The 222,960-nt window shown below is 48.9% G+C and carries 249 protein-coding genes, 6 pseudogenes and 1 riboswitch (2 of these 256 running past the window's edge); of the genes and pseudogenes, 125 read left to right on the top strand and 130 right to left on the bottom strand.

The window, feature by feature from the left end; all coding sequences use genetic code 11:
- The 4 genes from ABIC15_RS09250 to ABIC15_RS09235 all read left to right on the top strand — a co-directional run.
- Window positions 1-2,582, top strand: partial view of a 2-oxoglutarate dehydrogenase E1 component gene (locus ABIC15_RS09250; RefSeq protein WP_354020539.1) — the 3' portion only. 280 nt of this gene lie to the left of the window's left edge; only the last 2,582 of its 2,862 coding nucleotides appear in the window; its start codon lies beyond the left edge, outside the window; its stop codon occupies window positions 2,580-2,582.
- Window positions 2,583-2,633: 51 nt separating this feature from the next.
- Window positions 2,634-3,884, top strand: a complete 1,251-nt coding sequence (gene odhB / locus ABIC15_RS09245) for a 2-oxoglutarate dehydrogenase complex dihydrolipoyllysine-residue succinyltransferase (protein WP_354020538.1) — start codon at window positions 2,634-2,636, stop codon at window positions 3,882-3,884.
- Window positions 3,885-4,061: 177 nt separating this feature from the next.
- Window positions 4,062-4,952, top strand: a complete 891-nt coding sequence (locus tag ABIC15_RS09240) for a glycerophosphodiester phosphodiesterase (RefSeq protein ID WP_354020537.1) — start codon at window positions 4,062-4,064, stop codon at window positions 4,950-4,952.
- 190 nt (window positions 4,953-5,142) lie between these two features.
- Window positions 5,143-5,589 (top strand): Rrf2 family transcriptional regulator, encoded by a 447-nt coding sequence (locus ABIC15_RS09235; RefSeq protein ID WP_012370574.1) that lies wholly within the window; start codon window positions 5,143-5,145, stop codon window positions 5,587-5,589.
- 49 nt (window positions 5,590-5,638) lie between these two features.
- Here the strand turns inward: ABIC15_RS09235 and mnhG are convergent, their stop codons facing one another.
- From mnhG to ABIC15_RS09200, 7 genes are read right to left on the bottom strand one after another with little or no spacing between them, the layout of a single operon-like run.
- Complete coding sequence (gene mnhG / locus ABIC15_RS09230; RefSeq protein ID WP_012370573.1) at window positions 5,639-6,019, bottom strand: monovalent cation/H(+) antiporter subunit G; 381 nt, start codon at window positions 6,017-6,019, stop codon at window positions 5,639-5,641.
- Window positions 6,003-6,287: a Na(+)/H(+) antiporter subunit F1 gene (locus tag ABIC15_RS09225; protein ID WP_012370572.1), complete on the bottom strand. Its 285-nt coding sequence runs from the start codon at window positions 6,285-6,287 to the stop codon at window positions 6,003-6,005. The genes mnhG and ABIC15_RS09225 overlap by 17 nt, the downstream gene beginning before the upstream one ends.
- On the bottom strand, window positions 6,287-6,763 hold the full coding sequence (locus ABIC15_RS09220) for a Na+/H+ antiporter subunit E (protein WP_012370571.1): 477 nt from the start codon (window positions 6,761-6,763) through the stop codon (window positions 6,287-6,289). The genes ABIC15_RS09225 and ABIC15_RS09220 overlap by 1 nt, the downstream gene beginning before the upstream one ends.
- A 3-nt stretch (window positions 6,764-6,766) precedes the next feature.
- Window positions 6,767-8,251, bottom strand: a complete 1,485-nt coding sequence (locus ABIC15_RS09215) for a Na+/H+ antiporter subunit D (RefSeq protein ID WP_354020536.1) — start codon at window positions 8,249-8,251, stop codon at window positions 6,767-6,769.
- Window positions 8,244-8,585 (bottom strand): Na(+)/H(+) antiporter subunit C, encoded by a 342-nt coding sequence (locus ABIC15_RS09210; RefSeq protein WP_012370569.1) that lies wholly within the window; start codon window positions 8,583-8,585, stop codon window positions 8,244-8,246. Before ABIC15_RS09210 ends, ABIC15_RS09215 begins: the two co-directional genes overlap by 8 nt.
- A gap of 3 nt (window positions 8,586-8,588) precedes the next feature.
- Entirely contained in the window at window positions 8,589-9,029 is a 441-nt protein-coding gene (locus ABIC15_RS09205) for a Na(+)/H(+) antiporter subunit B (RefSeq protein WP_012370568.1), read from the bottom strand.
- Window positions 9,026-11,431 (bottom strand): Na+/H+ antiporter subunit A, encoded by a 2,406-nt coding sequence (locus ABIC15_RS09200; protein WP_354020535.1) that lies wholly within the window; start codon window positions 11,429-11,431, stop codon window positions 9,026-9,028. The genes ABIC15_RS09205 and ABIC15_RS09200 overlap by 4 nt, the downstream gene beginning before the upstream one ends.
- A gap of 350 nt (window positions 11,432-11,781) precedes the next feature.
- Here ABIC15_RS09200 and ABIC15_RS09195 point away from each other — a divergent pair, with 350 nt between their 5' ends.
- Window positions 11,782-12,054, top strand: coding sequence for a hypothetical protein (locus tag ABIC15_RS09195; RefSeq protein WP_012370566.1), 273 nt, complete (start codon window positions 11,782-11,784; stop codon window positions 12,052-12,054).
- Window positions 12,055-12,097: 43 nt separating this feature from the next.
- Here the strand turns inward: ABIC15_RS09195 and ABIC15_RS09190 are convergent, their stop codons facing one another.
- Both ABIC15_RS09190 and ABIC15_RS09185 read right to left on the bottom strand, forming a co-directional pair.
- Window positions 12,098-12,391 carry a hypothetical protein gene (locus ABIC15_RS09190; protein ID WP_354020534.1) on the bottom strand — a complete coding sequence of 98 codons (294 nt, stop codon included), beginning with the start codon at window positions 12,389-12,391 and terminating at the stop codon, window positions 12,098-12,100.
- 330 nt (window positions 12,392-12,721) lie between these two features.
- A complete protein-coding gene (locus ABIC15_RS09185) occupies window positions 12,722-13,435 on the bottom strand; it encodes a YebC/PmpR family DNA-binding transcriptional regulator (RefSeq protein WP_012370564.1) in 714 nt (237 codons plus the stop codon).
- Between the two features lie 203 nt (window positions 13,436-13,638).
- On the opposite strand from ABIC15_RS09185, the gene ABIC15_RS09180 reads away from it, so the two are divergent.
- Window positions 13,639-15,423 (top strand): glycoside hydrolase family 13 protein, encoded by a 1,785-nt coding sequence (locus ABIC15_RS09180; RefSeq protein WP_354020533.1) that lies wholly within the window; start codon window positions 13,639-13,641, stop codon window positions 15,421-15,423.
- Between the two features lie 66 nt (window positions 15,424-15,489).
- Here ABIC15_RS09180 and ABIC15_RS09175 read toward each other — a convergent pair whose 3' ends face one another.
- From ABIC15_RS09175 to ABIC15_RS09135, 9 genes are all read right to left on the bottom strand, one after another.
- Complete coding sequence (locus tag ABIC15_RS09175; protein ID WP_354020532.1) at window positions 15,490-16,692, bottom strand: DUF1015 domain-containing protein; 1,203 nt, start codon at window positions 16,690-16,692, stop codon at window positions 15,490-15,492.
- 12 nt (window positions 16,693-16,704) lie between these two features.
- Complete coding sequence (locus ABIC15_RS09170; RefSeq protein ID WP_012370561.1) at window positions 16,705-17,862, bottom strand: phosphoglycerate dehydrogenase; 1,158 nt, start codon at window positions 17,860-17,862, stop codon at window positions 16,705-16,707.
- The gene (gene serC, locus ABIC15_RS09165) at window positions 17,863-18,927 is read right to left on the bottom strand and encodes a 3-phosphoserine/phosphohydroxythreonine transaminase (protein ID WP_012370560.1); all 1,065 of its coding nucleotides are present in this window, start codon (window positions 18,925-18,927) and stop codon (window positions 17,863-17,865) included.
- A gap of 194 nt (window positions 18,928-19,121) precedes the next feature.
- The gene (locus ABIC15_RS09160) at window positions 19,122-19,508 is read right to left on the bottom strand and encodes a nuclear transport factor 2 family protein (RefSeq protein WP_012370559.1); all 387 of its coding nucleotides are present in this window, start codon (window positions 19,506-19,508) and stop codon (window positions 19,122-19,124) included.
- Window positions 19,509-19,596: 88 nt separating this feature from the next.
- Entirely contained in the window at window positions 19,597-19,797 is a 201-nt protein-coding gene (locus ABIC15_RS09155; protein ID WP_012370558.1) for a cold-shock protein, read from the bottom strand.
- Between the two features lie 202 nt (window positions 19,798-19,999).
- Window positions 20,000-20,200, bottom strand: coding sequence for a cold-shock protein (locus ABIC15_RS09150; protein ID WP_012370557.1), 201 nt, complete (start codon window positions 20,198-20,200; stop codon window positions 20,000-20,002).
- 202 nt (window positions 20,201-20,402) lie between these two features.
- Window positions 20,403-20,603 carry a cold-shock protein gene (locus ABIC15_RS09145; protein WP_012370558.1) on the bottom strand — a complete coding sequence of 67 codons (201 nt, stop codon included), beginning with the start codon at window positions 20,601-20,603 and terminating at the stop codon, window positions 20,403-20,405.
- Between the two features lie 377 nt (window positions 20,604-20,980).
- A complete protein-coding gene (locus ABIC15_RS09140; protein WP_012370557.1) occupies window positions 20,981-21,181 on the bottom strand; it encodes a cold-shock protein in 201 nt (66 codons plus the stop codon).
- A gap of 284 nt (window positions 21,182-21,465) precedes the next feature.
- Entirely contained in the window at window positions 21,466-21,720 is a 255-nt protein-coding gene (locus ABIC15_RS09135; RefSeq protein ID WP_012370556.1) for an RNA polymerase sigma factor, read from the bottom strand.
- Between the two features lie 156 nt (window positions 21,721-21,876).
- Here ABIC15_RS09135 and ABIC15_RS09130 point away from each other — a divergent pair, with 156 nt between their 5' ends.
- From ABIC15_RS09130 to ABIC15_RS09110, 5 genes are all read left to right on the top strand, one after another.
- Entirely contained in the window at window positions 21,877-22,419 is a 543-nt protein-coding gene (locus ABIC15_RS09130; protein WP_354020531.1) for a GNAT family N-acetyltransferase, read from the top strand.
- Between the two features lie 253 nt (window positions 22,420-22,672).
- Window positions 22,673-23,656, top strand: a complete 984-nt coding sequence (gene guaC / locus ABIC15_RS09125; protein ID WP_354020530.1) for a GMP reductase — start codon at window positions 22,673-22,675, stop codon at window positions 23,654-23,656.
- Window positions 23,657-23,791: 135 nt separating this feature from the next.
- Window positions 23,792-25,051: an ergothioneine biosynthesis protein EgtB gene (gene egtB / locus ABIC15_RS09120; protein WP_354020529.1), complete on the top strand. Its 1,260-nt coding sequence runs from the start codon at window positions 23,792-23,794 to the stop codon at window positions 25,049-25,051.
- The gene (egtD, locus tag ABIC15_RS09115) at window positions 25,052-26,014 is read left to right on the top strand and encodes an L-histidine N(alpha)-methyltransferase (protein ID WP_354020528.1); all 963 of its coding nucleotides are present in this window, start codon (window positions 25,052-25,054) and stop codon (window positions 26,012-26,014) included.
- 112 nt (window positions 26,015-26,126) lie between these two features.
- A protein-coding gene (locus ABIC15_RS09110) for an IS3 family transposase (protein WP_354020527.1) occupies window positions 26,127-27,688 on the top strand; the annotation gives its coding sequence in 2 pieces (ribosomal slippage) (window positions 26,127-26,757 and window positions 26,757-27,688; 1,563 coding nt in all).
- 98 nt (window positions 27,689-27,786) lie between these two features.
- Here ABIC15_RS09110 and ABIC15_RS09105 read toward each other — a convergent pair.
- Both ABIC15_RS09105 and ABIC15_RS09100 read right to left on the bottom strand, forming a co-directional pair.
- Window positions 27,787-28,125, bottom strand: a complete 339-nt coding sequence (locus ABIC15_RS09105; RefSeq protein ID WP_012370550.1) for a hypothetical protein — start codon at window positions 28,123-28,125, stop codon at window positions 27,787-27,789.
- Between the two features lie 100 nt (window positions 28,126-28,225).
- Window positions 28,226-29,326 (bottom strand): NAD(P)/FAD-dependent oxidoreductase, encoded by a 1,101-nt coding sequence (locus ABIC15_RS09100; RefSeq protein ID WP_354020526.1) that lies wholly within the window; start codon window positions 29,324-29,326, stop codon window positions 28,226-28,228.
- Between the two features lie 270 nt (window positions 29,327-29,596).
- Between ABIC15_RS09100 and ABIC15_RS09095 the strand changes: the two genes are divergently transcribed.
- The 3 genes from ABIC15_RS09095 (at window position 29,597) to ABIC15_RS09085 (ending at window position 32,181) form a co-directional block, all read left to right on the top strand.
- Complete coding sequence (locus ABIC15_RS09095) at window positions 29,597-30,145, top strand: hypothetical protein (protein WP_012370548.1); 549 nt, start codon at window positions 29,597-29,599, stop codon at window positions 30,143-30,145.
- A gap of 111 nt (window positions 30,146-30,256) precedes the next feature.
- The gene (gene corA / locus ABIC15_RS09090; protein WP_012370547.1) at window positions 30,257-31,213 is read left to right on the top strand and encodes a magnesium/cobalt transporter CorA; all 957 of its coding nucleotides are present in this window, start codon (window positions 30,257-30,259) and stop codon (window positions 31,211-31,213) included.
- A 14-nt stretch (window positions 31,214-31,227) separates the two neighbouring features.
- Window positions 31,228-32,181, top strand: coding sequence for a LysR family transcriptional regulator (locus ABIC15_RS09085; protein ID WP_354020525.1), 954 nt, complete (start codon window positions 31,228-31,230; stop codon window positions 32,179-32,181).
- Between the two features lie 45 nt (window positions 32,182-32,226).
- Here the strand turns inward: ABIC15_RS09085 and ABIC15_RS09080 are convergent, their stop codons facing one another.
- Together ABIC15_RS09080 and ABIC15_RS09075 are read right to left on the bottom strand one after the other, a co-directional pair.
- On the bottom strand, window positions 32,227-35,814 hold the full coding sequence (locus ABIC15_RS09080; protein WP_354020524.1) for a dynamin family protein: 3,588 nt from the start codon (window positions 35,812-35,814) through the stop codon (window positions 32,227-32,229).
- 261 nt (window positions 35,815-36,075) lie between these two features.
- Window positions 36,076-37,530, bottom strand: coding sequence for an NAD(P)H-binding protein (locus tag ABIC15_RS09075; RefSeq protein ID WP_354020523.1), 1,455 nt, complete (start codon window positions 37,528-37,530; stop codon window positions 36,076-36,078).
- A gap of 199 nt (window positions 37,531-37,729) precedes the next feature.
- On the opposite strand from ABIC15_RS09075, the gene ABIC15_RS09070 reads away from it, so the two are divergent.
- From ABIC15_RS09070 to ABIC15_RS09045, 6 genes are all read left to right on the top strand, one after another.
- Entirely contained in the window at window positions 37,730-38,122 is a 393-nt protein-coding gene (locus ABIC15_RS09070; protein WP_354020522.1) for a hypothetical protein, read from the top strand.
- A gap of 268 nt (window positions 38,123-38,390) precedes the next feature.
- Entirely contained in the window at window positions 38,391-39,749 is a 1,359-nt protein-coding gene (locus ABIC15_RS09065) for a phenylacetate--CoA ligase family protein (protein ID WP_214766938.1), read from the top strand.
- Window positions 39,750-39,979: 230 nt separating this feature from the next.
- Window positions 39,980-41,326 (top strand): phenylacetate--CoA ligase family protein, encoded by a 1,347-nt coding sequence (locus ABIC15_RS09060; RefSeq protein ID WP_214766940.1) that lies wholly within the window; start codon window positions 39,980-39,982, stop codon window positions 41,324-41,326.
- A gap of 96 nt (window positions 41,327-41,422) precedes the next feature.
- Window positions 41,423-41,623 carry a hypothetical protein gene (locus ABIC15_RS09055; RefSeq protein ID WP_354020521.1) on the top strand — a complete coding sequence of 67 codons (201 nt, stop codon included), beginning with the start codon at window positions 41,423-41,425 and terminating at the stop codon, window positions 41,621-41,623.
- Window positions 41,620-42,153 (top strand): DUF5694 domain-containing protein, encoded by a 534-nt coding sequence (locus ABIC15_RS09050; RefSeq protein ID WP_354020520.1) that lies wholly within the window; start codon window positions 41,620-41,622, stop codon window positions 42,151-42,153. The genes ABIC15_RS09055 and ABIC15_RS09050 overlap by 4 nt, the downstream gene beginning before the upstream one ends.
- Window positions 42,154-42,165: 12 nt before the next feature.
- The gene (locus ABIC15_RS09045) at window positions 42,166-42,810 is read left to right on the top strand and encodes a VOC family protein (protein WP_214766944.1); all 645 of its coding nucleotides are present in this window, start codon (window positions 42,166-42,168) and stop codon (window positions 42,808-42,810) included.
- On the opposite strand, the gene ABIC15_RS09040 is transcribed toward ABIC15_RS09045, so the two are convergent.
- Window positions 42,775-43,698, bottom strand: a complete 924-nt coding sequence (locus ABIC15_RS09040) for a zinc-dependent alcohol dehydrogenase (RefSeq protein ID WP_354020519.1) — start codon at window positions 43,696-43,698, stop codon at window positions 42,775-42,777. The genes ABIC15_RS09045 and ABIC15_RS09040 overlap by 36 nt on opposite strands.
- 230 nt (window positions 43,699-43,928) lie before the next feature.
- Here ABIC15_RS09040 and ABIC15_RS09035 point away from each other — a divergent pair, with 230 nt between their 5' ends.
- The 3 genes from ABIC15_RS09035 (at window position 43,929) to ABIC15_RS09025 (ending at window position 45,538) form a co-directional block, all read left to right on the top strand.
- The gene (locus tag ABIC15_RS09035) at window positions 43,929-44,504 is read left to right on the top strand and encodes a hypothetical protein (RefSeq protein ID WP_354020518.1); all 576 of its coding nucleotides are present in this window, start codon (window positions 43,929-43,931) and stop codon (window positions 44,502-44,504) included.
- Between the two features lie 319 nt (window positions 44,505-44,823).
- Entirely contained in the window at window positions 44,824-45,021 is a 198-nt protein-coding gene (locus ABIC15_RS09030) for a hypothetical protein (RefSeq protein ID WP_214766948.1), read from the top strand.
- A 121-nt stretch (window positions 45,022-45,142) separates the two neighbouring features.
- Complete coding sequence (locus ABIC15_RS09025; RefSeq protein ID WP_012370536.1) at window positions 45,143-45,538, top strand: RDD family protein; 396 nt, start codon at window positions 45,143-45,145, stop codon at window positions 45,536-45,538.
- Between the two features lie 81 nt (window positions 45,539-45,619).
- On the opposite strand, the gene ABIC15_RS09020 is transcribed toward ABIC15_RS09025, so the two are convergent.
- On the bottom strand, window positions 45,620-46,507 hold the full coding sequence (locus ABIC15_RS09020; protein WP_354020517.1) for an aldose epimerase family protein: 888 nt from the start codon (window positions 46,505-46,507) through the stop codon (window positions 45,620-45,622).
- 182 nt (window positions 46,508-46,689) lie between these two features.
- Here ABIC15_RS09020 and ABIC15_RS09015 point away from each other — a divergent pair, with 182 nt between their 5' ends.
- The 5 genes from ABIC15_RS09015 (at window position 46,690) to ABIC15_RS08995 (ending at window position 53,353) form a co-directional block, all read left to right on the top strand.
- Entirely contained in the window at window positions 46,690-47,682 is a 993-nt protein-coding gene (locus ABIC15_RS09015) for a LacI family DNA-binding transcriptional regulator (protein ID WP_354020558.1), read from the top strand.
- Between the two features lie 130 nt (window positions 47,683-47,812).
- On the top strand, window positions 47,813-49,087 hold the full coding sequence (gene ganS / locus ABIC15_RS09010; protein ID WP_354020516.1) for a galactooligosaccharide ABC transporter substrate-binding protein GanS: 1,275 nt from the start codon (window positions 47,813-47,815) through the stop codon (window positions 49,085-49,087).
- Window positions 49,088-49,144: 57 nt separating this feature from the next.
- Window positions 49,145-50,401, top strand: a complete 1,257-nt coding sequence (gene ganP / locus ABIC15_RS09005; RefSeq protein WP_012370532.1) for a carbohydrate ABC transporter permease — start codon at window positions 49,145-49,147, stop codon at window positions 50,399-50,401.
- A gap of 5 nt (window positions 50,402-50,406) precedes the next feature.
- Window positions 50,407-51,255, top strand: coding sequence for a galactooligosaccharide ABC transporter permease GanQ (gene ganQ / locus ABIC15_RS09000; RefSeq protein WP_012370531.1), 849 nt, complete (start codon window positions 50,407-50,409; stop codon window positions 51,253-51,255).
- Window positions 51,256-51,301: 46 nt separating this feature from the next.
- Window positions 51,302-53,353, top strand: a complete 2,052-nt coding sequence (locus tag ABIC15_RS08995; RefSeq protein ID WP_354020515.1) for a beta-galactosidase — start codon at window positions 51,302-51,304, stop codon at window positions 53,351-53,353.
- 69 nt (window positions 53,354-53,422) lie between these two features.
- Here ABIC15_RS08995 and ABIC15_RS08990 read toward each other — a convergent pair whose 3' ends face one another.
- Entirely contained in the window at window positions 53,423-54,307 is an 885-nt protein-coding gene (locus ABIC15_RS08990) for a LysR family transcriptional regulator (RefSeq protein WP_354020514.1), read from the bottom strand.
- A 112-nt stretch (window positions 54,308-54,419) separates the two neighbouring features.
- On the opposite strand from ABIC15_RS08990, the gene ABIC15_RS08985 reads away from it, so the two are divergent.
- The 4 genes from ABIC15_RS08985 to ABIC15_RS08970 are packed head-to-tail and all read left to right on the top strand — an operon-like array spanning window position 54,420 to window position 56,617.
- On the top strand, window positions 54,420-55,157 hold the full coding sequence (locus tag ABIC15_RS08985) for an SDR family oxidoreductase (RefSeq protein ID WP_354020513.1): 738 nt from the start codon (window positions 54,420-54,422) through the stop codon (window positions 55,155-55,157).
- A gap of 5 nt (window positions 55,158-55,162) precedes the next feature.
- A complete protein-coding gene (locus tag ABIC15_RS08980) occupies window positions 55,163-55,738 on the top strand; it encodes a DapH/DapD/GlmU-related protein (protein ID WP_354020512.1) in 576 nt (191 codons plus the stop codon).
- A 1-nt stretch (window position 55,739) separates the two neighbouring features.
- Complete coding sequence (locus ABIC15_RS08975; RefSeq protein ID WP_214849138.1) at window positions 55,740-56,207, top strand: cyclophilin-like fold protein; 468 nt, start codon at window positions 55,740-55,742, stop codon at window positions 56,205-56,207.
- Entirely contained in the window at window positions 56,207-56,617 is a 411-nt protein-coding gene (locus ABIC15_RS08970) for a cupin domain-containing protein (RefSeq protein WP_354020511.1), read from the top strand. The genes ABIC15_RS08975 and ABIC15_RS08970 overlap by 1 nt, the downstream gene beginning before the upstream one ends.
- A gap of 75 nt (window positions 56,618-56,692) precedes the next feature.
- Here the strand turns inward: ABIC15_RS08970 and ABIC15_RS08965 are convergent, their stop codons facing one another.
- Together ABIC15_RS08965 and ABIC15_RS08960 are read right to left on the bottom strand one after the other, a co-directional pair.
- Window positions 56,693-57,163, bottom strand: coding sequence for an NUDIX hydrolase (locus tag ABIC15_RS08965; protein ID WP_290826492.1), 471 nt, complete (start codon window positions 57,161-57,163; stop codon window positions 56,693-56,695).
- A 40-nt stretch (window positions 57,164-57,203) separates the two neighbouring features.
- Window positions 57,204-57,953, bottom strand: coding sequence for an SDR family oxidoreductase (locus ABIC15_RS08960; RefSeq protein WP_290826494.1), 750 nt, complete (start codon window positions 57,951-57,953; stop codon window positions 57,204-57,206).
- Between the two features lie 142 nt (window positions 57,954-58,095).
- Between ABIC15_RS08960 and ABIC15_RS08955 the strand changes: the two genes are divergently transcribed.
- A complete protein-coding gene (locus ABIC15_RS08955; protein ID WP_214766969.1) occupies window positions 58,096-58,644 on the top strand; it encodes a DUF402 domain-containing protein in 549 nt (182 codons plus the stop codon).
- A 256-nt stretch (window positions 58,645-58,900) separates the two neighbouring features.
- Window positions 58,901-59,563, top strand: coding sequence for an HAD family hydrolase (locus ABIC15_RS08950; RefSeq protein WP_354020510.1), 663 nt, complete (start codon window positions 58,901-58,903; stop codon window positions 59,561-59,563).
- 63 nt (window positions 59,564-59,626) lie between these two features.
- Here ABIC15_RS08950 and ABIC15_RS08945 read toward each other — a convergent pair.
- The 3 genes and pseudogenes from ABIC15_RS08945 to ABIC15_RS08935 all read right to left on the bottom strand — a co-directional run bounded on the left by ABIC15_RS08945 (window position 59,627) and on the right by ABIC15_RS08935 (window position 61,467).
- Window positions 59,627-60,332, bottom strand: a pseudogene (locus ABIC15_RS08945) (SAM-dependent methyltransferase).
- 2 nt (window positions 60,333-60,334) lie between these two features.
- Window positions 60,335-61,099, bottom strand: a complete 765-nt coding sequence (locus tag ABIC15_RS08940; protein ID WP_354020509.1) for a creatininase family protein — start codon at window positions 61,097-61,099, stop codon at window positions 60,335-60,337.
- A gap of 14 nt (window positions 61,100-61,113) precedes the next feature.
- Entirely contained in the window at window positions 61,114-61,467 is a 354-nt protein-coding gene (locus ABIC15_RS08935) for a YciI family protein (protein WP_354020508.1), read from the bottom strand.
- A 221-nt stretch (window positions 61,468-61,688) separates the two neighbouring features.
- Between ABIC15_RS08935 and ABIC15_RS08930 the strand changes: the two genes are divergently transcribed.
- A complete protein-coding gene (locus ABIC15_RS08930) occupies window positions 61,689-62,390 on the top strand; it encodes a tubby C-terminal domain-like protein (protein ID WP_354020507.1) in 702 nt (233 codons plus the stop codon).
- Between the two features lie 92 nt (window positions 62,391-62,482).
- Window positions 62,483-62,851: a PH domain-containing protein gene (locus tag ABIC15_RS08925; RefSeq protein WP_354020506.1), complete on the top strand. Its 369-nt coding sequence runs from the start codon at window positions 62,483-62,485 to the stop codon at window positions 62,849-62,851.
- A 226-nt stretch (window positions 62,852-63,077) separates the two neighbouring features.
- Here ABIC15_RS08925 and ABIC15_RS08920 read toward each other — a convergent pair whose 3' ends face one another.
- A complete protein-coding gene (locus ABIC15_RS08920; protein ID WP_214849160.1) occupies window positions 63,078-63,395 on the bottom strand; it encodes a hypothetical protein in 318 nt (105 codons plus the stop codon).
- Window positions 63,396-63,480: 85 nt separating this feature from the next.
- The gene (locus ABIC15_RS08915) at window positions 63,481-64,101 is read right to left on the bottom strand and encodes a protein kinase family protein (protein ID WP_214849163.1); all 621 of its coding nucleotides are present in this window, start codon (window positions 64,099-64,101) and stop codon (window positions 63,481-63,483) included.
- A 144-nt stretch (window positions 64,102-64,245) separates the two neighbouring features.
- On the opposite strand from ABIC15_RS08915, the gene ABIC15_RS08910 reads away from it, so the two are divergent.
- Genes ABIC15_RS08910 through ABIC15_RS08890 form a run of 5 tightly spaced genes read left to right on the top strand, consistent with a single transcriptional unit; the run spans window position 64,246 to window position 68,470 of the window.
- Window positions 64,246-65,724, top strand: a complete 1,479-nt coding sequence (locus tag ABIC15_RS08910; RefSeq protein ID WP_354020505.1) for a carboxypeptidase M32 — start codon at window positions 64,246-64,248, stop codon at window positions 65,722-65,724.
- Window positions 65,721-66,452 carry a glycerophosphodiester phosphodiesterase gene (locus ABIC15_RS08905; RefSeq protein WP_354020504.1) on the top strand — a complete coding sequence of 244 codons (732 nt, stop codon included), beginning with the start codon at window positions 65,721-65,723 and terminating at the stop codon, window positions 66,450-66,452. The genes ABIC15_RS08910 and ABIC15_RS08905 overlap by 4 nt, the downstream gene beginning before the upstream one ends.
- Before the next feature lie 12 nt (window positions 66,453-66,464).
- Window positions 66,465-66,941: a hypothetical protein gene (locus ABIC15_RS08900; protein ID WP_012370509.1), complete on the top strand. Its 477-nt coding sequence runs from the start codon at window positions 66,465-66,467 to the stop codon at window positions 66,939-66,941.
- Window positions 66,931-67,500 carry a guanylate kinase gene (locus ABIC15_RS08895; RefSeq protein ID WP_354020503.1) on the top strand — a complete coding sequence of 190 codons (570 nt, stop codon included), beginning with the start codon at window positions 66,931-66,933 and terminating at the stop codon, window positions 67,498-67,500. The genes ABIC15_RS08900 and ABIC15_RS08895 overlap by 11 nt, the downstream gene beginning before the upstream one ends.
- Before the next feature lie 55 nt (window positions 67,501-67,555).
- On the top strand, window positions 67,556-68,470 hold the full coding sequence (locus tag ABIC15_RS08890) for a phosphotransferase family protein (protein ID WP_354020502.1): 915 nt from the start codon (window positions 67,556-67,558) through the stop codon (window positions 68,468-68,470).
- A gap of 79 nt (window positions 68,471-68,549) precedes the next feature.
- Here ABIC15_RS08890 and ABIC15_RS08885 read toward each other — a convergent pair whose 3' ends face one another.
- From ABIC15_RS08885 to ABIC15_RS08875, 3 genes are all read right to left on the bottom strand, one after another.
- Entirely contained in the window at window positions 68,550-69,473 is a 924-nt protein-coding gene (locus ABIC15_RS08885; RefSeq protein WP_354020501.1) for a tetratricopeptide repeat protein, read from the bottom strand.
- Between the two features lie 68 nt (window positions 69,474-69,541).
- Complete coding sequence (locus tag ABIC15_RS08880; RefSeq protein ID WP_014970479.1) at window positions 69,542-69,985, bottom strand: MarR family winged helix-turn-helix transcriptional regulator; 444 nt, start codon at window positions 69,983-69,985, stop codon at window positions 69,542-69,544.
- 63 nt (window positions 69,986-70,048) lie between these two features.
- Window positions 70,049-71,128, bottom strand: coding sequence for a GTP pyrophosphokinase (locus tag ABIC15_RS08875; protein WP_290826526.1), 1,080 nt, complete (start codon window positions 71,126-71,128; stop codon window positions 70,049-70,051).
- Window positions 71,129-71,264: 136 nt separating this feature from the next.
- Between ABIC15_RS08875 and ABIC15_RS08870 the strand changes: the two genes are divergently transcribed.
- Window positions 71,265-72,404 (top strand): Six-bladed beta-propeller, TolB-like protein, encoded by a 1,140-nt coding sequence (locus ABIC15_RS08870; protein ID WP_354020500.1) that lies wholly within the window; start codon window positions 71,265-71,267, stop codon window positions 72,402-72,404.
- A gap of 202 nt (window positions 72,405-72,606) precedes the next feature.
- Here the strand turns inward: ABIC15_RS08870 and ABIC15_RS08865 are convergent, their stop codons facing one another.
- Complete coding sequence (locus ABIC15_RS08865; protein WP_012370502.1) at window positions 72,607-73,029, bottom strand: organic hydroperoxide resistance protein; 423 nt, start codon at window positions 73,027-73,029, stop codon at window positions 72,607-72,609.
- A 105-nt stretch (window positions 73,030-73,134) separates the two neighbouring features.
- Between ABIC15_RS08865 and ABIC15_RS08860 the strand changes: the two genes are divergently transcribed.
- A complete protein-coding gene (locus ABIC15_RS08860) occupies window positions 73,135-73,569 on the top strand; it encodes a MarR family winged helix-turn-helix transcriptional regulator (protein ID WP_214766997.1) in 435 nt (144 codons plus the stop codon).
- 22 nt (window positions 73,570-73,591) lie between these two features.
- Here the strand turns inward: ABIC15_RS08860 and ABIC15_RS08855 are convergent, their stop codons facing one another.
- Window positions 73,592-74,047, bottom strand: coding sequence for a hypothetical protein (locus ABIC15_RS08855; RefSeq protein ID WP_012370500.1), 456 nt, complete (start codon window positions 74,045-74,047; stop codon window positions 73,592-73,594).
- A 133-nt stretch (window positions 74,048-74,180) separates the two neighbouring features.
- Between ABIC15_RS08855 and ABIC15_RS08850 the strand changes: the two genes are divergently transcribed.
- The 4 genes from ABIC15_RS08850 to ABIC15_RS08835 all read left to right on the top strand — a co-directional run bounded on the left by ABIC15_RS08850 (window position 74,181) and on the right by ABIC15_RS08835 (window position 77,869).
- Window positions 74,181-74,684 carry a PH domain-containing protein gene (locus ABIC15_RS08850; RefSeq protein ID WP_354020499.1) on the top strand — a complete coding sequence of 168 codons (504 nt, stop codon included), beginning with the start codon at window positions 74,181-74,183 and terminating at the stop codon, window positions 74,682-74,684.
- Window positions 74,681-76,135, top strand: coding sequence for a PH domain-containing protein (locus ABIC15_RS08845; RefSeq protein ID WP_354020498.1), 1,455 nt, complete (start codon window positions 74,681-74,683; stop codon window positions 76,133-76,135). Before ABIC15_RS08850 ends, ABIC15_RS08845 begins: the two co-directional genes overlap by 4 nt.
- A gap of 37 nt (window positions 76,136-76,172) precedes the next feature.
- Window positions 76,173-77,099: an alpha/beta hydrolase gene (locus ABIC15_RS08840; RefSeq protein WP_354020497.1), complete on the top strand. Its 927-nt coding sequence runs from the start codon at window positions 76,173-76,175 to the stop codon at window positions 77,097-77,099.
- A 149-nt stretch (window positions 77,100-77,248) separates the two neighbouring features.
- Window positions 77,249-77,869, top strand: a complete 621-nt coding sequence (locus tag ABIC15_RS08835) for a PP2C family serine/threonine-protein phosphatase (protein WP_354020496.1) — start codon at window positions 77,249-77,251, stop codon at window positions 77,867-77,869.
- 49 nt (window positions 77,870-77,918) lie between these two features.
- On the opposite strand, the gene ABIC15_RS08830 is transcribed toward ABIC15_RS08835, so the two are convergent.
- Window positions 77,919-78,068, bottom strand: a complete 150-nt coding sequence (locus ABIC15_RS08830; RefSeq protein ID WP_012370495.1) for a hypothetical protein — start codon at window positions 78,066-78,068, stop codon at window positions 77,919-77,921.
- A 145-nt stretch (window positions 78,069-78,213) separates the two neighbouring features.
- Between ABIC15_RS08830 and ABIC15_RS08825 the strand changes: the two genes are divergently transcribed.
- Together ABIC15_RS08825 and ABIC15_RS08820 are read left to right on the top strand one after the other, a co-directional pair.
- A complete protein-coding gene (locus ABIC15_RS08825; protein WP_354020495.1) occupies window positions 78,214-78,807 on the top strand; it encodes a hypothetical protein in 594 nt (197 codons plus the stop codon).
- Between the two features lie 19 nt (window positions 78,808-78,826).
- Complete coding sequence (locus ABIC15_RS08820) at window positions 78,827-80,029, top strand: hypothetical protein (protein ID WP_354020494.1); 1,203 nt, start codon at window positions 78,827-78,829, stop codon at window positions 80,027-80,029.
- Between the two features lie 59 nt (window positions 80,030-80,088).
- Here ABIC15_RS08820 and ABIC15_RS08815 read toward each other — a convergent pair whose 3' ends face one another.
- Window positions 80,089-81,552: a potassium/proton antiporter gene (locus ABIC15_RS08815; protein WP_354020493.1), complete on the bottom strand. Its 1,464-nt coding sequence runs from the start codon at window positions 81,550-81,552 to the stop codon at window positions 80,089-80,091.
- A gap of 162 nt (window positions 81,553-81,714) precedes the next feature.
- Here ABIC15_RS08815 and ABIC15_RS08810 point away from each other — a divergent pair, with 162 nt between their 5' ends.
- The 10 genes from ABIC15_RS08810 (at window position 81,715) to ABIC15_RS08765 (ending at window position 93,241) form a co-directional block, all read left to right on the top strand.
- Entirely contained in the window at window positions 81,715-82,587 is an 873-nt protein-coding gene (locus tag ABIC15_RS08810; RefSeq protein WP_290826549.1) for an SDR family NAD(P)-dependent oxidoreductase, read from the top strand.
- 232 nt (window positions 82,588-82,819) lie between these two features.
- Window positions 82,820-83,305 (top strand): GNAT family N-acetyltransferase, encoded by a 486-nt coding sequence (locus tag ABIC15_RS08805; RefSeq protein ID WP_354020492.1) that lies wholly within the window; start codon window positions 82,820-82,822, stop codon window positions 83,303-83,305.
- Between the two features lie 73 nt (window positions 83,306-83,378).
- Window positions 83,379-84,428, top strand: coding sequence for an oxidoreductase (locus tag ABIC15_RS08800; protein ID WP_354020491.1), 1,050 nt, complete (start codon window positions 83,379-83,381; stop codon window positions 84,426-84,428).
- Window positions 84,429-84,602: 174 nt separating this feature from the next.
- Window positions 84,603-85,685: a C39 family peptidase gene (locus tag ABIC15_RS08795; protein WP_354020490.1), complete on the top strand. Its 1,083-nt coding sequence runs from the start codon at window positions 84,603-84,605 to the stop codon at window positions 85,683-85,685.
- A gap of 145 nt (window positions 85,686-85,830) precedes the next feature.
- Window positions 85,831-87,495 carry a DUF2339 domain-containing protein gene (locus tag ABIC15_RS08790; RefSeq protein ID WP_354020489.1) on the top strand — a complete coding sequence of 555 codons (1,665 nt, stop codon included), beginning with the start codon at window positions 85,831-85,833 and terminating at the stop codon, window positions 87,493-87,495.
- A 129-nt stretch (window positions 87,496-87,624) separates the two neighbouring features.
- On the top strand, window positions 87,625-88,455 hold the full coding sequence (gene efeO, locus ABIC15_RS08785) for an iron uptake system protein EfeO (RefSeq protein WP_354020488.1): 831 nt from the start codon (window positions 87,625-87,627) through the stop codon (window positions 88,453-88,455).
- A 4-nt stretch (window positions 88,456-88,459) separates the two neighbouring features.
- The gene (gene efeB / locus ABIC15_RS08780) at window positions 88,460-89,701 is read left to right on the top strand and encodes an iron uptake transporter deferrochelatase/peroxidase subunit (protein ID WP_354020487.1); all 1,242 of its coding nucleotides are present in this window, start codon (window positions 88,460-88,462) and stop codon (window positions 89,699-89,701) included.
- Window positions 89,685-91,367 carry an FTR1 family protein gene (locus ABIC15_RS08775; protein ID WP_354020557.1) on the top strand — a complete coding sequence of 561 codons (1,683 nt, stop codon included), beginning with the start codon at window positions 89,685-89,687 and terminating at the stop codon, window positions 91,365-91,367. Before efeB ends, ABIC15_RS08775 begins: the two co-directional genes overlap by 17 nt.
- A gap of 94 nt (window positions 91,368-91,461) precedes the next feature.
- Window positions 91,462-91,923 (top strand): YflT domain-containing protein, encoded by a 462-nt coding sequence (locus tag ABIC15_RS08770; RefSeq protein ID WP_114595719.1) that lies wholly within the window; start codon window positions 91,462-91,464, stop codon window positions 91,921-91,923.
- A gap of 649 nt (window positions 91,924-92,572) precedes the next feature.
- Complete coding sequence (locus ABIC15_RS08765) at window positions 92,573-93,241, top strand: hypothetical protein (RefSeq protein ID WP_012370482.1); 669 nt, start codon at window positions 92,573-92,575, stop codon at window positions 93,239-93,241.
- Here ABIC15_RS08765 and ABIC15_RS08760 read toward each other — a convergent pair.
- Complete coding sequence (locus ABIC15_RS08760; RefSeq protein ID WP_354020486.1) at window positions 93,227-94,075, bottom strand: alpha/beta fold hydrolase; 849 nt, start codon at window positions 94,073-94,075, stop codon at window positions 93,227-93,229. The two genes, ABIC15_RS08765 and ABIC15_RS08760, sit on opposite strands and share 15 nt — an antisense overlap.
- Before the next feature lie 112 nt (window positions 94,076-94,187).
- Here ABIC15_RS08760 and ABIC15_RS08755 point away from each other — a divergent pair, with 112 nt between their 5' ends.
- The gene (locus tag ABIC15_RS08755) at window positions 94,188-95,213 is read left to right on the top strand and encodes a helix-turn-helix transcriptional regulator (protein ID WP_012370480.1); all 1,026 of its coding nucleotides are present in this window, start codon (window positions 94,188-94,190) and stop codon (window positions 95,211-95,213) included.
- 142 nt (window positions 95,214-95,355) lie between these two features.
- Window positions 95,356-95,682: a hypothetical protein gene (locus ABIC15_RS08750; RefSeq protein ID WP_012370479.1), complete on the top strand. Its 327-nt coding sequence runs from the start codon at window positions 95,356-95,358 to the stop codon at window positions 95,680-95,682.
- Window positions 95,683-95,856: 174 nt separating this feature from the next.
- Here ABIC15_RS08750 and ABIC15_RS08745 read toward each other — a convergent pair.
- A pseudogene (locus ABIC15_RS08745) lies at window positions 95,857-96,147 on the bottom strand (transposase); the annotation flags it as partial.
- 904 nt (window positions 96,148-97,051) lie between these two features.
- On the opposite strand from ABIC15_RS08745, the gene ABIC15_RS08740 reads away from it, so the two are divergent.
- Window positions 97,052-97,837 (top strand): polymorphic toxin type 44 domain-containing protein, encoded by a 786-nt coding sequence (locus ABIC15_RS08740; protein WP_354020485.1) that lies wholly within the window; start codon window positions 97,052-97,054, stop codon window positions 97,835-97,837.
- A 267-nt stretch (window positions 97,838-98,104) separates the two neighbouring features.
- On the opposite strand, the gene ABIC15_RS08735 is transcribed toward ABIC15_RS08740, so the two are convergent.
- The 12 genes from ABIC15_RS08735 to ABIC15_RS08680 all read right to left on the bottom strand — a co-directional run bounded on the left by ABIC15_RS08735 (window position 98,105) and on the right by ABIC15_RS08680 (window position 110,352).
- Window positions 98,105-99,082: a hypothetical protein gene (locus tag ABIC15_RS08735; RefSeq protein ID WP_214764737.1), complete on the bottom strand. Its 978-nt coding sequence runs from the start codon at window positions 99,080-99,082 to the stop codon at window positions 98,105-98,107.
- On the bottom strand, window positions 99,079-100,125 hold the full coding sequence (locus tag ABIC15_RS08730; RefSeq protein WP_012370474.1) for a DUF58 domain-containing protein: 1,047 nt from the start codon (window positions 100,123-100,125) through the stop codon (window positions 99,079-99,081). The genes ABIC15_RS08735 and ABIC15_RS08730 overlap by 4 nt, the downstream gene beginning before the upstream one ends.
- A 1-nt stretch (window position 100,126) precedes the next feature.
- Entirely contained in the window at window positions 100,127-101,035 is a 909-nt protein-coding gene (locus ABIC15_RS08725; RefSeq protein ID WP_354020484.1) for an AAA family ATPase, read from the bottom strand.
- Window positions 101,036-101,194: 159 nt separating this feature from the next.
- Window positions 101,195-101,410, bottom strand: a complete 216-nt coding sequence (locus ABIC15_RS08720; RefSeq protein WP_012370472.1) for a DUF3006 domain-containing protein — start codon at window positions 101,408-101,410, stop codon at window positions 101,195-101,197.
- A 15-nt stretch (window positions 101,411-101,425) separates the two neighbouring features.
- Window positions 101,426-102,298 carry a ComEC/Rec2 family competence protein gene (locus tag ABIC15_RS08715; RefSeq protein WP_354020483.1) on the bottom strand — a complete coding sequence of 291 codons (873 nt, stop codon included), beginning with the start codon at window positions 102,296-102,298 and terminating at the stop codon, window positions 101,426-101,428.
- Between the two features lie 2 nt (window positions 102,299-102,300).
- Window positions 102,301-102,852, bottom strand: coding sequence for a histidine phosphatase family protein (locus tag ABIC15_RS08710; protein WP_354020482.1), 552 nt, complete (start codon window positions 102,850-102,852; stop codon window positions 102,301-102,303).
- Between the two features lie 75 nt (window positions 102,853-102,927).
- A complete protein-coding gene (locus tag ABIC15_RS08705) occupies window positions 102,928-103,722 on the bottom strand; it encodes a DUF3307 domain-containing protein (RefSeq protein ID WP_354020481.1) in 795 nt (264 codons plus the stop codon).
- On the bottom strand, window positions 103,719-104,366 hold the full coding sequence (locus tag ABIC15_RS08700) for a hypothetical protein (RefSeq protein ID WP_354020480.1): 648 nt from the start codon (window positions 104,364-104,366) through the stop codon (window positions 103,719-103,721). The genes ABIC15_RS08705 and ABIC15_RS08700 overlap by 4 nt, the downstream gene beginning before the upstream one ends.
- A 236-nt stretch (window positions 104,367-104,602) precedes the next feature.
- Window positions 104,603-105,073, bottom strand: coding sequence for an NUDIX domain-containing protein (locus ABIC15_RS08695; RefSeq protein WP_233494529.1), 471 nt, complete (start codon window positions 105,071-105,073; stop codon window positions 104,603-104,605).
- Between the two features lie 340 nt (window positions 105,074-105,413).
- On the bottom strand, window positions 105,414-107,819 hold the full coding sequence (parC, locus tag ABIC15_RS08690) for a DNA topoisomerase IV subunit A (protein WP_354020479.1): 2,406 nt from the start codon (window positions 107,817-107,819) through the stop codon (window positions 105,414-105,416).
- Window position 107,820: 1 nt separating this feature from the next.
- Window positions 107,821-109,782, bottom strand: a complete 1,962-nt coding sequence (parE, locus tag ABIC15_RS08685) for a DNA topoisomerase IV subunit B (protein WP_354020478.1) — start codon at window positions 109,780-109,782, stop codon at window positions 107,821-107,823.
- Between the two features lie 168 nt (window positions 109,783-109,950).
- Window positions 109,951-110,352 carry a CoA-binding protein gene (locus ABIC15_RS08680; RefSeq protein WP_290826600.1) on the bottom strand — a complete coding sequence of 134 codons (402 nt, stop codon included), beginning with the start codon at window positions 110,350-110,352 and terminating at the stop codon, window positions 109,951-109,953.
- Between the two features lie 424 nt (window positions 110,353-110,776).
- On the opposite strand from ABIC15_RS08680, the gene ABIC15_RS08675 reads away from it, so the two are divergent.
- The 8 genes from ABIC15_RS08675 to ABIC15_RS08640 all read left to right on the top strand — a co-directional run bounded on the left by ABIC15_RS08675 (window position 110,777) and on the right by ABIC15_RS08640 (window position 121,146).
- The gene (locus tag ABIC15_RS08675; protein WP_234944518.1) at window positions 110,777-111,817 is read left to right on the top strand and encodes a tyrosine-type recombinase/integrase; all 1,041 of its coding nucleotides are present in this window, start codon (window positions 110,777-110,779) and stop codon (window positions 111,815-111,817) included.
- Window positions 111,818-111,858: 41 nt separating this feature from the next.
- Window positions 111,859-114,495, top strand: coding sequence for a DEAD/DEAH box helicase (locus tag ABIC15_RS08670; RefSeq protein WP_354020477.1), 2,637 nt, complete (start codon window positions 111,859-111,861; stop codon window positions 114,493-114,495).
- A 350-nt stretch (window positions 114,496-114,845) separates the two neighbouring features.
- Window positions 114,846-115,517 carry a 50S ribosomal protein L25/general stress protein Ctc gene (locus tag ABIC15_RS08665; RefSeq protein WP_354020476.1) on the top strand — a complete coding sequence of 224 codons (672 nt, stop codon included), beginning with the start codon at window positions 114,846-114,848 and terminating at the stop codon, window positions 115,515-115,517.
- Between the two features lie 91 nt (window positions 115,518-115,608).
- Window positions 115,609-115,707, top strand: a riboswitch (TPP riboswitch).
- 105 nt (window positions 115,708-115,812) lie between these two features.
- Entirely contained in the window at window positions 115,813-116,388 is a 576-nt protein-coding gene (locus tag ABIC15_RS08660; RefSeq protein ID WP_354020475.1) for an ECF transporter S component, read from the top strand.
- On the top strand, window positions 116,388-117,947 hold the full coding sequence (locus tag ABIC15_RS08655; protein WP_354020474.1) for an ABC transporter ATP-binding protein: 1,560 nt from the start codon (window positions 116,388-116,390) through the stop codon (window positions 117,945-117,947). The genes ABIC15_RS08660 and ABIC15_RS08655 overlap by 1 nt, the downstream gene beginning before the upstream one ends.
- Window positions 117,913-118,638 carry an energy-coupling factor transporter transmembrane component T family protein gene (locus tag ABIC15_RS08650; protein ID WP_354020473.1) on the top strand — a complete coding sequence of 242 codons (726 nt, stop codon included), beginning with the start codon at window positions 117,913-117,915 and terminating at the stop codon, window positions 118,636-118,638. Before ABIC15_RS08655 ends, ABIC15_RS08650 begins: the two co-directional genes overlap by 35 nt.
- A gap of 89 nt (window positions 118,639-118,727) precedes the next feature.
- Entirely contained in the window at window positions 118,728-119,759 is a 1,032-nt protein-coding gene (locus tag ABIC15_RS08645; protein ID WP_354020556.1) for an FAD-dependent oxidoreductase, read from the top strand.
- Window positions 119,760-120,129: 370 nt separating this feature from the next.
- Complete coding sequence (locus ABIC15_RS08640; RefSeq protein ID WP_354020472.1) at window positions 120,130-121,146, top strand: hypothetical protein; 1,017 nt, start codon at window positions 120,130-120,132, stop codon at window positions 121,144-121,146.
- Between the two features lie 138 nt (window positions 121,147-121,284).
- Here ABIC15_RS08640 and ABIC15_RS08635 read toward each other — a convergent pair whose 3' ends face one another.
- Both ABIC15_RS08635 and tnpB read right to left on the bottom strand, forming a co-directional pair.
- Window positions 121,285-122,103 carry an alpha/beta fold hydrolase gene (locus ABIC15_RS08635; protein ID WP_012370455.1) on the bottom strand — a complete coding sequence of 273 codons (819 nt, stop codon included), beginning with the start codon at window positions 122,101-122,103 and terminating at the stop codon, window positions 121,285-121,287.
- A gap of 209 nt (window positions 122,104-122,312) precedes the next feature.
- Window positions 122,313-123,404 (bottom strand): IS200/IS605 family element RNA-guided endonuclease TnpB, encoded by a 1,092-nt coding sequence (gene tnpB, locus ABIC15_RS08630; RefSeq protein WP_354020471.1) that lies wholly within the window; start codon window positions 123,402-123,404, stop codon window positions 122,313-122,315.
- Window positions 123,405-123,698: 294 nt separating this feature from the next.
- On the opposite strand from tnpB, the gene ABIC15_RS08625 reads away from it, so the two are divergent.
- Together ABIC15_RS08625 and ABIC15_RS08620 are read left to right on the top strand one after the other, a co-directional pair.
- Complete coding sequence (locus ABIC15_RS08625; protein WP_354020470.1) at window positions 123,699-124,859, top strand: hypothetical protein; 1,161 nt, start codon at window positions 123,699-123,701, stop codon at window positions 124,857-124,859.
- A 2-nt stretch (window positions 124,860-124,861) separates the two neighbouring features.
- Window positions 124,862-126,085, top strand: coding sequence for a hypothetical protein (locus ABIC15_RS08620; protein WP_354020469.1), 1,224 nt, complete (start codon window positions 124,862-124,864; stop codon window positions 126,083-126,085).
- Window position 126,086: 1 nt separating this feature from the next.
- Here the strand turns inward: ABIC15_RS08620 and ABIC15_RS08615 are convergent, their stop codons facing one another.
- The 7 genes from ABIC15_RS08615 to ABIC15_RS08585 all read right to left on the bottom strand — a co-directional run bounded on the left by ABIC15_RS08615 (window position 126,087) and on the right by ABIC15_RS08585 (window position 129,642).
- Complete coding sequence (locus ABIC15_RS08615) at window positions 126,087-126,317, bottom strand: hypothetical protein (protein WP_214849230.1); 231 nt, start codon at window positions 126,315-126,317, stop codon at window positions 126,087-126,089.
- 107 nt (window positions 126,318-126,424) lie between these two features.
- The gene (locus ABIC15_RS08610) at window positions 126,425-126,748 is read right to left on the bottom strand and encodes an antibiotic biosynthesis monooxygenase (RefSeq protein WP_012370450.1); all 324 of its coding nucleotides are present in this window, start codon (window positions 126,746-126,748) and stop codon (window positions 126,425-126,427) included.
- A gap of 71 nt (window positions 126,749-126,819) precedes the next feature.
- Window positions 126,820-127,431: a hypothetical protein gene (locus ABIC15_RS08605; protein WP_012370449.1), complete on the bottom strand. Its 612-nt coding sequence runs from the start codon at window positions 127,429-127,431 to the stop codon at window positions 126,820-126,822.
- On the bottom strand, window positions 127,428-127,880 hold the full coding sequence (locus tag ABIC15_RS08600) for a GNAT family N-acetyltransferase (RefSeq protein ID WP_012370448.1): 453 nt from the start codon (window positions 127,878-127,880) through the stop codon (window positions 127,428-127,430). Before ABIC15_RS08600 ends, ABIC15_RS08605 begins: the two co-directional genes overlap by 4 nt.
- A gap of 17 nt (window positions 127,881-127,897) precedes the next feature.
- On the bottom strand, window positions 127,898-128,611 hold the full coding sequence (locus ABIC15_RS08595; protein ID WP_354020468.1) for a nucleotidyltransferase domain-containing protein: 714 nt from the start codon (window positions 128,609-128,611) through the stop codon (window positions 127,898-127,900).
- Window positions 128,604-129,086 carry a hypothetical protein gene (locus ABIC15_RS08590; protein WP_012370446.1) on the bottom strand — a complete coding sequence of 161 codons (483 nt, stop codon included), beginning with the start codon at window positions 129,084-129,086 and terminating at the stop codon, window positions 128,604-128,606. The genes ABIC15_RS08595 and ABIC15_RS08590 overlap by 8 nt, the downstream gene beginning before the upstream one ends.
- A gap of 151 nt (window positions 129,087-129,237) precedes the next feature.
- The gene (locus ABIC15_RS08585; protein WP_012370445.1) at window positions 129,238-129,642 is read right to left on the bottom strand and encodes a hypothetical protein; all 405 of its coding nucleotides are present in this window, start codon (window positions 129,640-129,642) and stop codon (window positions 129,238-129,240) included.
- 143 nt (window positions 129,643-129,785) lie between these two features.
- Between ABIC15_RS08585 and ABIC15_RS08580 the strand changes: the two genes are divergently transcribed.
- Window positions 129,786-130,169, top strand: a complete 384-nt coding sequence (locus ABIC15_RS08580; protein ID WP_012370444.1) for a hypothetical protein — start codon at window positions 129,786-129,788, stop codon at window positions 130,167-130,169.
- On the opposite strand, the gene ABIC15_RS08575 is transcribed toward ABIC15_RS08580, so the two are convergent.
- From ABIC15_RS08575 to ABIC15_RS08555, 6 genes and pseudogenes are all read right to left on the bottom strand, one after another.
- Window positions 130,166-131,503: an MATE family efflux transporter gene (locus tag ABIC15_RS08575; protein WP_354020467.1), complete on the bottom strand. Its 1,338-nt coding sequence runs from the start codon at window positions 131,501-131,503 to the stop codon at window positions 130,166-130,168. The two genes, ABIC15_RS08580 and ABIC15_RS08575, sit on opposite strands and share 4 nt — an antisense overlap.
- Before the next feature lie 158 nt (window positions 131,504-131,661).
- Complete coding sequence (locus tag ABIC15_RS08570; protein ID WP_354020555.1) at window positions 131,662-132,459, bottom strand: methyl-accepting chemotaxis protein; 798 nt, start codon at window positions 132,457-132,459, stop codon at window positions 131,662-131,664.
- Window positions 132,460-132,618: 159 nt separating this feature from the next.
- Window positions 132,619-133,377 (bottom strand): SDR family oxidoreductase, encoded by a 759-nt coding sequence (locus ABIC15_RS08565; protein ID WP_354020466.1) that lies wholly within the window; start codon window positions 133,375-133,377, stop codon window positions 132,619-132,621.
- Window positions 133,378-133,535: 158 nt separating this feature from the next.
- Entirely contained in the window at window positions 133,536-133,979 is a 444-nt protein-coding gene (locus ABIC15_RS15315; protein WP_214764758.1) for an Asp23/Gls24 family envelope stress response protein, read from the bottom strand.
- A gap of 15 nt (window positions 133,980-133,994) precedes the next feature.
- A pseudogene (gene amaP / locus ABIC15_RS15310) lies at window positions 133,995-134,264 on the bottom strand (alkaline shock response membrane anchor protein AmaP); the annotation flags it as partial.
- 289 nt (window positions 134,265-134,553) lie between these two features.
- Entirely contained in the window at window positions 134,554-134,991 is a 438-nt protein-coding gene (locus ABIC15_RS08555) for a hypothetical protein (RefSeq protein ID WP_214849238.1), read from the bottom strand.
- A gap of 107 nt (window positions 134,992-135,098) precedes the next feature.
- Here ABIC15_RS08555 and ABIC15_RS08550 point away from each other — a divergent pair, with 107 nt between their 5' ends.
- Window positions 135,099-135,827, top strand: coding sequence for an SDR family oxidoreductase (locus ABIC15_RS08550; protein WP_354020464.1), 729 nt, complete (start codon window positions 135,099-135,101; stop codon window positions 135,825-135,827).
- A 76-nt stretch (window positions 135,828-135,903) separates the two neighbouring features.
- Here ABIC15_RS08550 and ABIC15_RS08545 read toward each other — a convergent pair whose 3' ends face one another.
- The 4 genes from ABIC15_RS08545 to ABIC15_RS08530 all read right to left on the bottom strand — a co-directional run bounded on the left by ABIC15_RS08545 (window position 135,904) and on the right by ABIC15_RS08530 (window position 138,612).
- Window positions 135,904-136,893 carry an LLM class flavin-dependent oxidoreductase gene (locus tag ABIC15_RS08545; protein ID WP_012370435.1) on the bottom strand — a complete coding sequence of 330 codons (990 nt, stop codon included), beginning with the start codon at window positions 136,891-136,893 and terminating at the stop codon, window positions 135,904-135,906.
- A gap of 62 nt (window positions 136,894-136,955) precedes the next feature.
- A complete protein-coding gene (locus ABIC15_RS08540) occupies window positions 136,956-137,648 on the bottom strand; it encodes an ABC transporter ATP-binding protein (RefSeq protein ID WP_354020463.1) in 693 nt (230 codons plus the stop codon).
- A gap of 93 nt (window positions 137,649-137,741) precedes the next feature.
- Window positions 137,742-138,140 carry a hypothetical protein gene (locus ABIC15_RS08535; protein ID WP_354020462.1) on the bottom strand — a complete coding sequence of 133 codons (399 nt, stop codon included), beginning with the start codon at window positions 138,138-138,140 and terminating at the stop codon, window positions 137,742-137,744.
- Between the two features lie 55 nt (window positions 138,141-138,195).
- Window positions 138,196-138,612 (bottom strand): Rrf2 family transcriptional regulator, encoded by a 417-nt coding sequence (locus ABIC15_RS08530; protein ID WP_354020461.1) that lies wholly within the window; start codon window positions 138,610-138,612, stop codon window positions 138,196-138,198.
- Between the two features lie 127 nt (window positions 138,613-138,739).
- Between ABIC15_RS08530 and ABIC15_RS08525 the strand changes: the two genes are divergently transcribed.
- From ABIC15_RS08525 to ABIC15_RS08510, 4 genes are all read left to right on the top strand, one after another.
- Window positions 138,740-139,366, top strand: coding sequence for an NAD(P)-dependent oxidoreductase (locus tag ABIC15_RS08525; RefSeq protein ID WP_354020460.1), 627 nt, complete (start codon window positions 138,740-138,742; stop codon window positions 139,364-139,366).
- Window positions 139,367-139,623: 257 nt separating this feature from the next.
- Window positions 139,624-140,166, top strand: coding sequence for a recombinase family protein (locus ABIC15_RS08520; RefSeq protein WP_354020459.1), 543 nt, complete (start codon window positions 139,624-139,626; stop codon window positions 140,164-140,166).
- Between the two features lie 57 nt (window positions 140,167-140,223).
- Window positions 140,224-140,748, top strand: a complete 525-nt coding sequence (locus tag ABIC15_RS08515) for a DUF4256 domain-containing protein (protein ID WP_354020458.1) — start codon at window positions 140,224-140,226, stop codon at window positions 140,746-140,748.
- Between the two features lie 213 nt (window positions 140,749-140,961).
- Complete coding sequence (locus ABIC15_RS08510) at window positions 140,962-141,840, top strand: sensor domain-containing diguanylate cyclase (RefSeq protein ID WP_354020457.1); 879 nt, start codon at window positions 140,962-140,964, stop codon at window positions 141,838-141,840.
- 95 nt (window positions 141,841-141,935) lie between these two features.
- On the opposite strand, the gene ABIC15_RS08505 is transcribed toward ABIC15_RS08510, so the two are convergent.
- Window positions 141,936-142,814: an alpha/beta fold hydrolase gene (locus ABIC15_RS08505; RefSeq protein ID WP_354020456.1), complete on the bottom strand. Its 879-nt coding sequence runs from the start codon at window positions 142,812-142,814 to the stop codon at window positions 141,936-141,938.
- A 127-nt stretch (window positions 142,815-142,941) separates the two neighbouring features.
- Between ABIC15_RS08505 and ABIC15_RS08500 the strand changes: the two genes are divergently transcribed.
- Both ABIC15_RS08500 and ABIC15_RS08495 read left to right on the top strand, forming a co-directional pair.
- The gene (locus ABIC15_RS08500) at window positions 142,942-143,607 is read left to right on the top strand and encodes an HAD family hydrolase (protein ID WP_354020455.1); all 666 of its coding nucleotides are present in this window, start codon (window positions 142,942-142,944) and stop codon (window positions 143,605-143,607) included.
- Complete coding sequence (locus ABIC15_RS08495; protein WP_354020454.1) at window positions 143,604-143,999, top strand: GNAT family N-acetyltransferase; 396 nt, start codon at window positions 143,604-143,606, stop codon at window positions 143,997-143,999. The genes ABIC15_RS08500 and ABIC15_RS08495 overlap by 4 nt, the downstream gene beginning before the upstream one ends.
- 5 nt (window positions 144,000-144,004) lie before the next feature.
- Here the strand turns inward: ABIC15_RS08495 and ABIC15_RS08490 are convergent, their stop codons facing one another.
- The 5 genes from ABIC15_RS08490 to ABIC15_RS08470 form a co-directional block, all read right to left on the bottom strand.
- Window positions 144,005-144,832 carry a hypothetical protein gene (locus ABIC15_RS08490; RefSeq protein WP_354020453.1) on the bottom strand — a complete coding sequence of 276 codons (828 nt, stop codon included), beginning with the start codon at window positions 144,830-144,832 and terminating at the stop codon, window positions 144,005-144,007.
- Complete coding sequence (locus tag ABIC15_RS08485; protein ID WP_354020452.1) at window positions 144,829-145,356, bottom strand: RNA polymerase sigma factor; 528 nt, start codon at window positions 145,354-145,356, stop codon at window positions 144,829-144,831. The genes ABIC15_RS08490 and ABIC15_RS08485 overlap by 4 nt, the downstream gene beginning before the upstream one ends.
- Before the next feature lie 142 nt (window positions 145,357-145,498).
- A complete protein-coding gene (locus ABIC15_RS08480; RefSeq protein WP_354020451.1) occupies window positions 145,499-145,657 on the bottom strand; it encodes a hypothetical protein in 159 nt (52 codons plus the stop codon).
- A gap of 94 nt (window positions 145,658-145,751) precedes the next feature.
- Window positions 145,752-146,975, bottom strand: coding sequence for a chloride channel protein (locus ABIC15_RS08475; RefSeq protein WP_354020450.1), 1,224 nt, complete (start codon window positions 146,973-146,975; stop codon window positions 145,752-145,754).
- Window positions 146,976-147,007: 32 nt separating this feature from the next.
- A complete protein-coding gene (locus ABIC15_RS08470) occupies window positions 147,008-147,355 on the bottom strand; it encodes a potassium channel family protein (RefSeq protein WP_354020449.1) in 348 nt (115 codons plus the stop codon).
- Between the two features lie 233 nt (window positions 147,356-147,588).
- Between ABIC15_RS08470 and ABIC15_RS08465 the strand changes: the two genes are divergently transcribed.
- Window positions 147,589-148,116, top strand: a complete 528-nt coding sequence (locus ABIC15_RS08465; RefSeq protein WP_354020448.1) for a shikimate kinase — start codon at window positions 147,589-147,591, stop codon at window positions 148,114-148,116.
- Between the two features lie 12 nt (window positions 148,117-148,128).
- On the opposite strand, the gene ABIC15_RS08460 is transcribed toward ABIC15_RS08465, so the two are convergent.
- Both ABIC15_RS08460 and ABIC15_RS08455 read right to left on the bottom strand, forming a co-directional pair.
- Entirely contained in the window at window positions 148,129-148,926 is a 798-nt protein-coding gene (locus tag ABIC15_RS08460) for a phosphotransferase (RefSeq protein ID WP_354020447.1), read from the bottom strand.
- Window positions 148,923-149,162, bottom strand: a complete 240-nt coding sequence (locus ABIC15_RS08455; RefSeq protein ID WP_354020446.1) for a hypothetical protein — start codon at window positions 149,160-149,162, stop codon at window positions 148,923-148,925. Before ABIC15_RS08455 ends, ABIC15_RS08460 begins: the two co-directional genes overlap by 4 nt.
- A gap of 135 nt (window positions 149,163-149,297) precedes the next feature.
- On the opposite strand from ABIC15_RS08455, the gene ABIC15_RS08450 reads away from it, so the two are divergent.
- The 5 genes from ABIC15_RS08450 (at window position 149,298) to ABIC15_RS08430 (ending at window position 152,572) form a co-directional block, all read left to right on the top strand.
- On the top strand, window positions 149,298-150,296 hold the full coding sequence (locus ABIC15_RS08450) for an NADP-dependent oxidoreductase (RefSeq protein ID WP_354020445.1): 999 nt from the start codon (window positions 149,298-149,300) through the stop codon (window positions 150,294-150,296).
- Window positions 150,297-150,452: 156 nt separating this feature from the next.
- Window positions 150,453-150,674: a hypothetical protein gene (locus tag ABIC15_RS08445; RefSeq protein ID WP_354020444.1), complete on the top strand. Its 222-nt coding sequence runs from the start codon at window positions 150,453-150,455 to the stop codon at window positions 150,672-150,674.
- A 57-nt stretch (window positions 150,675-150,731) separates the two neighbouring features.
- Window positions 150,732-151,904 carry a hypothetical protein gene (locus tag ABIC15_RS08440; protein WP_354020443.1) on the top strand — a complete coding sequence of 391 codons (1,173 nt, stop codon included), beginning with the start codon at window positions 150,732-150,734 and terminating at the stop codon, window positions 151,902-151,904.
- Window positions 151,905-152,023: 119 nt separating this feature from the next.
- On the top strand, window positions 152,024-152,371 hold the full coding sequence (locus tag ABIC15_RS08435; RefSeq protein WP_354020442.1) for a DUF2200 domain-containing protein: 348 nt from the start codon (window positions 152,024-152,026) through the stop codon (window positions 152,369-152,371).
- A gap of 21 nt (window positions 152,372-152,392) precedes the next feature.
- Window positions 152,393-152,572, top strand: coding sequence for a hypothetical protein (locus tag ABIC15_RS08430; RefSeq protein ID WP_012370408.1), 180 nt, complete (start codon window positions 152,393-152,395; stop codon window positions 152,570-152,572).
- Between the two features lie 44 nt (window positions 152,573-152,616).
- Here the strand turns inward: ABIC15_RS08430 and ABIC15_RS08425 are convergent, their stop codons facing one another.
- Entirely contained in the window at window positions 152,617-153,321 is a 705-nt protein-coding gene (locus ABIC15_RS08425; protein ID WP_354020441.1) for an alpha/beta fold hydrolase, read from the bottom strand.
- Between the two features lie 104 nt (window positions 153,322-153,425).
- Between ABIC15_RS08425 and ABIC15_RS08420 the strand changes: the two genes are divergently transcribed.
- Together ABIC15_RS08420 and ABIC15_RS08415 are read left to right on the top strand one after the other, a co-directional pair.
- Window positions 153,426-153,896, top strand: coding sequence for a site-2 protease family protein (locus ABIC15_RS08420; RefSeq protein ID WP_354020440.1), 471 nt, complete (start codon window positions 153,426-153,428; stop codon window positions 153,894-153,896).
- A 14-nt stretch (window positions 153,897-153,910) separates the two neighbouring features.
- A complete protein-coding gene (locus tag ABIC15_RS08415) occupies window positions 153,911-154,111 on the top strand; it encodes a hypothetical protein (protein WP_012370405.1) in 201 nt (66 codons plus the stop codon).
- 74 nt (window positions 154,112-154,185) lie between these two features.
- Here the strand turns inward: ABIC15_RS08415 and ABIC15_RS08410 are convergent, their stop codons facing one another.
- Window positions 154,186-154,629, bottom strand: a complete 444-nt coding sequence (locus ABIC15_RS08410) for an Lrp/AsnC family transcriptional regulator (protein WP_354020439.1) — start codon at window positions 154,627-154,629, stop codon at window positions 154,186-154,188.
- A 20-nt stretch (window positions 154,630-154,649) separates the two neighbouring features.
- Here ABIC15_RS08410 and ABIC15_RS08405 point away from each other — a divergent pair, with 20 nt between their 5' ends.
- Complete coding sequence (locus ABIC15_RS08405) at window positions 154,650-154,937, top strand: DUF1272 domain-containing protein (protein ID WP_148206614.1); 288 nt, start codon at window positions 154,650-154,652, stop codon at window positions 154,935-154,937.
- A gap of 47 nt (window positions 154,938-154,984) precedes the next feature.
- On the opposite strand, the pseudogene ABIC15_RS08400 reads toward ABIC15_RS08405, so the two are convergent.
- Both ABIC15_RS08400 and ABIC15_RS08395 read right to left on the bottom strand, forming a co-directional pair.
- Window positions 154,985-155,449 (bottom strand): annotated as a pseudogene (locus ABIC15_RS08400) (DUF4188 domain-containing protein).
- Window positions 155,446-155,991 (bottom strand): PadR family transcriptional regulator, encoded by a 546-nt coding sequence (locus ABIC15_RS08395; RefSeq protein WP_354020438.1) that lies wholly within the window; start codon window positions 155,989-155,991, stop codon window positions 155,446-155,448. The pseudogene ABIC15_RS08400 and the gene ABIC15_RS08395 overlap by 4 nt, the downstream one beginning before the upstream one ends.
- Window positions 155,992-156,203: 212 nt before the next feature.
- Here ABIC15_RS08395 and ABIC15_RS08390 point away from each other — a divergent pair, with 212 nt between their 5' ends.
- Window positions 156,204-157,289: a hypothetical protein gene (locus ABIC15_RS08390; RefSeq protein WP_354020437.1), complete on the top strand. Its 1,086-nt coding sequence runs from the start codon at window positions 156,204-156,206 to the stop codon at window positions 157,287-157,289.
- 56 nt (window positions 157,290-157,345) lie between these two features.
- On the opposite strand, the gene ABIC15_RS08385 is transcribed toward ABIC15_RS08390, so the two are convergent.
- Window positions 157,346-157,765: an SRPBCC domain-containing protein gene (locus tag ABIC15_RS08385; RefSeq protein ID WP_354020436.1), complete on the bottom strand. Its 420-nt coding sequence runs from the start codon at window positions 157,763-157,765 to the stop codon at window positions 157,346-157,348.
- Window positions 157,766-157,928: 163 nt separating this feature from the next.
- On the opposite strand from ABIC15_RS08385, the gene ABIC15_RS08380 reads away from it, so the two are divergent.
- The 3 genes from ABIC15_RS08380 (at window position 157,929) to ABIC15_RS08370 (ending at window position 160,325) form a co-directional block, all read left to right on the top strand.
- Window positions 157,929-158,537 carry an ArsR/SmtB family transcription factor gene (locus tag ABIC15_RS08380; protein ID WP_012370400.1) on the top strand — a complete coding sequence of 203 codons (609 nt, stop codon included), beginning with the start codon at window positions 157,929-157,931 and terminating at the stop codon, window positions 158,535-158,537.
- Entirely contained in the window at window positions 158,524-159,732 is a 1,209-nt protein-coding gene (locus tag ABIC15_RS08375) for an MFS transporter (protein ID WP_354020435.1), read from the top strand. The genes ABIC15_RS08380 and ABIC15_RS08375 overlap by 14 nt, the downstream gene beginning before the upstream one ends.
- A 140-nt stretch (window positions 159,733-159,872) precedes the next feature.
- On the top strand, window positions 159,873-160,325 hold the full coding sequence (locus tag ABIC15_RS08370) for a GNAT family N-acetyltransferase (protein ID WP_354020554.1): 453 nt from the start codon (window positions 159,873-159,875) through the stop codon (window positions 160,323-160,325).
- 132 nt (window positions 160,326-160,457) lie between these two features.
- Here ABIC15_RS08370 and ABIC15_RS08365 read toward each other — a convergent pair whose 3' ends face one another.
- From ABIC15_RS08365 to ABIC15_RS08345, 5 genes are all read right to left on the bottom strand, one after another.
- The gene (locus ABIC15_RS08365; RefSeq protein WP_348772893.1) at window positions 160,458-161,369 is read right to left on the bottom strand and encodes a methyl-accepting chemotaxis protein; all 912 of its coding nucleotides are present in this window, start codon (window positions 161,367-161,369) and stop codon (window positions 160,458-160,460) included.
- A 299-nt stretch (window positions 161,370-161,668) separates the two neighbouring features.
- Window positions 161,669-162,145: a VOC family protein gene (locus tag ABIC15_RS08360; RefSeq protein ID WP_354020434.1), complete on the bottom strand. Its 477-nt coding sequence runs from the start codon at window positions 162,143-162,145 to the stop codon at window positions 161,669-161,671.
- On the bottom strand, window positions 162,142-162,963 hold the full coding sequence (locus ABIC15_RS08355) for a hypothetical protein (RefSeq protein ID WP_354020433.1): 822 nt from the start codon (window positions 162,961-162,963) through the stop codon (window positions 162,142-162,144). The genes ABIC15_RS08360 and ABIC15_RS08355 overlap by 4 nt, the downstream gene beginning before the upstream one ends.
- Before the next feature lie 18 nt (window positions 162,964-162,981).
- A complete protein-coding gene (locus ABIC15_RS08350) occupies window positions 162,982-163,161 on the bottom strand; it encodes a hypothetical protein (RefSeq protein ID WP_012370395.1) in 180 nt (59 codons plus the stop codon).
- 26 nt (window positions 163,162-163,187) lie between these two features.
- A complete protein-coding gene (locus tag ABIC15_RS08345) occupies window positions 163,188-163,376 on the bottom strand; it encodes a PspC domain-containing protein (RefSeq protein ID WP_012370394.1) in 189 nt (62 codons plus the stop codon).
- A gap of 142 nt (window positions 163,377-163,518) precedes the next feature.
- On the opposite strand from ABIC15_RS08345, the gene ABIC15_RS08340 reads away from it, so the two are divergent.
- Window positions 163,519-163,728, top strand: a complete 210-nt coding sequence (locus ABIC15_RS08340) for a hypothetical protein (RefSeq protein ID WP_012370393.1) — start codon at window positions 163,519-163,521, stop codon at window positions 163,726-163,728.
- Between the two features lie 70 nt (window positions 163,729-163,798).
- On the opposite strand, the gene ABIC15_RS08335 is transcribed toward ABIC15_RS08340, so the two are convergent.
- Window positions 163,799-165,109, bottom strand: a complete 1,311-nt coding sequence (locus ABIC15_RS08335) for a right-handed parallel beta-helix repeat-containing protein (RefSeq protein ID WP_354020432.1) — start codon at window positions 165,107-165,109, stop codon at window positions 163,799-163,801.
- A gap of 93 nt (window positions 165,110-165,202) precedes the next feature.
- Between ABIC15_RS08335 and ABIC15_RS08330 the strand changes: the two genes are divergently transcribed.
- The gene (locus ABIC15_RS08330) at window positions 165,203-165,817 is read left to right on the top strand and encodes a hypothetical protein (RefSeq protein ID WP_354020431.1); all 615 of its coding nucleotides are present in this window, start codon (window positions 165,203-165,205) and stop codon (window positions 165,815-165,817) included.
- Window positions 165,818-165,861: 44 nt separating this feature from the next.
- On the opposite strand, the gene ABIC15_RS08325 is transcribed toward ABIC15_RS08330, so the two are convergent.
- Both ABIC15_RS08325 and ABIC15_RS08320 read right to left on the bottom strand, forming a co-directional pair.
- The gene (locus ABIC15_RS08325) at window positions 165,862-166,365 is read right to left on the bottom strand and encodes a DUF1572 family protein (RefSeq protein ID WP_354020430.1); all 504 of its coding nucleotides are present in this window, start codon (window positions 166,363-166,365) and stop codon (window positions 165,862-165,864) included.
- A 20-nt stretch (window positions 166,366-166,385) separates the two neighbouring features.
- A complete protein-coding gene (locus ABIC15_RS08320; protein ID WP_354020429.1) occupies window positions 166,386-167,564 on the bottom strand; it encodes a hypothetical protein in 1,179 nt (392 codons plus the stop codon).
- Window positions 167,565-167,762: 198 nt separating this feature from the next.
- Between ABIC15_RS08320 and ABIC15_RS08315 the strand changes: the two genes are divergently transcribed.
- From ABIC15_RS08315 to ABIC15_RS08305, 3 genes and pseudogenes are all read left to right on the top strand, one after another.
- On the top strand, window positions 167,763-169,511 hold the full coding sequence (locus tag ABIC15_RS08315) for a methyl-accepting chemotaxis protein (protein WP_354020428.1): 1,749 nt from the start codon (window positions 167,763-167,765) through the stop codon (window positions 169,509-169,511).
- A pseudogene (locus tag ABIC15_RS08310) lies at window positions 169,512-169,886 on the top strand (VOC family protein); the annotation flags it as partial.
- Between the two features lie 45 nt (window positions 169,887-169,931).
- Window positions 169,932-170,702: a hypothetical protein gene (locus tag ABIC15_RS08305; protein ID WP_354020427.1), complete on the top strand. Its 771-nt coding sequence runs from the start codon at window positions 169,932-169,934 to the stop codon at window positions 170,700-170,702.
- Between the two features lie 68 nt (window positions 170,703-170,770).
- On the opposite strand, the gene ABIC15_RS08300 is transcribed toward ABIC15_RS08305, so the two are convergent.
- Genes ABIC15_RS08300 through ABIC15_RS08285 form a run of 4 tightly spaced genes read right to left on the bottom strand, consistent with a single transcriptional unit; the run spans window position 170,771 to window position 172,377 of the window.
- Window positions 170,771-171,136 (bottom strand): hypothetical protein, encoded by a 366-nt coding sequence (locus tag ABIC15_RS08300; protein WP_354020426.1) that lies wholly within the window; start codon window positions 171,134-171,136, stop codon window positions 170,771-170,773.
- Window positions 171,137-171,169: 33 nt separating this feature from the next.
- Entirely contained in the window at window positions 171,170-171,712 is a 543-nt protein-coding gene (locus ABIC15_RS08295; protein ID WP_354020425.1) for a nucleotidyltransferase family protein, read from the bottom strand.
- 15 nt (window positions 171,713-171,727) lie between these two features.
- Window positions 171,728-172,204: a hypothetical protein gene (locus tag ABIC15_RS08290; protein ID WP_354020424.1), complete on the bottom strand. Its 477-nt coding sequence runs from the start codon at window positions 172,202-172,204 to the stop codon at window positions 171,728-171,730.
- Window positions 172,201-172,377 carry a hypothetical protein gene (locus ABIC15_RS08285; protein WP_354020423.1) on the bottom strand — a complete coding sequence of 59 codons (177 nt, stop codon included), beginning with the start codon at window positions 172,375-172,377 and terminating at the stop codon, window positions 172,201-172,203. The genes ABIC15_RS08290 and ABIC15_RS08285 overlap by 4 nt, the downstream gene beginning before the upstream one ends.
- Before the next feature lie 340 nt (window positions 172,378-172,717).
- Here ABIC15_RS08285 and ABIC15_RS08280 point away from each other — a divergent pair, with 340 nt between their 5' ends.
- Window positions 172,718-175,951 (top strand): ABC transporter permease, encoded by a 3,234-nt coding sequence (locus ABIC15_RS08280; protein ID WP_354020422.1) that lies wholly within the window; start codon window positions 172,718-172,720, stop codon window positions 175,949-175,951.
- 14 nt (window positions 175,952-175,965) lie between these two features.
- A complete protein-coding gene (locus tag ABIC15_RS08275) occupies window positions 175,966-179,676 on the top strand; it encodes an FtsX-like permease family protein (RefSeq protein WP_354020421.1) in 3,711 nt (1,236 codons plus the stop codon).
- A gap of 39 nt (window positions 179,677-179,715) precedes the next feature.
- On the opposite strand, the gene ABIC15_RS08270 is transcribed toward ABIC15_RS08275, so the two are convergent.
- From ABIC15_RS08270 to ABIC15_RS08260, 3 genes are all read right to left on the bottom strand, one after another.
- Entirely contained in the window at window positions 179,716-180,678 is a 963-nt protein-coding gene (locus ABIC15_RS08270; protein ID WP_354020420.1) for a DMT family transporter, read from the bottom strand.
- Between the two features lie 104 nt (window positions 180,679-180,782).
- Window positions 180,783-181,220: a hypothetical protein gene (locus ABIC15_RS08265; protein WP_354020419.1), complete on the bottom strand. Its 438-nt coding sequence runs from the start codon at window positions 181,218-181,220 to the stop codon at window positions 180,783-180,785.
- A gap of 61 nt (window positions 181,221-181,281) precedes the next feature.
- Entirely contained in the window at window positions 181,282-181,584 is a 303-nt protein-coding gene (locus ABIC15_RS08260; protein ID WP_214764812.1) for a putative quinol monooxygenase, read from the bottom strand.
- Window positions 181,585-181,703: 119 nt separating this feature from the next.
- On the opposite strand from ABIC15_RS08260, the gene ABIC15_RS08255 reads away from it, so the two are divergent.
- Entirely contained in the window at window positions 181,704-182,051 is a 348-nt protein-coding gene (locus tag ABIC15_RS08255; protein WP_012370377.1) for a hypothetical protein, read from the top strand.
- 10 nt (window positions 182,052-182,061) lie between these two features.
- Here the strand turns inward: ABIC15_RS08255 and ABIC15_RS08250 are convergent, their stop codons facing one another.
- The 6 genes from ABIC15_RS08250 to ABIC15_RS08225 all read right to left on the bottom strand — a co-directional run bounded on the left by ABIC15_RS08250 (window position 182,062) and on the right by ABIC15_RS08225 (window position 185,720).
- Window positions 182,062-182,382, bottom strand: a complete 321-nt coding sequence (locus ABIC15_RS08250) for a hypothetical protein (RefSeq protein ID WP_012370376.1) — start codon at window positions 182,380-182,382, stop codon at window positions 182,062-182,064.
- A gap of 214 nt (window positions 182,383-182,596) precedes the next feature.
- Entirely contained in the window at window positions 182,597-183,370 is a 774-nt protein-coding gene (locus tag ABIC15_RS08245; protein ID WP_012370375.1) for an ABC transporter permease, read from the bottom strand.
- Window positions 183,367-184,071 carry an ABC transporter ATP-binding protein gene (locus tag ABIC15_RS08240; RefSeq protein ID WP_214764813.1) on the bottom strand — a complete coding sequence of 235 codons (705 nt, stop codon included), beginning with the start codon at window positions 184,069-184,071 and terminating at the stop codon, window positions 183,367-183,369. Before ABIC15_RS08240 ends, ABIC15_RS08245 begins: the two co-directional genes overlap by 4 nt.
- 109 nt (window positions 184,072-184,180) lie before the next feature.
- Window positions 184,181-184,555 (bottom strand): YciI family protein, encoded by a 375-nt coding sequence (locus ABIC15_RS08235; protein WP_354020418.1) that lies wholly within the window; start codon window positions 184,553-184,555, stop codon window positions 184,181-184,183.
- Window positions 184,556-184,803: 248 nt separating this feature from the next.
- Entirely contained in the window at window positions 184,804-185,268 is a 465-nt protein-coding gene (locus ABIC15_RS08230) for a GNAT family N-acetyltransferase (protein WP_214764814.1), read from the bottom strand.
- A 14-nt stretch (window positions 185,269-185,282) separates the two neighbouring features.
- Window positions 185,283-185,720 (bottom strand): NUDIX domain-containing protein, encoded by a 438-nt coding sequence (locus ABIC15_RS08225; protein WP_012370370.1) that lies wholly within the window; start codon window positions 185,718-185,720, stop codon window positions 185,283-185,285.
- 161 nt (window positions 185,721-185,881) lie between these two features.
- On the opposite strand from ABIC15_RS08225, the gene ABIC15_RS08220 reads away from it, so the two are divergent.
- From ABIC15_RS08220 to ABIC15_RS08195, 6 genes are all read left to right on the top strand, one after another.
- Window positions 185,882-186,352 (top strand): GNAT family N-acetyltransferase, encoded by a 471-nt coding sequence (locus tag ABIC15_RS08220; RefSeq protein ID WP_214764815.1) that lies wholly within the window; start codon window positions 185,882-185,884, stop codon window positions 186,350-186,352.
- Window positions 186,353-186,373: 21 nt separating this feature from the next.
- Window positions 186,374-186,943, top strand: a complete 570-nt coding sequence (locus ABIC15_RS08215; protein ID WP_318928622.1) for a hypothetical protein — start codon at window positions 186,374-186,376, stop codon at window positions 186,941-186,943.
- Window positions 186,944-187,023: 80 nt separating this feature from the next.
- Window positions 187,024-187,407, top strand: coding sequence for a hypothetical protein (locus tag ABIC15_RS08210; protein ID WP_214764817.1), 384 nt, complete (start codon window positions 187,024-187,026; stop codon window positions 187,405-187,407).
- Window positions 187,408-187,622: 215 nt separating this feature from the next.
- Window positions 187,623-187,829, top strand: coding sequence for a helix-turn-helix transcriptional regulator (locus tag ABIC15_RS08205; RefSeq protein WP_131504147.1), 207 nt, complete (start codon window positions 187,623-187,625; stop codon window positions 187,827-187,829).
- Complete coding sequence (locus ABIC15_RS08200) at window positions 187,826-188,521, top strand: DUF3169 family protein (RefSeq protein WP_214764818.1); 696 nt, start codon at window positions 187,826-187,828, stop codon at window positions 188,519-188,521. The genes ABIC15_RS08205 and ABIC15_RS08200 overlap by 4 nt, the downstream gene beginning before the upstream one ends.
- A 17-nt stretch (window positions 188,522-188,538) precedes the next feature.
- On the top strand, window positions 188,539-188,700 hold the full coding sequence (locus ABIC15_RS08195; protein WP_214764819.1) for a hypothetical protein: 162 nt from the start codon (window positions 188,539-188,541) through the stop codon (window positions 188,698-188,700).
- 408 nt (window positions 188,701-189,108) lie between these two features.
- Here the strand turns inward: ABIC15_RS08195 and ABIC15_RS08190 are convergent, their stop codons facing one another.
- Window positions 189,109-189,633: a GNAT family N-acetyltransferase gene (locus tag ABIC15_RS08190; protein WP_354020417.1), complete on the bottom strand. Its 525-nt coding sequence runs from the start codon at window positions 189,631-189,633 to the stop codon at window positions 189,109-189,111.
- Between the two features lie 115 nt (window positions 189,634-189,748).
- Between ABIC15_RS08190 and ABIC15_RS08185 the strand changes: the two genes are divergently transcribed.
- Together ABIC15_RS08185 and ABIC15_RS08180 are read left to right on the top strand one after the other, a co-directional pair.
- Window positions 189,749-190,975, top strand: a complete 1,227-nt coding sequence (locus ABIC15_RS08185; protein ID WP_354020416.1) for an MFS transporter — start codon at window positions 189,749-189,751, stop codon at window positions 190,973-190,975.
- Entirely contained in the window at window positions 190,972-191,460 is a 489-nt protein-coding gene (locus ABIC15_RS08180; protein WP_354020415.1) for a hypothetical protein, read from the top strand. The genes ABIC15_RS08185 and ABIC15_RS08180 overlap by 4 nt, the downstream gene beginning before the upstream one ends.
- A gap of 43 nt (window positions 191,461-191,503) precedes the next feature.
- On the opposite strand, the gene ABIC15_RS08175 is transcribed toward ABIC15_RS08180, so the two are convergent.
- A complete protein-coding gene (locus ABIC15_RS08175; RefSeq protein ID WP_354020414.1) occupies window positions 191,504-192,151 on the bottom strand; it encodes a hypothetical protein in 648 nt (215 codons plus the stop codon).
- Window positions 192,152-192,301: 150 nt separating this feature from the next.
- On the opposite strand from ABIC15_RS08175, the gene ABIC15_RS08170 reads away from it, so the two are divergent.
- The 4 genes from ABIC15_RS08170 (at window position 192,302) to ABIC15_RS08155 (ending at window position 194,681) form a co-directional block, all read left to right on the top strand.
- A complete protein-coding gene (locus tag ABIC15_RS08170; RefSeq protein WP_214849326.1) occupies window positions 192,302-192,595 on the top strand; it encodes a hypothetical protein in 294 nt (97 codons plus the stop codon).
- Between the two features lie 21 nt (window positions 192,596-192,616).
- Window positions 192,617-193,504, top strand: coding sequence for an NAD-dependent epimerase/dehydratase family protein (locus ABIC15_RS08165; protein ID WP_354020413.1), 888 nt, complete (start codon window positions 192,617-192,619; stop codon window positions 193,502-193,504).
- 40 nt (window positions 193,505-193,544) lie between these two features.
- Window positions 193,545-193,916: a hypothetical protein gene (locus tag ABIC15_RS08160; RefSeq protein WP_354020412.1), complete on the top strand. Its 372-nt coding sequence runs from the start codon at window positions 193,545-193,547 to the stop codon at window positions 193,914-193,916.
- A 111-nt stretch (window positions 193,917-194,027) separates the two neighbouring features.
- The gene (locus tag ABIC15_RS08155) at window positions 194,028-194,681 is read left to right on the top strand and encodes a homing endonuclease associated repeat-containing protein (protein WP_354020411.1); all 654 of its coding nucleotides are present in this window, start codon (window positions 194,028-194,030) and stop codon (window positions 194,679-194,681) included.
- Window positions 194,682-194,706: 25 nt separating this feature from the next.
- Here the strand turns inward: ABIC15_RS08155 and ABIC15_RS08150 are convergent, their stop codons facing one another.
- The 4 genes from ABIC15_RS08150 to ABIC15_RS08135 all read right to left on the bottom strand — a co-directional run bounded on the left by ABIC15_RS08150 (window position 194,707) and on the right by ABIC15_RS08135 (window position 197,484).
- Window positions 194,707-195,147, bottom strand: a complete 441-nt coding sequence (locus ABIC15_RS08150; protein WP_214764828.1) for a DUF4362 domain-containing protein — start codon at window positions 195,145-195,147, stop codon at window positions 194,707-194,709.
- 13 nt (window positions 195,148-195,160) lie between these two features.
- Window positions 195,161-196,453, bottom strand: a complete 1,293-nt coding sequence (locus tag ABIC15_RS08145) for a protoglobin domain-containing protein (RefSeq protein ID WP_354020410.1) — start codon at window positions 196,451-196,453, stop codon at window positions 195,161-195,163.
- 170 nt (window positions 196,454-196,623) lie between these two features.
- Entirely contained in the window at window positions 196,624-197,139 is a 516-nt protein-coding gene (locus ABIC15_RS08140) for an SRPBCC family protein (protein ID WP_318928632.1), read from the bottom strand.
- Window positions 197,140-197,145: 6 nt separating this feature from the next.
- On the bottom strand, window positions 197,146-197,484 hold the full coding sequence (locus ABIC15_RS08135) for an ArsR/SmtB family transcription factor (RefSeq protein WP_214764831.1): 339 nt from the start codon (window positions 197,482-197,484) through the stop codon (window positions 197,146-197,148).
- Window positions 197,485-197,627: 143 nt separating this feature from the next.
- Between ABIC15_RS08135 and ABIC15_RS08130 the strand changes: the two genes are divergently transcribed.
- Entirely contained in the window at window positions 197,628-198,494 is an 867-nt protein-coding gene (locus tag ABIC15_RS08130) for a LysR family transcriptional regulator (protein WP_012370354.1), read from the top strand.
- Here ABIC15_RS08130 and ABIC15_RS08125 read toward each other — a convergent pair.
- The gene (locus ABIC15_RS08125; protein WP_354020409.1) at window positions 198,476-199,108 is read right to left on the bottom strand and encodes a hypothetical protein; all 633 of its coding nucleotides are present in this window, start codon (window positions 199,106-199,108) and stop codon (window positions 198,476-198,478) included. The two genes, ABIC15_RS08130 and ABIC15_RS08125, sit on opposite strands and share 19 nt — an antisense overlap.
- Window positions 199,109-199,229: 121 nt before the next feature.
- On the opposite strand from ABIC15_RS08125, the gene ABIC15_RS08120 reads away from it, so the two are divergent.
- Complete coding sequence (locus ABIC15_RS08120; protein WP_214849332.1) at window positions 199,230-199,997, top strand: SDR family NAD(P)-dependent oxidoreductase; 768 nt, start codon at window positions 199,230-199,232, stop codon at window positions 199,995-199,997.
- A 134-nt stretch (window positions 199,998-200,131) separates the two neighbouring features.
- Here the strand turns inward: ABIC15_RS08120 and ABIC15_RS08115 are convergent, their stop codons facing one another.
- The 4 genes from ABIC15_RS08115 to ABIC15_RS08100 form a co-directional block, all read right to left on the bottom strand.
- Window positions 200,132-200,797, bottom strand: coding sequence for a hypothetical protein (locus tag ABIC15_RS08115; RefSeq protein ID WP_354020408.1), 666 nt, complete (start codon window positions 200,795-200,797; stop codon window positions 200,132-200,134).
- Window positions 200,798-200,824: 27 nt separating this feature from the next.
- Window positions 200,825-201,121 (bottom strand): hypothetical protein, encoded by a 297-nt coding sequence (locus tag ABIC15_RS08110; RefSeq protein ID WP_354020407.1) that lies wholly within the window; start codon window positions 201,119-201,121, stop codon window positions 200,825-200,827.
- A gap of 24 nt (window positions 201,122-201,145) precedes the next feature.
- Window positions 201,146-202,132 carry a hypothetical protein gene (locus tag ABIC15_RS08105; protein ID WP_354020406.1) on the bottom strand — a complete coding sequence of 329 codons (987 nt, stop codon included), beginning with the start codon at window positions 202,130-202,132 and terminating at the stop codon, window positions 201,146-201,148.
- Window positions 202,133-202,287: 155 nt separating this feature from the next.
- The gene (locus ABIC15_RS08100; protein WP_251139450.1) at window positions 202,288-203,532 is read right to left on the bottom strand and encodes a polysaccharide deacetylase family protein; all 1,245 of its coding nucleotides are present in this window, start codon (window positions 203,530-203,532) and stop codon (window positions 202,288-202,290) included.
- A 193-nt stretch (window positions 203,533-203,725) separates the two neighbouring features.
- Between ABIC15_RS08100 and ABIC15_RS08095 the strand changes: the two genes are divergently transcribed.
- A complete protein-coding gene (locus tag ABIC15_RS08095; RefSeq protein WP_214764837.1) occupies window positions 203,726-205,141 on the top strand; it encodes an NAD-dependent succinate-semialdehyde dehydrogenase in 1,416 nt (471 codons plus the stop codon).
- Window positions 205,142-205,186: 45 nt separating this feature from the next.
- On the opposite strand, the gene ABIC15_RS08090 is transcribed toward ABIC15_RS08095, so the two are convergent.
- Window positions 205,187-207,199 (bottom strand): Na+/H+ antiporter, encoded by a 2,013-nt coding sequence (locus ABIC15_RS08090; protein WP_354020405.1) that lies wholly within the window; start codon window positions 207,197-207,199, stop codon window positions 205,187-205,189.
- 82 nt (window positions 207,200-207,281) lie between these two features.
- Window positions 207,282-208,169 carry a helix-turn-helix transcriptional regulator gene (locus ABIC15_RS08085; RefSeq protein WP_214764839.1) on the bottom strand — a complete coding sequence of 296 codons (888 nt, stop codon included), beginning with the start codon at window positions 208,167-208,169 and terminating at the stop codon, window positions 207,282-207,284.
- Between the two features lie 85 nt (window positions 208,170-208,254).
- Between ABIC15_RS08085 and ABIC15_RS08080 the strand changes: the two genes are divergently transcribed.
- Window positions 208,255-208,779 (top strand): dihydrofolate reductase family protein, encoded by a 525-nt coding sequence (locus tag ABIC15_RS08080; RefSeq protein ID WP_214764840.1) that lies wholly within the window; start codon window positions 208,255-208,257, stop codon window positions 208,777-208,779.
- 51 nt (window positions 208,780-208,830) lie between these two features.
- Here ABIC15_RS08080 and ABIC15_RS08075 read toward each other — a convergent pair whose 3' ends face one another.
- Genes ABIC15_RS08075 through ABIC15_RS08065 form a run of 3 tightly spaced genes read right to left on the bottom strand, consistent with a single transcriptional unit; the run spans window position 208,831 to window position 210,813 of the window.
- Window positions 208,831-210,051, bottom strand: a complete 1,221-nt coding sequence (locus ABIC15_RS08075; protein WP_214764841.1) for a cation:proton antiporter — start codon at window positions 210,049-210,051, stop codon at window positions 208,831-208,833.
- Between the two features lie 3 nt (window positions 210,052-210,054).
- A complete protein-coding gene (locus ABIC15_RS08070; RefSeq protein ID WP_131972774.1) occupies window positions 210,055-210,555 on the bottom strand; it encodes a cation:proton antiporter regulatory subunit in 501 nt (166 codons plus the stop codon).
- A 39-nt stretch (window positions 210,556-210,594) separates the two neighbouring features.
- Window positions 210,595-210,813 (bottom strand): AbrB/MazE/SpoVT family DNA-binding domain-containing protein, encoded by a 219-nt coding sequence (locus ABIC15_RS08065; RefSeq protein ID WP_012370339.1) that lies wholly within the window; start codon window positions 210,811-210,813, stop codon window positions 210,595-210,597.
- Between the two features lie 191 nt (window positions 210,814-211,004).
- Between ABIC15_RS08065 and ABIC15_RS08060 the strand changes: the two genes are divergently transcribed.
- The 3 genes from ABIC15_RS08060 to ABIC15_RS08050 all read left to right on the top strand — a co-directional run bounded on the left by ABIC15_RS08060 (window position 211,005) and on the right by ABIC15_RS08050 (window position 213,456).
- A complete protein-coding gene (locus ABIC15_RS08060; protein ID WP_354020404.1) occupies window positions 211,005-211,487 on the top strand; it encodes a DUF2975 domain-containing protein in 483 nt (160 codons plus the stop codon).
- 76 nt (window positions 211,488-211,563) lie between these two features.
- Window positions 211,564-212,772, top strand: coding sequence for an MFS transporter (locus ABIC15_RS08055; protein WP_354020403.1), 1,209 nt, complete (start codon window positions 211,564-211,566; stop codon window positions 212,770-212,772).
- Window positions 212,773-212,793: 21 nt separating this feature from the next.
- Entirely contained in the window at window positions 212,794-213,456 is a 663-nt protein-coding gene (locus ABIC15_RS08050; RefSeq protein WP_214849349.1) for a hypothetical protein, read from the top strand.
- Window positions 213,457-213,499: 43 nt separating this feature from the next.
- Here the strand turns inward: ABIC15_RS08050 and ABIC15_RS08045 are convergent, their stop codons facing one another.
- Window positions 213,500-214,105 (bottom strand): GNAT family N-acetyltransferase, encoded by a 606-nt coding sequence (locus ABIC15_RS08045; protein WP_214764846.1) that lies wholly within the window; start codon window positions 214,103-214,105, stop codon window positions 213,500-213,502.
- Between the two features lie 90 nt (window positions 214,106-214,195).
- Here ABIC15_RS08045 and ABIC15_RS08040 point away from each other — a divergent pair, with 90 nt between their 5' ends.
- Complete coding sequence (locus tag ABIC15_RS08040) at window positions 214,196-214,666, top strand: GNAT family N-acetyltransferase (protein WP_214849350.1); 471 nt, start codon at window positions 214,196-214,198, stop codon at window positions 214,664-214,666.
- Between the two features lie 40 nt (window positions 214,667-214,706).
- On the opposite strand, the gene ABIC15_RS08035 is transcribed toward ABIC15_RS08040, so the two are convergent.
- The 6 genes and pseudogenes from ABIC15_RS08035 to ABIC15_RS08015 form a co-directional block, all read right to left on the bottom strand.
- On the bottom strand, window positions 214,707-215,240 hold the full coding sequence (locus ABIC15_RS08035) for a hypothetical protein (RefSeq protein ID WP_354020402.1): 534 nt from the start codon (window positions 215,238-215,240) through the stop codon (window positions 214,707-214,709).
- 13 nt (window positions 215,241-215,253) lie between these two features.
- Window positions 215,254-215,952 (bottom strand): 5'-methylthioadenosine/S-adenosylhomocysteine nucleosidase family protein, encoded by a 699-nt coding sequence (locus ABIC15_RS08030; RefSeq protein WP_214764848.1) that lies wholly within the window; start codon window positions 215,950-215,952, stop codon window positions 215,254-215,256.
- Window positions 215,943-216,440 (bottom strand): hypothetical protein, encoded by a 498-nt coding sequence (locus ABIC15_RS08025; protein WP_131972781.1) that lies wholly within the window; start codon window positions 216,438-216,440, stop codon window positions 215,943-215,945. The genes ABIC15_RS08030 and ABIC15_RS08025 overlap by 10 nt, the downstream gene beginning before the upstream one ends.
- Window positions 216,441-216,614: 174 nt before the next feature.
- Window positions 216,615-218,075 carry a 6-phospho-beta-glucosidase BglA gene (gene bglA / locus ABIC15_RS08020; RefSeq protein WP_354020401.1) on the bottom strand — a complete coding sequence of 487 codons (1,461 nt, stop codon included), beginning with the start codon at window positions 218,073-218,075 and terminating at the stop codon, window positions 216,615-216,617.
- Between the two features lie 25 nt (window positions 218,076-218,100).
- Window positions 218,101-218,316: a PTS glucose transporter subunit IIA gene (locus ABIC15_RS15305; protein WP_483298756.1), complete on the bottom strand. Its 216-nt coding sequence runs from the start codon at window positions 218,314-218,316 to the stop codon at window positions 218,101-218,103.
- A gap of 5 nt (window positions 218,317-218,321) precedes the next feature.
- Window positions 218,322-219,479: pseudogene (locus tag ABIC15_RS08015) on the bottom strand (PTS transporter subunit EIIC); the annotation flags it as partial.
- 166 nt (window positions 219,480-219,645) lie between these two features.
- Here ABIC15_RS08015 and ABIC15_RS08010 point away from each other — a divergent pair.
- The 3 genes from ABIC15_RS08010 to ABIC15_RS08000 are packed head-to-tail and all read left to right on the top strand — an operon-like array spanning window position 219,646 to window position 221,281.
- Entirely contained in the window at window positions 219,646-220,356 is a 711-nt protein-coding gene (locus ABIC15_RS08010) for a GntR family transcriptional regulator (RefSeq protein WP_354020400.1), read from the top strand.
- A gap of 13 nt (window positions 220,357-220,369) precedes the next feature.
- A complete protein-coding gene (locus ABIC15_RS08005) occupies window positions 220,370-220,816 on the top strand; it encodes a hypothetical protein (protein WP_214849354.1) in 447 nt (148 codons plus the stop codon).
- Between the two features lie 24 nt (window positions 220,817-220,840).
- Window positions 220,841-221,281 carry a hypothetical protein gene (locus ABIC15_RS08000; RefSeq protein WP_354020399.1) on the top strand — a complete coding sequence of 147 codons (441 nt, stop codon included), beginning with the start codon at window positions 220,841-220,843 and terminating at the stop codon, window positions 221,279-221,281.
- A gap of 46 nt (window positions 221,282-221,327) precedes the next feature.
- Here ABIC15_RS08000 and ABIC15_RS07995 read toward each other — a convergent pair whose 3' ends face one another.
- The gene (locus ABIC15_RS07995; protein WP_188004279.1) at window positions 221,328-221,681 is read right to left on the bottom strand and encodes a hypothetical protein; all 354 of its coding nucleotides are present in this window, start codon (window positions 221,679-221,681) and stop codon (window positions 221,328-221,330) included.
- A gap of 330 nt (window positions 221,682-222,011) precedes the next feature.
- On the opposite strand from ABIC15_RS07995, the gene ABIC15_RS07990 reads away from it, so the two are divergent.
- Window positions 222,012-222,960 carry the 5' portion of an MFS transporter gene (locus ABIC15_RS07990; RefSeq protein ID WP_012370326.1) on the top strand. The gene runs 437 nt beyond the window's last position, so 949 of the gene's 1,386 nt are visible here — the first part of the coding sequence; its start codon is at window positions 222,012-222,014; its stop codon lies off the right edge, out of view.

The raw sequence follows: 222,960 nt of genomic DNA, 5'->3' as shown, positions 1-222,960 counted from the left end.
CGCTGAAAGATCATCCGCGGGAAACGGAATTGCTGGAGCTTCGTCAGTTCGGATTGACGGAAGCCGATTTACGCGGCATGCCGGTCACGCTTGTTTGTCCGGAACCGCCGGGACATCTGAAGGATGCCTATGAAGGGATCGAACATTTAAAAGCACAGTATACAGGTGCCGCAGCCGTTGAATTCCAACACGTCGATGATTTGGAAGAAAAGAAATGGTTACGCCAAAAAATTGAACAAGGTGCATTGACGGCACGTTTATCAGTCGAACAGAAAAAGCAGTTATTCAAACGGCTCGCCGAGACGGAGTTATTCGAAAAATATCTTCATAAAACGTACGTCGGACAGAAGCGGTTCTCGATTGAAGGTCTTGACGCGATGGTTCCATTGCTCGACACGATCGTTGGACATCTGATTGCCAATGGGTCGGAAACAATCAATATCGGAATGGCGCACCGGGGACGATTAAACGTCTTGGCACATGTATTAGGCAAACCGTATGAAATGATTTTCGCGGAATTCCAGCATGCACCGAACCATGATCTTGTCCCTTCCGAAGGATCAATCGGCATCACGTACGGTTGGACGGGTGATGTGAAGTATCATTTAGGGTTAAACCGAAAAATGGAACAACAGTCAAGTAACGTCCGGATGACGCTTGCCAACAATCCGTCTCACCTCGAGTTCGTCGATCCTGTTGTCGAAGGATTCACACGGGCAGCGCAAGATGACCGTTCACAAAAAGGGGCACCACGTCAGGAACAAGGGAAGGCTGCCGCTATCCTCATTCATGGAGATGCTGCTTTCCCTGGACAAGGAATTGTTGCTGAAACGTTGAACCTGACGAATTTGAAAGGTTATAACACAGGCGGAACGATTCATATCATTGCCAATAACACAATCGGCTTTACGACGGAACCGACGGATTCCCGTTCGACCCGTTATTCAAGTGACTTGGCAAAAGGGTATGAGATTCCGATTTTCCACGTCAATGCAGATGAGCCGGAAAGTTGTTTGGCAGTCGCCTTGCTTGCCAGCGAATACCGCGCGACATTCAACAAAGACGTCTTGATTGATTTGATCGGATACCGTCGTTTCGGACATAACGAGATGGACGAGCCGATGAATACGAATCCTGTCCTTTACGATTTGATCCATAAACATGACTCAGCCCGTGTCTTATATGCGAAGCAACTGGTGGAACAAAATGATGTCACGAAAGAAGATGTCACGACGATTGAAACGGACATCAATGACATGATGAAAGCGGCTCGCGAGAAAGTTCCGAATGTCGAAAAAGAATACGGCGGCATCATGCCGGATGTTGTCTTCAAAGGTGTCCCGCACATCGAGACCGGTGTCGCAGTTGAAAAATTGACGGCTTACAATGAGCAGTTGCTCGAATGGCCAAGCGGATTCAATGTCTTCCACAAACTTGAAAAAGTGTTGAAACGCCGGACCGACGCGTTGACGACTAAAAACGGCATCGACTGGGGACATGCGGAAACGTTGGCATTCGCCTCGATTCTTTCCGACGGTACACCGATTCGACTCAGTGGTCAGGATTCAGAACGGGGAACATTTGCCCAGCGGAACATCAATTTAAATGACGTGAAGACAGGCAAAGCGTTTTCACCGATGCACAGCTTGAAGTCAGCAACAGCATCATTTGCTGTCTACAACAGTCCGTTGTCGGAAGCAGGCGTTCTCGGATTCGAATACGGCTATAATGTTTTCGCACCGGAAACACTGGTGCTGTGGGAAGCCCAATACGGCGACTTTGCCAACTCGGGTCAAGTCATCTTTGACCAGTTCATTTCGGCAAGCCGTGCTAAATGGGGGCAGACGTCCGGACTTGTCATGCTGTTACCTCACGGATATGAAGGACAAGGACCGGAGCACTCGAGTGCCCGCCTGGAACGTTTTCTGACTCTGTCAGGCGAAAAGAACTGGACGGTCGCCAATGTATCGAGTGCGGCCCAGTATTTCCATCTGCTACGCCGTCAAGCTGCGATTCTTGGAAAAGAAGAAGTACGTCCGCTTGTCGTCATGACACCAAAAAGTTTACTCCGCCATCCACTGGCGACGTCCGATTTGTCGGAACTGACAGACGGTTCATTTAAACGGATTGTCGAACAGGACGGTCTCGGGCAATCACCGGAACAAGTGGAACGAATCGTCTTCTGTAGCGGAAAAGTGGCCATTGATTTGGCGGAAGCCGTTTCGAAATCTGATGATGATTTCAACTGGTTGCACATTGTCCGGATTGAAGAAATTTATCCATTCCCGGCCAAACAGTTAAATGCTTTGCTTGAACGTTATCCGAATGTCAGTGAGTTTGTCTGGGTTCAGGAAGAACCGAAAAACATGGGGGCTTGGACATACATCGAGCCGCGTCTTGAATCGGTTGCCGTTAATGGCATTACAACGGTCCGTTATATCGGCCGTCGTCGACGTTCGAGTACGGCGGAAGGTGATCCGACAGGACATAAAGTCGAACAGGCGCGGATTCTGACAGATGCCTTAACACGGACGACAGTCGATCAACCGAGCACATCAGCTACTTCCGAAACAAATGTCTAAGCTAAAATCAAGTGGGGTCAAACACGAAAAGTCTTAGGGGGACGAATTAACATGGAAATCAAAGTGCCAGAACTTGCAGAATCGATTACAGAAGGTACGGTCGCATCGTGGTTAAAACAACCCGGCGATCAGGTAGAAAAAGGGGAAGCCATCGTCGAGCTGGAGACAGATAAAGTTAACATCGAAGTCCCATCTGATGAAGCGGGCATCCTGTCCGAAGTAATGGCAGCCGAAGGGGATACAGTCCGTGTCGGAGAGACGATTGCCATCATCACGGCAGGCGGAGAAGCGGCACAACCGGCAGCAACAACGCCGGCACCGGAGCAAAAAGAAGCACCGGTTGCACAGGAAGCGAAAAAAGAACAGCCGGCACCTGTTGCTGCGACAGAAGCGACGTCGGTTGCCGATCGTCCGATCGCATCACCGGCTGCTCGGAAAATGGCCCGTGAAAAAGGAATCGATTTAGCACAAGTCGCGACACAAGATCCACTCGGACGGATTCGTGTACAGGATGTCGCGACGTTTGAAGTCGCTCCACGTGAACAAGCAAAAGCACCGCAAGCGCCGGCACCACAAGCAGCACCGTCTGCAGCTCCGGGTAAACCGGAAGAACGGATTAAAATGTCACGTCGCCGTAAAACGATTGCCAACCGTTTAGTAGAGGTTCAACAAACGGCAGCGATGTTGACGACGTTTAACGAAATCGATATGTCGGCTGTCATGTCATTACGGAAGCGCCGCCAGGAAAAGTTCGTCAAGGACAATGAAGTTAAGCTCGGCTTCATGTCATTCTTCACGAAAGCAGCTGTTGCCGCATTGAAAAAAATGCCGTATTTGAACGCAGAAATTCAAGGGGACGAAATCGTTCTCAAGAAATTCTACGATATCGGAATCGCAGTTTCTGCTCCAGACGGCTTGGTTGTACCAGTCGTTCGTGACGCCGACAAAAAGAACTTCGGTGAAATTGAAAAAGATATCATCAATCTGGCTGTCAAAGCCCGGGACAACAAACTCGGCTTATCTGATTTGACAGGTGGGACATTTACGATCACAAACGGCGGAACGTTTGGATCATTGATGTCGACACCAATCCTGAACGGACCGCAAGTCGCGATTCTCGGGATGCATGCGATTAACCTGCGTCCGGTCGCCATCGACGCCGAGCGGATGGAAAATCGTCCAATGATGTACGTTGCACTTTCCTATGACCACCGAATCGTTGACGGGAAAGAAGCCGTCACGTTCCTGAAGCACATCAAAGACTTGCTTGAAGATCCGGAGTCATTGATTTTTGAAGCTTGATTCAATCATTTTTACTCCCTGTTTCCGTCGCGGAAGCAGGGAGTTTTTATGCATCAGTTCAAGTGGATGTGACAACTTTGTCACGGAATCTATACGGAAGATTACATGGAGTTCATAAATCCTTCATCAACAGCCTATAAGATACATCTGTACGTTACTTCGAAAGGGGAACTAGAAATGTTGAAACAAATCGGTGTCACGGTAGTCGCAGGAATGATCGTCGCAAGCGGTACAACGAGTATTGAAGCAGCGGGGAAAGCGAAAGGGTTGCTTGATCCAAATCGAGTTGTCAACATCGCTCACCGCGGAGCATCCGGTTATGCACCGGAACATACGATGCTTGCCTACGATATGAGCCATAAAAAGTTTAAAGCGGATTATATTGAAATTGATTTACAAATGACGAAGGACGGTCAACTGATTGCGATGCACGACGAGACGGTTGACCGGACGACGAATGGTACCGGAGCCGTCAAGGATAAAACGCTTGCGCAAATCAAGCGTCTCGATGCGGGCAGCTGGTTTAACGAAACCTATCCGGCATATGCCAACGCGAAGTATAAAGGACTGAAAGTACCGACATTAAATGAAATTTTCGACCGGTACGGCAAACAGGCAAACTACTATATCGAAACGAAATCTCCGGAAGTTTACCCGGGGATGGAGAAAAAACTGTTGGATACGTTACGACGTCACGGATTATCGAGCAACCGGATTAAACCGGGACAAGTCATGATTCAATCGTTCAGCCGGGACAGTTTACTGAAGGTCAAGCAGTTAGATCCGAAACTTCCGCTCGTTCAACTTCTTGAGGCACCGCAAATGACGGATGTTACGAACCAGGAATTAAAGACGATTAAATCGTATGCTGTCGGTGTCGGACCATCATTTAAATCGTTGACACGACAAAATACGAAACAAATCCGGAATGCTGGATTGTTGCTTCATCCGTATACAGTCAATGAAAAAGTAAATATGCAACGGATGCTCGATTACGGTGTGACCGGCGTCTTTACGAACTTCGCCGACCGGTTCAATGAAGTTCTGAAACATACAAAAAAGAAATGATTCCTTAAAAAGTCAGTTTCCGGATCCGGAAACTGACTTTTTTTGTTCGGATGGCATCCAAATCTCTTTCCGTTACGTATACTGTTAAAAGCACATCCTTTATTTTCGATTAGGATCGAACATGATACGATGAAACAGCAGTGTGAAGTGGGATTTAAATGGGTTCCATGAACAGAAAGAGAGGAAAAACATGCGAATCACTCAATATACAGACTATGGACTTCGCGTCCTGATTTATTTAGGTCTTCACCGAGATGAAGTAACACCGATGCCGGCGATTGCCAATCACTACGGTATTTCTTCCAATCACTTGATGAAAGTGACACAACAATTGACGAAACTCGGATACGTGGAGTCGACACGCGGGCGGACCGGGGGACTTCGGCTGATCCGTGATCCGGAAGAAATCAATATCGGAAAAGTCGTTCGCGAGATGGAGCCGATGGATATCGTCGAATGTTTTGCGGCAGATGGTCATTGTGTCATTGAACCCCAGTGTCAGCTCAAAGGGATTCTTGCCCGTGCCTTGCGTGCTTTCATTCGGGAACTGGAACAACATACATTAGCCGAATTACTCAAAAATCCATATGAACTGAATTTGTTATTCGCAAAAACGGATGCGAACCCTTCACGTTAAGTGAACGGTCGCATCCGTTTTTTGTGCTCGTAGAGAAAAAGAACTGGGCTCATTTTAATTTAGGAGCAGGTCGTTTTTTAGGGGTGACATGCTCCGGATTTTTGGCAAGGTCATCCTGAACCGAACCTTTCCAAAGCGGAACATCACTGTAATAGGCGGCACGGGCAATTAAATGTCCGCCAATCGGTGCTGTGATTAAGACAAACAGGATGCCGAGTACGACTCGGGACGAGAAAAATCCGTCTTCAGCGACGAAATAGATGATGACGCTGATAAGAATACTCATGACGCCGAGTGTTGCACTCTTGGAGGCGGCATGCGCACGTGTATAGAGGTCAGGTAACCGGATAAGGCCAAGTGCCGTCACGAGGCTAAAAAATGCTCCGATCAATGCAAAGGCAGCTACAAAAAAATCACTGATTGCGGTCACGTTCGATGATCTCTCCTTTCTCGATGAATTTCGAGAAGGCGACCGTCCCGATAAAGGCTAAAATCCCGATCAACAAAATGACTTCGAGGTAGTTACTCGTCCGAAGAATAATTGAGACGAGACCGACGACGGAAATCAGGCTGATTCCGATCGAGTCAAGGGCGATGACCCGGTCGGCTACGGACGGTCCTTTAATGACCCGGTAAAATAAACCGAGCATGGATAGGAAGACGCCTCCTAAGGCAATGAATAAAATCGTCTCTAACATCAGCGGCTCACCTCCAGGATGGCTTTCTCAAAACTGTTTCGGATCGAGGCCACTGCATCATCCGCTTCCGGCATGTGCAGAGCATGGATGTACAATGTCTTGTTATCGTCCGAGATATCGACGACCAACGTTCCGGGGGTCAACGTAATCAACAGTGACAGCAATGTAATCTGCCAATTGTGTTCGAGTTCTGTCTCATAGGCGAAAATCCCCGGTTTAATGTCGAGGCGTGGCTTTAAAATGATGGACAACACTTCCAAATTCGCGACGACCAGTTCATACAAAAACCGAATGAACAATCGGATCAAGGCGATGAACGGTCCAATATAAAACCGGGTGCTGAACCCTCGCCGCATCGCGAACATCGCAATCAAACCGAGTAAGTAGCCGATGATGAACGATGAGGCGGAGAAGGAGTTAGCAAGAAACATCCAGAGGAATGCAAGCAAGATGTTGAGTAATAACTGAAACGGCATAGGTTAATCCTCCTTCAGTACAGCTTGGATATAGAGTGTCGGATCAACTAGCGGATCGACAGCTTGCGTGATGAGCGGACGGACGGCTTCCGTTCCGATTCCATATAAAACGGTCATTGCGACTAAAGCGAGTGCAGGAGCCAGCAACTGTTTGGTCAGATGGCGTTTTGGACCGCTGTAAGTTTTCGGTGTCCCCCAGAAGCCGCGGATGAAAATCTGCATCACGGAATAAAGCACAAGCAGACTCGAAATCAAGACGACGAACGGACCCACGAGATCGCCGGCTTCAAAACCACCGCGGACGATCAACAGTTTCCCGATGAATCCGCTGAGCGGTGGAATGCCGGCAAGTGATAATGCCGCAATGAAATACGTCCAGCCAAGCAACGGATAGTCCTTGATCATACCACCCATATCTTTTAAGCGGCTGGATCCGGCAATACCAATCATCACACCAATCAACAGGAATAACGCAGCTTTGATCAGCATGTCGTGAATCAGGTAGAAGACGGCACCTTCAAGCGACTGCCGGGTCATGACAGAGACGCCGTACAAGATGACACCCACCGCAACGATGATGTTGTAAATCAGAATCTGTTTCACATCACGTGTCGCAAGTGCCCCGATGACACCGATGACGATCGTTGCGAGCGCCAGCCAACCGAGCAGTTGATGCGTGAACTGTTGCTGGTGTGAAAAGAACAGACTGTATGTCCGTAAGATACCGTAGACACCAACTTTTGTCAGCAAGGCACCAAACAGGGCAAGAACAGGTGTCGGCGGCACTTGATACGAACCGGGAAGCCAAAAGTACAACGGGAAGATGGCGCCCTTTAAGCCAAAGACAATTAAAAACAGAACCGCGATGACGCTTAGGATACCGGGTTGATTGATTTCAGTGATCTTTTGTGAAATATCAGCCATGCTGAGTGAACCGATGACCCCGTATAAAAAGGCGACGGTCATGACGAACAAGGCGGACGAAATGACGTTAATCAACAAATACTTCAACGACTCCCGAAGTTGAGCCGGCTTGCCGCCGAGAACAATCAGGACGTAAGACGAGATCAGAAATACTTCGAAAAAGACGAACATGTTGAAAATATCACCTGTCGTGAAGGCACCGTTGACACCGAGCAATAAAAATTGGACGGCGATGTAATAATAAAACCGTTGGTGCAAGTCGGACAAATAATACATTGAATACCAGATGACAAAAAAGACGAGCAGACTGGTCGTTAAGACAAGCAGGGCGGACAACATGTCCGACACGAGCGTAATACCAAACGGAGCCGGCCAGCTGCCGAGTGTCACGGTCAGAATGCCGTCTTTTCGGACACTGTACACGAGATAGATTGTTGCAACGATCGTCAAGAAAGTCGAAACAAGCGACACCGATCGTTGCAGGCGGAGTCGGTTTGGAAACAGCATCAAGATGACTCCGGTAATCAGCGGAATTAACAGCGGTAGTAATGGTAAATTAATCATGCGTATCGGTTCCTTTCATTTCCTCCAGATTATCTGTTCCCAGTTCCTGATAAGCCCGATAAGCAAGTACAAGGAAAAATGCAGTCACACCAAAGCTGATGACGATCGCTGTCAAGACTAAGGCTTGTGGCAGCGGATCCGTATACTGGGTGATGCCGTCCTTGATGACAGGAGCGGCACCGGTCTTCAGACCACCCATCGTCATGACGAGCAGATGAGCAGCATGACTGAGTAAACCGGTTCCGATGATGATTCGTAAGACACTTTTTGAAAGAATGAGATAGACGGCACACATCGTCAAGATGCCTGCTGCAATCGCCATGATGATTTCCATGCGTTAATCACTCTCCCCAATCGTTTGAATAATTGTCATTGTCACACCAACGACCACAAGATAAACACCTAAATCGAATAACATCGCTGTATGCAAAGATGTTTTTCCAAACAGCGGTAAATTGAAGTAACCGTGGGCATGTGTGAAAAACGGTTTGTTGAACAGCAGGGCACCAGACGCTGTCAGCACGGAAATCAACATGCCGACTGCCGTCATCTGTTTGTAATCAATCGGAAGAATCTGCCGAAGTGTCTTGATGTCAAAAGCCAATAGGACGAGAACCAGTGCCGAGGCGGTCACAAGACCGCCGATAAATCCGCCGCCCGGTGTGTAGTGACCGGCGAAAAACAGGTAGACGGCAAACAAAAAGATGATAAAAGTGATGAATGTCGTCGAAGATTCCAATATGACGTCATTCGTATGCTTTTTGATCGGGTTTTTCATTTGTCGATTCCTCCTGTCTTGCGGAAATTGATCATCGCGTAAATCCCGAGTCCGGCAATCGCGAGCACACTGATTTCAAACAACGTATCAAAACCACGGAAGTCGACGAGAATAACGTTGACCATGTTCCCGCCGGCAGCAAGGTCCGCTACGTTGTCGATATAATACTGGGCAATCGAAGCAAATGACCGTTGGCTGAGCGAAGCGAGTGCAACGAGTGTGACACTTAAGCCGACAAGTGCGGAAATTGCTGCGTTTCCGAGTTTAAATTTAATCCGTTCCTCTTTCCGGCTGATTTCCGGCATGTGATAAAACACAAGCAGGAATAAAGCGACGGAGACGGTTTCGATGACGAGTTGGGTCAAAGCCAAGTCAGGTGCCCTGAATAAGACGAAGAACAGAGCGACCGTATAACCAACGACACCAAGTAAGATGATCGATGTCAAACGCGACCGGGCAAAGGTAATTGATAAGGCACTGCCGACAAGGACCAGGACCAAGACGACTTCATAGGCATGAACCGTACTGAGTGGGTTCACATCAAACCGGAAGGCATCGAGGAAATAAAGGCTCGATAATACCAGGACGACGATGAAACCAAAGATATACACGAGGTAGGAACGCATATAGCCGGTCATGACCGTGTCATGGATAGCGGTCGAGGTCCGCTCACCGCGACGCAACAGGGCATCATATTGATGATTGAGCGAGACCTGCTTCGGCATCCGGTGATACAGGGAGCGCCATTTTGGCAAGGTCAGGAATAAAACGGTTCCGGCTGAGATGATCAGGACGGTTAAGAACAGTTCCAGATTAAATCCATGCCAGAGCTTGATCTCGACCGGAATCGTACCGCCGTTTGCGATGACTTTCGGTAAAATCGCTTCCGCCGCCGGACGAATCAAGGTGTTTGACAACAGGTTCGGGAACAAGCCGATCAAGATGACCAATGAAACAAGAACGAGCGGCGGAATCAGCATGCCAATCGGTGCTTCATGCGGTTTTTTCGGCAACTTGTCGAGTTGCTTCGGACCAAGGAATGTCCGGTAGACGATTAAAATGCTGTAGACGAACGTAAAGATACTACCGACGACGGCGAAGAACGGGAACAACAGACCAAATGTATCGAGATGGAATAAGCCGGACTCTGATACTTGAAGAACACCGGTCAAAAACATTTCCTTACTTAAGAAACCGTTGAACGGCGGTACACCCGCCATCGACAACGTGCCGATCGTCGCAATTGTGAACGTCACCGGCATCAGTTGCGATAAACCGCCGAGTTTCCGGATATCCCGTGTGCCGGTCTCATGATCGACGATTCCTGCCATCATGAACAGACTTCCTTTGAACGTGGCATGGTTAATCAAATGGAAGACGGCAGCGACGGTTGCGACTGTATAGAGGCTGTCCGGTATGATGTCGACCTGCAATGCAGCTGCTCCGAGTCCGAGCAATGACATGATCAAACCGAGTTGTGAAATGGTTGAATAGGCTAAAATCGCTTTTAAATCAACCTGTTTGACGGCGTTCAATGATCCCCAGAAGAGTGTGAACATTCCGACAGACGACACCAGATAAAACCAGAGCGGTGTTTCCGCAAAGATCGGACTCATTCGGGCTACGAGGTAGAGACCGGCCTTGACCATCGTAGCCGAGTGGAGATAGGCGCTGACCGGAGTCGGTGCCTCCATTGCGTCCGGTAACCAGATGTGAAACGGGAACTGGGCGGATTTCGTAAAAGCCGCCAGTAAAAACAGGACAAGCGATACGGTGAAGAGCGGATCACCGGAATAGGTGCCGACCGTCGCAAGCGATTCACGGATGCTGAATGAGCCGGACAAGAGCGACAGCAGGGAAATCCCGCCGAGCATCGACAGACCACCAAAAACAGTGATGAGCATTGATTTTTGGGCACCATAACGGGAGCGTTCCCGTTCGTACCAATAGCCGATCAACAGGAAAGACGAAATCGATGTCAATTCCCAGAACAGATACATGACGATCATATTGTCGGACAAGACGATTCCGAGCATCGCCGTCATAAACAGGAGCAGATACACATAAAAATTATGAAGTGCTTCTTTTTTGGCATCGAGATAATAAATCGAATACAGCACGACGAGCGAACCGATTCCGGTAATCAATAACGCAAATAGTAAACCAAGCCCGTCGATGTAAGCCACGAAATTGATATCGAGCGAAGGAATCCATTTCATCGTCGCAACGACTGTTTTTCCGGCCATCGTCTGGCTGAGAAATTGACTGAAGTAAGCGACGAGCGTCAGCGGAACAAGCAGGACGAACCAGCCTGTGTGCACCGATCGAATTTTTTTATACAACAATGGAATGAAGAGACTGACGAGTAACGGCAACAAGATTGCCAAATGAAGCAATGACACATGATTCCCTCCTTTTCATATCGTTCATTTCATCGAAAAAATGAAAGAAGGACACAGTACGCAAGCGAGCAGTCGTGCTTGTGACGAGTCCTTTTTTATCCAATCATTCGATTCTTATGAAGCATCTGTTAAAAGTATAACGTAGATTTCGGCTCTCTGCATGACCCGAACCTTCTTGAGGTAGTGCAGGAAAGCGGTTTTTGAATAAATTATTAAATATGTAGGAACACGGCAGAAAAATATGAAAAAAGTTCTAAAAAAATTTTTGAAGACGGCGGAAATTTGATTACAATAGTCTTTTTCAGGGAAAACCAATAAAGTCTAAAAATTCAGCGAACAGAGGTGTCGTCATGAAAAAGTCATTTAAACAAGGTTTAGTCATTGGGGGGCTCGCAGCCTTATCTGCGTTAGCTATCAAACGTTATAAGCAAGCAGGGAATTCGTCGCAAGGATTCAGTGATCCGACTGCACTCGACCGTCAGCAGAGTGTCGACGCAAAAAAAGATGAAACGGAAGTTGGATTAACACAACTCGATTCCATTCATCGCGCGGATTGGCAAGCCAATGGTTTCCCGCAAACACACGCTGAACTGGAACGTCTTGAAAAGGAAGAAAATCAGTAAAAAAACACGCTCTCCATTGGAGGGCGTGTTGTCATATAAGGAATTAAGCACTGGTTGAAACGAGCGCTTGAATCAGCTCGCTGTGTGCAGTATAAGAAGAGAGATGTTCGAATTGATGTAGAGTCAGTGTCGTCATCCGACTGTGACCGGTACTCGATTCCAGGAACAGGTACGCTTCGTTTTGATCCTGACCACCACCGTCGAAACGAATTTTTGCTGTGATCGTTCGTCCGTCGTTTGCTTGCATATAGATATCGTAACCGCCGAAATCAACCCGGTTAAAGCGATTAGCTTCACTTACGATTCGTTTAAAAGTTTCAATCAATGAATAAGACATACCATTTCCTCCTTATGTGAAAAGCACATGACCTAAAAATATATCACCTATCAGTATCGAATATGTCTTTTCCCATTATATTCAAAAATTAAACCTCCAAAAAGAATCTTTTTTTTGGGTTGATATGAAACGCGTTTTATACTTTATCATTAATCCTGACAGCGCGTGACTATCCGGATGATGGGCGTCAGCTGAGTTAGAACATGTGAAAGAATCTGGTTTTTTTTGCACAGACGAACGGAAGCTAAACAAAAAGGAGTCGGACGTAGATCCGACTCCTTTTTGTGTATCAAAGCCGGTATGAGAACCGGCTGATGGATAAAACGACGATCAAAGTTCGACGTTGTGATAGACTTGTTGGACGTCTTCGAGGTCTTCGAGCGCATCAATCATTTTTTCAAACTGTTGCACGTCTTCGTCAGACAGCGTCACTTCGTTTTGCGCAAGCATGACGAGTTCAGCGACTGAGAAGTCAGTGATTCCTGCCTCTTTTAACGTCTCTTGAACGGCATGGAACTGTTCCGGCTCGGCATAGATGATGACCGATTCCTCTTCTTCCAAGATGTCACGGACATCGATGTCCGCTTCCATCATCAATTCCAAAATATCGTCTGCCGTTTTGCCTTCAAAAGCAAAGATCGCAGTTGCATCAAACATGTAAGCGACCGATCCGCTGACTCCCATATTCCCGCCGTTTTTACCAAATGCAGCCCGGACGTCAGACGCTGTCCGGTTAACATTGTTCGTCAATGTCTCGACGATGACCATCGAACCGCTTGGTCCAAACCCTTCATAACGTAAGACGTCAAAGTTTTCTTCCGCGCCGCCTTTTGCTTTTTCGATGGCACGATCGACGATGGCGCGAGGAACGCTATACGTCTTCGCACGCTCGAGAACGACTTTTAATGCCTGGTTGGATTCCGGATCCGGCTCACCTTGTTTAGCGGCCACATAAATCTCCCGGCCGAACTTCGCATAGACGCGACTAGTATTTTTGTCTTTCGACGCCTTTTTTTCTTTAATGTTATTCCATTTACGACCCATCAGAATCCACTCGCTTTCACATGACTTCGAATTAGTTAGGAACTGCTTGGTTCCTTCTGCTTCATCAGTATACCGCATAAGCTGTTGATTGCTAAACTGAAAAGATAGCAAATCCGCTGTTTTTTCGTGATTGACGTTTACATACAGTCTGAAATCGGGAAGTAAAAGAAGATGAAATGAAGAGGATGAAAGGGGAGGGACTTATGAATAAAGCAGCTGTGTTTCACCGGGCCCTGTCTCCGTATGTCTATACATACGATCAAGAAGCGGTTCATATCCGCTTGATGTCAGCCAAAGGGGACCTGGACCGTATTGAACTGATCCACGGGGATCCTTATGAATGGGATGCAGAAAAAGAGGAAGATCGGGACTGGAACTTTGATCCGGATAAAGAAAAATTTTGGAAAACGGAGACGACAGACATGACGTTTGCCGGATCGGATGCGACACATGATTTTTGGTTCGTTGCCATCCGGCCCCCAAAGAAGCGGGTCCGCTACGGCTTTAACGTTCATGCTAACGGTGAATCGGCCGTCTATACGGAACGCGGCTGGTACGATGAAGTACCGCTCGATCATCCGGGCTACTACTTTGCCGTCCCATATATGAATGCGGTCGATGTATTTGATGCGCCGTCATGGGTCAAAGACACCGTCTGGTATCAAATTTTTCCCGATCGGTTCGCGAACGGGGATTTGACGAATGATCGTCCGGGTACCATCGCCTGGGGTGCCGAAGCACCGGCGTTTGACAATCATTTCGGGGGCGATTTTCAAGGAGTGATTGATCATATCGATTACTTAAAAGAGCTGGGGATTACCGGAATTTATTTTTGTCCGGTCTTTGTCGCACCGTCGAATCATAAATACGATACGTTAGATTATTTACGACTCGATCCGGCCTTTGGAACAGAAGAGACGTTCCGGGAAATGATTCAGTTGCTCCATCAAAATGGGATTCGGATTTTACTGGACGCCGTCTTTAATCACGTCAGCGTTGATCATCCGGCCTTCCAAGACGTCATTGCGCATGGCAATGAGTCGCAGTATGCGAATTGGTTTATGATGGACTCGTTCCCGGTCCAATCGACACCAGTGCCGAACTATGAAGTTTTTGCCTTTGAAGGGAATATGCCGAAACTTAATACGGCGCATCCTGATGTAAAAGAGTACTTGTTAAAAGTTGGGCGTTACTGGGTGGAAGAGTTCCACGTCGACGGATGGCGACTGGATGTCGCGAGTGAAGTGGATCATGCTTTTTGGCGTGAGTTCCGGCGTGAAGTCCGGGCAGCGAATCCGGAAGCCTATATTGTCGGCGAGTGTTGGACAGATTCACAACCGTGGTTGCTCGGCGATCAGTTTGATGCGGTCATGAACTACGGATTGACGGAAGCTTTCTTAACATTTTTTGCGACGAATGAAAGTACGGCGTCTGAATTCAGTCATGCAATCGTCAGGAATCTGAACAGCAATACGATGAATGTCAACGAAGTGATGTTCAATCTGGTGGATTCGCATGATACACCCCGTGCCTTGACGCGGGCGAATGGGGACCGTGACCGGATGAAACTGTTGATGCTGTCACTGCTGACATTCACGGGAAGTCCGGTCATCTATTACGGAGATGAAATCGGTATGACAGGCGGTCAGGATCCGGATAACCGGAAGTGTATGGTCTGGGATCAGGCGGAACAGGACAGGGATCTCTTGGCGTATATCACAAAGTTGGTTGATTTACGGAAATCGCACCCCGCTCTCGCCAACGCGAGCGGCTATCAATTCGAACAAATGGATGATGAGACGGCAAGTTTCCTCGTTCGTCGTCAGTCTGATGAAGCGACCTATTTGATTGGATTTAACAATGGTTCAGAAGAAATCCGCTTTGACTTGGACAAAGCAGCGGTTGATTTAATGGACGGACAACGGTATTTGGGAACCGTCACCGTACGTCCGTTGTCCGGAAAAATTCTCTGGGTGGAAACAACATAACCAAACTAAAACATCCGTTCAGGAAAAATTAATTTCTTGAACGGATGTTTTGTTGTCTAAAAACGATCAGAAAAACGGGTGAATCAGCAAACCGCTTCTTAGTTTGGGTTCAAACCAGGTTGATTTCGGCGGCATGACTTCACCGGAGTCAGCGACCGCCATCAATTCGGTTAAGCTCGTCGGATGAAGGTGGAATGCGACGGCCATCGTGCCTTGGTCAACCAGTTGCTCGAGTCCATCATATCCGCGAACACCGCCGACGAACTGAATCCGTGCATCTGTTCGAGGGTCTTCAATTCCGAGGAATGGCGTCAATAATTCGTCCTGTAAAATGGCGACATCGAGATCTTCCTTGACGGATCCACGATTTTTCTCGTAATCCAGTGTATACCATTTTTGTTTGACATACATTTCGAAACGGTGTTTTTTGGTTTCCGTCGCACGTCCTTCGGTCACGTTAAACCGGCTGCTGAGTCTTTCAAGCAAATCATCAACCGACTGACCGTATAAATCTTCGACGACACGATGGTAGCCTTGAATGTTTAATTGATCACTTGAAAAAGAGACGGCGAGAAACAGACCAGCATCTTCATGAGGATTCAGTCGGGCGACTTGTGAAGCGGCTTCAGCCCGATGATGACCGTCAGCAATATACAGGTGATTGTGACGGGCAAACTGGCTGCCGATCGTCATCATCGCATCACGGTCCGTAATTTTATAGATAGTATGCTCAATCCCGTCTTCAGCGGTAAATTGATAAAGCGGGGATTGACTCGTCTGTTCCGAGACGACGCGATTCAGTTCATCATCCGGATGATGGGCCAGTAAAATCGGACCGGTATGGGCAGCGAGCGACTGAACGTGACGGACGCGGTCCCGTTCTTTATCCGGTCGTGTGAATTCGTGTTTCCGAATGATACCTTGGTCATAGTCCGCGACAGAGACACAACCGACAAAGCCGGTCTGCGTATGCGTCCCGTCGGTCAGACGATAGAGATAATAACTTTCGACGTCATCGGTCAGGAGAATCCCGCGTTCAATCGCTTCTTTGAAATGAAGGGCTGCTTGCTGATAAACACGCGAATCATGATCATCAATCAAGTCCGGTAATGTCACTTCGGCCTTATCGATTCGTAAAAAAGACAACGGACGGCGCCGGACTTCCAACCGTCCCTCCGCGCGATTGAAGACATCGTACGGGAGAGACGAGAACGCTTCTGCATATTTCGGATCAGGTCGCAAGGCATGGAAAGGTTCAAACGTAGGCATAGTCATCGCTCCTTAAAGTAATCTTGTTTTCAGTACACCGGGAATGGCGTTTAATTGTTCCAGTGAAATCGTTTCATCCAGATGGTTATCGATATCGATGATCGTGTAGGCGATACCATCCTTACTGCCGTTGATCATATTGGCAATATTGATTTGTTCGGTCGCGAGGACCGAGGCGATTTGACCGACCATGTTCGGAATATTTTGATGGGCGATTGTCAGGCGACGTTTACCGGCATACGGTAATTCGACCGATGGGAAGTTCACCGCGTTCCGGATGTTGCCGGTCTCAAGGAACAGCTTCAATTGATCGACAGCCATGATGGCACAATTTTCTTCTGCTTCCGCCGTTGACGCGCCGATATGCGGCAGTGGAATGACACGAGGAAGAGAAAGAATGAAAGCATTCGGAAAATCAGTGACATAGTTAGATAACCGCCCTGATTTCAACACCGTTGCCAAAGCCTGTTCGTCAATTAATTCACCACGTGAAAAATTGAGTAATGTTGCTCCTTGTTTGACTTTTCCGAGTAACCGTTCATCGAGCAGATGTTGGGTGGAATCAATCAACGGCAAGTGGAGTGTAATGTAATCACTTGTCGTGAGCAATTCTTCAAGATTGGTCACGCGGTGAACCTGATTCGAGACGCGCCATGCAGATTCGACGGACATATGCGGATCGTATCCGGAAACCGTCATCCCGAGTTCGTGCAGTGTATTCGCTAAGCTGGCCCCAATCGCACCGAGTCCGACGATACCGATCCGTTTTCCGAGTAACTCTGTGCCGGCAAATTGTTTTTTGTTCGCTTCAATCCGTTCCGGGATGTCCGGTCCACGCAGGTTGTTGGTCCATAAGATACTGGGGATTAATTTCCGGGCAGTCAGGAATAAGCTTGCGATGACCAGCTCTTTCACAGCGTTGGCATTTGCGCCGGGGGTTGAGAAAACCGGAATTCCCCGATTCGCCAATTGGTCGAGCGGGATGTTGTTGACGCCGACACCGGCGCGGGCGACCGCTTTTAAGGAAGGCGGGAACTTCATGCCGTGTAAATCTTTGCTGCGGACGAGAAAAGCGTCCGCGGCCTCGATGTCTTGTTTGACGACATAGTGGTCGGTGAAGCGTTTTAACCCTTTTTCAGACACGTCATTCCATAGTTGTACATGATGCATTTACCGTTCCCCCTGTTCGAATCGTTCTAATACGGCAATCAGGGCATCGACGCCCGCCGTTGGCATCGCGTTATACAGACTGGCACGCATTCCTCCGACAGAACGATGTCCTTTTAAATTCACGAGCTGATGACGTTCTGCAAATTGCAGGAATTGTTCATCTAACTCTGTTTCACTGGTCGTAAAAGGAATATTCATTCGGCTTCGATCCTGTATAGCAACAGGATTTGAGAATAAGGTAGATTGGTCCAAATAAGCATACAGGGAAGCGGCCTGCTTGCGGTTACGCTCGACGATTGTGTCGAATCCCTGCTCTTTAATCCATTCGAGGACCAGTTTCGTCAAATAGATGCTGTATGTGGGTGGTGTATTGTATAAAGAATGATGAGTAGCATGCGTATCGTACCGTAAATAGGATCCTAAACGGTCCGGTGTTCGTTGTAACAGATCCTCCTTTATGATGACAAGCGTCATACCGGCCGATCCCAGATTTTTTTGAGCCCCGGCATATATCACGTCAAACTGACTGACATCAATCGGTTCCGACAAGATGGAGGAGGAGAAATCTGCCACTAACGGGACATCGACTGTTGGAACCGAAGTAAACGTGGTTCCTTCGAGTGTATTATTCCAGGTGATATGGAGGTAATCGGCGTCAGAACGGATTGTATCGGTCGGGATCGAACGATAGCGGTCCGCTTTTGAGGAAGCAACGATATTGGTCTGAATAAAAGCCTCGGCATCCTGCATCGCTTTTTGTGACCAACTTCCGGTATCGATAAAGTCGACACGCTGACGGACAGTCGCTAAATTAAGCGGTAACATAGAAAATTGAAGGGTTGCACCGCCTTGTAAAAACAAGACACGGTAATGATCCGGAATTTGGAGAAGCTCCCGAAGCAGAGACTCTGTCTCCTCGATGATATGTTCAAATAAGCCGGAACGATGACTCAATTCTAAAACAGACTGTCCAGATCCTTGATAATTCAGAAGCTCGGATTGAGCTTTAAGTAAGACCGGTACCGGTAGGACTGCCGGACCGGCTGAAAAGTTAAATACAGTCATCGCATTCCGCCTCCAATAATTTTCAGAAAATATTCACAACTAAAGTGTAACGGAATGAAAACAGTTTATCAAACTTCATTTCGAGTATGATGAAGTTTCTGAAAGAGGAGGGCGAATCAATCCGTGCATTAAAAAAGACCAACCCTCCTGAAGAGTGACTGGTCCGATCGGGAAATCCGTACAGCTTATTGTTCTTAAGAAGGATCAAGAGGTGTCAGCTGGTGAAAATGCCATTTCCATCCTTCGTTTGCCCAGTGATAAAGTGAAACACTTCGGAAACGGCCGATGTACATGCTACGACCGTATGAAAAATGATCTTCGACGATTTCCTGGACGAGAGCCGTCGTCTCGAAGACTTCAACCACCATCGATTCACTGATTTGATTACTCCATTGAATTTGGTCCGGATCGACATAATGATCGAGATACGTCTCAGCATCAAACTGCCGTCCCTGACCGTCAATGAATGAGAAATCACTTGAAAGCAGCTGATGCATCGCTTCTCGGTTTCCTTCCATCAAATAAGCATGTCGTTCGCTCAAGAGTGTTTGCAGTTGAAGGTGTTTAGCTGATGGTTCCATGAATATCATCCTTTCGGTCTTAGAATGAACAGTCAGTTCAAAGAAAAATCAAACAAAAAAGACCCTGCAACAGCAGAGTCTTGGAAAATTAAAGTTTAGTAACGTTAGTTGCTTGTGGTCCGCGTTGGCCTTCTTCAACTTCAAACGAAACTTCTTGACCTTCGTCAAGTGATTTGAAACCGTCTGTTTGAATAGCTGAGAAGTGAACGAAAACGTCGTCGCCGTTTTCACGTTCGATGAAGCCAAAACCTTTTTCTGCGTTAAACCATTTTACTGTACCTTGTTCCATGTGTGTTGCCTCCTGCGTATGACTGAGTCATACTGATTATTACTACCGTGATCAATTTCATCGAGTCAAAAGTGTAACCTTTGTATCTCCACCGAACAACAATAATTACTTAATAATATACCATGTCCGGTTTGAAAAAGATAGGGGAGATTGAAAAAAATTAAAAAAAGAGGAAACGCGGCTGCGCTTCCTCTCAGGAAAATTAAAGTTTAGTAACGTTAGTTGCTTGTGGTCCACGTTGGCCTTCTTCAACTTCAAACGAAACTTCTTGACCTTCGTCAAGTGATTTGAAACCGTCTGTTTGAATAGCTGAGAAGTGAACGAAAACGTCGTCGCCGCTTTCACGTTCGATGAAGCCAAAACCTTTTTCTGCGTTAAACCATTTCACTTTACCTTGTTCCATGTGTGTTGCCTCCTGCGTATGACTGAGTCATACTGATTATTACTACCGTGATCAATTTCATCGAGTCAAAAGTGTAACCTTTGTATCTCCACCGAACAACAATAATTACTTAATAATATACCATGTCCGGTTTGAAAAAGATAGGGGAGATTGAAAAGAATTAAAAAAAGAGGAAACGCGGCTGCGCTTCCTCTCAGGAAAATTAAAGTTTAGTAACGTTAGTTGCTTGTGGTCCGCGTTGACCTTCTTCAACTTCAAACGAAACTTCTTGACCTTCGTCAAGTGATTTGAAACCGTCTGTTTGAATAGCTGAGAAGTGAACGAAAACGTCGTCGCCGTTTTCACGTTCGATGAAGCCAAAACCTTTTTCTGCGTTAAACCATTTTACTGTACCTTGTTCCATGTGTGTTGCCTCCTGCGTATGACTAAGTCACACTGATTATTACTACCGTGATCAATTTCATCGAGTCAAAAGTGTAACCTTCATATCTCCACCGAACAACAATAATTGTTCATAATATACCATGACGAGATATAAAAAGATAGGGATAGGCAAAAAAGATTGAATTAACTCTACATACGCTTCATTAAGAGGTAGTAGATTCCTGAGTTATCCAACCGAGCGGTCGAAAATTGACGTGTCGCAAGACACGCTTTGCCCGAAGACGAGAATACTCCCACTCGCACGAGGACTTCGGCCTGAATGTTAAAAAGTGGGAGTATTCTCGTCAAATTTTGATAAAAAAAAGAGGATCCGCATCAGCGAATCCTCTAAGAAAATTAAAGTTTAGTAACGTTAGTTGCTTGCGGTCCGCGTTGGCCTTCTTCAACTTCAAACGAAACTTCTTGACCTTCGTCAAGTGATTTGAAACCGTCTGTTTGGATAGCTGAGAAGTGAACGAAAACGTCGTCGCCGCTTTCACGTTCGATGAAGCCAAAACCTTTTTCTGCGTTAAACCATTTTACTTTACCTTGTTCCATGTGTGTTGCCTCCTGCGTATGACTAAGTCACACTAAATTATTACTACTGTGATCAATTTCATCGAGTCGAAAGTGTAAACTTTGCATCTCCACCGAACAACAATAATTGATTATAGTGTACCATAACTAAATAGAAAAAGGAAGTAATAAACAAAAAAAGTAGAAGTTCTCCCTAAAATTATCAAACTGATCTTTAAAAGATAAAGGGATTAATTTAAATTTTTCGAATATCTATAACATCAATCATCTTCTTCTATAGAAGAAATACATCGTAAAAAGAAGAATTAATGAATCGGTTCGCGTTGCGATCGAACTTGTTTCACGGCTTTGATCAAATAACCGTGAATGGATGGGTATTGATTAGGACTTGTCCAGACATCCTGAAAGATTTGTCTTAAAGTAAGTTGGACTCTGTTTTCGTCATTTAACATACGTGTAAGGAATAAGTATAAGGATTTCTCGTAACGGTCGTACAACGCTTCGAGAGCTTGCTTATTTTTTAATTCGATTTGTTTGAATAATTCTGTATCTGTACGCATGCTCTCCTCCTTTTCATGGTTTACATCCCCTCTGTAAACACTTTGTTACTTATTCAGGTTTTATATTTTTCCCGAAAAACGAATTGTCAAACGCTTTAACTGTCTAAAGTTGAAGAATTATGAATTCATACTATTTTTTAATGGAGGAAATTAATCATGGGAACTATTTTTCTTCGCCCGTACCAGCTGTCTGATGCAAAACAGCTGCTCGAGTTAAACGTAAAAAATCAATTACATTTTGAATACTGGATGCCGGTGAAACCGCAAGCAAATGCTTACACGTTGACAAAACAACAAGAACGAATCGAACAGATGATGGAAAACAGCTTGTCGGACCGCTCGTATGCCTTTGGAGTGTTTTTAACGGAAAACAATCAACTGATCGGTGATGTATCTGCTGTATTCGTCGAACGGTTTCCGGCAGAGACCTGTATGATCGGATACCAATTGGACCGGGAACATAACGGGAAAGGGATCATGGCAGAAGCGGTCCGGCAAGCCGCAAGAATTTTGTTCGAGACGCATCAGTTTCACCGGTTGCGGGCAGAGGTCATGCCGGAAAATATTGGTTCCATCCGTGTGTTGGAAAAAGTAGGGTTCAGAAGAGAAGGCCTTGCTAAAAAAAGTTTGTATATTAACGGAGCATGTGAAGATTTTATTTTATTTGCATTGTTGAAAGAAGAATTTCTATTCGATTGAACCAATATCGGTTAAGCTTTTTTCTGAACATGTTGAAAAAAAGGAGTAGATTCTATTTTTATAAAAAATTCCTCTGAAATTGTTCTCTGAGGGTTTTTTTGATTTAAAAGACGAACATTAAATAAAATTAAACGTAAAAAGTATGTTTTTTAGCAAAATATTTTTGACAAACCTTTAATCGTTCGTTATAGTATTATAGTCCGAACATTAAGAAACTATTTATAAAAAATATTCGTTATTTGGGGTGTTAATGATGGATGTAGTATTTGATTATGAAGATATTCAATTGATTCCAGCTAAATCGATCGTCGGAAGTCGTTCAGAGTGTGATACGACGGTTGAATTTGGAGGACGACGCTTTAAATTACCTGTCGTTCCAGCCAATATGCAAACGATCATCGATGAAAAAATCGCAACTTTTCTGGCTGAAAACGGCTATTTTTATATCATGCACCGGTTCGAGCCGGAAACGCGACTGAACTTCGTTCGCGAGATGCAACAGCGGGGATTGATTGCTTCGATCAGTGTCGGTGTGAAAACAGAAGAATATACGTTCATCGAAACGTTGGCGCAAGAAGGATTGACACCGGAATATATCACGATTGATATTGCCCACGGACACTCAGAAGCAGTCATCCGGATGATTCAACATATCAAACAAATACTACCGGAAAGTTTTGTCATCGCAGGTAATGTCGGTACTCCGGAAGCGGTCCGCGAACTGGAACATGCCGGCGCAGACGCTACAAAAGTCGGGATCGGACCGGGGAAAGTCTGTATTACGAAAATCAAAACAGGTTTCGGTACCGGCGGCTGGCAATTAGCCGCATTAAGATGGTGTGCAAAGGCCGCCAGCAAACCAATCATCGCAGATGGTGGAATCCGGACACATGGAGATATTGCCAAATCAGTCCGGTTCGGGGCAACGATGGTGATGATCGGTTCCTTATTTGCCGGACACGAAGAGTCACCGGGTGAAATGCAGGAAGTTGACGGTCTTCAAGTGAAAGAATATTTTGGTTCGGCTTCGGAATTTCAAAAAGGTGAAAAGAAAAACGTTGAAGGTAAAAAAATGTTCGTTAAATTTAAAGGCAGTTTATCTGATACGTTAACTGAGATGGAACAAGATTTACAATCGGCGATTTCATATGCCGGCGGTAATAAATTGCAAGCCATTCGAACAGTTGATTATGTAGTGGTTAAAAATTCAATCTTTAATGGTGATAAAGTTTACTAAAGAGATCGGAGTAAGGCCTATCCAAGGTCTTGTTCCGATTTTTTTATATTTATGAGAGCGCTTACTTTGACTGATACGCGGTAAAGATAATAGTGTATATTTTCAGAATATTTCATAGTAAAGGGAGTGAAGGCGTTGAGTCAGGAAACAACAACCTACTTAGCAGACAAATTTTATACAGTCAGGAACCAGACACTTACGTTGATTGAACCGTTAGAGCAAGAGGATTTTGTGATTCAGGCAAGTTCTGACGTCAGTCCGCCAAAATGGCATATTGCCCATACGACTTGGTTCTTTGAACGAATGATTCTTCAAGAATATGCTGATACGTATCAAGTGTTTCATCCCGCATATAACTATTTATTTAACTCATACTATAATTCAATTGGTCCTTATCAACCCCGTCACCAGCGGGGTATGTTGTCCCGTCCGACAGTTAAGGATGTCATTGCTTATCGTAAACACGTCGATCAGGCTGTCCTGACATTTTTACAGGAAGAACGGGACACATCGCTTCAACAGAAAATCGAGCAATTGATTGAAATGGGGTTGCAACATGAACAGCAGCATCAAGAGTTGATTCTGATGGATGTAAAATACAATTTCTTTACCAATCCGTTGTTACCGGCTTATCAGACGCGACAAGTCGAGCGTACTGAAACTGATCATTCTCTGTCACTTGAGTTTACACGATTTGAGGGTGGACTCGTTGAAATCGGTCATGACGGTCGCGGATTTGCTTTTGATAATGAAAGTCCGGTGCATAAAGTCTGGCTCGAACCCTTTGAATTGGGGACACGCCCCGTCACCAATCGTGAGTTTTTAGCCTTCATCGAGGCGGGAGGATATGAACAGTCCGAATATTGGCTGTCGGACGGTTTCCAAGTCGTCAAGCAACAACAATGGAAGGCACCTCTGTACTGGATGAAAGATCAACAGGAAGACTGGTCGATCTTTACCTTAAACGGTGTTGAACCGTTGCAATGGGATGAACCGGTATGCCATGTCAGTTTTTATGAAGCAGATGCATACAGCCGATGGTGCGGTAAACGTCTGCCGACAGAAACCGAATGGGAATATGTCGGACGGCAAGTCGCTCAACAAGGAAACTTCATGGAACAGGGATCCTTTCATCCGCGTTCGGTTTCGGATACGGACCACGCGATACACGGTATGTTTGGTGACGTCTGGGAGTGGACGGCAAGCGCCTATGCCCCGTATCCGAAGAGCCGCGCGCTCGGAGAATACAATGCCAAGTTCATGTGTAACCAAATGGTTCTTCGCGGCGGAGCATGTGTGACCCCGGGTGACCATATCCGAGCGACGTACCGGAACTTTTTCCCGCCGGATAAACGTTGGCAGTTCAGCGGCTTCCGATTGGCGGGTGATCTTTAAATGCGGCAACGGGTCGAAAGTTTTGATATGTATACGGATCAGCAGAACATGCTGCAGGAAGTGTTGCACGGTTTGGCACAACCTCAAAAGGTATTGCAGGCAAAATATTTTTATGACCAAACCGGTTCCGAATTGTTCGAACAGATTACACAACAGCCGGAGTATTATTTGACACGGACGGAAATCGACATTTTATCCGAGTACCAATCCGCTATCGCAGATTGTATCGGACCCGTTCATACCTTGATTGAGTATGGGAGCGGCAGCAGCCGTAAAATCAAAAGTTTACTCAGCTCCCTTCATCAGTTGGAACAATATATGCCGATTGATATTTCCAAAGATTTTTTAATTCAATCCGCGCATCAATTGTCGAAAGATTATCCGTCACTCCGGATTAAAGCGGTTTGCGGCGATTATTCCGCGCCTTTACTTCTACCCGTCGAGGAAAAACAGAAAAAGGTAATTTTCTTTCCCGGTTCGACCATCGGGAACTTCCATCCGCAGGAAGCAGCCGACTTTTTACAACAGTCCAGTCAATTACTGGAGAAGGGAGACGGCTTCCTGATTGGAATTGATACAAAAAAAGAAGCCAGTGTGCTTCATGCGGCTTATAACGATCAAGCAGGCATCACGGCTCAGTTTAACTTAAACATTTTACGGCATATCAACGGATCGCTCAATGGAACGTTTGACGTCGACCTATTCGAGCATGTCGCTTTTTATAATGAACAGCAGGGACGGATTGAAATGCATCTGAAAAGTCGAATCGATCAAATCGTCACGATTGCCGATCAGCGGTTTACCTTTAAAAAGGACGAAACAATTCATACGGAAAATTCTTATAAGTACAGTCAGGAAGAGTTTCAATGGTTGGCCAAGCAAAACGGATTTACACCAATCAGATGTTTCACGGATCCGCAGCATCATTTCAGCGTGCACTACTTGGAAAAAACACGGGTCTGACTTATCTTTCCGTTCGTAAACGAAAAAAGAGGGAATTGCGCATCTGATATGCTCCCCAAAAAGTAGACAGTTGAAATAACAAAAACTGTCTACTTTGAAGGGAGCTTTTTCTATGGCTACATCTAGATTTTCGATGGATCAAAAACTACACATCATTCAGATGTGTGAGGACGGAATCGACTCAATCAAGTCGATCGCCTCGCTCTTCGAGCTTTCAGTCACAACCTTGAATAGATGGAGAGCAAAATATCGTACGGGCGGTCCCTCCGCACTTCGGAGTCGATCAAAGTGGACCAGCTATCCCGAAGACCTAAAGATGAAAGCTGTGCGCGCAGTACTCGACCAAGAAGAATCGCTCACTAGCGCTTCGGTACGGTTTGATATTTCGAACATAAGCGTACTTGCGAAGTGGATCGAGAAGTATACTAGTCATAGTACTCAAGGGAAACCATTGAAGGAGCGATCCATTATGACTAGAGGTAGAACCACTACATTCGAAGAGCGTGTCCAGGCAGTTATGGACTGTATACAAAACGGAAAAGACTATCAACGCATCATGGAGACCCATCGGGTCTCGTACCAACAAATCTATAGTTGGGTAAGAAAGTTCGAGAAGGATGGAATCGACTCACTGATAGACCGTCGCGGTCGTCAGAAGCTAGTAGAAGAATTGACGGATACAGAACGTTTCGCGCTGGAGCTGAAACGACTCGAGCGAGAAAATGAGCGTCTACGTATGGAGAACGATTTCTTAAAAAAGTTAGAGGAGATCGAGAGGAAGTCACGTTAAATCAAATTCGACTTCAAGATAAATATGAAGCCATCCAATCATCGGTAGAGCAATTTGGTTATCCAATCATTGCCCTATGCCACCTCGCTAGTGTCTCGCGCGCTGCCTACTACAAGTGGTTACGTCGGATAGATATGCCGAAAGCACGTGAGACGGAGAACATGAAAATCACCGAAGAGATGAACGAGATTCACCTTGCGGTGAACGGAATCTATGGCTATCGACGAATGACATTAAACTTAAAACGCCGTTTCGGAAGAAACGTTAACGCGAAGCGTGTCCGTCGTCTGATGCATGTCGCTCGTATTCATTGCGTCATACGCCGGAAACGTCCTTTGTACATTCGTAATCGTCCTCAACAGACCGCAGAGAACATTCTGAACCGTGATTTCAACGCGGCAGGACCGAATCAAAAATGGGTAACGGATGTCACGGAATTGAAGTATGGCGCCTCTCAGAAGGCGTATTTGAGCGCTATTCTAGACCTACATGATGGATCTATCCGTGCCTTCGTTCTTGGGCACTCAAACAATAATCAGCTCGTGTTCGATACACTCGAACTCGCCTTGAAAGGCGCACCCGGAAGCCGTCCCTTACTTCATAGTGATCGAGGATTTCAATATACTTCGCATACGTTTCGTCACATGACACGCGTGGCGGGTATCACACAAAGTATGTCTCGGGTTGGTAAATGTATTGATAACGGTCCGATGGAGTCCTTTTGGGGAGCGTTGAAGTGCGAAAGTTATTATCTACATAAGTTTACGGAGTTCGACGAACTCCAACTTGCAATCCAGAAGTATATTCATTTCTACAATGAAGAACGGTATCAACAACGATTAAACGGCTTGGCTCCATTAGAATACAGAGCTCAAGCCGTTTAAAAGATTTTTATTATTTATCCTGTCTACTTGACGGGGAGCAGTTCAATCTTTGATGGCGATTCCTTCTTTTTTAAGTCAGACCGGAGGTTCAGACAGTGTTAACTTAAGCGACTGCCGTCAGGGATCGGATGTTCCGGACAGGCGAGTACCGGCATCAGATGATCCCGTGTCCCGAGTTCCAATACACGACCGGTCGTACCGGCGACGATGCCGGGAACGTTGAGCAGGATCAAAGCTTGTTTCCCGATGATTTCTTCATACTCGAACCGTGTTTCTTTCCAATCCAGAAAGACGGATTGCTGAAAATCTTCAAACACAACCGACAGAACTAAAAAGTCTGCTTGAGTGTCTGAAAAGCTGAGGGAACGGATAGTGCCGACACGAATGTCCAACGCTTCAAATTGTTTAAGGGTCACCATAGCTTTTATCGGATGCACATCCAGAACTCCTTCATAAGTCAAATTAAAAGAACGTTTGTTCTTGTTTTGTAAAGGGTATATCTACTATACAGATGATAATACGTAAACCGTGAACAGGTTACTGTAAAAGATAATCGTTCAAATCAATTTCTAACTCCTGATCGAGTGCCAGTTTCGCCAACTCTTGACCGAGATACGGACCAATCGTTAGGCCGGAGGCTCCGAGACCGTTAGCGATTAAAACATTCGGATGATTCGCCAGCCTGCCGATGACAGGTAAGGAATTACTTGTATACGGGCGGAGACCAACACGCATCTCATTAATGTTGGCTTCTTCGAGTGCCGGTGCCACGGGAATGGCGCGAGTCAACAAGGCGTACATGCCTTTGACGGTCGGCTGAAGGTTATAATCGAGTTGTTTTTCATGTGTCGAACCGAGGGCGAGTTTGCCGTCCTCGATCGAGACGAGATATAAACCGCGCTGTCCCATGATGACGGGCCATTCTTTCGACTGGTCATTCGAGATATCCAAATGAAGAATCTGTCCTTTTTCGGCTCGAATATCAAGCTTTGTTTGCAACGGTTCAAGTAACTCGTTGACCCAGACACCTGCAGTCAAGATGACCTGGTCGGCATAGTGGATGTCCTGACCGATTTGAACCCCTTGAACGTGACCGTCGACGACGACCAGCGAGGCGTCCGCTTCAAGGACGGTAGCCGCGTGTTTGATCGCTCCGCGTTCCATGGCAGCCCGTAAGGCACGACCGTCGACACGGGCGCCTCCTGAGACGAACAGAGCATCTTCGACGGACTCAATCAAAGGAAACATCGACCGGACCTGATCAGCCGTCAATCGTTCGATGCGTTGAATGGCCGGTGCTTCCGGGAAACGATTTTCCGCAATCATCTGCATTTTTTCGATTTTTGATGTTTCATGCAAGGCGATGGTTCCGACTTTTTGATAGCCTGTCGTTGTTTCGCCGAGCGCCTCCAGTTCCGGGATCAACTTATCGTAGTAATGGGCTCCGTTATTGGCGAGGCGGTACCAGGCTTTATTTCGTCGCTGTGTCATCCAGGGACAGATGATACCGGCTGCGACATGTGTGGCACGTCCGGCTTCTTTCCGGTCGACGAGGAGGACATTCGCTCCTTGTTTTGCTAAATGATAAGCGGTCGATGTTCCGAGGATTCCGGCACCGACAATGATGTGGCTGTACATGTTTTTCATCTCATTTCCAAAGTGATCTTTATCAAGTGTAAAGAAAAAAATCAAAATCGACAAATTTTGATGAGGCAGCACATTATAAATATGGGGAATGATGGGAAAGTAAAACTTTTTATCAAAATATTTCGTATACTGAATATAAACCGATATTTCACACGAAATATACGATTAGAAACGCTTCAATGAGGAAACATACCCTTATAGGCATCAGAACCCGACATCATCGACTCGAACATGTAGTCATCACTGAAGGAGGGGAAGGCAATGAACATTAGTCGCGCCATCGTACGCAAACGCTACACGGATCACACTTTGTTTTATTCCGCCATCCTAATTTGGAAGTTGCTCTTCTTCCTGCCCTTGCTCATGTATGTCAATAGTGGGTCGGACAACATTTTTCGTCTTTATTTTGTACCATATTTGACGGTCATTGTTTTATTTCGTGTCATGACGTATTTTGCAACGTATAAAGCTTCCTTTATGGAAATGACCGAGATGGGGTTATCCGTCTTTTTAATCGTTGCGGACTTTTATTTAATCGCGCTGTTTGATATACCGTTACCGTTCGGTATGATCATCATGCTGTTATCGATCCTACACTTTACAGCTGCGTTTAGTCGGTTCCGCTGGTTCCGTCGCCGGTTGTGGTTGAATCGTCATCTAGAGATTCTAAACTTCTTGACGGATCACGGGGAAACACCGGTTAAGATTGCTGTCGTTTCGGAAGATGAAATGCTTGTGACGACTAAAAGCGGTAAAGAATTTACGTATCGTCATGTCTACTGGAGTGGCTTTTACTTCGAACGAGGATAAAGGAAGGGACTGTAGGGCTTGATAAAACCTGCAGTCTTTTTTTTATGGAAATCGAACAGATTGTTTGCGATACTGATTACACAAACCGTGACGAAAAGAAGGTGAATGTTCATGATACGCTGTCTTTTGGTGACGACGGATCATCAAGTTGTAATGGACGATGGCTTGGGTCGTATTCACGCACCTGACATCAAATGGTATTTCGTTGATTTCAATCAGCCGACGGAGCAAGAAAAACAACAGTTGATTTCCGTCTTTGATTTTCATCCGCTGGCCCTCGAAGACTGTTTTCAATACTTACAACGTCCGAAGCTGGAATATTACGACGGATACAGTTTTTTTGTGCTCCATGCCCTGGATACGGAGTCATTGAAAGGAAAAGAAATCAACCTGTTTGTCAATGAGAACTATGTGGTGTCCTACCACGAGCAGCCGTCAAGTGAAATTGACGTAGTGTTCCAAGCTTTCCAGCGTCTACATGATGATTCCGAGCATTGGACCATTGAAATTGTACATAAAATCATGGATAAAATCGTCGATGGTTATTTTCCGATCGTTCATGCGTTGGAAGACAAGATTTTTGCACTGGAAGGGCGGTATGAACAGCGTGGGAATGATAAACGGATCATGGAAGAGATATTTGAGATTCGGTCCGATTTATTAGTTGTTGCCCGAACGCTCTTACCGATGCGGGATTTGTTATACCGGGTCGTTGAATCCCGTCGGCTTGCGATTCATGCCAATAAAAAAGCATTTTTCCAGGATATTTACGATCATCTGCTCAAACTAAACGAAATGATTGAGTATAACCGGGAAATGACGTCCGAATTCCGGGATAATTTCATTTCCCTCAACTCGTACCGGATGAATAATATCATGAAAACGTTAACGATTTTTACAACCATCTTCATGCCGTTAACGTTCATTGCCGGCATCTATGGGATGAACTTTGAACATATGCCGGAACTGACGACACGTTTTGGTTATTTCTTTACACTCGGGGGGATGGCAGTCATTGCGTTGGGGATGATTGTGTACTTTAGAAAAAATCATTGGTTTGATGAGTAAGAGGGGGGAGTCCGGTGGATATCCGGCAATTGACGTTTTTTACGACGATCGTAGACCATGCGTATAATTTAACGCGGGCATCCAAACATCTGCATATTTCGCAACCGGCGCTCAGTCAACTGGTGCGAGAATTTGAAGAATTGGAACAAGTGGAATTGTTTTTGCGGCACCATGGACGACTGACCGGTCTGACAGACGCCGGACAACAATTTTATGAGGATGCCCTCAGTGTCCTGCACGGACATCAACAAATGATGGAACACCTGCACGAGCGGTCGCGTGTCCTACGCGGGAAAGTCCGGCTCGGGATTCCGCCGGTCATTCTGCCCGTTCTCTTTTCGCAACTGATTCCGAAATTGATGGCGGAACATCCCGGTATCGAGTTGGAAATCATCGAAGAAGGGGCATTTGAATTGAAACGCCGGCTGCTGCTTGAAGAATTGGATCTGGCGATTTTAATTGAACCGGGGGAGACATACGGAATCGAACGGCATCGGTTGATTGAAGATGAAGTCGTCGTCGCGGTCAGACCGAGCCATCCGTTAAGCGAATCTGAAAGCGTGTCTTATCGTGATTTGGCAGAGGAACCACTCGTCATCCTCAATGACAGTTTTATGTTGCATCATCAAATTTTATCCCAGTTCCGCCATGTACAGGTCGAACCACAGATCTTTTTTACGTCCGATGCCTGGGATTTATTGATCGGGATGGTGCAAGAACTCGACGTTGTGTCGATTTTGCCGGAACCGATTCTCCGGTTTCATCATGCCGATGATATCCGTATCTTACCGTTTGACCCGCCGATGTTATGGGACGTCTCGTTAAACCGTTTGTCGGTAGTCGAGCAGCGTCCGCTTGTGCGCCACGTCGAAGACTATGTACTGCATTATTTCAAATCGTATTGGCCGCATCCGTCTGATCGCACAGCAGACGCTAAAAAGAACCCGGACCAGCCGCATCTTCTGTAGAAGAGCAGCTGATCCGGGTTCTTTGTGTACCGCCTACGGGAAAAATTAAACGGTTTGATTGAGATGGCTGATGCTGGTGTAAGCTTGTTTGAATTGCTCGAGATGGTCGGTCGTCGCCAAACTGGTTCGTTCCATCTCGATTTGTTTATGCAGGGTTTCGGAAATCCGGGCATACATCTCGTCGAGCAGACGGGCGACATGTTGCTGCGCGAGTTCGCGCAACCGCTGTTCTTCCGTTTCCAGATAAGAGGTCGCATCCGGTTTCGTCAACTGAATCAAAGCATCTTTCAATTGTTCCTTTTCATTGCGTTCAAAAAAGGCTTTTGGATTACGGAAATACTGTTTCACGGACTGATACGGCGTCGCATCCTGGAACGGCCCCTCGAAATGAACGGACGTCATCGCCGGCGCTTCGAATGGGGACAGTTGGAAAGAGGGATTCAACTTCACCGCATACCGTTCCTCTTCCTGGAAACGTTGGACGAGCGCAGCTTTGATCCAGCCGTCAATCCGGAAGTGGGTTACACGTAATTCTTGTTCAAAATCATATTTCAAAAAGCCGAGCAGCTCGACAAGCGCTTCCTGCAACGCCTGCTGTTTTGTGGCATTCGCAAAGCGGACGGGATGATACGCTTCCTTGAAGAAGTCAGGGAAACGATAATAGATCCGTTGGTTGACATGGTGCAGCAGCTCATGAATTTCCGCAAACAAGGCATGACGAAGTAACTCGGTTCTTGGATCCGAAAAGTGTGCTTCAATCGTCTGTTTCAAGTCATCCAGTTCTTCGAGACGTGTTTCTTTACGGGCGATGTTGAACTCGGTCTGATCCATCAATTGACGTAACCGGTGCACGGTTTTCTCCGTTTCCTCCGACAATACTTGGACAGCCAGTCCTTTCAGATCCCGTTCCAAAAACTGATGGAAGGCGTCTTCGAAGACAGGAAGACCCGAGTCGAGAGCTCGGTCCGTCTGCTTCTTTGCCAACGCCTGAAGACTCGAGACGCCGAACAGACGAGGGGTCCGAATGCCGAACCGCTGTAGTTCCGTCTCGACATACTGCAGCACCGCTTGTTTTTCACCCTCGTTTTGTGCGAGGTCAATTGCATTGACGATGAAAAACATCTTGTCCAGTTCGAAGGCATCCTTGACACGGCCGAGCTGAATCAGAAACTCCCGGTCCGCACGGGCGAACGCGTGATTGAAATACGTCACGAATAAGATGGCATCTGCATCCTTAATATAGTCGAACGCGACATCCGTATGACGGGCATTGATCGAGTCGGCACCCGGCGTATCAACCAATGTAATTCCGAGACGGGTCAACGGGCTGTCAAAGTACAAATCGATGACATCGACGAAGCAACTGAGGTGCTCTTTTGCGACGTAATCGGTGAACGTCGTTTGATCGACTGTTTGTGTCGTTCCGACGAACGGCGCAACAGTCGGATAACCGGTTGCAAAGGCCCGTAAGAAAGAAGCATCCCGTAATGTATGTGTCGGCTGGGATTCGATCCAATCCGCCGCTTCTTTCAAAGAAGTGACTGTGGCATTGAACGCCTGAAGGAGGTCGTTTAATTCAGCAACGAGTTCCTGCTCCGTCTTAAAGCAGATGGTCGCCGTCCCGTGCAGATGTGCTGCACTGACGGGATTAATCCGGTTAATCGAAGCCGTCGTCGGATTAGGCGAGACAGGCAAGACTGGTTGTCCGAGCAGCGCGTTGCAAAAAGATGATTTTCCGGCGCTGAACGCACCGAATAAAGCAATCGTAAAGGTACTCGAAGCGACCCGCTTCAGTTTGTCTTGCAAGTAGGCGACCGTCTCTTCGAATCCGGGAACGGACGACAAAATCGTTTGAATCTGGTGCATTTCTTCCGGCGTATAGGCACGTGTGTCCTCGACATCGGTTAACCGAACCGCTTCTGCCGCGACGGCGACTTCCTCCAGCGTTTCCTGCGGTTGGAACGGGATTAAAGCTTGCTCGGCCTGAATCAGTTCCTGTTGCCAAAGCAAAACCTGTTGTTTTGCGGTTTGCAATTGCTTGTCCGTCGGTGAGTCGGCCTGTTCGAGATACGTGTTTAAGACTTGCCGGGCGTCTGCTTCGGCTTTCAATAGGTCACATTTTTGACGTAAACGGGTTTGTTCTGTCAGCACCTCTTGTTTGACGCTGCCATCTGTTTGTTCGAGTTCCGCTCGAATTCCGTCCCGCCAGCGGTTCGTCTCTTTCGTATACCAGTCAGCCGTCAGACTGACGACACGATTCGTAAACTGGAGGACGGATTCACCGGTAATCGTAATGCCTTCCTGGACAGCATCCTCGATGACACGAAGCGGTGGATCAAGTGGATAGTTGTCGATCTGCATCGTATGCTGATCAGTTAAGATACCGGCTTCCGCCAACGATTGTTTCATCAATTTCCGAAGATGCAAGGCAATTTCGGATGTCGTGACGGATTGATACGCCCGCAAGAGTTCGTCTGCTACCTGTTGCTGGGTGGACTGTGTCTTTTTCGCACTTCTGAAGAACCCGACTTTAAAGGACGCTTGTCGTGTCTCTAAAAAGGTCCGCATTTTCTCGCGAAGTTCAAACGGCATCAAAGTGGCATTTCGCAACAAGCTTTCCCGGTGCTGTGAAAACCGGCTGACCCATTGTTCGGGAGCCATCAGTTCGAGTTGTAAATCCAGTTGGTGCAGCTGTTCAAGCAATGCATCCGATTGTCGCCGTTCTGCCGGTGTCAATCCTTCATTTGTCGATTCGGCGGCTTCCTCGATCCGTGTTTCGAGGTACGCCACGTGTTCGGCATGTAAGGATTCCAGTGTAGTAGCCGCTGATTGCAACAGTTTCGGCTGGACGTCCCGGATGCTGTGATCGACGAGTTCTTTAACGGTCTGGAAGTCATTTTCCGGATGATCCGCTTCCCGTAAGCTCGTAAAGAAGATTCCTTTTGGTTCCACGCCGTGGGCAGCAAACGACTGAACGACGGAACGCTTAAAGGCGGCAAAAGATAATTCGCTGGACTGGTGTTTATCGATTTGATTAACGATTAAATACAGTTCAGGTACGGAAGTCAACAATTCACGAGTGACGGTGAAGTTCAGCTCGGACTGGACATGGTTGTAGTCCATGACATAAAAAATCAAGTCAGCCAGGTGTAAAGCGGATTCGGTGGAAATCCGGTGGGCGTCATCGACGGAATCGACACCCGGTGTATCCATTAAAACAAGTCCTTGCGGTAAGTTTGAGCCGGCATGGGTGATATCAATCCGTTCAACGGTACCGTCACGTCCTAACGTCTCGAGATGCGGTAAATCGGCCGCTGCGAGCTTTACGGCAGGGCGGTCGTGAAAATGAATGATGGCAGCATCCTGTTCTTCCCGGCGTAATGTGACGATGTTGGCACTGGTCGGAATCGGACTGGTCGGTAAAATCGACTCACCGGTCAGTGCATTGATCATGCTTGATTTCCCGGCCGAAAAATGTCCGGCAAAAGCAATCGTAAATTCGCGTTTTAATAATTTCTCGGAAAATTTATTTAACTTGTCGAGCCGGAGTTGATCCGACGAGGGTTGAATCAATGTCGTGAGAAGCGCGGTCGCTTCAATGTGATTCGTTAACCGTTCTTCAAATGAGCGCATGCGTGTGAAACCCCTTTCTTACAATCCAGCTTCAGTGTATCACGCTTATTTTGGTTCCGTCATCTGTTCATCGGTAAGTTCCGCAGTCAAGCAACAGGCAAGACATTAAAACTTACGGATTCCGCAAAATGCTATATGATAATAACAGACTGATTACCAAGCGGTCCGTCGAAAACCCGGCTGGTGAAAAGTCATTAAAAAAGACTGAATCCCCGCTTCTCGGGGAATTCAGTCTGGTAGGAAATCTGAGTTTGTTTAAAATCAAGCGTTTGTTTCCGGGACAATCATATCCGACTCGTCAGGAGCGTGTTCCGTCGTCTGCATCAGACGGAGAAGATGGAGCTTAAACAGGTACATGACGAGCAAATGAATATTGGCTTGCGTCGATTTGTAAATGATCCATGGTAAGGCCGGTACATATTCATGAATGGCAATCAGGCACTCCTGGGATCCGGGAATTTGTCGGAATTCAATCCGCCCTTTGCTGCCTTCCTGAACTTGCGCAAACATTCCGCCGGTAATCCGGTACGTAGCTTGCTCGGCATCCTGAAACGGTTCTTTCGTCAATTCGAGAAGCGGTGCATCGAGAAACGGCACTTGAATCTTTACGACGGTCTCGTTCGCAACAGAAGTGAGGAACGGCTTAGCGAAAGAGGAGAGCCAAGATACATAGTTATCTGCCGCCCAGTTGGCATCGCGTCCTTCCGGCAGACGGACACGCTGAACGGACCGGACATCGAGCACTTCGCCTTTTTCTTTTTTAGACGAATGACCCGATTGTTTTTTCTGATCCTTTTCCTTCTGCTCTTCTTTTAACGCCATCCGAACGGATTCCTCGAATGTGACTTTCCCGTCGCTGATGCCGTCCACCATTTTATCCGGATCTGCGACCATTTCGTGGACCATGCTCTCGACGAGCGGATAGACCGTCTCCTTCGGCTCTCCGGAAACTAATGTCACCCAAAGGCGGGACAGTTTGACTGTCATTAAAGGAATATCGAACGTCGGTTGGTTTTTCCCCATGACTTCGGCTGTTTTCAAAATCATTTCTTTATACGTCATCGATTCCGGACCGCCGATATCGATGGCGCGGTCTTTCAAATCTTCCCGTCCGACGCTTGCTCCGAGGGCATGAATGACATCTGGCAATGCAACGGGATGCGTCTGATTCCGTGTCCATTCCGGCAACAACATGACGGGAAGCCGTTTGACGAGCTTCGATAAGATCGGGAAGGAAGATCCTTTTGGACCGACGATCAACGCAGCACGGATGGTCGTTACGGGAGTCCCGTAAGCACCAAGCACACGTTCCACTTCCAAACGGCTTTTCAAATGGCGGGACAAGTCCTCCGTTTCTTCCGGAATGATGCCGCTCAGGTAGACGATTTGCTGAATGCCGTTTTCTTTGGCGGCACGGGCATAATTGTCCGCTAAAATCAAATCCATATCTTCGAATGAGCCCTGTGTCAGTTTAGCGGACGGCATCATCGAATGGACCAGATAGATGGCGATATCCGCGCCCTGTAACCCGTCGATGGTATCATTCAGCGAAAATAAATCACACGAGCGCCACTCGACATGGTCTTCATCATCCTTGTCATCGCCGTTTCGCGATAAGGCGATGACATCATATTTTTTCTTGAGTTCATTTAAGAGATTATGTCCGATATATCCGGTTGCACCTGCAAGTGCCAACCGTTTGCGTGTTTGAGTCATGTGTTTTCCCCCTCGATTAACGTTACTTGTTGAATTTACCCGAATCAATCGGTTCGTAATCCCTTCAGATGTTTTCAGGAAATAACAGGCTTGAGGCATAAAAAACAGGGAAAAGAAAAAAGAGACCGAATAGGAGTGGTGACCTCCACCAACTTCCATGTACATATTACTTAATTTCTACTTTAAGGAGAGGGCGAAGATGAACGCAGTCTGTTTCTTAGATGAGCAACACCAGAAGCGGTACCAGATGATATTAAAACGTTTGAGTACGCGGAATCGTGTGAAACCGCCGTATCAAGCCATTTTGTTTTTGGCGACGGGAAATTTACAATTGATGCAATTATTCAGTGACTATTTTTTTCCGGAAACGGGTGAGTTTTTTTATCAGGAAATGTTGGCGGAGTCGATTGATGACCGGATGATTGACGTGGAGCGTCAACTCCTTGTGCAATTGTATAATGGGCGGACGACGGTAACTGTGATCGAAATCATCGATCAGTTGAGTCCGACGGAATTGAAATTGGCACTCGGAGCCATTCAGGTCCGGATGTTTGGAACAGCAGATGAAGAGGCGGGACGGCGTCAAACGTAACCGGAATTTGAACGAAGGAGAAGAGGCTGAACGCAGCCTCTTTTTTTGTTTTTTACCGGAAACGGTAAAGAAAAGATAATTATAAGAATTTTATTAAAAGATGTTTGTGATGTAAGTTTACTATCATAAAACGGTATCCGAATAAAAGCTAAGCTTGTTTACTAAGATTTGATTGAACCGCCGAATCACTGGAAATAAGATGTAAGTAACAGGAAATGGATAACGGCTCAACTGAAATTTCTGACTGAGATGTGAGAGGAGTGGACGTATGCAACTCAAGCAATCGATTTACTTTCATTCACCGATTTTTCTTCAAAATATCTTAACGACGATTTATGGTCGCGTGCTGTATCAGGAACGATATGGTCCGGTTTATCAGAAACGGTTACAGGAGTTGAAGGAAAAAGAACGTTTTCAGACGAATGCGCAGGCAGAACAGTTGGCGCGTCTGAATCAATTTCTGTTGTTTTGTCAGACGTACAGTCCTTACTATCAAGAACTGTTCGAGCAACACCGGATCACTTTACCGCTTGAAACATTAGACGAACTAAAACAGATTCCGATTTTAAGCAAGGAAATCCTCCGGACACGTAATGCGGACGTGCATGCTAAGATCCGAGCGCCGATCCTCGGGAAAACGGGTGGAACGACGGGGAAGTCGATTCAAGTCCATTACACAAAGGAAGACATGCAGATCCGGATGGCGCACCTCGATTACTTTAAGTGGACACACGGGATTGAACGCGGCATGCGGCGCGCCAGCTTTACGGGACAGACACTGGCGGCAGAATCACAGAAAGCACCTGTTTACTGGCGGATGAATAAAGCCATCAATCAGATGCTTTTTACGATCAAAAACATTAATCCGCAAACGGCAGCCTTGTACATCGAACAATTGAACCGATTTAATCCGGAATCGATTGACGGCCTCCCTTCAGGTATGATTGAAGTGGCACGTCATGCCAAAAAGTACAATATTCCGTGTACGTTCCGACCGAAGGCGATTTTCCCAACAGCGGAAATGATGACGGCGGCGGAACGCCAATTGATCGAAGAAGTGTTCCATGCGCCGATTTTTGATCAATACGCATCGTCTGAAGGAGCACCGATTGTCGCGGAATGCCGTTACGGAAAAAAACACCTTCACTATGAAATGGGCATCATCGAGGTTGAGGAAGATGGTCAGATTCTCGTGACGAGCTTTGATACCCATGGCACGCCGCTCGTCCGGTACCGTGTCGGGGACCGGATGACGTTAAGTGAAGCTACGTGTCAGTGCGGACACGCCGGTCCGGTCATTGCATCCATTGACGGACGGGGACGAAGTTTCATTCAGCTGAAAGACGGTCATCGGATTTTTGAAGGAGAACTGGCCGGGATCGTACGGGCCTTCCCGAACTGTATCGAACGGGTCCAGTATATTCAATCCGACAAAGAAGAAATCGTCATGTTGTATGTACCGGACGAACGTTGTTTCAAAGAAGAACATGAAAAAGAACTGTACTTCGTCTTAAAACGTTTGTTCGGCGGACAAATGGAAGTGTTGTTACGGGCAGTGCCGGAAATTCCGAAAGAAATCAGCGGAAAAACATTATTGATCAAACAACTATTGCCGGAAAAAAGTTGAAGAATTCGCTATACGACGCGAGCAGACTCCCTTTATTTTCAAAAAGGTCGTCTGCTTTTTTGATGTCTTTTCAAAAAAAGAAGGAGTTTGCTAAAGGAGGAAAAAAATCGAAGTGAAAGTGTAGTGCGGTAGATTTTGTCATGTGATTGTCAGAATGCCGACGTAAGCTGAACCTATTAAGAATATGTTCAGTGAAGGCGTCGAGTCGTTGTTCGAAAGGACGTGCGCAGATGGGAATCAAAGAGCAAGTCTATCTGTATTCACCGGTGTTCATGCAAAATCTTCTTACCACTTTGTATGGCTATCGACTTCAACGGGAACGTTATGGACCGGCGTACCAAACACGATTTCAGGAATTAGCAGACAAATTAGAAAAACCAATCGATGTGGAACGGGATCAATTGGCGCGTCTCAATACGTTTTTGCTGTTTTGCCGGCAACATAGCCCCTATTACCACACGCTGTTTAAAGACTTGAATCTGCAATTGCCTTTTCGAGCGTTAACGGAGCTTCGGCAGATTCCGTCACTTGAAAAGGAGATGTTACGGCAGCAAATCGAATCGATTCGTACGGACCTCCCTGCACCGATTCTCGGGAAAACAGGCGGGACGACAGGGAAGTCGATTCAAGTCCGGTATACGAAAGAAGATATGCAGGTGCGGATGGCGCATCTCGATTTTTTTAAGGCGACTCACGGTGTAAAAAAAGGAATGCGCCGGATCAGTTTTACAGCACAGGCGCTCGTTTCGGAACGGCAACAAAAACCTGTCTACTGGCGGATGAACCATGCGCTGAATCAACTGCTGTTCACCGTCAAGAAACTCAGCCCTGAAACGATGACTGCTTATTTGCAGGCAATCGACCGGTTTGATCCGGAATCGATTGACGGGTTGCCGTCAGCGATGATTGAGTTGGCCTACCATGCCAAACGAATCGGAATGGAGTTGCAGTGCCGGCCGCGCGCTATCTTTCCGACGGCAGAGATGATGACCGCGACGGAACGGAAATTAATTGAAGACGTCTTTCACGCGCCGGTGTTTGATCAGTATGCCTCATCGGAAGGGGCACCGATCGTTTCCGAGTGCCGTTTCGGAAATAAACACCTGCACTACGAGATGGGCATCATTGAAATTGAACCGGACGGGCAAATTCTTGTCACGAGCTTTGATACCCATGGGACGCCGCTCGTCCGTTACCGGGTCGGGGACCGCATGACGAGCAGCGGCAAAACCTGTTCCTGCGGCCATCCGGGTCCCGTGATTGATTCAATTGACGGTCGGGGACGGGGGTATATCGTCAAACAAAACGGACAAAAGGTTTTTGAAGGTCAGTTGTCCAGCTTGGTCAAAGTGTTGCCGAACAGCGTCGAACGGGTCCAATATATCCAAAACAGTGAACGGGACATCACGTTTTTATATATTCCGGACCGGACCCGGTTTTTATCGGAGCACGAAGAACAACTGTACCGGTTTTTAAAGACTTTACTTGGTTCCGAGATGAACGTCTCGTTACGTGCTGTCGATAACATTCCGCGGGAAGTCAGCGGTAAGACGCTTCTAGTCAAACAGTTGATGTAAACGGAACACGGATCCAGTTGAGGATCCGTGTTTTTTGATGGATTTTTTTACAATTGTTGTAGTATAAAAGAAGATCATCGAAAAAGGAGGAAGACGATGAGGTCACGTGCCGCGGTACTACTGCTTGGAACGATACACTTCGACCGACCGGATAACGGAGACTTACTTCATTTGCGAGGCGTGTCGATGCTGACGCCGGACCGGCAAAAACAAATTGAGGACGCATTAAATGTCTTGTCCGACTTTCGTCCGACGAAGATCATGCTTGAAAGCCCTTCTGAACATCAACAGGCTTGACGCGTGAGTACGCGGCGTATCGCGCCGGAAAATTGACGTTGACCGCCGACGAACGGCATCAACTTGGTTTTCGTCTCGCCTCTCAAAATGGTCTCGATGATATTCAAGCAGTTGATTGGAACCAGTTGATTGACGGGATACCATCGCTCGACCAGCTGAGAAGGGAAAAACCGGAACAATTTGACGAAATCATTGCAAGGGAGACCACACGGATGCAACAGATGGAACAGGAGTTTACTGAACTACCGTTGCTTTCCTTTTTACAGAAAATCAATACTGACGGACGTGTGCAGGAGATGCACCAAACTTATTTAAAACTTGCTTGTCTTGGTGAGTCCGGAATGGAGTGGGTCTCGCGATATTGGTATTATCGCAATCTGATGATCTTTAAGAACATCCTTGCGGGTGTTACAGAACCAGATGAACGGGTTATGGTCATCTATGGTCTTGCACACGTTCACTTGCTGCAACAGCTGTTGACGGAGAGTGGCGAGGTCATGCTTTTGACGCTTGACGATATTATGATATAAGGAGCGATACATATGTTATTTCATTATCATCTTTGGACACCGTTTGTGGAGGAAACAGAACGGTTTTATCAACAGCTTGGTTTTCAGGTGACACAACGGATTGGGAAATACGCGGGGGAGTTCACTTCGTTTGATCCTCCGCTCGATTGGGACGATTTTCGTGAGCAACAGATTTTGTTTCGGATCATCGAGATGAAACGAGGAGCCATCAATCTTACGTTTGGTTACGGGAAAAAAGTGATGTTTGACCATATCGGCTTCCTTGTAACGGAAGCCGAGCGACTGCAGGTACTCGGCCGGGCGGAAGGTCTGGGACTGACGATTCAGGCGAACGAACGTCGGACGTTCATCGGAACGCCGTTTGGTTTCCGTATTGAATTGCAGACCCATCCGGATGCCGTCGAGTCAGAAACAGGGGACCGGCTCCTGCAGTTTGGAATCGCGACACCGACACCGGGTCTTGAGCCGTTGCTGTCTCAATTACTGGCTCGACCGGTTCCGGAAATTACGTCGGTTGTAGCGGAACGGATGCATGCCAGACAGGTTGTATTTTCCGGAATACCTGCGCTGCCGGTGCAAGATCCGAACGGTCTCGAGGTCCGGACGGTGAGTCCGCCTGCATTAATCGACGGACGGATAGAGGACCAGCACCTTTAAAGGCGGCGCGTCTGTCAGCAAACGGTCGAAACATTCGACTAAGTCACGGGCTGAGACCGTTTTTTCAAACAACTGTTCGAGATGTGGAACATGTGGTGCCGTCTTGAAAAACCAGGCGGCATGTTCCTGGTAATCCCATCCGTCACTCGAACCGACGAGCCGCAATTCTTTCTCGTAAAAGGCCGGCGTCAACGATAAGGTTTCATGATTCCCGTCTGAAAGAATACAGAGCTGTCCGTGGGGAACAAGCTTTTCCTGTAATAAGGCGAAAGCGTCCTGTCGTGCAGAACACTCCAATGCGTGTGTAAACGACTCATCCGAATCTGAGTATGAAGCATGCGCCCCGAGTGACAGTGCAAGCGATGAGCGGACGGGATCAGGGTCAAAGACGACGATCCGGTCGACATGATAGAAGTGCCGCAGATAGAAAACGGCCAGCAGTCCGATGACACCCATTCCGGTCACTAAAACCGAGTCCGTCGGTTTAGGGACCAGTTTCCGGACGCCTTTCGCAGCGTCGCACGATAAGATGTTCAGCAAGGCGAGTTTGGCGGACACACCGTTCGGAACAGGAATGGCTTTGGCTTCGTCGACGAGTGCGATATCCTGATGACCGTAAAAGGCAAGTAGACGGTCGCCGACTTGAAACCGGGTGACCTGATTTCCGACGGCAATGACAGTGGCGTAGCTTTCGTAGCCAGTCTCCTTCGGATAGACGGGAGCCGGATCGGTCGGATCGTCGCCCCGGACTTGCGGCAGTTCAGCCCCAATGCTGATTGCACCGGCAATTGTCCGGACAAGCAGTTCGTGTGCTTGGACCGGAGGAAGATGATGTCTCGTCCAGGTGACAGACCGGGCTGCCGTGACCTGTAAGCGTTCTTGATGCATAAAAACCCCTCTTTTCTAAAAACATAAAACTTCTTTCTATAGTATAAGGTAAAAAATTCCTTATCAAAATAAAAATATGACAATTTTGTAAGGTGGAAACTGTTCGGACAGTGTCAGTTTACGAACAAGTCTGTGTTATTCTGAAAAAAAGACAGAAACAGAAAAAGGACGTGACCCCCATCGAACGAATCGAAATGTCAATTCATCGCGGATTAGTGGAGTTAAAAAATTTGGATAAACGGATTCAAAAAGCACAGGCGAAAGCGTTTATCGGTGTGCAGAACGGCAGTCAGGCGCCGGCGGGATATCCTTCAGTCGCGACGTTTGCGGAAGAAGCGAAAGCCAACCTGCAGTCGATTCGGGATTTGATGGAAAGGCGGAACCGGATTAAGTCTGCCATCACGGCATCGAATGCTGTAACGGTCGTCCGTATTAACGGCCGTGAGATGACCGTTGCGGAGGCGATTGACCGGCGGGATGCCGGGCTTGTCTATGAACGGCAACTGTTGCAGACATTACGGGAGCAACTCCTGCAAGTCGAACAGACCATCGAGACAGAGCGGCAAGATATCGTACGGCGGGCAGACAGCCACATCGAGGCAACGTACGGTTCCCGGGAAAAAGGGAATGCGGACGAGATGGAAAAATCACGTCGACTGTTCATCGAGCGCCTGGAGCCGAAGTTGATTGATCCGTCGAACTTGCGCCAGGTCATCTCTGAACTGGATGAGACGATCGATACCTTTGAAACGGAAGTGGACTTTACATTGTCGGAAAGCAATACCGTAACGAAAATTTTTGCGTAAGAATCATACCCCTGTTAGTCTGATATTCCTGCGACCAAACACGCCTGTTTTGTGCGATAACAAAACAATCCGTGCTTCGGCACCTCACATCGGTTCCACTGAGAACCGGAAGTGAAAGTTCAATGTTCACAGCTCAAGGAACAACGAACAAAGGTGAACGCTCAGAGCATGAAAGCTAAACCATCAACGAGCAAAGAGTGATCAAATCCACGATTAAACGGGATAAGAGAGGGCTTGTTTGTTGCCTCTGGGAGTACCGCGTGGCTGGGCTGACAGGGAACCTACATATAAAAACGTTAACCGGAAAGGATGGAGAGATATGCTGAATCTGTATTTGACTTTGCTTGACATGCCGAGCCTCGCGCTTGCAGCACTTGTCATCGGCCTTGTTTTAACCATGAAGTACGGACGGCTGTTCGTCCGTCGGGATATTCCGGGATCCAGTAAACGAATAGCAGCTGTTCTGTATACGGGCTGTCTGTTCGGTTTGGGCAGTATCGTCCTGTTGTATACGTGACGCACGAACCTTTTTTGATCGGAGTCATCCGTTTCAAAGAAGGTTTTTTTTGATTTCGGCACGAAGGACATAGAAACAGATCTGCCAGTTGAAGTTGAAGAGAAAAAAGGAGGAAAGGAAGATGGATGGCTTATTAAAACGCCGAATCGGAGCGGGCGTCGTCGATGTCCTTGTCCAGGGAATTGTGTCCGGTGTCCTGGAGAAAACTTTGTTAAAGCGCGTTAAAAACAAAACAGTACATGCACTGATTACGGAACCGGCCGTTAACTGTTTCATCGAGACGGTCCAATTGTCGACGGGGAGCGGGCAAACCGTCGGACAACGCCTGTTTCGGATTCAAGTCGTCAGTGAGAACGGACAACCGCTTGCCGTAAAACAGATTGCGAAGCGGATTGTATACCGGGAAACGATTGCCCCGATCAAGACATGGAAAAACCGGAAAGTATATCTGCGAGACGGATCGATTCTGCCGGAGGATGAATTTGCCGGAACCCGGGTCATCCGGAAAATCAACTAGGTTTGCGGGTGGACCCGTAAAACAAATCAAACGGAGGAGGATGACAGACGCACAGTCTGCTGTCCTCCTCTTGCTGTGAAATCAATACGTCGTGCTAAACGAATAAGTCGTCTCGTGAAAGTAGGGAATTGAACCGCGGATGAGAGATGACAGCAGGAAATCCGTTGAATCAAAACAAATACCGGAGAAGGACGTGTCGGTATGATGCGCTGCTGCAGACAACACAAAGCCGGGGTGGGAAGTTTCGATTGTCACCCAGCGCCCGCTTACGGCTTCATGAACAGAGATGACCGGTTGTTGATGAAATGAAAAATAGGTGTCGACAGGAGATTGTAAAAACACCTTGTCTAAAAAGAAACGGTGCAGACGACGCCCTAACCGAAAATCAAAGGGGGTCCCTTTCGTCTGTTGAAAGCAGGGATTCATCGACAACGTCGGTACGGGATGGATGAAACAAGAACTGGTAAACTTTAAATCATGTTGTGTAATACTGTCCTTTAAATTACCGCTTAGGTTAAAGAAAATCGGAAGCGCCAAAGAGAGGCGAAGTGGTTGGTTGGTCGTCGCTGCATATCGGAGAATCAGTTGATTGCTGTTAGTTAGCGCATAAAGCATGTCGATTGCGATCACCTGTCCATTGACAGATATTTCCGCCGACAGACGTAGTACGGATTCTTGTATTGTCGAGAAAGGTTCAGCTGTGAATAAAAGTTGATATAATGCCAGATCGATTTCGTGAACGGAACCGGACGACGTATCATACAGCTTGCCAGATAAACCGCGAGTAATCACAGGGACTGGTGTCAAATAACAGTTGAACATAATATCTTCCGGATGCCCATTCCGGTCAGGCACGATCAAACGTTCAATGCTTCCTCCTTTGCTTGAAATCTCGACTTCCATTCCCCGATCATTTTTCACACGATATCGTGTCGACTGGTCTTGTTGTAAATTCATACGGACCTGCAATTTCTTTCCTCCTCTTTTCGTATGAAATAAAACGCTTTTTAACGGTATAATACAAATACAGCTATTAACCATTCATTGAGTAAAATTATTCCCTCTCATTTTACCATATGATAAAATTTAAAAACTTTAAATTTACTAAATTTTTTTACTTAAAATAATTCAAAAAAAGAGGCGGATGCATGATGGCGACGATCAAAGATATTGCAAAAGAAGTGGGTTGCTCGATTTCGACGGTATCCCGCGTATTGAATAACGACCCGACGTTATCAGTGGGTGACGAGACAAGAGCCCGGATTTTTGAAGTGGCGGAAGAAATCGGATACCGGAAAAAAACATTGAAAACACTCGTGAAGAACATCGCGTTTTTATATTGGCTGACCGATAACGAAGAGCTCGAAGACGTCTATTTTCAAACGATGCGGGTGGAAATCGAAAAAAAAGCACGGGAAAATAACATCGAAATGACGACCTACAAACTCGAAGGCGGGATTGAAAAAATCCCGCTGGATATCGATGGATTCATTGCTGTCGGTTCATTCATGAACCGTGAGTTGGAGTATTTGAAAGAATTGACACCACATGGCGTATTCATCGACTCGACACCTGATCCCGCACATTACGATTCGGTTCGTCCGGATCTTGCACAAATCACCCGTCAGGCAGTTGAAGTGCTAGTGGAGCAAGGTCATGAAAAGATTGGGTTTATCGGCGGCACGTACCATAATCTTGATACGGATGCGGAAGAGATGGATGGACGGGAGCGGGCGTTTCGGCAAACGATGGAGGAACGTGACTTGTTACGGGAAGACTTCATCTTTTGCCGGCGGGGATTTTCGGTCGACAATGGGCATTACTTAATGAATCAGGCGGTCGAACAACTCGGGGAAGAGTTGCCGACAGCGTTTTATGTAGCGGCGGATCCGATTGCAGTCGGTTGTTTGCAAGTCTTGAACGAGCAACAGATCGAGATTCCGAAACGGGTTAGTCTGATCAGTGTCAATGATACAAGTATTTCGAAATATGTGTCGCCGCCTCTGACGACGTTTCATATTGACCTCGAGGAGATTTGTCAAAATGCGATTCAACTTTTACTAGAACGTGTTTTAAAGAAACGAAATATCGTCAAAACGGTCTATATCGGTGCAGAATTGATTACTCGGAAAAGCACTTTGTAAATAAATTTAGTAAAATTTTTTACTAAATTTATTTACAAAGTTTTCTTGTGGTGCTATATTTTGATTATTAAAGCGCTTACAAAAAGTGTTCTAATCTTTTCATAATATGATCCACAGGAGGAAAAAGAAGATGAAAAAAACCATTACATATATGACTGTCCTGAGTAGTCTGGCATTGACAGCCTCGCTCGCGGCGTGTGGTCCCGGGGAAGAAGCGCAGGGAAACAAGGAACAATCATCAAATAAAGAAGCGGAGCTGATCGTCTGGGAAGACATTGAAAAAGGCGAAGGAATCAAAGACATCGTTTCAAAATTCGAACAGGACAACGATGTCGACGTACAGGTCATCGAAAAACCGTACGCTAAGCAAATCGAGGATTTACGATTAGATGGTCCGGCTGGTACAGGTCCTGATTTGTTGACGATGCCGGGGGATCAGATTGGCACAGCGGTAACGGAAGGAATCATCAAAGAGATGAATGTCCCGGAAGAGGTCCAGTCGATTTATACCGATGTTGCCCTTGATTCGCAAAAAGTGAACGGAAAACTCTACGGTGTCCCGAAAGCGGTGGAAACGACGGTTTTATACTACAACAAAAAACTGGTCTCAGAAGACAAGCTACCGAAAACACTGGAAGAATGGTACGCCTTATCGAAAAAAACGACAACTGGGCAATCGTTCGGGTTCCTCGCTTTATTTGATCAAATCTATTATGCCCAAAGTGTCTTAAGTGGATATGGCGGTTATATTTTCAAACAAGATAATCAAGGAAAATACCAGACAAAAGAAGTCGGTCTTGCGAATACCGGAGCCATCAAAGGTGCGTCCTATATTCAAAAGTTCTATCAGGAAAAATTATTCCCGGCAGGCATCATTGGGGAGCAGGGCATCAACGTTTTGGAATCCTTGTTTACGGAAGGGAAGGCAGCCGCCATCATCTCCGGTCCCTGGAATGTCGAACCCTTTACGAAAGCAGGCATTGATTTCGGCATTACGAAACTGCCGGAACTGGAAAACGGAAAAAACATGAGTTCCTTCATCGGTGTCAAAAGCTATAATGTCAGCGCTTACTCCAAACAGTCGGAAATGGCGAACAAGCTAGCGCTTTACCTGACGAATGCGGAAAACTCGAAAAAGCGTTTTGAAATCACAAAAGAAGTCCCGGCCGTCAGTGCGTTGGCAGAAGATCCTGCCGTCACAAAAAGTCCAGCCGCACAGGCAGTCGCCGAACAATCGAAATTTTCCGAATTGACACCGAACATCCCTGAAATGAATGAAGTCTGGAAGCCGGTCGATGCCGCCCTTCAAACGATTGCGACCGGAAAAGCTGAACCGGCAGCCGCGATGAAGCAGGCCGTCAAAACGATCGACGGGCAAATCGAAGCGAAACACGGAGCGAAGTAAGAACGCTTCATATGATACGACCAGACAGTCAGAGATTCTAGTAAAGAGGTGAAGGACGTGCAGCACCGGAAAATTGGATTGATGTTATCGATCATTCCAGGACTTGGCCAATTGTATCACCGGCAATGGATGAAAGGCGGACTCCTGCTTATAGTCAGCATTGCTTTTTGGATTACGTTCGCCGACTTGCTCAATATGGGATTATGGGGAATCGTGACGCTAGGAACGGAAGTCCCGCGCGACAACTCGATTTTTCTGTTGGCGCAAGGCATCATTGCCATCATCGTCTTGTTGTTTGGGACAGGAGTCTATGTGTTTAATTTACGCGATTCCTACCGCAATGGACAAAAGCGGGATCAAGGGATGCGGCCGGATTCGCTGTTATCGGATTATCGGAATTTGATCAATCAGGGATATCCCTATCTGGTCAGTGGTCCGTCCCTGTTTCTGTTGATTTTTGCCGTAATTTTCCCGATCTTATTCAGTTTCGCCTTGGCATTCACAAATTATGATTTATATCATTCCCCGCCTGCGAAACTGGCGGATTGGGTCGGATTTTCTACTTTTGCTCAAATTTTCACAGTTGATATTTGGCGATCGACGTTCTTTGATGTCTTGTCTTGGACTGTAGTCTGGACCTTGGTCGCCTCGACGTTACAAGTGTCGCTCGGTATCCTGATGGCAGTCCTCGTCAACCAAAAAGAGGTCCGGTTCAAACGGGTCATTCGGACGATTTTTGTCCTGCCGTGGGCGGTTCCGGGATTTGTGACGATTCTTGTTTTTGCCGGTCTCTTTAATGACAGTTTTGGGGCCGTCAACATGGATCTGCTGTCTCTGTTCGGTCTTGATCCGGTCCCATGGTTAACAGATGAGAAGTGGACACGGGTCGCGCTCGTCTTCATGCAGGGATGGCTTGGATTCCCGTATGTCTTTTTAGTGACGACGGGTGTGTTGCAATCGATTCCGGAAGATTTATATGAAGCGGCAACGATTGACGGTGCCTCGATGTTTGCAAAGTTCCGGCACATCACGATGCCGATGGTGCTGATTGCGATGTCGCCGATCATCATCACCCAGTTCACCTTTAACTTCAATAACTTTAATATCATTTATCTCTTTAACGGCGGCGGACCGTCCGTGCCGGGTTCAAATGCCGGCGGAACGGACATCCTCGTCTCCTGGATTTATAAATTGACGATGCAGTCCGGTCAATATGCGTTAGCGGCCGCGTTGACGATCTTACTGTCGATTTTTGTCATCGGGATTGCCTTATGGCAGTTCAGACGAACAAATGCATTTAAGGAAGGAGCGTGATCAAGATGGTGACACGGAACAAAACGCGGACGGTTCGCCTGACGCTGACCTATTTGATTCTGCTGTTCGTTGCGACCTGTATCATCTATCCGCTCCTGTGGACGATCGGTGCGAGTTTTAATCCGGGCAACAGTTTAGTCAGCACATCAATCATCCCGAAAAATCCGACACTGGATCATTACCGGGAATTGTTTGCCGGAAAAGAAAGTCTGCAATACAGTCACTGGTATATGAATTCGTTAAAAATCAGTCTCTTTACGATGCTCGGGACGATCGTCAGCGTTTCCTTTACGGCCTATGCCTTTTCGCGCTTCCGTTTTAAAGGACGTCAGCAGGCCTTAACGCTGTTTTTGCTGTTACAGATGATTCCGCAGTTTTCCGCCTTGATTGCCCTGTTCGTCCTGGCCCAGATGCTTGGCATGATGAACAGTCACTGGCTGCTGATTCTGTTGTATATCGGCGGTCAGATTCCGATGAACACCTATTTGATGAAAGGATACATGGATTCGATTCCGGTCGATCTCGATGAAAGTGCCAAACTCGACGGCGCCGGTCATACACGGATTTTCATCCAAATTATTTTACCGCTCTGTCGGCCGATGCTTGCCGTGGTCGCGATGAACGGATTTACGGGCCCGCTCGGGGACTTCGTGCTCGCTTCGACGATTTTACGGACGCAGGAAGCGTATACGTTACCGATCGGTCTGTTTAATCTCGTCAACGAAGCGATGGGTGCAAGTTATACGACGTTTGCTGCCGGGGCGATTTTAATCAGCATCCCGGTTGCCGTTCTGTTTGTCCTGCTGCAAAAACATTTTGTGTCCGGGCTAACGGCAGGGGGAACAAAAGGGTAAGAGAGATAGAGAAACGAAATAGAGGATTAAGGGAGAGGCTTAAAAAATGAGGCAAACGATTTATACGACAAAAGCGAGACATCTGTTGCACGGCGGGGACTATAATCCGGATCAATGGCTCGACGTACCGGACGTCTTACAGGAAGATTTACGGTTAATGCGTCTTGCGCATACGAATACGTATTCCATCGGCATCTTTGCCTGGAGTGCGCTCGAACCGACCGAAAATCAGTTCACGTTCGACTGGCTTGACCGGATTATTGACGATATTCACGCAAACGGCGGACAGGTAATTTTGGCGACACCAAGCGGGGCACGTCCGGCCTGGCTGTCGCAAACGTATCCGCAAGTGTTACGTGTCGACGAGCACCGTATCAGACAGCTGCACGGCGGGCGTCATAATCACTGTCTGACGTCTCCGGTCTACCGTGAAAAAACACAACGGATCAACCGCTTATTGGCCGAACGGTACGGGAATCATCCGGCACTGCTGATGTGGCATGTTTCGAACGAATACGGTGGCGAGTGCCATTGTCCGCTTTGTCAGGCAGCCTTTCGCGACTGGCTGAAAGTGAAGTATGAGACGCTCGATGCACTGAATGCTTCCTGGTGGAGTGCCTTTTGGAGTCATACGTTTGACGACTGGTCGCAAATCGAGTCGCCATCACCGATCGGCGAAAGCATGGTCCATGGTCTGAATCTCGACTGGAAACGGTTTGTGACCGATCAGACGATTTCGTTTTTTGAGCAGGAAAGTGTTCCCCTGCGCGAGTTGACACCCAATCTTCCGATCACGACCAATTTCATGGCAGATACGGAAGACCTGATTCCATTCCAGGCCCTTGACTACAGTCGATTCGCGAAACACGTCGATGTCGTCAGTTGGGATGCTTATCCGACCTGGCACAATGACTGGGAAACAACAGCTAATTTAGCGATGAAGGTCGGATTCATCAATGACTTGTTCCGGAGTTTGAAGCAGCAACCGTTCCTCCTGATGGAATCGACGCCGAGTGCTGTCAACTGGCATCCCGTCAACAAAGCGAAACGTCCGGGCATGCACCTGTTGTCCTCGTTGCAAATGATTGCCCACGGTTCCGACAGCGTGCTGTACTTCCAGTGGCGGAAATCCCGCGGCTCGTCAGAAAAGTTTCACGGGGCGGTCGTCGACCATGACCGGTCGGAAGAGAATCGGGTCTTTCAGGAAGTCGCCCACGTCGGACAGACGCTGGAGCAACTCGACGCCGTCGTCGGTACGACGCGTCCCGCAGAGGTCGGGATTCTTTACGACTGGGAAAATAACTGGGCATTAAATGATGCGCAAGGGTTCGCAAACGACACGAAACAGTATCCGCAAACGCTGCAGGAACATTATCGTTTCTTTTACGAACAGGATATTCCGGTCGATGTCATCACGAAAGAACAGCCATTTGATGCTTACAAACTGTTAATTGTGCCGATGCTGTATTTGGTCAGTCGGACGACGCTGCGGCAGTTGCAACAATTCGTCGAACAGGGCGGTACGGTAGTTGCGACGTACATGACGGGTCTGGTCGATGAATATGATTTGGCGTATGCCGGATGGCCGGAAGAACTGCAGACAATCTTTGGTCTGAGACCGGCGGAAACAGATACACTGTACCCAAGCGATCGAAATCACGTGATGTTTAACGGGAAACAGTATGAACTGCAGGATTATGCGACGGTTATCGAGGTTGAGCACGCGGAAATCGTCGGCCGCTATACGGACGACTTTTATCGACAGGCGCCGGCCGTGACGAAACATCAGCTGGGACAAGGCGAAGCCTGGTATATCGGTGGACGACTGGAAGCCTCCTTCCAGCATGACCTGTATACCTTGCTGACGGATCGTTTACGAATCGAGGCGCCGCTCGCGACATCGCACAGCATGGAAGTATCCGTACAAGTACGGCGCGGTCAGGAGACGGATTACGGATTCATCATGAATTTTTCCGAAACCGAGCAATCCATCGAACTGTTGGAGCCGTTGCTGGAATCGGCGACACAAACAGCGCTCAGCAATCAGCTGATGCTTGCACCGTATGAAGTGAAGATCGTCGAACGGAAGAAAACATGAATGCAATACAAAACGGCTTTTTAGACAGAGATATGTTCTGTCCGAAAAGCCGTTTTTTGGATGTGTTCGTTAAAAGGTGGTTTTCTCTTGTGGAAAGCTCATCCATTCGAGCAATGTTTTAGCCGGACGCGACAGAATCGCTTGTTTTTTCCAAATTAAGTAGGTGTTGGAAGTGAGCGCCGGCGCAAGCGGAACGAAAATGAGTTCACTTCCACTTTTGTTGATGATGCGGTCGAGACACACGGCATGACCGATTTCTTCCTTGACGAGGAGCGAAGCATTAAACAGCAGGTTGTAGGTTCCGACGATATGGACCGTGTCCCAGTCCAAACCGGTCCGTTCGGCAAACGTCCGGTTTCCTTGGAGTTGTTCCGAAACGATTAACGGAAGGTCCCGCAAGTCGTCTGCCGTTACCGTCGCCTTTTGACTGAGCGGATGATCGCGCCGTGTCAAGATACCCCATTGATCAGGCTGATTCAATTTCAGATAATGATAGGCGTTGACGTCAAACGGTTCAATGACCAGTCCGAAATCCAGAATTCCTTTATCGAGCTTATCCAGAATATCCTGACCGTTCCCGCTGTGAATCCGAATCGTGACGTCCGGGTGCTGTGATTGCATTTGTTTGAATGACCGGATGACGGGCAATAGACTTTCCGTTTCACCGCCGCCGATATAAAGTTCGCCACGCAACGTTTCCTCGGTCAAGAGATTGGTGACGATTTTATCGGCCAGCGTCACAAGTTCACGCGCCCGTTCCGCCAAATAGTACCCGCTTTCCGTCAGGATGATGCCCCCCGGAGTCCGGTCGAACAACGGACTGGCCAATTCGTCTTCTAACCGTTGGATTTGACGGGACAGAGCAGGCTGTGAAATCCGAAGAATCCGTGCTGCCCGAGTAATGTTTTTTTCCTCGACGACTGCTAAAAAGTATCTTAATTGTTGAATTTCCATGGGGTCCTCCTATGCGTTTTGGTTATGGTGTATGATTTTATATTAGCATTAGACATGAAGGGTGAATACTCGTAACCTTGTAGACAAGCAACAACTAAGAGGAGGAATACACATGAACACACCACTAGATAAAGTCATTGTCATCATGGGCGCGTCAAGCGGAATCGGCGAAGCGACCGCACGACTGCTCGCGTCACGTGGAGCCAAATTAATGCTTGCGGCCCGTCGGGTTGAGCGCTTACAAAGCATTCAGGAAGCATATCCTGAGGCGAACATTCAGATTAAACAGGCGGACGTCACTGAGTTCGATCAAGTCGAAGCTGTCGTCGAGGAAGCAAAAGCCGTCTACGGACGGATTGATGTTCTCTTCAACAATGCCGGCATCATGCCGACCGCTCCGCTTGCAGCCGGGCATCGGGAGGACTGGAAAAATATGCTCGATATCAATGTGATGGGCGTCTTGAACGGAATTGCCGCGACACTGCCGATCATGGAGCAGCAACAGTCCGGTCATATCATTGCGACGGATTCGGTCGCGGGACATGTCGTCTATCCGGAATCAGCCGTCTATTGCGGGACGAAGTTTGCCGTCCGGGCGATCATGGAAGGATTACGTCAGGAGCAACGTGAAAATAATGTTAAATCGACGATCATCTCACCGGGAGCCGTCCAGACAGAGCTGTATACGACGATCAGAGATCAAGCAACAGGCGAGTCGCTCCGTCAAGCGCAACAAGAGTGGGGATTGACGAGCGAAGATGTCGCCGAGGCCGTCCTGTATGCCATTGATACGCCGGACCGCGTTTCGATCAGCAACTTAATCATCCGTCCGACCCAACAAGAAGTGTGATGCGCATGAAGCATTCATCGATCTACCAACAAATCGAAAATCGGCTGATCGAGCCACAAGATGCCGTGTTCGAGCAAATTCATGCCATCCAGCAGGACGGAGAACGATTGCTCCACCGGTTAAACTGCCAGCTGTTGTCACCGGCAGAGTTTCGCGAGACGCTGAGCGAGCTGATCGGTCAACCGGTTGATGAAAGTGTGGTCGTGTTACCTCCGCTCTATACGGATTTCGGGCACCATATCTCACTCGGGAAAAACGTCTTTATCAATCGTGGCGTCATGTTGACGGATCTCGGATCGATTCAGATTGATGATCACGTGCTGATTGGTCCGTTTGCCAAGCTGTTGACCGTCAATCATCCGGTCAGTCCGTCGAAACGGCGAGGGCTGTCGGTGAAACCGATTCACCTGAAACAAAATGCCTGGATCGGAGCAGGGGCAACAATTCTGCCAGGCGTGACCGTCGGTAAACATGCGATTGTCGCAGCAAACGCGACCGTGACGACAGATGTACCGGACTTGGCGATTGTCGCCGGCACGCCGGCGCGAATCATCCGTTATATCGATGAATCGGAGAACTGATATGAAGCGTCGAATCGGAACTGTCATCATTCTTCTTTCGTTTGGACTTTCAGGTTGCGGCCCGTCGGTTCCGATTTCGACAGAAGTAAAACAAGAGGTTGAGGAGAGAGATACCATGAACATCAACGTCAACGGTCAGGTCGCTTCGATTCAACTGGAAGAAAATGCGACAACAAAAGCTTTAGTGGCGGAAGCCCCGTTTACGATTCAAATGGATGATTTACATCGTAATGAAAAATACCATTATTTCGACAAGTCGTTTCCGGCGCAGCCCCAACCGATTCAGACGATTGAAGCCGGAGACGTACTGCTGTATCAAAATAACTGTCTGGTGATTTTTTATGAATCCGCCAAACCGGTGGCTTCATATATGCGGATTGGAAAAATCATTGATTTTCAGGACATCCGGAAGTCGTTCGGTAACGCGTCCGTTTCCGTTCAGTGGTATGAAGGAGAGGGAGGAGAATGATGACAAAATCGAAGACAGCTGTAGAACATCCTTTTCAACGGGGAGAAAAAAATGAGGCGTTTGCGGCGTATTTCACGGGACAAAGTTACCTGAAACCGTTAGTCAATGATCCAACGCTCGACATTTCGGTCGGTCAGGTGACATTCGAACCGGGCTGTCGCAACCATTGGCATATCCACCGGAACGGATATCAAATCCTACTCGTGACAGATGGGGAAGGGTGGTATCAGGAGATGGGAAAACCGGCCCGTCTGTTACGAAGCGGCGATACGGTCGTCACACACGACGGCGTCAAACATTGGCACGAAGCGACGTCAGACAGCTGGTTTTCGCATCTGACGATCACGGCCGGGACACCGGACTGGCTGGAACCGGTTGCGGAACAGGAATACGATGTGCTGAAGAAATGAATTAAAAACGAGATCTATCTTCAGTCCGTCATCCGGACCAGAGCGTAGATCTCGTTTTTGTTTGGAGTAAACAAATTAAAACGAACTGCCAAGTTTAAAGATGGAGTCACCAAGATGTTGCATCAGTTCGTTGGCCCGGCTTTCAATGTGTTCCGGCAACGTCGCTTGACTGAAATAGGCGAGATCGAGACTTTCCCCGTCCAGCATCACGAGTGTCCCCGTAACGTTTTTCGCATGATAGAGATGAATGACGCCATGCACTTCATCTCCGTTCGGATACTGGTAGTAAAAGCGGGGGCCGGAAAAGACGCCGATCAGTTCCAGTTCGCTTGTCTGTAGTCCGGTTTCTTCGTGTAGCTCGCGAATAGCGACTTCTTCCAGTGTCTCGCCGAGCTCCATTGACCCGCCTGGCAGTCCCCAGTCGAGCGTGTCGGACCGGTGTTGGAACAAGACTTCCTGTTGGTCATTGGTGACGAGAATTGTCGCGCCGACACTGATGATCGGACGGCTGCCGATTGTTTTGCGTAATTCTGAGATATATCCCATCTGATTGAACAACTCCTTTATGTGATGAAACTCTGTTTGTTTACCGACTGAAACCGCCCTCAGCATGGATGACCTGTCCGGTGATCCAGGCCGCGTCTTTACTAACGAGAAACGCAATCGTCCGCGCGGCGTCTTCCGGTGTCCCGATCCGGCCAAATGGAAACTGTGGTGTTAAATGCGTCCGAATCTCCTCTGTCATCCAGGTCGAGTCGGTTGGTCCGGGATTAAGTGCATTGACCGTGATGCCGAGTGGTGCGACGGCTGCTGCAAAGGAAGTCGTGAACGATGAGACGGCTCCTTTCGTTGCCGCATAGGCCAGTTCTTCGGGCATCGCGCCAAGATCCTGTCCGGACGTCAAATTGACGATCCGGCCGTCCTTCAAACCGGCTTCCGCGAAAGCCCGGGCAAACAAGGTCGATAATAAAAGCGTACTCCGGACATTGACGGCGTAATGGGCATCGAGTGCCGTCACGTCAAGTGTCGCGAAATCGGTGTGTGTCGAATGCGCGGCATTGTTAATGAGAACGGACGGTGTACCGATCGTCGCGACCGCATGCGCCAGAACACGTTCCGCGGCATCGGGTGCGGACAAATCAATTTCGAATGCTTCACTTGAAATACCGGCCGCCGACAGTTCAGCTTGAAACGTATGGATCCATTCGGAGTCCGCTTTCCAATATGTAAAACAGATGTTTAAACCTTGGGCAGCCAGTTTCCGGCAAATGGCTGTGCCGATATCCTGGGGATGGCTCGCACCGGTAATCAGGGCAAGCTGTCTTCGATCAGTCATAAGAGTGCCTCCAATCTAAAGATATGCGCTTTCATCGTACCGTTTCCGGAGGAAGGAAGTCTAGAGAAAGAGGGATTTTTTTACAAAAATCAACAGAATTATGCCTTGCTGGATGATATGATGAAAAAAGAGGTGTTTTCAGATGATCAAGCGGAAATACGGGGCCCGCACGGCGTGGAACCGGATCAGCGAACGGAATTACCAGGAGCTTTACCTCGAGACCGACGACTTCACTGGTCATGTGACACGTCTTGAGATGATCCGGGTGACGGATCCGTTGTTTGTCCAGTATACGGAACAAGCGCTCCAAATTGCCGGTGACGGTTACGTCTGGATTCAACAGTTTCCGGCGGGCAAGCAGCACGTCATCACGACGATGTTTAATGATCAATGGCAACTCGTGCAGACGTACATTGATATTTGCCTGCGACACGGACGTGATGCAACCGGTATCTTTTGGGACGATTTAATGCTCGATCTCGTATTATTGCCGTCCGGAGAATATTTTGTGCTGGATGCGGAGGAGCTGGAAACGGCTTTGACGGTCGGCGAGATTACACAGGAGGATTACGACCGGTCGTGGCAGGAAATCAACCGGTTGCAACAACAAATCCGGACAGCGAGGTTTGTTCCCAGTCCACTTGCCTGTGCCCATGCGGACCTGTTCAGGCAGATGAACAAGTCCCGTTGAAAAAATCAACGGGACTTTGCGAGACGGTTAAACCATCTTGTTGCGGTTATTGAAGACGACAAATACGACGATACTGATGACAGCTAAGGCAACCACGATGAGGACCATGGGGATTCATCTCCTTTTTCCCGCCGAAAAAATAGCAACTGCTGTTACTGGTCTTTACCCGTAATTCAAAAAAACGAATAAAGGATACCAAAGAAGAAGTTATCAAACGGTGACGAAATGAGGCATTATCATCAAGGAGGAAATGATCGTGAAACAGGCTTACATTTTTGATATGGACGGCACGTTATTTCAAACAGACCGGATTCTTGGTCATGCACTGAAGGATGTGTTTGCTTTCCTGCGTGAACAGGGCCGGTGGACAACAGAGACGCCGCTCGCCGAATATCGGGCGATCATGGGCGTACCGTTGCCGGAAGTCTGGCGGACGTTGTTGCCGGCACATACAGAGGCGGACCGGGCGCAAGCTGATCAAATCTTTCAAGACGCATTGATTCGCCATATTGAACAGGGGCATGGTGCCCTGTATCCGGGGGCGGAAGAAGTACTGGTTGCATTACAGGCAAGCGGACATGCTGTTTATATCGCGAGTAACGGCTGGAAAGGATATCTAGCGGCTATCGTGCGGCAGTATGCGCTGGAGCGTTGGCTCGACGGTGTCTACAGCATCGAAGACGTGGCCTCGTCGCAAAAAAGTGATCTGGTGGCGCATATCTTGTCGCATCACCGGTTAAAGGAAACGGTTGTCGTCGGAGACCGACTTTCCGACTTTACAGCAGCCCGCGTCAACGGATTAGTTGCCATCGGTTGCCGGTTCGATTTTTCAAACGAAGCCGAACTGGCACAGGCCGATGCCGTCATTGACGACTTACAGGAACTGCTTCAACTGGATGTTAACGCCGTAACACGGTGACCGAACAGACGAAAACCGGTGTCCCTCAACACGTGAAGGGACGGCCGGTTTTGGTGTGTCCGATTAATTTTTTCGGAACAGGGCCGTCCACAGGCCGGACAGTCCGAAAAAATTAATCGGTCGGAGCAGCCTCCTGCATCAAGCGGATGTCGAGTACCTCAAACGTGTCGAAAATCGACCGCAGTTTCTCTTCCGTAAAGCCGAGACCGCCGTTTAGACTCCGCTGGCGGTAAACCTCCCAGTCCGTTATGTCGGAGCCGCCGTACTGTCCGCCTTCGACGAAGCAGGTCAGGGCAAAACAGCCGCCCGGCCGGAGTGCATCCGAGACGACGCGGATATAGTCATTTCGGCGGTGCGGAGCGATATGATGAAAGCAGCCGGAGTCATAAACAAAGTCGTAGGCGCCCTGTTCAAACGAAAGGTCAAACAGGTTTGCTTGACGGAATGAAACGTCGAGTTGCCGCTCCCGTGCCCGGTCATTGGCCCAGTCGACCGAGGTTTTCGCGAGATCGACCGCGTCGACCTGACTGCCGTGTTCCGCAAGATACAAGGCATTGCGGCCGGGACCGCTTCCCAGTTCGAGCACCCGGTTCACCGGGATCTCCAGTTGTTCGACGTAGCGGACCAGGTTCTCGTCCGGTTTGTCGACGAAAAAGGGGATCCGTTTCGTTCGGTCGGCATAAAAGCCGTCCCAAAAAGCGGTCGGTTCCCGGAGTAAAGCGTCAAGCATCTGCAACAGGTCGTCGTGTGTCCGAATCGTTTCGTTCATCATCAGTCCTCGTTTCTTCCCGGCAGGTTCCGCAGGCGGACCGCCGTCATGAGTGTTTCTTTTAAGTGTTCTGCCCGTTTTTCCGTAAAGGTCGTCCAAAACGTCTCACCGATCGTTGCGAGTTCGTCCGGCGAATAGACACCGGGTTCAAAGCTTCCCCAACAACCATCCGTCGTCAGCTGATCCCAAAAGACATAATCGGCGACCGGATAATAGGGCAGCGGAACGTCGCCACCCATCGGTTGCAGGTCAACGAGCTCCGGGCAAAGCCACATCGCGGTCGCGACGGACAACAGACCGCCGTGCCGTTCGTTTAATCCGGCGAGTCCCGCAGCACTCAAAGCTTCCTCGAAGGCCCGGTAGCGGTGCGTCGTGATGACGACGAGCTCCGGATATTTAAAGTTAATCTGTTTGACGAACGCCGACTCCCAGTAGGCACCGCCGTGTCCGTTGTAGAGAACGAATCGAGTAAATCCTTGGCGGTGCAGATTGACGATGATTTCTTCGAGCATCAGCGCGATCGCCGTCGGACTGACGGTGACGGTCCCGATTCGATTGGCATGTTCTTCGTAGGTGTTAAACGGCAGCGTCGGTAAGACATAGGCGTTTAACCGTTCACCGAAGACAGCGACCTGGTGCTCGGCAATCAATGTATCAAGATGCATCGGCAAATACGGTCCGAACTGTTCCGTTGCCCCGACCGAGAGAATCGCGGTGACAGTCTGACTGTCTTGAATAACCTTCGTACTGTTTTTGTAGCTGAGCATTAATTGATTCTCCTTTATTCAAATACTTGGCGTAATTCGATTTGTCCTTCGCCGTGACCTTGCGGATCCGGCATACGTCTGGCCCAGGCCACTGCTTCCTCTTTTGACGCCACGTCAATCAAGATGAATCCTGACAATTGATCCGCCGGAGGTTCAAACGGTCCGGATGTGACGTCCGGCTCCTCGTCGGGACGGCGAAACGAAATCCGGAGAGCTTCTCGCGTCGGATGCAGTCCTTTCGCCATAATCCGGACACCCGCTTCGACCAGGTCCCGGTTAAAGGCGGCCATCGCTTCTTGGAGGGATGGATCGGGAAAAAGACCGGCTTCTGAACGGCTTGACGCTTTAACGAGCAATAGGAATAACATGGATCAACCTCCTTGCAAAATGTGACCGGTGGGGATGAAAAACGTCTACTGTATGTTATTCGACAAATCGGTTGTAATCCCTGTTTTTTTAACTAAAAAATGGATGTTAAAATTATTTTGATGGAAGAAGAAAGGAAAAAAAGTTACCGCGTCAGATCTACTTCGATTAGTATAAAGTCAGAAGACAGAAGATCAAGTTTTCTCAGGAAAGGAGCTCGGAAATGGTCTATTTTATCGGCATGTTTGCGGTCGGTGTGGTTGCCCTGACGGCGCGGGGACTGTATTTTGAGATATTTCGCTGGACGGAGTGGGGGAGTGTATTCGCATTTCTCCTGGCTGCCCTGTTGCTCTTTTCGATTGAGCGGCGGCAGCAAAAACAAGATACAGCGTTTGCCGGAAACGGAGCCGGTTACACGTCGCGACTCAGTGACCGGCAATCGACGGGAATCAAACAGATCTACCGGGCGGAGACGGTCGTCGGTTCCTACCGCCGGACGTTTAAACAAGTCTGGCACCGCTGGTTTGTCGCTTTTCCGAAAGTCGAGAATTTTTTTCTGAATCTCGATTTTAATCTATCGCAACGTGAACTCCGGTTCGAGGAAAAAGCGGGGCAACGGTTGTGGAGCAATCAGACGGAGTGGACAATCGAAGAGAGCGGCGAAACCGTCGGTGACATTCGAACTGAAAATACGGTCCGGCATGCTGTCGAATTCACTGAAGTACTAAGGATGACGTACCGTGGCGAGACGTATCAGATCCGGTCACCCCGGTTATCCCGACGGATTGAGGTAAGACGTGACAAGAAAACGATTGTGACAAGTCACCGGAAACGGCACCTGCTGACGTTTGATGTCCGGGATTTTGAGACACAGGCCGTCCTGCTCGCCGGCGTGATTTTGTTTCGCCTGCATTTTCGCGAGTGAAGACGGACCGTTCCGCCTGACTTGGTACAGACAGGAAAATCAGCTATCCTAGACAGGTAACCCAATCAAAAACAGAAAGCAGGCGATGTTTGATGAGTAATCCACTGAACCAACTCGCATGGACGTTTGTCTCCGAATGTGACATCCCGCAAGACGTAACAGGAATATTGATTCAGGGGGAAAACGCGTTGTCCGCCTATAAGACGATCCGCGATGTCGCGATTTTTACGACACACCGGCTAATCATTCGCGACGCGCAAGGATTGACGGGCAAGAAGGTCGAAGTCTATTCGATTCCCTACAAGTCAATTAACATGTATTCAACGGAAAACGCCGGCGGCATGTTTGACATCAATTCGGAAGTCCAACTGTTCACCCGGTCCGGAACCATCAAAATCAATCTCAACAAAAAGGTTGATGTCCGTAAAATTGATTTGCTGATTGCGAACGCGATTCTTTAAAAAGGGGGGCTGGACGATGAAACGAGGAATTTCAAAAACGGCGGTACTGGTTGTCGTGACGTTACTTGCAAGCCTTTGCCGGGCGAAACGAGTCCGTTAATTTTATTTCAATTCCCGTATATTATGCATAAAATGCTTTTATAACCATATGAACGATTCTACTCCTTCTGAACCGTCAAATGTCATAACAGGTAAAAAAAGAAATATGTTCAAAAAAACGGATCCTTCAAGGACCCGTTCCGCAACTGACGCTATACTGTTGTGCTGTTTTTTTGCTGTAACAGATCGTCGGTGTCATCCCGGTTTCACTGTCATAGTCGTACCACACGACATCATACATCCGGCCGTATTCCGGATCGGCCATTCGTTTGTCGAGGATGGCGGTGTAACTTTGGTACGGATGACCTGCTTCATACAGATAATGCCGGATGGCACCGCTCTCGGTCTCATTCGAAAAGACGACCGGCGACAACGGCGGCAAGAGGATCAGCAGGAGAAGAATCAGCAGACCGGACCACAGTCCGATTTTAGTGAATCGTTTCATGGAAACATCGCTCCATTTCGCTTAGAATATTACCTTATCTGCACAATAATAACCGCCAATCCCAGGGATTGACGGTTATTTTAAATCAGCCGGTTTTCCGCATCGACTCGAACAATCGTCCTTTATACACGTCGGCGACCGTGTTCAAAAACGTTTCCGAGAACCGTTTAGGGAAATACGATTTTGCATAAAAGTACTGGTACGCCCGTTTTAAGTCATCCCACTGCGTACACGGATCTGTCTGCCGGAACCGGGCAACATCGATGATCCGCGTCCCGGTCGGCGTCAACAGAATGTTGCGCAGGTGGATATCGGACGGATTCAATCCGACCGAGCGGGCTTCCGTAAGCGCCCGGTCAACGGTCTCGATGACGTCGTCCGTAATGACCGTACCGCTGATCAAACATTCGAACAATGTTTGTCCTTCGATGTATTCAATGATGAGGTAATCCGGACCATAGGCATACTGTTTGGCGAATGTCGGAAAAGGGTTCAATTGTTCGTAAATCGATCCTTCAACGGATGCAAGATGCCGGTGCGACGGGAAAAACTTTTTGATGACCCGGTCGGTTCCGGTGATGCGAAATACAAACGCGCTGCGGCCTGTTCCAATCCACTCCAGTTCGTCCGGATGGGACGTTACTGTATATCCTTCCGGAGTCTCCGTCAGCCGGATGGCACAAGCCAGTTCGGAATCTGTCTTCACACATGCCACTTCCTTTCTCTTCTTTTATATTATACGACGGTTTCCTGCGGATGGTTTCATAAAACGGCTCCTGTGTGAAAGTTTTGAACATTTTGTGATATGCTGAAATCGTAAGGCAACTACTTAGCTCAAGGGGGCATTTTGATGACTACTTTACAACAATGGCGTGACCATTTTGAAGCGCTTCGTGCATACGATGAAGCTGTCGCGTTACTTTACTGGGACATGCGGACATACATGCCGGAACAATCGGCCGACAACCGTTCAAAATCGATCGGATTCCTGTCGACGGAAAGTTTCCGCCGCCGGACGGGGACAGCGTATCAAACGTTGCTCGAAGCGATGGGCCAAGAGACGTTGACAGGCGTCGAAGCGGTCTCATACGCAAAAGCGAAACAAGCGTACGACCGGGACTCGAAGATTCCGGAAGCGGAATACCAACAGTTCATCACGTTAATTTCAGAAGCGGAAAGTGTCTGGGAAAAGGCGAAAGACGCGGATGACTGGGACTTGTTTGCACCTTACCTGGAAAAAATCGTCGCCATGGAACGGAAGTTCGTCGAATACTGGGGGTACGACACTCATCCGTACGATGCATTGCTGCATGACTATGAACCGGGCATGACCGTTGCGGAACTCGATCCGTTATTCGCTGAACTGCGCCAGGCGATCATCATGCTCCTGGAACAGCTCGACGGGAAAACGTTCCCGACGCTTGATTGGTCGGCCGACCGCGAGACTCAGATCCGATTGAATCATGAATGGCTGCAGGATATCGGCTATGACTTTACGGCCGGACGACTCGATGAGACGGTTCATCCGTTCCAGACGACGATCAACCGGAAGGATGCCCGGGTGACGACGAAATATGACGAATCCGACTACCGTAATTCCGTTTTCGGAACGATGCATGAAGCGGGACATGCGACGTATGAACAAGGCATTGATCCGAATCTTGATACACTCGGACTCGGTGAAGGGGCTTCGATGGGGATTCACGAATCACAATCGCTGTTCTTTGAAAACTTCATCGGCCGCAACCAAGGGTTCCTGTCCGCCCGTTATGCCGGTCTGCAACGGGCGATACCTTCATTGACGGATGTCCCGTTTGAGACGTTTTATGCGGCTGTCAACGAAGTCAAACCGTCGCTGATCCGGATCGAAGCGGACGAACTGACGTATGCCCTGCATATCATCATCCGTTACGAGCTAGAAAAACGTCTGATTACGGGCGAACTCGAAGTCAAAGACCTGCCGGCGGAATGGAACCGTCTCTACAAGGAATACCTCGGGGTCGATGTTCCGACGAACGCAAAAGGTGTTCTGCAGGATGTCCACTGGTCCGGCGGATCGTTCGGTTATTTCCCAAGTTATGCGCTCGGACTCGTCTACAGTGCTCAGCTGAACGAAGCGTTGCGCCGTGACGTTGCGGATGTCGATCAACTGATTGCCGACGGGACATTGGCACCAATCAAGGAATGGCTGAACGTCAACATCCATCAGCACGGAAAAGCGAAGACCCCGGCGGAATTGATTCAAGCGGCGACCGGACAATCGATTTCCGTTCAACCGTTGATCGACTACCTGACGGCGAAATATACGCGGGTCGTCGAAGCATTATGATGAAGTGGTTCGCTCATCGCGGAGCGAGTGATCGGTTTCCGGAAAATACGCTCGAAGCGATTGAAGCGGCGATTCCGTATGTCGACGGCATTGAATTTGATGTTCATTTTTCGCGCGACGGTGTCGGCGTCATCATTCATGACGAGACGGTGAACCGGACGACGGACGGAACGGGGCGGGTCGTTGATTTGACGCTGGCTGAATTGAAGCGGCTGAATGCGGGAGCGCGGTTCAAAGGGAACGGCGGACCGATCCAGACGACGATTCCGACGCTTGACGAAGTCCTCGAATTACTTGCGCCGACCGATCTTTTACTCAATATCGAGCTGAAGACAGATACGATCCGGTATCCCGGCATCGAAGCTTACACCCTTGAACGGTGCCGGGCACACGGCATTGCCGGTGAACGGCTGATTCTCAGCTCGTTTAATCACTATTCGGTCGCGACCGTCCGTGATCTTGATCCGTCGATCGAAACCGCGATTCTGTATCCGTACCCGTTGTATCATCCGGAGCAACAAGCGATTCTGCTCGGAGCTAAGGCGATCCATCCGGATTACCGCCGGGTGACGCGAGAAGATGTCATCCTTGCCCATCAAGCCGGGATTGAAGTCCGGGTCTACACACCGAAATCAGCTGCGGATGTAGGACGGATGATCGAGCTCGGAATCGATGCCGTCATCGTCAACGATCCACAAGCATTCCAGAAAAGTCTATCCATCCCATAAGGAGGTAGCGTCATGCGGAAGGAGCATCTGTTCATCATTTTAGCGTCATTGGTCGCACTCGTCATCGGTCTGCAGATTGGTTTCGCCAGTCTGCCGGAACCAAAACCGAAACAGGTGGAGGAATCGGTGACACGACCAAATGATTTTCAGGCAGGACTCCGCGACGCAAAAACCGAATTGAAGATGGTACAAAGGTTCAGCCGATCGAGCACGATCGAGCATAACCGATCGAACCAGACCTGGATTTACTCCAGTCCGACATCGACACGTATTGCCGTTGATTGGTATTACGTCGCGAGTTATCCCGAAAAAAATGTTCAGATGACTCGAAATGAGGTATCCCGGATTTTAACGTATGACCGGTATCTTGTTGTCATCCGCCCGATTTACGGTGTGGTCGAAGACAGTGAGCTTGAACAATTTGCACTTCGCTTTTCAAGCTACTTCATGGCAGTGCAACAACAAAAGGAGGAGAACGATGTCAGGTAAAATCATTCTGTTGATTGGTGGATCGGGCAGCGGGAAATCTTCCTTGATTAAACGATTACGCCAGGAATATGAACGAGTCCGCTTTATTCCGTCCGTGACGACACGTCCGAAACGTCCGACGGAACACGACGGGGAAAGTTATCATTTCGTTGATGTCAAAACGTTCCAGCAACTGATCCAGGAGAACGGATTCATCGAATATGCCCACGTCCACCGGGCATGGTACGGGACGCCGCGCCAGGCGTATGAAGAAATTCTTGCGACCGATGGAATTGTCATCAAGGATATTGATCCGAAAGGGGCGACAGCGTTCAAAACGTTGTTTGCCGATCACGTCATCACGATTTTCGTATCCGTTCCGCCGGATTTGATGAAGGAACGGTTGCTGATGCGGGGGGATACGCCGGAGTTCGAGGCACGGCTCGTCGACTATGCGGATGCCTGGAAAGAGCGTGATCATTACGATTATATGATTGAAAACATCGACTTTGAACAAGCCTATGCGGATTTGTTGAGCATCATTTCCGCCTATATTCCCGGACAACCGTCCGAATCGTAACAGCAGGGAACCATCCCTGCTGTTTTTAGTATCGTTAAGGAGAGGGGGAACGTGGATGGATGTCTGGCTACAGCTTTTGCAGGCGGAACCGGAGCTCAGGTCCTTGACCGACTGGAACCGTCTTGCGACGCGCTATACCGATTCACCGAAATACACGGCGCGTGACGCAAGCGGAGTATTCATCATTCATACCGCTCCGTTGGCATCATTGGCACGGAAAAAGCGGGAGTTTGAGCTTTTGCAGCAGTTACGACACGACGGGTTGCCGGTCCCGGAACCACTCGACTTGAAGCAGATTTCGGCAACCGCTGTCTGTTACAGCCGCTATCGTTTTCTGACCGGTAAGACGATCCAGGCATGTTTACCGCTCTGCCGGGACAAAGCATACAGACTCGGTCAGGAGACGGGCCGCTTGTTACAATGGATCCATCAGCATGAGGTGCCCCGGGCGACGGAGTGGGCGATCCGCTGCCTCGAAAAACACAAGCGGTATGTTGCGCTGTACCAAGCAGAAAGACCGTTGACCGACGATTCAATCATCCTGTCCTTCATCGAACGAAACATCCATTTGATCGCGGGACGGCCGAACCGGCTGCAACACGATGATGTTCACCTCGGAAATCTGATTACGGACGGGGAACACCTCGTCGGACTGATTGATTTCTCGAATCACGATGTCGGTGACCCGTGGCATGACTTCGTCAAAATGGGACTGTTTCAGGTCGACGACAGTATTCCGTTTGCCGTCGGTCAAGTCGACGGTTATTTTGCAGGGGATGTTCCGGAGCTATTTTGGCGTGTCTACAGCGTCTATCTGGCGATGGCTTGTATTTCATCGATCGTCTGGACAAGCCGGCATGCACCGGAGGAAACGGACCAAATGCGCCGGCGGCTCGAACGTGTGTTGTCCGATCACCGGCGGTTTGAGTGTGCCGTCCCGATTTGGTATGCAACGTTTGACCGGACGTGATCGTCTGAGTAGACTTTTCGTTCGACCGGAAAAGCCGTGCCTTCACCGATTGATTCGGTCAGGACACGGCTTTTTTGGTTCAGTTTCCGTCCCAGGTCTCGTCGACACGGGAGGCATAAAAGCGCGGGGCGCGGGCATAAGCATGGATTTCCGGATTTTCCGTCGTATCGACAAGCGTTCCGATCAACCGTTCGATTGCTTCGGCCGATCGGTCGAGATTATGTAACGTCAGTGCTAAAAATGTCTGCAAGACGGCATGCTGCGGAAAATGGACGAGTCCTTCCGTCAGCGTCCGGTAGGCATCATCGTACCGTCCGAGGGCGCGGTACGTACTGCCGAGCCCGACGTACGCCTCCTGTAAATCGGGAGCAGCCAGCCCTAGCTTGATGGCAGCGACGTAATGCGGGACGGCGGCGGCTTCCTCTCCGAGATTATCATGACACCACGCCATCTGATAATGGATCATCGGATCGTCTGGCAACTGCTTCAGGTAAGAGGCGACGAAAGCTTTTGCAGCCTGATACTGTTTCGCCTGACGAAGACGCGAGACGGCTGTCCGGTCAAACTCGACTGCCGGGGAGGGTTCACCTGACGGACGGTAAACGAAGGTCAGGTGCTGACTCGACGGTCCGTATAAAACGCTGTAGTCAAACGGCAGTCCGGCTCTGGAGGCGACAACGAGCGCCGGTTCATTGTCCGGGTCCACCGTCGCCTCGACCCGTCGATAATCGAATGTCGCGAAACTGAGCGTCAGCATCGCAGGAAGTACTTCAGTGGCATATCCTTGTCGTCTAAACAGCAGATCGATCTCGCAGTCGATTTTCGCCGAGCGGACGTCCGCTTGACGGATCGGCGAGATTCGGATCGTCCCGACCCTCGTTTCATCGTCCGAACGAAACAGACCAAACGTGAACGTGTCTGTTGCCGACCGGACCGGTTCGTTTTGAAACGGCACCGGTCGAATTTGTAAGCGCGCCGTCTGAATCGTGATGGCATCTGTCATGTCAAGGCACTCCTCGCGTTTGGTATCATACAAAAACCCTTCAACCGGTCAGGCTGAAGGGATGGATGTTAATTTTGTTGTTCGAGTTTCGTTAATAATGTCCGGAACGTATCGAGTTCGGCATCCGAGAAGTCAGCGAAGACGTCCGACAGGTATTCCATCTTCATCGCTTCAAGTTTCCCGTATAATTCAATCCCGTCTTCCGTTGCCCGGAGTTCGACGACACGACGGTCGAGTTCACTGCGTTCACGTGAAATCAGCCCTTTTTTCGTCAATTCATCGGCCAGTGCCGTGATCATACTCGCTGAAAACTGAAATTCGTTGGATAAAGCCGATGCGATTTGGGGACTGCTTGTGCAAAGCGACTTCAGGATAAAGAATTCGTTTCGCGTCAAGTAAGTCGTGAACATGCTCCGGACATCTTTTTTGATGGCGCGGTAGTTCATGCGTAACCCTTTTTCTGTATCCACGATCAACTGATCGCGATTTGCTACTTCTAATGTAGTTGCCATAGTTTCACTCTTTCCATACCGTAGTTTCTTCTTCCGTGATTTAGTATAGTGAAAAATTTTAGTTTAATCAATATTTTTCTCTTGAATCATCTGTTTAGTTAACGGTTGGACCTGTTTGATGATGTCGTCGACGTTCCGGAGCTCCGGATAGAACCGGCGGAAGAAGTAGTCAATCCGGTGCGGATCATTCCCGGCAATCGTCACGGCCATACAGATGTAGGCGATCCCGATTCCTTGACGGGGAAGGAACGGGTTCGGCATGACCTGGGCACACTTCAAGGCGAGCGGGCTGTGGACGGCGACGGCTTCAATCAATTCTCCATAATTCCGGATATCGACATAATGGAACATCCGGATCAGTTCATTGATCAACTGCTGATCAGAATCGAGCATCATCTGGGACGTGACCAGTTGTTTGTCGAGATCGTTGATGACAGCGGAATGGTCGATGAAATAGTTTAAGTTATCGGAAGTGATCCGGACCTTTTGCGGATCCGATAAGATTTGCTGGACCGTTTCGTCTTCGAATTGCTTCAATTGTTTTTTGATGTTGACGAATTCCTGATCGGCGATTTCAAGGAGTCCGGCAACCCGGCTGAAACTGCGGCGGACTTCGGCCGGCACACTGTTCGGATTTTTGTACCCTAAATCGTGCTCAATTTCCGCCCAGGCATGCTGGAGAATCGACCGGATCTGAATTTCGGCTGTATGATCCTTAAAACGGCCGTATTCACTTAGCGCGAGCCGCTGTTCATTTAAGGCGGCGACGAAATGGACCGACAGATAACCGAACTCGGTCGTATCGAGCAACGTGGATTTGTCGACGGATTGATCCCGGTCGATTGAAAATTCATTTTCGATGATCCGGGCCGCTTCCCGGACATCATCGTGAAAGTACGTCACTATCCGGATTCCCGTCAAATCGTGCACATCCCGGAGCGATTGGTATTTATTCGGTTGCCGTAATACTTTTTGGTACAGGCTGTCGGACTCTTTCGTCCGGGCGACGATCGAATGGTATTTGATGCCGGCTGCATCGAGCAATTCCGATAATAAGACTTTTAATTTATCGGCAAAGGCGTCATAGTCTTCCTTGTCATTGACATATTCAAGCATCATCGTATTTAAGTCCTGTGATTGCACGGAATTCACCTTCCTTGTCATGTCTTCTTCTGACATTATTGTAGCACTCGTTTTCACCGGACGCACGGAAGGACCCTGTTTCAAGGAGGACGCTTCGTGGGAAAGACAGAGTAGAACATCTGGGAGGGGTGCTAGAATGGAAATTTTGGACGCGCGGGCGTTGCCAGCTGATCATTCTGATATCTTACATGTCACACCATCATCGGTTTATTTCCGCCGCCGACTCAACGACAGTCAATTTCATATCAGCCGGTTTGATTTAGAAGATCAAGAACAGGTCGATCTGACGCCGGAAGTGTTGCAGGACCACGGACCAACCCGGCCGTTCGTCAAAAAGGGAAAAGTGTATTGCCTGAATGAAAAAGACCGGGAAGAGGGCGGTGAGACGCAATTGATTTCGATTGACCTGCATTCAGGAAAAAGCGAGCATCTCGCGTCGTGGCGTCTTGGAGGCGATTTGACGCTCTACTGGGTCCTGAATGAGCGGTATATGGTCTTGTTGCATGTCGATGAGGGGACGACCGCCTTTTTGTATGACGTCGAGACGATGCGTCAGCATCCGATTAAAGATGAACGGTTGTATGGCATCACGGAAAACTACCGTGAACTATATTTTTTCCTCGTCACGTTAGCGGATGCCGATTATATCGTCTGCAATGCCCGGCTTGATGAGTTCTCCTTTTATGATGCGCTGGAAAGCGGAGTCATCTCACCGGAAGATCCAATCGACCACTCGGAAAGTCTGTTGATTGCTCCGTTGTCGACGATCGTCACGGAAATCGAGCAAGGCGTGGAACACCTCTCCTTCCGGACGTTGTTGCGGCTGGATGGGGAAGGCGATACCGTCCAGTACCTGGGTGAACAGGACGGCCATCTCGTGTTTAGTGCTTATACGGAACGCCTGAATGAAGAAGTGTTTTATGAAATCAAGGAACAATCGGCCGTTACGGAGCGGGAACGGATTCGGTGGAGTGATTTCGAACCGCTGGACTTCACCTATGACGATGTCGAGTCGACGATTTTCATCGTCAATGACCGGTCGGATCAGCACCATGAAGTGATGAATCTGCGGACGGGTGCTCGTTACCTGGACCGTGACCCGTTTGAGCGGGTGCTGCGCGACCGGTTTTACCTGCATGAATCGATCGGGACGGATGCTGAACCGATGGTCACGGTGTATGACGGTGAGCAGGCAGTGCGTCACCGGTTCGAGGATGCTTATTATATGATTGTCTCCGGAGAATTGGTCATCCTTTCCGTCAATCAGTTAAAATGAACGAAACAGCTGAACAATTCAGGGAATCACACTGTGAAAAAGGCAGTGTGATTTTTAAACAGAAGACCTATTTATTTCATATACCGTACTTGTCATATAAAAACAAGTTAAAAAACAAGAAGTATAAGCTTATATGCGTCAAAAACAATAAAAACTCCTCCCCGTCAGCGAAATACGCCAAGCAAGAGGAGGAGTGGTATGCTTATTCTGAGTCAGTCGTCCGTGTGAAGATGTCGACCTGAATGTTGCCAGCTGTTGCGCGTGAGTAAGGGCAAACGCTGTGGGCAAGTTTACCAAGCTCCGCAGCTTGTTCTTCTGAAACGCCACGGACAAGAACGTCCAGTTCCACTGAAAGTGTAAATCCGTCTGTTGCTTCGTTCAACGTGACGTGTGCCGTTACTTCACTGCCGTCATGCTTGATTCCTTGTTTACGAGCGACAAGATTTAAAGCGGAATCAAAACAAGCAGAGTATCCGGCAGCAAATAATTGTTCCGGGTTTGTCGCTTGTTTCTTTGATCCTGGTACAGGCATGGCAAGAGCGACGTCTAAAATACCGTCTTCCGATACGACGCGGCCGTCACGGCCTCCGACAGCTGTAGCAGATGATGTGAACATTGGTTTCATAATAATAACTTCCTTTCGGGTTGGCTGATTAATTTAAGTAGCTTACAATTAGATTGTATACAATCTATAAAAGAACGCAACTATTTTGCTTAAAGGAGGATATATATGTCGAATCCCTTATTGCTTGAAGAACAACTCTGTTTTCCGTTTTATGCGATTTCCCGTGAAATCACGAAACGATACCGTCCGTTGCTGGAGCCGCTCGGATTAACCTATCCGCAATATCTCGTCATGCTCGTCTTGTGGGAGCAGGATCAACAATCGTTAAAAGCGGTCGGAGAGCGATTGCATCTCGACTCAGGTACGTTAACGCCCTTGTTAAAAAAATTAGAAGTTTCCGGTTTAGTCGAACGGGTCAAAAATCCGGTGGACGAACGTCATATCCAAATCACGTTGACGGCAAACGGTCAAGCCCTTCGAAATGAGGCCGAACAAATTCCGCTGGCTTTAAAAGAATTACTGGGTGTATCGGACGAAGACATGGAACTGGTCAAGCAGACATTAAATCGCCTGACCATAAAAATGAACGGGACTGATTGACAGTCCCGTTCACTTTGACTATTTATTTGCGGCGGAATCCTTCTTCTTCAAGGTAGTTCGCTGCTTCTTTATACGAATTGAACGCTCCGTCAAGCAAGTCGCCCGCGTACACCAACCAAGTATCGAGGTCTTCGTTTAATAACGTCAATTCGAACTGGTTGTCGTTGATCCACGTTTCTTCCAGCGTTTCGACCGTTTCGACTGTCTCTAGCGCTTTGATCGCATCTTGTAACAAGAGGATTAAAGCGGGCTCGGAGAATTCACGAATGTTGACGAAACCTTTCCGGTCCGTCTCATATCCCGGTAATCCTGCAGCGTAAACAAAACCGTTGCCGTTCGGGTGAAGATGATAGACGACGATTTTTTTCTCGAACTGACTCTCCGGGAAGTGGAAATTGACACGGTTAAGCGAAACTTCTTTCCGGACAAGTTGCGGGAAAGTCTCGATGATGTTTAATTTTTCTTCAAATGTTAGCATGGTTCCTCCTTGAAATACATTTCTACTCTCTTATATATGCGATGATTCGCAGTGAAATGTCAACGTCTGTTTGATGACAGTGAAACTTGAGCAAGTCTCTTCCCGTATGAAAAAAGGAAAGGCAGGGGATTGGATGCAACCAAATCAACCGACCGGGGACTGGCAACGTCTGCCACGTGCCTCGGTGACCGCCGAACGTCAATACGTCGGTATTAAGTATACCATTTATCTGTCGCTCATCGGAACGGCAACCGTGGTTCAGATCAAGTGGCTCGATCTGTCTCCCTGGTGGATGTGGATTCTGGCCGGTCTGTGGACAGGATTCTTTTTACTTCAGTTCGTCTACGTCCCGAAGATCCGACAACGGTATTTTAAATACCGGGTGAATGATGAATTTTTAGTCGTTGAATTCGGGATTTTTATCTTACGGCATGTCGTGACGCCGCTCGTCAAAGTACAAATCATCGATACATCGTCCGGTCCGTTGCTCCGTCGTTTGAACCTGATGAACATGAGCGTGCATACGGCGTCCGGACAAATTGAGTTACCCGGACTTGAGGTGACACAAGCCGGCATCTTACGGAAGCGGATTGAACGATTCGCCAAACTCGAGGAACAGGAGGAGGAGTCGTTATGACACGGAGGGTGCATCCCCTGTTCATCTTAATGACGACATTGACACAGCTCCGGTCACTCGTCATTCCAATTGCCGTCATCCTGTTTAATGATTTGAAAAATGACGGATTCGGCATGTATACGATGATTGGTGTCGTGGTCATCAGTTTCCTGTTACTCGTGTTCGGCATCATTTCCTGGTACTTTTATACGTTTACGATTGATGAACAAACGATTCGGGTCAATAAAGGGATTTTCCGTAAAAGTGAGCGGACGACGCAACGTCAGCGGATCGAGTCGATCGGGATCAATCAAAACCTGCTCGAGCGGATTCTCGGTTTGGCGACACTGACGGTCGAAACTTCATCCGACAGCGGCAAACCGGAAGTCGAATTAAAAGGGGTCCGACTCGAGTTTGCCAAACAATTGAAATCGACGATCGGAACAGCGGTCTTGCCACCCGCCGAAAATGCGGAGACAGCCGTCACCTATACGGTCGGCTTAAAGGATTTAGTGACGGCAGGGGCATTATCCGGCCGGCTTGGTCTGGCACTCGTCGGATTCGGAGCCGTCTATCAGTTCGCCAACCGGTTCATCGAGCCTTACATCAGCCGGGCGTTTGACGAATTGTTGCATTTATCACTTATGATTTTGCTGATTCTCGGCGGAATGCTTTTACTCTTGATTTACCTTGGCTCGATTTTGGTTTTCGTCCTCCGGTACGGTTCCTTCCGGGCGACACGTGATAAACAACGGATGACGATTGGCTACGGCCTCTTGAACCGGACGGAAATCGTCTTTCATCAAGATAAGGTGCAGGCACTGGTCATCGAGGAAAGCTGGATCAAACGGCGCTTGAAACGGGCGCATCTCTCATTACACATTATCTCGGCAAACGGTGAAGAAGAGAAGCTGCTCTTGCACCCGTTTATCCGCACGAGTGAGATCGACGATTTTTTGAGTCGGTTTTTACCGCGGTTTCAATTGCAAAATCCGCAGAAACGAGCTGTCGACCGGGGATTTTTTTACATCGTCCGTTGGCCGCTGCTCGGCTACAGTCTGGGGTTACTTCTGTTGAACGGGGCGATGCTCTATACGTTACCGGAACCATTCCGATATTTGGGATTACCGTTTCTTCTGCTGTTGCCTGTTTATTACGCGATCGCACGGTCGGGCTATCAAAACACCCGTTACGGGCATCAGGATGATTTGTTTGTCCTCCGCAAGGAACTCGTCAACCGGGAAACGATTTATGCGCCGCGCCTCAAGATTGAAGCCTTCTCGAGCCACGTGTCCCGTTTTCTCGAACACAAAGATATCCTGAAGTTTCAGCTTACATTACGCGGTTCAAGTGTCTTTCATGCCGGTTACTTTACACAGGCAGAGTTTGAAAACGTACTGCGTTGGTATCAACAGACTTTTCTCAAGCCACCGGCTCCACCGGCAGGGACACGGCTGTCGGATGACGAATAGCTTCTGAAAGAAACAGATGACAAAAGGAGTGAACGTGGTGCGCAAATGGATTTTGATACTCTTGCTGATCCTATTCGGAATCGGAAGTCTGATCGGATATGACGGCTACCGTTTACAGCACACTTTAACAAAAGCGTCCGACCGCTCTCGTCTCTTGCCTGCGAAGCAAACCAATCCGGATACAACGGATCAGGCATGGATGAAGCGGCAGGATGTGAAAACCATCCAATTAAAGACGACCGGAGAAGCGCGCGTCGGTCGTTACCTGACCGCTTCTCCCGCGTCCGACAAGACGGTGGTGCTCCTTGCTGATGATGTGCGCCTCGGTTCCTCCGAGACGGAACCACTCATCCGCTTTTATCAGGAACAGCTCGGATACAACGTATTTGTTCCGAACCGCCGCGGTCAGGGAGGCAGTAAAGGACCATTGAACTATGGTTGGCTTGACCGGCTGGATTTGATCGAGTGGACCAATCAATTGATTGAGGAGACCGGAACCCGTCACATCATCTATCACGGACTGGGTGTCGGAGGGGCGACGGCACTGCTCGCAGCAGGAGAGCCGACCGTTCCCAAACAAGTCAAGGTCGTCATTGCCGAAGGCGCATATGCCCGTCTGGATGATTGGCTCCAGTCCCTTGCCCAAGCAAATCTGTCGTATCCGGCCGGTCCGTCGCTTGCTGTGGCAAGTATCTTGAATAAAGTCGAACAGGACTTCTTTTACGGGGATGTTTCCGTCACGCGGCAGACGAGCCGGATCATGGTGCCGACGTTGTTCATCCAGGGAACGGAGGACAAGATTGTTCCCCCGCGGATGGTCTATGAGCTGTATCAGGCAAAACCCGGGATCAAACAATTGTATCCGGTCCGCGGAGCGGGTCACGGCATGACCTATTCCGAAAATGCCGGGAATTACGAAAAACGTCTGCGTTTGTTCGTTCAACCTTTTGTCACGACCCCTTAACCGGTCGTGTCATGAGGGTGGAGGAACGCGGGATGAACAGACAGATTGAAAGGGGTCATAACAGAAATGACGGATTTGGTTTGGGTAGGCAATAAAACACCGTTCGTCGATGTCATCTCCATTGGATCGGGGAGGACTGGGAATGGACGATGCTCCTCGACGCGCATGATACGGCGGAAAGTGCCGTTTTACTAACCAACTACTTTACCGTGCATCGTGCAAAAATCGAACGGATCCTGAATGAACCTCTCGAAACGATGTTTTTCGCACTTGAACAGCAGGTCGTATCCTTGTTGCAAAACGAAGCCTTCCGGACTGCCTGTCAAGACGTACAGGGCGAGACCGCCTGTCTGTTTCTTGTCCGAAAAGGAAAATATGTCTGGTGGTTATCAGTCGGCGATGTCGTCGCTTATCTATTCCATCCGGAGTTAAGTAAACATCTACAGTACAAATTAAACGAGCGGCAATTTTTTGAATGGATCGGACGGGTCAATACATTTGATTTACCGGTTCCGTGCTACAGCCGGGGGATTCGTGAATTACGTCAAGGAACCAATCAGCTGTTGTTGACGACGGACGGATTGATTGAATGTCCGGGAGCCCCGTTTCAGGACGGAAAACAGATGGAAACGATTCTGAACACTTCAACGGCTGGCGTTGAGACGTTACTGACGACAATCAAGCAGCTCGGTGTTCGGGACAGCACGACCATCTTGGCCTGGACGGTCAAGGTGGAGGAGCATGTGACAATGCCTGGAAATGCAAAATAATAAAAGCATGACCCGTCTTTTCCGTTGATCAGGGAAAGGGGTCATGCTTTTATTCGGTCGTTGCTGATTCAGCATCCGTCTGGTTCGTTTGTAACGGGATCGGCTCCTGTGCCTCTTTTTCGGTATGTGCCAACGGCAGGGCAATCCCGACGCTCGTCAGTAAAGCGATCAGCGCCGTATTCGTCAAGGTTTGGTACATCTGTATCCCTCCTTTTCTGGAAATTGTGTCACCTTTTTAACTATTCTGAATATTTATTCGTGATTCGTCAAGTAATCGTCATCTTCCCGGTAGTCTTTTTTTCCTTGAAACCGGTATACTTAAACGTGAAAAAGGGGGATCTCGCTTGAAACTTACTAAAGCCAACACACGTATTTTGGAGTCATTGTTACCACGGTTGAACCTGAACGTCGAAGAACCGGAACGGACGGATATCGAACGCCGTCTCCAAGCGGATCTGTATGAAGCCCAGCGCTTGCAAAAACCGTTTGAAACCGTCCACGGACAATCACCGGAAGAACGGTTGAATCAAATGATTGCCGAGATTCCGGAATTGCGGCGGAACGAAACTCAGAAGCGCTGGACCCGGAATTATATCTCGACGATTTTGATGTTTATCTTCATCGAAGGAATCGATGGAATCTTCCAGTTCGCTCTCGCAGATTACATTTTATTTTCGATCATCGCCTTATTCCTGATTGATGCGATGTCGATTCTAATCACGTCGCCGAAAATCCGTGACGTCAAAAAACGGGTCTGGCTTCAATTTTTAGTCAGCTTCATCTTGTTTGCGACGTACAAAGCGGTTTTGATTCAATTCGTGCCGAATCCCGTCGTCCTGATGCAAGTCAGCGGCACCCCGGCGTATCTGATCGGAATCGCCGGATTGGTCGGTCTTTATCTTTACTGGTCCAAAAATCCGCTTCGTAAACGCGCATAAGGCAGAAGGAGGGAAAAAGATGGAATTCACGCACTGGAAAAGACGTTTGCAAGATCATCTGGAACGGATGGGGTTTGATTTACGGATTGAGCGGCTTGCCATGCAGGATATCCTGAAACTTGAAGCCACACATGGTGCTTTCTTATTTTTCCCGATTACGATCAACTTATATGAACGGATGGGGTGGCAGATGGTGGCCATCGAATCCCATCATCCGGAAAGCGTCGACGATTTGTTTGCTGAAGCCCAGGTCCAGTCCCTGTTTCAAATGACGATAATGACGTTCGAAGAGGAAGAGCGGGAATACATTTTAGGTTTTTACAGCAACACCGGCCGTTATCTGACGGATACACTCTCGTTGACCGGACAGCTCGTCCGTGTCATCGAAGAGGAGTGGAACGACGGCGAACCGCTCCGGATTGCTACGTTCGAACCGTTCCCGGGTCTGTTCGTCGCTCCATCCTTTGCCCATCAGACCTATGCCTTTGCGGCGGTTGAAGACCACTGGCAACTGTTCGTCGGGCGGACGGGACGTCCGGCAAGTGATTACCGGCTTGACGGGACGGTCCTCGCACCGCACCGTGTACCAGAAAGCGAATTGTTCACGCGGATTCCATTGGCTGTCCCGCTTCACGAGTTCGAGGATGTCCGGACCCGGTTGCAGGCGGAACGAACGGAAGTGCAATCATTTCTTGCACAGGTGATGGCGGTCATGCAGGTTTACGATCCGTCGTTCGGTTTCGCCTGGCGCGGGACAGTAACGTTTTTCCATGGTATTCCGGTCAATCCGTTTGCCCAGCGCCTGTGGCTTGACGACGGACATAAGCGTTTCCGGATCATGCAGCAAGGATCGCGACGGATCTTGGCGCTCGGGGACACGGCACCGGAGGCCATCGAACGACTCGACGAAGCGGTCGGGGCGGGGGAGCCGGATGGAACTCCCGTCAGTGCCGTCGGTCAATTGCTGTTAGGGATCTGGAAACAGTTCGAGTCCGACGAGACGACCTATTTGACGGAAGTCTCCTGTGAAGGGATTTCGAGACAACAGGTCGAAAACCGGGTCCACAACGCCTTGGCACGGCAGGAAACGATTGATTGGATCGTCCGGGCACAAAACAGTAATGACAGTTGCCGATTTGCGGGACTGACGATCACGTTCCCGCATCGTCCGCCGGGTCTTGTCCGGATTCAACGGACGGAAGATCTGACCGGAAACCGGTGATTGCCGGAAAAAGAAGAAATAAAAAGACCGGACGCCCTCAGGTGTCCGGTTTTTTTGTCTTAGATTCCAAGGGACGCAATCAGTTTCCGGATCCGTTCTTCCGATTGTTTCGGCGTCAGGATCAACAGTTGATCGCCTCCGATTAACCGGGTTTTTCCCCTCGGTGTGATGATGGCATTCTGCCGGATGACGGCGACGACCAGCAAATCCTGCGGCATCTCAATCTCCTGCAGTGTTTTCCCATCGATGCGGCAATAGGACGGGACACTGACTTCGACGATTTCGGCATTCGGATTCGCGACCGTCATGAACTGAATCAACGGTTCAATGTCGATGGTCGGTTTCGCATCAAGCTTCATCAGCTTGACGACCCACGGCAAGGCAGTCCCTTGCAGGAGAGCCGATGTCATGACGGCGAAAAAAACGATATTAAATAACGGATAGGCGTCCGGTAAGCCACTCGACAACGGATAGGTCGCAAGGATGATCGGCACAGCGCCGCGTAAACCGGCGGCCGTGATGACACTCTGTTCGCGGAAGTTATAACGAAAAGGTAACAGGGATAAATAGACGGCGAGTGGACGGGCGACGAGAATCAACGTCAAGACGATGATGCCGGAGACGAACAGCGTCTGTGGATCGAACAGTTGCCTCGGGAAAACGAGCAGTCCGAGCATGATGAACATGCCGACTTCCGCCAAGTGAGACAGGCTGCCACTGAACCGGACGAGAATATCCCGGTAAATCAAATCATGGTTGCTGAGCCATATTCCAGTCACGTAGACGGCTAAAAAGCCGCTCGCATGAAGGCTGGTTGCGACGCCGTAGGAAAGGAGTGCGCCGCTGATCAAAAGCGTCGGGTAGAGGGCCGACGACTGCAACTGGATGCGGTTCATCAAGGACGTCAACAACCAGCCGACGAACAGACCGATTACAAGACCAAGGCCCATCTCGTAAAATAACAGCAAGATGCCGTGTAAGGCGGAAAAGGCTGCCGGATCCAAAGCGAATTCCGTGAACAGGATCGTCAGGAAAACGGCCATCGGGTCATTTGTTCCGGACTCCGCTTCGAGCGTATGCTTCACTTTTTGATCGATCGGACGACCGTTCAGCAGGGAAAAGACGGCAGCGGCATCGGTCGAGCCGATCAAGGCCCCGATCAGTAAGGCGATCGGCCAACTGAAATCAAGCAGGTAATGCGCGACGCCGGCAATCAGCCCGGTCGTGACGAGGACACCGACGGTTGCGAGGGATAACGCTGCCGGCAGTACGGTTTTGAAATCCCGCCATTTCGTATTCAAACCGCCGTCAAACAAGATGATGACGAGTGCGATTGTACCAAACAGACGGGCTTGTTCGAAGTCGGCGAAATCAATCAAGCCGGAGACATCCGTTCCGGCCAGGATGCCGACAAACACAAACAGAATCAGGGTCGGGACGTTCAGACGGACAGAAAATTTCGTCGTGACGATGGCAAGCAACAAGAGAACACCGGCCAGCAACAGGACGGTTCCTTCGTTCATAGGCGATCCCTTCCTTCAATGAAAGACGTCTTTTCTTTAGTATACGTCATTCGTTGCGGTTGCTTCCGAAAATAGTTTGCCGGAAGATGTGTATAAATCCGTAAAAAAAGGAAAACACGTATCATAATGGATCATTGATTGAAGAAAGAGGAGGCATCTGATATGAACATCTGTGTAGTGACAGGAGCAAACTCCGGTATGGGGATGGTGACGATTCAAGAATTGCTGGAACGCGGAGACCGTGTCATCGCAACCGTCCGTTCGCAAAAAAAAGCGACGCTGCTGATTCAACTTTTACGGGAACATGCTGTTTCCGATGCGAATCTGGAAGTGGAAATCGTTCAACTCGATCAGCTTGATTCCGTACGGCGTTTTGCAGATGTGCTGTTTGACCGGATTGGTCGGATCGATCGCCTGATTTTAAATGCCGGTATCATGGTTCCGCCGTATCATGTGACGAAAGATGGATTTGAATCACAGTTCCAAGTCAATTACCTCAGTCACTTTTATTTGATTGAACGGTTAATGCCGTTAATCGAGCAGGGACATGATCCCCGTGTGATCTCGATTTCTTCCTTGGCGGGAGAAGGCGGGATGATCCGGACCGATATCGAGCTCGAGGCGATTGCACATGTCAGAAAAGAGCAGTATAACCCGATGAAGTCATATCGGGAATCAAAGCTTCTGCAAATGGTTCACATGCGGGAATTAGCGGAACAATACGGCACGCTGGCGACGTTTGTCAGTGTTCACCCGGGAATCGTCAACACAGACCTGTTTTACCGGGGCAAATACGGAAAAGTGCTTAAAACCGTTCTGAAGCCGGTTGCTCAGGTGGGCTATTGGACCGGAAAGCTGTACACCCCGGAATACGGGGCAAAAACTGCCCTGTATCTGGCAACGACCGACGATGTGATTGACAACGGCGGGTATTACGCGGATTCTGCGCCGCGACTCAGTAACCCCGTCGTAGAAGATGAGGCATACCGTCAACAAGCCCGCGCACTGTCCAAACGTTGGGTCGGATTGGACTAAACGGTTTAAAAAAAGGTCTACCGACTCGTGGGAAGTCGGTAGACCTGTGTTGTGCAGACTGGGGGTCTGTTCACTCCCTGACTATACAATATTGAGATATAGAATCTGAAACTATGAAAAAATTTACAAACTCATGCGTTTTTGTGATTTTTGCAGGACTTTATGCAAAACGGTTTTCTTCTGGGTTCAATTTCGTTAGGATGAAGGAGAATTTTTTTACAGGAGGAACAGTATGATACGACTAGCTACTGAACAGGACGTCAAACAGATTGCGACCCTGTTGCGCGAAAAAGCCAAATTGTTTCAAGCACGCGGGAGCCAGCAGTGGTCCGCTTATCTGAAGGCAGATTTACAGCAACTGGTCGCAAACGATTTGGCAGCCGGGCGACTGTATGTCTTTGAACAGGGGGCGGAACTGCTCGGTTCGATTGCGCTGTTACCGTCGCTCGCCTGGGATCAGACGTTGTGGCCGGATACGGAAGGGCTGTACATCCACCGGATTGTCGTCAGCGAGACGGCAAAAGGTCTTGGCGTCGGCAAACAACTGTTGCGGCATGTCATCGCGGTCACGACGGCAGAGCAGGAACGGTTGCGTCTCGACTGTCTTGCGACAAATGACTTCCTGAACCGTTATTATGCGTCCTTTGGTTTTGAGCCTCAAGGGATTCGTGACGGTTTTGCGACATATGAGTATAAGGAAACACCGGTTCTGAAATAACGGGACATTTAGATAGGACAAGTTCCGTCTGCTTTGGTATGGTTAGAAAAAGAATGTTTCGAGGAGTGATCGGATGCGACTTCAGATTGGTTTTATCGGCTTTGGAAAAAGTACGACCCGGTATCATCTGCCCTACGTCATGATTGAGGACCATTTTGATATCACCTGGATTTATAATCGAAAAGCAAAACCGGAATTAGAGACAACCTATGCGTCTCGATTGCCGCATGTCCGCTTTACAACGGATTTGGACACGATGCTGAACGATCCCGAGCTTCAGGTCGTTGTCATCAATACCCCGCCGGCGACGCATTTCTCCTACGCCCTGCAAGCTTTGCAACACGGAAAACATGTGTTGGTCGAAAAACCGTTCACCGTAACGGAGCACGAGACGCACCGGTTGTTCGAGGAAGCAGACCGGCAAGGGGTCAAGCTGCTGGCGTATCAAAACCGGCGTTTTGACAGCGATTTTCAAGTCGTCGAACAAGTCATCCGTTCAGGCAAGCTCGGACGACTCGTCGAAGTGGTCTCACACTTCGACCTTTACCGGCCGGACGCGGCTCCGGCCATTCCGCGTCCGGAAAACGGTGCCTTATACGGTCTCGGTGTCCATACGATTGATCAAATCGTTGCCCTGTTCGGGAAACCGGACCGGGTCGGTTACGATATCCGGACGGTCCGCCTAGCCGGCAATCCGGATGATACGTTTGCCCTCGATTTCTATTATCCGGACTTAAAAGTCAGCGTCCGGACCAGTCATATCGCGTTAGCGGGTGCTCCGCGCTGGATGCTTCACGGCACAAACGGAACGTTCATCAAACAGCATATCGACCGGCAGGAACTCGATCTCAAAGCAAACTACTTCCCGGGAGAAGAAGGATTTGGTGAAGACTCAGAAGATGATTTCGGTCGTCTGTTGTACCATGACGATCACGGTCATCTCCAGGATGTCCGGATTCCAAGCCCGGTCGGAGACTACGGCAAATTATACCGTGCCTTTTATGAAAGTATCGTCCACGGGACACCGTTGCCCGTCTCCGAAACCGACACGAAACTGGTCGCGCGCTTGATAGGGCAGGCTTTTTCGAAACCGTCCCCGTTCATTTTAGAGCTTCAAAACTGATTTTTACTAAATATCAATATAATTACATCTCAGCAATCTGTCTATACAGAGCTGAGATTTTTTGTTATAAAGAAAAAGACATCGCAATTTTTCAGAATTTTCTTGTGGAATATTGATTAAAATTCCAAAAAGATGGGAAAAATGTGTGTATTACAGAAAATAAGGGGGTTTATCATGAAAAAAATCATTACGTCCTTCATTTTGGCAGGGGTTTTGTTCGGTGTGTTCAGTCCATCGCTCATTGCAGAAGCTGCCACGAAGCTGACGGTCACGACAGATGTATTACGTGTTCGTGAGAAACCATCGACAACAAGTAAAATCTTGGGGAAAATCACAAAAGGAGCCGTCTATACTTCAAACGGGACGTCCGGCAGTTGGTATAAAATCACGTACAAATCAAAACCGGGTTACATACACAAAGATTATGTCCGGACGTCTACGACATCGAAGTATACGTCGACCGGCGCGCGTTATACGACGGTCGGGACATTAAACGTCAGAACTGCTCCAAGTACGACAGCGAAAACCGTCACACAACTAAACAAAGGTGTAAAGGTCGCGTCTTACGGAACATCCGGCAGCTGGACACGTATCTTATACAACGGCAGCTACCGTTACGTGTCGACACAGTATTTGACGAAAACGGCACCAAGCAGCAGTTCGTCGAAACAATTGAACGTCCCGTATTACAACCAGTATACGCTCGGTTATCCGTCAGGCTGTGAATTCGTTTCACTGAAAATGGCACTCGAATACAAGAAAAAGGCCGTTTCCGCGTCTTCCTTATATAACCAGATGCCAAAAAGCATGACAAATGCGACCTATAAAAACGGTAAGTATTACTGGGCCGATCCGGAAAAAATGTTTACCGGAAATCCGGCAGGAACACTTGATTATTATAAAAACTGGGGTATTTATCCGAAAGGCATCCTGCCGCTCGCGAAAAAATACCGCAGCGGTGCTGCTGATATCTCGAAACAAGGGGTCAGCAAAATTGAAAGTGAAATCCGTAACGGAAACCCGGTCATCGTCTGGGCGACCGTCGATTTCAAAAATCCGTACGGTTACTTCTCTTGGATCAAGCCGGACGGTAAAACGTTTACCGGTTACCGCAACTACCATGTCATGCTCGTAACAGGTGTCTCAAGCAGTGCGTTTACGGTATCCGATCCCTACCGTGGAAAATATACGGTCAGCCGTTCACAATTTACGTCTGTTTACAACACGACAGGACAGTACGCGTTATCTGTCCGTTAATCGATTGACCGGTGAAGCGGTTGGCTTCACCGGTTTTTTATGCGGTCGACCAAGGGCGCTTTTTTAAAGAAATGGGAATCGATTTAAAAATCGTGTAAAATAATGACAACCTCTGTAAGTTCTTCTTGAAAGGAGTGGTGAAGAAATGGATGACCAACGACTGGAACAGCTGGAACAGGAAATCGTCCGCTTAAAGGCTCGTGTCGATCAACTGGAACACCAATCGGCAAAAGAATTGCCGCCGGAACCGGTCTCTTCCGTGACGCGCCCAGCCGTCCGACCGGCGTTCGTCAAAAAAACCCGGACACCCGTCGTGAAAAAAGCCCGAACACGGGAGGAATGGGAAAACGTCCTCGCGACGGTCTGGTTACCGCGGATCGGGGCGATTTTTGCAGCAATCGGGGCGATTTTTCTGTTTTCCTATGCGTCACTTGCCGGACTGATCAGCCCGGCGGTCCGGATCGGAAGTGGTGTCGTCATCGGTCTGCTCGTCATGGCGCTCGGAGAATTTCAGTATGAGAAGAAACGACGTGAGCTCGGCGTCGGGCTTGTCGCGACCGGAACGATCGTCTCCTTGTCGGCGTTATTTGCCGGTATGGCCTTATATCAATTTTATCCACCGCTGTTGGCCTTTTTCTTAGAGATTGTCGTACTCGCGATCGCATATGGATTAATGTTGTGGATGCGTTCGACGGCATTGCTGGTGCTGGTTTCGATTACCGGCTTTTTATTGCCGTTTCTTCAGTTGACGGACGAGCCGAACGTCTTCCTCTTTTTACTGTACGAAGTGCTGTTGTTTACCGCCTTGCTATTTGCTGTCCTTCGTCTGAAAGCGGTCAAGGCGTACCCTGTTGCTGCCGGCGTCTTTTTCCTGGCGCTTGTTTTCGGCAGTCTCACTGTCAATTTTGAGACACGTCCTCTGATTGATGAAGTGACGTTACTCGTTGCCTCTGTTATGGCTTATCTCGGTCTCGCCTATATCGGGACGCGACTGCCGCTCACGTATAACTATCCGAGCTGGATAGCGGGCGGGTTCGTCCTGCTCAGTCTGTCCGTGATCGATTGGCCGTTTGGTTACGGACTCGCGGTTCTGTTTGCACTACTCGCTTACGTCGTCGCGAATCAAACGAAAGACGCGTGGCAAAATGGTGTCGGTCATGTCGCCGTTCTGTTTGCGATTTCGCAGATACCGGTCGATCCACTGAGTTTCGGTGATCAATTCCGTTCAATTCTCTACGCTCTCGTGATTGCCGGTTTATGGCTCGTCAAACGTCAGCAAGTACCACACCAACGGATTTTCGGGATTGTCGTGTATGTGATGTTCGTGTTGTATACGATCGGAACATATGAAACGTACCGCTTCAACGATCAGTCGTATGCCGTCTCCGTGTTCGGTCTGACACTTGCAACAACAGCGTTCATCGTTCTGCTCGTTCGGACGCACGAGGAAGCAGTGTGGCGGAAATATTGGCAGCTTGTGCTGTTTTTCGCCGCTGCCGGTGTGTTCGTCACCTATACGCTGATCGTAATGGAACTGCCGTTTTACGCGGCGCTTGATCAAACGGATCGTAGTACGACGTTATCTGTTGCCTACATCCTGTTATCGTTTGTACTCGTGGCAATCGGCCGGATTCGCGGGACAGCGGCCTGGCGCCTGTCCGGTCTGCTGTTGTTGTCGGTCAGTGCCGTCAAACTGTTGTTGTTTGACTTGTCGTTCTTGTCGTTGATTCAAAAAGCGTTTGTATTTATCGGCTTCGGCATCGTGGCCTTTATCATTTCGCGGACGTATTTCAAGAAACGTGAATCCTGAATCAGTCATCCTCCCTCCAGACCATGCCGTCTGAAAGGGAGGATTTTTTTATTGAAATATATTGATAACGATTATCATTATCGACTATACTGATTGATGAACTTACTTAACGATCAGGGGGAACCATCCATGCGACATACAAAAACACTGGCCATCGGACTTTTATCGATGACGGCTTTACTGGGAGCCTGTAACGAACAAACCGCGACGACGAAACCGGCGACACCCAAGCCGGACCCGTTCAAACAGGTCGTGGCCGATTACCGGACCTATGCGGTTGCAGAACTGGAACAGTTTACGAAACAGACGGAAGCGTTCACGACAGCGGTCAAAGAGGGTGACTTGGCAGAGGCGAAAGCGCTCTACGCACCAACGCGGATGCATTATGAGCGGGCGGAACCGATTGCCGAAGTATTCGGGGATCTCGATCCGAAGATCGATGCCCGTGAAGGGGATGTCAAGGAATCGGAATGGGGCGGCTATCACCGGATCGAACAAGGACTGTTTGAAAAAGGGACGACCGAAGGATACGAAGGATACGCCGATCAATTGATGCAGGATGTTCATCTGCTCCGAGCAAAAGTCGAAACCGTCGAGGTGACCCCGGAACTGCTTGTCACCGGGGCGACTGATTTATTGAACGAAGTTTCGACGTCGAAAGTAACAGGGGAAGAAGACCGCTATTCCCACACGGACTTGTATGATTTTGCAGCCAATGTTCAAGGGGCGGAAAAAATTTATCAACTGTTGAACCCGGCGCTTCAAAAACAGGATGCCGCTTTGTCGAAAGAGATTGCCGCCCGCTTTGCTGATGTCAACGGTTTACTGGAAGCCAAAAAGAAAGAGGATGGGTATGTTCTCTATACCGCGTTATCCAAAGCGGACGTCAAACAATTGAGTCAAGCCATCAACGAGCTGGCCGAGCCGCTCTCGAAGATGGGGATCGTACTGGAGGGCTGAATCGATGACACGAACTACTTTAGAAGCGGGCGTTACACGGCGTGACGTCCTGAAAGTTGCCGGACTGACCGGACTCGGAGCTGCGCTTTACGCGAGCGGGCTCGAACGGTGGTTACCGCGTGCCTTGACCGCCGAAGCGACGGATCAGGTCCCGTTCTACGGCAAGTATCAGGCGGGTATCCTGACACCGCCCCAAAATCATGTCCAGATCGTCGCCTTTGATGTCCAGACGACACGACGCGATGAATTGATTGACCTCTTGAAACGCTGGACACGGGCATGCGCCCGGCTAACGGCTGGCTTGCCGCTCGGTGACTCGGACAGTCTGTACGTCCCGCCGGAAGATACGGGGGAGGCGGAAGGGCTGTCAGCGAGCCATCTGACGTTTACGTTCGGTTGCGGACACGGTCTGTTTGCGGACGACCGGTTCGAAATCGGTCATAAGCGTCCGAATCTGCTCCGGGAGTTGCCGGCTTTTGATCTTGATCAGCTCGACCCGAAATGGGCGGGCGGAGATCTTGTCGTTCAGATTTGTGCCGACGATCAACAAGTCGTGTTTCATGCGTTGCGGAACTTGACCCGAATCGGTCGGGGCGTCGTCAAAATCCGCTGGACCCAGACCGGTTTCCAACGGTCAAAAGCAGCGGATGCAACAGGAGGGACACCACGGAATCTGTTTGGATTCAAGGATGGAACCGGAAATCCGGATGTCTCGCAGCCTGCTATTCGGAATAAACACCTCTTTTATCAGTGGCAGGACGGCTCACCATGGATGACAAATGGCAGTTTTCTTGTCGTCCGCCGGATTCAGATGCATCTTGAAGTCTGGGACCGGACGATTTTGAAAGAACAGGAGCGCACCTTCGGCCGAGACCGGGCATCCGGTGCACCACTCGGTTCAAAAGACGAATTTGCATCCGTGACGCCAAGTAAACGCATGGCACGCGGGGAAGCCTCACTTCCGAAAGATTCGCATACGGCAGTCGCGCACGGATCAGGTGAAGCACAGTTGTTACGCCGCTCCTACTCCTATCAGGCGGGCATCAATGAAACAACCGGGGCACTCGATGCCGGCTTGTTGTTTTTATCGTACCAGCGGTCACCGGAACAGTTCATCACGATTCAGCGGCGTTTAGCGGCGTCCGATCGTTTAAATGAATACATTACCCACCGCGGCAGTGCTCTTTTCGCCTGTTTCGGCGGGATTCAAAAAGGAGGCTACATCGGTGATGTGCTCTTTGCTTAACGTGTTCCTGGCACTGTTCCTCTTCACGGCAATCGGCAGTCCGGTTGTCCACGCGGATTCCGAGACAGATGCGCTGTACGTCTCGATTGGTCAAGCGTTGTCAGCAGTCAATGACAACGACCGGAGTACGCTCGGGACGACTTTGAACACACTTGAAAAACAGATTGACCGCCTGCCGGCTTCTGCCGAACAAAAGGTCATTCAACATCGGTTGACAGAAGTTCAGAAACAAACCGCCCTCCCGGAGATCAGACAACGTTTGACGGAACTGTCGACGGCCGTCCGGACGCTGGAGGAAACAGATCAGCCGAAAACAGATCCTGCGGCTAAAAAACGCTTAACAGAGTTGTTCGGCTGGACGAAACAGCTCCGGCAGGCTACGACGATGTCTGAACGTCAGCAGCTGCAATCCGACTTACTGCAGGCGTGGACGGACCGTGAGACCGTCGTCCGGGAGACAAGCATCGGTCATTACGGTCAAGTCGAGATGGGGTTGTCTGCCATCCGGATCGCTTTGGCGCGGGAAAATTTTGATCAGTCGGAGCTGAATGCAGCACTCGATCAGTTTGACGCAAGCATCCGTTCTTTCCTGCAAGGTGATACCGTTCAAGCGGCGGAACAGACAGGATTGTCCGAACTGACAGCCTTGCTGAAACAGACCGATCAGCAACTCGCTGTCGGGAACGTCCCGGCGGCGCAGAAGACGCTGACGGCATTCATCAAACGATGGCCGAGCGGGGAAGGGGAGGTCCGGACCCGGAGCAGTTCTTTATATACGACGATCGAATCGGAAGTGCCGGTGCTGTTGTCACGTTTAGACGAGTCGACGGTTGACGCCACCCGGACCGATTTGGCACCGATCATCACGTCACTTCAGGTCTTGGCGCAGAAAACGACGTATTCTTTTGTCGATGCGATGCTCGTCATGTTACGGGAAGGGCTCGAAGCATTGCTGATCATCAGTGCACTGGTCGCTTTCACTCGAAAAGCCAAGGTGACGGGAGAACGAATGATTTGGAGCGGCGCACTGTTCGGATTACTTGCTAGCGGAGCACTGGCGCTCGTGATTCAACAATTCTTTTCGACGGCACTTGCTGCTGTCGGTCGGGAGCAGATTGAAGGATGGACCGGACTGGCCGCGGTATTGATGATGCTGCTCGTCGGTTCCTGGTTACATTCGAAAACGGTGGTTGCTTCACGGCAAACCGGACTGGCAACAAATCTTGCGGGACGGTCCTTATTCGCCGTCAGCTTTTTGACGATTTTCCGGGAAGGGGCCGAGACACTGCTGTTTTATGTCGGGATGGCACCAGCGATGACGACGACTGCTTTGGCCGGGGGAATCATTTTAGCGATCGGACTGGTCGGTATCTGTTCACTCGCGGTTATTTATTTCGGGGTGCGTCTACCGATCAACCGGCTCTTTTTAGCGGCGACCGGATTGATTTATCTTATGGCCTTTAAAATCTTAGGCGCCAGTCTGCATGCGTTACAACTGACAGGCATCGTGCCGATTCATGCCGTTTCCTACCTGCCAACCGTTTCCTGGATCGGTTTTTATCCGACGTACGAAACGATGATACCGCAAATCTTGTTATGTCTGGTGGTCGGGCTGACGTTAGTATTGAAACGGCGTCCGGCGGTCCGTTTGCGAAAAACCGGTTGATACGTTTTGGCGATTCATGTTTTATTCATTATGTTTCGGGAATAACTTTATATCGAGAGTAGAAAGTCGGCTCGCATGAAGGAGAGGAAACAAGATGATTGAAACTAGAATCGTACGGAACATGACAGCCGTCGACGCAGAAGTGACGAGCTTGAAGTCAAGCGGTTATTCGAATAAACAAATTTACATTTTTGCGAAGGATGAAGAGTTGGCGGAACGGATTGCCAACGACACGCAGACGTTAGCGTATCGTGTAACTAAAAAATCATTTTTCGAGACATTGATGTCGACCGTCCGCAGCAACCGGAAAGACCGGATTGCCCAGTTGTCGGAGCTCGGTATGACGAAAGATGTAGCTGAAGATTTGGAAGAGGAAGTCCGACACGGCCGGATCGTCATCGTGGGCTCAAAATCCGATCTGCTGAATCCGGCGTTTGCCGCCTCTTATGTCGAAGACGAGACAACAGAGTACGGAGCAGGTGTACCAAAGCTCGAAGAGGAAGAAACGACGACAACCTTGCCGGCTGACCAAAATGTCAAGCTAGATAAAAAATAAGGGGTGTCCATGAAAGCAGGAACTGACAAGCCGGTCAGTTTTTCAATAGACAAGGGGGACGGATTCAGATCCGTCCCCCTTGTCTGCATGTATAAGAAGATTTTTGGATAACCGGATTTTTATGTGATGGATTCACGGACGTCCATTATTGTGTCAGACGAGATTGTGTCAGACGAGATATGACGTCGTAATCCTGTCGAGGTCTTGATTTCAATGAGACCGCGGGCATGAAAAAGAGCCGTAACCGATCCGGTCAACGTGGTTTCGTTTCCCTGATCCAGATAACGGACCGCCCGCTTCGAATAGCATCTTCCAACAGTTTGGAAAAAACCATTTTGGTTTGTGTCGTCGTTCGGACAGGATGTGCTTTGTACAAGTGTTCCAATTGCAGGATATGATTACGTGTCGTGCGTTGTCTCCACTTCCGCTCCGTGCGCTTTTTGGACTGTAACACGTTGTTCCACCTCCGATTGAATCGTTTAGACCACTGCATCAAAAATATTCCCGATTTATTTGGGAGATAAACCCGCTTCAGGAAGAACAAGTCATCCGGTACCGGGAGACAAACAGAAGATGGTTTTGAATGTCCGATTTGCGGAAAAAGACTAAAAGACTAGAAGTATGCCACGAACAGAGGAGGAACTGTCTGATGGAACGAAGTACATTGATTGCTCTTGAAAAACACTTATATGCCGTTCAGCTCGAACTGGACGGACTTGCCCGTCTCATCACGAAACAGTTGATGCAACTCAGTCAAGTCGCCGGGTCTGTCGAACACTTCCGGCGGATGAGTTTTGATTTATATCAAAAACGGGAGACGCTTGACCGGATCCCGCCCCAGGTCTTATATGAAACTGCGTTGGATTACGAAGACTTTCTCGATGAAGAGTTTGACGACATTCCGGCATCCTGGGCATTACGGCAAGATGAAGCGGAAGCGCTCGATCAGTTATGGTGGTTTGAATTTTTCCGGATTCAGGCGGACGTGGAATACTGGTTGAGTCTCTACCTCATCCGGCGCATCCGGGAGGACATCCGGTACGTCCCGCCAGTCATCGAAAAAAATGCATATGCGCTGTCGGATGATGCCCGGCAAGTCTTTTGGCGTCTGTTGCAACGTTCCGTCGCCAAACCGTCGTCGAAAATCAAGGCGAATCAGCTGTCCTGCCGAATGGGCATAGCGGAGATTGCCCGGTATGCCCGCTTTAATTTGGAACGGACCCGCTTGGCAATCGAAGAACTGACGGCGCGGGGAATCATCTCCATTGAGGAAGAAAACGAAAAGCTGAACCTCCGTGTCCGCCTACAAGTGATTTAAGGCGATAAAGCGTTCAATCATTCGTTCGTCGCGACGCGCAGACGGGCCGATCCAAATCAGGTGACCAGGGCTCGCCGACTCGATGAACTGGGCATGCGCAATGGCACGTCGGGCGTAAAGGGCATGTTCGAACGGGACGGCCCGGTCCGCTTTGGAGTGAACGATCAGCACCGGACAACGGATGCCCTGCAGGAGCGGACGATCAATCTGTTGCGTCAAGTCAAACAACACCCCCCGGCCCGGTCCGTTCTGCAATCCGACTTGATACAACAATTGCTGGTCGGCTCCATTTAATTGACGGCGGATCTCGTCCCGTTGCAACAGACTCGTCATTTCAACCATCCGAACGGATGCTTCCTGTGGAAACTTAACCAATTTATCTTTCACGTAATGCCACAGGATCCATTGCACGAGTTGCAGCGGACGCTGAAGGAGCGGTTGGACAAGCCAGTCCTGATAAGGAAGTGAAATCTGGTGTGTCATCGCACAGGCTAGTACGAGCGAACTGACAGCTGGATTACCGCTCGCCAAAGCAATCGCGGTCGGTCCGCCGGCAGAAATGCCGTATACGGTGTAACGTTCGAGGTGACGAGAAGCCAGCCATCTCCGGTAAAAAGCCGCTAACTCGCCGGGTGATGAGGCGACATGCAACGGTGTTTTTCCATATCCAGGACGAGATGGGACGATGACCCTGTAGCCGGCTTCGATTAATCGTTCGACGTGATAGACTTCCCGGTAATCGGATTGTGTCCCATGAATCAGTAAAATGACGGGACCGGTTCCGCTGTCCCGGTAATCAAATCGGTAACCTTCCCAATCGGCAATGTGCTGCATCCAAATTCTCCTATCTCTTAAATATTTCCATATTATTGTTATTCTTAATTTCTTTTTGAGGTATAATCCAAGTATAATCAAACATCTTATGGATAGGAAATGAGGATGCCCCGTGCCAAATGAAAAATTATCCAATCGGGATCGGTTGTTAGCCGTTCGAGACATTTTTGAGCAGTATTCAGATGAAGAACAGACGTTGACATTAGAAGAATTGAGTACCGAACTGTCGAAAAGAGGACTGATTGAAAAGCTGTCCCGAAAGTCCTTAAAAGAGGACATTGCTGCTTTGGCTAAATCAGGATTCGATATTCATGCGGAAGAAACCAAAAACGGTCTTGCGATTCCGTATCATCTGGTCAGCCGTCCGTTCGAATACCATCATTTACGATTACTCGTGGATGCGATTGCCAGCGCCAAGTTCATCTCTGAGAGTGAAACGGAGGTTCTGGTCCGTAATATTCATACGTTAACGAGTAAACGTCTGGCAAAAACGTTGACGCCGGTCATACATACCGTCAAGAAACCGAAAGGCGTCATCCCGTTTTCGATTGATACCATCCAAAAAGCGATCATCGAACAGGACATCATCAGTTTTCAATATCAGGGCAAATTTAACGAACGGACCCGAAAGTTCGAGTTGCGTCGCGACGGGGATTACTATCTCGTCACGCCGGCTCATCTGATCGTCGATAACGGGAACTACTACTTGATTGGACGGGATGAACGGGTCGAAGAGATCCGGACCTACCGCGTGGATCGAATCGTTAATTGCAGTGTTTTTGAGCCGGCCCAGACACCGGTCGAGGTCGAAGCCACTTATTTGAGCAGTATGTTCAATATGTACGGTGGCGAACAGGAACAGTTGACGTTAAAGTTCCATGAGAGCGTCATGCCGACTGTCGTCGACCGGTTCGGGACGGACATTCGTTGCCGGCGTCTCGAAGGGGACTGGTTTGAGGTCAAGGTCGGAGCGCTGTTTTCCCAAGGTTTCATGATGTGGTTGATTCAGTTTGCGGAGCAAGCGGAGATTTTGGAGCCGGCTCTTTGCCGGGAGGCCTTCAAGAATAAAGTGTTGGAGCTTGCCAAGGTGTATCAAGCAGGTGTTCCGGTCAGTCCACAGATGAATGAAAGTGTCTAAAACGAACAGAGAAGATTTTTTGCTGAAGGGAGCAGAAGATCTTTTTTTGTCGTTTTTTGTCGTATATTCATATTTGAATATTTTTAAGAACTTTTTCCGATTACCATTAAGGATATCTTATTTTTGTTACAGGAGGGGCATCATGCAACATATGGAAAAACCACGGATGGGAAGCGTTATTGCGGGCGTGTCATACCTCTTTTTCATCTGTTTATCCTACACGTCTTGGTATTTATTATCGATTTTCGCCTTTAATCTACTCTTTAGTACAGAGCTTTTAATGTCCATGGATCTTGTGGTCTTCGGCTTTAGTCCTTTATTTGCATTAGGAATCACGATGTTTTCACTGAAAGTGCTGAAACGGCATGCTCAGCCGAAATTCGCACCCTACATATTGTTAGTCTATAGTGTCTCGACTAGTGTCTTGATCTATTATTCCGTCATCTACTCGATGTTGCCGCGGATCTGACGACGCTTGCATGGTCCCGTCTTTTGGAATATGCTACGTGTAGAGTACCAGCATGTCTTGGAGGAGGGGATACGATGAATACACAGTATATCCTGGACTGGATGCCACTCGTGCTTCCGGTTGCTGCCATCGTCTTTATTGTTATCATAGCGCGTAAAGCGTCTAAAATTGATTCTAAATAAGAAAAAGAAATCGGAGCACCTTTTCAGATTGTAGACAAACCCTCATTTCAACGTTGAAATGAGGGTTTGTCTTATGTAGTCGTATAAAATAGTATGAAAAACAAGGATTCCCACCGGAATCCCATAACCAGTTCGCCAATTTTTTGAGGTTCAAGGCACTAAAAGTAAGCATCGCTTGTAGCGTTGTTTTTTTCAGACCACGATATCGGACCCAACGCATGCCATGCTTTTCTTTTGCATCTGCGAAGACACGTTCGATGGTCTCCTGTCGTTTTTGATACAATGCCCGATTCACAAGAGTATGCCGTTTGAATAAGGAAAGAGGTGGCCCGCAGTAGATTAATCCACTGCGGGCCATAGAAGGTTTGTTTTCAGCTCATGTGGATTCACGGAAGATGCTAGATGTTATTGAAGAAATTGGGGAATAACTATGTGTACCTATATAGCTTTAATATCTTTTGCTATCTTTGAGTATTTTACTTTCTGTAATCTTTTATCTCTCTTAAAAAGAGACGATTGAAAAGCTTTCTGACTGATGTAAGGCATTACACTGCTATGCACCTGCCGGAACGGTAGAGATACGAGTCACTGATTGGTGCGAGATATTTCTAAGTTCTTCTAATCCTTGCGAGGAAAGGAAAGGAATGAAGCGTTAAACGACAAATGGTCTTGTTTAGTATCTTACTTACAGATACATATCGATTTTTTTAATTACGTGCTGAATGAACATTATCCATTTCAGCCTATGTTTTGTACCTAGTCTTCATAATAATTTAAGAGAATAAAGAGCCGATCAAATCCACTATTCCTGTTACGAATAAGAATGCTAAGTTAATTATAAGGGTAACTAACATCCCAATAGTTGCTTTTTTATCATTGAATGAACTTACTTTTATTAATAATAATATTGAACACAAACAAGTAATAAAGCTGAAAGCGAGACCAAGATGTATAGGTGCTGTTGAAAAAATAGATGAAATAAATTTAAAAAAATCATAATTAAAAAAAGAATTATAAATAAATAAAAATAACAAAAATGTAATAGTATATAATAACCAGCGTATTTTTTTCATAAACGCTCCTTTCTAAAGAGATATTCAAAAAAAGATATCCCTAAAAAATTAATTTAAATCTATCTCAAGTCAATTTAATCCTATAATATTTGAGGATGGAAGGGGAGTTTTATTTTGAAAAGAAAAATAATGATTAGTTTATCTATGTATTTTTTAATTACATCATCTTCTCAACACTTGGTAAAGGCCGAAGACTCTGATGTAAATGATGATCCTGTAGGTACATACAGTGCAATTAATCCTGGTGGGGATGTGACGGCATCGTTTTCCTCAAAAATGTTAAAGAATGCCGCATCACTTTATCAATATACAATATCCGATAAAACATATCCTATAGGCACGGGATACTATTTCACTGGAAAGGTTAATAGTAGAGGTCCTTGGGATTACAAGCATGCGTATGGAGTAAATGACAGATATGTATTCGGTGGAAGAGTGATGAAAGGTGAAGATTTAGGGAATATGCATTTTGGATATGTTGGACGGTTTGGTGGATTTCAGCCGAAAGTACTTTTAGTAGCAGCAGGTGCAGTGCAAATTAAATGTAAAACTTCAAATGTAAATTGGTATAAGTCTTATTTCGATGATCCAAACGACCAAAAAAGTATAAAAATAGGAATCAACTATGCAGATAATAAAAACTTGCCGACTAAGTCATCTAATTCTAGTGTTACATATCAATCTTTATCTAAAACAAATCTTAAAACAGAAGCAATTCAAAAAGGAATAAATCAAAACAATATGAGTTTTCCAAACGGAATGACAGAATCTCAGTTCTTGAATCAATTAAGTTTTAAAGAAAGAACACAAATAATCAATGAAGCAAATAAAAATTCTGAAGAAATTTTAAATGACCCTGCATATGAAAATATTTTAAACGAATATGATATTGTTAATTAAAAGTTGACAATGTATTAAGTGACTATTAATACGTTGTCTTATAAACAAAATCAGTCAGGATATTTCATATCATACTCTTACGACATGAGTAGCTAGATGAACATAACTGCTTACATTTGTTTAAATCTTTTTATACCTGGAACAGACCTCTTGAAGGTCTGTTCAGACTGAAGACAAAGTAGTGGTTTTTCTCTTTATCGAGAAGAACCACTACTTTGTCTTCAGTCTGAGAAGGTGTTCCGATATCGGAGCACCTTCTTTTTGGATTCAGCGTTCGATTTGTTCGCGGACATATTTCCGGAACAGTTGAAGATCGTACGCCGGCTCGCTGCGGCTGAATTCAATGCCGTCGAGAAGCCGTGCATGGGCAACAGCTTCCGGAAATTCAATCCGTGTCAGCCATTCGACGGTCGTCTCGTCATGGCGTCGCGGGAAAGCCTGTTCGAGTTGCGAGGCGATTTTCAGAAGCGGATGCTGGCTGTGTTTTTTGACAGGCGCTGCCTGCTTCGGCACGGTCATCCGGGCGACCGGTTCAGCCTCCGTTGCCACGACCCGGCGTTTACGAATCAGGTAGAACGTGAGACCGACGGCGAGAAGCGCCAGGATAATTCCTGTCATGTTCAAATAAAACAGCGTATCGGAACTCATGCCGGCCGCTTTTAGACTTTCTTGCGGGGCGATGTCTGATAACCCGGATGTACTGTCGGCTTTCGTTTTTTGATCGATCTGTTCTGCGAGCGGTAATGTCCAGGTGAAGAGGGAACCGAACGCCTCAAGTGCCGGACGGGTCAGGTTCGCGACAGAACCGAACAGCGCTTCTTTCAGCAGCCGGATTAAGGTGACGAGGACCAGACTGGCACCCAGAAACAACGAGATACCTGCGACAATCCGGCGCCATTCAATCAAGTGCTGCCTGAGGAAGGGAATGCCCCAGACGAGACCAAGCAGAAGATACGCACCGAGCGGAGGGTGGAATCCAGGTAACAGTAAACACAGTCCGGTCAGAACCGTCGCACTGACGGCAAATTTATACGGGTAATCGACGGTCTCGAGCCATGCGCTGAGTGCAATCGCAAGTAACAGCAGGATACTGATCAGCGGAGAAATCAAAAGAAAAGCAACAGCTGCCGCCAGTTGAACGCCGATTCGGATTGGGCGCGCCGGAATAACGGCGAGCAACGGGAAAATCAGAATGATGAGCGGGGCTTGCAACAAGCTGATGACGAGAATCCACCAGATGATCATGCGCTCACCCCCTTATGGCGGTGCCCGAGATGAATTTCGGCTGTCGTCGACGGGACGGTCCGTTGAAGCCGTTTTGTGAAGTAACGGCGTTCGAGCGGTAAATCATATTCTGAAATCCGGGCGAGACATTCCATCGTCCGCAAGAATTGTTCTTTTCCTTTCCCGGAAGGTACGTGATACCACTGTCCGTCCCGGTTGACCATTGAAATCCAGAGGCTGTATGAGGCGCCTTGTTTTTCCAGTTCGCGGATAATCGTTGCCGCCCGGGAGAGCAATTTTTCAAAGTCGCCGCGTAAAGCCAAACCGTCGGCCGACAGTCCGTCAATGATGACGGCATAGTCATGATTACGCATCCGGTCATACTGATAGGAATACAGTTCCCCCGTCTTGGCATAAGCAGACCAGTAAATCGTCTTCGCATCGCCCGCGTAAGGGACGACCGAATGAAAGCTCGAGCGGTCCGTAAACGGACTCGACCGGTCAATCGTCTCGCCAGGAATTTGGCGTTCATTCCATTCGACGGAGGCCGGTGCGAAATCAGGGAAGACATGACCAAGCTGTTGAATCGGTAACGTCAAGTACAGTGTCATCAGATGAAACGGATCAGAAATCATGATATCAAACGACTGGATCCGAATCGTTCCCCGTTTGGCTGCCGTGACATCGATTTGAAACGGCACATGAGCCTGACGCGGCACATAGACATGTTGCCGCCAAAACTGACTGCTGGCGTCCTCAATCCGGACCTGTTCCCCGAGAAGACCGGACACGGTCACCTTCCCAAGAGCAAACCGTGTCGGATTATGAATTTCGAATGGAATGGCGAGTGGATCGTCCCGGAACGCCCGGACGGTTTCGACGAGCCGAACGCTCAGACGTTCTCCGAGGTATTCAAGGTACTTCGGCAAGAGATACCCGTACAACGTGTACGCGACGAGCAGTGTCGCAATCAGGATCGAACCATACAGTGTACAAATACCGGCTGCAACGGCAATCCAAAATAAAATCATCGGATGAAAGGACTTTGGTGTAATCAATTGCATATTACACCTCGGTCGGAACAGTCAATGACTCCAAAATCTGCTGGACCAGGCGACCGTTCGTCATCTTTAATGTCGCTTCAAGTGTCAGGACCAGCCGGTGGGCAAGCAATGGATTTGCCAGCTGCTTGATATCTTCCGGTGTTACGTATGTCCGGTCATGCATCCAGGCCCGCGCTCTTGCCGCCTGGAGGAGCGCCAAGGTAGCTCGTGGACTTGGACCGATCTCAACGTCCCGGTGCGCCCGTAAGGCATCACAGACGTCGAGCAGGTAATCTTCGACGGCATCTTCCATGGTGACCGCCTGGACTTCCTGTTTCCAGGTATTCAGTTGCTCAAGCGGTACCTGGAATGGACTCGGTTGTAAGTGAGCTCCCTGTAACAGGGCTTTTTCGACCTGTCGATCGAGCGGAGCAAACGACAGTTTGAACAAAAAGCGGTCGAGTTGTGCATGGGGGAGTGGAAACGTCCCCTGACCGTCAAACGGGTTTTGAGTCGCGATGACCAGAAAATGTTGCGGTAACGTATAAGAGGTATCTCCGATCGTCACCTGAGCTTCCCCCATCGCTTCGAGCAGGGCGGACTGTGTCCGCGGCGTCGTCCGGTTAATTTCGTCGACAAGGACGATATTGGCGAACAGCGGGCCAAACCGTTGCTCGAATGAACCGGTCAATGGATTAAACAATTCCATCCCCAGCAAATCGGTCGGTAAGGTATCCGCGGTGCATTGAACGCGTGAAAACTTGGCATCCAGTGTATTGGCCAGTGATTTGGCCAGTGTCGTCTTACCGGTACCCGGCCGATCCTCAAGCAGAACGTGACCTTCCGACAACAGTCCGATCAGAAGATGATCTATGACATGTTCTTGTCCGAGGACCGCTTGCTTTAAGTTCGTTCGTAATTGTTGGAACATGGATAAATCCCCCTTTTTGTTTCGTATTCCTAAAGTTTACGAAAATTCAGAAAAAACTGCTAGTGATTTAAGTCGATTTTTTAGATTTGCTGTTTATTATTGGAAAAACAAAGGTGAATAAAAAAATCCTTGACCACTGACAGGCCAAGGAACGGAGTTTTAGTCTTCAAACAGTTCATTCATCAAATCATCAATTTCCTGCCGACGGTTCTGCGTTTCCTCCCGGAGAATCCGGATCGAACGACCGCGCCATTCGAGCCAGTCGCCGATTGTTGCAGCATGCGGCAGACGCGAACGGGGGACTTGCACCGTTTCACGGTTTTCCGTCTCACAAATCGCCTGGTCTCCGTCAAATTCCGTAACGGTCATTTTCATCGTGTATCCTCTCCTTTACTCGGGACGTAAATCGGTCCGGCTTTTGACCTGAATCGTCTGTCCGTCCGACGTGTACTGAACGGTGCCCATCCGGTCCGTCCGATCGACCTGGATACTTTCCGCCGCCAGCGCATTCATGACGGTCGGACGCGGATGGCCATATGAATTGCCTTCGCCGGCTGAAATCAAGGCGCGGGAAGGGTGGACTGCCTGTAAAAAAGGAATTGAGGACGAGGTGTCCGCACCGTGATGCCCGACCTTTAACACATCAGCCTTTAAATCCATTCCGGATTCAAGCAAGTCCTGTTCCGTCCGAATCGGAGCGTCTCCCATGAAGAGAAAGGTATTATCGCCATGAACGAGTTGCAGGACTGTACTCCAGCTGTTTAAATCACGGGTGCCGTCGCGGAGCGGGGCGAGTAAGTTCAGTTTCACTTCGTCACTCGGAATCGAAACACCGGCTTTAGCCGTTTTAATGGTGATCCCTTGCCGTTTGACGGCGAGCAGGAAGTCCCGGTAGGTTTCTGTCGTGTGATTGACGCGTGGTGCGTAGACTTGATCGACAGGCAGGGCATCGAGAATCGTATCGAGCCCGCCGATATGGTCTGCGTCCGGATGTGTTGCGATGACGGCTGTCAGGCGGGTGATACCCAGGTTCTTCAGGTAGCGGACGACATCATCCCCTTTGCCGTTATTCCCGCCGTCGATCAAAATCGTTTCGTTTTTCGTCTGAATCAAGGTACTGTCGCCTTGACCGACATCAAAGCCGTAGACGTGAATGACGGTAGACGATTCCGGACGATCACCAGGTAACGGCTCGTCGTCGCGTGTCATATAAAAGATGACAATCAGACAGAGCGCAAGTAGCAGAACGGAACCCCATTTCATACCTAGCCCTCCCGTTTCTCAAACAGATACAACATACCGTTGCGTGGATGACTGAAGCGGGGACCGACATAACCTCGTTTTTTTAAGGCAGTCCGCATCAGAATCATCATCCCGCCGTGTCCGACGAGCAAAACCCGTTCATGTTCTGGTTGTTCAAACGTCAATCGGTTCAGAAGAACCGTAATCCGCTCGTTGGCATCTTTGATTTCCGCTTGAATTCGTTTGCTGAATGGCGCGACAAGCCGTCCGATCAATGCCCAGGCAAGGAACGGGAGACGAATCCGTGAACGGATCGTCGGGAATGGGACTTCCCGTAACAGATCCGTCACGATGATATCTTTTCCGTAGACGCTTTCCGCCGTTTGAACGGCTCGCGGCATACTGCTGGCGTAACAGATCGTCCAGTCGATATTTCCGAGTTCAACCGGTTGGACATCGATGGTCGAAACATCATAACGCTCAATCCAGGCTTCGATGTCGGCTGCACTGATCCAGCCTTTGGTCGGGTAACCTTCCGTCACCCGGTGGTGTCTGACTAATCCAATCTGTTTCATGATTTTACGACGGTTCCTTACCTTAAGAGACCGTCCACCTCTCTTTCTGTATCTCAATCTATCGTCTTGCTGTATTCACAGGGCCAGCCGGATGGCCATTCCGCACAGTAAGGCAGCGAGAATACTCAGTAAACTGCCGATGATATAATATTCCGCAAATCGGCGGTCATCAAACTGTTTGAAGCGAGCCAACGCTTTTAAGGCGATGATGAATCCAATGGCGCCTGTTGCGTTTACTGCTACGAGGCAAACGATGATGGCGCGTTCGACGAGTCCGATGTAGCGGCCGACACCGTTGATTTCCGTCGTATAACTCCGGGCAGAATCTTCGACTTCATGCGTGACAGACCGCTTCAGTCCGTCCAGTTGTTCTTTCCGCGTCACTTTGCGCTCAAAGTGCGACTCAATCAGGCGGGGCGCAAAGGGCGCAAGCAGCGGGGCAATCCCGCGGCCGATCAATTCCGTCGCAATCAAACCCCAGACGCTGACCCATAAGATTTGGTCGAGTAACGGAAACGTTGTCGGCCAGTCGACCGGTGTCAAATAGACGACAATCTCTGTCAGAATCGCAAGATGGAGTAGTTGATCAACCCAAAATGCGAGCGCTGGATGCAAAAGACGTTTGAAGGGCGAACCGTCCAGTAAGGTATGTGTCCCAATGATAACACCGCCGATGATCCAGGCAGTCGCGCCGTTCAAGTCACCCCATTTATAAAAGATGCCGAGGACAACAGCTGTCCCGATACTATGTACTGTCATATGCGCGAGTAATACCCGGAGTTGCCGCTGCTTAGACTTTGCCATCCGTTGACTTTGAAGCGGAAAGTCCGCCAATAGATGGACGAGAAGCAGACTTAAGAGTAAAGTCATCCGATCGCCTCCCAGACCTGTAACTGGTTTAAAGCGTCGACGAATGTCTTTTCCAGGCGTTTACGTTGTTTACGTTGGGAGCGGGCAACAAGTTTCGCAACATTCATGCGCGCATCTTTTTCATGAAATCCCATTTGTAAGCCGATTTCTTCGTAAGTGGCCTCCGGATGCTGATCCATCAGCCGGTGTAATTCGATTTGGCGGTCCGTTTTACCGAAATACGCCGGATATAACATCTCGATATAACCGTTCAGCAGGGCGGTCGGCAAATAGGGCGGCCCGGCAAAAGCAATCCGGTTGGCCGTCTGTTTAGCAGCGTTCTGGGCTTCAAAAGCGAAAATAACGGCACTGCCGTTAGCTTCATCGGCATGGGTCGTCGACAGCGTCTCATATTGGCCGAATCCGATCCCGATATAACCGTCCAATGGCTGATTCAGCAGCATCAGTATAAGTGGATAACTGACGGCATACTCGTTAAACACACCAAGCAGACTGTCACCGGACTTAATTTGAAACGGTACGAGCGCCGCCGGAAATGCATCGTTCAACTGATCCGCTAATTGATGCAGATCGGTTAACAACTGTTCTTTACTCGAATAGCTCCGGGAGTTTTGAATATCAAAGGAAACCGCAACAGCTTGCATAAAAAAATCCTCCTTGTTACCGAATATACGGTTACTTATCGCTTGTTACCGGTTAAAAGGTAACAATATAGATGTTACTGTATTTAGAGTAACAGGGAAGCGGAGGAAAACAAAGACCAACTGGATAATTTTTATTTTTTTAAGTTAACATAACATATATTATCAATAGTTAATAATTATTGTCTCATAATTCAGTTAAACTCAAGATAGTGAGACGAAATAAAAAAAACACGGGATTAACCGTGTTTCCGACAATCGTAATGATGTGTCCGTTCCAAGCGGCTCATTAAACGATCCAAGAAAATATGATGCCGGCGTTCGAGTTGCGTGATTCGTTCAAGCGGTAACCAGGCAAAATGGAAAAAATCACCGCAATCTTGACCGTCACCAGCGACACAATGCGTCCATCGGTTTTCCTGACATTCGATATGAGCATGATAGAAATACGTGTAATGCACCCGCATTCGTTCCGGATAACGCATTTCTTCTTCACCTACGTACTGAACGGTCGCAAGCGATAAACCGCTTTCCTCGAGTGTTTCCCGAACTGCCGCTTCCTTGGCGATTTCAGCATCCTCGATGGTGCCGGCAGGAATTTGCCAATCACTGTCTGGAGCGGATTGCGGATGAAAAACAAGTAGTTCCCATCCCTCTGGTTGCTCCCGTGTGATATAGATTGCTACTTTTTCGCGTCTTCTGAATTTCATCGTCATCACCTCTCCAGTTGGCAGATGGCACAAAAGCAGCCGAGGAACATGTCCGTAGCTGCTTGATGAAACGAATCCTATAAGCTAAAGCTCCGAACTGCCCGCTCCACATACTTCGTGGTAATCTTGCCTGACCATTTTCTTTTATTGTAGCGGTTATCGGCAGTCGTTTCAATTTGTAAACGGGTGATTTGGCGATAATTCGAAGAAAAGTCTGAAAAAGCGGTCAAAACAGGCGTCAGAAAGCTAGAAACGAACAGGAAGGAGCGACGAAACACCATCTAACCTAAAATAACCTAAAAAAAGACACCCCTCTTTAAAAATGAGGGGCATCTGACCATCAAACGGTATACCAATCAAGAAGTGGGCCGAATTTTTCTTCGTCATAGGCAAACGAACCGTTTGATAACCGATCGAGGAAGGACAAGGATGGGACTTGAATCGTCTTTTCCTGTTCTTTTCCGATCAGAATCAGTTCTTTTGCTTGCGTGACGTCAATCAAGGCAGCCACTTGATGCGGTTTTGATTTTAAATCGCGCAACAATTGCGTACCGCGTAAGGCGCGATTCGAGACTTGGAACTGATCCGCAAGGCGCATTTTCTTCAACGCACCGCGTTGCGTCAGCAAGACGATATTCGGTGCCTGTTTAAAGCCAATCGCACCGGCTACGACATCCTGGTCACGCAGGTTGATCGCTTTTACACCCGCTGCCCGGACACCGACGACCGGGACATCGTCTTCCGTGAACCAGAGACCGAATCCGTGCTGGGTCGTCAAGAACAATTGCTCCTGTCCCGTTGAAATCTTGGCGTACAGCACTTCGTCATCCGCCCGTAAACGGACGCCCTGGAGCGGTTTCGACTTCCGCTGCGCATTATAATCACTCAGCTTCGACCGTTTAACCATCCCTTGGCGCGTCACGAACAGGCAGTGTGATGTCTCGTCAAACGTCCTGACGAGATCGACCGATAAAATCCGGTCACCCGACTCGAGCGGTACGAGATTGGCGACGTGTTGTCCGCCGTCTTTCCATTTTGTATCCGGCAACTGGTGGACCGGAATCAGGAGATAATTCCCTTGAACCGTCCAAACGATTAGATGATCCGTCGTCATCGCCTGTCCTTGATACAACAGACGATCCTGCTCCTTCATCTCCGGCAAATCGTTGGTTGCGCCGAACGAACGCATCGAAGACCGCTTGATATAGCCGTTTTTCGAGACGAAGACCATGGTTTCTTCGACAGCAATCATGACTTCCGTCTTCAGTTTCAGCTCTTCGACTTCCGCTTCGATCGTCGAACGCCGCTTGTCCGCGACTTGCTCTTTCAGAACGGTTAATTCTTTAATGATCAACCGGTTCCGTGTTTTTTCGTCGTTCAGGATTTTTTCAAGGCGGGCGATTTCTTTTTCAAGTTTCGCCGCTTCTTCCTGCAATTCAACGATATCAGTATTCGTCAACCGGTACAGCTGAAGCATGACGACAGCTTCCGCTTGGCGATCGGTGAAACTAAACCGTTCAATCAACTTGTCTTTCGCTTCCGATTTGTTGGAGGCCGACCGGATCAACGCAAGTGTCTCATCCAGGACGGAAATAGCGGTCATGAGGGCTGACACAACCTCTTGACGGCGTTTCGCCTGCTCGAGATCAAACGTTGTCCGGCGGATGACGACATCCTTGACGTGACTGAGATACGCGTCGAGTAACGCGAGAACACCCATCTGACGCGGTGTCCGCTCGTGGATGGCGACCATATTGTAGTTATAGGCGATTTGCAGGTCGGTCTGCTTCAGGTAAAAGTGAAGCACCCCTTCCGCATCCGCTTCTTTTTTCAGCTCGATGACGACACGAAGACCATCGCGGTCCGTCTCGTCGCGGACTTCCGCTACCCCTTCGACTTTGCGGTCGAGGCGGAGTTCTTCCATCCGTTTGACAAGGTTTGCTTTGTTGACTTCGTACGGCAGTTCCGTGATGATGATTTGCTGGCGTCCGCCGCGTAACGTTTCGATCACTGCCCGCGACCGGATGATGACTTTGCCGCGGCCGGTTTCAAACGCCTTTTTGATGCCGTCGAGACCTTGGACGACACCGCCGGTCGGGAAATCGGGTCCTTGCATATGTGTCAGTAAATCATCGACATTATGCACAGTTCCCGAAATTCGGCCAATTGCCGCGTCGAGCACTTCACCGGCATGGTGAGGCGGGATTTCCGTCGCATACCCGGCCGAAATCCCTGTCGAACCGTTCATCAGCAGGTTCGGTAAGAGGGACGGCAAGACAAGCGGCTCTTCCGTCGTATCATCAAAGTTCAACGTGTAATCAACGGTCTGTTTATTGATGCCTTCGAGAATCAGGCTCGATACTTTCGATAAACGGGCTTCCGTATATCGCATGGCAGCGGCGCTGTCGCCGTCGATCGAACCATTATTCCCCTGCATGTCGACTAACGGATAACGTAATTTCCACTCCTGGCTGAGACGGACCATTGCTTCATAGACCGACGAATCGCCGTGCGGGTGGTAGTTACCGATGACGACGCCGACCGTCTTGGCCGATTTCCGGTAAGCGCGGTCAAACAGGTTGCCTTCCGTATGCATCGCATACAGAATCCGGCGTTGCACCGGTTTTAATCCGTCGCGTGCGTCCGGTAAGGCCCGGTCCTGGATGATATATTTCGAATAACGTCCGAACCGGTCCCCGACGACTTGCTCAAGGGACAGATTCAAAATGTTTTGCAGGTTAGACATATCAGTTCACACTCTCTTTCGTGACGTGTTCATTTTCAATGATTGAGAGGTCTTCCGTCAGTCCAAACGCTACATTGTCTTCAATCCAGCTCCGGCGATGACCGACGTTGTCGCCCATCAGGACGGAAACCCGTTTCTCAGCGACAGCCGCATCATCGATCGTAACGCGGATCAACGTCCGCGTCTCGGGATCCATCGTCGTTTCCCAGAGTTGCGGCGCATTCATCTCACCGAGTCCTTTATAACGCTGAATCATATACCCTTTGCCGAACTTTTTCGTTGTTTTTGCAAGCGTATCTTCATCCCAGACGTATTCAAACTTCTCAGACTTGCCCTTCCCTTTCGAGACACGGTAGAGCGGCGGTAAGGCGACGAACACTTTCCCGGCATCGATCAACGGTCGCATATAGCGGAAGAAGAACGTCAGCAACAGGACTTGGATGTGCGCCCCGTCGGTATCGGCATCGGTCATGATGATGACCTTATCGAAGTTGCAGTCGGACAGATCGAAGTCGGCGCCGACGCCGCTGCCGATTGCGTGGATGATCATATTGATTTCTTCGTTTTTCATGATATCCGCAAGTTTCGCTTTTTCCGTGTTCAGGACTTTCCCGCGTAATGGTAAAATCGCCTGGAACGTCCGGTTACGGCCTTGTTTAGCTGAACCGCCGGCGGAATCTCCCTCGACGAGGAACAATTCATTTTTCTCGGCGTTTTTCGACGCGGCCGGTGTCAGTTTCCCGTTTAGGATACTTGAACGTTTCTTTTTCTTCCCGTTCCGGGCTTCTTCGCGGGCTTTCCGGGCCGCTTCCCGGGCCTGGGCAGCACGGATCGCTTTTTTGATCAGAAGGGTCGCCGTTTGCGGGTTCTCCTCAAGATACGTCGACAGGCGGCGTGTAATGACCGCGTCACAGCTCGTCCGGGCTTCCGGCGAACCGAGTTTTGATTTCGTTTGTCCTTCAAATTGCAGAAATTCTTCCGGAATCCGAATGGACACGATCATCGTCAATCCTTCACGGATATCATTTCCGTCGAGATTTTTATCTTTTTCTTTCAGCAATGTATTTTTACGGGCATATTCATTCATCACCCGGGTCATCGCCGTTTTGGCGCCAACTTCGTGTGTGCCGCCATCGCGAGTCCGGACGTTATTGACGAACGACAGGACGTTTTCCGAATAAGCATCCGTGAACTGGAAGGCGATATCGACTTCGATTTCGTTTTCCGTTCCTTCAAAGGCAACCGTCGGGTGTAACGTGTCTTTATCGTCGTTCAAGTAGCCGACGAATTCACTGACGCCGTCTTCGTATTGGAAAACATCTGCTTTTTCCGACCGTTCGTCGGTCAAGGTAATCTTCAGACCCTTCAGTAAAAAGGCTGATTCGCGCAGACGTTCTGCTAACGTATCATAATTGTATGTCAACGTACTGAAGATTTTTCCGTCCGGCTTGAAATAGACACTTGTTCCTTTTTGGCGCGTCGTGCCGGTCTCAAGTAACGTCGTTTTCGGAATTCCCCCGTCTTCAAACGTCTGTTCAAACTGTTTACCGTCTCGGTAAATCGTGACTTTCAATTGTGTCGACAAGGCATTGACGACGGATGCGCCGACGCCGTGCAGTCCACCTGATGTCTTATAGCCGCCCTGACCGAATTTCCCGCCGGCGTGAAGGACGGTGAAGATGACTTCTGCCGTCGGTTTCCCGGAAGCATGCATCCCGGTCGGCATACCGCGCCCGTGATCTCGTATCGTGATGGCATTATCTTTATGGATGATGACATCGATTTGTTCCCCAAATCCGGCCAGTGCCTCATCAATTGCATTATCGACGATCTCATACACCAAATGGTGGAGTCCGCGATGATCGGTCGAACCGATATACATACCCGGGCGCTTCCGGACTGCTTCGAGTCCTTCTAACACCTGTATGGCATCATCATTATAATTGTTTAAATCTGTCGCCATGTTTTTCACCTCAAATAGAAAAAACGCCGAATTTTCCAAACGTTCGTTCGTTTTTCTAGTAGTCTGTATCTAATTGTAGGCATCTTCTTGCTATCTGACAAGGATAATCTAGAAAACAAGTGAAAAAGACACCTACGGCAAGTGCGTAGATGTCTGGTCGAATCGCTCTTATAGGTACTGGTGTTCAATCTTAATACAACGGTTTTCGATATACGGAATCCCGGCACCGAGGGCTAAGCTTTCCGCTTCGACGCTCGATAATCCGAGTTGATTCCAAATCATACCGACATCGCCGTGCGCGACAGCATCCTTGGCAACGTCCGCTAAAAACTCCGACCGGCGGAAGACATCAACGATATCGATGTGTCCCGGAATACTGGCGACACTCGGGTACACCTTCTGTCCGTTCCATTCATTTAACGTCGGGTTGACCGGAATGACTTCGTAACCATGCTGGACCAGGTAATCGGCAATCCAGTTTGCCGTTTTGCCCGAATCGCTGGATACCCCGACGACGGCGATCCGTTTCGCGTCTTTTAATAACTGCCGTGCTTGTTGATCTGAAATCATATGATTTCCCCCTTATGGTGAATACAAGATAGTCTTAGTCTATATACCCGATTCAATTTGGATTAAGCCTTTCAACTGGAGGAAGGTACACGTTCGAGGTGTAAAAACCAGAAACGGTCTGTACGAAAACGAGACGACCAACTACCCGCCGGAACGAATTTCGATGCAACTGAGAGCGAAATGATTTTCTGTGAAAAATAATCATCTAATTAGTTTACATAATATTATTATTGTATTTAATTGTCGTTATAACGATAAAAAGCTGATTTGCAACGAGTCGAATGGTTACCCGTCTTCACCCATTTCGATGCAACTGAGCGCTCCCTGTCTGACAATTTAACGTTGCGTGAAATAACTATTTCACGCAAACTAGTGTGCCGTCTACCAACGTTTGGTATACTCATGACAGAGAGGGGATAGAATGATGAGTTTGTTTAAAAACCTAGGAAAAACAGTAAAACCGATACCCCTTCCCGCCCATACGATGGATCTGCCGGGGTATGTCCGGATGCCGGACTTCATCCGGTCCTATATCGATCACTTGGCGTCAAAAAATTTCTCGAAAGCAACGATGCGGCGGTATGTCTACGATTTTGATTCGTTTTTCCAGTTCGTTGCGGAAGCATCGGGAGAATCAATTCAGGCGCGGGATATCACGCAAGAAGCGTTTCTTGAAATTGACGGGTCCGGGATTGCCGCTTATGCGGAATACTTAGCGTTAACGAAACAAAATGCCCCGAGTGTCATCAACCGGAAACTATCGGCCTTGCAGTCGTTATTCCGGCATTTGATTGATATCGGCGTGCTGTCGGAAAATCCGGTCGCGAAAATCAATCGTCCGAAACAGGCGAAACGGGATCCGGTTTACTTAACGAAACGCGAATGGGACGAACTGATGCAGCTGTTGCCGTCGAACGTCGAGATGAATGCCCGGGAAGCCACGCATTATGAGCGGGATCGCGTCCGGGATATCACGTTGTTTCAGCTGCTCGGGTACAGCGGGATGCGGCTCAGCGAAATGACACAATTGACCTGGAATGCCGTCGATTTCCATGAAGGGACGATTCGCGTCATCGGGAAAGGCAACAAAGAACGTGTCATCCCGCTCGCGAAACCGGTCCGGGTCGCTCTGCGAAAATTTGCGGCGCATTACAGTTTGACGATGCGGGGACCTGAACCGATTTTTCAGAAGCAAGGAAAAGCACTGAGCCCCCGGGCGGTCCAACATATCTTAAAGCGGCACGTCGACCGCTTGCGTCCGGTTTTGCCGTTTTTGGAACGGAAACAGATCACGCCGCACAAATTACGGCATACATTCGCAACGCGCCTCGCGACCGGCGGGGTCGATGTCTTGACGATTCAACAGTTGCTCGGTCACGAATCAGTCGCAACGACCCAGGTTTATGCCCATATTGGTGATCGAGAGAAAAAACGGGCGATTGAATTATTTGATAGTGAACGATAATTGTATTATGTCACCTATATCCTGATGAAAGGAGTTACGAGATGAATTATGGACTAAGTGAACGGAAAATCAAACAAATGTCGGATACCTATGCGTTCCGTCGCGGCAAACGCTATGTCGCCGCTAAAAAAGTCACGCTGCGAAACTACCAATCCGGTGACTTGCTTGTCGAAGCCGCCGTTCAAGGCGAAGACCTGTTCACCGTCACCGTTCGCGTCAAGGAACACGGCGTCGATGCCGGTTGCAACTGTCCGTCACTTGCGATGGATCAATCGTTTTGCGGACATATCGTTGCCGTGTTGCTAGCGATGCATCATGTGCAAGTCTACGGCACACCTGGCGGAAATCAATCATTAATCCGTCCGTTTGCGACGACGCGGCAGACCGAAGATGCCGCGGTGACGGCTTATTTGCAAACATTAAGTAAAGCAGAACGGGCAAAAATCAGATTTGATGTCAACGGTTCGGCGATTGTGATGGAAAGCATCACGGCGCAACAACGTTTTATCATCAGCCCAATGTATTTTGACCGACTTTTACAAAGGCGTGACCACTTACGGAATCTTGCCGATGTCTGGCTCAGTCCCCCGCTCAAACAACGGCTCGTCAGCGGTCCGCCGACGGTCGAGCTGGCGCTGGACCGGGAAGCTGGTGGACTTGAACTGCTCGTGACGTTTAGCTATCAGGGAGTTCGGATCAATCCGTTGCAAGAGACAAATTGGCTCGGGCGCGATGTATCGCTCGAAGGAGCAGTCCTCCGCTACGTGACGGAGAGTGGCTTCCTCGAGCTCGAGCGGAACGGTCGCTATCGATTAGAGGAAGAAGCGGCGGAATATCAATTTCTGAAAGGTTTGCTCGATCCCCGTGTCGTTTACGGTGAACTCGTCGTTCAAGTGACGGAAAGTATCCGCCAATCCTTACCGAACGGACCGTTCCATCCGCGGATCGACGTCGACACGACGGACCGCCTGGATTGGTTAACCTTCCGCTTTTCCATGGACGGGATTCCGGAAGTCGAACTGAAACAGGTCTTGCAGTCGCTTGTCACCCGGAAAACGTATCACCGGTTAAAGAACGGTCAGTTTGTCTCGTTTGAGAACCGGGCGTTTGAACAGTTGCAACGCGTCTTTCGACAACTCGAAGCAGCAGAGCAGGACCAACTTGAAGCGGTGTTGCGCGCGCCGGCTCTGCCGAACCTCAAACATCTGGTCGGCGCCTCCTTCTTGCATGTCCATAAACAATTAACAGAACGATGGCTCGAGCTGAAAAATGGAACAGGAGTCTACCTGAACTTCCCGGAAGTACTCGACCGCCACTTGTATCCATATCAGCGGGCAGGGATCCAGTTCATGGCGAATCTCGCCGGACACGACGGGCACGGGATTTTAGCGGATGAGATGGGACTCGGGAAAACGATTCAGGCGATTGGGTATCTTGAGACGCTGCCGCCGGGACGGGTCTTAATTGTCGCCCCGGCCTCCCTGCTCCATAACTGGCAGGCGGAACTCACGCGATTTGCCCCGACGAGAATGGTCCATCTGTTGACCGGAGCGCGAAAGCACCGCTTGGACCAAATCGAGACAGTACCAGCGGACGGGATTTTTTTGATTTCCTACCCGTCGTTACGAGCCGACATGGAGGCACACCAGGCCGTCGAATACGACGTCGTAATTTTTGATGAGGCACAACATCTGAAGAATCCGGCGTCACAAACCGCTGTCCGCTTGCGCCGGATTCGGGCGAAACGTCGGTTTGCCTTGACCGGAACGCCGCTTGAAAACCGGACCGATGATCTCTGGTCGATTTTCCGAGTCATCTCCCCTTCCTTGCTGCCGGACTTACAGACGTTTCAAACGTGGTCGCATGACGAGATCAAACGATTCATCCGTCCGTTTCTGATGCGGCGGACCAAAGATGAGGTGTTGCAGGATTTACCGAAGAAGCAGATTGTCCATCACTATACAGACCTTGGCCCGACACAGAAAAAGCTTTACGCCTCCTACTTATCTAAACTGCAACTGGAAACATTGCGTCATTTGGATGAAACGAAACGTGAGGACCGGATTAAGTTGCTGGCCGGTTTGACCCGCTTACGGCAGATTTGCTGTGATCCGGCGCTGTTTGTCGAAGATTATACAGGCGAATCCACAAAACTCGAACGTCTGCTGACGTTAATTGAAGAAAAATTAGCCGCCGGACACCGTCTGCTGATTTTTTCCCAGTATACGAAGATGCTGGCCCGGATTCGGGAACGACTGGCAGCACGACAAAGTGCCCACTTTCTGCTGACGGGTGAGACACCGGTTGAGGACCGGGTCGCACTGTGTGAAAGGTTTAATGCCGGTGAAGTTGATCTCTTCCTGATTTCCTTGAAGGCCGGCGGGACCGGTCTGAATCTGGCGACGGCAGATACCGTCATTTTGTACGACAGTTGGTGGAATCCGGCCGTCGAGCAACAAGCGGCTGACCGGGCTCATCGATTGGGACAGCAGTCACCGGTCGAAGTGATCAAGCTGTTGATGACCGGAACGATCGAGGAAAAGATGGCGGAATTACAAGATCGCAAAGCGACGATGATTGATGCCGTCTTATCGGATCAGAAGCCGGATATTTTAACGATTCGTGAACTCGTCCGTCTGCTCGATTCTCCCGCTTTTATCGATTCAGCAGGTGATTAACCACACAAATCAAAGGAAATCTTAAAAAAATGAAGGACCTTCAATCCGTTGTCTATCAAGAGGTTTGAAGGTCTTTCGACAATCAAATTCAGAAAAAAAGGTTTTAAGTTTTGAAAGACAGGGGTATATCTACATTAGCACCGTACAACACGGTCGCTTTTCAATTATTGTTTCTCAATATCAGCGTAATGACCTGGGAGAGAAATGCTACTTACTCACTTCGTTTTTCATTTCTGAATGAAATCCAGTTGAACTAGCATTTAGCGCATGAATTTCTGTTGGAACCTATTGTTCCACTCCTACATTCATTACCTTTTGAGGGCTATACCAAATTCAAGGGGGAAATGAACATGTCAGTAACATTAAAAGTAGAAGAACGCGAAGTACGCCCACGCTCACTTAGAAAGCAATTACGTCATGAAGGAAAAGCTCTTGGTGTCGTGTATGGCTACAAAGTGGAAAGCACACCGATTTCATTCGACGAAAAAGAATTGGTCAAAGTCATTCGTGATCACGGCGAAAACGTCTTGGTTGCTCTTCAAATCGGCGGTAAAAAGGTCAACACTTTGATTAACAAGCTCGATATGGATATCTTTACACCAACGATTAAACACGTTGAATTCATCGCGGTTAAAATGGATGAAGAAACAGAAGTTGAGACGGATATCGTCCTCGTCGGCGAAGCAGCCGGTGCAAAACTTGGCGGATTCCTTTCACAAACACTCTTTAAAGTAACAGTTGCCGCAACACCAGATAAATTACCGGAACGCATCGAAGTCGATGTAACGGATCTTGCAATCGGTGATTCAATCACAGTTGCTGATCTTCCGGAAGAAAAAGATTTCCGTGTCGTCACAGAAGGTGACATCCAAGTTGCAGCAGTCGTTGAATCGACACTTGAAGCTGAACTTGAAGAAATCGAAGAAGCTGAAGCACAAGCAGCGGATGCAGATGCATCAACAGATGATTCAGAAGAAACATCTGAAGAGCAAGCTGAAGAAAACAAAGAAGACAAAGAATAATCATTTCTCCCCTCCCCTCGCGGAGGGGTTTTTTAATGGGGATTGACAAGTCGGAGCGTCAGACGTACAGTGAAAGCTGTACACCACATTATACATCCACTAGGGGAGCCATTTGGCTGAGACGATTCACTTCGGACCCTTTGAACCTGATCTAGTTCATACTAGCGTAGGAAAGTGGAGCGGACCCATTCGTGCCCTTTTTCTGTCCCCGGACAGTTGACGCGACCGCTCTCTTTTCTAGAGGGCGGTCTTTTTGTGCTTTCCTTGCGGATGTACATCTAAAGGAGAACTGATTATGAACAGTTGGAAAATGAAAGAAATTATCGTCATGATGATGCTAGCGGTTGCGTGCGGCGTTCTCTACTTAGGCTGGTCGACGTTATGGTTGCCAATCTCTGCCATCTTCGGACCGGTCGGCTCAAACTGGATGTTCGGCATCTGGGTCATTGCCAGTCCCCTCGTCGCCTACATCGTTCAAAAACCAGGTGCGGCTTTGATTGCCGAAGTCGTCGCAGCCGCGGTCGAACTGTTTACCGGCAGTCACTTCGGTTTATCGGCTTTATTGATTGGACTTGCGCAAGGCATTGGCGCTGAGGTTGCTTTTCTGTTAGTCGGCTACCGGACCTTCAACACCTTCACCTTGATGCTGTCGGGCATGTTTGCGGCTGTCGGAAGTATGGTCTATAGTCTGGTCGTCAATGGGTTCGCCTACTATACGACGACGACACTGCTATTGACGTTTTCCCTGCAACTGGTCAGTGGGGCATTACTTGGCGGATTGCTCGCGAAAATCATCGTCGACTCACTCGTCAAGACGGGAACGCTGAACGGTTACGCCGTCGGACGACAACAGAAACGGCGGGCTGCCTGATGTGGTGCCGGAATCTGACCGTCCGCTATCCGGATCAAGACCGAGATGTTTTAAACGACTTGACCGTGTCGCTCCGGCAAGGAGAGACGACCTTATTGATTGGTCCGAGCGGCAGCGGCAAAACGACCTTCTTGCATACGCTTGCCGGTCTGATGCCGGAAACGATTGAGGCGGAAGTCACCGGTGAATGGCGCGCAGACGGAACCGTCGGCATGCTGTTTCAACAGCCGGACGATCAGTTTTGCATGCAGACGGTCGGGGCGGAAATCGCCTTCAGTCTGGAAAACCGGAGTATTCCCCGCGATGAAATGGAAGAACGAATCAGAACGGTGTTGAAACGGGTTGGACTCGACCTCGCCTTGACGACGCAAATTGCCGGACTGTCCGGCGGGATGAAACAACGGCTTGCTTTGGCCTGTGTGTTGGCACTCGAACCGGACATCCTGTTACTCGATGAACCGACGGCGCAACTCGATCCGCACGGCCGCCGATTGATGATGGAGCTGATTGAAGAATTGCATCACAATCCGAACGTGACACTGGTGTTGATCGAACATCAACTGGAAGAATGTGTGACGTTTGCTGACCGTGTGTTGGTCTTTCGGGAAGGACAGCTGAGGCTTGACGGTTCCCCGCTTGAAGTCTTCGAAGAGAAACGGGAGGAACTGATCCGGCACGGTATCATGTCGCCATTGCTCTATCCTTATACACTCGAGACGATTCCGCTGACGGTCGCAACAGCGCGGTTTCTGAATAACCCGCCCGTCGCAAGACGTCCGGTGGCAAACGAAACGACGTTTGATTTGACCGATGTGACGATCACGCATGGCAAACGGGTGATTCTCGACCGGATTTCGCTGACCGCGTCCGCCGGAGAATGGATCATGCTCGTCGGACGCAACGGTGCCGGTAAAAGCACCCTGCTTGAGACGCTGGCAAAACTGTTGCCGGCGCAAAGTGGGACGATCAAGCTGTTTCAGACGCCTTTGAAAAAATGGCGGGACCGGACGTTTTACCAGCAGGTCGGCTTCGTCTTCCAGCAACCTGAGTTTCAGTTTCTGAAACAGACGGTGTTGGACGAGTTGACGATCAGTTGTACATCCCCGACACCTGGTCAGTTGAACAATGCCTTACAGTATTATCGCTTGGCAGATGTCGCGGGTCAGTCCCCGCTTGCACTTAGTCTCGGACAAAAAAGACGCTTAAGTGTCGCGACGATGCTGCTCGAACGAAAAGCGGTCCTGTTACTCGACGAACCGACTTTCGGACAAGATGCCGAGACGGCGGCACAATTGGTTGAAGTCTTGCGACGAGCCCGAGCAGCCGGGACAACGCTCATCATGGTGACGCACGATATGGAACTGGTCCACCGTTACGCCGACCGTGTTGTCGTCATCGGCGAGAAGCACATTCAGTTTGACGGGACACCGGATGAATTGTTCCGGAACGAATCGTTGCTTGAGCATAACCAGTTGATCCGTCCTCTATCGGTACGCTATCAGCAACGCGAGGAGGTGAAACACCATGCAGGAAAACGATTCACTGCTCGCGCGCATTAATCCGGCGGTTAAGCTTGGAACACTGGTGTATGTCATGCTGGTGCTGATTACGACGTCACGTCTGCCGGTAACATTCGCCCTGCTTCTGTTTGCAGCCGTCGGTGTAGCCTGTTCCGGTTGGCGGCTGTCGATACTGTTGCTACGGCTCATCCCTTACAGTCTGTTATTTCTGTTGACATTTTGGATGATGGCGGCATTCGGTGAAGGAGAGACGGAATTGTGGACATTCGGCTGGTTCCGGATCACGGAAGAGAGTCTTGCTCACGCTTGGCTCGTCGCAACGCGAATGTTTGCTTTTGTCCTGTTGAGTATAACGTTCGTCGCAACGACCGACCCGACCCGGTTCGTCATGAGTCTGATTCATCAATGCCGGCTACCGGTCCGTCTGGCTTACGGATTTTTAACCGGACTTCGCTTCATTCCGATTTTCCGTCAGGCGATCCGGACCATCCGTCAGGCACGCCGAATCCGGCAACAACGGTCGATTTGGCCGTGGCAGACATTTTTCGCAATCAGCCTGCCGTTGTTTACGACGAGTATCATCCGCTCGGAACGGATTGCGATTGCGATGGAAGCCCGTCAGTTTCGGGTCGACCGGACCTATTATGTCCGACCGGTCGTGACACGATGGGATCTTGTCTTCCTGTTGATGACCGTTACGCTCGCAACATCACTTCGTCTGTTCCTCTGAAGAGGAACGATTACGCTATTCCGCATAAGGGAATAACAGTCTCAGAGACAGCGAATTTTTAAAAAGAGTAGGTGAATGTCGTGAAGCAAATGGTCTTAGTCGGCGCAGGTCATGCGCATTTAGAATGCATCAAACAAGGGAGTCATCCGGAAATCGACTGGATTGTCGTCACCCCCTCCCGTTATCAGTATTATTCCGGCATGTTCTCCGGATTAGCAGACGGCACCTATACACTCGACGAAACCCGCATCGATGTCAAAGCATTATGTGAACGGCACGGTAAGACATGGATTGAGGACCGGGTCATGCGGATCGATGCCGCGGGCAAACAGGTCATTTGTCAGTCCGGACGGGTCGTCCCATATGATATCGTGTCCTGCAACATCGGTTCGAGCGACTGGGAAGCAAGCACCCCGATTCATGTCACGATCAAACCGAACTATCGGGTGGAAGATGCGTTCCAGACGTTCCGGAGTGCCGACTCCCCTGTCATCGTCGGCAGTGGTGCAGCGGCAGTCGAGATGGCCGCATCCTTTCAGTCAAACGGTACACCGGTCACCCTGATTCATGAAGAGCCGTTGCTCAGCGGTCATCCGGCAGGTCCGGAACTGGCCGCGCGACTCGATCAGCTGGGCGTCAACCGAATCGTGGACCGGTTCGAAACGCTGGACGGTCAAACGGCGCACTTGCGGTCCGGGCATTCCATTGAGACAGATGCCGTCTTATTTTTAGGCGGCGCCAGTGCAACCGAACTGTTCCGGGCATCCGACTTGTACTGTGATGCGCGCGGATTTTTACTGGTGCACGAGACACTGCAGTCGCTCGAGGATCCGTCGATTTTTGCCGTCGGGGACTGTGCGACTCTGACCGCATACCCGGAAACACCGAAGAATGGGGTGACGGCGGTGCGCCAGGCTCCGCTGTTGCTTCAGAATTTAATCCGGTTCGTGAACGACGAACCGTTACGGACGTTTCGACCGCAACGGTATTATTTGACGCTGCTTGCACTCGGTCATCGCCAGGCCACCTTGCTGTACGGCCGATTTTACCGAACCAACCGGCTCAGCTGGTACTTCAAACAATGGATCGACCGACGATTCATTAAGAAATATACGGTCTGAATCAACAGGCAGAAAGGTGAATCGCTCATCTTTTCTGCCTGTTTTTCGTTTAGGGAATATGTTTAAAAAAAGGAAGATGATCTCGTGAACATGGTAATATAATGGATAATTCATTAAAGGAGGAATTATCATCAAGAATAATGTACGGATTCTCGCGCTTCTATCCAGCGTCGTGTTAACCGGCTGCGGGCAAGAACGTTTGCTGGATCTTCAGCCTGTCCCTTCCAATTGGTCCGCCTATTCCTTTGTTTCCGACGAATACTCGGATCAGGAAGTCCCCGTTGAACAAAAGAACCAAATGTTGCGGACCTGTATGCAGAACAAAACGGTGTCTCTTCCGAAATCATATCGGACATTAGAGACATTTGGCATGTTTTTTACGTTAAATAATCTGGGAATTGCGCCGTTTCCGACCGAGATTGTTTATTTGGTACAGGGCAATCAGATGTACCTGTCATGTCGCTCGCCGAAGACACAGGACTTGCGTGTCCATCCGGTGAAAGCGTCGGACCATCCGTGGGTCCGCTTGACGAAGGATTCGGATCATGTCGCCCTTCAAGCACCTGTCTCGATTCCGTTGACAGAAGAACAAATGGACCGACATGTATCCGTCAATCAGGAAATGAGCGCAGACAATGAATGTGCGAAGGATTTGAAGCCGTACCATGCGTTTCAATTGCCGATTTCGGGACAGTTGTTGTTTGTCATGACAGAGTCCGGTCAAGAGCACATCATTCGAAACATTCCGCTGTCGTCCCTTCACCAGCAAGGCGAGTTTTATTTGGTGAGCCGCCGTCATATCGACGGATCAACGTCCCGCTCGTTGACTTTTTCACGTGACGGTTGGGACATGACGGATCGACAAATCATGACAGCCGACAAATCGACCCGGATCAAAACGAAGCAACTTTCCTTGCCGAAAACATTACCGGTCAATCAAACCGTGCCCTTCGTAACCATGCAAGGCGTAAAAAAAGAACGGGTAGTGGAAGAAAAGACGCTGTCTGTTCGTTATCGGCCACTTTACCGTCCGGTCAAGGAATACCAACTTGAAGAGGAGCCGCACGGAATCACGGCTTACTTCCATCCGACGATGAAATCGTTTGAAAAGGCGAAACTCAGTGAAATGGTCATCCTGCCGGAACGACTTTCCCGGGCGATGACGGAAGAGTTAAAGGCTGTGACGTTGGAAGAGCCGCAAGGTACGCGGACACCCTTTTCGTATATGACATTGCTTGAATACGGCAACACGCAAACGTTTAACGTGTATCTGAAAAAACGTGCGAATAAGACGGATCTTTATTTGCAGGATCAACGGACGAAAAAAAGTGCACGATTGTCAGGGGAATTGGCACGACAAGTCAGCGAAGAATTAGAAGCACCTTAATTCGAAACGGATCGAGACGTCATCTTTTCCGAAAACGGATTGTTATATTCAAAAAGAGATCAGGGAAACAGATTTAGAATCTGTTCCCCTGATCTTCGTAGAAACGGACTTTTGTGTCCGCCTTTTTGTGTCGAATAATTAGACCGTTTGACCTGATTTTAAATACGCAACCAGTGTTTCCGTGAACTTCTCGCGTTCGTCGAGGAACATCCCGTGTCCGCTCTCTTCAAAGACTTCAAGACGTGAACCGTTGATGTTTTTATGCATGACTTCGGCAAATTCGAACGGACAGACTTGATCTTTTTTACCGTGCATGATGAGCGTATCGACCGAAATCTTCGGCAGACCGTCGCGTAAGTCTTCGTCCCGTAAGGCAATCGCCGACTGGATCGTACCGTGGGAAGAGGCGTCGACACTGAGGTTATGGAACCATTGCAGGAGCGGTTCCGGATGCTCTTTCGCAAAAAAGATTTCCCCAAATCCTTTCAGCATCGATGGACGGTCCTGTTTCGTGTCCTCAATCAAGGCATCGACTTCCTCTTTCTTCATACCGTACGGATAACCGTCGCGTTGCGTGAAGATCGGTGCGGCTGCGCCTGCTAAGATCAATTTTGAGACATTGGACTCTCCGTGATTCAAGAGGTATTTTAAAGCGATTCCGCCGCCCATCGAGAAACCGAGTAAGGTGACGTTCGTTAATTTCAATTGCTGAATCACTTCGTTGATATCCGACGCCATCGTCGTATAGTCATAACCTGTAGCCGGCGCATCCGATTTTCCGTAGCCGCGGTAATCGACGCCGATGTAACGGTACCCTTCTTCAAGCAAACGGTTTTTTTGATATTCGAACATGTTATTGTTGGCCGGCCATCCGTGTAACATAACGACCGGTTGTCCCGAACCGATATCTTCCACGTAAATCTTTGTTCCGTCAACTGCTTGAATAAATGTACCCATCTGTGAAAACCCCCGTTGTTTTAGTTGGTCGAACTTCCGTGCATAATTACAGAATACCCGGTTGCACCATAAAACTAACATCTTAACTGTGAACTACTCATCACTTATTCGCTTCGCAAATTGAAGTGGGAGCTTCTTGGGAAGACCGTACTTTTACGAGCTACGATTATTGACCAAGCTCATCGGGTGGTTCCCACCCTGAAGGGGTTTTAGTCTGCTAACAGCAACAAGTTGATACTTGCGTTGATATCTCGATCATGATGCGCCCCGCAAGGGCATGTCCACTCGCGCACATCCAACGTTTTCTTCTCGCCTTTCGTTCCACAAGAAGAACAGATTTGCGTTGAGGCGTACCATTGGTCCGCTTTGATCAGTGTTCGTCCGTAGAAGGTGCATTTATAGGCCAACTGCCGGACGAACTCATACCAACTGACGTCTCCGATCGATTTGGCGATCGTATGGTTCTTCATCATGTTCTTCGACTTCAGTGTCTCGACGACGATGACTTGGTTATCGTCAACGATCCGTTTCGACAGCTTATGAAGAAAATCTTGACGTTGATTTACAATCTTCTCATGCTTCTTGGCGAGGATGATCCTCGCCTTGTCTCGATTCTTACTCCCCTTTTTTTTGCGGGACAAGGCACGTTGTGCCTTCTTGATCTTCTCTTCGGACTTTCGAAGGAAACGAGGATTTTCAACTTTCTCAGAAGTCCACTCGTCGTTTGTCATGATGGCGAAGTGTTCCAGACCAAGGTCAATTCCTACTTTTTTCTTAGCGAGAACCCATTGCTCTTCGGATTGATCGACAAGAATGGAGATGAAGAATTTTGAGGTCTTCGTCATCGAGACCGTAGCGGACTTGATCACACCATCGAACGGACGATGTTGCTTCAACTTTACGAAACCTATTTTAGGAAGTTTCACCTTACGATCTTCGATTCGTATGCTCCCCTTCAGATTATTTGTTGTGTAAGAGGCACGGGCGTTGTGCTTCGATTTGAACTTCGGAAACCCGACAGACGGATCTCGAAAAAAGTTGTTATACGCCTTGTTTAAATCCATCTGAGCGTTCGCAAGGGAAAGACTGTCGACTTCTCTGAGGAAAGGGAATTCCGGCTTGTACTTCGCCGGGGTTGGGAGCTTCTGTTTCGCGTCAGGGTTCAGTTTCGAATCTTCATACAATCGGATCCGCTCTTCGAGCATCTTATTGTAGACGAAACGGACACAACCGAACGTCTTCACGAAATATTCTTGTTGGGATTTCGTCGGATAGAGTCGAAACTTGTACGCCTTCAGCAACGCAATCACACCTTTCCTTTTGATTCGTTACACTGATTGTATCCAACAATCTCAGTCTGGAAAAACAGGGCGATTCATCTCCCACCTACGCTGGGCTTCGCCCTGAGAGGCTGGAGAATTCTCGCTAAATTTAGTTAAACTGTTTTCAGATTTGAATCTTTATGGAATTAAAAGGGTATCATCATGGTAAAATATTGTTAAAAGAATGAAGGAGCGATTATCATTAAGAAATCTGTACTCGCAATCAGTCTCATCGGCAGTTTATTCCTGACCGGATGCGGCACGGAGCGGCTGTTGGAGTTAAAACGATCCCCCACATATTGGGAAGCCATTAATTTTACAGATGAAGCCTATGAACCGGTTTCAAAAAAACAGTCTGCCCGCCTGCTGCAGACATGTGAAGAAAAAAAGCATATCGTTAAGATGCCGAAGCGTTACCGGACGCTCGATACATATGGTCTTTACTTTAACTTACAACAACTCGGGAACTATACCGCGCCGATCGAGCTGCAGTATATTGCGACAGGCGATGACTATTACCTGACGTGCCGTTCGCCGAAGACATCTCGTCTGACCACGCATTCGATTCAGCTGAACGACCATCCGTGGCTGAAGCAGACGAAAGGGCAAGAGTTCTCAGCAGTCGCGGAACCGGTTTTGACGACCCGGACCTTTGAAAAGGCGATGAAACGGAAACATGAGGTCATCGACGGAACCGGACAAATCCGACGGGGCTTCGTTCAATTTCCCGTAACGGGTCAAGTCGTTTTTCTGGAGGAGGAAGACGGTCAACAGCAACCGCTGTTTGGATTACCGGCTTCGTTTGTCTATCAAAAGCTGGAACTGTCCGTCGAAAAGACGACAGATGGTCTCCCGTCTACGACCTATACGCTGTTACTGAAGGATGATTTGTATGAAAATCAGCAGGATCTTTTGACGCAACACGGGAAACAACCGGCCCGATTAACCTATTACCCGCTCCCTGACGTCTTACCGGCAAACAAAACGATTCCCTACTTGACGCTCCAATCCAAGGATCCGGAAGAGCCGATGCATAAAACGATTTCCCTGCGTTACGAGACGATCGTCAAAGACCTGCCTGTCCGCGGGTTTAACGGCATCGGCACCGATAACAAAGAAATACACGGGTTCCTTCATCCGAACGAGGCAGCATTACGTGACGGCAACTTCCGGCAACTGTCGTTAATATCCGACAAGTTAGCGAAGCGGATCGCAGATGAATTAAAAGACGTCACACTGGAAAAATCGCAAGGCAGTCGGGCAGATATCCGTTACCTGACCTTGATTCAAGACGGAAAAGTCCAGACGTTTGATCTGTATCTCAAAACACGGGCGAACAAAACCGATTTCTATGTCAAAGACATCCGAACCAAAAAAACGGCGAAGCTGTCCGGGAAACTGGCGACCGCTTTAGCCGCTGAACTGGAGGACTGAAGATGCGGAAAATCGTGCTGTTAAGCATAGCGGCCATTCTGTTGAGCGGATGCAGTCCGGACGCCAAACCGATTGAATATACGTATCTGCCCGAAGTGTACGATACATTGAATCTGACAGACTTCAAGGATGACGATCCGGCCATTGGCGTCCTCATCAAACAGGTATGTGCGACAAAAAAAGTTCCGGCTCCGAAGGACTATTCTGTCGGGACACAATACTTTGTGAATCTGGTCAGCCAATTCCCGGAATCGCGCGGGGTGCAGGCAGTCTATTTGAAAACGAAACAGGACCGTTTCTTATACTGCCATGATTATATTTCAAAGCCGGGATTCCACAAATTAACGAAAAAACAGGACCGCTTCTCATCGGATGATCTGACGACACCTGAAAGTCAGGTGAAGATTCATCCGCTATCGCCGGAATTCGAGGAATCGGTCCGGGTATCCGGGTACGCATTCATGAAGTCCGCGCGGCAGTTGATCGTTCCGACGACGGGGTATCTTGTCGTCCGGGCCACGAACGAACAGACGAAACAGACGATTGTCACGAATGTGATGGAACTGACACCGTTCGTCGGGACCGTTCCGCTTGTTCTCGAATCGAATATTCAAATTCAGGAACCGTACGAACTTCAGCTGAGTCTGATCGGTCAAGCACGGTATCGTGCCGCGATTCACGCTTCGAAGGAACCGGCTACCATCGAGTTTACGGAGACGCCGCATGCAGACGGGGTTTACGGTACGGTCACGGTCAAGGAAAAAACGGGAAAAACGACCCGTTATCAGCTGACTGTCAAGCAGGAACAACAGATGCCGTCCGGTCTGAACGTACCGCCGGACGAGCTGATCGACGCGGACTATTCGGTACCGCGGCTCGCCCTGTTTCATGACCGTCCATTCCCGAAAATGAAATTAGACCGGGACGGTGGCCAACACGAGACGAATCTGCTGGCACCGGAGACGTTTATCGAGACTTCACTCGAAGAATCGAAACAGCTGGTTCGTTTGATTAACACAAGCGAAGAGACCGAACGGAAAGGACGACTCGCCGAGCGACCGTACTTAACGTTGATGAAGGACGGAAAAGCGCAACAATTTAAGATTTATCTCGACCGGCGAATCAAAAAAACCGATATCTATCTGGAAGATGTCCACCGGAAAATCAGCTTTAAGTTACCTGCAGAAGGGCGCGATTTGCTGCTTGATACCTATCAGGTCAAATGATTTAAAAAATCAGCTGTTCGACGAGGAAAATGACCGCACAAAACAAGATAAAGGCGATTCCTTCCTGCAACCACTCCCCGCGCGTCAGCCGCTCCCGTAAAAAGGACGCGCAGGCAATCAGCAGGGCAAAAAAGTACAGGTAGACAAAACCGCCGGACAGGAAAAAACCGATGATGAACATCATGCCGAACAAAACTGTCAAACCGGAAACGATGCCTTTACGTGTCGCCATCTTCCGTCACCTCTCGAGGTTCAATTTTAATTCTTTTACCCGCTTTCCGAATCATCCACTCCAGACAAAAACCGTCTCTTCCCATTCATGGGAAAAGACGGTTTTGCTTAAGCATGGGTATGATCGGCGACGACGGCATATTCCGTGACAGCGTTTGACAGGACAAGCGGTTTGACTTCCGAAGTCCCTTCGTCCCGTTTCTTATGGACACCTTTATAGGCCTGGCTCGCCTGCCAGGCATGGAAATGCTCCTGTTTGTCCCACGTCGTCATGATGGTGACGATATCATGCTCATCCTGACTGAGATCCACTAAGACCTGCATCCGGACAAATCCTTCCATCTGCTCAATTCCTTTTGTCGTCTGAAAACGTGCCGCGACTTGATCGGCTTTTCCGTTTTGTACACGCAGTTGATTCATGACAATCCACATACTATGTCCCCCTCTGTCTTAACTATCTTCAGTATACCGAACGCAAGACGGCTCTTCCCAGTCCGGAGACTTCAGTCAAGCGTATTCGACAACCGGCGCAACTGTTCGTTGCCCTGTGCATCGACAGCATGAATATCAAAAAAGAGCGACCGGGGAAAGGCTTCCGGCAAGGCTTGAATCGTATGGAAACTGTCCTTTTTCCGGACATCCAGCGTCCGTTTGATGTCTTTCAGCGGTACGTTCCGTTCCTGTTTCCCGTCGTAAGTCGCTTTATACGGATCAAACGTCAACCGGTTCAGGTTTTGGGAGCGATTTTCCCCGTAAACGGCCAAATAACGTTTTTGCTCGATTTCCAGTAACCGTCCTTCAAACCAGTCGTTTGGTTGCGGCGCTTGGCGGATCAGGCGGACGATCCGATAGGTCGAGTCCGTTTGTTGCAACACGAGTAACAGATGCGCTTTTTCCGTTTTGACGAATGCAATCGTATGGCTGTCACCGAGCGGTTCGATCCAGTACACCTGTTTGGTCGAGAACGGAACCTTCGCCGGATACTGATTCATGACATCGATCAACGTTTGAGGCGTCACGCCATAAGCAGCAATCTGTGCCGTTTGTTTCAGTGAGGAGAGCAATCCGCCAGCGAGACAAATCATAGCCAAGAACAACCAAATCCGTTTCTTCATGCCGAACCTGAAGACGGAATAAAGTGTTTGACGAGTGTGTAGTGCGAGAATCCGGGTGGATAGTCCGCGATCACGCCGACTGTCTCGTATCCGTATTTTTGATAGAAGTCATACGCCTGAAAAGAAAACGTCGTCACAAGAACGCGGTTAACCCCGGATTGACGCGCTAAAGTTTCGATTCGGTGTAACAGTTGACTGCCGAGACCTTGCGCACGTAAGCTGTCCGGTAGATAAAGAAATTCAATCTCAAGCCAACCCCAATAGATTTCCCCATAGATTCCTCCGACAATCTGTTCTTCCTCGAATACCATCACATGGACGGGATATACCGCAGCACGGCGTTTTTTGGCATGGTGCGGGGATTGTTCATTATTATACGTCCGAATTTTTTCCTGCAGAAACGTTTTGTAGGGAGCGGATTCTTCCGTCCCTTCCCGAATAGTTAGCATCCGCCTCTCCCCTTTTCTCACTTTCCGATTGAAAAACCGTCAAAATAACGACCGCCATGCGAATCGAGCCACTGTTCCACCAAATCGATGACAGCCTGTTTTTGATCGGATCGGAAATACACATTAAAAGCGTCCGTCAATCGTTTGGCCTCGACCGGATCGACGATTGCCAGACTGCGGATCAGCCATTTCCCTTGTCCCGTCCAGTGACCGGAAGCCCGCAACCGGAAGTCCGTCGCTTGTTCGAGCAACCGGGCAGCGATTCCGAGCCCGTCCGTCCGGTCGCTCACGCCGATGAAATCATCGAGCAGATCGGTCAAAGAGTACCGGGCCCGGTTCATTTCAGTAAGCGAAAGAACCGGCGGACCGGCAAGTAACTCTGTTTCGGCTTGTGTTTTCAGAGGCACAAGCACCGGATGATCCCGTACGACGAGACCTTCTGCGACCATCCGTTGCATCGACGGACGTCCGCGTTCCCGGTCCTGCCGGAAAAACTCCCGGATGGTCGTACTCGAATGGATGAATGCTTCGACCGGATATTGATCGAAGGTGAACGATTCCCGGTAAGAAGCTGCAACGGATTCATAAAACACGACGAGATCCAAATCGGATGTCGCAGTCGCCTGTCCCCGGACAAAACTTCCGGCGAGTAAAGCGGCGTCACAATCCGGATAACGGTTTTCGATAACGGAGCGTGCGGTCAGAAGTGCCTTTTGAAGCTGATCACTCATGTGTCTGATTATGCAAAAGCGTATTGTCGGAAGCGAAAACTGCCAGTTCATCGCCCGGTACGGCGACAATCGAGACAAGGCCTTTATCAGGTAACGTCATATCGATGGCCCATGATTCGTAATACGTATCCGACCCGTTGATCACAAGCGTTTTTCCCGAACTGAAGGTGATGAACAGATGAGGAGCGGCTTTTCCGATTCGGACGGCAATGATTCGTTCGGTATGTAACGTCACAATCAAGTGAAGCATCTCTTCTTTCGGCATATGGCGGACGACCCAGTCCTTCGAAGATTCGACATCCCCGTAATACAAGCGGTCGGTTTCAATCCGGATTGAGATATCTGGAATCGTGGCATCATAAAGATTAATCAGTTCGATGCTGATAAAGCCTGTCAGGTGAATCGTCGAGATTTGAGTCCCTGTCAAATACGTAGATACGAGCTTGCGGGCAATTTGATGATCTTCTTTGTTCATAATTCCACCTCTTCACGAAATAGTTGACGGTGATGTCGATCTAGTTGTCATTTTTCTATCCTCTAAATTTACCACATATTTGCAGACGACGGGAATGGCAACAACAAAAAAACAGATGACCGTCCCGTGAACGTCATCTGTCTGTAAAAGGTCAATTCGCTTTTTTCAGGATATTTAGCAGCCACTTCTGCAAGTCTTTGCCGCCTTCATAAAACGAACAGTCGCGGAGCTCAATCGTATGTCCGCCTGCTTGAATCAATTCGTTGAACGTATCTCCAAGATCGCGGTTTTCCCACTTCCGTTCATCGTTGAGGTACTTGAAACCGAAGTTGCATTCCACATTAAAGATGATATGGAACGGCTCTTTAAAGGACTGCACGGCGCGGATCATCTCGAGGAGAATCATCCGTTTCGGCGTTGATTTTTTAAACGTATCGATGACGGTCGTCCGGCGTCCGTGAAATTCGACGACACGGACGGCACGTCCTTCATCGGCTTTGAAATCGTAACTCGTCCGGATGGAAACGATGATTTCGCGTTGATCTGTCTGTTGCATGTTTTACCACTGCCTTTCTCTCGCTTGAGTATACCATCACCCACGGCTTGTCTTGAAGGGTTATTTCAGAATCCGTCCCGAGAATGATTGAACCCTCCCATTATTTGTCTTATAATGAAAAATATGCTGAAAGGAGCTTGATTGTGAAACCGTTATTTTCCATTATCCTCACTGTTTGCTTACTTTTCACCGGGTGTTACTGTACGCTCGACGAGCAGACGGACGGCCCCCACTTCAAGTCTCGTGCGCGGACGATTTCGAAGTATCATACGTTTGATATCGAATTCTCGAAAGGACTGCGTCCGGAACAAGTCTCGGACCGGACGGTCACGATCACGGATTCGACCGGCGAACGGATGCAGACGGAGCTTGAAGTCATTGACGGCAAGGAACTCCGGATCAAGCCGCCCCGCTCGGGTTATCAAAAGGGACGCCGTTACATCATACATATCCGGGATTCGGTTGATGCACGAAAACAAATTAAAAGTAATACGATAAAAGAACGGATCTTCACTGTTGATCGTTAAACAGGAAGATCCGTTTTTTTGTCCGGTCGTTCAAATGTCAGGTTCAGCCGGCGCTCCGCCAGATGGAGTGACAGCGATCGTGCCAGACCGAAACCAATGAATGCGAGCCAGACCCCGTGATTGCCGATCCAGTAAATCGACAGCAGTAATAGTCCGAACACAAGAAAAGCCTGAATCATCGAGTTCCGGACCGGTTTTGCCCGGGCCAGTCCCGAAAAGACCCCTTCGTACAGCATCGCAAATCCACCGGTCAACGGAAAGACGAGAATCCACCCATAATACAGGGCGGAGACGTCGAGCAGGAGCGGATCGGTTGAAAACAGCCGCAGGAAGGCATCCTGGAAAACGGCTAACAGTCCGATCATCAACACGATGGAAGCGATCCCGAATTGCCGTGTCAATGAAAGACTTTTCCGGTAACCGGCTTCATCACGCCGCCCCCGCGCCCGTCCGACGAGAATCGTCGAAGCACTGCCGAGTCCTCCGAACCAGTAGGCGATCACATACTGGATTTGCAACAAGATGGCGTTGGCCGCCAGCACATCCGGTCCGAATTGCGCACCGGTCCGGGTAAACCAGCCGGTCACGAGCAACAGAAAAATAGTCCGGACGAATAAATCGGCATTGACGGTAAAAAACTGCCGGTACGCCTGGACATGAAATAAGAGATCGCGATAGACGGCTTTCCAGGCGAGTTGCCGGAACATGATCAGGAATCCGGAAGCGACGATACTGATTTCAGCGACGAGTGTCGCAATCGCGACACCGGCAACACCGTATCCGAGGCCGAGGACAAAGACGACATCGAGGACGATATTGATGAGGTTGCTGAATATTTGAATCAACAGAGCACGTTTCACCTGCCCCTGTCCGATCAGCCAGCCGAGGACCGCGTATCCGACCAGGACGAACGGTGCCCCATAAATCCGGTAATCAATGTACGTCGTGACATCCGGCAACAAGGTTTCAGGTGCTGCCAGTAAGTAAAGTCCCCCTGCCGTCAACGGAACACGTAAAAGAATCAGTACGAGTCCGATCAGGAAGCCGAGCAAAACCGGGCGGTATAAAGCAAAGTGCAACGCCGTTTCATCCTGATGGACGCTCGCTTGGGCACTGAAGCCGGTCGTACTGACTTTTAAAAATCCGAACAGCCAGTAAATCGTGTTAAAGAACACGGCGCCAATCGCAATCGCACCAATGGCGACCGCATCCCCGGTCTGTCCGATCGTAATCGTATCGGTGACGCCAAGCAACGGCGTCAAAATACTCGACAGGATCAGCGGATATGCCAGCAGGCCGTACTGGCGTGCTGTAACAGGCGTCGGGACTGACATGACCAGCCCTCCTTTTTTGAGTAGCCAGGCTACTTTCGATTTCATCAAACATCTGCTTAGTATAATGTATTTTTGACGTAAAAAGACCTTCTTCCGGATGACTCTTGTCAGAATCACACGAAAGAAGGCAGGAATGAGTCATTAAAACCATGCAGGCGTCATAACACCCGCACAAATTCTTTTGCCTGTTGCTCCAATTGCTTGGCAGAATCCGCCAAGAGATCAAATTCGCGGACCGTCTGTTCGAGCTGTCCGCTGCTTGTTTTAACTTTTAACGAGATGTGTTCAATGCTCGTTGAGACTTCCTCAATCCGTTGAACGATCCCTTCGATATTCTCCTTGATTTCACCGATCGATAGCGAGACTTTATTGGACAGATTGCGGACTTCTGTCGCGACGACGTTGAACCCGCGTCCGTGTTCACCGGCGCGCGCCGCTTCGATCGCTGCATTCAGGGCCAACAGGTTGGTTTGGGCGGCGATGTCACGGATTGTCGTGACGATATCGGTGACTGAATCCGTCTGCGCCTGGAGTTGGACGAGATTCGCGAGATTTGCTGTCGATTCCGCTTCGACCTGCTGAACGGTTGCCAATACATGGAGTCCATCCTGGCGTCCGCTTTCTGATTTCACCGTCAAAAAAGCTGAGGTGGCATTCAATTCGTCTGCCATCCGCAAGACATCCTGTTGTCGAACGATGATGTCGGTTGCAATTTTTGACACGCCGACGACACGCCGTCCGTCCTCCGAGAAAATCGGCATATACGTCGCTTCGAGCCACTTTTGTTGTCCGTCCGCCGACCGCCGCTCGATTTTGTCTTGATACGTGATGCCTTGCATCAGCTTGCGCCAAAACAGTTCATAAGCCGGACTGTCCACAAATCCGGAAAAACAAAGATCCCGGTGGTACCGCCCGATCAACTCATCGACCTCATAGCCCATCGTCCGAGCAAACAGCTCATTTGAAGACTCCTCATTTGGATTACACTATCTTATTATTCCTTTTATCGACTAATTCCTTCCATATTGAATAGCGTTCCGTCAATTAATGACTGCTCTAAATTATTATTCAATCAAAAAAGGCCCCCTTTGATCAGGGAACCTTAAGAAATCTCTTTAATAAGCACTCCAGCCGCCGTCCGCGATGATAATTGCCCCGTTGACGAAACTGCTCTCTTCGGAAACAAGGAACAACGCCAACCGGGCAATTTCTTCCGGCTTCGCTGACCGGGGATTCAGTCCCATCCCGAGCATCGTCCGGCCCATCCCGAATTCATTGATGTTCGTCATCGACTGACCGATGTTCGTCTCGACTGCACCGGGAGCAATTCCGTTGCAACGGATTCCTTCCTTAGCGTACAGATAGGCGGTGTTTTTCGTCAAGCCGACGACGGCGTGTTTCGACGCCGTATAGGCGGCTCCGGCCCGCGCACCGTTCAACCCGCCGATTGAAATGTTATTGAGAATGACACCGTGACCCTGTTTCTGGAACAACGGAACGGCAAGCCGCATCGCACGCATGACGGCGGTCGTGTTAACGGAGAAAACACGTTCCCAGCGCTCGTCCGAGATATCCCCTACGCCTTCCATTCCGTCCATGATGCCGGCATTATTGACAAGGACATCCAGCTTCCCGTACGTCGTAATGGTTTGATCGATCAATTGCTGAACGGCGGTTTCTTTTGCCACATTCGTTTCCACTGCGAGTGCCGTTCCGCCGTTTTCAGTAATCGACTGCGCGACTTGTCGTGCTGCTTCACCGTGAATATCCGAAACAACGACATGTGCCCCCTCCGCTGCAAATATCTCTGCCATCGCCTTACCCATTCCGGAAGCGGCTCCGGTAACGATGATGACTTTTCCGTCTAAACGCATGATCATCTCATCCTTTCCGATTGGATTGAAGTCTTCCTTTGTCTTTTCCCGTTTTCAATCCTTGCAGTCACGCGGATTGATGGTAATTTGATAAACGTTTTTTTGAAAAACACGAAAAAACCAGGAACTCTCACAACGAGAATTCCCGGTCGATTCGATTATTTTAATTCGCGGCTTGTTTTTTCTTCTACGGCTTCATTGTTTTTGCTTTTCGCATCGAATTCGGCACGTGTCATGACGTCTTCGACATGCATGTTGACTTCGACGACTTCAAGTCCTGTCATATCACCGATTGCTTTTTTGATTTTAGCGACCGTTTCCTGGAAAATCGACGGGATGTTTTTGCCGTATTCGACGATGACGCGAAGATCAAGCGCAACCTGGCGCTCACCGACTTCTGCGCCGACACCTTTTGTGATGTCTTCCGTGCTGCGGAGGCGATCCGTCAAACCGCTCATGAATCCACCGCTCATTGATAAAATGCCTTGTACTTCATTTGAAGCAATCCCGGCGATCTTTTTGATGACCTGATCTTCGAATGTTAATTTATTCGTACGTACCTCTTCATTTTGTCCAGTTGTGTTTAATGATTCGTTTGCCATTTGAAATCTCTCCTTTTGAATCGTGATGTTGCCGTCTCCTGTCCGGATCAACAACCGTTGACCTTTCGAGCGACTGAGTAATCCGGTAAATAAGAGAATGACGAATACGAAAGCTAAAAATCCACCAATCGAGAGCACCGTGTAGCTGTACCATTGTTGATCCTGCCATTGTTCGAGCAACGGACTGATGCGCGGAACGTCATAAACGCCGAGGAACAGTAAACCGACGCTGACTAACCCAAGCAGGCCGATGAGAACGAGTAAGAAACGATTGAACCCATTCATCTTCATCTCTCCTTTAGATAACGTTGTAAGATTCTTTCACATAAGACTTTCGCTAGCTAAAATATTATGTGTATGGTGTGTTTATTCCCGTTCACTAGACCTTAAAAAATTAAAATGCACTTTTGATTAAAGTTCTATTATTCTGATAATTTAAAGGCTGAATTGCTCTAATCCATTGTTTTATTTACTTTATTTCATAAAAAAGTCCCTTCCATCGAAAAATCAAGGAAGGAACTTTCGTATTTTATGAAAAAACGAGATTCACCACACGATTCTTGCGTTGTCAATATCATTTTACCTGGACAGGGAAAGCGACGTTGCCGTCCCCTTTTTTCCACCAGGCATAGACATGGTAGGTATAGACCCCTTTTTGATCGGGGGCGGTAATCTGTTCATTCTTCAGCCGAATCGTTTTTTTCGTGTCATTTTTCTGCCATTGCTCGGCTTTGATTCGTTCCGGTGCTGGACCATCGTTAAAGGCGACCTCAATCTTCTGACCGGGTTTGACGACGGTTGGTGTTTGTTCCGCTGTCATGTCGAGTGGAGTCGAGTCACTCAGGTCAATACACTTGCTGTTCAACAAGCTATTCCAGCAGGACGAACCGCTCGTTACAGCGATGTCCGTCCCGTTGACGGAAACGTCCGGTTCCGGAGGGGTTCCGCGAAACGGTTCGAGATATAACATCAATCCGACTATTAGAAGAACAAGCCAAAATCGTTTTTTCATAATCGGTATCCTTTCTTCCTTCGAACTGTCGGTCCGAGGTTTGCTTGTGTTGAAAAAAGGCTAATACTTCAAGGGTTGAGTTAAAAAATATACAGGAGGGTTTTTGCATGATCGAAAACAAAGTCGTCATCATTACAGGAGCATCAAGTGGCATTGGGGAAGCTACTGCTAAGTTACTCGCTAAACAAGGTGCGCAACTGGTCCTCGCAGCGCGCCGGGAAGATCGTTTGAAAACTTTGCAACAGGAAATCGAACAACTCGGCGGTAAAGCCGTCTATCAAGTGACGGACGTCACGGATTCGGCGCAAGTCGAGCAACTCGCAAAACTCGCGCAGGATACGTTCGGTTCGGTCGATGTCCTCGTCAACAATGCGGGCCTGATGCCGCTGTCGAAACTGAACAAAAACAAGCAGGACGAGTGGAACACGATGGTCGACGTCAATATTAAAGGTGTGCTGTACGGCATTGGTGCCGTCCTGCCATACATGCGTGAGCAAAAACGCGGACATATCATCAACATCTCGTCTGTCGCAGGACACGACGTCATGCCGTCGAGTGCCGTTTACAGCGGGACGAAATTTGCCGTCCGTGCGATTACGGAAGGTTTGCGAAAAGAAGAGTCGGTCGAAAACAATATCCGCGCGACGATCATTTCACCGGGAGCCGTTGATACCGAGCTGAAAGATCACATCACGGACGAAGAAATCAAACAAGGCAACGGCGACTTAAAAGCGATGGACGCTGACGCCATTGCCCGTGCGATTGCTTACGCCGTCAATGAACCGGACGATGTCGCGGTCAATGAAATCCTGATCCGCCCGACTGCCCAACAATAAGTCAAAACGAACACCGCCTGTACTGAACTGCCCCATAAAAGTTGGACATAAAAATCCAACTTTTATGGGGTGTTTTTTAATGGAGCAATCGTTCGGCAATCAACTGATAGGACCGGAGCCGCTTGTCCTGATCAAACGCATTATTGATCAACAGAAACTGATCGGTCTGGTAACGGTCGGACAACTCCTGCAATTCTTGCGCGACGGTTTCCGGTGTCCCGACGATCGTCCGCCGGCGGTCGTGCTGGATTCGTTGTTGTTGCTCGGCATTCCACGACTTGCTTTCTGTAGTCGCAAACGACGGCACGATCGAATGGCCAAGCCGGATTCCTTGAATCCAGGCGTCTTGCGTCCGTGCCAAGGCTTCCGCTTCTTCCATCGTTTCGGCACAGATGACGAAAACGCAGACGATGACATTCGGTGTCCGTCCGTCGACCGGAACGAATGCGTCGCGATACGTCTGCAGCGTTTCTTCCCACTTGTCGGGATTGATGAAATGACCAAACACGAGTCCGTGTCCCCGCTCGGCAGCAAGTGCGGCACTGCGCGGAGACAGTCCGAGCACGGATAACGGTAACCGTTCCTTAATCCGCGGTGTCGTCTTGACGATCCGGTACGGGTGGCGCGATGATAACCGGTCGGTCAAAAAGCCGTCGACTTCATCAAGCAGTCGCGGAAACTCAGCAGCGGCATTCTCGGCCCCGTCCGTCAAGGCACGCCGGGTCCGTTCACTGCCACCGGGTGAATTGCCGATTCCGAGCTCGATCCGGTTCGGATAAAATGCGGCAAGGGTCGAAAATGACTCGGCGATTTTGAGCGGATGATACTGCGGCAATAAGATCCCGCCGGAACCAAGTTTAATCTTCGAGGTCGCGTCCCCCATCCGGGCAATGAATAATTCCGGTGCCGCACTGAGCAAACCGTTCGTGTTGTGATGTTCGGCAAACCAGTACCGGTCATAGCCGAGACGTTCCGCCTCGACGACCAGTCGTTTTGTTGACTCCATCGTCTGTTCGATCGTATCCCCCTCGTGAAGCGGGACCTGATCCAAGATTCCTAAGCGCATACGCTCGCCTCCTCTACACATTCAGTGTACGCGGTCGCTGCGGTGAATTCAAAAAGAAGGGATCAGGCGCGGATGAGCCGGCGGTCTTCGATGATCAGACCGTCCCGCATTTCGATTTTTCGGTCGGCCCGTTCGGCGAGAGCGGGATCGTGGGTGACGAACAGAACGCCGCACCCCTTTTCTTCATTCAAACTGCGCAACAGGTTAAAAATAATTTCACCGGTTTCGATATCGAGATTGCCGGTCGGTTCGTCCGCCAGCAACCATTTCGGTTCGTGGACGAGAGCCCGGGCGACGGCGACCCGCTGTTGCTGACCGCCGGATAACTGCGACGGGAGTGAACCGGCTTTATCCGCCAGTCCGACTTTCTTGAGCAGCGACAAGGCCCGCTCTTTTTTATAGTACGTCACTTTCCGCCCGAATAACGGCGCCATGACGTTTTCAAGCGCGGTCAGTATCGGAATCAGATGAAACTGTTGAAAGATGAAGCCGACGTTCTCAAACCGGAAATCGGACAGTTCTTTGCTCTTGAGCTGATGAATCGCTTGATCGCCGTATGACAACGTGCCTCTCGTCGGACGGTCAAGTGTGCCGATCAAGCTGAGCAATGTCGATTTTCCCGAGCCGGACGGACCGATGATCGAAATGAAGTCCCCGCCATCAAGTGTCAGGTTAATATCCGACAAGGCATGTGTCTCGATGCCGTCACCGGTAAAGGATTTTCCAAGTTGCCGGCAAATGAATGTATTTGGCATGCGTGTTCTCCCCCTTTAAATGTAGCTGTCTACCTGTTTCTCCTTTTTATTGGGAATTCCTGCAAAAAAGACCTTCTTTTCAGAAGGTCAGCGTCAAGAAGACATCGAAGGGTGATTTGGCGACGATTTTTTTTGATACAGCCATTCATACGGCACGATATAAAACAGGCAGGCCAATGTCGCGAAGCGGACGATGCCGCTTAAGTTTTGCCGGGACTCGACAAAAGTCTCCTGACCGAAATAGTCATAAAATCCGACGAACAATAAAATCGTAAAGACACCGGCCGTCACATAAATCAAACAGCGTAAGGAAAACGGATAATGCCTTGTAATGAAGAGCATCGGCAGACCGACAGTAAAGGTAAACAAGGTCGTCGCAAACGTACCAAACTGATACAAGAATTCATTTTCGATATTTGTCAGGAAGGCATAGGCAGTGAACAGCAAAAAGGATCCGATTGCACTGACGGCTGAATAACTGATCAGTCGCATCTTGACATTTCTCCTTTCAAATATGAAGGCGTTTTCATAAAAAGGCAGACCAACATCATCTTGAACGGACAAGACGATGGAGGATATCGGATAAGGTTTCGTTCCCGAGTTCGGCTTCAAGCGCCTGTTGGGCACGTGTGAAGGACTGGTTGAGGGTCGATTGGATATCGCGGCCGACCGGACAGGCAGGATTCGGCTGATCATGGATTGAGAATAACGTCTCTTTCGGTTCGACTGCCCGGTAAATCATCAATAATGTGATGTCATGCGGATCTTTCGTCAACGTCGCCCCGGTTTTTCCGGCGACCGTCGACAGTAATCCCGCTTGGCGTAATGATCCGATTAAGCGACGGATGACGACCGGATTGGTATTGACACTTCCGGCGATATAGTCAGAAGACAAGGCTTGGTCCGGATGTGTTGCGATCAAGGCCAGGATATGAACAGAAACCGCAAGTCGGCTATTAATCATTTGTTTCACCACCAATGCATTTATTTTAATGAGCATCTCCTTTAATGTCAATTGCCTTGACAATAATAGATTCTGTAACTAAAATAATTACATGTACAGCTACATACAAATAAAGGAGGCGTTTTTGGTGAAGGTTGCCATCATTGGAGCGAGTGGAAAAGCAGGACGGGTTATCTTAGAAGAGTTGGCAGAACGGGGTCACGCCTTGACGGCCATCGTCCGTGATGCCGCGCGTACGCAACACGATACGGTGCTCGAGCGGAATGCGTTCGCACTGACGACGGAGGAATTGACGGATTTTGATGTCGTCATCAATGCCTTTGGAGCGTCACCCGGAAATGAACACCAACATGTCGATCTCGGTCGGCACTTGATTGATCAGTTACGCGGTACGCCGACCCGCTTGATCATCGTCGGCGGTGCGGGCAGCCTGTATGTCGACGAGGAACAGACACTCCGTCTTGCGGATACACCGGATTTCCCGTCTGCTTACCTGCCGACAGCAAAGAATCAGGCGAAAAACCTGGAAGATTTGCGACAGACCGTTGATTTACACTGGACGTTCATCAGTCCGGCCGCCTTCTTTGATCCGGAAGGACCGAGGACCGGAAAGTATCAATTGGCGAAAGATGTCCTGACCGTCAATGCCGCGGGTGAAAGTTACATCAGTTACGCTGATTATGCCGTTGCGTTAGCGGATGAAGTCGAGCATCACCGCCACGACAAGGAACGGATTTCTGTTGTCTCCGTTTAATGGATTGCCGACGTTCTCGTCTGACGAGGACGTTTTTATTGTATTAAAAATCAGGTCATGCAGAAAGTGTTCTTGTCGTTTATTTCTCCACCGCTTCCTGTATAGTACCCTACCTTTCTTCTCGTCCAGGTTTCCCTTATACTAGGAAGTGACAGATAAACACCGCTGGATGAATCTTGAATACGAGTTTCATCTAGAACAGATCCGCGTATTCTTTTCATCGCAGCAGGTATTTTGATTCGAGCGAGGAGAACACTATGATTATTTGTTACATGCGCCCCTATTTTGAAGATCCGACGTGTGAGAAGCAAGCCGAGACAGTAAAGACCTATGAAACCGATCAAGTAAGGATCGAGGAGCACAGTTCATCGAAACGACGTTACGTGCTTGATCAATTGTTAGAAGATATCAGACCGGGTGACATCATCCTCGTCTCTCATTTGTATGTGTTGGCGGATTCGACGCGTCACCTGATTGAAGTGTTGAACGCTTTGGATACGAAGCAAGCCTTCCTCTTGTCCATCCGGGAAGACATTGACACCCGGCATGCCCTGAACCAGTCGTTCCGTGACATCGTCCAGCATCTCGTGACCCTTCAAAGTGACGTCGTCAGCATGGCGACCCGCGAAGGACTATCTAAAGCAAAGGAGCTCGGCAAACAGACGGGACGCCCGCGAAAGCCGGATGAAAACGTCAAAAGAGCAATCGACATGTATCAAAGTAAACAGTACAGTCTGTCCGAAATCCGGGAGCAAACGGGCATCAGCAAAAGCACCCTCTACCGTTATTTGGAAAAATGATGTGCATTCCATACATCTTATAGAGAGATTAAACTATCATCGAAAGGCGGAAAGGACATGGATCAAGCGACGTTGATTGACATCCTCCACCATCGGTTCACGGATCATCCCGACCGGCATCCTGCTGTGAAGTGGGATGATACCGTGTCTCGGTTATCCCTGGAAATGCTCCGTTCCCTTGACTGGATGGAACAGACCGGCGGTGAACCGGATATCGTAGCAATGCCAAATGGTCAATGGGTTTTCGTTGATTGTGCAGCGGAAAGTCCATCGGGCCGCCGCAGCTTATGTTATGACGAGGCTGCACTGGAAAAGCGGAAGAAAAATAAGCCTGCCGGCAGTGCCGTCGCGGAAGCTGTTGCACACGGTGTCGCCTTATTGACTGAAGACCTTTACCGTCACCTGCAAACGATCCAACCGTTCGATGTAAAGACGTCGCGCTGGATTGAGACACCGGAAGCGATTCGGACGCAAGGCGGCGCGTTATTCTGTGACCGGCGCTATAATCATGTTTTCATATACCATAATGGAGCCGACTCGTATTACGCCAACCGCGGTTTTCGAACGTACTTCACGCTTTAAACGGTAAAAGGCAGTACTCACTTAGATAGTGGGTACTGCCTTTTGTTGGGTTGAAAATCTACATCCAATCAAATCATGTGAAATGTCATATTTTGTATATGTTATCCAATTCATTTGCTATACTTTACTGTATGTATTTTATAAGATGCCCATCTGAATCATGCAGGGATGAAAACTTAAGGCAGGTGAACACGTTTGTTAGGGTTTGGAATCATGATCGGAATCGGTTGTACGCTGATTGGACGATGGATATTTAAGAAATACTTTTTGGCGTCCGCCACCTCTTCGACGATTGATACGTTTGGTAATCATGCGAAAGATATCATGTACATATTTGAAGTGAAGCCGGTTTACCGGTTTCGTTATATCAGTCCTTCGCTCGATCAACATATCGGACCGGGCACAGTCGAAGCGACTTATGCGGATCCGTCCGATTGTTTTGATCGCATCCATCCGGATGATGTTGAAATCCTGATGTCAAAGATCTCCGGCACATGCAATTACGATGAACCTTTTCCACAACGCTGGCGGACGAATGACGGGACATACATTTGGTTTGAAGAATATACGACGCCCATCTACGAAAACGGTGAAATCGTCGCCGTTCAAGGGGTGATTCGGAATATGGACGCTGCGAAAACAAAACAGCTGGAACTTGAGCAAATGTGCCAGCGGGATTCCCTGACAGGACTGTATAACCGGCATGCGTTTGATAGTCTGGTCGCGGAACTGCAGGACGGTCCCCCGCTTGATCTCGGTGTGGTCACACTTGACCTCAATGATTTAAAGGAGGTGAACGACCGGTTCGGACATGCTGCGGGAGATGCCCTGCTCGAACAGACGGCTCTTTGTTTAAGCCGATTCAGCCAGGATACGTTTCGTCTCGGTGGTGATGAATTCGTCATTGTCTGCCGACAGAAAACGGAACAGACCGTTTTGGAGATGGTTAAGAAGTTACGGCACGATTTTACCCGCCATGAGTTGTCGGTCTCACTCGGTTCCGCCTACGAGACGGGAACGGCAGATCTTCCCGGTTTATTACGACAAGCGGATCGAGCGATGTATCAGGAAAAACAGCGTACCAAAGCATGAGTATGACCGGCTTGAGATGCGTCCCGATTGTTCATTAAATGCTACCGGTTGATTGAGCTTTGCAACGGCTAATGTTTCTTTTTGACACAGCTTTTTTAAGTGAAGTCGAGTTTGGTAACCGCTGAGAGGACGAGATCCGGACGGTCCAGGTGGATGGAATGTCCAGCTTCGGTTGCTGTGACGAAAATGGCTTCTTCTGTTAACGTTGCCTGCCGTAGGACCAATCGATGCCAAGTTTCTTCAACTTGCCTTAGTTCTGACTCCGGTAACCCTTCATCGATTCCGTCCTGGATTGCCCGTTCGGCATCCCGAGCGATGACGATCAACGGAAGATCCGGGAATGGATCGATTCGAATCCGCGCGGCATCCGCTTTCCAGTATTCGACTTCCGATCCCATCATTGCATATAAGGCCGGCTCCTTCTGAAAATCGATTAATGCGGACTGGACGGCTTTTGGCAATCGCTGTTGTGCGTCAGTCAGGACCGGTTTCAATAACTGATTTAATTGTTCTTTCGTTTTTGTGGCGTAATGCCGGCATTGTTCCTGCCACGCCGCGTCCGAGGAAAAGCCATCAAGAACTGGTGTATCAAGCGCGTCGAGTTCATGTAAGTCGACGGAAGTAGAATCGACCAGTACCAGGCCCTTAATCTGTTCCGGAAACCGTTTCGTAAACTCCTGGGCAATGAGTCCGCCGTAAGAATGACCAATCAATAGGATTGGTTCTTGAATTTTGGATTTCCTCAACAGCGTTTGAAGTTGCCGCACAGCATGACTTGTCCGGTGAACGCCGTCCCCTTCTGTCCAAGCATGGCGGTGAAAACTGAGAACACGATTCGTTTGTTGCAGCGATTGAATAATTTCATACCATTCTGCATAAGAACAGCCCATTCCGGTTAAAATGATGACCGGTGTTCCAGGCGATTTTGTATCTAAATAAGGGTCCGAGTAGCTGATAGTTGAACGAAATGACATCATTATCCTCCTTTAGTGGTTATACGTTGTATTGGACAGTGAGTTATTTTATCCTTTATTACAATTTGAAAGTTAGTTTAGTATTACGGTAATTGAAATATATATATTATATAGGAGGTGACCCGTCATGATGATTCAAGGCATCTTGTTTGATCTGAACGGAACATTACTGGACCGTCCGGCTTCTTTAACACGTTTCCTGACTTCTCAGCATCAGCGACTGATTGCCCCGGTGTCAGACTGTTCGCTTGAACCCTATCACGGCTTGTTCATCGAACTCGATCAGCACGGTCGCGTATGGAAAGACGTTGTCTACCAACAACTTGTCACCCATTTTCAGCTGCCGCTTGATCCGGCTGTTTTGCTCACCGACTATTTGACAACGTTCGCCACAACAAGTGTTCTGTTCCCGGGAACGAAATCCATGCTGACCAGCCTGGCGTCCACCTACCGGCTCGGTCTGATCACAAACGGCCGGAACGACTTGCAACGTTCCGTCATCGATCATCATCAATTAACGTCCTTTTTTAATCCGCTTTTGATTTCAGAAGAAGTCGGTCTGGCAAAACCCGATCCGGCACTTTTCCTTCGCCCCGTTCAGGACTGGGAACTGAAACCGGAACAGGTCCTGTTCATCGGCGACCACCCGCTGCATGACATCAACGGTGCTGAAGCCGTCGGGATGGCAGCATTGTTAAAATCGACGGCTCCGTTACCCGGTGCTTTGAACGACTGGTCAGAACTTCCGCCCTTTTTAATAAAATTAGAAAATGAAAGCAGGTCAAAAACATGAAATCAGACTATCAGATCCGCGCCTATCAGGAACAGGACTTCCCCGCGATCCAGCGCTTAAATGCAGCGGAAGGCTGGAACCAGCTCGTCCGTCTGCATGACCGGACAAAACTGGCTTGGCAACATTCCAATGCGGCGCTTGTCGTCGAACATGCGGGGAACGTCGTCGGGTATGTCCGCGGAATGACCGACACCCAAGTCACGTTATACATCTGCGAATTACTGATTGATGCCGAATTCCGCGGACAAGGTCTGGCGCAACAACTGTTCGCCCGTCTGCATGAGGCGTATCCGACGACCCGGATTGAAGTCCTGGCATCCAGCAGTTCAGAAAGTTTTTACCGCGGTCAGGCGTTCCGCCCGTTTTACGGTTTCCGCAAGTCGTTTGAGTGAGGGATTCACCGCATGCTCTGCCAAATTGTTTCAAAAGCCGTTCCCTTTACGTCAAAATAAGCATGGAGCGGTTCATATAATACATATCCGCCTTCCAGCAGCTGAAACTGGTTCGTGACCCCGTCGGTCATCGTCACGTCGACAATCTGGATTTGCCGATCATTCAGTACATCCGTCGGCAGTTCAGCGCTTGAAAGTGGTACGGCCTTACTCAGAACGGTCAACAGATCCGTCCAGGCTGCGGAAGGGGCAAGCGGCTTTTTCTGCTCCGTCTCCCGCGTCCGTTCAGTTTGATAGCTGATTTTCTTGATACCTTGATCGAGCCGGAGTTTTTGGAAATAGTCCGCTTGGAAGGTCGTCCCGTCCAGGATCCGGATCATTGGCTTGCCCTCTTCCCGACCGATCGCGAGCAACCGGACCGTCGGAGCATATCCTTGCAACTCGTAAATCGTATAGTCTGTCAGGTTTGAGGCGAAGGGCTGTTTTGATAAAGTCGCTTCGTTTTCTTCCGTCAACGTGTTTTCGGACGTCCCTAACATCCGACCGCGCAGTTGAGACACTGCTTGTTCGCTGATTGTCGTGTCAGCCTGGATATACATCTTCTCCTGATAGACGAGTCCGGGCAGCATCGAGGCGGTCGATTGGTCGATCGGCAACTGGATCCAGGATTCGATTCGGTCATATTGCAACAGACCAATCAACAGGCCGGCTGCCAAAATCAGTTGCGGTAACCAGTATTTCCGTCTTGTCCGGCGGATTCCCTGCTCCATCCGAGCATGGACGCTGTCCGGTACGGGAATGTCTTTTAACACGGTCTCAAGTTGCTGTTTCATCCGGACTCTCCTCCTTTTAGTTGTTGCCGCTGTAATTTTTGAATTGCCCGGTACAACGTACTTTTGACGGTACTGACCGGAATATCGAGCAGGTCGGCAATTTCCTGAAAGGAATAGTCGGCTTGATACCGTAACGTCACTAACGAGCGTTCCTTGACGTCGAGCCGTTCGAGCAAGTCAGCCAAAAACAGTTGGTCCACGACAACGTGTTCAAACGAAACAGTATATGGTTCGTTCAAATTCTCTATCCCGTCGTTCGTCCAGACGAGCGCTTGGTGTTTCTTGAGCTGATCAAGTGCCGCGTTGATCGTGATCCGCGTCAGCCACGTTTTGAAATATGTGACTTCTTTCAGAGACTTGCGATACTTCCAGGCCCGAAAAGCAACTTCCTGCACGTTTTCGAGTGCTTCCTGTTCCTGCTTCAAATACAGATACGACATCCGGTAAATGTAGTGTTCTTCGGCATATAACGCCGCCAGGAACGTTTCGTCCGTCCAACTGCCGGCACGCTTTTTTCGGAACACGGGGCTTCCCTCCTTTCTTCTCTCTTCATTAGACTGAGCATACACCGTTTTAGTTTCAAAAATCTGTAAAAAATTAAGATAGGAGATCAACAGATGAACTTTTATACCGCCAGCAGCTTTCGTAACATCAAAGACGTCCGTTTTATAAACGATCGGCTGATCCAGCAGGGACACCAGCTGACATACGACTGAATCCAGACGATCCTTGACGCAATGACGGAGCGGGCTGTCCGATGAAGCGGATTGTCCTGTTGACTGTCGGCAAGACACATGCCGGAAAATCGACGTTTGCCGATCGCACCACACGTCAATCCCTATCAGGAATTGAAAGAGGCAGGATAAACAGAATCAGTAGACAAAATGAAGACCGGCTCTCGACATACGAGGTCCGGTCTTCAGATCGTTCTGGTCGTCTGGTTCGTCAGGCGTGCCGTCCCTTGATGAATGAGCCAGGCAACCACCAAGATGAACGGGAAGAATTGTAACGGAAATAAAAACAGTAGCAAGGTTGCGGTGACAAACGGCTGTTTGAGGATGATCGTACAACTGGCGGCGACACTGACTACAATCAGCAAGCCCGGTGTATACGGAAAGACGTTCGCTAAGGCAAATGCCATCGCCGTACTCGAAAAGACGGCCGGAAAGATTTTTCCGCCCCGCCATCCGAACGAAAAACAGACATGGGTCAAAAAGGCTTTCCCGACGGCGATGCTGATTAAGAAGAAGACCGATTGATCGAAGGCAATCCGCGAGAACTCAAGAATTTTTTGTTCACCGGAAAATAAGAAATAAGACGACATGCTGCCGAACAGACCTAAGATCGCGCCGGCGGCCAAAGCTAAACCCAGTGGATGCGGATAGTTTCGCGCCACGACGTCCGTCCAGCGGCCAAATAACAAAAACAAGTATCCGAATCCCGTCCCGATCATGACTGCCGGAAGCAGGAAGTACATCACCTCCACCGTCCAGTTCACGTTCGGTGTACTGATGGAAAATAAGATTTCGTACGGGAACAGTCGATTCAGTGTCGTAAAGGCGAAAATCCCGCAGGCTGTCGTCAGTGCATACAACAAGACTTTGATGGATGTACGCTTGAAGTTGGTCCGGTTCACCCCGTCTTCGAGTGCTTCACTGACGCCAATCAACGGCGCGTAAAAAATCGTCGATAACATCGCTCCGATCCCAAGATCAAGCAACTCTTTTTTCTTCTGCAGGGTCCAGGTCATCCGGTCACCGGCCCACGTCATCAATCCGCCGAGAATGCTGATCAATGCTGCTTCCGGACCGAGACTTGCTCCGAACGTCAAAACCAGCAAGGCAGCCACGGTATTTTTGACGACTGCGCCTTCATATGCGACCCGGCCTGTCGTCTTGAATTCCTCAAGCGTCTGATGCATCGTCCGGGGATAGTCGCCGATGTACGTCTGGAACAGACCAATCAACAGTCCGCCGAACAGACAAATCCAAAACGGATAAAACGGCGTGTCCAGCTGTTCCGGAATCGTCGTCCACGTCACATGAATCAGCAGATTCGACAATGCCAGAAACAGTGACGCAAGTGCCCCGACAATCAGCCCGAGCAGACAACTGTAGAGGACGAATACCAGATTAAAGTTCATCTGCTTCACTCCTTATTCGCAAATACTGCCCGTCACTTCCGGTCTAGTTTGTTTTTGTTTAAATGGAATTCTTTTAACGCCCGGTTAAAGTTCACAATCAGGGCACTAATAACGCCGATTCCAAGCAAGACATACCCCATCGTAAAAATCTTGCCGATCGGCGTGACCGGATGAATATCACCATATCCGACTGTCGTCAGCGTCATGACGGAAAAGTACAGCGCGTCGAGATAACTCAGCTGTTCGACGCTGTGATAAAAAAACATCCCGACCGCCAGCAAAAAGGCGACGGAGAACATGACGGCTTTTTGTTCGTCTTGACGAAACAGGATTTTCAGGACGTAATACATATTGCGTACCAGAATGAAAAAGGCAATCATCGCATCCTTCCTCTCCTCACAAGCAGACTTGACACGTGACGACTATCGTTCCTTTACCTTATCTATTTAAATTACCCGAAAAAAGGGAGAACGATTCTTAAATCGTCTCCCTTTACATCCATCCTCTTGTTCGGTTCCCAATCTGTTTGTCCACTCCCTTATTTTGGACGATAGAATAAGGTAATATGAAGGTTCCTGCAAAACATTCATCTACCTTAGAGGAGGTCAGAAACATGCGTATTCAAATCATCGGCGGTTCCGGTACCGGGAAAAGCACGCTCGGCAAGTGGATCGGGCAACAAGAAAGTATCCCCTGGATCGACAGCGATCATTATTTGTGGAAAGATCACACATTTACCGAAAAACGATCGGTCGCGGAGCGGTATGCCTTATATACACCGGATATTGAAAACCATCGACAGTATGTCGTCTCCGGTTCCGTCTTTTCGTGGAATCCGACCGGCTTCGACAACCGGGAGTTGCTTGTCTTTTTACGCTTGGATGAAACGACACGGATGAACCGTTTAATCCAGCGGGAACAAGAACGGTATCCTGATTTCACGGGAACGAATGCATTTCTCGACTGGTGCAGCACGTACTTGACGGCGACGGATCCGGCGATGATTGGGACGCTAGCCGAGCACCGTCTGCAAATGGAACGTTCCGCTTCACCCGTCATTGAAATCGATGCAGCGTTGCCGACGGACGAGATCTACAGACAAATCAGACACGCCTATCAGCAACTGCAAACCGCACTGTGAATTTTCGTATACTTACCGAAACCAACCGGCTCCCTCACGTGTCAGAAGATCGAGTTCCCGTTCGTAATGCGTGACATGTCCCTCTTCAATCATCCGCTGAAAGGCTTCGTCGCCTTCCGTTGCTTTCCGCTGAATCGTCGCAATCAGTGCCTGGATGCGAAGCAACACCGTTTCGTACAAGGCGGCTTTTACGTCTGGTTTTCCGTAAGCCGTCAAAAACAATTCGATTCGCCGCCGGATGCGTTCCTGATCTGTGATTCGATCATAGAGCACAGGCTCCCCTGTTTCCGTCATTTGATGACGGCTTAACGGAACAAACGTATACATCGTATACGCGATATCCCAAATCCGTGGTCCCGGGGCGGCGACGTCGAAATCAATGATGCCGATCGCCCGTTCATTTTGAAAAATGACGTTATAGACGGCAAAATCATTATGGCAAATCAGTTCAAGTGGTTCGGGTGTTCCGTCGAGCGGTGGCCAATCATGTGGGATTGGAAAATCCGCGACGGCTTCGTGATAAGCACGCAATAGACGTGCCGTTTCTTCCAAAACGGTATCCGAGCGCATGTATGGCTCGAGCGGATAATTCCCGGCCTCGCCTTTAATGTACGAGACGATTTCCCGATTTTGTGCGTCAATCCCTAAAAACTGTGGACTCCCTGTAAACCCTCTTTTCTCAAGATGGTGTAACAACCGATGAATCCGTTCACTGTCTGGTTTTTGTTCGCGTCTGACTGTATCCCCGATCCGTGAGACGCCGGAGACATTCCCGCCCGTCAATTGTTCTTCCTGCTCAGGTTGCGTCATGTGGTATCCTCCCCTTTCCGTTGACTCAGTGCCGCGACGAGAATCGACGCTCCGACTAAACTGATGACAAGATCGCTTCCTTTGACCAACGCGAAGTCAAAATGCCACAACGTGTCAACCCCGTTCGTGATCACCATCCCGATGACATACAGCGTGATACTGAGCAGAATCATTCGTTTAATGAACCGCGGCACACGTATCCACAGCCGTAACAATCGTTCTCCGGTCTTGTTCATCTCATTCACCCCAAACTCCAGTTTTTCCCTGTTCCTGTTTAGCTTATCATGTCCGAATAAATCACTCAAAGTGTTCTCCCGCTGGATCAACTGGTAGACTAAAAGCAGAAGAACCAGGAAATGGAGAGGATTTTCATGAAAGCGATGACGATTTCAAAATACGGCCGGGTACCGCTCGAACAAACCGAACAGCCCCGCCCGGACGTCCGGCCGCATGACGTTCTTGTGGAAATTCACGCAGCTAGCATCAATCCGGTTGATTTTAAGATTCGGGACGGTGACGTCAAGCTGTTGATTCCGTATCAGTTCCCGCTGATTCTCGGCAATGACTTCGCCGGAATCATCGTTGAAGTGGGTCATGCCGTAAAACAGTTTCAAGTCGGTGATGCCGTCTACGGACGGGCTGAGAAAAACCGGATCGGCACCTTTGCCGAATACATCGCGATCGATGAACAGATGCTTGCCTTAAAACCGGCTTCGCTCTCCTTTGAGGAAGCAGCGTCGATCCCGCTCGTCGGCTTGACGTCCTATCAGGCATTACACGACGTCTTGCAAGCGACACCGGGACAAAAGATTCTGATCCAGGCAGGCGCTGGCGGCATCGGAACTTTTGCCATCCAACTGGCGAAAGCGATGGGCTTGTATGTCGCAACGACGGCAAGCCCCGCCGGACATGACCTCGTCGCGTCACTCGGCGCTGATGAAATCATCGATTACCGGACCGAAGCGTTTGACGAAATCCTGCATGATTATGATGGCGTCTATGATACGATCGGCGGTGAGACACTCCGCCGGTCGTTTAAAATCGTCCGTCCGGGCGGACACATCGTCTCGATTTCCGGACTGCCGAACGGCCGGTTCGGGAAGTCCTACCGGTCCGGTTTCCTGAAGACCAATCTGTTCCGCTTGCTGACGCTCCGCGAAACATGGCTTGAACGGAAACACCGGGTCACGTACACGTTTTTATTCATGCGACCGAGCGGCCGGCAGCTGGAACACATCACGGAATGGATTGAGACCGGACAAATCAAACCGGTCATCGACCGCATTTATCCGTTTGAAGAAGCCCAGGCTGCGCTCGAGTATTCCGAGTCCGGTCGGGCCAAAGGAAAAGTCGTCTTAAAAATCAAATAAACCGTTTAAACAGTCAACAAACACCGGACATACTGTTGTTTATTGACTGTTTTTGTATTGATGTTTTATTTAAATCCGACTCTCAAGTAAAGTATAAAATAAGCTATTATGTAAAATAAAGGATGTTAACTTTCGCTAACCGGAAGGAGCAAGTAGATGAACATACGTACCGGCACCCCGTACAAGTATTATTTTTGGAAACGGTTTTTTCTGCTGTTCATTCCGCTGTTTTTGATCGGTGCGTTACCCAACCCGTTTATTATGGGTAATCCGTTCGCCAGTCTTGAGGATTATGGCGAGTTTGCTTTCGCCATCTGTTTCTATTTAGTTACTTTGTCCGGCATTTCTGCTTTTTCGTCTCGATGCGTTGGCGAATGAAACACAACCGCCGTTGAGCTCGATTCCCCCACTTTAGGTAAAAGGAGACCACCTACTATGTCCCGGAAGACTTTTTTTACGGCGGCGTTGACGTTGACGCTTGTCGTCACGGCAGGATGCACCGATTCGAATGCAACGAAGCAACAACCGAAAGTTTCGGCAGATCAGGCTCAAGCTGCGCCAATCGTTGAACCGGTCACTGCTTCGTTTTCCTACTATGGAAAATACATGCCGCTGAAGCGACAATCCGAAACGGTTACGCTTGGAAGCCATCAGACATACAATCTGGCCCCGTTCTTTACCGGACAAACCGTCGTCATTGCGCCGGACTATCTGTATGAGCAATCGATCTACTATACGCACGTTAAACAAACGAGCGATACAACCATTAACAGTTATATTTACCGCTACAGCCAAGGGTCGAACGATAACCAGGTGCTGCATACAGTCAATAGGACGATTGGTATGATGACCGGAGTATCGCATTACCTGTTTTGGGTCGAATACAATCAAACCAAAACCGGACAAAAATGGGCGATTCGCTTGATGGACTTGAAGACGGAAAAAATCGGTACGCTCGATCAAGGCATCAGCCTTCATGACACCGCGATTCCTTATCTCGATACGTCCTCAAAACGGATATCCTGGATGACGCATGAAGCGACACCGACCCGAACGAAAACCATTCTCAAGTCGTTTGATGTGGCGGAAGACGCCATCATCATCCATCAGCAGTATATTTTAAAAGAAGGCGCAAAACGGAATGGACCGTATCCATTTGACTTCCGCCGGAGCGATGCCGGGCTGATTTTGCATACAAGTACTTTCAAAAACGGTCATCAAACACCGACACTCGAGACGTTTGACGGCACGTTCAAACGACGGATGAACGGGCTGATTGATTTTGAACACAACAAAAAGTATGTTTCGATCGGCGAAGAAGGCTCCGCCCTCTTCATGCCTAAGAAAGGACGACAACCGGGGTACCAGTTCAAACCGTCGGACAACCGCTTGACGGTTGACGCGTTCCGTTTTTTATCGGCTGACCGCGTCATTTTTCGGGAGAGTATGACGCGACTCTGGTACGCCGATCTTGCGCGCGGCACCGTTTCTCCCTTGACGGAAATGACCGATACGACGTCCAAACCGATTTATGCCAACGGGAAGCTCGCATACGGGGTATCGGACGACGAACAGATTGAATTCCATGTCATCGATATAAAAAAATGATTGGTTAAGACCGTTCTTTTCGTGTGAAAAGGACGGTCTTTGTTTTGTCCGGAGGGGTCCATTTCGAGCGTTCGGTATGCTACACTTTTGGTAATAATTAGTCATGAGGAGGAAATACGATGACGAAACATCGGTTGTACACGACAGCGTTTTCGAGTGTCTATCCGCTTTACGTGACAAAAGCGGAACGCAAGGGTCGGACGAAACAGGAAGTCGATACGATCATTTGCTGGCTGACCGGTTACTCGGAGCAACAACTCGCAACATTAGCGACGGATCAGAAGACATTCGAAGCCTTTTTTGCGGATGCCCCACAGATGCAGGAACGTCGATTGTTAATCAAAGGTGTCGTCTGCGGCGTCCGGGTCGAAGACGTCGAGGATCCGTTGATGCGGGAAATCCGCTATCTCGACAAGTTGATTGATGAACTGGCAAAAGGAAAAGCTCTCGAAAAAATTCTGCGGTAGAACACAAGGAGGACAACCCATATGCTGATAACGATTGCGTCATGTTTCGCCATCGCGACACTGGTGATAAGCGTTCTGTACGGATATTTCTACGTTCAGAAAAAACAACAAGGCATCCCGCTTTCTCCCCGCACGAAAGCTGTTTTTACATCTTTGATCATTCTTTTCGGTACGGCGTCTCTTCTGATCACTCAGTACTAAAAAACCGGACATCTCAAGCAGGTGTCCGGTTCTTCTGTCTAACGTTAAAAGCGCTGATTTAACCAAACCATGACATCCGAAATCATCTGATCGGATACCGTATGATTGATGGACGGATACGTGAGGAACGTCAAATCACGATTCAGTTCCGTTGCTTGCTGCACGCAGTGTTCCTGCGTCTCAATCGGAATGACCGTGTCGCATTGACCATGAACGAATAATGTCGGTGCGGACATTGCTTGCAGGACAGGATCATACGCCTGCAAACGTTGTTTTTCTTCCATTGTTAAATCAGCTCGGTTGTCGCGCTGCCGGAAAAGCTGTTCCGAAAACAAAAAGGATCCGGAGCCGTTGATATTGATTATCCCGGCGCTGCCCTGTTGTTTCGCAGCGATACCGCTCGCGATGAATCCGCCCATCGAAACACCGAGCCAGATGATGTCTGCTTGTGTTACGTTCAGTTGCTTCACGAGCTTAGCAGACTCCTCAATGCTTTGAATCACCACGTCCCAGAAGTGACGTTCGACGACGCCTGAGTTAAAGTGCGTTGTTAACGCTTCACGACTATCATGCAGGTGGAGTTCCGGCACAATGACCGTAAACCCTTGTTCCGAAAGCGTTCGGGCGAAGTCTTCATATTTTGTCACGCTTGATCCCCAGCCGTGGTACAGGCAGATGGTTTTGCGATAATCCTGACGCTGAGCTGGAAATATCCGAAGTGGCAAAGTGGAATCAGTTAACAGGTTCATTTAATACGTCTCCTTTTTTAATCTCTAGATGAGGAAATGACAATTATGTAAGTTGCTTGAAACATCCATTTTTTGTTATGTTTGTGGATGAGAGGAGGAAGAACATGGGTTTACTCTGGTTCAATCTAATCATGCTAGCCTTTTACTTACCGAGTCTGATTCTGCATGAGTACGGGCATGCATTCGCCGCCCGCTTAGTCGGTCTACGCTTACAATCAATTTCCATCGGCAAAGGTGAATCCTTCTTACAAATCGGTCATTTTTCCATCGCCCGAAAGCAATTTTGGGAAGGACTGCACCGGTCTCAACCGTCAGAGATTTCGCTCAGCCGTGGACAACGAGCTGTTGTATTACTCGGCGGAGTTGGTGCTAACTTGACAGGTGGTGTATTTGTTTTGATCCTGAGTCTGCTGTTTCCGAGTCCGATCATGCACTTGTTGGCTCAGCCATTCATTCAAGTTTCTTTGATTTTTATCGTATTTAATCTTCTTCCGATTCGCTTATCCAGTGGTATTGCGAGCGACGGCCTGCAATTGAAACAGCTGTTTTTTAACAAAAATCAACATACGTCCTGATAGGAGTCGAGTTCATGCTGAGACCTTTACTGCTCGCAAGCAGTTTGTTGCTCGTCGGATGTACTGCCGAGCAACCGAAAACCGTTCCATGGGGAGAAGAGACACCGGCTCAAATCGAGCGGTTAAAAGCTCACGATATTGAGTTTACGGTTAAAGACGGCCAAGTTCTGATTCAGGAAAATCAGGTCGAAGAAGCAATGAAGTGTTGTACTTAACTTAAAACATGATCATACGGTTATTTCCTTTAAAAGTTCAGGAGATAGCCGTTTTTTGTTACTGAATTACAACATTAAATCAAAACACCATTCCCGACTGTAAAGGCCTTAAACGCGACGGGTGATGACAAGCGGATCCAGGTCGACGGTTTTCCGTACTTCATCGAAGCATCGATAAACGTTTCCAGTGTCTCGACCGACGGCGTATACAATTTGACTATGAAGTTAAACGTCCCGGCGAGCCGGTGGCACTCGACAACATCCGGATGCTCTTTGCAAAACGCGATAAACGCGTCGCATTTTGTATCTTCGAACATCAAAATCGCCATGATGGTTTTTTCAAGCGCAACGGGATTAATGACGGCCCGATATCCTTCGATGACACCACGGTACTCGAGTTTCTTGACGCGCTCGTTGACGGCCGGTGTCGACAGACCAACCGTTTTGCCGAGTTCCGTCCAGGACATCCGTCCATCTCCCTGCAAGGTTTGGATAATCGCATAATCAATTTCGTCCATTTTTCAACCCTCCTAATATTATGAAGACATATCTTAAAATTACCATTCATTTTCAGGTGAAGCTACTGAATTCCAAGGAAAATCGTCTGTCCGGTTCTGTTCTGCTTTCGTACAATAAAGACAGATCAAACATAAGTGAGGTGAACGACATGCAGGCAACAAACTGTACCCGCTGTGCGGAGACATTTGAAGAAGGTCAGGAAACGTATCATTGTTCGCACAACTGTACTTTTTGCAAAGAGTGTACCGAAACAATGAATTCGATTTGTCAAAATTGCGGTGAAACATTAGTCCGGGTAGAACAGTAATACATACATCAAGGGAGCGGATCATTGGAAACCGCTCCCTTCGTTCGTTATTCACGTGTCGACACCTTGCGTTCTGCCAGCCGGTCCTTCGCCTGTTCCTGATGTTTCTGAATCGTACTTTCTCCGACCGCTTTTGCCAGTCCCCGTGTCGGCAGATTGACATACATCGTCTCGTAGTTGCTGATTTCAAACGTCTCATGGAAAATCCCGACGGCGTTACTTGCCCGCGACAACTGATTAAATTGTTTCCAGGCGGTCAGATGGCGGTTACAGTGCGAGTAGGCAATCAGAGCGTCGGAGGAACGCCAATATTGAATCAACGTGACCGACCGTCATCCGACGAGCATCTCATGCGACAACAAACCAACCTGCTGCTCATAACATTCCTCAATCATCGGTGTCATCGCCTGGACGGCCGGCCACCATTTCCGGACCGATCGCAGACGGTTGATCCGTAAGCCGATTATGAATACGACGATGTCTTCATTTGGTGTCGCGATCACGCGTTTCATGATGATGTTCCTCCTTCGAGTGTCTGAACGGACGCTTCACACCATTCGAGCAAGGCTTGTGTCTTTCGTTTACCGTAATCGAGCGTCAACAGCCAATACATCGCTTCGTTTGTTTCAGGAGAGGCACGAATCGTTTGTTCAATCATCTGGTACGTCTCCAACCGTTCACGGAGCAGAGCGGCATGCTGATCGATTTTTTGAATCGTAGTTTCTTTTGACTCATGACGGGCAAAATAGAGTTTCAGTAACAGTTCATTCCGCTGGACCGGTAGTTCGGTCGTCGGCTCCTGGACCCAGCGTTCGAGTTCCGCCTCGCCGTCCGGTGTCAAAACAAACGTCTTCCGGTCATCCCCTTCTCCGGTTTCTTCAACGATTAATCCTTCCTGCGCCAACGTCTTCAACATCGGATAGACCTGTCCGAAGCTGATCTTCCAAAAGTGATTAAGGCTCGTATCAATCGTATGTTTCATTTCGTAACCGGACGTACAGCCGCTTGCCAGCAATCCTAAAATCGCATATCGTGTCATGTTTTCTTTAGGCATCGGATTCTCCTATATCTTTTAGATAGTATCTTTTAGATATATATATATATATTCCCGGTCATTCAGTTACTAAACAAATATTCAGAATATTTATGAAAGAAACATCAGCTTACATTCCTGTAAGCTTGCTTTCTTTTTTAGGGCAATGGATTCGTTTCGCTATACACTAATAGAGTTTTCATTTTCCTAAAACAGAACGGGAGTTTTTTGCTATGCCTTATTTTTTAAAACTCAGCTTATTCAGCCTTGTCCTGCTGCTTGCCGGATGCAGTCAACCGGAATCGGAACCAACGCCCCCGGTTCCAGCACCAAAAGAATTGATCCGAAGTGAGACTTTTTCGCCGCTCGGACAAAGCAACAGTTACGATTTAACGGCTGTCTATCAGCGGTATCCTTACCTGTCCGGTCCGAGTTACATCGATGAAACCGCCTTGTATTTTTACGCCTCAAACGAGAAATACAGCTTCATTTTTCGTTATTCCTTAACGGATCAAAAGCTGCAACAATTGTATACGACGAAGCAATCCATTTACAAACTGGTCGGTGTCGGACGGCAGTTATTTTGGATCCGTTATCAAGATCATGCGAATGACAGCACATGGACACTGGAGACCATGGATTTAGCGACCGGTTCCATCCAACAACTGGATCAAGGAACCGAGCCGAAGCATTTTTACCCGGATTTGCAGACGACAGCGACGCATGTCTCCTGGATCAAGCATATGAAAAAGAACCGTCAGACACAGTCGCTCGTCCAAAAATATGATGCAGCGACCGGGTACGTCACGACACAAAAAACACTGACATTGAAGGAAACAGCAACCCGGACCGGAGCATATGCGCAACATATCCGGGACGGAGAAGGCGGAATTCTCCTCGATCAAACGACATACAAAGCGGATGAGAAAACTACCGCCTACACGACACTTTCCGGAAAAACGATCAAAAAAGCCACGATGCCGCTTGATTTTGCTTATGGGCGGCACTATCTTGCAACGGGTGCGGAAGGAAACGCTCTGTTCCAGTCGCATGGATTGAACCGGACATCGTATTACTATACGACGCCAGAACCGTATGATCTGGTTGATGCCTTTTGTTTCCTGTCAGCCGATCGTGTCGTCTTCCGGGAAGAACAGCATCAACTCCTTTATGCGGACCTGATAAACGGGACGGTTGTCCCGCTGACGGACAAGGAAGGCGAGTATTCGAAACCGGTTTTCACGAACGGTCGACTCGGTTACAGTGTGCTCCGGGATGACGGAACATTACATTTCCACCTCATACAACTCAAAAAATAAGGAAAAACACAAAAACCCGTCCTGTCATGGAACGGGTTTTGTCGTCTTTCTTCCATTCACTGTTGCTCCGCGTACGCTTTAAAACGGTCAAGAATCGCCTGCCAGCCCGCTTGTTGCATTTCGGGCGGATTCGTCGACTCCGCTTCAAACGTTTCAACGACCTCGGTCTCATCACCGTTCGCCGAAAACAGAATCGTCACGTGGCGTCCATCGTCGATCGTGTACGCTAATTTTTCATAAAGAATGACCTCTAGGTAGACGCCGGAAAAATCAAAGCCGACACTTCCGTCCTTTGCCGCCATGTGACTGGAAAAACGTCCCCCCGCCTGGACATCATTCGTTGCTTCCGTCGTATGCCAATCGTCAGAAGCCGCGTTCCAGGCTTTAATGTGTTCCGGTTCCGTCCAGTACGTCCAGACGTCTGCGACCGGACGTTGGATGACGGCGTTGATTTCAAGTGTTTGCGATTGCTCCATTTGACTCGCTCCTTTGTCAGTAGAAAATCCGTTCTTTGTTTAACGTTCTGCTTTAACTGAACAAATCCTTCTTTTTGAAAAATGGTTTATTTTGTCAATCATTCAGGTATACTAGCTTTACAGTTAATAAAAGTTAATCGGTTAATAAAAAGGAGTGCTAATAATGGAACAGCAGGCGATTTTGATTCTCGAACAGTATGAACAACTCAAAGTCATCAGCGATCCGATGCGGACGAAGATGCTGATGCATCTGATTGAACAGCCGCATACTGGCCAGCAATTGGCACAAAAGCTCGACGTCTCCCGGGCGAAGATTTTGTATCATCTGCGGGAACTCGAAAAGTATCAGTTGATTCGCCTTGTCAAAGAAGAAGTCCGGGGTGGCAATGTATTGAAGTATTATCAAGCTGTCGCCCGCGGATTCATTCCAGCTGATCATCTGCTCAATCTCGTCGAGACGAAACAGGCGACACGCCAGTCGTACATCGAAGTGCTCGACCGGGCGAAAACACGTGTCTTGACGGCGCCTGAACGTTCGTTTGCCCCGAGTTCCCCTGACGTCGAGAACTGGGAAAGTCTGTCGCTGCAAAAAGAACTCCGGCTTACACCTGAGCAATTCTTGACGTTTACGAAACGTTACCGCGAATTGTTATTGGAAGTCGAACACGATGCATCAACGGATGAGACAGATCAAAAATTATATTACGTCATGGCGACAGCCTTTGAAATCGAGGCCGCCTTATTTGAGGAGGGACGAGATGCAGGCGACTGACTCGGGACACCATCAACCGCTGTTAAAGAACCGTTCGTTTCGAGCACTTTGGCTCGCCAGTACCTTTTCCTTTCTCGCCCTATCCACTTACCTGTTTGCCGAGCAGTGGTATATCCTCCGCGTCTTGAAACTTGATACTTATTTAGGTCTCGTCTTGATACTGACATTGTTGCCGCGGATTTTTTTAATGGTGTTCGGCGGTGTCATTGCCGATCGGTTCAAGAAATCGAGCATCTTACGGTATTCCAGTCTGCTGCGGCTCACTTTTGTTCTGTTATTGCTGTCCGTTTATCACCTCGAGCTGCTGACGATTGTTCCACTTGCATTATTTGCTTTTACGTTCGGTTGCATCGATGCCTTTTTTTCCCCTGCCAGTGCGTCCCTGTTGCCACTCCTTGTCTCAAAAGATGACCTGACGCGGGCCAATTCGATTCTTCAAACCTCCAATCAGATGGCGTTATTCTCCGGACCGTTGTTTGGCGGTGTACTGCTGACCTTCTCATCCTTCCATTTCTTATTTTTGACGATTGCACTGTTTCTTTTGCTCGCATCGCTCGGTACCTTTTTCATTCGCGAACATCCCATCGACAATTCGACTCGGACATCTGCCCGGATTGAACTTGCTCAAGGATTTCATTATGTGTTTGCCGACCCATACTTAAAACGGATCCTCTTCCTGCTGATTATCATCAACTTCTTCTTTTTTGGTCCGTTGCTGATGGGTATACCATTACTCGTCGATCGGGTTTTAGGTGGTCAAGCGCTTGACCTCAGCTATCTCCAAGGTGCGTATCAGCTTGGCATGTTGCTTGGTGCGGCCTGGATCGGCTTCAGCAACCTCATCAATCAGTCTTTCCGTCTGTTGCTGTCGTTGATTGGTCTGCTTGGAGTCGGCCTTGGGTTGCTGGGACAAATCGGACACGTCTGGCAAGGCGTTCTGCTGCTGCTGACAATGGGTGGGATCTCCTCCATCATCAATGTCCTGATTTTGACGACAATTCAAACGACGACACGACCACAGATGATGGGACGGGTCATGAGCCTTGTCAATGCGTCGTCCAACGGTCTGGTTCCATTGTCTTACGCTGCCCTGTCCCTCACCTTGTCGTTTGAGGTCCGTCTCGAACAGATTCTTTTCTTCTGCGGTTGCGGAATCGTTGTTGTCGTATGTACTGCCTTCGTCCGGATCAGGTGAACACATCAAAAAAAGTCGTGTCCCGTTTCAGGCGATATGACTTTAACTTGTAGAAATGAATTAACAGGAACGAAAAATCTTGAGACATTGACAAAAGTGAGTGCATCAAAACTAACCGTGAGGAGCATACGTGTATGAATATAAACATCCGTCAATTGTCAGCTCATGAGAATCCGCCGATGGAGCTTTTGCTGACAGCGGACCCGTCTCAGAAAATAGTCGAAGAATATTTGAAAAGAGGTCGTTGTTTCGTTGCTGAAATAAGGAATCAACTGATCGGTGTGCATGTTCTTCTACCCACAAGACCGCACACAATCGAAATCGTAAATATTGCAGTAGACGAGAAGTATCAAGGAAGCGGCATCGGAAAATTTCTCTTACAACATGCCATCGAAACCGCGCAAGCGATGGGATACGGAACCATCGAAATCGGGACAGGAAATTCAAGCATTGGTCAGTTGGCACTTTATCAAAAATGTGGATTTCGGATTGTTGGAGTCGACCTGAACTTCTTCTTGCGGTACTACGAAGGGGACATTATTGAAAACGGTATCCGGTGCACCGATATGATTCGGTTATCTCAAGACATCTAAGAGTCTTCCGCTAAAACAACTTGATGGATCAACGTATGTCTCAGGAAAACGACAAAAAAGCGGTCCTTCTCGATAAAGAGAAAAACCACTTCGTCTTCAATCATGTCCGGGCTTAGCGTATGGCGTGTCCATTTAAATAACTGTCGTAAATTTCTTTGCCGTTTCATTCAGTTCATGCGCCGACTCGCTGACGGTCTCGAACCGTTGCAACGTCTCTTCCATGACGGAGACACTGGACGAGGCATCGGCGTTTGCCCGCGTGATGCCCTGTTGAATCCGCTCCAGTTCCTTGTTCATCTGTTCCGTCGTGTCGCGGACGTTAATGACGGCGAGTTCAACGAGTTTTGAGAGGTTACGGACTTCCGTCGCGACGACGTTAAAGCCGCTTCCGTGCTCACCCGCGCGTGCTGCTTCGATCGAGGCGTTCAGCGACAATAAGTTCGTTTGGGCGGCAATCTCTTTGATTGTCCCGGTGATCTTTGTGATTTCGGAAGACTGTTCCTGCAGATTCGTTAAGGTCCGTAAATTTTCCTTGGCATCATCCGCCATCTTCTCGATCGTTTGTTTGAGTTGCCGGCTTTCCTGTTTGCCTTGCACGGAGCGGGCATCCAGATCTGTTGCGATGCCGGCAAAAGACGTCGCATACTCCTGGATCGTTTCTTGCCGGTCCGTGATATCAGAAGCAATCTTGACGACGCCGACGACTTTGTTTGCTTCATAAATCGGCATATAGGTCGCCTCCAGCCAAATCGAGTCGCCACGGGCGTCAATCCGCTCGATTTTATCAGCCGAGCTGAAACCGGCCAGTAGTTTGCTCCATAATTTCTGATACGCCTCACTGTTTGCAAAATCCGCTCGGCAAAACAGGTGGTGGTGCATGCCAATCATCTCATCGCGTTTGTACTTCATCGTCTTCGCGAACAAGTCGTTGACATCAACGACCCGGCGTTGCGTATCAAAACGAATCATTGCGACATTGTGAGTCAGGGCTTCCAGAATATCAGCAGAAGCAAGGGTTGGGTTTGTTAGTTGAGGTGTCGTCATGTGGTTAATCTCCTTCAGGTCATCATTTCAAATTTCATCCATTTAGTTACGAAACTATTTTGTGAAAAAACGATTTTATCTGCCATTCATCATAACAAGTCCCATTTCCGCTTTACATCAATCTGCTCATTTCGAGAAAAACATTGACCATTATCTCAAAATAGGTCTTTTTTAGGAATGGTTTCTCCCTTCTTTAGAATTTAATACCAAACAAGAACTTCTGTCGTCAAAAAGTGGTTCTTAAAAATCTGATACAAAAAAAGTCCTCTCCGACTCACAAGGAATCGAGGAGGACTTGCTTATTTCAGAATGAAACCACGGTCATTTATAAGCGTTTCCCATTCACTTAAGTACATATAATCCTTCGTAACCAGCGGATTGTCGAGCTTCGTGATGAACTCAAGACTGTTGCCGTCCGGATCGTTAAAATGAATCTTCGCATGAGCATACTGGGCGATCGGCATGACGAACGGTTCCGTCCTTTCAAAACCAAACGCCTTACGCGGCGTGAATCCGCGTTCCGTCAGCCAAGCGACTGACTCACGCAAACCGTCGAGTGAAACGTGAAACGCGATATGCCGGATCGACGGATGATACGGCAACCCGACTTGGACCGCCTGCCAAAGACCAAGCCAGCTTTGCTCTTCAACAATCCAAAGAAAGGCGATTTTTTCATCCACGATGTGATCAAGCTTCAATCCGAGTCCCTTATAAAACGCGATGGACCGCTGTAAGTCGCGGACGGGCAGATATGCTTCATACAGGCCAAGAATCATCGCCGTTCACGTGCCTTGACGTGTCCGTTCAATGCCTCGATATAGCGGCTTGCCGAACGGGCGACGACTGCGTTCGCATCCGTTACGACGACTTTATGAAACGCATCATAGATTTGATTAAAACGGACATTGTCGAGAGCAGCCACCATCTCCTCCACCGTCACGGCCGGCAGTGGAATCAGGTTCGGATAACTGTACATGAAGCTGACCCACGCCCGGTCGGCGACGACACGGACAATGTCTCCGGTCAATAAAATCCCGCGTCCTTCGTCACCAGTCGTCCATTCGAGCACAGTCGCTCCGTCAAAATGACCGCCGATCCGGTGTAACACGACATCGTCAGCTAGCTTCAAACGGTCACCCGACCAAAAGACAATCCGCTCACTCGGACGGGTCACCCATTCCTTGTCCGCTTCATGAATGTACAGCGGAATTTCAAATGTTTCCGCCCACTCGACCTGGGTCGCGTAATAGTGCGGGTGCGACAACGCCATCGCGTCGAGTTGTCCCACGTCCTCGATCACACTTTGATCGAGATAGGTGATACAGTCCCAAAGAATCCGTTTTGTCCCCGCAACGAGGTAAGCGGTCTGCCCGATCCCGAACTTCGGTGTCGTGACGAGACTTTGAAGTCCCGCTTGTTCTTCTGTCACCGTCGTCTGATACGTCCCGGACGAAATCAGATCCGGAAGGGTTGTCCACGACTGACCGTTTGGATTCACATATTGCCGTTCATCGGTACAAATCGGACAGATGTCGTCCTGTGTTATGTTTTCATCCATCTGCACTCCACATGTCGTACAAATTAAGTAAGTCATTCCATTTCCCCCTTCTGTTTAAGATTTTCTGACGCGTACCCAGATGATATTGATCAAGGCAAAAATCAGAGCCCCGGCTACGAATCCGAGCAGAACACTGACATCAAAGGTCCCTTTCGCTTCGTAAACAATCAGTAACCCGACGATCGCGCCAATCAAAACGCCTAACACACGAAGTACAATCTTTCCGTTTGTCATCGTCATGCCCCCTTTGTTCATTTGTTTTACAACGTTCTTGGTGCATCCGCCATCGCGTTCGCGAGAATCATGTAAATGATTAAATTGATCGGAAGCGGAATGACAATGAAAATCAGACGGACGGCCAATGACGAAATACCGAAGTGTTCCGCGAGTCCGCCGCATACTCCCTGAATCGAGCGGTCGGTAGCTGATCTGCGTAATGATTGTGCCAATTGTCTCCCCTTCTTTCATTGATTCCATGTTGGGTGATTCATCCATATGTTACAATAATTAGTATAACGCAACGGAGTCCGATTTTGCAGGGGACAACCCCTTTGATTCGGAATCTGACAGAAAGGACGTGAGCAGTTGGACATGTGGTATTTGATTCAGGAACGGGCGTTACCGTTCTCGATTTTGGCTTTACTGATGATGGCGAGTGCCGTCGTCGTGTATGTTGTTTGGAAAAGACAGGTCAGCTTGCCGTTGCCGCTGCGTATTTTTACGACCGTCGTCTGTCTGATCTGCATCGTCGGTTCAGCCGGTTTGATGCTTTTCACACTGTTCGTCGGCTACAACAGTTAAAAGAATGCGAGTCCGTTAAACAAACAGACGTCACTTTCCCTCAAGGAGGAGAATGACGTCTGTTTTTCATTCATCGTGTGACTGCCCGCTCAAAAGCGGACGGAGTACGGTATTCTTGATCCTGCCAAATCCAACGTTTCGCTGTTCCATTAGCCAATCGATAGGTGTTCTGTTCGAATTGATTGCCGGAGCTTGTCTTAAAAAAGTGGGCGACAAATAGATTATCTTGCCCCGTCGTAAACGTATTATGGTCAATCCGGTTATCCCGGACATCGTGCTGGACCAACAGTTGACCGCCTTCGAGTCCTTTCGTATCATTGCCGGTGACCTGATTCTGTGTAATCCGGACCTGCTTCGTTCCGCCCCGCTTCTTGTCGTAGCCGCCGATTGAAATGCCGGTGAACCGGTTTTGTTGGATGAGATTGCCGCGGACCGTGACTTGTTCCGCGTATTTTCCCGCATGTTCACTCGTCACTTCGATGCCGATATCATTCCGTTCGACGGTATTTTTTTCGATTGTCAGCTGCTTTCCACCGTCGACATAAATACCGGCTGCATTGTACTCTTTGCCGTAGACCGGATTGCCGTAACTTGAACTGTCGGAGACGTGATTGCCAGCAACCGTCCCGTTCCGTCCATAATCCTCGGCCGGATTCGTTGCGACGCCTTCATATCCGATCAAGTCGATCCCGATGTTATCGTTCCGTCGTACAGTGTTGTCCGTGACGGAGAAACCGTTGATATTGCCGTTCAGAACCAAAGCTTCACTGGCCCCGAGCCGGTTATCTTCGACCCGGTTACCCCGGACAGTGATCTTCTTCAAACGACCGGTGCCGTAAATTGCAATCCCGTGAGCGTTGCCGTCTTTCGCGTTCGTCTTGATTCGCCGGACCTGATTGTCGATCAACTCAATGTTCCGGCCAGTCCCAGTCACAAAAATTCCGATCGGAGTCTCATTGGTTCGTGTCGTTTTGATATCGGCGACCACCAGTCCTTGAATCGTCACGTACTGCTTGTCCTCGATCCAGACGAGCGCCGTGTCTCCGTCTTTTTGCTTCAGCGTTTTACCACTTAAGACCACTTTCTCCTTTTGATAATTCCTAAAGACGACCGGTGCTTGTTTCGTCCCGCTGTACTTGACGGTTAACGCTTCCGGATATGTTCCTTTACGCAGATAGACCGTTGTCCCGGCTTTCGCAAGCTGACTGGCTCGTTTCAGTGTTTTCAGCGGTTGTTTGATTGAACCGGCATTCGTATCCTTGCCGGTCGGCGCTACATACAGAACTTTTTTCGCGGCTGTCGACTCCGCCGGTTGTTGTTGCCAGGTCGCTGAACAGCCAAATAGTCCGAGCGACAGTAAAAGAATAAAACGTTTTTTCATGTAATCCGTCCTTCCTGTGATACCTAATCAGATTGTAAATATCATCCATTCCCCTTACACTGAATATACTTACAGATGAAGGACGTGACGTGGATGTTGAAACAACTGCTTGTCTGTTCACTATCGGCACTTTTACTTGCCGGTTGCACCGCAGAAGAAACCGGTCCGAAAAAAGTCATCAAACCAACGGAACTGCCGTTGACACTTAAATTCGTTGAGTCCAAAGAACCAGAAGATGCCTTTGTAAATAGCGCGACCTATGTCATGACCGGTCAAACGGATCGCCCCCTTTACCTGACCGGAATCGAATATTTTGCGTCGGGTAAGCAGAAAATCTGGTTTTCCGAGACCATCAAACCCGGTCAATATGACGGAAAATCACTGAAACTCAGTCAACAGTCTGATCGCGCAAAAGGCTACCGGTCCTACAGATATGAGCTTGAGGATACGATGAATGAGTGGTCCGAAGAATCAAATGATTTAAAAAAATTCTTGATGACGGGTGTCGAGTTTCAGAACCAATCATTCCACGCATCTGAATATGACCTGTTGATGTTAGAAAAGTCGACCGTCCATGAGTCCATGATGGGAAGATTATTAGCTGCTATCGATTCTCCTGCAGGCATCAAACTCAAAAAAGGCGAGCATGCTTTTACGATTTCATTATCGACCAAATCCTTCGGTACACCAAGTGCACGTACACTATGAAAACAGACCTGTCTCTTTATCGAAAAGAGGCAGGTCTGTTTCGTTCAGTGCCGCTGATGCGGCAAGGGAATCGTCAATGGTTTAAAGTCCGGTCCGAGCAGGATCTTCATTAAAAAAATCAGCTGTCCGGTGTGATAGGCATAATGCGCGAGTTGCCGTTCAATCGCGTCGACGACGAGATGCGGTTCGCCGCGGATCAAGACGGTCCGTTCCAGATCGTCCGGTGTCAAGGAAACAAGCGTTGATTCGACGAGTTTCCAGCCGTCGTTCCATAGTGTCAGCAAGGTCTCTTTATCATGCCCCTGGTCGACAAACTCGGCGTCCCGGTTGCGGTCCGGCTTTTCCCCGTCTGTCGTCAAAAAGTCGGTCCAGCGTGACGTCATATTGTTTGTCATATGCTGGATCAACAGTGCCACACTGTTCGTATCCGGCGCCAGTGTCTGATGGAACTGTTCCTCGTTCAGCCAACCGAGTGCCTGCTCCGCCGGTTCGCGGACGGCCCGGAACCGTTCTTGAATTGCTGTCAAATACACCTCTTCAAACGCCATTTCATTCCCTCCCTTTGCTGTTAATCGATCACGAAGTCCACGCCGTTTGCTCCTGCGACCGGTATCGTCCGTAACGTTTTTAAGTTGTCATCCGTGACGATCAATCGGCCTTTTCCGGAAAGTGACGTTTTACTTTCCGTGAAATACGACGTCTTCTGATACGGGTTCCGGTAGAGGTACCGATAATAGTGACCCTGTTTCCAAAAATCCGGTCGGACTTCTTCAACCTGGAACGCTTGTCCGAACGTCCACTTCACGAGCCGTTGATCGGTATCATTTTCACCGGTGCCGATGATTTGATAACCGGTCCGTTTATTGATCATCCGCATCGGTGTCCTCGACGAGTAACTAGCACCGTCTAAAGTTGAAAACGACTTTTGCTGCATCGTTCCGTTCGTCTTCAGCCGGATCATCACGCCGTCGGTCGTTGCAAAATACGCTGTGTCTTTCGCACCGTATAACGCCGTATAGGCATACGGTTCGTCCGCTTTTCGAATGACGCGTGATTTTCCGGTCGTCTGGTCGAGCAGGACCATTCCGGCCGCCCCTTCTTGATCATCCTCGGTACCGTTGTTGGCATAAGCAATCGTCTGATCCAGTTCAAGAATCGGTGAATCAAAGACCGGCATCAGCCGATCTTCAATCGGATACCGCTTGTCTGTCCGGACGTTGATTAACTGAATGTTTTCCTTTGGCTTCGAGGCATTCGATTCCAGCCAGACATCTTTCCCGTAATGGGCAACGGACGTGATCGCTGTATTCGGCACTTCGTGTTTTGTAAACGTGCCCCGTTTTACATCGTACGTAAAAAAGTGATCGGCTTCGATGCCATCCGGGTGATGTGCATAGATGTGCCGCGGATCCGTTCCTTTTTGTGACAGCCTCATCCAATAGAAATCCGGGTCAGCAATCGTTTCCCTTTTCAGTTCTTTACCCGTTTTCGACAGTGTCGTCATCAATCCCGGTTCCTGCGGATCGTCCTGTGTTTCTTTATGACGGTTAATATCGCTTCCATACAGCAGGATGACCTGACCATCTTTTGGTGTAAACGTCATCGTCGTGAGATCCTTCGAAATGACCGGGTAGGAAACGGCTTTTGGTTCCTCCGGACGTAATCCGAGATATACAGCACCTGCACTGACAAAAACGGCCAGTCCCGCCGTTCCGTACAGCATTCGTTTTTTCCATGGTTGAAGCATCTTCATCATCCTTTTTCTGTATCGTTATCCTCTTTATTATAGGTGTCATTTGGAAAATTGACCCTAATTGAAATAGAGAAAGACCAAGGATTTACGGAATAAATACCCAGTACTTTTTTTATTCAGGTGTCATTCATTTTTTTGAAAAACTGTCCGATAGATTAGTAAGCAACACGAATTACTCATCAGGAGGTTTATATGAACACGACTCGGACTCATTCCATCAGAACACGTTTACTGCTCATCATCAGCTTGATTCTCATCCTGTTCTTTGTTTTCAGCAGTGTCTCGCTTTACCTGACGACGAAACAAACGGCGTTATCGACGCTTAAAAAGACAGCGGAACAGGATGCGCTCCGGATTGCCAAAACGGTTGATTCCGACGCCTACCAAACATTTTTAACGAATCCGACGAATGACGCGACGTATGACCAATTACGCGAATCGCTTGATCAATTACGCAAACAAAACGGCTTGTTGTATGTCTATACGGCAAAAATCGATCAAGGTAAGGTCAAACTGTTGATTGACGGTCTTCCGATTGCTGACGCCGCGAAAATCAATGATCCGGCAACAGGAGCCGTCGCCTCTGACATGAAAGAAGTTTTACAGGGAAAAATCCACGCAACTGATGTCATTGATGATCCAAAGTACGGAAAATATATCAGCGTCTACGTCCCCTTAAAAAGTCCGACCGGTGACATCATCGGCATTTTAGGAACCGACATTGCCGCGAAAGATGTCGAGAACTTGACGTCTGCGATGCTCAAACAATCGTTGCCGCTCTTCATCGGTCTATTGGTCGGTTTACTGGCTATGACACTGGGGCTCCTCTACTACATACTCGGACGGAAATTAAAACCGCTCGAGACCCTGCAATCCGTCGCTAAGATGATTGCCGACGGAAAACTCGATCAGGCACAGCAAACGATGCATCATTTAAAAATTCCGGCAAAAGATGAAATTTATGCACTCGCCCGCTCGATTCAACAGATGAATGAAACACTTCGAACGATGATCGTCGACATTAAACGGACGACGGTACTCGTCACGGAAACGAGTCAGGCGATTGATGCCGGAACAACGGAGGTCTTGGACGGTTCGACGCAGATTGCCGAGACGATGTCGGAAATCGCGACCGGAACGGAAAGTCAGACCCATACGACACTCACCTTGACGGATGAGATGACCGGTTTCTCAAGGCTGGTCCAAAAAACCGCAGCTGACAGTCAAGAAATCGAACAGACGGTCGAGACGATGCGCAGCACGACGCAAGACGGACAAACCCAGATGAAGCAGTCCGTTGTCCGGATGAATACGATTCATGCGCATGTCGCGGAAGCTACGGAACAGGTCCGGCAATTAAAACAACAGTCAAGTGATATTCAAGCGCTCGTTACGATCATCCGGGACATCGCGGCGCAAACGAATTTACTTGCCTTGAACGCCGCCATCGAAGCGGCGCGTGCCGGTGAACAAGGCAAAGGATTTGCGGTCGTCGCAACCGAAGTGAAGAAACTGTCGACACATGTCGCAAGCAGCGTTGATCAAATTGCGGCAATCGTTCAGAAAATCACCGGCAATTCGTCCCAAATGGAAGTCCGGTTTGCTGAGACGTTACAGGAGACGGTATCCGGTCAACAGAAAATTCAGGCGACGGACAACTCGTTTTCGCACATCGCGGCACAAGTCGGATTAGTGGCCTCGTCCGCTGCCGGGATGCGGCAACAAATGCTGGCTGTTGCCCGGACGGAAGAACGGATCCGCAGTGCCTTGACTGAAATCGCCGCTGTCGCCGAAGAACATACGGCAGGTAACGAAGAAGTCGCCGCCGCCTCCGAACAGATGATTGCGACGATTACCGGACTGCATGTTGTGGTCGAGACGTTGAATGAAACATCGGCTTACTTGACAGATCAGACAGAGAAGTTTGAACTGGAATCTTGAAAAACGACCGATTACACCGCGTCGAAAACCTTTTACGAACACCTCGGCTTCGAACTGGTCCAGGAATCCCCTGATTTCCACAGCCGTGCGTTTAACAGCTGGCTGAAGCTCGGTGACTTCTACATCGAACTGCAGACGAACAAAGTCGACGAGACCTTGACGTCCTATACGAAACATACGGCAGGTCCCGTTCATTTCGCGTTGTACGTCGATGATTTACAGGCAGAAGTCGCCCGGCTCGAACAGCTCGGGATTCCGTTTTTACCGAAACACGGCGGCAACATCTATTTCGTCGTCGACGGTTACCTCAGTAAACTGAAGGCACCGGAAGGAACGATCATTGAACTGCGGGATACATGGACGATTAAAGAGTAAATAGATATTTATTGTTTCTCCATAAAAAATTAAGGAGTCGAGCACGTGGATAAAAACGAATTTAACATCTCTCAAAAAATGCAAAATGAATCTGACGTATTTTTTAAGACAGTACTTTCGAAAAATATTACTAGCGATTTTATGTTGGAGACGTTAGAAACCTTTAGTTCTATCAAAGGGATTATTCAAGGTCTTCAGAATTTTTCAAAAGAGTATCGAATAAATTATTTGGACACATTAATATCTCAATTATATATTTCAGGAAATTTCTCAGAAGAAAATATAGAGCAATTAAAGGAACGACTTCAAAATGACGAAATCGTTAAATTTTACATAAGCAGATGTCTTGATATTGCAGACCGTTCAAATTCGCCACATGCAAAAGCAATGCTCGCAATTTACAGTGGTCGTGTTATTAATAATACAAAATTACTTGAAAGTCCTGAATCAGCTGTAATGCTAGATATATTAGGGAACGTTAATGATTTTGATTTAAATCACTTCGAAATGATTTATAAATATATGAATCACCATAACGAACGTAAAGTTAATATACATGAAAAAGCATCTGATATTATTTCCTTTGCAAGCCAAAATCAATCAGAATCTAAAAATATTTATATTGAAACTGTAAGTGATAACGATAAGTTATCTTTTGTTTCTAGTGTAAAAAAATTGATTAACAATATGGCGCTTGAACAAGTTACAGGGACCTATGAATCTCTTCAATATTTTCTCATTGAGAAATCTCCTTACTCTGAAAAAGTAATGGAGTTATGCCAAGAATATAAGGTTTTATTCAATAAAGAATTATGAAATATAAACAAACGCTGATGCCGGTCACTTCTGGCATCAGCGTTTTTCTGATTTCTTTAGCTGTTCCTTCACTTGATTCCCAAGTTTTCGATATACGTCGTGTCCGACTGATCGAGTTGATCGGAAACCGTCTTTATATTTGTCACCCGCACGTACCGGTCACCCTGCTTTTGGTAAACACTTTTTTTATCTCCCTGCAGTGGTGTATCATAGTACAATTCAATCCAGTCCCCGTCATCACTGACTTCAATTCCCGTTTCTTTTCGGACAATCGGATCGTGATTCTGCCGCACGAGTTCTTCGTTCTCCAGTTTGATCACGGTCTCGATGGAGGCATTAAACTTCTTTTTGTAGTCGGGCGCCGGCGGTTCCCGGAACAGATAAAAAATCAGTAGGGCACCGAGGCCGGCAATAAGCATCTTCCGAAAATCCATCTGCCCCCTCCTTTGACAGGTGATCCTGATTTTTTAGAACCGGTCGACGATTCGTAAATCAGACCGCTTGTCCCATCGTTTGTCGGTGACGCGTCTTTGAAAAATCGCATGACGCGGTAATCCTTTTGAAAACAGCGGTGTCGGACGGATCGTCCGGGTCTGTAAATCGGCTGCGCCGTACGCCAGATACAACTGCAACTGTCCGTCCGTTAACTTTGCCGCAATCGCTGTCACCGTTTCCGGAAAATGCGCGATCGCATCACACGTCGATTGATACGGCGGCAACTCGTTTTTCAGATGCATCCGCGCCTGGTTTTTGACCGACCACGGCAATAGTTGCCATGATTTTAACTGTTCCTCATACTGTTTTTCCGTCGCTTCCGATGTATCGACCGCGTCGTAATAGACGACATCGATATCCTGTTCCTCAGTCAAAGTCAGTCCCCAAATCAACGACCGGATATAGCCGGCGCAAATCCAGGCATCCGGCAGTCCGAGGTGGTCGACGAGAGCCAACTGTTCTTGTAATGCTTCGTTTTCAAGTAACTGCTCGTAGATTCCGGTTGTGTCTTGCATCTGTCTTCCCCCCGATTATGTCTTGATCTTTTTCCATGTCTTCGGATAGGTCCGTAACTCTTTTTTTGTCGGATGTTCGGGATCGAGTAGTTTTCCACGGCGTTCAAGGATCGTATCCGCCATCAAGAGTATAATGGCGAGCAACAGATAAACCCCGATGCTCGTGAAGAACGGCAGACTCAGGTTTAATACGACCGGCAGAAAAAGACCGACCAAGACGATGAAACAATAATCAATCACGTACTGGACCTGGATGATCCGCTTCATTGCCGGGTTCGGTGTCAGCGCCATATCCCGGTTGACTTCTTTTGAGTGCAGGCGGGCAATCAAGACCAGCGCAACGATGAGAACGGCGAACGGCCAGTAAGCCCCGCGATTGGCGACAATCAGGACAATACTTGTTCCGTACAACAGTGCACTCAACATGCGTTGTTTCATTAGACGCCGTTTTGCCTCCTGAATGAACTGGGTCCGCTCCTGTTTATTTTTCATGAATATTTCCTCTCCTTACCAGAACGGCGGGTCATTTCGATGATGGATATCCAGTTCGTGATCGTTTGACGTATACGCACGAGATCATCCATTAACCGTTCCCGGTAACCTCGTCGTGCCGCTAAAATCGTCATTCCTACAGCAATCACGGCAAATATACCAATCATGATCATCGCCATTCCTCCTTTTAGAAATCTTCTACTTTATATCCTATTCGCTTCCATTTACCGGATGTCCTTTAACCAGATTAAGCGGTCCTTCTGGACGAATCGCAAAAATAAATTGATGGAATTTTTAGATAATTATCTCCATTCTGAACCAAAAAGGTTTTAATTGTATATAATGGTAAAATAATCATTTTAAAATGAAAAATATGTCATACAACTTTTGAGGGAGGAACTGTGATGAGCGATGTACGTAAAAATCCAATCGTAATCCGAATGAATGAACAATCATTTATTGAACCTGTTGTTTCGTTTTTTTATAGCTAAAGGATGATCGGAGGAACGGCCGATGCTTAAATTCATCTGGAATTCCTGGTGGCGTAACAAGGAGCGGTTTATCCTGCTCCTTGTCGGCGTCCTGATCGTCAGCACCGGCCTCAGTTACCTGATCGGGACGACGCAGGCAAACAACGGCACCGTCGTCGAAGAGTTGCAAAAACGTTGGGGCTCATCTTACAACATCGTCGTCCGGCCGCCCGGCAGCCGCAGTGTGACGGAAGACCTGAAACTGCTTGAGCCGAACTACATGAGCGGGCTCGATGGCGGCATCACGCGAAAACAATACGAAACGATCAAACAGATCACGGATGTTGAAGTCGCGGCTCCGATTGCGATGATCGGCAACAGCAACATCTTTTCCGAAGTCGGCACGTACACATTTGACGAGGAAGGTGTATATAAAGTGTCGATGGTCGACCAACAAGACACCGGACTGAAAATCGAGAAGTCTCCCTATTCATTTTTCCTCGCAGCCGGTTGGAATCCGTCGGGGAATGACGGAATGAACCGCGATATCATGATGCAGGAGCTTGGAGAACAACCGCTCTTCCCGTTCGGCAGCGCGACGATGCTTGCCGGCATTGACCCGGAAGCGGAAGCCCGACTCGTCGGACTCGATCAGGCGACCAAAAAAGAAACATACAGCCACTACTTCACAAAAGACGATACGGTAGTGGATCTCGGCGAGGACGTCAGCCAGATTCCGATTCTTTTAAACAGCCGGGAATATGTCGATGCCTTTAAGACATACCGCTATGAAAAAGTTGAATTCCCGGTTGTAGACGACTCGATGGACGCAACCGTCAAAGCCATCATGAAAAAAGGCGGAGAACCGTTCCTGCGGACACTTCCCGTCTATGAAACCAAGACATATAAAGTGACAACCCAGGACACGCATCAAAAGCTGGTTGATGACGTCTTACACCACACCCTGCCCTCGATGCCTCCGGGCAGTTTCGACTGGATGTTCCTGAAACCGTCAGCGGTTGACTATCAGACGATTACAAGCCCTTTCCCGAACCGTTGGCCGTTCACCTACCAGGTCAAGCCGAAGGAAGCAGCAAAAGATGCCCAACTCGCACGGAAAACGATGTACCGCGAAGCGATTGAATTCGCAAAAGACTTCAAGGACCTTCCGAGAATGCGACTCAACTATATCGGCGTCTTTGATCCGAAAAAGCTGGCCATCGCGAAGGATCCGTTGACGGAACTGCCGATGGAGACCTACTTCCCGGGGAAAGCCGAATGGGTCATGGATAAAAATAACCGCCCCGTCAATCCGGCCCGGACCGTTAAACCGGCCAACGACCCGTATGATTTCCTGACCAAACCGCCGTCCCTGCTGACGACGCTTGACGCTGCCTTTAAGCTCCGCGGCGATAAAGCTATTTCGGTCATCCGCGTCAACGTCAAAGGGGTCGACGTGATGAATGAAGCGAGCGAGAAAAAAATCCAGGCCGTCGCTCGGGAAATCGAGGACAAGACCGGACTGATCACCGATGTGACGCTCGGTTCGTCCCCCCAGCTCGCCCTCACCTATCTGCCCGGTTTGAAGGGCGAATCGGCACTCGGCTGGATTCAGCAACCGTGGATCAAAATCGGTTCCTCGATGGCGATCTTCCAGGAAGCCAAAGTCGGGATGAGCGGCGTCATCGCTAGTGTCATCGCAGTTGCGCTCGTCTACGTCTTCAGTTCGAACATCATTTTACTGTATGCCCGTAAACAAGAGTTCGCAATTTTACTGTCACTCGGTTGGCGTCCGCGTCAACTGTCGAAAATGCTGTTTTTCGAAGCGACGTTGCTCGGAACGTTCGTCGCTCTGATTTCCTGGACGATTCTCGGTTCGTTCTGGCTGACGACGGATCATCCGATTGCCCTCAGCCGGATCCTGTTGATCGGTCTCGCCGGTCTGTTGATCTACTGGGGCGGAACGCTCGTCCCGATGCTGCTCATCCGCCGAATTCAACCATATGACAGCATGCGGTCAGGAGAAGTCTCGAAAGGACGCCGGCTCGTCCGGTCGCAGTCCCTGCTCGGAATGAGTCTCAATCAACTCGTGACATACTGGCAACGGACGTTGCTGTCGGTCGTCGCGATCGCCCTGCCGACCAGTCTGTTCATCTTCTTCCTCTTCGTGACGTTCCGCTTGAAAGGTGTCTTGTATGCGACCTGGCTCGGCGAGTATGTGGCGCTTGAAGTCGGGACGATGCATTACGTCGCGATGGGGGTCTCGCTCCTGATCGCCATTTTGACGACGACAGAAATCATGTGGCAAAACGTCAATGAACGAAAACCGCAACTGGCCGTTTTAAAGGCGACCGGTTGGCGTGATCGGCAAATCCGTTTGCTTGTTCTCTGTGAAGGGCTCTTCACCGGTTTGCTTGCCGGAATCGCCGGTGTCCTGATTGCGCTCGCTCTGATTGGTTTTGTCTACAATCAGTTTCCGACGGAGGAGCTCCTGTTCCTCAGCGGGATGCTCGTGATTCCCGTCGTGACCGGTATCCTCGGTGCCTTACTGCCGGCGCAGCGGGCCGTCCGGATTACACCAAACGCCGCGATCGGCAGTGTCGCTGTCAACACGAGAACAACGGAACGTCGCTTTAAAATCGCACTCGGCTCGATCGGCACGGTTCTCGTTGCGGGTGTTGCCTCGCTGTTCTTCTTTGCCTCGTCAGAAGAAGTCAGCCGGCCGACTGAACAGGTTATCCAAAAGACGCCGACCGTTCGGACGACCGGTGCGAAAATTAAAGACGAAAAAGCGGATCCTACAATCAAACCAAAGAAAAAAGCGAAATCCTTCAAGAAATTAACCGGAATTGACCGTCTGATGAAACCAGGATTTGTTAAAACCTACCCCGGCGATCAGTCAGCAAAGCGTGAATTTTTCTACGTCGAATCATTGCTGAAAGAACCGCCGGCCGAACTGAAGCTGCCGAAGTTACAGGACGAACAGTACGTGACCGTCCCCGTCATCCTGCATGATAAAGAAGCCGAGCCGGACTTTGCCTTTTCGACCTACAATCCGAACCGGTTTACGCTCGAAGATACGCAAGGGCATGTCTATGAAACGGTTGATTACGTCAACCGCAATGAAAAAGCTTGGCGTGCAGTCAGTCAATATATAGGTCCGCTCCGTTCGCAGGTCGACTTGGTCTTTAAAGTACCGCGCGGGAAAAAGACGTACGTCATGTATGCCTCGGGAGATGCCTTTAAACCAACGACGGTCAAAATTGAAGTGCCTTAAAAAGGAGGAAGTATATGCTGAAATTCATCTGGAATTCCTGGTGGCGGAACAAGGAGCGGTTCATCCTGCTCCTCGTCGGCGTCCTGATCGTCAGCACCGGCCTCAGTTACCTGATCGGGACGACGCAGGCGAACAACGGCACCGTCGTCGACGAGTTGCAAAAACGCTGGGGCTCGTCTTACGACATCGTCATCCGACCGCCGGACAGCCGCAGTGTGACGGAAGACCTGAAGCTGCTTGAACCGAACTATATGAGCGGGCTCGACGGCGGCATCACGCGAAAACAATATGAAATGATCAAACAGATCACGGATGTTGAAGTTGCGGCACCGATTGCCATGATCGGGAATTACTATGCAGATGCCCAACTGGGTACGTATGATTTCAAAGAGCCCGGTATCTATAAAGTTACGATCCAAGACGTTCAGGATACCGGTTTACAACAGGAAAAGGAAACAAACTCCTACTTTTTAGGTGCCGGGTGGTCTCCTTCCGAAAGTGATGGCTTAAACCGGGATCTTTCGCCGCAAGAGTTGGGAAAACAACCACTGATGGAGTTCGGCAGTGCGACGATGCTCGCCGGAATCGATCCGGAAGCAGAGGCAAAACTTGTCGGTCTTGATCAAGCGACGAAAAAAGCGACACATAGCCGATACTTTACAAAAGACGATATCGCAACAGACAACGGAAACGATGTCTGGAAGATCCCATTGATTTTAAACAGTCATGAATACGTCGATGCCTACCGGAAGTATCGTTACGAAAAAGTCGATGTGTCCTTAGTCAATGATTCGATGACCGAGACCGTCCAGGACATTATGAAAAAAGGCGGGAAATCGTATCTGAAGACGCTTCCGCTTCAACCTGCGAAAGTCTACAAGATTACGACAAACGAAACCTCTGAAGAACTGGTCAACGACATCTTAAAAGGAACGGTTCCGTCCAAACCAACCGGAAGCTTCGATTGGATGTACTTAAAGCCTTCCTCCGTTGAATACCAGGCGCTCGCGAGTCCGTTCGCTACACGATGGCCGTTTGCCTATCAGATCACACCACAGGAAGTGCCGGAAGATATTCAATTGGCCAAACGAACGATGTACCGAAAAGCACGGACATTTGGAGATACGTCCATCAATTTTAAATCCGTACCGAAGATGACTTTAAATTTCATCGGTGTCTTTGATCCACAAAAGCTGAACATTCCAAAGGATCCATTGACGGAACTGCCGATGGAAACGTACTTCCCGGCGAAAGCCCAGTGGGTTATGGACAAAGACGAACGGCCCGTCAATCCCGTCCGTGACGTCAAGCCAACGAATGACCCGTATGACTTCCTGACGAAACCGCCGTCGATGCTGACGACGCTCGATGCGGCGTTCAAACTCCGTGGCGACAAAGCCATCTCGGCCATCCGGGTCAACGTCAAAGGGGTCGAAGCCATGAATGCGACGAGCGAAAAAAAATTACAGGCGGTCGCGCAAGAGATTGAAGACAAGACAGGACTGATTACTGATGTTACACTCGGGTCCTCGCCGCAGCTCGCCCTGACCTACCTGCCCGGCTTAAAAAATGAATCGGCTTTAGGATGGGTCCAGCAACCGTGGATCAAACTCGGTTCCTCGATGGCGATTTTCCAGGAAGCAAAAGTCGGGATGAGCGGCGTCATCGCAAGTGTGATTGCGGTCGCGCTCGTTTATGTCTTCAGTTCAAACGTCATCTTGCTCTATGCCCGTAAAAAAGAGTTTGCGATTCTACTGTCACTCGGCTGGCGTCCGCGTCAGCTGTCGAAGCTGCTGTTTTTAGAGGCGACACTGCTCGGAACGTTCGTCGCCCTGATTTCCTGGACGATTCTCGGTTCGTTCTGGCTGACGACGGATCACCCGATCGCCCTCGGCCGGATCCTTTTGATCGGACTCGCCGGTCTGTTGATTTATTGGGGCGGCACGCTCGTCCCGATGGCTCTGATCCGCCGCATCCGGCCGTTTGAAAGCATGCGGTCCGGTGAAGTCTCAAAAGGCCGCCGGTTTGTCCGGTCGCAATCGATTTTCGGGATGAGTCTCAATCAACTGTTCACCTACTGGCAACGGACGTTGCTGTCAATCGTCGCAATTGCCCTGCCGACCAGTCTGTTTATCTTCTTCCTGTTCGTGACGTTCCGACTGAAAGGCGTCTTATATGCGACCTGGCTCGGTGAATATGTCGCGCTTGAAGTCGGAACGATGCATTACGTCGCGATGGCGGTCGCCCTCTTGATTGCCATCCTGACGACAACGGAAATCATGTGGCAAAACGTCAATGAGCGGAAACCGCAACTCGCTGTCTTAAAAGCAACCGGTTGGCGCGACGGTTGGATCCGGCTGCTCGTCCTGACAGAAGGCATGCTGACCGGGTTGTTCGCCGGTCTGATCGGTCTCTTGCTTGCGCTCGCGATGATCGGATACGTCTACAACCAATTCCCGGTTAATGAGCTGTTTTTCCTCAGTGTGATGCTGTTCATCCCGGTCGTGACCGGGGTCCTCGGTGCCCTGTTGCCGGCACAGCGGGCCGTCCGGATTACGCCGAATGCGGCAATCGGCAGTGTCGCCGTCAATACACAGGCGACGGAACGCCGCTTTAAACTGGCGCTCGGCACGATCGGTGTCGTCTTAGTCGCCGGCGTCTCCAGCCTGTTCCTGTTTGCAGCAAACGAAGATATCACGCAAGCACCAAAACAGGCGCAGGATAAACCGCCTGCCGTTCAAACGACCGGTGCGAAAATGGCCGATTTAAACCAGACCGATTCGAAGAAAAAGACGGCGGTTTCGCAGACGGAAACCGATAAAAAAATCAAGAAGCTGATGAAAAAAGGTATGGTGCAGACGACTCCGGGCGGTGAACAGATCAACAATCAGTTCTTTTATGTCGCTCCGCTGAACGAAACACCAAAAGAGCTCGATTTACAAGAAAAACCGGGTTACCGTTTTGTGACGCTTCCGGTGACCATGCAGGATAATCAGGATCCCCGCTCAAAAGGTTTGGTAGCCAATTATCGGCCAAGTACCTATGCGATGACCGCTCCTGACGGGAAAGAATACTTGCCGGTTGATTATGTCAATCATAATGAAAAAGCCTGGAAGTTCAGTTATCAGTATGTTTCAGGCGAAAAATCACGTGTTGATCTCGTCTATCAAGTACCGGAAGACGAAAAAGTATTGGTCCTGTATGCATCGGATGATGCGTTCCCGAGAACGGTCACCGTCAAAATCGAGTTGCCTCCGGTAGCAAAGGCTTTGACGGATCAAGAAGAACAAGCGGTAAAACAGATGATGAATAAAGGTGTCGTCAAGACCTATCCGGGTGATCCGCTTCAGAAAAAAGCAGTGTTTCATGTGGACGCTATGTTGCCGAATCCGCCGAAAGAGTTGAAATTAAAACCGCGGAGCGGTTACCAATTGGTCACGTTGCCGTTGATTTTTCAGGATACGTATTACGATTATGACGGAAGTTCCGTGAATTACCGGCCGAATACGTTCACGCTGCAAGCACCGGACGGAACCGAGTATGAACAAATCGATTACGTCAACCGAAACGAAAAAGCATGGAAAAATGGATTCCAGTATTATCCTCCGTTTCGTTCGCAAATCGATTTTGTTTATGAAGTGCCGGACGATCAGTCTGTTTTCGTCATGTATGCGTCAAGTGAAGCGTTCCCGAAACCGACGACCGTCAAAATTGAACTGGATTAAAAAATGCTCCCTTCCACTGACGGAAGGGAGCATTTTTAGTTAGAGCCGGATCAGCACGATACCGACAATCATCAGCCCGAGGCTGACCAGTTGAACACCGGTGACCGGCGTTTTCGCTGCGCCAAACAAACCGAACCGGTCAATTAGCAGACTGCCGGTTAACAGACCGATGGTGACGATGACGACAGCAGCACCCGCTCCGACAAGCGGCACGATGACGGCATTGCCGGCGATGAACAAAGCACCGATCAAGCCGCCGATCCAAATCCACCATGGTGTCGGGAGCGACCGATCGAACTGCCACTTCGTCCGGACAATCAGATTGACAAGCAACAGGGTCACCGTTCCGACGACAAAGGAAATCAACGCTGCTTTAATGGCGGAATCAAGCACCACTCCGAGATGCCCGTTGATCGCGGCTTGGGCGGCACTCATCATTCCCATGACGACACCCATGATCCGCCACCCGTAAATCGTCGGATCGACAGGCTTCGCTTGTTCCGGATGCCGGCGTTTTGCGAGCCAGTCACCGAGCGCAACGGTACCGACGACACCGAGCAGGACAAATCCGGCGCCGAGCAGACGACTTGGGGAACCCGGAGTGACGGCGGTCGAAAACCAACCGAAATTATCAATCAACAGACCCATCAAGACCTGTCCAAAAATCGGCATGATGACGGTCTGAACACCGCCGATTCGCGGGAACAGTAGAATGTTTCCGGTTAAAAAGATGACACCGAGCACACCGCCGATCCAAATCCAGGCGGGTTCCGACCAGACACCCGGATTCAGACGGAAATTCTGTTCCACGAACAGCGTCAGGACGATCAAAAAAACCGTCCCGATGCTGAAAGAGAGCAGAGAGGCAAGGAACGGCGAGCCGACGATGCCGCGTAAGCGTGTGTTGACACTCGTTTGAACGGGAACGAGGATCCCGATGATTAATCCGATGATAATGGCAAGAATAAGAAGCCCTCCTTTTGTACGAGTCGTTCCTATCATATGCCAGAGCCGGACAGGAAAGCGATTTGCCTGCTTATACCGTCAGTTGAACACAAGAAAAAGCACCCGAATGCTACAGATGCTTTTTCAACAAATGGATGTAGTCAGCGGTATTCTTTGCTCATCGGCTGTTCCGGATCGGCTCGATGGATTCGGTACTCGAGGACGATTTCGATGACGATTCCAATCAGCATGAATCCTGCCACGTATAGCAGTGCCATGTCCGTATCATCTCTAAGTTCAGTAGTGACGATCAGGAGCAACATGAGTGAAATAATACCAAAACCCATGATGGACCGGAGTTGAACCAACCACTTGGCACGTGTCGAATCTGACAGCCGGCTGATTTCGAAACTTTCGCGACCTAACATCACGCCGGAAACCGCGAGTGCACAGATCAGTACCAGCATCGACCAAATGGATTGGTCAAAAAAATCAGCCGCTAAAAAGGCGCCGCCGGTAACGACGGCCGATAGAATCCGGGCCGGCTTCGTTCTCTTGCGGATGGTTTGAATGGTTTGGATCCGTTCTTGTTTGTTCATCTTCTCACCTCATGACGATCATACGTGTTCTGGCTATAATGATTCCCTCTTTTTGTAAAAATTATGCCAGTCCTTTGCCTCCGTGCGGCTGATCTTCCAGCAACCGCTCAACTTGCAACAAAATCGGTCTCACCTGTTCAATCAACTGCCGGGTCGCTGGCAACTGTAAAGACGCAGCATGCGCCGCTTGATCCGTCCAAATTTCCCGGACCATTACGGTATCAGCTTCTTCGGTCGTACTGACGATATACTGCTCACAATCTGAGACATCTTGTAAGGACGTTGCTGCTTCTAACAGTACCTCCACCAATCGGTGTCCCTCACCGGGTTGGGTCGTGAACTTTGTCCATAATCCGTAAAACATCTTGATTTCCCCCTTCATGATTGGATGATTACTTATTTGAATGAAAATTCCTGGGAACACTTGGGTAATACGAACGTATAGAAAGTAACAGCTTACATAAGAAAAAGGAGGATCCTCTATTGAAAAAACGTCTGCTTGTCACGACTGGTTTGTATCTGCTCGTCATGATGATGACGATTTACGCCATCTTTTTCGAACAATCCGATTCGACTTTTCTGCTGATCATTCAACTCGGACTGTTGGTCCACTTCTACTTCCAGTACCGGATGGCATACATTGTACCTGATCAGGATCTTCCTACTGCACCATTTCGATTGAATGTCCTTCGAACCGGCTTGATTGTAGCAGCCTTCGTCTCGTACATAATGCTTGATTCCGTGCCGCTCCTGCTCGCAACGGTTGTCGCTTTGGCGCTCGCTGTCCCGACGCTTGTCTCCTACGTCCGGTTACGAACACAGAAAAACTGACGCGTTCAGCTTATTCCCGTTCCGGTAACGAGCGGGTCCGGCCGACGAAAACGACCTGTTGTTTCACCAGTCGAAAGACCTGGTATTCACCGCGCGGATCGGTGTTCAATTGAACGGCGACCTGATGCCGGGCTTCTTTCGAAGAAGCTGTCTTGTCATAGGCAGACCTGACCGCAATGATCGTCTCTTTGCCATATTGCGCGGCGACATGTGTCGTCACCCGGGCCCGTACGATTTGTTCAAACGTCTCATCCTGTTCCTGCTCAAGAAAAAACCAACCGATGCCGCCGATCATTCCTAATAAGAGTAGTGCCAGTACCGTCTTTCGCATTTCGAACGCCCCGTTTCCGTTTTGTTCTCTGTAGACAGAATTCGCTGTTCATTAAAGATTTCCTGCTTTTTAAAGAAAGACCGCGATGGAAAGGAATCCTTCAAAAACAAGCCGTGCAACCGATTCCCGAAAAGAGAGTGGTTGCACGGCTTGTTTGTTACTGCTTTAATTCTTCAACCCGCTAAGCGTCTCAGGGGCTGTTTCAAAATTCAAATCAGTTCTGTTTGTCCTTCCGGTACGTCAGACCGATGAACTGTGATTTCTGATTAAACAATTTCCGGTACGACATGTAACCAACGAGGACAGCCGACGTCGCTGCCGTCGTCAGCAACAGGAATAAGATCAGCAATTGGTACAGGACGGCTTCCATCGGATTGGCCCCGCCGATGATCAGACCGCTCATCATGCCCGGCAGTTGAACCAAACCCATCGTCTTCTGCGCTTCGATCGTCGGAATCATACTCGTCCGGATGGCACTTTTTAGACTGGTATCAATTGCCGTTTTCGTATCACCGCCGAGGGATAAAATCAATTCGATCACTTCGTCACTGCGTTCGACCTCGTCCTTAAACTTGTTCAAGAATAACAGCGACAGAATCATACAGTTCCCGATCACCATCCCGCTGATTGGAATGACTTGCTGGGCTTCAAACGGAATGATGTTTAGACCGAGCATCAGCCCCATCGTCAGCACTTCGACCGAAATCAGCGTCGCAAGAACAATCCACTGGATCCCGGGAATCCCGTCGCCCTTCCGGATGACGTTGAGCGTCGCCGCTCCGATCATCAGCAGAATCATCAACAGGATATAGATCGGACTGTCGCTCTCGAAAACAAACGTCAGAATATAGCCGATGATCAGCAATTGAATGATGGAACGGACGGTCGCAATCAGGATATCTTTTTCGAGACCGAGCTTCAGCGTAAAGGCAAGAATCAGCGGAATCGCAATGAAAATCAGCGACGTCGCCAGTTGGACGTAACTCATAACGATTCCCCCTTCAAGAAGGCTTCGATGTCCGGGCGTGTTCCGTCCGGTTCAAGCAGCGAAACGTCCCCGTGCTCAAGCAATTGGCCGTCCTTTAAGAACCAGACCTCTTCACTGACACGCCGTGCCTGATCAAGATCATGCGTGATCCAGATGACGGTCACCTGAAGCTCGCGTTGCAGACGCTGAATCAGCTGTTCGATTTCCTTAACCATCCGAAAATCAAGACTGGCCGTGATTTCGTCAAGCAACAAGACATCCGGTCGATTGACAAGCGTCCGGGCAATCGCGAGCCGGCTTCGTTCACCGCCCGACAACTCTTTGACCGGTTGCTTCAAGTCGACATGGAGGTCGACTTGTTCGAGCAGCCGCTTCGCTTCATCCGGTGCCAATGTCTCGTGAAAAATTGTTTTCGGCAAACTGAGATTATCCATGACGGACCCCGGCAGCATCGGCGCACTTTGAAACGCCATTCCGATCTGTTTCCGCAGTTCGACGAGGTTCATCTGTTCCAAGTCCTCGCCACGGTAACGAATCCGACCGCTGTCCGGGGAAATCAATCCGTTGATTTGTTTTAAGCACGTCGATTTACCGGCACCGCTTGGTCCGACGAGCGTCGTGATTTTTCCTTCCGTAAAAGCACCTGAGATGCCACGGAGTATGTGTTTGTACTGCACGTCTTCAAAGGTAATGATCGACACGTCTGCTTCACCTGACTTTCTGGTTTCAATTAATCCGCTATGAAACAGGTATACCCGAAAATCACAAAAACATACAACGCCTCGACGCGCTGTATGTTCAAAAAACCGTTTATTTGGCTTCTTTTGGGTCAATCAGCGGCCGCACTTCCATCCGCCAGCCGTACTTCTGTGCTTCCGGTAACTGGGTCGTCGGATGAAGTAACGCCAAGTCGACCGCCCGTTCCAAATCATCCGCTTCAAACACGATCAGACTGCCGATCTGTTCCGTTTTGTCCGGATCCAGTCCGTCCTGATGCTGAATTTGACCGTCGAGAAGCCGGGCCCGTTTCGTTTCGGCTCCCGGATGCCATTCATACAGAACGTTGAGCTTCGTAAAAAACGTTTCGAGCGGTGGATTACACCGTTCCATGACGGCATCGAGCTCTTGTTGCGAGGACTGATTCATCTTTTCTGCATCGTAATAACCGATGAATAGAAATAACATCTGATCCCTCCTAGTTCCAAGGCTTTCCTGAGACGTCGTTCATTATTTAAGTACCCTGTTTTCAATCGATGTAATACAAAACACCTTGTCTCCGTCGAGAAAACAAGGTGCCGCTTATTTATTGGCGATTTTGCGTAACAGATACAGAGCGTATAGCATTGACGGAATCGCCATGACGAGGACTGCTATGCGCAGCAAACCAAAAATGAAATTCAAATCCGTGTAATCCATTCGCACTTCCCTCTTTCTTAATGTAACGATTTGGCGACGACTTGGCGCATCTTTTCAAAGCCAAGCCGCTCGTAGAAGACATCGACCCCGTCGTTGCTCATCCAGTAGTCGAGATCAATTTTATGTATGTCTTGTTCGAGTGCCCGGCGCTCGACTTCAACCAACAACTGACGGCCGAACCCTTGCTGCTGTTTGTCATCGACAATACAGAGATGGTGGACGCGGGCTTTCGAATGGGCAAACTGAAAGGCACTTTCCGGGCGCCGGAGATATTCAATCCAGACGTATCCGATCGCTTCCCCGTCGAGTTCCGCCAGCAAAAACTGATGGGTTCCGGTTCCGACGATTTTCGCAAAAAACGCCCGGACTGTCGTAAAGTCAAACGGTTTAAAGAAGTCGGGCTGTTGCACGACATGCGGCTCATGGACGTAGCGATTCAGCCTAGCTAATGTATCCAGGTCCGTTGTCTCGACAATCTGCATGTGTACCCCTCCGCTCAGTGTGTGATTTGTCCATTGAAGACGTACGGGACCGTCTGTTGCGTCGTCAGAATCTGTTCGTATTCTTTCGACAGATTCATGAACTGAACGGCGTCGGCAATCGTCACCCATGAGATCTCTTCGATTTCATCCGGAAAAATCGTGCCAATTTCGCCCCCGCGAATCTCCGACTGGAAAAAGAAGAACAGACAATGTTCATCGACTTGCGGAAAAAACGCTTCGCTGACGTGTAACAGTTCCCCGACCGCAACGTCATATCCGGTTTCTTCCTTCGCTTCCCGGACGGCTGCTTCCGGTAACGTCTCCCCCGCTTCGACTGTTCCCCCGGGCAACGTGTAATACGAATAAGACGGTCCGATGTTTTTGACCATTAACACTTGATCCCGTTCCTCGTTCAATAAGACGTTATAGACGATATTTTTTTGACGTGTCATGCTCATTCCCCCCTCAAATCGGTAGATGGTATTTTTTAACTTATCTACTATACCATAGTCTTTTTCAGACAGGGAGAGCCCTCTATAAAATAGGAAAAATAATTCCATATGAATGACCTTATGGTAAAATAATTCCAATACGTCAAAAAAGGAGGATCAGGATGATTCATTTGGAAAAAGCAACAGCTGAAGACGCGCTTGCTTTATTCGAGCTGCAAGTCGCGGCGTTCAGTCCATTGCTTAAAAAGTATCAAGATTACGAGACGAATCCGGCAAATGAAACGATTGACCGGGTCTACGCGCGCATTCATCATCCGACAGGCTGTTTTTTAAAGATCATCGCGGACGGACAGCTCGTCGGCGCGATCTGTATTCGCTGGAACGAAGACGTTTATTTCCGGATCAGTCCGTTGTTTCTGGCACCGGATGCGCAAGGCAAAGGATTTGCCAAACAAGCCATGCTGCTCGCGGAAGCCCGTTATCCGCAGGCCAAGACGTGGGAACTGTCGAGTCTATTCGAAGAAACGAAAACGTGTCAGTTATACGAAAAGATGGGTTACGTTGAAACCGGTATCCGTAAGCCATTGAACGACAGAGCAACGCTGATTCACTATCAGAAAATCATGGTCTAAAAAAGGAGAATGAGGATGTCGATGATGAAAACTATATGTACGGCGTTAACGGCTCTTACGTTACTGATTCCGTTATCCCCGGACGCGATCGCCGAGACAAACGGACCGACGACGGAGCAAAAAAATGAATGGTATCAGCAATATGAGATCGTGATTGAATCCGTCAATCAAAGCAATCCGGACGGTGAGCTGGAGTTGGCCCCGATCTATTCCTTTCAGGATGAAGACTGGCGTCCGGTCGAGGAATTCAGAAAAATCGCCAAGAAGCGGAGTACCTTCAAAATCGCTTTGACATCAAACGAGAAACAGGCGGTCAAAGAGGAGTCAGCAAGTGACATCAACGTCCGGCCGGATATTACAACCGTCTACAGTCAAAGTGCCGGACGCCATCTCTGCTCGGAGACGGTTTCCGTCACGTCCGAATCCCGGACAAAAGGGACATGGGTTCAAAAAGGCTATACCGCGACGCGTATCGATGCCAACCAAACGTATGAAATCAGTCTCGGCGGGTACTATACGAAGGACGGAATCGTCACGGGACATATTCCGACGATTGAATTCCATTGCGGACGGAACGGTGAAATCAGTTGAAGAATAGGTAACATCTAAAAACCATTATTTTACATATAAAGACCATTTGTGGTACTCTGAACATCTAAGGAGGGTTGTCCATGATTAAAAGAGTATCGTTTGTTCTTCTTTCCATGACACTGGCTGTTGCCACCCTGCTGCTTGCCGCGCGGTATGCCGTCGGTCAGAGCGTCATTTCATTTGACCAGCCCAAAGCTCTCAGCCTTTCAATCGCAATCGTTGTTTTATTATTCCTACCACCTCTTTTTCTGTCGTTTTTTGAGAACACTATCATGAAAGTGATGAATGCGGCCTATCAATCAATCATTTCTTTGTCCTTCATCGGACTGATTCCCATGGGATTCATGACACCCGATGGCTCACTTGTGATTGTGCTGACTGCGGTGATTGGAACAGTCATCAGCATCTTCAGTACGGTGACGGCAGTCGGAAAAAGCAATGCACTTTCTACTACGCGTATCTAACTCTTTAATCAGAACCGAAGCGTTTTCGCTAAATCCTTGAAGCAACAGATGATTCATTTGTTGCTTCAAGGATTTTTTCATATAAATAAAACCTATTTTAACCCTGTGATTAATTGCAAATAAACATCGAAATAATGACATTTTTCATAATCATTTTGACTAATATCATTGTCATTACGACTAACATCGTTTACAATTTAAGTGAGGTGAAGGATATGAAGTCAAAAGTGAAGGAACTGCGCGCACGTCATGGATGGAATCAGACTGAACTGGCAAAACGTGCTAACATTTCCCGACAGACTGTCAGTTTGATTGAGCGAGGAGAATTCATGCCGTCGCTCCTGATTGCAGCTAAAATCGCCCGGGTCTTTGAAACAACGATCGAGGACATCTTTCAATTTAACGAGGAGGAGTTACTGTGAGTAAAAGTCTGAACCTGGTTTTACGGATGCTTGTCGGCGGTACCATTGGATTTTTCTTGATGTACTGGGTATTAAGTAGTCCGCTTGAAGGGATTGCCTTTTCGGAGTACAGCTTGTGGGTCAATGGATTTTTACTTGTTGTTCTAATCGGATTACTTCTATTATCGTTCATTCGATACCGGAAAATTCATCGCCTTCTCAACCAACCGTTGACAGGAGACGCGGAAGATTTGGCCGATCAACAGATGTATCGTTGGTTCAGCGACGGCACACTGAGTTTAAATTTAGTACTTCCGCTTAGTCTTGCAGTGATCAGTGTGAATTTAGTACTCGATCAACAGCTTTCATTGGTCGTGACTGGCTTCGTCGTAATGGGTGTCGGACTGATTGGTTCGATCCGGTTTCAGGCGCTGGTCCAGCACATGTATCCGGAACGGAAGCTTCCGGACATCAGTGAAACGGATTATGCCATGAAACTCCTCGCGGCATCGGATGACGGGGAAAAACACGTCATGCTCGAAGGACTGTACAAAACACATTCTCTTGTTAATATGATGCTGATTGTTGGAATCATCTTGCTGCTCTTCTACTCACTGTCGACATCGAGCTCTCAGCTATTCAGCATTTTCGTCATTACCTCCATCTTGATGGTCAGTAACGCAAAATATTATCTGACGATTCGTAATCGTTAAGAACAGGAGAAATCAGCATGCTTCGAAGCATTATTGCCGGTATGTTCACCTCCGTTTTGATTTCCGGTGTTTTAACCTGCTGGTCCTCTACACCAATGTCGGAACGGGCAAGCCATACGATGTATTCATCAGCGAGCGGCATCTTTATCAAAATCAGCCGAGAATACTCCCCCTTCTAAACGTTCAGGGCGAAGCCCTAGTGCAAGTGGGAGATGAATCGTCTTCGGCCAAAGCGTAGGTGGAGGTAGTTCAAACGTTCTATTCGTTTCCCGTCATCTTCATTTCAGGAATCCTCGTTGATTGGCTGAAGAAACGATTTGTTTCATTCTTCCCTAAGCGCCGGAAGACAGTCCCTTTGTTGTATGGTGTGTCAGGCAGTACAATCGCCCTGGTTATTGTTTTACTAAATCATAACGGAGCCGTTCGGTTCAGTGAACTGTTGTTCTTGCTGCCTTTCCTGATGCTTTGCGGCGCATCAGCGATTCTGTATTTTTGGATTTCGCATAGGATTCTCAAAAAATCGTATAATAATCCTAAAAAATCGTATAATAATCCTAAAAAATGACTCGCGGTTAAAACTACCGGAGTCATTTTTGACGTCCATCGAGCATCGTCTGTTTGAACTGAATGAGCATCATCCGTTGACCGTTCAGTTCGACTTCTACTGCTGTGTTCTCCTGTCGGAATCCGTTACCTGTCAGGACTTTTTGCGAAGCGATATTTCCGTCCGTCGTCTCCGCTTGAATTTCCTCAATATCAAGTTTCGTACATTGTTTGATTAGCAACCGGACGGCCTCTTTGGCAATCCCCTTACCCGTATGATTTTGTCCGATTCGGTACCCAAGTTCTGCCAGTTTCGTAGTTACATCCCGATCGACGAGATTGATCCGACCCATAATTTCTCCGCCTTCACCTTTGATCAGGTAAAAGAACGAAGTGCCATCTCGCTGTTCCTGTAAGAGTGACGCATGCCGTTGCTTAAAAATCTCAGGCAGGTAATAGTCTTCGCCTCGCGAAGGAATCGACTGTTCGAAATACAGACGGTTCTCGAGTTCAAATGCATATAACTCTTCTGCGTCCAGTGCCGTACAGGCTTCCAGCTGTATTTTCATACCACCCCTCCTAAAATTCCTAATTATCCCTTTCAAATTCCATATATTATCATTATAATCATATACGATACGTTTTATCAAAGCGTCTCCATTACAGTTCAAGTTAGGACATACCATGTTCATCAAACGAAATCATCATAATCTGGCTACCCATAATGTCCGTGTCTTTTATTTCATCACCTTGTTCGGCACGATCAACCTCCTTGATCCGGTCATCACCCTATTTTATTTTCGGCGCGGCTTGTCGGCATCTGACATTTTAATCATTCTCTTCATGTATTGTGCCGCCACATTAGTATCGGAAATCCCGACCGGTGCCTTTGCCGACCGCTTCGGACCAAAAGCGTCGTTTTTAACCGGCAGCTTGATCAGTATTTTCTCAACCAGTCTGTTGCTGATTGCGGATGACATTTGGTGGTTTTCGATTCAGGGACTGCTGTGGGGATTATCAACGTCCTTCTTTTCCGGTTCAGACGATGCCTTGATTTTTGAATCATTAAAGGAAAGCGGACAGGAAAAGGCGATGAGTCAGGTCATGGCGAAAATCTCGTCCGTTATGTTCTCCGTCACGATTTTTACCAGCCTGATCGGCGCCTACCTCGTCCGCGATTTAGCGGAAAGCCAGTTCCAATTTCTGATCCTCATTGGAATTCTCTTTAAAATCATCGAATTCTTGTTGATTTTCAGTCTGATCAATCCTAAATCGTTTGATCAGTTCCGGGACAACCCGTATACCCATGTCAAAAATGGTTGGCAGATCATCCGCCGATCACCGGATCTGATTAAAGTTTTTCTCAACTTCACGATTGTGTTGATTCCATCTGTCGTCATTTTCGGAAAGTTTGAGCAACCGTATGTGACGGGAGCCGGACTTCCAGTTGCATGGCTCGGTGTTTTGTACGCAAGCGCCGCTCTACTCAGCATGCTGATCACCCGGCACCTCGCCTGGCTGTTGCTCCGCTTCAAACGGACGACACTGATGCAACTGTCGGGTATTATCACACTGCTTGCCGTCTCACTGGCGAGTTTCCTGTTTAACAGCTTATGGATCGCCTTAGTACTGTTTTTTTTCCTGCGGATGCTGCGGTCGATCCGACAACCGCTTTACTCCGGTATCATCAACGAACACATCCCGTCCGGTAGCCGGGCGACGACACTCTCGCTGCTTAATCTTGTTGATTCCGCGTTCGATTTAATCATTCTCGGAACGATGTCGTTTGTCGCGACCCTCGGATTACCAGCCATCTTTATCGGCTGTGCTTTAATCATTGGAATCGGCTTGTTGTTTCCGGTCCGGGAAGCGAAGCATGTACAGGAGCAAGAAGGGAGACCGATCGTATGATTTATCGGAAAATCATTGCGGCTTCCATCTCCGGCGCTATCTTCGCCATGTTATTCGGTCTGTTTGTTCCGGGTCCGACCAGCTTGCCTGATAATTCGATGGGGCAGTATATATCAAGTGTTGTCATCAGTATTCCGCCTTACCTGATGTATAGTTTTCCGTTCATCCTGATTTACGGCGGGATGACGTCACTGATTAGTGAAATCATCAGCCGACGGATCACCAACCATCCAAAAGCGGAATTCGTTGTGTCGGGTGTGCTGCACCTGGCATTCGGAGCCGGGGTTTTCCTGCTCCTGAATCCTTACGCGGGTATTCTCAGCCTGGCTGCCGCTCTCCTGTTTTTCGTGACGGATCGTTACTTACAAAACAAACGAACTTCGTACCGGCTGACGCAAGCTTTGATGAGTCTAGAAATTCCGATCGGCGTCTGGATTCTGTTCATGGGAATCGTTTACCTTCAAAGCCTGGTAACTGGAAACTGAACAAGAGCGGATCACCTGACATTCCAGGTCGTCCGCTCTTTTGTTAAAAGTATGTATTAAATCCGATTTCCTCTTCCCGCAGAACACCATTTTCATTGATGTATTCCGTGGTCAGATTTCCGTGCCGGAGTAACTTCTTTTTCTTTATAGCCGTTGCCAGCCGCGTCAGATTTTTTTCTTCCGTCGGTAACCGGTCCCGTTGCAGTGTAATCGTAATGAATGGCGGGATTTTTGCTTTTTGATATTTGCTTGACGATGTCGGGTCCAATTTCAACTGTTGGACATCGTCCTGATAATAGACGGCCCTGTACACCGGCCCTGTACCGAAGATGTTTTCAACAAGCGGACGAATCTGTTCCGTCAGTTCCTGTGACCACTGCTCAGACAAGTACGTATCCGTGACCTGCTTTGTCTGCTGATCGATGTAGACGAAAAATTCCGTATTGGTTTTTGGCTCCTGTAATTGTACGGCATAATCAAACTCAGAGTATTTCCCCGCGGCATCATAAAAGGCACCTTGCAGTTCTGCCTGTTTAAAATGCTTTGCGATGTATGATTTTGTCTCGCGCACCATACGGTCGGCTTCCGGTTCGTCCGGTTCCATCGACTGGACATACAGGAAAACCACCAGACCGGACATCACGACCATGACGCCGAAAAGGCTCAGTACTTTTTTAGCAAAAGCATTCATGACACCCCTCCTTTTTTTCTTAATATTACCATCCGTTTTATTAAATTGACTAAATTCATCCATATTTCACTTTCGCATTTCGTTTCCTATCCCTACAATGAACATAACCGATTGATCTCTGAATCCTACCAATGAAAGTGTGGTGGAAACATGCGCCGAATCATTTGGCTGATGCTGTTGAGTCTATTCATAGTAGGCAGTTTATCCGGTTGTTCCGATCAGGCATACGTGATCGAAGAACTGAACGGCAATCAGCTTTCGCTCGGTCCGGACGACCAAAATCCGGAGGAACAGTATGCCTTGACCGAAGTCACACTGGACGGCGAGACAACAATTGACGGGTGGACGAATCAATTATCCGTTCTCCAAAAGGGGGATATTATCCGCTTTGCATACCGGAATGGCAAAAAACCGCTCGTCGCAACGATTGAGCGGGTGAAATAATTTAGAAAGAAGGTTGATCAGATGGAACTGTCCGGAAAACGGATTCTCGTCACCGGTGTCACCGTGACGCTTGGACTGCGCATCGCAAAACGATTATTGTCAGAGGCGCTTGAAGTCCGGGGATTGATACGACAGGCGGAGCGGTTCAACGAATTCGAATCACTCGGGATCACGCCGGTTTTTGGTGATTTGACCAATCAAACGTCACTTGAAAAAGCGATGGATCAGATCGACTGGGTCGTCCATTGCGCCGCCTATCTCGGTGATGATGAAAATCTTGCCCGCCAGTCGAATGTTGAAGGTGTCATTCATTTAGCAACGGTCGCGTTAAATACTGGAGCACGTGTCCTTCACATCTCGACGACATCCGTTTACGGGGAACCGGCAGATGGTCATTTGACGGAGTCGTCGCCGCTCGCGGTTGATCATCCGGCACCCTATATCCAAACAAAAATCCGGTCGGAACAGATTCTAAACGATTACGCCGCCCGCGGCTTGGACGTCCGGATTCTCCGCCCCGGTGCCATTTGCGCCGAACAGGATTCCCACTGGGGCGACCGGCAAGTCAGACGGATGCAGGAAGCGGATTGTGTGACCTGGGTCCACCCGGACGATCTCGTCAACTGGGTCCATGCCGATAACATTGCCGAGATGGTTTTCCTCGTCCTGACACGTGGAAAACCAGGTGATGTGTTTCACGCCGTCGATACCAACATTCCGGAAACGGACTTCCGAATGCGGCTGGTTGAAGCCTCCGGCAAACCGTACCAAATCCCTGATCGTGTCGCGGAACGTCCGACCTATGCAACAGACAAAATCAAGACACTCGGTTACGAACCGGTTCGATCGTTTGACGAGACAATAGAGCGGTTGCTCCAGTTGTTCTCACTGCAACCGAACGCCAAATAAAAGAGCTTCTTCTGCCTGACTAACGAAACGGAGGACTGAAATGAAAAAACAGTTGATTTTCATCCTGCTGAGCAGCATTTGTCTGACTGCCGGCTGTGCGCGGGAAACCGAAACGATCTCAACGACCGACATCATTGCGAAGGAAGCCCGCCAGGATCAATCAGCGGATTTAATCCGGATCCATGATCGTGTCTATAAACGGAGCGGCAAAGATATGACCGTCGTGAAAAAAGACCTGGTTTCCGTGACGACCGTTCAAAAACAGCTGTCCGGAAAAGAAGCACTTGCCGACAGGACAGCAACCGACTGGCCGAAAGGAACGGAGTTGTACCAATCAAAAGACTCGACGGGTGAACTGTACGTGTTTCAAGGGACTGTCGCATACCGTTATGAAGCGATTGCGGAGGGTTGAACCTGTTTCAGGACATCGGTCCGAACCTTACGATTTTGTTAGTTAAATCTCTTAAGGTTAGGTGGTACACTAGCGGCATTATGAACAGCCATCCGCTAAGGGAGACTTCCTATGAAAGAAACCACGCCTACATCCACTTCTGTAACGACCAATGAAAAAATCATCCGCTTGATCCAAGGATTGCACCAATTGCACACAGCTCCGATGAAAGCTGCCCACTATCAAAAGTTAGCCCGCTATTTACCGTATCCGTCTCTGACGGAAATCGAACGGCAATTCGGCTCCTGGACTCGTTTGCTCGAACAGGCGGGAATCATCCGGACTTCCGAACTATCGACTGAAAAACGGGCGGTGCTCGACCGCTCGAAAACCGATTCGGCAAACAGTGACCGCTGGAGTGTTGATGACAGCATCGCCTTTTATGTCAAAACATGCGGCTCCCGGATGACCATCCGGTCCTATTCCGAACTGAGGGCCAATTATCCGCAAATGATGAGTGCGAATACCATTATCCGCCATCACGGAACCTGGAAACAGGCGTTGGCTCATTTTCAATTATCGTCAAGCGGCCTCTACTCAAATGAAGACTGCTTAAATGCCTTACGCGAAGCCTATGACGCGATTGGTCCGACTATCACGAGCCAGGAATATGTCCGGTACTCCCGGACACATCAAGCTCCTTCCTTAACGTTATTGATTGAACGCTTTTCCAGCTGGCGGGAAGCCCTGCGACTGCTCGAGGAGACACTGGACACAAAAGGTTGATCCCCGTCTGAGGATCAACCTTTTGTCATCTGTCAGATAATTCACCTGGACGTGCAGTAAAAACAATATGATCCTGACCTTCCTGACAATCGGTCAATGTAAAGACATATCCTTCGTTTTCAGCTTTCTTCTGCATGTTTCGACAGACTTCTTTTTCCCGGTCGTCGGCCTGGGAACCGTATTCGTCGCGCGATGAATCCAGTGAATAGACGAACTGTTTTCCGTCGTAGGTGATGTCTTCCAGAATTGCATCTCCTTCCGTCGTATAGTTCGTGATCCGAATTGTGTCTTTTTTATTCGCCTCCACCCGCTGTAAAAACGTTTCAAACTGGTCAACGTTCGCCCGTTCCGGTGTCGTGACGATATCGCCGTTTTTAATGGCTTCCTCTGACGGGTAATCGTTACTTGCACAACCGGCAAGCATCAGAATTCCAACTCCAAACAACAGATAGATTCGTTTTCTCATCCCCATCCCTCCTTCAGAGTGTCGTCGCAACGGTTTGTAAATCGTCAGCCGTCTCGGCAATCGATTCCGCGATATGGCGCATCCCTTCAATCGTTCCGGCAACCTGTTCCGTATCCTGCGACAGCGTAATGATCTGTTTCGAGACATCGACCGTTTGGCGGGAAATCGTCGTAAAGGCGGTGACGACGCGCCCCAGCTCCTCCGTCGTTTGCACGACCGATTGTTCTGTTCCGTTCATCCGCCGTGAGACTTGTCCCATTTTCGAGGTGATTTCCTGCGCGATGCTTGATGCTTCTGACGCGGAACGTTTACTTTCTTCCGCCAGTTTCCGGATTTCCTGGGCGACGACGGTAAAGCCACGTCCCATCTCGCCGGCCCGTGCGGCCTCGATCGAGGCGTTGAGACTCAACAGGTTCGTCTGATCGGAAATCGCCGTCACCATTCCGGCAATTCGTTCGATTTCTTGCGATAAAAAAGCAAGTTGCGTCATCTGTTCCGTCGTCTGCGTCATCTCGGAGACGACGTGCTCGAACCGTTTCGTTTCCGCCTCGACCAAATCGACGCCATCCTCTGCTTCTTTCGCGGCTTGGCTTAATTGCATCGCAATCGTTCCCGTCGTCAACGAAACCTGTTGGGCATGTCGCTCCATTTCCTGAAAGCTTGCGGACGACTGCTCGCTCATTGCCGCCAGTTCTTCCGTCGACTTTTGCACGGTCTGACCGACCCGTAACTTGGCGTCCGATACCTGTTGTCGTTCATCCTCGACCGTATCCTCATACATCGTCAGGACGATTTGCTGTTCCAAGTTAAATAACTTCCCGACCGACTGAACGATCCGGACCCGTTCCAATACCGGCCACGTACTTTGTTCGACTTGCCGGCTGAAGACGTTTAATACTTTCTGAAAGGCGGCGATGTACCACTTGTTTTGCAGGCCGATCCGGACGTGCCGGTCGGCGATCCGTTTTCGGACGTTGATGTAGTCCGGTGTGACCTGTCCGTCAAACATTTGCAGGATATGCTTGGCGAGCGTTCCTTTTAACCGTTCAAGCGTCGAATGCCGTTCAATCAGTTGTTTCAGCTCCGGCACCCGGACCAACTCCGCATAAAACGCATCAACCATCTGCGGCATCCACTCCGCGACATCGTGACGGATCAAACGAACGATTTGTAAATCCTCGACCGTCAAATCAATCAGCTGGAATTGTTGCGCAAATGCTGACCCCGCTTCTAAGCGAACATGTACCTGTTCTTGTTGCATCCGTTCTGAAAACGTCATCTCTTGTTGTTTTGCCCACCATTTCACACTATCGATCCCCTTTTTCAATCATCTCATCTTGTATAACGGCTCCATACTGCCAAAGATGAAGCATTTTCCTTTGAATTCCCAATATGGAAGACCTTTTTTCCAAAAGAGTGACAGATATGACCGAATATTCGAAAAAACAATCCGTCCGTGACGGATTGTCAGATCTTTTAGGATACGGTTCGTTGAAGAAGCCATTGATCGAGACGATGCAGTTGTGACGTAAACCCTTCTTTCATCCCCATCTCAAGGACTTGTTTTACCGCTTCCTCGGTCTTAAAGTCCGACCGGAACACTACCCGAGTCCGGTCACCGACGGCTTCGAACGTCGTCACGTTTTCACTGCCCGGCAATTCTTCGGAAATTGTTCCGGAAGCATCCGAAAAATAATCGGCGTGGGCGTAACTTTGCGGGGCATCAATTTGTCGGAAGATCGCTTTTCCCCACGACTCCATTCCGTAGAATTCCCCTTGCGCGGGATCCTTGCAGCGCATACAGTAATGCCAAATGCCGCCTTCGACGAAATCAAAGGTCGTGATTTCCGTTTGCCAGCCTTCCGGTCCCCACCAGGCTTCGAGATGCTCTTTTTCCGTAAATGCGGCAAATACCAGCTCACGTGGAGCGTTGAACGTCCATTCCATCTGTAAAATGGAACCGTCGACTTTCGTTTTTAATTTTTCCTGCATCTTCATTCACTCCTTTGGGTTGACTGTGTCCTGTATCTGTTCCAAATATCCTTCAAGTCGTGTCATCCGGCTGACCATCTGCTGTTCAAACGATTGGCTCCACGCAGTGAGACCTTGGAACGGCTCTGTTCGCAAATGATAAATCCGGCGGTTCGCGGCCGGTTCGATGCGAACGAGATCTGCTTCGAGCAAAACCTTTAGGTGTTTTGATGTCTGCGGTTGGTTAAGACCTAACTGTGCGGCAATCTCACCGACCGGCAACGGACCTGTCTTTAACAGTTCGACGATGTTCAGGCGATTGGTATCGGATAATGCAAATAACGTACGTGCAAGCCTCTCTGACATAATTTCCACCTCTTCTTATTTATATATACCCTTAAAGGAATATTCCAAACAAAGAATATATAAAATTGAGCGAAACAGTTGTCAGATGAAACGAACGTACAGTATCGTCAAAGCACACGCATGTAAAGAGAGAGTGAAGTCTGATGAAAACCGAATGGCTCGAAGCCTTTCACGTCACGGCGGAAACATCCAGCCTGACGAAAGCGAGCGAACTTTTGCATATGACGCAACCGGCGCTTAGCAAACAAATCAAAAATCTCGAACAGGCGGTCGGCGCTCCCCTGTTCACACGGACGACGAGCGGCGTCTCATTGACGCCGGCAGGAGAAATCGTCTTCAAAGACGGACAAAAAATTCTCGAACAGCTCGATGACATGCAACGAAAAATTGATCAGTTGCAGGGACAGACGTCGTTTACACTCGGTTCATGGCCGAGTGTCGCCATGTCTTACCTGCCGCAACACTTCGCCAACCATCCAACAGTGGGCGGTCCGGAACTGAAGATCAAGACGGCCCATACGTACATCGAACTGATGGCCGGTTTGGAGCAGCATCAGTACGATGCCGTATTGCTCGACGATCGGCAAATCGAGCATCCGTATCCGTCGACGCATCTGTATACGGAACCGTTTTTACTCTACTTCCATGAAGCCGATGAACGGTTCGAAGGCTGTGTCGATGTCCGGTTCGATCAAATCGAAGCCTCGTCGTTCCTGTCTTTGCCGATTGACTGTGACTCGACGAATATCCTGAAAGCCGCGTTTGCGGAACGCGGGGCGACCTATACCGTCGCCTCGGAAATGGAATTTGGTTCAAGCGTCCTTGGCTTCATCCGGGCAAAACTCGGGATCGCGATTTTACCGGCAATCTTTCAGGATGGTCTCCCGCCGGAAGTCCGGACATTGCCGATCACCGGTTTTGACGTGACACGGGAACTATCTCTCGTAACACGGGATGCGGAACACCATCAGACGTTACTCCGTTTGATTGGTCATCCGCGTAGCCGTTGATTCAGTCGGTTCCGCAGAGCGTCGATTTCGGAACGGTCGAGCGTCTGATCGTCGATTTCACCGTAACGGACCACATGATAGAGCATCGGATCAATCGTCAACTTGATCCGGTCGAGCCAGTCCTGGACCGTTTCTTCCGGCCGGCGTTTTGATCCGTCCGGCAGCTGCCGGTCAAAAGAAGCAATCAATTGACGGACTTCGGAAACGGAGTCCGTTTGTTGTCGTTGTTGCTCCGGATGCCAGTCAAGCGGTGCTATCTTCGGACGCAAGATTTGCGGATCCCCCTCTTCCGTCGGCTCAAGCAACTGTTTACGCCGGCGGTATCCGAGTAACCGGCGGAACACAAACACTGATAAGAAGGCTGTGACCAGTGCTCCGACCGGCAGCAGCATATCCGGCAAGAACAAGGAGGCACCTTTGATCATCGGACCGCTCGGAAAACGTTTGATTTTTATCGCCGCCGCCTTCAGTCCTTTACGCGGTTTGATTTTATAATGGAAGGTATAATCCGCCGGTTTGTAAATGTAAGTCGTGTAGGCATAACGTTCAAAAGCAACCAAAGATGCTGCCAGTACTAAAACGGAGAGAATCATCAGTCCGAGCTTCCGTTTCATATCGCCCCTCCTTTTTTTACCAAATAATAACATATCGTTTTCAGTCCATCAGCATTTTTCTTTCTTTTCAGTCAATTTGAGCGTACAGTAAAATTACACTGTCAGAATAGGATGTGATCGTATGTACTTACCTTCGTTTCAACTGGATCAGAAAACCGTTCTTGTGACCGGTGCAGGTCGTGGCATCGGCCGTGCCCTGGCAATCGGAATGGCGGAAGCTGGCGCAGATGTCTTACTGGTCGCCCGGACGGAATCCGATTTACAGGAAACCGCAAAACAGGTCGAACAGCTTGGACGACGGGCCTTTGTTTTGACGTGCGACGTCACCGACCGGACGCAGGTCCAGGCGACAGTCGACCGTGCCTATACATATGTCGACCGGATTGATGTCCTTGTCAACAACGCCGGAATGAACATCCGCTCGAAAGCACTGGATGTCACCGAGGACGAGTGGGAAACAATCCAGCAGACGAACTTAAAGTCTGCCTTCCTGTTCTCACAGGAAATCGGTCGCCGGATGCAGGACACGGGCGGCAGTATCCTGAACATTGCTTCTGTTGCGGGACATGTCGCCTTACGGACCGGTGTCGTTTATGCGACGACGAAAGCCGCCTTGATTCAGATGACAAAAGTCCTCGCGCTGGAATGGGGTCCGAAAAATATCCGTGTCAATGCGATCGGACCGTGGTATTTCAAGACGCCGCTGACGGAACCATTGCTCGCCGATCCAACCTACTTACAGGAGATCGTTGACGTGACACCGCTCGGCCGGGTCGGTGAACTGACGGAACTCGTTGGACCGGCTGTTTTTCTCGCGTCGGATGCCGGAACATACGTCACCGGACAAACGTTATTCGTGGACGGCGGGATGACGATTAAAGGGTTTTAATTAGAACAAAGCAACAGGGACTTCCGATTTTTATCGAGAGTCCCTGTTTGTCCTTGAGTAGAACAACTGTCTTTTTCATCAAAATGATTAAGTACGTACATATAAAAAAGAAACAAGTCGTGGGACTTGTTTCTTCACAACACACGGAAAGGACGGACGCTGTCGGATTTTTTCAAGCGGTATTCGGCAATCGGTTTAAAGTGGCTGTTCAGCGTCTTGACCCGGAATTCGGCCGTTTCAGTGATTTCTTCGAGGACGTGATACGTTTTCGTTTTCGCATCATACACATAATCGATCAAATCAGCTTTACTATCATATAAGACACGGACTTGTTTCGTCTTATGATTGATTTCATACATCCGGTCTTGATTAAAGATCAGTTCGGTTTCTTTTGTAAGGGTTTGTGTTTTCTCGACCCTGCCTTTTACATATCGATCCGTTGTCATCATTTTCGTACTACGCTGTTTTTTAACGTCATACGACAAGACCGTCAATTTTTCATTTTTTTCCGAACGGTTGCCGTAAATTTTGAGTTGTGAACCGGCCAGGCGAATGTAATCGGCATAAATTAATTCTTTGATGGTCTCATGCTGGAGAGGCTTCAATGATGTTGGATCAAAGGTATGGAGTTTGATTGAGTAATCGATTCCTTTCATATGATCTGCCAGTACATACAATTTATCACCGGTCACGATCAAATCTTTTCCGAAGCCACTATAACGTTTCGTCGCACCGATTTTCTTGAAATCCAATGTATATTTCGTCAGCGAAAATTGATTGATTGCCGATAAACTCATCATGTAATAGGCATTTTTATACTTCTTGATTCACATCGGTGCCGGCTCAATCTGCTTGATGGTCGTCTTACTATTTTTCAAGTTGATGACACGGTTATGATACGAGCTGTACAACAGTCCGTCATGCAGACGATCAGCGCCTTTCAGCGCATAGCGCACCGTTTCAATCTTTTTATTGCCGATATAAGTCTCGAATGTCGTGAGCGGCTGTTCGTAACTTGTTGAAACGACTTGATACGTATCTTTTTGCGCCGCTACAGCGTGATTAAATCCAACAGTCATACTGACAACTGTTGCTGCCATCAGCAGCTTGTAAGCTTTTTGCATAAGTTACACCCCTTCCTGAATTTGTCACAACACCTGAAACGGCATTAAACGGCCGGTTGACTGAAACTTATAATCGGCAACCGGCTTAAAGTGGCTGTTCAGCGTCTTGACGCGGTAGTTACTTGTTTCAAAATTCCCTTCGAGCACGTGATACATTTTCGTTTTGCTGTCGTACGCATAGTCAATCAGTGCCTGTTTACTGCTGTACAGCACCCGGACCTGTTTCGTCTTTTGATCGACTTCGAGCATCGAATACGTATTGAAGACTAAATCTTTTGTCGGCGACAAGGCTTTTGTTTCATCGACCCACATGACGGGTTGCTTGGATGTCAGGACGATTTTGCCCTGTTGTTTTTTTAAGTCATACGACGCAATCGACAGCTCTTCCCCTGCTTCCGTTTGATTGCCGTAAATTTTCAACTCGTTACCGGTATGCCGGAAATGAAAAGCAAAAATCATCGGCTTGATTTTCTCAAGGTGGAGCGACGTAAAATGTGTAGTATCAAACGTATGTATTTCAACCGAATTCGTTTCCGTTTTCATGTTATTGGCGAGGACATACACTTTATCCCCGGTTACGATCATGTCCCGTCCGTGACCGACAAATCTTTTTGTCTGACCGATTTTTTTGAAGTCGAGTGTGTATTTCGTCAGCGAAAATTCATTGAGTGCAGATATAGTTAAGACATAGTAAGCATTTTTATACTTTGTAATCCGCAGTGGCGAGTCGGCGACTTTTTGGAGTGTCGTCTTGCTGTTTTTCAGATTGATCACCTGGTCACCGTAAGAACTGTATAACAAACCGTCATGCAGACGATCGACACTGCCTAACGTGTAACGTACCGTTTCCACTTTCTTTCCGCCGATGAAGCTCTCAATTTGGGTCAACGGTTGACTGTAACTCGTCGACGCGATCTTGTAACTGTCCGATTGTGCCGAAACATCATGAGTAAAACCAATCGTAGAACTGACAATCGTTGCTGCCATCAACAGCTTGTATCCTGTATGCATGTCCCGGGTTCCTTTCCATACGAACCATATTGAGGTTCTAGAAACCGTCACATCCTGACGTCTCCACTTTCTCCTCTATATAAAGAATACCCATTTAATGTCACGTGGAAAGTCGTGAATCATTAAATGGGTCAATTCGTTTTTCAGGAATGAGATTATTTTTTAACGACCGGCCGCATCGGATCAAAAACGGCTTTCGAATCGAAAAACGGATCCAAGACCTTTGTTTTTTTCGCCAGTGCCTGGCGGAGCCGAATCCCGTCGACATTGATCCGCGCCTGACGGTAATAATCTTTCCCTAACTGTTTCCAGGCATGCTGCGACGCATCGACGTTATAAAAATAATGGAACCCTTGCTGCGTCAAATAACGGTATTTATCCCCCGTGTACCCATGCCAATTCTGAATATCACTGCCGAACGGATAAATCAACTGCCGTGTCGTTCCGATCAATGGAGCGACATCACGGTTGTAGCGAGCCGTATCCGCCTGAAGCGTTGCCAGACTGACTTTTCCAATCGCGATGTGACCATAGGTGTGGCTGGCAAATTGCCATCCGTCCTTCTTCAAGGCCGTTGCAGTCGCTTTTGCCTGTTGACGCGCCTGCTCAACTTTAGAAGAACTTCCGTACTGCGCATACGACGACCGGTACCCGAGAACACCGTTGTAGCCGGTGATACCAAGCAATCCTTTTGCGCCGTGGTAAGAGAAGTCCGGATGGCGGTTGACGAACGCATCCACGATCGGCACGAGATCATACGCACCATCCGGTTTTCCGGCCATCGAATTGGTGATCCGCCCGTTTTTCACTTTCAACGTCGTCGCAAAACCGTCTCCCGTCATGTATTCATAGTAGTTGACGTCATCCTGCGACAGGACAAGCGGCTTTTTGCCCTTTGGAAAAGCAAGTCCCTTTTCCGTCATCCGTCCGTCTCTCCATACCGCAAGATCGGTCGGGCGGACGAGGACATAGTTCCGTTGATACAAGGCGGTCAAAATCCGTTCGAACTCCCCTTTCGTCACCATATAATCATCGTAGCCCTGCTGTTTCCGGTCCCCGTCAAAGGCACGTTTCGGCTCGGCGATCAAGGAGTGGAAAAACAGGTGTGGGACGGACTTACCGGCTTTGATCGTTCCGAGATTCGCCTGTTTCGCCGCGTATTCCTTCCGCTTTTGTTTCGCTTCCGTCGTCTTCAACCGGTCGACAATCCGGATTGCCCGGGCATAATCGTACTGGGCCGCGATAAAATCGGCGCGTTTTAATTCCTGACGTATGTAGCTCGTGTCTGCTGCCTGATGTTCGACCTGCTTCGTTTTCGTTTCTGATCCAACTGACGGCTGACCGCATCCACTGATCAATACGATTCCTGCAAGACTGACGCCCATCCATTTTTTATTCATCTGAATTCCGTCCTTTCTCCGACAAACAATACTCCACTCCGCTTACTTTTTATATTCCCGATTATTCAGTCGATTAACTACTTTGAGAAGGGTATTCCAGTTCGTTATGTCCCCCATCCAAAGCGGAAGTACACAAACCGCCCGGATGGGTGTTTAATAAGGGACGTAATGAAAACACACGGAGGTGCAACACATGATTGAACAAAACGTCATTAATAATATTTGGTATAACACAGAAGAAACGATTCCCGTCTTTAACCCGGCAACTAAAGAATTGCTCGGACACGTCCCGAGCAGCACAGCAGACGATGCAGCGCGTGCCGTCGATGCAGCAAGTACAGCATTCGTCGACTGGTCGGAACGGACAGCCGATGACCGCGCCGATAAAATCGATGCCTGGTACCGCCTGATTCAACAACACCGTGATGAACTCGCGGAAATCATGACGCTCGAACAAGGGAAACCATTCGTCGAAGCACGCGGAGAAATCGACTACGGCAATCAATATGTCCGCTGGTATGCGGAAGAAGCGCGCCGGATCTACGGAGAAACAATTCCGGCATCGGTTCCCGGGAAACGACTCTTCGTCGAAAAAGAACCGGTTGGTGTCGTTGCGGCAATCACGCCATGGAACTTCCCGGCAGCAATGATTACACGGAAACTCGCTCCGGCACTGGCTGCCGGCTGTACCGTCGTGTTGAAACCGTCAGAAGAAACACCGTATACGGCACTTCGCCTCGTCGAACTGGCGATCGAAGCGGGTATTCCGGCTGGTGCGATCAACGTCTTGACTGGGGACGCCGCAACAATCAGTGGTGTCTGGCAAGGCGATTCCCGTGTCCGGAAAATCACATTCACCGGCTCAACAGCGGTCGGTAAATTGATCATGCGTCAAGCGGCTGATACGATGAAAAAATTGTCGCTTGAACTCGGTGGTCATGCGCCGTTCATCGTCACGGAAAATGCCGATCTCGACAAAGCCGTTCAAGGCGCCATCCGCTCGAAATTCCGCAACGGCGGACAAGCCTGTGTCGCAACGAACCGCTTTTATGTCCAGGCATCGGTTCTCGACGCCTTCACTGAAAAATTCGTCGCTGAAGTCAATCGTCTGAAAGTCGGCAACGGACTCGACGCCGATTCGACGATCGGACCGTTGATCAATGCGAAAGCCGTTGCCAAAGTCAAAGCACATATTGACGACGCCGTCGCCAAAGGCGCAACGATTCTTTCCGGCGGTACGATTGATGATTCAGTCGGATACTTTGTTGAACCAACCGTCCTCGGTAATGTCACGGAAGACATGATCTGCATGCAGGAAGAAACGTTTGGTCCGCTCGCACCGATTTCGGTCTTCGATACGCTTGACGAAGTCATCGAACGCGCGAACAACACACCATACGGTCTTGCGGCCTATGCGTTCTCGGAAAAAATCGACGAAGCTCTCCTGCTCGGTAAAAAACTCGAGTACGGCATCGTCGGTTTGAATGACGGTGCACCATCTGCTGCCCAAGCCCCATTTGGCGGCTACAAAGAAAGTGGACTCGGCCGTGAAGGCGGCGTCTACGGCATCGAGGATTACCTCGAAGTCAAATACCTTTCACTCGGTTAATCACAAAGCAGCCCCTGTCCACTGGACAAGGGCTGTTTTTTTCATTTACTCGACGTACTCATAGAGAACGACACTTTCGATATAGTGAATGAAGCGGCGCAATTCTTTTTCTTCCTCGCCGGACAAATCGCCTTCGTTTGACATCGAAGCGATTTCCTGGCGCTGGACTTCGATTGCCCGCAGACAAAGTTCTTCTTTTTGCTGATCGACGTCGGCTTTTCCGCCGACCGGTGACGACCAGCGCGTGTGTTTAAAGCGTAAACGTTTATAGAATTCGAGTACGCTTTGAACGACATCGACCGGATAATCGCCGCGGCATCCTTCAAGCCGGGTGACGACTCCTGTCATGACCTGTTCGTACAGTTCATGTTCGACCTGTGTCAGACGGATCAATTGATCGGACGACATGTTAGACCGTTTCCGTTTCCAAAGGATTTTCCGGATCGGTTGCAACAGACGGAAGCGGGCTTCCTTGTCGATGGCTTCGCGGCGGTTATCAATCGACCGGAAGACTTCTTTTTTCAGCTGGTCCGGTGTTTTATGTTCCTGCAGGAATTGTTTCGTCAAGTCACGTTCCCACTGGACCGCCTCAAGCCGCAGTTTTTTCAGCTGTTGGTTGAAGTGGGTTAATTCTTCTTCACTTTTCTCCTGTGCCCGTAACAGGCGCAGCATGACATGATATTCATTTAATAAATCAAAGGCGACGGTCGAATTTTCTTCCTGAACGACCTTTTTGATTTCCGTGATCGCCCTTTTGACCATCCGCTGTTTATACGAATTCAAATCGAGTTCCGGCTGAGCATCGGCCTCACCGCGGTTGAGCAACGGTAAAAGGATTGTCGCGAGAACCAGTGTGAAGATGATGACACCGGCCGCGAGGAAAATGATCAGCGACCGTTCCGGGAACGCTTCTCCTGATTCGGTCACGAACGGTAATGACAAGACCCCGACCATCGTAATCGTTCCGCGGACGCCGACGAGTGTCGTGATGACATCCTGCTTAAACGACGGTTTGCGGTGATCCGCTTTTTTCAGGAAGCGATGGTCGAACCAATTGAAGAACATCGTCCAAATCAAGCGAATTAAAAGAATGACCGTTCCAATTTCAATCACAAATGACATCAGACGCCAGTTGTTAATCGCGTCATCGGCAAAGATTTCGCGTGTCGCTTCCGGTAACGTCAGACCAAGCAACAGGAAGATGATCCCGTTTAAGATGTAGGCAATCATCGTCCAGATATTGTCCGTCAATGTCTGTTCCTGAGCGAAAAACGTTTCGGTCCGCTCTTTAATCAACGCGTGCAGGATTCCGCCTGTGACGACGGCGATGACGCCGGATGCATGCAGAATTTCTTCTGCGACGAAAAAGATGATGAACGGTGTCAGGATTTGCAGTAACGCATAAAAGACGACGTCTTCAATTCCGGTCCGGCGTAATTTCATCTTCAGCCAGTTCATCGCGATGCTGATCGTAAGACCGACGACGGCTCCGACGGCGAACATGTAGACGAATTCCGTCGTCGCCTGCTGGATCGAGAAGTAACCGGTGACGACGGCGGCGACCGCATAACTGAAGGCAACCAGTCCCGAGGCGTCATTGATCAACGACTCTCCCCGGACAAGATTTAAGATCTGTTCCGGAATCTGAACGCGTTTCGCGATCCCGTTGACGGCAATCGGGTCAGTCGGTGACAGGATGGCCGCGAGCGCAAAGGCGGCCGCGACCGGAATGACCGGTACAAGCCAGTTGATGAAGTAACCGCCGATGACCGTCGTCAACAGGACGAGGACGATGGCATTACCGAAAATTGCGGCACGCATCTTCCACAGTTCATCACGCGGAAAATGTGAACTGTCGTTATAAAGCAATGGAGCGATGAATAATAACAGGAACCATTCCGATTCGACTTCAATCTTCAGCCCGCTGATCAGCAGCGCGGCAATCGTTCCGACGAGGATTTGAATCAACGCGGTCGGAATGAAGCGGATGTAGTGTCCAAGGACTTGAGTCAAGATGATTAAGGCAAGCATTAACAAAATAAGTGATAACGTTTCCATAGAAAACCCCTTCCATACTTTCACTGTTTCTCTGGTTATATCGTAACATAGTTTCTCACTGACTTAGGAACAGAACCCCTTGTCAGTCCTCATATAAGGCGATGACCGCCCGGGCCTGCTCCTGGATCTCTTGACGCAGGAGCAACGGTTCGAGAACCCGCACTTCCCGCCCCAATCCGAATAACTGTCGTCCGAGAAACGGCAGTTCGGCAACCGGCACGAACCACGTCCGCAACGCATTCAGCGGCAAAACCCCTTCAAGTAACCGTTCGCCGAGCGGCGTCAACTCGAGACGGACCGTCACCTGTTCTCCCGCCTGCCCGAGCTGCTCCGCCTCCTCAAACGTCATTCGCTGTGACGGAACCGTCGTCTCGGTCACCTGCTCCATCCGGTCGACCCGGTACTGGCGTAATCCGCGGTCTGTCTGCGCGAGCAGATACCAGCGGTTCCGTTCAAACGTCAGACCAACCGGGTCAATCCGAATCGTCCGACGACCGCTTATCGTCCGGTAAATCAGTTCACCCTGCACTTCCATTTCCATCAGCCGCAACAAGTCGCGCGTCAATGGAGACGCCGGTGTATCCGGTTTGGCAAAACGGACACGCCCTTTCAACCGGTCGAGCTTCAGTTCGAGATCGGCCGGCAGTTCGTGCAGATACCACTCGGCAAGATTGCCGCGTAACGTACCGAACGGCAAGTCCGGCACCTGACCGACCCAGTCGAGCATCAAAAACAGTGTGATGGCTTCCTGTTCCCGCAAAGCAAGCGGCGGCAACAGACGGTTTGGTAAGACCCGGTAGCCGCCAGCCGGTCCGCGTTCGCTGTAAATCGGATAGCCGTTTGCTTCGAGCTCCAACAAATCGCGCTGGATCGTCCGTAAGGAAACGCCGCATGCTTCCGCCAGTTCCCGCGCCGTCAGCAGTTGTTGCCGGTTCAACAGACGCATCAGTTTCAGCTGTCGGGTTTTCATGATAAAAAACCTCCTTTAATTATGACATCTTTTGTCATGATTATACCGTAGACTAAAAACAGAACGAACCAAAGGAGGAAAAAAGATGACACAAACCGTTTTATATATCGCCTGCAGCTTAGACGGGAAAATCGCCCGTTCGGACGATTCACTCGATTGGTTGTTTGCTGTTGAAGGAGACGGTGACAACGGCTACGCAACGTTCATGCAGGACGTCGGTGCCGTCATCATGGGGCGGAAAACGTTTGACGAAGTACTTGTTCTCAGTGACGACTACCCTTACTCTGCCATCGACAACTACGTCCTGACCCGGCAAACCGGTAAACAGTCGGAGCATGCTATGTTTACGAATGAACCGCTTGATGTCTTACTTGACCGGATCGGTCCGACGATCGACGGGAAAATTTGGCTGGTTGGCGGCGGTGAACTGATTCAAGAAGCGTTACGACTCAAGCGCGTCGATCAGCTGGAGCTGGCGATCGCACCGGTCGTCCTCGGGAGCGGCATCCCGCTGTTTCCGGAGGGAACGCTTGAAACCCGGTTCCGACTGACCGGTTGCCGTCCGTCCGGACAGTTCATCATGGCCACGTATGACGTCTTAAAAGGATGACATCTCAAAAATACGCTGACCGGGCTTGAAGCCGGTCAGCGTATTTTCGAATCAGGATTTCGGTTTCGTTTTTTTCGGTTTTGGTTCCGTCCACTTGAATATTCCGTTCATAAAGTTGAAAATCCGTCTTGATTCCTTTGTCATCAGCGGTCCGAGAATCGCGAGAATCAGGACATAGAGTGCCGAGAACGGGGACAGGATCTCCATCAAACCGCCGGCGATGCCGAGGTTCGCGACGATGATCGAGAATTCACCACGCGAGACAATCGTCAGCCCGATGTTCGAGGACGCTTTGTGCGACAGTCCGGCCCGGCGTCCGGCAATCATGCCGGCGACATAGTTTCCGACAATCGTGATGACGACGGCACCGAGGGCAAGCCAGACGGCGTCAAGCAACATCGTCGGATCGATGCTCAGTCCGAAGCTGAAGAAGAAGATAGCACCGAAGAAATCACGGAACGGCACGACGAGGTGCTCAATCCGTTCGCCTTGTTCCGTTTCCGAAAAGACGAGTCCGAGCAGTAAGGCCCCGATGGCTTCCGCGACGTGAATCGTTTCCGAGAAGCCGGCGACGAAGAACAGGGCGGCAAAGACGACGATGATGAAGACTTCATCCGACGCAATCTTCAGCATCCGATTCAGAAGTGGTGTCGCTTTGCGGGCGATGATGAAGAACAACAGCATGTAACCGAGAGCGATTAAAATCGATGTGACCGAAGACAGTAACGTCGTTCCGTCGCCAAGCAGGAGTCCCGATAAGACGGACAGGTAAACAGCGAGGAAAATGTCTTCGAACATGATGATCCCGAGAATCAACTCGGTTTCCGTATTCCCGGTCCGTCGCAGATCGACGAGGACTTTCGCAACGATTGCGCTCGACGAAATCGTGATGATTCCGGCGATGATCAGCACTTCATATAACGGGAAGCCGGCGATGAATCCGTACAGCAATCCACCTGTGAAGTTAATCGATAAATAAATTGTTCCACTCGTAACGATCGATTTACCCGACCGGATTAATTTTCCGATTGAGAACTCCAGTCCCAGATAAAACAAGAGGAACAGGACACCGATGCGTCCGAGGAAGCTGATAAACTCAGCACTTTCAATGAACTTGAAGTCTAGTATCCCGATTGTCGGAGCGTGCGGTCCGACGATCATCCCTAAGATGATTAAAAACGGAATGATCGAAAAATTCAATTTATTCGCAAGCAAAGCTGCGATCGCCACTAAGATAAGCGCGGTACCGACTTCAAATATTAAATGATCCATCTATCATCCGCCTCCTTCGATTGAGAAGAGTGCTTTCGTAATGTGGCGGACATTTTGACGTTCTCCCGACAGGACAATCGTATCACCGGCTTCAAGACGTGTCTCCGGCCCCGGATTCAATGATTTTGATTTATCATGTTTGAGAACGGCAATAATCGAGATATCATACTCGTTTCGTACGTCGAGTTCGCCGATCGTCCGGTTGTTGACGGATGAATCCTCACCAATCTTAAACCATTCAATGACGAGATCATCAAACGCCAATTCGATTTTTTCAAGGTCCTTCGGTTTATACGCCAGGCCGCCTAAAATACCTGCCATCTGTCTTGCCTCCGCGTCGTTGAATGTCACACTCGAGATACTCTCATCAAAATCGTCATCGTCATAGTGGTGCATTTCCCGGCGTCCGTCATCGTGGACAATCACGACCACCTTGTCTCCTCTTGTCGTAATTCCTTCGAACTTCCGGCCAATTCCCGGTAAATCTACTTCACGCATATCCATGTTGATAGTTCCTCCTTTTAGTTGGTCAATCTGATAATTTTACAGGTGATGATGTGCTTTTTGGATGAGTGATTTGAATTTCTCGTCACTCAAAATATCTTGAAGGTCATGCAGCTGTTGTAAATCCGCTTTCGCCATGATGACAAACCCGTCTTCCTCGATGAAGGCAACGCGATCTCCTTCCTCTACTTGTAACGCCTGTCTAATTTTTTTCGGGATCGTGATTTGCCCTTTGGACGTCAACTTGGATAGCTCCATTCCGAACTTCCTTCTTTCTTTGTCTGATTTTCCTTACTTCCTTACTTTTCTTATTCCCAGTGTAACATACGTTCAAACTAATTCCGAGTACTTTGCTTTGAATTAACGAAAAAGTTTTTTTCTCATCCTTCAGGCGGTCATTTTCCGGACAAAGATGGACTATACTGAAGGAAAGAAAGGAGGAACGGCCGATGAAAAAATGGCGTTTTGTCTACTTGCAACTTGTATGCAGCGGGTTGTTGATCAGTCTGTTCGGATTGGCGGGAGTCGCCATTTCCCTGCTGATTAAAAGAGCACAACGGGGATTCTCACTGGAAGTCTTACTCGATAAACCGGGTTATTTCATCTTGATGGCGGGACTGCTCGCATTGATTCCGAGTCTGCTAATCCTGGTTCATGTCTTAAAAATTCTCCGGTCGCTTAAGGGAAGTATGGCTGAAGCGAATGTCCTCTCTTCTTCCTTCGGCACAATTAAAATCTGTTTTATCCTTATCAGTTGTGTCGCAGTCGGTCTGTTTCCGGTCATGTTCATCGTCGCCGATCGGGATGATGCACCGGGTCTGATCCTGTTTGCTTTTATATTAATTTTGATTCCCGCCACACTCGGTGTCATCAGTTCGCTTTTGCAGTCACTTGTTAAACAAAAGCACTTGATTTCCGGAACAACAGCTTAAGAGATGGGTCTGGCATACTAATCGGACAACCTGTATAATTTTGGTAAAATGCTTCTGGAAAAGCAGGTGGATTTGGTTGTCTCGTTCTTCGACTCTTTTGGCTTCATTCGGTATCTCCCAGTTTGGAGATTTTGTTTACCTCGTCGCGATCAATGTCTACCTCTATCAACTGACCGGTTCTGCCGCCGCAGTTGCCGGTCTTTGGATCATCGGTCCGCTCGCCGCCCTGTTGACGAAATTTCGGGCTGGCAGCGTGGTTGACCGGGCCGATGTCCGACGCTGGCTGATTGGAACCGATCTGGTCCGGGCACTGCTTGTTGCCTTGATTCCCTTTTTATCGTCCTTACCAATGATGTACCTGACGTTGTTTGGACTGGCGTTCGTCAAAGCATTTTTTGAACCGGCCGCCATCCGTTATCTGACGCAGATGATTCCGGAAAGCGGACGCAAGTCGTTTAATGCGTACCGAGGTCTGATCACATCCAGTGCCTTTTTGATTGGTCCGGCACTCGCCGGTCTGCTGTTACTTGTTGCGACACCCGATGTCGCCATCTGGATCAATGCCGGTTCATTTCTCGTGTCCGGGGTACTACTCCTGACGTTGCCGTCCGTTTCGCATGCGACTCTGTCAACCGTCCGCCTGTCGAATATTAGAACCGATTGGCGGATGGTCAGCCGGTTCAGCCGGACCAACTGGTTTGTCAGCCGAATTTACCTGGTCGGTATTTTGTCGATGAGTCTCGCACTTGCGATGGATGCTCAGGAAGTCGTCTTTCTGCAAACGGTCGTCGGTTTGACCGCCACCGATTACGGTCTTCTGATCAGCATCACGGGAATCGGTTCCGTCCTCGGCGGTCTGACGGTTGCCCGTTTTGCAAACCGGCTGTCGCTCAAGACATTACTCGTCAGCGGTTATCTGTTCGTCGCAATCGGCTACCTGATGTATGCGACTGCCGGCTCATTTCTGATCGTGACGGTCGGATTTTTACTGCTCGGCTTTTTTAATGCCTTTGCCGGAACCGGCTTCATGACGTTTTATCAAAACAATGTCCCGCAAGCTTTGATCGGCCGCTTCACGAGTCTGTATGGTCTCGGTCAAAGCGTCATCCAGATTCTGTTGATTTTAGCGATCGGCTTTACAGGCGACCTGTTCCCGCTTCGTTTCAGCATCATTGCCGGTTCTGTTTTGCTTTCACTGCTGAGTCTCATACTGATCCGTCATGTCCTGCAACCGGACAAGGAAGCATTTTTCCGGGACGATCAGACGACCAAACAAATTTCGTAATACATAGAAGGACGTGCTAACATGAAGATTTTAATCGGCCAACCGAAACAGGAAACACAACTCGAACAATTGCAACGTGAAATAGCGGCCTATCCGGACATCGATCTTCTGCTGTATCCGGAAGGTTACTGCCGCGAGACGGATGTCGAGACGTTACGTCACTTGGCGAAGCAATTCGCGACCGTCATCGTGACCGGGTACCGCGATGCGGATCGCCTGGACCGGGCCCTGATCATCAATGCAACAGGCGAGATTCTGCTCGACCGGGCGAAGACACCGGAAGCCGGTCCACTTTATACGCCGTCGACGGCGACTGTTGCCGGACAAGCTGCCGGATATCTGCTTTGCCGGGAGATTTTCCTCGGCCTGGACGGTCTGAAGCAGGACAAAGTCGACATCATTTTTAATCCGATCGGTGTCGGGATGTTCAGTGAGGAACAATACACGGACTGGTCCGGCGAAGCCCGGCGCATCAGCCGCCAGCAATCGGCACTATTCCTCGGAACGAGTCACGCCGACGGCTCTTACCGCAATTGCGGCTTCTCGATTCCGACGGCGTTTGCCTTTGACGCGACCGGCGAAGCGATTTTCTTCTCAAAAGATGATCCACGGACACGGATTCTCGATACAGAGACGCACATGGTTGAATTTGTGGATGCTTCATCCGTTGAACAGACGATCTAATCAAAAAACCCCCAAACCGGTTCGCCGGTTTGGGGGTTTCATCTCATTGATGCTGTTTCGAATTGGATTCTGTCTTTTGCGTCACTGCGGCATACTCATCCCGTAATATTGCATACATCTTGACGTCATGGAACGCCCCTTTGATGAAGATTAATCGGCGTAACGTTCCCTCGTACGTCATCCCGACTTTTTCCATCACCCGGGCTGAACCGATGTTCGGCTCCATGCACCGCGCCTGGATCCGCTCGAGCTTGAGTTCTTCAAAACCATAGGCCATGACACGTGCGACGGCTTCCGTGACGATTCCTTTGCCCCAGAACTGACGCGATAACGCATACCCGAGTTCCGTCTGTTTATTGTCGTCGAGCAACAGGTGGATGAAATCAATTGTTCCGATCATCTTGCCGGTTTCCTTCCAAACGATCGCCCACGGTGCTTCTTTCCCCTGGTCATAGTTTGACAGGACATAGTTCAAAAACTGTTCGGCCTGTTCAATTGTCTGATTGGCATTCCACGTCACGTAACGGGCGGTTTCCTCGTCCTGCGTGTATTCAAATAAATCATCAAGATCGCTTGCTCGAAGCGGCCGCAGCACCAATCGTTCGGTCTTAAGGACCGGTAAGTGCCGGTAAAATTCCGTTGTCGTCATGTTCGTTCCCCCGTTCTTTTTTTTACATTATATAGAAAAAATAACAGGAATGCGATACAGTGGAGAAAAATATATCCGGAGGTATACGTTATGACCTTTCAAGCTGTCCCGATGACCGTTGATCAGGCAACTGCCATTCTGAAGTGGACCTATCCGCCGCCGTACGATTTTTACAACATGGAAAAGTCGGAGGAGGCATATGCTGAACTGCTTGACGGTTCCTATCAGGCCGTCATCGCTCACAAACAACTCGTCGGCTTCTTTTGTACGGGCCGTTCTGCGCAAGTCCCACCTGGTCGCCCGCTTCATTTGTACCCAGATGACCATTTGGATATCGGACTCGGCCGGCAGCCCGAACTGACCGGACAAGGGACAGGATTTGCGTTTTGTTCGTTTGTCCTTGATACGGTCAAAGCGCAATCGGCGTTACCGCTCCGTTTAACGGTCGCTTCGTTTAATGAACGGGCGATTCACCTGTATGAACAGCTCGGATTTCAACGCCACGCCGCGTTTTCGACGACGCATGCCACGTTTCTCATCATGACGCAATCTCATACATAAAACACTATTCCGACGTGATGCCGGAACAGCGTTTTTTCTGTTACTGCTGTCGTTTGTTTTTGACCGTTTCCACCGTTTGAAAGACATTCGAATACATGGCGGTAATATGTCTCTTCGTTTTAACATCGTTGTATAACCCGTATGTCCAAAACAAAGTCGTTTTCCCGTTTAAGTAACCGGCTGCATAATCGGTCGTCTCTCCCGCCGCTTCCTTGTACGAAATCCAGTCCGCGATAAACGGCACATGCCCCTTATTCGATCCGATGAAAAACGTCGGAATTCGCATTTTCAGGTAGGTGCCGGCATACTCGCCTTGATCCGCTTCCAGTAACTTGTTCGGCATGATCATGACCGCGTCGAAAGTCGAAGCGACCTGCTTACGATTTTTTAATTCTGTGAATGAAATTTCCTTTAAACGGACGTTGTCTTCCCGAACTTCCGGTGCTTTCCCGATATAGGCAATGTGTAAATATTCGCCCGTATACCGAGGGAAGTCGGGCTCTTTCGGTTGTCCGGTTCCACATCCGCCAAGCATCAGCGCCATCGTGACCGAACAAAAAACTCGTTTTTTCATAACGGCACTCCTTTTAAATGAATATGTGCAGATAGTCGTCAAAAATCCTCGTCATAACCTTCGGTGTATTGGCGATGTAGACATTGATCTGTTCCTGATTTGACTGAAGCGGATCAAGATCCGTCTCGTCCGTCGGAACATCCGAGATGCCTTTAATGATGATACATTCGACGTCGTTTTTCCGGCAGATATAGGCAATCGCCGCTGCTTCCGTATCGGCAATCATAATGTCGTTCGCCTGCAGTTCGAGATAATCGTTCCACATGACGACGGCACGGTCAGCCGTACCGATCGTCCCGTTGCCTTTCATGCCATATTTCAGCACATCGATTTCCACGATGAACGACGGTTTAAGCAACGGTTCGATCTCTTTGACCGTACAGTCATATTGAGCGGCACGGTCCGGTATGAGGATATCGAGGATGTCAAACCGTTCGTCGATGCCGGCACACGTCCCAACGACAAGCACTTTTTGAAGTGGAAAACGCGCCAGCATATACTGATTCGCACCAACCCCGTTCACTTTGCGGACACCGGTACTGAAAAAGATGACCGGTGTCCCTTTGATCGTCCGGGAAAAGTATTCTCCGTACGGATACGTCGTTCGTTCCGTTTCTTTTACGTCAAAGTAACTTAATGCCGCCTCGAATTCCCAAACGGTGGCGATACTGACGCCGATTTCGACGTGCTTTAAGTCAGGTATCAGTTCCATTTTTCTTCTTCGTCCATCCAGACATTCCGTTTTAAATCAAGTGTCTGCCCTTCATCGTGAACGCCGAAGTAACACGGCAACTCCACAGCAGCGCCACCGGCTTGCTCAAAGCAGGTACGGAACCATTCTCCGATCAGGCGCTGTTCCTCTTCAAGCAGCGTTTCCTCGTGTTCTTCATAAAAAGCATCAAACGCCTCAGATTGGTCGTCCGGTACGTCCATAAAGACAATTTCATCGAGCACTGATCTACTGCCGGCAAAACCCGGTGTTCCCTCTTCTTCAAATACTTCGTTGGCGTCTCGGTCCATCGAAAAGAGCGTAATCGATACCTCATGGCTCAACGGTTCGATAAAGGCTGCAAAATCAAGCAACTCGACATCTGCTGCAAAAGTCAATTCCGCGACTGTCTTTAACTGATTGACCAACGTCTCTGTGTGTGGTGCGAGATTCGTTCGGATGGAAGCCAAGTATTCAGTAACTGTAAACATATGTATAACCTCCGTCATCTTTTTGAATCATCCTGTATTTAGGATGATTTTCAATTAATCCATACAAAAAATGGATGATTCCTTCTTCATCATCCCGTCTTTCCCTTGTTCCGGCAAGTCTTTTTTGGATATAACAAACAACCTCCACCCGTGTTCAGGTGGAGGTCGGCCGGCTTAACGTTGCACGGCTTTGTTATAAGATAAATTTTGACCGTTTGTCGCGATGACTTGTTTGTACCAGTCGAACGAATCTTTTTTCATCCGTTCCATCGATCCGTTGCCCTCGTTATCGCGGTCGACGTAAATCATCCCGTAACGTTTTTTCATCTCGCCTGTCGTAAACGACACGATATCGATGATGCCCCATGGTGTGTAGCCCATCAATTCAACGCCGTCTTCCGTGACCGCTTCCGTCAACGCCTCGATGTGCGTCTTCAGATAATCAATCCGCGCTGCGTCATGAATCTTGCCGTCTTCAATCGTATCGACGGCCCCAAAGCCGTTTTCGACAATGAAGAGCGGGAGCTGATAGCGGTCATAGAGCCGGTTTAAGACATACCGGAGACCGACCGGATCAATCGCCCAGCCCCAGTCACTCGACTGGATGTACGGATTCTCGACACCGTTCGCAAGGCCGCCGTTGACGATGTTGCCTGTATTGTTGACAGTCGCGTCGTGTTTGACGGTCGTCGACATGTAGTAACTGAAGCCGATGTAGTCAACGGTTCCGTTTTTCAAGATTTCGTCGTCGCCGTCGAGAATCGGAATCTGATACCCTTCGCGTTCAAACTCTTTTAAGGCATAGTTCGGATAATACCCGCGCGCCTGAACGTCCGGGAAGAAGTACCGTTGACGCATCGATTTTTCCGCCAGGATGACGTCTTCCGGATGTGATGAGTATGGATAGATTGGCACGTGGGAAATCATCGCCCCAATCTGGAAGTCGGGATTGATCGCTTTTCCTTTTGCGACAGCAAGAGCACTCGCGATCAGCTCGTGGTGACCGGTCTGATACATGACTTCCATCGCGTTTTCACCCGGCTCGACTTTGACACCGGAATTCGTCCAGAGGAACAACGGGTTTTCGACATCCATCTTGTTGTTGATTTCGTTAAACGTCATCCAGTACGTGACTTTGTCTTTGTAGCGTGTGAAGCAAACTTCGGCGAACCGTTCGAAGAACTCGGCCACTTTCCGGTTGCGGAACCCGCCGTATGCGCGGGCCAGGTGCAACGGCATCTCGAAGTGTGACAACGTGATGATTGGTTCGATTCCGTGTTTCAGCAATTCGTCAAAGACATCATCATAAAACTGCAGACCGGCTTCATTTGGTTCCGTTTCGTCCCCGTTCGGGAAAATCCGGCTCCAGCCGATGGATGTCCGGAGACATTTTAATCCCATCTCGGCGAATAACGCGATGTCTTCTTTATAACGGTGATAAAAATCGATTGCTTCATGGTTCGGATAAAACGTTCCTTCTTCGATCGTCTCGGTAATCAGGCGGGCCACCCCGTGTTCACCAGCCGTCATGACATCGACGACGCTTGGTCCTTTACCGCCGGCGTTCCAGCCGCCTTCAAATTGATGCGCAGCAAGTGCCCCGCCCCATAAAAAATCGTTTGGTAATGTCTTCATCTTCATTTCCTCCTTTTATTCTCTCTTATTTCACGATCGTTAAAAGTTCTGTATCGGCTTCGACCGTTCCAGTGTTTGTCGTCAACACTTCCGCGTAACTCGACGCGTTCGTGACGATGACCGGTGTAATCGTCTGTAAACCGTGCTGTTCAATCATTGCGGCGTCGAACGTCAACAGCGTTTGCCCCGCTTCGACATGCGTTCCGTCTTCAACGTGTAACGTAAACGGCTGTCCGTCCAAGCCGACGGTTTCTTAAAGCGTAGCGTCACCCCGTAAATCGCCGGTTCTGTAATTCCGAAAATCCCGGTCAGACCAGCTGAGACACCAACCTTTTTCGTTTCTTTGTTGCGTGTTTTTAAGATGACACCGATGACGGCACCGACTTGGGCAATGACGGCAATCGTCTGATAGGCCTGGAACGAATCCCGACCATACTGTTCGAAGTTCGCCAGGACCATCGGCGTCACACCCCAGTGGACACCGAAGATGACGATGATTTGCCAAAAACCGCCGATAATCAATCCGGCCAACGCCGGTGCATTTTCCGCTAAATAATTGTATCCGTTTGCAATTCCTTCCGCTCCGAGTGTCGTGATCGGACCGATGACAAGAATCGTCAACGGGACCATGATGACCATACAGAAGAACGGGACGAACAACGGTTTGATGACATCATTTATCGTCCGGTTCAGGAACCGTTCGAGGTAAGACAGCAACCAGACGAGGAACAACGGCGGCAAGACCGATGACGTATACGTCGTTCCGGATAAAGCGATACCGATGAATGAAATCGACTCGCCTGACGTGATCCGTCCCGCCATCTCAGCCCATGTCGGACTGACGAGTGCCGCACTACAGGCGACAGCGATGAATTGGTTGACTTTAAAGTGGTTCGCTGCCGTGATGGCAATGAAAATCGGCAGGAACGTAAACGGTGCCCACGAAATGAAACTGAACACTTCATATGTTCCCGTCGCGGCAAAGTCTTTAAACACAAGCGAAATTAAGATGAGTGCCCCTTGCAGGATACCGGCTGCCGCTAAGATATAGACGAACGGTGCAAAGACGGCGGACATCGTTGCGATGATCCGGTTCAAGATGGTCCCTTTCGGTGCTTCGGTTCCCTGATCCGAATTCCCGTCCTCTAATGAAACAAGTGGTCGAAACGCTTCATAGACTTCCCCGACATGCTGCCCGATGACGACCTGGAACTGACCGCCTGATTCGACGACCGTGATGACGCCCGGTAAGGCAGCGACTTGATCTTTCGCTTTTGCATCCGACCGTTTCAACACTAAACGCAGCCGGGTCGCACAACGCGCGACACTGATGATATTGTCCTCGCCGCCAACCGCCTCTAAAATCGAATGCGCCAGCTGCTGATAATCCCGCACTTTACTCATCCCTGAACCTCCTTATGTTGTAAATCCGTATCGTACGTTCTCATTATAATTGTACATGTACAATTTATCAATACATATTCAATTTAATTATTCGTATTATTTAGTTCGAAATCGTCTTATGCTATAGTAAAAAAGCAGAACAATTACTGGAAAATGAGGGTGAACCATGCTGAAATACCAACAGACGGCAACGGAAATCGAAGCCTATATCGAGCAACATGCATTACAGCAAGGAGATAAATTACCGGTTCTCGATCAATTGATCCGTCAATTTGCGGTCAGCAAGACGACGATGACAAAAGCACTGGAATTATTGGAGCGAAAAGGCATCATCTTTCAAGTCCGCGGCAGCGGGATTTTTGTTCGGAAGACCAATCGGAAAGGCTATATCGAGCTGTTTTCGACGCAAGGCTTTAAGCAGAATCTCGTCGAGCACGACATCCGATCCAAAGTCCTGTCGTTTGAGTTGATCCCGTGCCCGGAAGCGGTTGCTGAAAACCTCGGCTGTACGACCGGTGACATGGTTTATTTCATTAAACGGACCCGCTACATCGACGGGCAGATCATGTGTCTTGAGGAGTCCTATTACCGTCAAACCATCGTGCCTTACTTAAACCTGGAAATCGTCGAACAATCGATCTTTGAGTACCTCGAGACGGCCCTCGGACTGAACATCGGGTTCTCGGACATGTATATGCATGTCGGTAAGTTGCCGGACGCAATCGCAACCCACTTGGAGCTGACAGCCGGTGATCCGGCATTGACGGTCGAGACAATCTTCCACCTGACGAACGGCCGACCGTTCGACTATTCCGTCATCACCTATCATTATGAACACTCGCAATTCGTCGTTCAGGCGAACGGCTTGTATTTATGAGGGGGATGGTCGCATGAATGAAGAAATATTGTTTTTTTACGCACTTTTCGCAGGCGGGATCGTCTGTATAATCTTGAGCATCTTGTTATACTTCTGGCTCCGCGAGGATACCGGAATCGAATTTTCTACGTTTGGCCGACTCGTTTTCATGTGTTTACTCGGCGTCGGACTCATCTGGTATACGGCTCCGAGTCTGAAATACGTCTTCTATCATGACTATGCGACAATCAAAGGAACATGTACGGTGGAATACGATGATCAATCCTCACCGCGGACGCTTGACCTTTATTACGATAAAACAGGCGACTATTTCAGTTTCTTGGATCGGGCCGACCTCGGTGCGTACGGACCGGACGTCCCGTATACGTGTCACGTGACAACCACAAAAGATCATGAATTTGAGATCTCTTACCGGCTCTATGATGTTAAGACAAACCGGTTACTCTATTCGTCTGAATGACCGGATTGAAAAGGACGTATCCAAATGAATCCTGAAATCCTCTCTTATTTTTTCATTTTCTTATTGGGTGTCGCGTTTGTCTTACCGGCCAGTTACGTGCTTGTGCTTCACTTCGGCAATAAGCAATATGCTTTCTTAAAGAAGCTCAAGTGGACGGGTGTCCTGTTGCTCGGATTGCTGTGTCTTTGGATCACGCTGCCGAGTTTCACCGAGATGGTGTTTCGTGATTACCGGGTATTAGAAGGTGCCTGTGTTTTGGAACCGTCTGAGTCAAAAGGAACATCCATCGACATCACCTTAACGGAAACCAACGACACATTTTCTTTCCGTGACGGACCGGATCTTGAGGCTTACGGCCAGAAGGTTCCGTATTATTGCCGGGTGACAACGACCCGGAATCAGGCGTTCGAAATTGATTACCGGGTCTACGAAAAAGATACGAAAAAGCTGCTCTATGCGAATTGAGCAGACAAAATAAGTGGAGTCCCTGTGAATAGGGACTCCGCTTGTCTTATTGTTCGATGCCGGCACGTTCAGCCGGTTCGAGAAACAATTCATCATCAAATGTCGTCAGTTCGATCATTCGGCCGTCTTTTTCATACCAGGCGGCCAGTCCTTCCCGGTCGACCCATTTCCAGCCGGCTTGCCGGATCCGCATTTCGTATAATACGCCGGGTCCTTCGACTTCCGACACGAGATGTGTCTTGACTAATAAACCCTCCGGCTTTTCCTCGACCGTCCCCGTCCGTGGAATCGGAAAACCGTTCACTTGTGACGTCTCAAACAGATAATACCAAGCCGTTCCGCTGATGATCACCACACCTAACAAACCTGCCAGCCACTTTCCCATGCGTCGCGTATTCATGTCATCCTGCCCCTCTTCATTCATCTATGTATCCATTTAACTTTACCAATCATTCCCTTAAATTAACCTCCTGCTTAGGGCGGATTCTTGACGGACAAACAAAATGAAAACGAATGAGAAACGTGTCATTTTTGTGAAAAGAAATGAAAAAAATTAATATTTTTTCATTTATCTTGACGACAAGACGTCTTCCTTACAGTCTCAACGGTTTGACAACTCCCGGCACAGAGCCGTTTTTAGTCATTTCCAAGTCGTTAAGCGGCTTAGCGACTTGACTTCATTTCCTACTATGTTACGATACGAACTTATTAAAGGGAGTGAACAGAACTTATGAAATTCAGAAAAGAAAAAGTCAATGTCGTCGACATGAAGCAAACCAAAAAAAGTGTCTACGCGACCGGAATTGGGAATGCGATGGAATGGTTCGATTTTGGTCTTTATTCCTATCTCGCAATCATCATCAGTCAAAACTTCTTTAGTGCTGTTGAAAATGATGAACTGAAGCTTGTCTTTACCTTTGCGACGTTTGCGATCGCTTTTTTAATGCGACCAATCGGCGGAATCGTTTTCGGACGAATCGGAGATCGCCTTGGACGAAAGGTTGTCCTGACGACAACCATCGTCATGATGGCAGCGTCCACCCTGCTCATCGGTCTGTTACCGACGTATGATCAAATCGGGATTTGGGCACCGATTCTACTGTTACTGGCTCGGATTCTACAAGGTTTCTCAACCGGCGGTGAATATGCCGGTGCGATGGTTTATATCGCGGAATCATCACCGGACAATAAACGAAGCGCCCTTGGAAGTGGTCTTGAAATCGGGACACTCGGTGGTTACATTTTAGCTTCGATTCTTGCGACTGTGCTGTTCGTCACGTTATCCGACGATCAAATGGCATCGTGGGGCTGGCGGATTCCGTTTATCTTAGGGGCACCGCTCGGACTGTTTGGTCTGTACTTGCGTCGCCACCTCGATGAATCACCAATTTTCGAAAATGAAATCAATGAAAATACGGAAGAACCGGCGTCGTTCCGCGAAATTCTCCGGGACCACAAACGCGATATCATCGTTTGTTTCATCGCCGTTGCATTCTTCAACATTACGAACTACATGTTACTGTCGTATATGCCTTCTTACCTGAATGAAGTCATGGGCATCTCAAGCTCAACGAGTACGATTTTGATTACCGGTGTCATGTTCATCATGATTCCACTCGCCTACTTTTTCGGTAAACTCAGCGACAAAAAAGGCAATCGGAACATCGTCCTGTTTGCAT

The sequence above is a fragment of the Exiguobacterium sp. PvP048 genome (assembly GCF_040549175.1).
Lineage (GTDB): Bacteria > Bacillota > Bacilli > Exiguobacteriales > Exiguobacteriaceae > Exiguobacterium_A > Exiguobacterium_A artemiae.
The sequence above is the reverse complement of the archived record's forward strand: the minus strand, read 5'-3'. Positions and strand labels throughout refer to the sequence as shown.

Excerpts from the sequence above, each read along its gene's own strand:
- ABIC15_RS08855 (WP_012370500.1), bottom strand. The coding sequence starts at position 74,047 with ATGCTAACATTTGAAGAAAAATTAAACATCATCGAGACTTTCCCGCAA.
- ABIC15_RS08670 (WP_354020477.1), top strand. The coding sequence starts at position 111,859 with ATGAATTATGGACTAAGTGAACGGAAAATCAAACAAATGTCGGATACC.
- ABIC15_RS08270 (WP_354020420.1), bottom strand. The coding sequence starts at position 180,678 with ATGATAGGAACGACTCGTACAAAAGGAGGGCTTCTTATTCTTGCCATT.
- ABIC15_RS08615 (WP_214849230.1), bottom strand. The coding sequence starts at position 126,317 with ATGGCGACACGTAAAGGCATCGTTTCCGGTTTGACAGTTTTGTTCGGC.
- ganQ (WP_012370531.1), top strand. The coding sequence starts at position 50,407 with ATGGTGACACGGAACAAAACGCGGACGGTTCGCCTGACGCTGACCTAT.
- ABIC15_RS08500 (WP_354020455.1), top strand. The coding sequence starts at position 142,942 with ATGATGATTCAAGGCATCTTGTTTGATCTGAACGGAACATTACTGGAC.
- ABIC15_RS08775 (WP_354020557.1), top strand. The coding sequence starts at position 89,685 with ATGTGCTCTTTGCTTAACGTGTTCCTGGCACTGTTCCTCTTCACGGCA.
- ABIC15_RS08705 (WP_354020481.1), bottom strand. The coding sequence starts at position 103,722 with ATGACTTTACTCTTAAGTCTGCTTCTCGTCCATCTATTGGCGGACTTT.
- ABIC15_RS08420 (WP_354020440.1), top strand. The coding sequence starts at position 153,426 with ATGGGTTTACTCTGGTTCAATCTAATCATGCTAGCCTTTTACTTACCG.
- ABIC15_RS08620 (WP_354020469.1), top strand. The coding sequence starts at position 124,862 with ATGCGGAAAATCGTGCTGTTAAGCATAGCGGCCATTCTGTTGAGCGGA.
- ABIC15_RS08530 (WP_354020461.1), bottom strand. The coding sequence starts at position 138,612 with ATGATTAATAGCCGACTTGCGGTTTCTGTTCATATCCTGGCCTTGATC.
- ganS (WP_354020516.1), top strand. The coding sequence starts at position 47,813 with ATGAAAAAAACCATTACATATATGACTGTCCTGAGTAGTCTGGCATTG.
- ABIC15_RS08150 (WP_214764828.1), bottom strand. The coding sequence starts at position 195,147 with ATGAGAAAACGAATCTATCTGTTGTTTGGAGTTGGAATTCTGATGCTT.
- ABIC15_RS08185 (WP_354020416.1), top strand. The coding sequence starts at position 189,749 with ATGTTCATCAAACGAAATCATCATAATCTGGCTACCCATAATGTCCGT.
- ABIC15_RS08425 (WP_354020441.1), bottom strand. The coding sequence starts at position 153,321 with ATGAACCTGTTAACTGATTCCACTTTGCCACTTCGGATATTTCCAGCT.
- ABIC15_RS09185 (WP_012370564.1), bottom strand. The coding sequence starts at position 13,435 with ATGGGTCGTAAATGGAATAACATTAAAGAAAAAAAGGCGTCGAAAGAC.
- ABIC15_RS08850 (WP_354020499.1), top strand. The coding sequence starts at position 74,181 with ATGCAACCAAATCAACCGACCGGGGACTGGCAACGTCTGCCACGTGCC.
- egtD (WP_354020528.1), top strand. The coding sequence starts at position 25,052 with ATGCGGCAACGGGTCGAAAGTTTTGATATGTATACGGATCAGCAGAAC.
- ABIC15_RS08125 (WP_354020409.1), bottom strand. The coding sequence starts at position 199,108 with ATGAAACGGAAGCTCGGACTGATGATTCTCTCCGTTTTAGTACTGGCA.
- ABIC15_RS09225 (WP_012370572.1), bottom strand. The coding sequence starts at position 6,287 with ATGTTAGAGACGATTTTATTCATTGCCTTAGGAGGCGTCTTCCTATCC.
- ABIC15_RS07995 (WP_188004279.1), bottom strand. The coding sequence starts at position 221,681 with ATGAATACGCGACGCATGGGAAAGTGGCTGGCAGGTTTGTTAGGTGTG.
- ABIC15_RS08030 (WP_214764848.1), bottom strand. The coding sequence starts at position 215,952 with ATGGAACTGATACCTGACTTAAAGCACGTCGAAATCGGCGTCAGTATC.
- ABIC15_RS08160 (WP_354020412.1), top strand. The coding sequence starts at position 193,545 with ATGAAAAAACAGTTGATTTTCATCCTGCTGAGCAGCATTTGTCTGACT.
- ABIC15_RS09215 (WP_354020536.1), bottom strand. The coding sequence starts at position 8,251 with ATGATTAATTTACCATTACTACCGCTGTTAATTCCGCTGATTACCGGA.
- ABIC15_RS08050 (WP_214849349.1), top strand. The coding sequence starts at position 212,794 with ATGAAGATTTTAATCGGCCAACCGAAACAGGAAACACAACTCGAACAA.
- ABIC15_RS08735 (WP_214764737.1), bottom strand. The coding sequence starts at position 99,082 with ATGATCATCTGGTGGATTCTCGTCATCAGCTTGTTGCAAGCCCCGCTC.
- ABIC15_RS08545 (WP_012370435.1), bottom strand. The coding sequence starts at position 136,893 with ATGCGCTTAGGAATCTTGGATCAGGTCCCGCTTCACGAGGGGGATACG.
- ABIC15_RS08005 (WP_214849354.1), top strand. The coding sequence starts at position 220,370 with ATGAATGAAGAAATATTGTTTTTTTACGCACTTTTCGCAGGCGGGATC.
- ABIC15_RS08115 (WP_354020408.1), bottom strand. The coding sequence starts at position 200,797 with ATGATGAGTTTATCGGCAATCAATCAATTTTCGCTGACGAAATATACA.
- ABIC15_RS08540 (WP_354020463.1), bottom strand. The coding sequence starts at position 137,648 with ATGCCAAATACATTCATTTGCCGGCAACTTGGAAAATCCTTTACCGGT.
- odhB (WP_354020538.1), top strand. The coding sequence starts at position 2,634 with ATGGAAATCAAAGTGCCAGAACTTGCAGAATCGATTACAGAAGGTACG.
- ABIC15_RS08430 (WP_012370408.1), top strand. The coding sequence starts at position 152,393 with ATGCTGATAACGATTGCGTCATGTTTCGCCATCGCGACACTGGTGATA.
- ABIC15_RS08970 (WP_354020511.1), top strand. The coding sequence starts at position 56,207 with ATGACAAAATCGAAGACAGCTGTAGAACATCCTTTTCAACGGGGAGAA.
- ABIC15_RS08995 (WP_354020515.1), top strand. The coding sequence starts at position 51,302 with ATGAGGCAAACGATTTATACGACAAAAGCGAGACATCTGTTGCACGGC.
- ABIC15_RS08885 (WP_354020501.1), bottom strand. The coding sequence starts at position 69,473 with ATGACAGATGCCATCACGATTCAGACGGCGCGCTTACAAATTCGACCG.
- ABIC15_RS08085 (WP_214764839.1), bottom strand. The coding sequence starts at position 208,169 with ATGAAAACCCGACAGCTGAAACTGATGCGTCTGTTGAACCGGCAACAA.
- ABIC15_RS08975 (WP_214849138.1), top strand. The coding sequence starts at position 55,740 with ATGAAGCGTCGAATCGGAACTGTCATCATTCTTCTTTCGTTTGGACTT.
- ABIC15_RS08340 (WP_012370393.1), top strand. The coding sequence starts at position 163,519 with ATGTGGTATTTGATTCAGGAACGGGCGTTACCGTTCTCGATTTTGGCT.
- ABIC15_RS08195 (WP_214764819.1), top strand. The coding sequence starts at position 188,539 with ATGCTTCGAAGCATTATTGCCGGTATGTTCACCTCCGTTTTGATTTCC.
- ABIC15_RS09180 (WP_354020533.1), top strand. The coding sequence starts at position 13,639 with ATGAATAAAGCAGCTGTGTTTCACCGGGCCCTGTCTCCGTATGTCTAT.
- ABIC15_RS08110 (WP_354020407.1), bottom strand. The coding sequence starts at position 201,121 with ATGCAAAAAGCTTACAAGCTGCTGATGGCAGCAACAGTTGTCAGTATG.
- ABIC15_RS08665 (WP_354020476.1), top strand. The coding sequence starts at position 114,846 with ATGTCAGTAACATTAAAAGTAGAAGAACGCGAAGTACGCCCACGCTCA.
- ABIC15_RS08000 (WP_354020399.1), top strand. The coding sequence starts at position 220,841 with ATGAATCCTGAAATCCTCTCTTATTTTTTCATTTTCTTATTGGGTGTC.
- ABIC15_RS09140 (WP_012370557.1), bottom strand. The coding sequence starts at position 21,181 with ATGGAACAAGGTAAAGTAAAATGGTTTAACGCAGAAAAAGGTTTTGGC.
- ABIC15_RS08930 (WP_354020507.1), top strand. The coding sequence starts at position 61,689 with ATGGTCTATTTTATCGGCATGTTTGCGGTCGGTGTGGTTGCCCTGACG.
- ABIC15_RS08315 (WP_354020428.1), top strand. The coding sequence starts at position 167,763 with ATGAACACGACTCGGACTCATTCCATCAGAACACGTTTACTGCTCATC.
- efeB (WP_354020487.1), top strand. The coding sequence starts at position 88,460 with ATGACACGAACTACTTTAGAAGCGGGCGTTACACGGCGTGACGTCCTG.
- ABIC15_RS08415 (WP_012370405.1), top strand. The coding sequence starts at position 153,911 with ATGCTGAGACCTTTACTGCTCGCAAGCAGTTTGTTGCTCGTCGGATGT.
- ABIC15_RS08655 (WP_354020474.1), top strand. The coding sequence starts at position 116,388 with ATGTGGTGCCGGAATCTGACCGTCCGCTATCCGGATCAAGACCGAGAT.
- ABIC15_RS08860 (WP_214766997.1), top strand. The coding sequence starts at position 73,135 with ATGTCGAATCCCTTATTGCTTGAAGAACAACTCTGTTTTCCGTTTTAT.
- ABIC15_RS08710 (WP_354020482.1), bottom strand. The coding sequence starts at position 102,852 with ATGAAACAGATTGGATTAGTCAGACACCACCGGGTGACGGAAGGTTAC.
- bglA (WP_354020401.1), bottom strand. The coding sequence starts at position 218,075 with ATGAAGACATTACCAAACGATTTTTTATGGGGCGGGGCACTTGCTGCG.
- ABIC15_RS08220 (WP_214764815.1), top strand. The coding sequence starts at position 185,882 with ATGATTCATTTGGAAAAAGCAACAGCTGAAGACGCGCTTGCTTTATTC.
- ABIC15_RS08730 (WP_012370474.1), bottom strand. The coding sequence starts at position 100,125 with ATGCAATTGATTACACCAAAGTCCTTTCATCCGATGATTTTATTTTGG.
- ABIC15_RS08330 (WP_354020431.1), top strand. The coding sequence starts at position 165,203 with ATGTTGAAACAACTGCTTGTCTGTTCACTATCGGCACTTTTACTTGCC.
- ABIC15_RS08025 (WP_131972781.1), bottom strand. The coding sequence starts at position 216,440 with ATGTTTACAGTTACTGAATACTTGGCTTCCATCCGAACGAATCTCGCA.
- ABIC15_RS09095 (WP_012370548.1), top strand. The coding sequence starts at position 29,597 with ATGAACATTAGTCGCGCCATCGTACGCAAACGCTACACGGATCACACT.
- ABIC15_RS08805 (WP_354020492.1), top strand. The coding sequence starts at position 82,820 with ATGATACGACTAGCTACTGAACAGGACGTCAAACAGATTGCGACCCTG.
- ABIC15_RS08360 (WP_354020434.1), bottom strand. The coding sequence starts at position 162,145 with ATGATTCTTGGCCTGTATGAAGCATATCTGCCCGTCCGCGACTTACAG.
- ABIC15_RS08595 (WP_354020468.1), bottom strand. The coding sequence starts at position 128,611 with ATGAGTGATCAGCTTCAAAAGGCACTTCTGACCGCACGCTCCGTTATC.
- ABIC15_RS08635 (WP_012370455.1), bottom strand. The coding sequence starts at position 122,103 with ATGGGTACATTTATTCAAGCAGTTGACGGAACAAAGATTTACGTGGAA.
- ABIC15_RS08695 (WP_233494529.1), bottom strand. The coding sequence starts at position 105,073 with ATGAAATTCAGAAGACGCGAAAAAGTAGCAATCTATATCACACGGGAG.
- parC (WP_354020479.1), bottom strand. The coding sequence starts at position 107,819 with ATGTCTAACCTGCAAAACATTTTGAATCTGTCCCTTGAGCAAGTCGTC.
- ABIC15_RS08890 (WP_354020502.1), top strand. The coding sequence starts at position 67,556 with ATGGATGTCTGGCTACAGCTTTTGCAGGCGGAACCGGAGCTCAGGTCC.
- ABIC15_RS08300 (WP_354020426.1), bottom strand. The coding sequence starts at position 171,136 with ATGGATTTTCGGAAGATGCTTATTGCCGGCCTCGGTGCCCTACTGATT.
- ABIC15_RS08900 (WP_012370509.1), top strand. The coding sequence starts at position 66,465 with ATGCGGAAGGAGCATCTGTTCATCATTTTAGCGTCATTGGTCGCACTC.
- ABIC15_RS08750 (WP_012370479.1), top strand. The coding sequence starts at position 95,356 with ATGCAACATATGGAAAAACCACGGATGGGAAGCGTTATTGCGGGCGTG.
- ABIC15_RS08815 (WP_354020493.1), bottom strand. The coding sequence starts at position 81,552 with ATGAACGAAGGAACCGTCCTGTTGCTGGCCGGTGTTCTCTTGTTGCTT.
- ABIC15_RS08490 (WP_354020453.1), bottom strand. The coding sequence starts at position 144,832 with ATGAAACAGCAACTTGAGACCGTGTTAAAAGACATTCCCGTACCGGAC.
- ABIC15_RS08180 (WP_354020415.1), top strand. The coding sequence starts at position 190,972 with ATGATTTATCGGAAAATCATTGCGGCTTCCATCTCCGGCGCTATCTTC.
- ABIC15_RS09195 (WP_012370566.1), top strand. The coding sequence starts at position 11,782 with ATGAAAAAGTCATTTAAACAAGGTTTAGTCATTGGGGGGCTCGCAGCC.
- ABIC15_RS08335 (WP_354020432.1), bottom strand. The coding sequence starts at position 165,109 with ATGAAAAAACGTTTTATTCTTTTACTGTCGCTCGGACTATTTGGCTGT.
- ABIC15_RS08795 (WP_354020490.1), top strand. The coding sequence starts at position 84,603 with ATGAAAAAAATCATTACGTCCTTCATTTTGGCAGGGGTTTTGTTCGGT.
- ABIC15_RS09100 (WP_354020526.1), bottom strand. The coding sequence starts at position 29,326 with ATGTACAGCCACATCATTGTCGGTGCCGGAATCCTCGGAACATCGACC.
- ABIC15_RS08245 (WP_012370375.1), bottom strand. The coding sequence starts at position 183,370 with ATGAGTTACGTCCAACTGGCGACGTCGCTGATTTTCATTGCGATTCCG.
- ABIC15_RS08235 (WP_354020418.1), bottom strand. The coding sequence starts at position 184,555 with ATGTTATTTCTATTCATCGGTTATTACGATGCAGAAAAGATGAATCAG.
- ABIC15_RS09220 (WP_012370571.1), bottom strand. The coding sequence starts at position 6,763 with ATGCCGTTTCAGTTATTACTCAACATCTTGCTTGCATTCCTCTGGATG.
- ABIC15_RS08925 (WP_354020506.1), top strand. The coding sequence starts at position 62,483 with ATGAGTAATCCACTGAACCAACTCGCATGGACGTTTGTCTCCGAATGT.
- ABIC15_RS08520 (WP_354020459.1), top strand. The coding sequence starts at position 139,624 with ATGATTATTTGTTACATGCGCCCCTATTTTGAAGATCCGACGTGTGAG.
- ABIC15_RS08640 (WP_354020472.1), top strand. The coding sequence starts at position 120,130 with ATGTTTTTTACGTTAAATAATCTGGGAATTGCGCCGTTTCCGACCGAG.
- ABIC15_RS08940 (WP_354020509.1), bottom strand. The coding sequence starts at position 61,099 with ATGCTCAGCTACAAAAACAGTACGAAGGTTATTCAAGACAGTCAGACT.
- ABIC15_RS09070 (WP_354020522.1), top strand. The coding sequence starts at position 37,730 with ATGAACGCAGTCTGTTTCTTAGATGAGCAACACCAGAAGCGGTACCAG.
- ABIC15_RS08895 (WP_354020503.1), top strand. The coding sequence starts at position 66,931 with ATGTCAGGTAAAATCATTCTGTTGATTGGTGGATCGGGCAGCGGGAAA.
- ABIC15_RS08720 (WP_012370472.1), bottom strand. The coding sequence starts at position 101,410 with ATGAAAATGACCGTTACGGAATTTGACGGAGACCAGGCGATTTGTGAG.
- ABIC15_RS08275 (WP_354020421.1), top strand. The coding sequence starts at position 175,966 with ATGCTGAAATTCATCTGGAATTCCTGGTGGCGGAACAAGGAGCGGTTC.
- ABIC15_RS09025 (WP_012370536.1), top strand. The coding sequence starts at position 45,143 with ATGGATGGCTTATTAAAACGCCGAATCGGAGCGGGCGTCGTCGATGTC.
- ABIC15_RS08770 (WP_114595719.1), top strand. The coding sequence starts at position 91,462 with ATGATTGAAACTAGAATCGTACGGAACATGACAGCCGTCGACGCAGAA.
- ABIC15_RS08865 (WP_012370502.1), bottom strand. The coding sequence starts at position 73,029 with ATGAAACCAATGTTCACATCATCTGCTACAGCTGTCGGAGGCCGTGAC.
- ABIC15_RS08365 (WP_348772893.1), bottom strand. The coding sequence starts at position 161,369 with ATGACGACACCTCAACTAACAAACCCAACCCTTGCTTCTGCTGATATT.
- ABIC15_RS08130 (WP_012370354.1), top strand. The coding sequence starts at position 197,628 with ATGAAAACCGAATGGCTCGAAGCCTTTCACGTCACGGCGGAAACATCC.
- guaC (WP_354020530.1), top strand. The coding sequence starts at position 22,673 with ATGGATGTAGTATTTGATTATGAAGATATTCAATTGATTCCAGCTAAA.
- ABIC15_RS09030 (WP_214766948.1), top strand. The coding sequence starts at position 44,824 with ATGCTGAATCTGTATTTGACTTTGCTTGACATGCCGAGCCTCGCGCTT.
- ABIC15_RS08920 (WP_214849160.1), bottom strand. The coding sequence starts at position 63,395 with ATGAAACGATTCACTAAAATCGGACTGTGGTCCGGTCTGCTGATTCTT.
- ABIC15_RS09210 (WP_012370569.1), bottom strand. The coding sequence starts at position 8,585 with ATGGAAATCATCATGGCGATTGCAGCAGGCATCTTGACGATGTGTGCC.
- ABIC15_RS08550 (WP_354020464.1), top strand. The coding sequence starts at position 135,099 with ATGATCGAAAACAAAGTCGTCATCATTACAGGAGCATCAAGTGGCATT.
- ABIC15_RS08140 (WP_318928632.1), bottom strand. The coding sequence starts at position 197,139 with ATGCAGGAAAAATTAAAAACGAAAGTCGACGGTTCCATTTTACAGATG.
- ABIC15_RS08250 (WP_012370376.1), bottom strand. The coding sequence starts at position 182,382 with ATGCGAAAGACGGTACTGGCACTACTCTTATTAGGAATGATCGGCGGC.
- ABIC15_RS08175 (WP_354020414.1), bottom strand. The coding sequence starts at position 192,151 with ATGAATGCTTTTGCTAAAAAAGTACTGAGCCTTTTCGGCGTCATGGTC.
- ABIC15_RS09065 (WP_214766938.1), top strand. The coding sequence starts at position 38,391 with ATGCAACTCAAGCAATCGATTTACTTTCATTCACCGATTTTTCTTCAA.
- ABIC15_RS08645 (WP_354020556.1), top strand. The coding sequence starts at position 118,728 with ATGGTCTTAGTCGGCGCAGGTCATGCGCATTTAGAATGCATCAAACAA.
- parE (WP_354020478.1), bottom strand. The coding sequence starts at position 109,782 with ATGGCGACAGATTTAAACAATTATAATGATGATGCCATACAGGTGTTA.
- ABIC15_RS08190 (WP_354020417.1), bottom strand. The coding sequence starts at position 189,633 with ATGAAAATACAGCTGGAAGCCTGTACGGCACTGGACGCAGAAGAGTTA.
- ABIC15_RS09045 (WP_214766944.1), top strand. The coding sequence starts at position 42,166 with ATGTTATTTCATTATCATCTTTGGACACCGTTTGTGGAGGAAACAGAA.
- ABIC15_RS08980 (WP_354020512.1), top strand. The coding sequence starts at position 55,163 with ATGAAGCATTCATCGATCTACCAACAAATCGAAAATCGGCTGATCGAG.
- ABIC15_RS08390 (WP_354020437.1), top strand. The coding sequence starts at position 156,204 with ATGCCTTATTTTTTAAAACTCAGCTTATTCAGCCTTGTCCTGCTGCTT.
- ABIC15_RS08830 (WP_012370495.1), bottom strand. The coding sequence starts at position 78,068 with ATGTACCAAACCTTGACGAATACGGCGCTGATCGCTTTACTGACGAGC.
- ABIC15_RS08765 (WP_012370482.1), top strand. The coding sequence starts at position 92,573 with ATGGAACGAAGTACATTGATTGCTCTTGAAAAACACTTATATGCCGTT.
- ABIC15_RS08350 (WP_012370395.1), bottom strand. The coding sequence starts at position 163,161 with ATGACAAACGGAAAGATTGTACTTCGTGTGTTAGGCGTTTTGATTGGC.
- ABIC15_RS08955 (WP_214766969.1), top strand. The coding sequence starts at position 58,096 with ATGATCAAGCGGAAATACGGGGCCCGCACGGCGTGGAACCGGATCAGC.
- ABIC15_RS08465 (WP_354020448.1), top strand. The coding sequence starts at position 147,589 with ATGCGTATTCAAATCATCGGCGGTTCCGGTACCGGGAAAAGCACGCTC.
- ABIC15_RS08965 (WP_290826492.1), bottom strand. The coding sequence starts at position 57,163 with ATGGGATATATCTCAGAATTACGCAAAACAATCGGCAGCCGTCCGATC.
- ABIC15_RS08290 (WP_354020424.1), bottom strand. The coding sequence starts at position 172,204 with ATGAAAAATAAACAGGAGCGGACCCAGTTCATTCAGGAGGCAAAACGG.
- efeO (WP_354020488.1), top strand. The coding sequence starts at position 87,625 with ATGCGACATACAAAAACACTGGCCATCGGACTTTTATCGATGACGGCT.
- ABIC15_RS09130 (WP_354020531.1), top strand. The coding sequence starts at position 21,877 with ATGGGAACTATTTTTCTTCGCCCGTACCAGCTGTCTGATGCAAAACAG.
- ABIC15_RS09155 (WP_012370558.1), bottom strand. The coding sequence starts at position 19,797 with ATGGAACAAGGTACAGTAAAATGGTTTAACGCAGAAAAAGGTTTTGGC.
- ABIC15_RS08725 (WP_354020484.1), bottom strand. The coding sequence starts at position 101,035 with ATGTTCCAACAATTACGAACGAACTTAAAGCAAGCGGTCCTCGGACAA.
- ABIC15_RS08835 (WP_354020496.1), top strand. The coding sequence starts at position 77,249 with ATGCTCCTCGACGCGCATGATACGGCGGAAAGTGCCGTTTTACTAACC.
- ABIC15_RS08075 (WP_214764841.1), bottom strand. The coding sequence starts at position 210,051 with ATGGATCATTTAATATTTGAAGTCGGTACCGCGCTTATCTTAGTGGCG.
- ABIC15_RS08660 (WP_354020475.1), top strand. The coding sequence starts at position 115,813 with ATGAACAGTTGGAAAATGAAAGAAATTATCGTCATGATGATGCTAGCG.
- ABIC15_RS08215 (WP_318928622.1), top strand. The coding sequence starts at position 186,374 with ATGATGAAAACTATATGTACGGCGTTAACGGCTCTTACGTTACTGATT.
- ABIC15_RS08715 (WP_354020483.1), bottom strand. The coding sequence starts at position 102,298 with ATGAAATGGGGTTCCGTTCTGCTACTTGCGCTCTGTCTGATTGTCATC.
- ABIC15_RS09205 (WP_012370568.1), bottom strand. The coding sequence starts at position 9,029 with ATGAAAAACCCGATCAAAAAGCATACGAATGACGTCATATTGGAATCT.
- ABIC15_RS08585 (WP_012370445.1), bottom strand. The coding sequence starts at position 129,642 with ATGCAACAGACAGATCAACGCGAAATCATCGTTTCCATCCGGACGAGT.
- ABIC15_RS08035 (WP_354020402.1), bottom strand. The coding sequence starts at position 215,240 with ATGAAAAAACGAGTTTTTTGTTCGGTCACGATGGCGCTGATGCTTGGC.
- ABIC15_RS08260 (WP_214764812.1), bottom strand. The coding sequence starts at position 181,584 with ATGTTTTACGGATTATGGACAAAGTTCACGACCCAACCCGGTGAGGGA.
- ABIC15_RS08040 (WP_214849350.1), top strand. The coding sequence starts at position 214,196 with ATGACCTTTCAAGCTGTCCCGATGACCGTTGATCAGGCAACTGCCATT.
- ABIC15_RS08700 (WP_354020480.1), bottom strand. The coding sequence starts at position 104,366 with ATGCAAGCTGTTGCGGTTTCCTTTGATATTCAAAACTCCCGGAGCTAT.
- ABIC15_RS09015 (WP_354020558.1), top strand. The coding sequence starts at position 46,690 with ATGGCGACGATCAAAGATATTGCAAAAGAAGTGGGTTGCTCGATTTCG.
- ABIC15_RS09145 (WP_012370558.1), bottom strand. The coding sequence starts at position 20,603 with ATGGAACAAGGTACAGTAAAATGGTTTAACGCAGAAAAAGGTTTTGGC.
- ABIC15_RS09135 (WP_012370556.1), bottom strand. The coding sequence starts at position 21,720 with ATGCGTACAGATACAGAATTATTCAAACAAATCGAATTAAAAAATAAG.
- ABIC15_RS08600 (WP_012370448.1), bottom strand. The coding sequence starts at position 127,880 with ATGCTAACTATTCGGGAAGGGACGGAAGAATCCGCTCCCTACAAAACG.
- ABIC15_RS08065 (WP_012370339.1), bottom strand. The coding sequence starts at position 210,813 with ATGGAGCTATCCAAGTTGACGTCCAAAGGGCAAATCACGATCCCGAAA.
- ABIC15_RS08045 (WP_214764846.1), bottom strand. The coding sequence starts at position 214,105 with ATGACGACAACGGAATTTTACCGGCACTTACCGGTCCTTAAGACCGAA.
- ABIC15_RS08385 (WP_354020436.1), bottom strand. The coding sequence starts at position 157,765 with ATGGAGCAATCGCAAACACTTGAAATCAACGCCGTCATCCAACGTCCG.
- ABIC15_RS08165 (WP_354020413.1), top strand. The coding sequence starts at position 192,617 with ATGGAACTGTCCGGAAAACGGATTCTCGTCACCGGTGTCACCGTGACG.
- ABIC15_RS08355 (WP_354020433.1), bottom strand. The coding sequence starts at position 162,963 with ATGACTTACTTAATTTGTACGACATGTGGAGTGCAGATGGATGAAAAC.
- ABIC15_RS08325 (WP_354020430.1), bottom strand. The coding sequence starts at position 166,365 with ATGGCGTTTGAAGAGGTGTATTTGACAGCAATTCAAGAACGGTTCCGG.
- ABIC15_RS08990 (WP_354020514.1), bottom strand. The coding sequence starts at position 54,307 with ATGGAAATTCAACAATTAAGATACTTTTTAGCAGTCGTCGAGGAAAAA.
- ABIC15_RS08455 (WP_354020446.1), bottom strand. The coding sequence starts at position 149,162 with ATGAACAAGACCGGAGAACGATTGTTACGGCTGTGGATACGTGTGCCG.
- ABIC15_RS08405 (WP_148206614.1), top strand. The coding sequence starts at position 154,650 with ATGAAGACATATCTTAAAATTACCATTCATTTTCAGGTGAAGCTACTG.
- ABIC15_RS08100 (WP_251139450.1), bottom strand. The coding sequence starts at position 203,532 with ATGAATAAAAAATGGATGGGCGTCAGTCTTGCAGGAATCGTATTGATC.
- ABIC15_RS08870 (WP_354020500.1), top strand. The coding sequence starts at position 71,265 with ATGGAAATTTTGGACGCGCGGGCGTTGCCAGCTGATCATTCTGATATC.
- ABIC15_RS08060 (WP_354020404.1), top strand. The coding sequence starts at position 211,005 with ATGAAAAAATGGCGTTTTGTCTACTTGCAACTTGTATGCAGCGGGTTG.
- ABIC15_RS08960 (WP_290826494.1), bottom strand. The coding sequence starts at position 57,953 with ATGACTGATCGAAGACAGCTTGCCCTGATTACCGGTGCGAGCCATCCC.
- ABIC15_RS09060 (WP_214766940.1), top strand. The coding sequence starts at position 39,980 with ATGGGAATCAAAGAGCAAGTCTATCTGTATTCACCGGTGTTCATGCAA.
- ABIC15_RS08155 (WP_354020411.1), top strand. The coding sequence starts at position 194,028 with ATGAAAGAAACCACGCCTACATCCACTTCTGTAACGACCAATGAAAAA.
- ABIC15_RS08280 (WP_354020422.1), top strand. The coding sequence starts at position 172,718 with ATGCTTAAATTCATCTGGAATTCCTGGTGGCGTAACAAGGAGCGGTTT.
- ABIC15_RS08205 (WP_131504147.1), top strand. The coding sequence starts at position 187,623 with ATGAAGTCAAAAGTGAAGGAACTGCGCGCACGTCATGGATGGAATCAG.
- ABIC15_RS09055 (WP_354020521.1), top strand. The coding sequence starts at position 41,423 with ATGAGGTCACGTGCCGCGGTACTACTGCTTGGAACGATACACTTCGAC.
- ABIC15_RS08880 (WP_014970479.1), bottom strand. The coding sequence starts at position 69,985 with ATGGCAACTACATTAGAAGTAGCAAATCGCGATCAGTTGATCGTGGAT.
- serC (WP_012370560.1), bottom strand. The coding sequence starts at position 18,927 with ATGACTGTATTTAACTTTTCAGCCGGTCCGGCAGTCCTACCGGTACCG.
- ABIC15_RS08120 (WP_214849332.1), top strand. The coding sequence starts at position 199,230 with ATGTACTTACCTTCGTTTCAACTGGATCAGAAAACCGTTCTTGTGACC.
- ABIC15_RS08225 (WP_012370370.1), bottom strand. The coding sequence starts at position 185,720 with ATGACACGTCAAAAAAATATCGTCTATAACGTCTTATTGAACGAGGAA.
- ABIC15_RS08380 (WP_012370400.1), top strand. The coding sequence starts at position 157,929 with ATGGAACAGCAGGCGATTTTGATTCTCGAACAGTATGAACAACTCAAA.
- ABIC15_RS08535 (WP_354020462.1), bottom strand. The coding sequence starts at position 138,140 with ATGCGACTGATCAGTTATTCAGCCGTCAGTGCAATCGGATCCTTTTTG.
- ABIC15_RS08605 (WP_012370449.1), bottom strand. The coding sequence starts at position 127,431 with ATGAAGAAACGGATTTGGTTGTTCTTGGCTATGATTTGTCTCGCTGGC.
- ABIC15_RS08935 (WP_354020508.1), bottom strand. The coding sequence starts at position 61,467 with ATGTTATTCCTATTGCTCGTTAAAGCGTCAAGCCGTTCAGAAGCCGGT.
- ABIC15_RS08295 (WP_354020425.1), bottom strand. The coding sequence starts at position 171,712 with ATGCAAGACACAACCGGAATCTACGAGCAGTTACTTGAAAACGAAGCA.
- ABIC15_RS09175 (WP_354020532.1), bottom strand. The coding sequence starts at position 16,692 with ATGCCTACGTTTGAACCTTTCCATGCCTTGCGACCTGATCCGAAATAT.
- ABIC15_RS08230 (WP_214764814.1), bottom strand. The coding sequence starts at position 185,268 with ATGCAGATTGTCGAGACAACGGACCTGGATACATTAGCTAGGCTGAAT.
- ABIC15_RS08210 (WP_214764817.1), top strand. The coding sequence starts at position 187,024 with ATGATTAAAAGAGTATCGTTTGTTCTTCTTTCCATGACACTGGCTGTT.
- ABIC15_RS08680 (WP_290826600.1), bottom strand. The coding sequence starts at position 110,352 with ATGATTTCAGATCAACAAGCACGGCAGTTATTAAAAGACGCGAAACGG.
- ABIC15_RS08410 (WP_354020439.1), bottom strand. The coding sequence starts at position 154,629 with ATGGACGAAATTGATTATGCGATTATCCAAACCTTGCAGGGAGATGGA.
- ABIC15_RS08105 (WP_354020406.1), bottom strand. The coding sequence starts at position 202,132 with ATGCATACAGGATACAAGCTGTTGATGGCAGCAACGATTGTCAGTTCT.
- ABIC15_RS08070 (WP_131972774.1), bottom strand. The coding sequence starts at position 210,555 with ATGGATATGCGTGAAGTAGATTTACCGGGAATTGGCCGGAAGTTCGAA.
- ABIC15_RS08985 (WP_354020513.1), top strand. The coding sequence starts at position 54,420 with ATGAACACACCACTAGATAAAGTCATTGTCATCATGGGCGCGTCAAGC.
- ABIC15_RS08495 (WP_354020454.1), top strand. The coding sequence starts at position 143,604 with ATGAAATCAGACTATCAGATCCGCGCCTATCAGGAACAGGACTTCCCC.
- ABIC15_RS15315 (WP_214764758.1), bottom strand. The coding sequence starts at position 133,979 with ATGGCAAACGAATCATTAAACACAACTGGACAAAATGAAGAGGTACGT.
- ABIC15_RS08590 (WP_012370446.1), bottom strand. The coding sequence starts at position 129,086 with ATGAACAAAGAAGATCATCAAATTGCCCGCAAGCTCGTATCTACGTAT.
- ABIC15_RS08395 (WP_354020438.1), bottom strand. The coding sequence starts at position 155,991 with ATGCCTAAAGAAAACATGACACGATATGCGATTTTAGGATTGCTGGCA.
- ABIC15_RS08845 (WP_354020498.1), top strand. The coding sequence starts at position 74,681 with ATGACACGGAGGGTGCATCCCCTGTTCATCTTAATGACGACATTGACA.
- ABIC15_RS09080 (WP_354020524.1), bottom strand. The coding sequence starts at position 35,814 with ATGCGCTCATTTGAAGAACGGTTAACGAATCACATTGAAGCGACCGCG.
- ABIC15_RS08285 (WP_354020423.1), bottom strand. The coding sequence starts at position 172,377 with ATGATCATGATTGGTATATTTGCCGTGATTGCTGTAGGAATGACGATT.
- ABIC15_RS09075 (WP_354020523.1), bottom strand. The coding sequence starts at position 37,530 with ATGACTCAAACACGCAAACGGTTGGCACTTGCAGGTGCAACCGGATAT.
- ABIC15_RS08575 (WP_354020467.1), bottom strand. The coding sequence starts at position 131,503 with ATGTCAGTCCCGACGCCTGTTACAGCACGCCAGTACGGCCTGCTGGCA.
- ABIC15_RS08170 (WP_214849326.1), top strand. The coding sequence starts at position 192,302 with ATGCGCCGAATCATTTGGCTGATGCTGTTGAGTCTATTCATAGTAGGC.
- ABIC15_RS08675 (WP_234944518.1), top strand. The coding sequence starts at position 110,777 with ATGAGTTTGTTTAAAAACCTAGGAAAAACAGTAAAACCGATACCCCTT.
- ABIC15_RS08905 (WP_354020504.1), top strand. The coding sequence starts at position 65,721 with ATGATGAAGTGGTTCGCTCATCGCGGAGCGAGTGATCGGTTTCCGGAA.
- ABIC15_RS08910 (WP_354020505.1), top strand. The coding sequence starts at position 64,246 with ATGACTACTTTACAACAATGGCGTGACCATTTTGAAGCGCTTCGTGCA.
- ABIC15_RS08790 (WP_354020489.1), top strand. The coding sequence starts at position 85,831 with ATGGATGACCAACGACTGGAACAGCTGGAACAGGAAATCGTCCGCTTA.
- ABIC15_RS09160 (WP_012370559.1), bottom strand. The coding sequence starts at position 19,508 with ATGGAACCATCAGCTAAACACCTTCAACTGCAAACACTCTTGAGCGAA.
- ABIC15_RS08470 (WP_354020449.1), bottom strand. The coding sequence starts at position 147,355 with ATGATTGCCTTTTTCATTCTGGTACGCAATATGTATTACGTCCTGAAA.
- ABIC15_RS08610 (WP_012370450.1), bottom strand. The coding sequence starts at position 126,748 with ATGTGGATTGTCATGAATCAACTGCGTGTACAAAACGGAAAAGCCGAT.
- ABIC15_RS08135 (WP_214764831.1), bottom strand. The coding sequence starts at position 197,484 with ATGTCAGAGAGGCTTGCACGTACGTTATTTGCATTATCCGATACCAAT.
- ABIC15_RS08080 (WP_214764840.1), top strand. The coding sequence starts at position 208,255 with ATGACACAAACCGTTTTATATATCGCCTGCAGCTTAGACGGGAAAATC.
- ABIC15_RS08650 (WP_354020473.1), top strand. The coding sequence starts at position 117,913 with ATGCAGGAAAACGATTCACTGCTCGCGCGCATTAATCCGGCGGTTAAG.
- ABIC15_RS08265 (WP_354020419.1), bottom strand. The coding sequence starts at position 181,220 with ATGAACAAACAAGAACGGATCCAAACCATTCAAACCATCCGCAAGAGA.
- ABIC15_RS08760 (WP_354020486.1), bottom strand. The coding sequence starts at position 94,075 with ATGCAGCACATTGCCGATTGGGAAGGTTACCGATTTGATTACCGGGAC.
- ABIC15_RS08375 (WP_354020435.1), top strand. The coding sequence starts at position 158,524 with ATGCAGGCGACTGACTCGGGACACCATCAACCGCTGTTAAAGAACCGT.
- ABIC15_RS08800 (WP_354020491.1), top strand. The coding sequence starts at position 83,379 with ATGCGACTTCAGATTGGTTTTATCGGCTTTGGAAAAAGTACGACCCGG.
- ABIC15_RS08090 (WP_354020405.1), bottom strand. The coding sequence starts at position 207,199 with ATGGAAACGTTATCACTTATTTTGTTAATGCTTGCCTTAATCATCTTG.
- corA (WP_012370547.1), top strand. The coding sequence starts at position 30,257 with ATGATACGCTGTCTTTTGGTGACGACGGATCATCAAGTTGTAATGGAC.
- ABIC15_RS08460 (WP_354020447.1), bottom strand. The coding sequence starts at position 148,926 with ATGACGCAACCTGAGCAGGAAGAACAATTGACGGGCGGGAATGTCTCC.
- ABIC15_RS09040 (WP_354020519.1), bottom strand. The coding sequence starts at position 43,698 with ATGCATCAAGAACGCTTACAGGTCACGGCAGCCCGGTCTGTCACCTGG.
- ABIC15_RS09150 (WP_012370557.1), bottom strand. The coding sequence starts at position 20,200 with ATGGAACAAGGTAAAGTGAAATGGTTTAACGCAGAAAAAGGTTTTGGC.
- ABIC15_RS08450 (WP_354020445.1), top strand. The coding sequence starts at position 149,298 with ATGAAAGCGATGACGATTTCAAAATACGGCCGGGTACCGCTCGAACAA.
- ABIC15_RS08515 (WP_354020458.1), top strand. The coding sequence starts at position 140,224 with ATGGATCAAGCGACGTTGATTGACATCCTCCACCATCGGTTCACGGAT.
- ABIC15_RS08435 (WP_354020442.1), top strand. The coding sequence starts at position 152,024 with ATGACGAAACATCGGTTGTACACGACAGCGTTTTCGAGTGTCTATCCG.
- ABIC15_RS09235 (WP_012370574.1), top strand. The coding sequence starts at position 5,143 with ATGCGAATCACTCAATATACAGACTATGGACTTCGCGTCCTGATTTAT.
- ABIC15_RS08565 (WP_354020466.1), bottom strand. The coding sequence starts at position 133,377 with ATGCGTTTAGACGGAAAAGTCATCATCGTTACCGGAGCCGCTTCCGGA.
- ABIC15_RS08505 (WP_354020456.1), bottom strand. The coding sequence starts at position 142,814 with ATGTCATTTCGTTCAACTATCAGCTACTCGGACCCTTATTTAGATACA.
- ABIC15_RS09170 (WP_012370561.1), bottom strand. The coding sequence starts at position 17,862 with ATGCATCATGTACAACTATGGAATGACGTGTCTGAAAAAGGGTTAAAA.
- ABIC15_RS08510 (WP_354020457.1), top strand. The coding sequence starts at position 140,962 with ATGATCGGAATCGGTTGTACGCTGATTGGACGATGGATATTTAAGAAA.
- ABIC15_RS08440 (WP_354020443.1), top strand. The coding sequence starts at position 150,732 with ATGTCCCGGAAGACTTTTTTTACGGCGGCGTTGACGTTGACGCTTGTC.
- ABIC15_RS09190 (WP_354020534.1), bottom strand. The coding sequence starts at position 12,391 with ATGTCTTATTCATTGATTGAAACTTTTAAACGAATCGTAAGTGAAGCT.
- ABIC15_RS08320 (WP_354020429.1), bottom strand. The coding sequence starts at position 167,564 with ATGCTTCAACCATGGAAAAAACGAATGCTGTACGGAACGGCGGGACTG.
- ABIC15_RS08445 (WP_354020444.1), top strand. The coding sequence starts at position 150,453 with ATGAACATACGTACCGGCACCCCGTACAAGTATTATTTTTGGAAACGG.
- ABIC15_RS08810 (WP_290826549.1), top strand. The coding sequence starts at position 81,715 with ATGAACATCTGTGTAGTGACAGGAGCAAACTCCGGTATGGGGATGGTG.
- ABIC15_RS08820 (WP_354020494.1), top strand. The coding sequence starts at position 78,827 with ATGGAATTCACGCACTGGAAAAGACGTTTGCAAGATCATCTGGAACGG.
- ABIC15_RS08475 (WP_354020450.1), bottom strand. The coding sequence starts at position 146,975 with ATGAACTTTAATCTGGTATTCGTCCTCTACAGTTGTCTGCTCGGGCTG.
- ABIC15_RS08095 (WP_214764837.1), top strand. The coding sequence starts at position 203,726 with ATGATTGAACAAAACGTCATTAATAATATTTGGTATAACACAGAAGAA.
- ABIC15_RS09240 (WP_354020537.1), top strand. The coding sequence starts at position 4,062 with ATGTTGAAACAAATCGGTGTCACGGTAGTCGCAGGAATGATCGTCGCA.
- ABIC15_RS08010 (WP_354020400.1), top strand. The coding sequence starts at position 219,646 with ATGCTGAAATACCAACAGACGGCAACGGAAATCGAAGCCTATATCGAG.
- ABIC15_RS08555 (WP_214849238.1), bottom strand. The coding sequence starts at position 134,991 with ATGAAAAAACGATTTTGGCTTGTTCTTCTAATAGTCGGATTGATGTTA.